At 53.8% G+C, this 225560-nt stretch carries 218 protein-coding genes, 6 tRNA genes, 3 rRNA genes, 7 pseudogenes and 1 CRISPR repeat array (2 of these 235 running past the window's edge); of the genes and pseudogenes, 121 read left to right on the plus strand and 113 right to left on the minus strand.

The window, feature by feature from the left end; translation table 11 throughout:
* Window positions 1-222, plus strand: partial view of a SufE family protein gene (locus tag RHK62_RS10115; protein WP_302676115.1) — the end only. It extends 228 nt beyond the left edge of the window; the window shows 222 of its 450 coding nt (coding positions 229-450); its start codon lies beyond the left edge, outside the window; its stop codon occupies window positions 220-222.
* Window positions 223-402: 180 nt separating this feature from the next.
* On the opposite strand, the gene thrS is transcribed toward RHK62_RS10115, so the two are convergent.
* Entirely contained in the window at window positions 403-2220 is a 1818-nt protein-coding gene (gene thrS / locus RHK62_RS10120) for a threonine--tRNA ligase (RefSeq protein WP_302676116.1), read from the minus strand.
* A gap of 248 nt (window positions 2221-2468) precedes the next feature.
* Here thrS and RHK62_RS10125 point away from each other — a divergent pair, with 248 nt between their 5' ends.
* Window positions 2469-3173, plus strand: a complete 705-nt coding sequence (locus RHK62_RS10125) for a response regulator (protein ID WP_302678056.1) — start codon at window positions 2469-2471, stop codon at window positions 3171-3173.
* A gap of 1 nt (window position 3174) precedes the next feature.
* Here the strand turns inward: RHK62_RS10125 and recR are convergent, their stop codons facing one another.
* Both recR and RHK62_RS10135 read right to left on the minus strand, forming a co-directional pair.
* Window positions 3175-3783: a recombination mediator RecR gene (gene recR, locus RHK62_RS10130; protein WP_302678057.1), complete on the minus strand. Its 609-nt coding sequence runs from the start codon at window positions 3781-3783 to the stop codon at window positions 3175-3177.
* Window positions 3784-3790: 7 nt separating this feature from the next.
* Window positions 3791-5416, minus strand: a complete 1626-nt coding sequence (locus RHK62_RS10135; RefSeq protein WP_310453680.1) for a peptide chain release factor 3 — start codon at window positions 5414-5416, stop codon at window positions 3791-3793.
* 44 nt (window positions 5417-5460) lie between these two features.
* Between RHK62_RS10135 and galE the strand changes: the two genes are divergently transcribed.
* Complete coding sequence (gene galE, locus RHK62_RS10140) at window positions 5461-6513, plus strand: UDP-glucose 4-epimerase GalE (protein ID WP_206199799.1); 1053 nt, start codon at window positions 5461-5463, stop codon at window positions 6511-6513.
* A gap of 4 nt (window positions 6514-6517) precedes the next feature.
* Here galE and RHK62_RS10145 read toward each other — a convergent pair.
* A pseudogene (locus tag RHK62_RS10145) lies at window positions 6518-6884 on the minus strand (transposase); the annotation flags it as partial.
* A 166-nt stretch (window positions 6885-7050) separates the two neighbouring features.
* Here RHK62_RS10145 and RHK62_RS10150 point away from each other — a divergent pair.
* Window positions 7051-8316 carry a hypothetical protein gene (locus RHK62_RS10150; RefSeq protein ID WP_310453681.1) on the plus strand — a complete coding sequence of 422 codons (1266 nt, stop codon included), beginning with the start codon at window positions 7051-7053 and terminating at the stop codon, window positions 8314-8316.
* On the opposite strand, the gene RHK62_RS10155 is transcribed toward RHK62_RS10150, so the two are convergent.
* Complete coding sequence (locus tag RHK62_RS10155; protein ID WP_206199802.1) at window positions 8305-9042, minus strand: hypothetical protein; 738 nt, start codon at window positions 9040-9042, stop codon at window positions 8305-8307. The genes RHK62_RS10150 and RHK62_RS10155 overlap by 12 nt on opposite strands.
* A 227-nt stretch (window positions 9043-9269) precedes the next feature.
* A complete protein-coding gene (locus RHK62_RS10160; RefSeq protein ID WP_302676119.1) occupies window positions 9270-9479 on the minus strand; it encodes a chlorophyll a/b-binding protein in 210 nt (69 codons plus the stop codon).
* Between the two features lie 187 nt (window positions 9480-9666).
* On the opposite strand from RHK62_RS10160, the gene RHK62_RS10165 reads away from it, so the two are divergent.
* The 3 genes from RHK62_RS10165 to RHK62_RS10175 are packed head-to-tail and all read left to right on the plus strand — an operon-like array spanning window position 9667 to window position 14100.
* Window positions 9667-10647, plus strand: a complete 981-nt coding sequence (locus tag RHK62_RS10165) for a bestrophin family protein (protein WP_206199804.1) — start codon at window positions 9667-9669, stop codon at window positions 10645-10647.
* 23 nt (window positions 10648-10670) lie between these two features.
* A complete protein-coding gene (locus tag RHK62_RS10170; RefSeq protein ID WP_310453682.1) occupies window positions 10671-12977 on the plus strand; it encodes a heavy metal translocating P-type ATPase in 2307 nt (768 codons plus the stop codon).
* Window positions 12952-14100, plus strand: coding sequence for a tyrosine-type recombinase/integrase (locus tag RHK62_RS10175; protein WP_310453683.1), 1149 nt, complete (start codon window positions 12952-12954; stop codon window positions 14098-14100). Before RHK62_RS10170 ends, RHK62_RS10175 begins: the two co-directional genes overlap by 26 nt.
* On the opposite strand, the gene RHK62_RS10180 is transcribed toward RHK62_RS10175, so the two are convergent.
* From RHK62_RS10180 to RHK62_RS10190, 3 genes are all read right to left on the minus strand, one after another.
* Entirely contained in the window at window positions 14078-14281 is a 204-nt protein-coding gene (locus RHK62_RS10180) for a hypothetical protein (protein WP_011058047.1), read from the minus strand. The genes RHK62_RS10175 and RHK62_RS10180 overlap by 23 nt on opposite strands.
* A gap of 65 nt (window positions 14282-14346) precedes the next feature.
* Complete coding sequence (locus RHK62_RS10185; RefSeq protein WP_149818605.1) at window positions 14347-14610, minus strand: DUF3146 family protein; 264 nt, start codon at window positions 14608-14610, stop codon at window positions 14347-14349.
* A gap of 12 nt (window positions 14611-14622) precedes the next feature.
* A complete protein-coding gene (locus tag RHK62_RS10190) occupies window positions 14623-16215 on the minus strand; it encodes an Hsp70 family protein (RefSeq protein WP_149818603.1) in 1593 nt (530 codons plus the stop codon).
* 120 nt (window positions 16216-16335) lie between these two features.
* Here RHK62_RS10190 and hemH point away from each other — a divergent pair, with 120 nt between their 5' ends.
* The 3 genes from hemH (at window position 16336) to RHK62_RS10205 (ending at window position 18055) form a co-directional block, all read left to right on the plus strand.
* Window positions 16336-17502, plus strand: a complete 1167-nt coding sequence (gene hemH, locus RHK62_RS10195) for a ferrochelatase (RefSeq protein ID WP_190278227.1) — start codon at window positions 16336-16338, stop codon at window positions 17500-17502.
* Window positions 17503-17583: 81 nt separating this feature from the next.
* Window positions 17584-17868, plus strand: a complete 285-nt coding sequence (locus RHK62_RS10200) for a hypothetical protein (RefSeq protein WP_149818600.1) — start codon at window positions 17584-17586, stop codon at window positions 17866-17868.
* 16 nt (window positions 17869-17884) lie between these two features.
* A complete protein-coding gene (locus RHK62_RS10205) occupies window positions 17885-18055 on the plus strand; it encodes a hypothetical protein (protein WP_149818598.1) in 171 nt (56 codons plus the stop codon).
* A 3-nt stretch (window positions 18056-18058) separates the two neighbouring features.
* Here the strand turns inward: RHK62_RS10205 and argC are convergent, their stop codons facing one another.
* A complete protein-coding gene (gene argC / locus RHK62_RS10210) occupies window positions 18059-19111 on the minus strand; it encodes an N-acetyl-gamma-glutamyl-phosphate reductase (protein ID WP_310453684.1) in 1053 nt (350 codons plus the stop codon).
* Window positions 19112-19313: 202 nt separating this feature from the next.
* On the opposite strand from argC, the gene RHK62_RS10215 reads away from it, so the two are divergent.
* A complete protein-coding gene (locus RHK62_RS10215) occupies window positions 19314-19643 on the plus strand; it encodes an Hpt domain-containing protein (protein WP_226972011.1) in 330 nt (109 codons plus the stop codon).
* Between the two features lie 5 nt (window positions 19644-19648).
* Window positions 19649-20347 carry a DUF1995 family protein gene (locus RHK62_RS10220; protein ID WP_286626807.1) on the plus strand — a complete coding sequence of 233 codons (699 nt, stop codon included), beginning with the start codon at window positions 19649-19651 and terminating at the stop codon, window positions 20345-20347.
* 7 nt (window positions 20348-20354) lie between these two features.
* Here the strand turns inward: RHK62_RS10220 and RHK62_RS10225 are convergent, their stop codons facing one another.
* The 3 genes from RHK62_RS10225 to lpxA are packed head-to-tail and all read right to left on the minus strand — an operon-like array spanning window position 20355 to window position 23185.
* The gene (locus RHK62_RS10225; protein ID WP_149818590.1) at window positions 20355-21791 is read right to left on the minus strand and encodes a serine/threonine-protein kinase; all 1437 of its coding nucleotides are present in this window, start codon (window positions 21789-21791) and stop codon (window positions 20355-20357) included.
* A 7-nt stretch (window positions 21792-21798) separates the two neighbouring features.
* Window positions 21799-22332: a hypothetical protein gene (locus RHK62_RS10230; RefSeq protein WP_302679908.1), complete on the minus strand. Its 534-nt coding sequence runs from the start codon at window positions 22330-22332 to the stop codon at window positions 21799-21801.
* 55 nt (window positions 22333-22387) lie between these two features.
* Window positions 22388-23185 (minus strand): acyl-ACP--UDP-N-acetylglucosamine O-acyltransferase, encoded by a 798-nt coding sequence (lpxA, locus tag RHK62_RS10235; protein WP_310453685.1) that lies wholly within the window; start codon window positions 23183-23185, stop codon window positions 22388-22390.
* Window positions 23186-23249: 64 nt separating this feature from the next.
* Between lpxA and RHK62_RS10240 the strand changes: the two genes are divergently transcribed.
* The 13 genes from RHK62_RS10240 to RHK62_RS10300 all read left to right on the plus strand — a co-directional run bounded on the left by RHK62_RS10240 (window position 23250) and on the right by RHK62_RS10300 (window position 37515).
* Complete coding sequence (locus RHK62_RS10240; protein WP_206199818.1) at window positions 23250-24776, plus strand: UbiD family decarboxylase; 1527 nt, start codon at window positions 23250-23252, stop codon at window positions 24774-24776.
* A gap of 25 nt (window positions 24777-24801) precedes the next feature.
* Complete coding sequence (locus RHK62_RS10245; protein WP_206199819.1) at window positions 24802-25215, plus strand: HI0074 family nucleotidyltransferase substrate-binding subunit; 414 nt, start codon at window positions 24802-24804, stop codon at window positions 25213-25215.
* Window positions 25212-25532, plus strand: coding sequence for a nucleotidyltransferase family protein (locus RHK62_RS10250; RefSeq protein WP_302678071.1), 321 nt, complete (start codon window positions 25212-25214; stop codon window positions 25530-25532). Before RHK62_RS10245 ends, RHK62_RS10250 begins: the two co-directional genes overlap by 4 nt.
* A 64-nt stretch (window positions 25533-25596) precedes the next feature.
* Window positions 25597-26424 carry a DNA repair protein RecO gene (recO, locus tag RHK62_RS10255; protein ID WP_310453686.1) on the plus strand — a complete coding sequence of 276 codons (828 nt, stop codon included), beginning with the start codon at window positions 25597-25599 and terminating at the stop codon, window positions 26422-26424.
* On the plus strand, window positions 26421-27722 hold the full coding sequence (locus RHK62_RS10260) for an MFS transporter (protein ID WP_206199822.1): 1302 nt from the start codon (window positions 26421-26423) through the stop codon (window positions 27720-27722). Before recO ends, RHK62_RS10260 begins: the two co-directional genes overlap by 4 nt.
* 91 nt (window positions 27723-27813) lie before the next feature.
* Complete coding sequence (locus RHK62_RS10265; RefSeq protein WP_206199823.1) at window positions 27814-29217, plus strand: PP2C family protein-serine/threonine phosphatase; 1404 nt, start codon at window positions 27814-27816, stop codon at window positions 29215-29217.
* Between the two features lie 98 nt (window positions 29218-29315).
* Window positions 29316-29648, plus strand: coding sequence for a hypothetical protein (locus RHK62_RS10270; protein WP_206199824.1), 333 nt, complete (start codon window positions 29316-29318; stop codon window positions 29646-29648).
* Between the two features lie 76 nt (window positions 29649-29724).
* Window positions 29725-32349: a DNA mismatch repair protein MutS gene (mutS, locus tag RHK62_RS10275; RefSeq protein WP_310453687.1), complete on the plus strand. Its 2625-nt coding sequence runs from the start codon at window positions 29725-29727 to the stop codon at window positions 32347-32349.
* A 49-nt stretch (window positions 32350-32398) separates the two neighbouring features.
* Window positions 32399-33625: an MFS transporter gene (locus tag RHK62_RS10280; protein WP_302678074.1), complete on the plus strand. Its 1227-nt coding sequence runs from the start codon at window positions 32399-32401 to the stop codon at window positions 33623-33625.
* A gap of 68 nt (window positions 33626-33693) precedes the next feature.
* Window positions 33694-35403, plus strand: coding sequence for an AarF/ABC1/UbiB kinase family protein (locus RHK62_RS10285; protein WP_310453688.1), 1710 nt, complete (start codon window positions 33694-33696; stop codon window positions 35401-35403).
* Window positions 35404-35427: 24 nt separating this feature from the next.
* Entirely contained in the window at window positions 35428-36150 is a 723-nt protein-coding gene (locus RHK62_RS10290) for a Stp1/IreP family PP2C-type Ser/Thr phosphatase (RefSeq protein WP_302676141.1), read from the plus strand.
* Window positions 36151-36167: 17 nt separating this feature from the next.
* Entirely contained in the window at window positions 36168-36347 is a 180-nt protein-coding gene (locus RHK62_RS10295) for a hypothetical protein (RefSeq protein ID WP_206199829.1), read from the plus strand.
* A gap of 34 nt (window positions 36348-36381) precedes the next feature.
* Window positions 36382-37515: a cob(I)yrinic acid a,c-diamide adenosyltransferase gene (locus RHK62_RS10300; RefSeq protein ID WP_302678075.1), complete on the plus strand. Its 1134-nt coding sequence runs from the start codon at window positions 36382-36384 to the stop codon at window positions 37513-37515.
* On the opposite strand, the gene RHK62_RS10305 is transcribed toward RHK62_RS10300, so the two are convergent.
* The 7 genes from RHK62_RS10305 to RHK62_RS10335 all read right to left on the minus strand — a co-directional run bounded on the left by RHK62_RS10305 (window position 37512) and on the right by RHK62_RS10335 (window position 45096).
* Complete coding sequence (locus tag RHK62_RS10305; protein ID WP_302678076.1) at window positions 37512-37835, minus strand: helix-turn-helix transcriptional regulator; 324 nt, start codon at window positions 37833-37835, stop codon at window positions 37512-37514. The genes RHK62_RS10300 and RHK62_RS10305 overlap by 4 nt on opposite strands.
* A complete protein-coding gene (locus tag RHK62_RS10310) occupies window positions 37835-39169 on the minus strand; it encodes a S41 family peptidase (RefSeq protein WP_225901541.1) in 1335 nt (444 codons plus the stop codon). The genes RHK62_RS10305 and RHK62_RS10310 overlap by 1 nt, the downstream gene beginning before the upstream one ends.
* Before the next feature lie 157 nt (window positions 39170-39326).
* Window positions 39327-39443, minus strand: a 5S ribosomal RNA gene (rrf, locus tag RHK62_RS10315).
* 129 nt (window positions 39444-39572) lie between these two features.
* Window positions 39573-43187 (minus strand): 23S ribosomal RNA (locus RHK62_RS10320).
* A gap of 144 nt (window positions 43188-43331) precedes the next feature.
* A tRNA-Ala gene (locus tag RHK62_RS10325) sits at window positions 43332-43404 on the minus strand.
* Between the two features lie 12 nt (window positions 43405-43416).
* Window positions 43417-43490 (minus strand) — tRNA-Ile (locus tag RHK62_RS10330).
* Between the two features lie 116 nt (window positions 43491-43606).
* A 16S ribosomal RNA gene (locus RHK62_RS10335) occupies window positions 43607-45096 on the minus strand.
* The 16S, 23S and 5S rRNA genes sit together here with 2 tRNA genes alongside, the layout of an rRNA operon.
* A 300-nt stretch (window positions 45097-45396) precedes the next feature.
* On the opposite strand from RHK62_RS10335, the gene RHK62_RS10340 reads away from it, so the two are divergent.
* Window positions 45397-45687: a hypothetical protein gene (locus RHK62_RS10340; protein WP_206199832.1), complete on the plus strand. Its 291-nt coding sequence runs from the start codon at window positions 45397-45399 to the stop codon at window positions 45685-45687.
* 31 nt (window positions 45688-45718) lie between these two features.
* A complete protein-coding gene (locus RHK62_RS10345; RefSeq protein WP_302678078.1) occupies window positions 45719-47116 on the plus strand; it encodes an IctB family putative bicarbonate transporter in 1398 nt (465 codons plus the stop codon).
* On the opposite strand, the gene RHK62_RS10350 is transcribed toward RHK62_RS10345, so the two are convergent.
* Window positions 47085-47366 (minus strand): hypothetical protein, encoded by a 282-nt coding sequence (locus RHK62_RS10350; RefSeq protein WP_302678079.1) that lies wholly within the window; start codon window positions 47364-47366, stop codon window positions 47085-47087. The genes RHK62_RS10345 and RHK62_RS10350 overlap by 32 nt on opposite strands.
* An 821-nt stretch (window positions 47367-48187) precedes the next feature.
* Between RHK62_RS10350 and RHK62_RS10355 the strand changes: the two genes are divergently transcribed.
* Window positions 48188-49285 (plus strand): ArsA-related P-loop ATPase, encoded by a 1098-nt coding sequence (locus RHK62_RS10355; RefSeq protein ID WP_310453689.1) that lies wholly within the window; start codon window positions 48188-48190, stop codon window positions 49283-49285.
* A 6-nt stretch (window positions 49286-49291) separates the two neighbouring features.
* Here the strand turns inward: RHK62_RS10355 and hisD are convergent, their stop codons facing one another.
* The 5 genes from hisD to RHK62_RS10380 form a co-directional block, all read right to left on the minus strand.
* Window positions 49292-50587 carry a histidinol dehydrogenase gene (hisD, locus tag RHK62_RS10360; protein WP_310453690.1) on the minus strand — a complete coding sequence of 432 codons (1296 nt, stop codon included), beginning with the start codon at window positions 50585-50587 and terminating at the stop codon, window positions 49292-49294.
* Window positions 50588-50728: 141 nt separating this feature from the next.
* Complete coding sequence (locus tag RHK62_RS10365) at window positions 50729-51220, minus strand: DUF29 domain-containing protein (RefSeq protein ID WP_310453691.1); 492 nt, start codon at window positions 51218-51220, stop codon at window positions 50729-50731.
* A complete protein-coding gene (gene ruvB, locus RHK62_RS10370; RefSeq protein WP_302678082.1) occupies window positions 51204-52292 on the minus strand; it encodes a Holliday junction branch migration DNA helicase RuvB in 1089 nt (362 codons plus the stop codon). The genes RHK62_RS10365 and ruvB overlap by 17 nt, the downstream gene beginning before the upstream one ends.
* A 21-nt stretch (window positions 52293-52313) precedes the next feature.
* Window positions 52314-53309 carry a ketol-acid reductoisomerase gene (gene ilvC, locus RHK62_RS10375; RefSeq protein ID WP_149818542.1) on the minus strand — a complete coding sequence of 332 codons (996 nt, stop codon included), beginning with the start codon at window positions 53307-53309 and terminating at the stop codon, window positions 52314-52316.
* A 102-nt stretch (window positions 53310-53411) separates the two neighbouring features.
* A complete protein-coding gene (locus RHK62_RS10380) occupies window positions 53412-53696 on the minus strand; it encodes an RNA-binding protein (RefSeq protein WP_181494467.1) in 285 nt (94 codons plus the stop codon).
* A 234-nt stretch (window positions 53697-53930) separates the two neighbouring features.
* Here RHK62_RS10380 and mnmA point away from each other — a divergent pair, with 234 nt between their 5' ends.
* The 8 genes from mnmA to RHK62_RS10420 all read left to right on the plus strand — a co-directional run bounded on the left by mnmA (window position 53931) and on the right by RHK62_RS10420 (window position 61897).
* A complete protein-coding gene (gene mnmA / locus RHK62_RS10385; protein ID WP_206199839.1) occupies window positions 53931-55040 on the plus strand; it encodes a tRNA 2-thiouridine(34) synthase MnmA in 1110 nt (369 codons plus the stop codon).
* A gap of 14 nt (window positions 55041-55054) precedes the next feature.
* Window positions 55055-55285, plus strand: coding sequence for a DNA-directed RNA polymerase subunit omega (locus RHK62_RS10390; RefSeq protein ID WP_206199840.1), 231 nt, complete (start codon window positions 55055-55057; stop codon window positions 55283-55285).
* 5 nt (window positions 55286-55290) lie between these two features.
* Complete coding sequence (locus RHK62_RS10395) at window positions 55291-55971, plus strand: hypothetical protein (protein WP_302676150.1); 681 nt, start codon at window positions 55291-55293, stop codon at window positions 55969-55971.
* Between the two features lie 25 nt (window positions 55972-55996).
* On the plus strand, window positions 55997-58588 hold the full coding sequence (locus tag RHK62_RS10400; protein WP_302678083.1) for a TIGR03960 family B12-binding radical SAM protein: 2592 nt from the start codon (window positions 55997-55999) through the stop codon (window positions 58586-58588).
* Window positions 58585-59280, plus strand: a complete 696-nt coding sequence (locus tag RHK62_RS10405; protein WP_206199843.1) for an N-acetylmannosamine-6-phosphate 2-epimerase — start codon at window positions 58585-58587, stop codon at window positions 59278-59280. The genes RHK62_RS10400 and RHK62_RS10405 overlap by 4 nt, the downstream gene beginning before the upstream one ends.
* A gap of 119 nt (window positions 59281-59399) precedes the next feature.
* Window positions 59400-60035 carry a peroxiredoxin gene (locus tag RHK62_RS10410; protein WP_149818527.1) on the plus strand — a complete coding sequence of 212 codons (636 nt, stop codon included), beginning with the start codon at window positions 59400-59402 and terminating at the stop codon, window positions 60033-60035.
* A gap of 194 nt (window positions 60036-60229) precedes the next feature.
* Window positions 60230-60856: a DUF3153 domain-containing protein gene (locus tag RHK62_RS10415; RefSeq protein WP_302676154.1), complete on the plus strand. Its 627-nt coding sequence runs from the start codon at window positions 60230-60232 to the stop codon at window positions 60854-60856.
* A 6-nt stretch (window positions 60857-60862) separates the two neighbouring features.
* Window positions 60863-61897, plus strand: coding sequence for an AI-2E family transporter (locus RHK62_RS10420; protein ID WP_206199845.1), 1035 nt, complete (start codon window positions 60863-60865; stop codon window positions 61895-61897).
* Here the strand turns inward: RHK62_RS10420 and RHK62_RS10425 are convergent, their stop codons facing one another.
* The 8 genes and pseudogenes from RHK62_RS10425 to RHK62_RS10450 all read right to left on the minus strand — a co-directional run bounded on the left by RHK62_RS10425 (window position 61898) and on the right by RHK62_RS10450 (window position 69187).
* Window positions 61898-62530, minus strand: coding sequence for an EcsC family protein (locus tag RHK62_RS10425; protein ID WP_310453692.1), 633 nt, complete (start codon window positions 62528-62530; stop codon window positions 61898-61900). It abuts the gene before it with no gap.
* A gap of 314 nt (window positions 62531-62844) precedes the next feature.
* A pseudogene (locus tag RHK62_RS13120) lies at window positions 62845-62997 on the minus strand (DNA methyltransferase); the annotation flags it as partial.
* Between the two features lie 224 nt (window positions 62998-63221).
* Window positions 63222-64097: a DNA adenine methylase gene (locus tag RHK62_RS10430; RefSeq protein ID WP_310453693.1), complete on the minus strand. Its 876-nt coding sequence runs from the start codon at window positions 64095-64097 to the stop codon at window positions 63222-63224.
* 13 nt (window positions 64098-64110) lie between these two features.
* Window positions 64111-64399, minus strand: a pseudogene (locus tag RHK62_RS13125) (N-6 DNA methylase); the annotation flags it as partial.
* A gap of 47 nt (window positions 64400-64446) precedes the next feature.
* A complete protein-coding gene (locus RHK62_RS10435) occupies window positions 64447-65754 on the minus strand; it encodes an aminopeptidase P N-terminal domain-containing protein (RefSeq protein WP_310438200.1) in 1308 nt (435 codons plus the stop codon).
* Between the two features lie 424 nt (window positions 65755-66178).
* Window positions 66179-67243: a threonine-phosphate decarboxylase CobD gene (gene cobD / locus RHK62_RS10440; protein WP_310453694.1), complete on the minus strand. Its 1065-nt coding sequence runs from the start codon at window positions 67241-67243 to the stop codon at window positions 66179-66181.
* Window positions 67244-67248: 5 nt separating this feature from the next.
* Complete coding sequence (locus tag RHK62_RS10445) at window positions 67249-67575, minus strand: HU family DNA-binding protein (RefSeq protein ID WP_190278230.1); 327 nt, start codon at window positions 67573-67575, stop codon at window positions 67249-67251.
* A 409-nt stretch (window positions 67576-67984) separates the two neighbouring features.
* Window positions 67985-69187 carry a phosphoglycerate kinase gene (locus tag RHK62_RS10450; RefSeq protein ID WP_302678089.1) on the minus strand — a complete coding sequence of 401 codons (1203 nt, stop codon included), beginning with the start codon at window positions 69185-69187 and terminating at the stop codon, window positions 67985-67987.
* A 154-nt stretch (window positions 69188-69341) separates the two neighbouring features.
* Between RHK62_RS10450 and RHK62_RS10455 the strand changes: the two genes are divergently transcribed.
* Entirely contained in the window at window positions 69342-69731 is a 390-nt protein-coding gene (locus RHK62_RS10455) for a universal stress protein (protein ID WP_206199852.1), read from the plus strand.
* Between the two features lie 107 nt (window positions 69732-69838).
* On the plus strand, window positions 69839-72397 hold the full coding sequence (locus RHK62_RS10460; protein WP_206199853.1) for a DUF3536 domain-containing protein: 2559 nt from the start codon (window positions 69839-69841) through the stop codon (window positions 72395-72397).
* On the opposite strand, the gene RHK62_RS10465 is transcribed toward RHK62_RS10460, so the two are convergent.
* Window positions 72394-72984 carry a Uma2 family endonuclease gene (locus tag RHK62_RS10465; RefSeq protein WP_310453695.1) on the minus strand — a complete coding sequence of 197 codons (591 nt, stop codon included), beginning with the start codon at window positions 72982-72984 and terminating at the stop codon, window positions 72394-72396. The genes RHK62_RS10460 and RHK62_RS10465 overlap by 4 nt on opposite strands.
* Window positions 72985-73125: 141 nt before the next feature.
* Here RHK62_RS10465 and RHK62_RS10470 point away from each other — a divergent pair, with 141 nt between their 5' ends.
* Window positions 73126-73860, plus strand: a complete 735-nt coding sequence (locus RHK62_RS10470; RefSeq protein ID WP_310438196.1) for a DUF2993 domain-containing protein — start codon at window positions 73126-73128, stop codon at window positions 73858-73860.
* Here the strand turns inward: RHK62_RS10470 and RHK62_RS10475 are convergent.
* Window positions 73810-74502 (minus strand): phosphoribosylanthranilate isomerase, encoded by a 693-nt coding sequence (locus RHK62_RS10475; RefSeq protein ID WP_206199855.1) that lies wholly within the window; start codon window positions 74500-74502, stop codon window positions 73810-73812. The genes RHK62_RS10470 and RHK62_RS10475 overlap by 51 nt on opposite strands.
* Before the next feature lie 95 nt (window positions 74503-74597).
* Here RHK62_RS10475 and psaK point away from each other — a divergent pair, with 95 nt between their 5' ends.
* Window positions 74598-74849 (plus strand): photosystem I reaction center subunit PsaK, encoded by a 252-nt coding sequence (psaK, locus tag RHK62_RS10480; protein WP_225901542.1) that lies wholly within the window; start codon window positions 74598-74600, stop codon window positions 74847-74849.
* On the opposite strand, the gene RHK62_RS10485 is transcribed toward psaK, so the two are convergent.
* A complete protein-coding gene (locus RHK62_RS10485) occupies window positions 74826-75779 on the minus strand; it encodes a serine hydrolase (protein ID WP_206199857.1) in 954 nt (317 codons plus the stop codon). The two genes, psaK and RHK62_RS10485, sit on opposite strands and share 24 nt — an antisense overlap.
* 14 nt (window positions 75780-75793) lie before the next feature.
* Entirely contained in the window at window positions 75794-77578 is a 1785-nt protein-coding gene (pyk, locus tag RHK62_RS10490; protein ID WP_302678094.1) for a pyruvate kinase, read from the minus strand.
* A 208-nt stretch (window positions 77579-77786) separates the two neighbouring features.
* Between pyk and RHK62_RS10495 the strand changes: the two genes are divergently transcribed.
* The 5 genes from RHK62_RS10495 to RHK62_RS10515 are packed head-to-tail and all read left to right on the plus strand — an operon-like array spanning window position 77787 to window position 80879.
* The gene (locus tag RHK62_RS10495) at window positions 77787-78872 is read left to right on the plus strand and encodes a GTP-binding protein (RefSeq protein ID WP_302678095.1); all 1086 of its coding nucleotides are present in this window, start codon (window positions 77787-77789) and stop codon (window positions 78870-78872) included.
* 9 nt (window positions 78873-78881) lie between these two features.
* A complete protein-coding gene (locus RHK62_RS10500) occupies window positions 78882-79037 on the plus strand; it encodes a DUF2256 domain-containing protein (RefSeq protein WP_206199860.1) in 156 nt (51 codons plus the stop codon).
* Window positions 79038-79069: 32 nt separating this feature from the next.
* Entirely contained in the window at window positions 79070-79447 is a 378-nt protein-coding gene (locus RHK62_RS10505) for a SaoD/DsrE family protein (RefSeq protein WP_302676094.1), read from the plus strand.
* A 16-nt stretch (window positions 79448-79463) separates the two neighbouring features.
* Window positions 79464-79682: a GDCCVxC domain-containing (seleno)protein gene (locus tag RHK62_RS10510; RefSeq protein WP_206199861.1), complete on the plus strand. Its 219-nt coding sequence runs from the start codon at window positions 79464-79466 to the stop codon at window positions 79680-79682.
* A 36-nt stretch (window positions 79683-79718) separates the two neighbouring features.
* A complete protein-coding gene (locus RHK62_RS10515) occupies window positions 79719-80879 on the plus strand; it encodes a geranylgeranyl reductase family protein (protein WP_310445763.1) in 1161 nt (386 codons plus the stop codon).
* Here RHK62_RS10515 and RHK62_RS10520 read toward each other — a convergent pair.
* Complete coding sequence (locus RHK62_RS10520) at window positions 80876-82840, minus strand: adenylate/guanylate cyclase domain-containing protein (protein ID WP_310453696.1); 1965 nt, start codon at window positions 82838-82840, stop codon at window positions 80876-80878. The two genes, RHK62_RS10515 and RHK62_RS10520, sit on opposite strands and share 4 nt — an antisense overlap.
* A gap of 41 nt (window positions 82841-82881) precedes the next feature.
* On the opposite strand from RHK62_RS10520, the gene RHK62_RS10525 reads away from it, so the two are divergent.
* The 3 genes from RHK62_RS10525 (at window position 82882) to RHK62_RS10535 (ending at window position 84018) form a co-directional block, all read left to right on the plus strand.
* Window positions 82882-83394, plus strand: coding sequence for a hypothetical protein (locus RHK62_RS10525; protein ID WP_206199863.1), 513 nt, complete (start codon window positions 82882-82884; stop codon window positions 83392-83394).
* Between the two features lie 71 nt (window positions 83395-83465).
* Window positions 83466-83547, plus strand: a tRNA-Tyr gene (locus RHK62_RS10530).
* A gap of 15 nt (window positions 83548-83562) precedes the next feature.
* Window positions 83563-84018 (plus strand): hypothetical protein, encoded by a 456-nt coding sequence (locus RHK62_RS10535; RefSeq protein WP_206199864.1) that lies wholly within the window; start codon window positions 83563-83565, stop codon window positions 84016-84018.
* A gap of 28 nt (window positions 84019-84046) precedes the next feature.
* Here the strand turns inward: RHK62_RS10535 and RHK62_RS10540 are convergent, their stop codons facing one another.
* Window positions 84047-86515: a cyclic nucleotide-binding domain-containing protein gene (locus RHK62_RS10540; protein ID WP_310453697.1), complete on the minus strand. Its 2469-nt coding sequence runs from the start codon at window positions 86513-86515 to the stop codon at window positions 84047-84049.
* A 139-nt stretch (window positions 86516-86654) separates the two neighbouring features.
* On the opposite strand from RHK62_RS10540, the gene typA reads away from it, so the two are divergent.
* Window positions 86655-88445 carry a translational GTPase TypA gene (gene typA / locus RHK62_RS10545; protein ID WP_206199866.1) on the plus strand — a complete coding sequence of 597 codons (1791 nt, stop codon included), beginning with the start codon at window positions 86655-86657 and terminating at the stop codon, window positions 88443-88445.
* Window positions 88445-88726, plus strand: coding sequence for a DUF3593 domain-containing protein (locus RHK62_RS10550; protein ID WP_302676089.1), 282 nt, complete (start codon window positions 88445-88447; stop codon window positions 88724-88726). The genes typA and RHK62_RS10550 overlap by 1 nt, the downstream gene beginning before the upstream one ends.
* A 4-nt stretch (window positions 88727-88730) precedes the next feature.
* Here the strand turns inward: RHK62_RS10550 and RHK62_RS10555 are convergent, their stop codons facing one another.
* Window positions 88731-90377 carry an AarF/ABC1/UbiB kinase family protein gene (locus RHK62_RS10555; RefSeq protein WP_310453698.1) on the minus strand — a complete coding sequence of 549 codons (1647 nt, stop codon included), beginning with the start codon at window positions 90375-90377 and terminating at the stop codon, window positions 88731-88733.
* A gap of 128 nt (window positions 90378-90505) precedes the next feature.
* Between RHK62_RS10555 and trxA the strand changes: the two genes are divergently transcribed.
* Window positions 90506-90820 (plus strand): thioredoxin, encoded by a 315-nt coding sequence (gene trxA / locus RHK62_RS10560; RefSeq protein ID WP_149818701.1) that lies wholly within the window; start codon window positions 90506-90508, stop codon window positions 90818-90820.
* Between the two features lie 39 nt (window positions 90821-90859).
* A complete protein-coding gene (locus RHK62_RS10565; protein WP_310438190.1) occupies window positions 90860-92104 on the plus strand; it encodes a DUF445 family protein in 1245 nt (414 codons plus the stop codon).
* Here RHK62_RS10565 and RHK62_RS10570 read toward each other — a convergent pair.
* Entirely contained in the window at window positions 92101-92691 is a 591-nt protein-coding gene (locus RHK62_RS10570) for a DUF3318 domain-containing protein (RefSeq protein ID WP_310453699.1), read from the minus strand. The genes RHK62_RS10565 and RHK62_RS10570 overlap by 4 nt on opposite strands.
* A gap of 120 nt (window positions 92692-92811) precedes the next feature.
* On the opposite strand from RHK62_RS10570, the gene RHK62_RS10575 reads away from it, so the two are divergent.
* Window positions 92812-94083, plus strand: coding sequence for an FAD-dependent hydroxylase (locus RHK62_RS10575; protein WP_310453700.1), 1272 nt, complete (start codon window positions 92812-92814; stop codon window positions 94081-94083).
* Window positions 94084-94163: 80 nt separating this feature from the next.
* On the plus strand, window positions 94164-95483 hold the full coding sequence (locus RHK62_RS10580; protein ID WP_206199870.1) for a class I SAM-dependent methyltransferase: 1320 nt from the start codon (window positions 94164-94166) through the stop codon (window positions 95481-95483).
* Here RHK62_RS10580 and RHK62_RS10585 read toward each other — a convergent pair.
* From RHK62_RS10585 to dapF, 4 genes are read right to left on the minus strand one after another with little or no spacing between them, the layout of a single operon-like run.
* Window positions 95475-96587 carry a DUF819 family protein gene (locus tag RHK62_RS10585; RefSeq protein ID WP_310453701.1) on the minus strand — a complete coding sequence of 371 codons (1113 nt, stop codon included), beginning with the start codon at window positions 96585-96587 and terminating at the stop codon, window positions 95475-95477. The two genes, RHK62_RS10580 and RHK62_RS10585, sit on opposite strands and share 9 nt — an antisense overlap.
* Window positions 96580-97299 (minus strand): peptidase, encoded by a 720-nt coding sequence (locus RHK62_RS10590; RefSeq protein ID WP_206199872.1) that lies wholly within the window; start codon window positions 97297-97299, stop codon window positions 96580-96582. The genes RHK62_RS10585 and RHK62_RS10590 overlap by 8 nt, the downstream gene beginning before the upstream one ends.
* A 9-nt stretch (window positions 97300-97308) precedes the next feature.
* Window positions 97309-98211: a VWA domain-containing protein gene (locus tag RHK62_RS10595; protein WP_310453702.1), complete on the minus strand. Its 903-nt coding sequence runs from the start codon at window positions 98209-98211 to the stop codon at window positions 97309-97311.
* Window positions 98212-98218: 7 nt separating this feature from the next.
* Entirely contained in the window at window positions 98219-99079 is an 861-nt protein-coding gene (dapF, locus tag RHK62_RS10600) for a diaminopimelate epimerase (RefSeq protein ID WP_206199874.1), read from the minus strand.
* Between the two features lie 30 nt (window positions 99080-99109).
* Here dapF and RHK62_RS10605 point away from each other — a divergent pair, with 30 nt between their 5' ends.
* On the plus strand, window positions 99110-99328 hold the full coding sequence (locus tag RHK62_RS10605) for an Hfq-related RNA-binding protein (protein ID WP_149818719.1): 219 nt from the start codon (window positions 99110-99112) through the stop codon (window positions 99326-99328).
* Here the strand turns inward: RHK62_RS10605 and larC are convergent.
* Together larC and RHK62_RS10615 are read right to left on the minus strand one after the other, a co-directional pair.
* Complete coding sequence (gene larC, locus RHK62_RS10610) at window positions 99320-100519, minus strand: nickel pincer cofactor biosynthesis protein LarC (protein ID WP_310453703.1); 1200 nt, start codon at window positions 100517-100519, stop codon at window positions 99320-99322. The two genes, RHK62_RS10605 and larC, sit on opposite strands and share 9 nt — an antisense overlap.
* Window positions 100520-100591: 72 nt before the next feature.
* The gene (locus tag RHK62_RS10615; protein WP_149818723.1) at window positions 100592-100972 is read right to left on the minus strand and encodes an MGMT family protein; all 381 of its coding nucleotides are present in this window, start codon (window positions 100970-100972) and stop codon (window positions 100592-100594) included.
* A gap of 332 nt (window positions 100973-101304) precedes the next feature.
* Here RHK62_RS10615 and RHK62_RS10620 point away from each other — a divergent pair, with 332 nt between their 5' ends.
* The 9 genes from RHK62_RS10620 (at window position 101305) to RHK62_RS10660 (ending at window position 108620) form a co-directional block, all read left to right on the plus strand.
* Entirely contained in the window at window positions 101305-102042 is a 738-nt protein-coding gene (locus tag RHK62_RS10620; protein WP_206199877.1) for a V4R domain-containing protein, read from the plus strand.
* Window positions 102023-102598, plus strand: coding sequence for a hypothetical protein (locus RHK62_RS10625; RefSeq protein WP_310453704.1), 576 nt, complete (start codon window positions 102023-102025; stop codon window positions 102596-102598). Before RHK62_RS10620 ends, RHK62_RS10625 begins: the two co-directional genes overlap by 20 nt.
* Window positions 102599-102607: 9 nt before the next feature.
* Window positions 102608-103093, plus strand: coding sequence for a phycobilisome protein (locus RHK62_RS10630; RefSeq protein ID WP_310438183.1), 486 nt, complete (start codon window positions 102608-102610; stop codon window positions 103091-103093).
* A 56-nt stretch (window positions 103094-103149) separates the two neighbouring features.
* Window positions 103150-103821 carry a V4R domain-containing protein gene (locus RHK62_RS10635; protein ID WP_206199880.1) on the plus strand — a complete coding sequence of 224 codons (672 nt, stop codon included), beginning with the start codon at window positions 103150-103152 and terminating at the stop codon, window positions 103819-103821.
* A 50-nt stretch (window positions 103822-103871) separates the two neighbouring features.
* Entirely contained in the window at window positions 103872-104354 is a 483-nt protein-coding gene (locus RHK62_RS10640; RefSeq protein WP_206199881.1) for a 2Fe-2S iron-sulfur cluster-binding protein, read from the plus strand.
* Between the two features lie 38 nt (window positions 104355-104392).
* On the plus strand, window positions 104393-105193 hold the full coding sequence (locus RHK62_RS10645; RefSeq protein WP_206199882.1) for a tetratricopeptide repeat protein: 801 nt from the start codon (window positions 104393-104395) through the stop codon (window positions 105191-105193).
* Window positions 105194-105287: 94 nt separating this feature from the next.
* The gene (locus tag RHK62_RS10650; RefSeq protein ID WP_310453705.1) at window positions 105288-107075 is read left to right on the plus strand and encodes a serine/threonine-protein kinase; all 1788 of its coding nucleotides are present in this window, start codon (window positions 105288-105290) and stop codon (window positions 107073-107075) included.
* Between the two features lie 43 nt (window positions 107076-107118).
* A complete protein-coding gene (locus RHK62_RS10655) occupies window positions 107119-108087 on the plus strand; it encodes a metal-binding protein (protein ID WP_302678105.1) in 969 nt (322 codons plus the stop codon).
* Window positions 108084-108620, plus strand: a complete 537-nt coding sequence (locus RHK62_RS10660) for a hypothetical protein (RefSeq protein ID WP_310438180.1) — start codon at window positions 108084-108086, stop codon at window positions 108618-108620. Before RHK62_RS10655 ends, RHK62_RS10660 begins: the two co-directional genes overlap by 4 nt.
* A gap of 40 nt (window positions 108621-108660) precedes the next feature.
* Here RHK62_RS10660 and cobT read toward each other — a convergent pair whose 3' ends face one another.
* The 4 genes from cobT to RHK62_RS10680 all read right to left on the minus strand — a co-directional run bounded on the left by cobT (window position 108661) and on the right by RHK62_RS10680 (window position 111653).
* Complete coding sequence (gene cobT, locus RHK62_RS10665) at window positions 108661-109749, minus strand: nicotinate mononucleotide-dependent phosphoribosyltransferase CobT (protein ID WP_206199885.1); 1089 nt, start codon at window positions 109747-109749, stop codon at window positions 108661-108663.
* A complete protein-coding gene (pgeF, locus tag RHK62_RS10670; protein WP_310438179.1) occupies window positions 109746-110516 on the minus strand; it encodes a peptidoglycan editing factor PgeF in 771 nt (256 codons plus the stop codon). Before pgeF ends, cobT begins: the two co-directional genes overlap by 4 nt.
* Before the next feature lie 44 nt (window positions 110517-110560).
* The gene (locus RHK62_RS10675; protein WP_302678107.1) at window positions 110561-110854 is read right to left on the minus strand and encodes a nucleotidyltransferase family protein; all 294 of its coding nucleotides are present in this window, start codon (window positions 110852-110854) and stop codon (window positions 110561-110563) included.
* A gap of 85 nt (window positions 110855-110939) precedes the next feature.
* Window positions 110940-111653, minus strand: a complete 714-nt coding sequence (locus RHK62_RS10680; RefSeq protein ID WP_302678108.1) for a phycocyanobilin:ferredoxin oxidoreductase — start codon at window positions 111651-111653, stop codon at window positions 110940-110942.
* 87 nt (window positions 111654-111740) lie between these two features.
* Here RHK62_RS10680 and shc point away from each other — a divergent pair, with 87 nt between their 5' ends.
* Window positions 111741-113669, plus strand: a complete 1929-nt coding sequence (shc, locus tag RHK62_RS10685) for a squalene--hopene cyclase (RefSeq protein ID WP_310453706.1) — start codon at window positions 111741-111743, stop codon at window positions 113667-113669.
* Window positions 113670-113675: 6 nt separating this feature from the next.
* On the opposite strand, the gene RHK62_RS10690 is transcribed toward shc, so the two are convergent.
* Together RHK62_RS10690 and RHK62_RS10695 are read right to left on the minus strand one after the other, a co-directional pair.
* Window positions 113676-114515: a M48 family metallopeptidase gene (locus RHK62_RS10690; RefSeq protein ID WP_302678110.1), complete on the minus strand. Its 840-nt coding sequence runs from the start codon at window positions 114513-114515 to the stop codon at window positions 113676-113678.
* A gap of 88 nt (window positions 114516-114603) precedes the next feature.
* Window positions 114604-115593 carry a cysteine synthase A gene (locus RHK62_RS10695; RefSeq protein WP_206199891.1) on the minus strand — a complete coding sequence of 330 codons (990 nt, stop codon included), beginning with the start codon at window positions 115591-115593 and terminating at the stop codon, window positions 114604-114606.
* A gap of 137 nt (window positions 115594-115730) precedes the next feature.
* Between RHK62_RS10695 and RHK62_RS10700 the strand changes: the two genes are divergently transcribed.
* Window positions 115731-115817 (plus strand) — tRNA-Ser (locus RHK62_RS10700).
* A gap of 113 nt (window positions 115818-115930) precedes the next feature.
* Here the strand turns inward: RHK62_RS10700 and RHK62_RS10705 are convergent.
* Complete coding sequence (locus tag RHK62_RS10705) at window positions 115931-116725, minus strand: site-specific DNA-methyltransferase (protein WP_206199892.1); 795 nt, start codon at window positions 116723-116725, stop codon at window positions 115931-115933.
* Window positions 116726-116740: 15 nt separating this feature from the next.
* Window positions 116741-117283, minus strand: coding sequence for a bifunctional pyr operon transcriptional regulator/uracil phosphoribosyltransferase PyrR (gene pyrR, locus RHK62_RS10710; protein ID WP_302676066.1), 543 nt, complete (start codon window positions 117281-117283; stop codon window positions 116741-116743).
* Window positions 117284-117643: 360 nt separating this feature from the next.
* On the opposite strand from pyrR, the gene uvrB reads away from it, so the two are divergent.
* The 3 genes from uvrB to ispF all read left to right on the plus strand — a co-directional run bounded on the left by uvrB (window position 117644) and on the right by ispF (window position 120884).
* Window positions 117644-119653, plus strand: a complete 2010-nt coding sequence (gene uvrB, locus RHK62_RS10715; RefSeq protein WP_302678112.1) for an excinuclease ABC subunit UvrB — start codon at window positions 117644-117646, stop codon at window positions 119651-119653.
* 158 nt (window positions 119654-119811) lie between these two features.
* The gene (gene apcB / locus RHK62_RS10720; RefSeq protein ID WP_149818761.1) at window positions 119812-120321 is read left to right on the plus strand and encodes an allophycocyanin subunit beta; all 510 of its coding nucleotides are present in this window, start codon (window positions 119812-119814) and stop codon (window positions 120319-120321) included.
* Window positions 120322-120401: 80 nt separating this feature from the next.
* Entirely contained in the window at window positions 120402-120884 is a 483-nt protein-coding gene (gene ispF / locus RHK62_RS10725) for a 2-C-methyl-D-erythritol 2,4-cyclodiphosphate synthase (protein ID WP_302678113.1), read from the plus strand.
* A gap of 9 nt (window positions 120885-120893) precedes the next feature.
* Here the strand turns inward: ispF and RHK62_RS10730 are convergent, their stop codons facing one another.
* Window positions 120894-121640 (minus strand): pentapeptide repeat-containing protein, encoded by a 747-nt coding sequence (locus RHK62_RS10730; protein ID WP_310438177.1) that lies wholly within the window; start codon window positions 121638-121640, stop codon window positions 120894-120896.
* Window positions 121641-121735: 95 nt separating this feature from the next.
* Between RHK62_RS10730 and RHK62_RS10735 the strand changes: the two genes are divergently transcribed.
* Window positions 121736-122689 carry a LysR substrate-binding domain-containing protein gene (locus tag RHK62_RS10735; protein ID WP_315862887.1) on the plus strand — a complete coding sequence of 318 codons (954 nt, stop codon included), beginning with the start codon at window positions 121736-121738 and terminating at the stop codon, window positions 122687-122689.
* Window position 122690: 1 nt separating this feature from the next.
* Window positions 122691-123335, plus strand: a complete 645-nt coding sequence (locus tag RHK62_RS10740) for an alpha/beta hydrolase (protein ID WP_206199896.1) — start codon at window positions 122691-122693, stop codon at window positions 123333-123335.
* On the opposite strand, the gene RHK62_RS10745 is transcribed toward RHK62_RS10740, so the two are convergent.
* Both RHK62_RS10745 and wecB read right to left on the minus strand, forming a co-directional pair.
* Window positions 123322-123972, minus strand: coding sequence for a diacylglycerol/polyprenol kinase family protein (locus RHK62_RS10745; RefSeq protein WP_302676061.1), 651 nt, complete (start codon window positions 123970-123972; stop codon window positions 123322-123324). The genes RHK62_RS10740 and RHK62_RS10745 overlap by 14 nt on opposite strands.
* Before the next feature lie 26 nt (window positions 123973-123998).
* A complete protein-coding gene (gene wecB, locus RHK62_RS10750; RefSeq protein WP_302678115.1) occupies window positions 123999-125123 on the minus strand; it encodes a non-hydrolyzing UDP-N-acetylglucosamine 2-epimerase in 1125 nt (374 codons plus the stop codon).
* Window positions 125124-125384: 261 nt separating this feature from the next.
* On the opposite strand from wecB, the gene RHK62_RS10755 reads away from it, so the two are divergent.
* The 4 genes and pseudogenes from RHK62_RS10755 to cas5c all read left to right on the plus strand — a co-directional run.
* Entirely contained in the window at window positions 125385-125900 is a 516-nt protein-coding gene (locus RHK62_RS10755; protein WP_206201676.1) for a bifunctional nuclease family protein, read from the plus strand.
* A 1-nt stretch (window position 125901) separates the two neighbouring features.
* On the plus strand, window positions 125902-127023 hold the full coding sequence (locus RHK62_RS10760; RefSeq protein ID WP_302678116.1) for an aldo/keto reductase: 1122 nt from the start codon (window positions 125902-125904) through the stop codon (window positions 127021-127023).
* Window positions 127024-127265: 242 nt separating this feature from the next.
* Window positions 127266-129485 carry a CRISPR-associated helicase Cas3' gene (gene cas3, locus RHK62_RS10765; RefSeq protein WP_310453707.1) on the plus strand — a complete coding sequence of 740 codons (2220 nt, stop codon included), beginning with the start codon at window positions 127266-127268 and terminating at the stop codon, window positions 129483-129485.
* A gap of 89 nt (window positions 129486-129574) precedes the next feature.
* Window positions 129575-130216 (plus strand): annotated as a pseudogene (gene cas5c / locus RHK62_RS13130) (type I-C CRISPR-associated protein Cas5c); the annotation flags it as partial.
* Window positions 130217-130233: 17 nt separating this feature from the next.
* Window positions 130234-130486: direct repeats of the CRISPR family, unit length 38 nt; unit sequence AGTTGCGATCGCCCTTCGGGGCGATCGAGGATTGAAAC.
* Here the strand turns inward: cas5c and RHK62_RS13135 are convergent.
* The 7 genes and pseudogenes from RHK62_RS13135 to rsmH form a co-directional block, all read right to left on the minus strand.
* A pseudogene (locus tag RHK62_RS13135) lies at window positions 130487-130684 on the minus strand (hypothetical protein); the annotation flags it as partial.
* Window positions 130672-130974 (minus strand): hypothetical protein, encoded by a 303-nt coding sequence (locus tag RHK62_RS10770; protein WP_206199900.1) that lies wholly within the window; start codon window positions 130972-130974, stop codon window positions 130672-130674. The pseudogene RHK62_RS13135 and the gene RHK62_RS10770, both read right to left, overlap by 13 nt.
* A 176-nt stretch (window positions 130975-131150) precedes the next feature.
* Window positions 131151-131223: transfer RNA gene (locus tag RHK62_RS10775), tRNA-Ala, on the minus strand.
* Window positions 131224-131233: 10 nt separating this feature from the next.
* Complete coding sequence (gene psbP, locus RHK62_RS10780) at window positions 131234-131785, minus strand: photosystem II reaction center PsbP (protein ID WP_310453708.1); 552 nt, start codon at window positions 131783-131785, stop codon at window positions 131234-131236.
* 24 nt (window positions 131786-131809) lie between these two features.
* Window positions 131810-133576, minus strand: a complete 1767-nt coding sequence (locus tag RHK62_RS10785) for a penicillin-binding protein 2 (protein WP_302678125.1) — start codon at window positions 133574-133576, stop codon at window positions 131810-131812.
* Between the two features lie 9 nt (window positions 133577-133585).
* The gene (locus tag RHK62_RS10790; RefSeq protein ID WP_302678126.1) at window positions 133586-134026 is read right to left on the minus strand and encodes a hypothetical protein; all 441 of its coding nucleotides are present in this window, start codon (window positions 134024-134026) and stop codon (window positions 133586-133588) included.
* Window positions 134027-134114: 88 nt separating this feature from the next.
* Entirely contained in the window at window positions 134115-134987 is an 873-nt protein-coding gene (gene rsmH / locus RHK62_RS10795; protein ID WP_310453709.1) for a 16S rRNA (cytosine(1402)-N(4))-methyltransferase RsmH, read from the minus strand.
* 59 nt (window positions 134988-135046) lie between these two features.
* Here rsmH and RHK62_RS10800 point away from each other — a divergent pair, with 59 nt between their 5' ends.
* From RHK62_RS10800 to RHK62_RS10820, 5 genes are read left to right on the plus strand one after another with little or no spacing between them, the layout of a single operon-like run.
* A complete protein-coding gene (locus tag RHK62_RS10800; protein WP_149818787.1) occupies window positions 135047-135592 on the plus strand; it encodes an Npun_F5560 family protein in 546 nt (181 codons plus the stop codon).
* Between the two features lie 18 nt (window positions 135593-135610).
* The gene (locus RHK62_RS10805) at window positions 135611-135922 is read left to right on the plus strand and encodes a nucleotidyltransferase domain-containing protein (protein ID WP_310453710.1); all 312 of its coding nucleotides are present in this window, start codon (window positions 135611-135613) and stop codon (window positions 135920-135922) included.
* Window positions 135898-136299, plus strand: coding sequence for an HI0074 family nucleotidyltransferase substrate-binding subunit (locus RHK62_RS10810; RefSeq protein WP_399378110.1), 402 nt, complete (start codon window positions 135898-135900; stop codon window positions 136297-136299). The genes RHK62_RS10805 and RHK62_RS10810 overlap by 25 nt, the downstream gene beginning before the upstream one ends.
* Complete coding sequence (locus RHK62_RS10815; RefSeq protein WP_206199907.1) at window positions 136296-136928, plus strand: hypothetical protein; 633 nt, start codon at window positions 136296-136298, stop codon at window positions 136926-136928. The genes RHK62_RS10810 and RHK62_RS10815 overlap by 4 nt, the downstream gene beginning before the upstream one ends.
* Before the next feature lie 27 nt (window positions 136929-136955).
* Window positions 136956-138314: an OB-fold nucleic acid binding domain-containing protein gene (locus tag RHK62_RS10820; RefSeq protein WP_302678130.1), complete on the plus strand. Its 1359-nt coding sequence runs from the start codon at window positions 136956-136958 to the stop codon at window positions 138312-138314.
* Here the strand turns inward: RHK62_RS10820 and RHK62_RS10825 are convergent.
* A complete protein-coding gene (locus tag RHK62_RS10825; RefSeq protein WP_302678131.1) occupies window positions 138311-139561 on the minus strand; it encodes a SufS family cysteine desulfurase in 1251 nt (416 codons plus the stop codon). The genes RHK62_RS10820 and RHK62_RS10825 overlap by 4 nt on opposite strands.
* 317 nt (window positions 139562-139878) lie before the next feature.
* Here RHK62_RS10825 and RHK62_RS10830 point away from each other — a divergent pair, with 317 nt between their 5' ends.
* Window positions 139879-141117, plus strand: a complete 1239-nt coding sequence (locus RHK62_RS10830; RefSeq protein ID WP_206199910.1) for a DUF4912 domain-containing protein — start codon at window positions 139879-139881, stop codon at window positions 141115-141117.
* Between the two features lie 57 nt (window positions 141118-141174).
* Here the strand turns inward: RHK62_RS10830 and RHK62_RS10835 are convergent, their stop codons facing one another.
* Together RHK62_RS10835 and RHK62_RS10840 are read right to left on the minus strand one after the other, a co-directional pair.
* The gene (locus RHK62_RS10835; RefSeq protein WP_206199911.1) at window positions 141175-142050 is read right to left on the minus strand and encodes an alpha/beta fold hydrolase; all 876 of its coding nucleotides are present in this window, start codon (window positions 142048-142050) and stop codon (window positions 141175-141177) included.
* Window positions 142051-142134: 84 nt separating this feature from the next.
* Window positions 142135-142455 (minus strand): DUF1815 family protein, encoded by a 321-nt coding sequence (locus RHK62_RS10840; RefSeq protein ID WP_149818796.1) that lies wholly within the window; start codon window positions 142453-142455, stop codon window positions 142135-142137.
* A gap of 371 nt (window positions 142456-142826) precedes the next feature.
* Here RHK62_RS10840 and RHK62_RS10845 point away from each other — a divergent pair, with 371 nt between their 5' ends.
* Complete coding sequence (locus RHK62_RS10845) at window positions 142827-143270, plus strand: NUDIX hydrolase (protein WP_206199912.1); 444 nt, start codon at window positions 142827-142829, stop codon at window positions 143268-143270.
* On the opposite strand, the gene RHK62_RS10850 is transcribed toward RHK62_RS10845, so the two are convergent.
* The 5 genes from RHK62_RS10850 to RHK62_RS10870 all read right to left on the minus strand — a co-directional run bounded on the left by RHK62_RS10850 (window position 143267) and on the right by RHK62_RS10870 (window position 146171).
* Complete coding sequence (locus RHK62_RS10850; RefSeq protein WP_206199913.1) at window positions 143267-143983, minus strand: metal ABC transporter ATP-binding protein; 717 nt, start codon at window positions 143981-143983, stop codon at window positions 143267-143269. The two genes, RHK62_RS10845 and RHK62_RS10850, sit on opposite strands and share 4 nt — an antisense overlap.
* A complete protein-coding gene (locus RHK62_RS10855; protein ID WP_310438167.1) occupies window positions 143980-145053 on the minus strand; it encodes a metal ABC transporter substrate-binding protein in 1074 nt (357 codons plus the stop codon). Before RHK62_RS10855 ends, RHK62_RS10850 begins: the two co-directional genes overlap by 4 nt.
* 122 nt (window positions 145054-145175) lie before the next feature.
* A complete protein-coding gene (rpsR, locus tag RHK62_RS10860) occupies window positions 145176-145391 on the minus strand; it encodes a 30S ribosomal protein S18 (protein WP_011057896.1) in 216 nt (71 codons plus the stop codon).
* A gap of 13 nt (window positions 145392-145404) precedes the next feature.
* Window positions 145405-145599, minus strand: a complete 195-nt coding sequence (gene rpmG / locus RHK62_RS10865) for a 50S ribosomal protein L33 (protein WP_149818803.1) — start codon at window positions 145597-145599, stop codon at window positions 145405-145407.
* 35 nt (window positions 145600-145634) lie between these two features.
* A complete protein-coding gene (locus RHK62_RS10870) occupies window positions 145635-146171 on the minus strand; it encodes an RDD family protein (protein ID WP_302676047.1) in 537 nt (178 codons plus the stop codon).
* Window positions 146172-146261: 90 nt separating this feature from the next.
* On the opposite strand from RHK62_RS10870, the gene RHK62_RS10875 reads away from it, so the two are divergent.
* From RHK62_RS10875 to RHK62_RS10885, 3 genes are read left to right on the plus strand one after another with little or no spacing between them, the layout of a single operon-like run.
* Window positions 146262-148022, plus strand: coding sequence for an NFACT family protein (locus RHK62_RS10875; protein WP_302678132.1), 1761 nt, complete (start codon window positions 146262-146264; stop codon window positions 148020-148022).
* A gap of 39 nt (window positions 148023-148061) precedes the next feature.
* Window positions 148062-148520, plus strand: coding sequence for a photosystem II protein PsbQ (psbQ, locus tag RHK62_RS10880; RefSeq protein ID WP_302678133.1), 459 nt, complete (start codon window positions 148062-148064; stop codon window positions 148518-148520).
* 36 nt (window positions 148521-148556) lie between these two features.
* Window positions 148557-151175 carry a DNA polymerase III subunit alpha gene (locus tag RHK62_RS10885; RefSeq protein ID WP_302678134.1) on the plus strand — a complete coding sequence of 873 codons (2619 nt, stop codon included), beginning with the start codon at window positions 148557-148559 and terminating at the stop codon, window positions 151173-151175.
* Here the strand turns inward: RHK62_RS10885 and tmk are convergent.
* A complete protein-coding gene (gene tmk / locus RHK62_RS10890; RefSeq protein ID WP_206199919.1) occupies window positions 151101-151814 on the minus strand; it encodes a dTMP kinase in 714 nt (237 codons plus the stop codon). The two genes, RHK62_RS10885 and tmk, sit on opposite strands and share 75 nt — an antisense overlap.
* Window positions 151815-152006: 192 nt before the next feature.
* On the opposite strand from tmk, the gene RHK62_RS10895 reads away from it, so the two are divergent.
* The 5 genes from RHK62_RS10895 to RHK62_RS10915 all read left to right on the plus strand — a co-directional run bounded on the left by RHK62_RS10895 (window position 152007) and on the right by RHK62_RS10915 (window position 156017).
* A complete protein-coding gene (locus RHK62_RS10895; protein WP_149818813.1) occupies window positions 152007-152360 on the plus strand; it encodes a hypothetical protein in 354 nt (117 codons plus the stop codon).
* 23 nt (window positions 152361-152383) lie between these two features.
* Window positions 152384-153481, plus strand: a complete 1098-nt coding sequence (locus tag RHK62_RS10900) for an FAD-dependent oxidoreductase (protein WP_310438165.1) — start codon at window positions 152384-152386, stop codon at window positions 153479-153481.
* A 25-nt stretch (window positions 153482-153506) separates the two neighbouring features.
* Window positions 153507-153617, plus strand: coding sequence for a photosystem II reaction center protein PsbM (gene psbM, locus RHK62_RS10905; RefSeq protein ID WP_149818817.1), 111 nt, complete (start codon window positions 153507-153509; stop codon window positions 153615-153617).
* Window positions 153618-153686: 69 nt separating this feature from the next.
* The gene (locus tag RHK62_RS10910; RefSeq protein WP_206201677.1) at window positions 153687-154817 is read left to right on the plus strand and encodes an iron-containing alcohol dehydrogenase family protein; all 1131 of its coding nucleotides are present in this window, start codon (window positions 153687-153689) and stop codon (window positions 154815-154817) included.
* Window positions 154818-156017 carry an aspartate aminotransferase gene (locus tag RHK62_RS10915; RefSeq protein ID WP_302676040.1) on the plus strand — a complete coding sequence of 400 codons (1200 nt, stop codon included), beginning with the start codon at window positions 154818-154820 and terminating at the stop codon, window positions 156015-156017.
* Window positions 156018-156059: 42 nt separating this feature from the next.
* On the opposite strand, the gene RHK62_RS10920 is transcribed toward RHK62_RS10915, so the two are convergent.
* Together RHK62_RS10920 and mscL are read right to left on the minus strand one after the other, a co-directional pair.
* Window positions 156060-157331 carry a sugar ABC transporter substrate-binding protein gene (locus tag RHK62_RS10920; protein ID WP_310438164.1) on the minus strand — a complete coding sequence of 424 codons (1272 nt, stop codon included), beginning with the start codon at window positions 157329-157331 and terminating at the stop codon, window positions 156060-156062.
* A gap of 12 nt (window positions 157332-157343) precedes the next feature.
* Window positions 157344-157760: a large conductance mechanosensitive channel protein MscL gene (gene mscL / locus RHK62_RS10925; RefSeq protein WP_310438163.1), complete on the minus strand. Its 417-nt coding sequence runs from the start codon at window positions 157758-157760 to the stop codon at window positions 157344-157346.
* Between the two features lie 223 nt (window positions 157761-157983).
* Here mscL and RHK62_RS10930 point away from each other — a divergent pair, with 223 nt between their 5' ends.
* From RHK62_RS10930 to RHK62_RS10945, 4 genes are all read left to right on the plus strand, one after another.
* Window positions 157984-158976, plus strand: coding sequence for a 30S ribosomal protein S1 (locus tag RHK62_RS10930; protein WP_149818829.1), 993 nt, complete (start codon window positions 157984-157986; stop codon window positions 158974-158976).
* Between the two features lies 1 nt (window position 158977).
* A complete protein-coding gene (gene pdxA / locus RHK62_RS10935) occupies window positions 158978-160003 on the plus strand; it encodes a 4-hydroxythreonine-4-phosphate dehydrogenase PdxA (protein ID WP_302678138.1) in 1026 nt (341 codons plus the stop codon).
* A gap of 85 nt (window positions 160004-160088) precedes the next feature.
* On the plus strand, window positions 160089-160412 hold the full coding sequence (locus RHK62_RS10940) for a DUF1825 family protein (RefSeq protein WP_206199926.1): 324 nt from the start codon (window positions 160089-160091) through the stop codon (window positions 160410-160412).
* 12 nt (window positions 160413-160424) lie between these two features.
* Window positions 160425-161282, plus strand: coding sequence for an aminotransferase class IV (locus tag RHK62_RS10945; RefSeq protein WP_302676036.1), 858 nt, complete (start codon window positions 160425-160427; stop codon window positions 161280-161282).
* 11 nt (window positions 161283-161293) lie between these two features.
* On the opposite strand, the gene RHK62_RS10950 is transcribed toward RHK62_RS10945, so the two are convergent.
* The gene (locus tag RHK62_RS10950; protein WP_206199928.1) at window positions 161294-161920 is read right to left on the minus strand and encodes a hypothetical protein; all 627 of its coding nucleotides are present in this window, start codon (window positions 161918-161920) and stop codon (window positions 161294-161296) included.
* Between the two features lie 34 nt (window positions 161921-161954).
* Complete coding sequence (locus RHK62_RS10955) at window positions 161955-162605, minus strand: exopolysaccharide biosynthesis protein (RefSeq protein WP_310453712.1); 651 nt, start codon at window positions 162603-162605, stop codon at window positions 161955-161957.
* A gap of 112 nt (window positions 162606-162717) precedes the next feature.
* Between RHK62_RS10955 and RHK62_RS10960 the strand changes: the two genes are divergently transcribed.
* Window positions 162718-163080 carry a DUF6464 family protein gene (locus RHK62_RS10960; RefSeq protein ID WP_302676033.1) on the plus strand — a complete coding sequence of 121 codons (363 nt, stop codon included), beginning with the start codon at window positions 162718-162720 and terminating at the stop codon, window positions 163078-163080.
* Window positions 163081-163156: 76 nt separating this feature from the next.
* On the opposite strand, the gene RHK62_RS10965 is transcribed toward RHK62_RS10960, so the two are convergent.
* Both RHK62_RS10965 and RHK62_RS10970 read right to left on the minus strand, forming a co-directional pair.
* Window positions 163157-165685, minus strand: coding sequence for a glycogen/starch/alpha-glucan phosphorylase (locus RHK62_RS10965; protein WP_310453713.1), 2529 nt, complete (start codon window positions 165683-165685; stop codon window positions 163157-163159).
* A 144-nt stretch (window positions 165686-165829) separates the two neighbouring features.
* Window positions 165830-166576 carry a hypothetical protein gene (locus RHK62_RS10970; RefSeq protein WP_302678143.1) on the minus strand — a complete coding sequence of 249 codons (747 nt, stop codon included), beginning with the start codon at window positions 166574-166576 and terminating at the stop codon, window positions 165830-165832.
* Window positions 166577-166706: 130 nt separating this feature from the next.
* On the opposite strand from RHK62_RS10970, the gene RHK62_RS10975 reads away from it, so the two are divergent.
* Both RHK62_RS10975 and RHK62_RS10980 read left to right on the plus strand, forming a co-directional pair.
* Complete coding sequence (locus RHK62_RS10975; RefSeq protein WP_302676030.1) at window positions 166707-167648, plus strand: MoxR family ATPase; 942 nt, start codon at window positions 166707-166709, stop codon at window positions 167646-167648.
* The gene (locus RHK62_RS10980; protein ID WP_302678144.1) at window positions 167645-169102 is read left to right on the plus strand and encodes a DUF58 domain-containing protein; all 1458 of its coding nucleotides are present in this window, start codon (window positions 167645-167647) and stop codon (window positions 169100-169102) included. Before RHK62_RS10975 ends, RHK62_RS10980 begins: the two co-directional genes overlap by 4 nt.
* Here RHK62_RS10980 and RHK62_RS10985 read toward each other — a convergent pair.
* Both RHK62_RS10985 and RHK62_RS10990 read right to left on the minus strand, forming a co-directional pair.
* Window positions 169099-169314 carry a hypothetical protein gene (locus tag RHK62_RS10985; protein WP_206199934.1) on the minus strand — a complete coding sequence of 72 codons (216 nt, stop codon included), beginning with the start codon at window positions 169312-169314 and terminating at the stop codon, window positions 169099-169101. The genes RHK62_RS10980 and RHK62_RS10985 overlap by 4 nt on opposite strands.
* A 162-nt stretch (window positions 169315-169476) precedes the next feature.
* Entirely contained in the window at window positions 169477-169737 is a 261-nt protein-coding gene (locus tag RHK62_RS10990; RefSeq protein WP_206199935.1) for a hypothetical protein, read from the minus strand.
* Window positions 169738-170173: 436 nt separating this feature from the next.
* Between RHK62_RS10990 and RHK62_RS10995 the strand changes: the two genes are divergently transcribed.
* Window positions 170174-172855: a CHAT domain-containing tetratricopeptide repeat protein gene (locus RHK62_RS10995; protein ID WP_310453714.1), complete on the plus strand. Its 2682-nt coding sequence runs from the start codon at window positions 170174-170176 to the stop codon at window positions 172853-172855.
* On the opposite strand, the gene RHK62_RS11000 is transcribed toward RHK62_RS10995, so the two are convergent.
* Window positions 172852-174009, minus strand: coding sequence for a DUF58 domain-containing protein (locus RHK62_RS11000; protein ID WP_310453715.1), 1158 nt, complete (start codon window positions 174007-174009; stop codon window positions 172852-172854). The genes RHK62_RS10995 and RHK62_RS11000 overlap by 4 nt on opposite strands.
* Window positions 174010-174023: 14 nt before the next feature.
* Window positions 174024-174482, minus strand: a complete 459-nt coding sequence (locus RHK62_RS11005; RefSeq protein WP_225901551.1) for a co-chaperone YbbN — start codon at window positions 174480-174482, stop codon at window positions 174024-174026.
* A gap of 32 nt (window positions 174483-174514) precedes the next feature.
* On the opposite strand from RHK62_RS11005, the gene RHK62_RS11010 reads away from it, so the two are divergent.
* Both RHK62_RS11010 and recA read left to right on the plus strand, forming a co-directional pair.
* A complete protein-coding gene (locus RHK62_RS11010; protein WP_206199938.1) occupies window positions 174515-175303 on the plus strand; it encodes a hypothetical protein in 789 nt (262 codons plus the stop codon).
* Window positions 175304-175377: 74 nt separating this feature from the next.
* Entirely contained in the window at window positions 175378-176436 is a 1059-nt protein-coding gene (recA, locus tag RHK62_RS11015; RefSeq protein WP_206199939.1) for a recombinase RecA, read from the plus strand.
* Here recA and RHK62_RS11020 read toward each other — a convergent pair.
* Window positions 176403-176942 (minus strand): N-acetyltransferase, encoded by a 540-nt coding sequence (locus tag RHK62_RS11020; RefSeq protein ID WP_302678149.1) that lies wholly within the window; start codon window positions 176940-176942, stop codon window positions 176403-176405. The two genes, recA and RHK62_RS11020, sit on opposite strands and share 34 nt — an antisense overlap.
* A 1-nt stretch (window position 176943) precedes the next feature.
* The gene (locus tag RHK62_RS11025; RefSeq protein ID WP_302676020.1) at window positions 176944-177810 is read right to left on the minus strand and encodes a tetratricopeptide repeat protein; all 867 of its coding nucleotides are present in this window, start codon (window positions 177808-177810) and stop codon (window positions 176944-176946) included.
* Window positions 177811-178036: 226 nt separating this feature from the next.
* Between RHK62_RS11025 and RHK62_RS11030 the strand changes: the two genes are divergently transcribed.
* Complete coding sequence (locus tag RHK62_RS11030) at window positions 178037-178306, plus strand: CD225/dispanin family protein (RefSeq protein ID WP_149818861.1); 270 nt, start codon at window positions 178037-178039, stop codon at window positions 178304-178306.
* Here RHK62_RS11030 and nagA read toward each other — a convergent pair.
* The 9 genes and pseudogenes from nagA to RHK62_RS11075 all read right to left on the minus strand — a co-directional run bounded on the left by nagA (window position 178277) and on the right by RHK62_RS11075 (window position 187452).
* A complete protein-coding gene (gene nagA, locus RHK62_RS11035; RefSeq protein ID WP_310453716.1) occupies window positions 178277-179425 on the minus strand; it encodes an N-acetylglucosamine-6-phosphate deacetylase in 1149 nt (382 codons plus the stop codon). The two genes, RHK62_RS11030 and nagA, sit on opposite strands and share 30 nt — an antisense overlap.
* Window positions 179422-179655, minus strand: a complete 234-nt coding sequence (locus RHK62_RS11040; RefSeq protein WP_310453717.1) for a ferredoxin family protein — start codon at window positions 179653-179655, stop codon at window positions 179422-179424. Before RHK62_RS11040 ends, nagA begins: the two co-directional genes overlap by 4 nt.
* A 50-nt stretch (window positions 179656-179705) precedes the next feature.
* Window positions 179706-181337: a helicase HerA domain-containing protein gene (locus tag RHK62_RS11045; protein WP_302678151.1), complete on the minus strand. Its 1632-nt coding sequence runs from the start codon at window positions 181335-181337 to the stop codon at window positions 179706-179708.
* A gap of 3 nt (window positions 181338-181340) precedes the next feature.
* The gene (locus RHK62_RS11050; protein WP_310453718.1) at window positions 181341-182588 is read right to left on the minus strand and encodes a D-alanyl-D-alanine carboxypeptidase; all 1248 of its coding nucleotides are present in this window, start codon (window positions 182586-182588) and stop codon (window positions 181341-181343) included.
* 7 nt (window positions 182589-182595) lie between these two features.
* Entirely contained in the window at window positions 182596-182802 is a 207-nt protein-coding gene (locus RHK62_RS11055; RefSeq protein ID WP_206199944.1) for a DUF2839 domain-containing protein, read from the minus strand.
* A 59-nt stretch (window positions 182803-182861) separates the two neighbouring features.
* Window positions 182862-183377, minus strand: a pseudogene (gene cysC / locus RHK62_RS11060) (adenylyl-sulfate kinase); the annotation flags it as partial.
* Between the two features lie 77 nt (window positions 183378-183454).
* Window positions 183455-186022, minus strand: coding sequence for a leucine--tRNA ligase (gene leuS / locus RHK62_RS11065; protein WP_310453719.1), 2568 nt, complete (start codon window positions 186020-186022; stop codon window positions 183455-183457).
* A 73-nt stretch (window positions 186023-186095) separates the two neighbouring features.
* A complete protein-coding gene (locus RHK62_RS11070) occupies window positions 186096-186794 on the minus strand; it encodes a response regulator transcription factor (protein WP_206199946.1) in 699 nt (232 codons plus the stop codon).
* Window positions 186795-186846: 52 nt separating this feature from the next.
* Complete coding sequence (locus RHK62_RS11075) at window positions 186847-187452, minus strand: hypothetical protein (protein ID WP_310453720.1); 606 nt, start codon at window positions 187450-187452, stop codon at window positions 186847-186849.
* 195 nt (window positions 187453-187647) lie between these two features.
* Between RHK62_RS11075 and RHK62_RS11080 the strand changes: the two genes are divergently transcribed.
* Together RHK62_RS11080 and RHK62_RS11085 are read left to right on the plus strand one after the other, a co-directional pair.
* Window positions 187648-187721: transfer RNA gene (locus RHK62_RS11080), tRNA-Met, on the plus strand.
* Between the two features lie 69 nt (window positions 187722-187790).
* Window positions 187791-188498, plus strand: a complete 708-nt coding sequence (locus RHK62_RS11085; RefSeq protein WP_310453721.1) for a fimbria/pilus periplasmic chaperone — start codon at window positions 187791-187793, stop codon at window positions 188496-188498.
* On the opposite strand, the gene RHK62_RS11090 is transcribed toward RHK62_RS11085, so the two are convergent.
* The 7 genes and pseudogenes from RHK62_RS11090 to RHK62_RS11120 all read right to left on the minus strand — a co-directional run bounded on the left by RHK62_RS11090 (window position 188495) and on the right by RHK62_RS11120 (window position 198632).
* On the minus strand, window positions 188495-190978 hold the full coding sequence (locus RHK62_RS11090; protein ID WP_310453722.1) for an O-antigen ligase family protein: 2484 nt from the start codon (window positions 190976-190978) through the stop codon (window positions 188495-188497). The genes RHK62_RS11085 and RHK62_RS11090 overlap by 4 nt on opposite strands.
* Before the next feature lie 71 nt (window positions 190979-191049).
* Window positions 191050-192282, minus strand: coding sequence for an LL-diaminopimelate aminotransferase (locus RHK62_RS11095; protein ID WP_310453723.1), 1233 nt, complete (start codon window positions 192280-192282; stop codon window positions 191050-191052).
* Window positions 192283-192554: 272 nt separating this feature from the next.
* Window positions 192555-193027, minus strand: a pseudogene (locus RHK62_RS11100) (AvaI/BsoBI family type II restriction endonuclease).
* The gene (locus RHK62_RS11105) at window positions 193027-194454 is read right to left on the minus strand and encodes a hypothetical protein (protein ID WP_310453724.1); all 1428 of its coding nucleotides are present in this window, start codon (window positions 194452-194454) and stop codon (window positions 193027-193029) included. Before RHK62_RS11105 ends, RHK62_RS11100 begins: the two are co-directional and overlap by 1 nt.
* Before the next feature lie 166 nt (window positions 194455-194620).
* Complete coding sequence (alaS, locus tag RHK62_RS11110; RefSeq protein WP_310453725.1) at window positions 194621-197296, minus strand: alanine--tRNA ligase; 2676 nt, start codon at window positions 197294-197296, stop codon at window positions 194621-194623.
* Window positions 197297-197598: 302 nt separating this feature from the next.
* Window positions 197599-198450, minus strand: a complete 852-nt coding sequence (locus tag RHK62_RS11115) for a prepilin peptidase (protein ID WP_399372818.1) — start codon at window positions 198448-198450, stop codon at window positions 197599-197601.
* The gene (locus tag RHK62_RS11120; protein WP_225901554.1) at window positions 198405-198632 is read right to left on the minus strand and encodes a hypothetical protein; all 228 of its coding nucleotides are present in this window, start codon (window positions 198630-198632) and stop codon (window positions 198405-198407) included. Before RHK62_RS11120 ends, RHK62_RS11115 begins: the two co-directional genes overlap by 46 nt.
* A 317-nt stretch (window positions 198633-198949) precedes the next feature.
* On the opposite strand from RHK62_RS11120, the gene RHK62_RS11125 reads away from it, so the two are divergent.
* Window positions 198950-202690: a PAS domain S-box protein gene (locus tag RHK62_RS11125; protein ID WP_310453726.1), complete on the plus strand. Its 3741-nt coding sequence runs from the start codon at window positions 198950-198952 to the stop codon at window positions 202688-202690.
* Here RHK62_RS11125 and RHK62_RS11130 read toward each other — a convergent pair.
* Both RHK62_RS11130 and RHK62_RS11135 read right to left on the minus strand, forming a co-directional pair.
* On the minus strand, window positions 202623-203204 hold the full coding sequence (locus tag RHK62_RS11130) for a hypothetical protein (protein WP_310453727.1): 582 nt from the start codon (window positions 203202-203204) through the stop codon (window positions 202623-202625). The two genes, RHK62_RS11125 and RHK62_RS11130, sit on opposite strands and share 68 nt — an antisense overlap.
* 81 nt (window positions 203205-203285) lie before the next feature.
* Window positions 203286-203465 carry a hypothetical protein gene (locus RHK62_RS11135; RefSeq protein WP_206199958.1) on the minus strand — a complete coding sequence of 60 codons (180 nt, stop codon included), beginning with the start codon at window positions 203463-203465 and terminating at the stop codon, window positions 203286-203288.
* A 236-nt stretch (window positions 203466-203701) separates the two neighbouring features.
* On the opposite strand from RHK62_RS11135, the gene hemL reads away from it, so the two are divergent.
* On the plus strand, window positions 203702-204937 hold the full coding sequence (hemL, locus tag RHK62_RS11140) for a glutamate-1-semialdehyde 2,1-aminomutase (RefSeq protein WP_315862931.1): 1236 nt from the start codon (window positions 203702-203704) through the stop codon (window positions 204935-204937).
* Here hemL and RHK62_RS11145 read toward each other — a convergent pair.
* Complete coding sequence (locus RHK62_RS11145; protein WP_206199960.1) at window positions 204928-207084, minus strand: HAMP domain-containing sensor histidine kinase; 2157 nt, start codon at window positions 207082-207084, stop codon at window positions 204928-204930. The genes hemL and RHK62_RS11145 overlap by 10 nt on opposite strands.
* A gap of 218 nt (window positions 207085-207302) precedes the next feature.
* Between RHK62_RS11145 and RHK62_RS11150 the strand changes: the two genes are divergently transcribed.
* From RHK62_RS11150 to RHK62_RS11170, 5 genes are all read left to right on the plus strand, one after another.
* A complete protein-coding gene (locus tag RHK62_RS11150) occupies window positions 207303-208154 on the plus strand; it encodes a circadian clock protein KaiA (RefSeq protein WP_310453728.1) in 852 nt (283 codons plus the stop codon).
* Window positions 208155-208159: 5 nt separating this feature from the next.
* A complete protein-coding gene (gene kaiB / locus RHK62_RS11155; RefSeq protein WP_302678165.1) occupies window positions 208160-208486 on the plus strand; it encodes a circadian clock protein KaiB in 327 nt (108 codons plus the stop codon).
* A gap of 75 nt (window positions 208487-208561) precedes the next feature.
* Window positions 208562-210118, plus strand: coding sequence for a circadian clock protein KaiC (gene kaiC / locus RHK62_RS11160; RefSeq protein ID WP_302678166.1), 1557 nt, complete (start codon window positions 208562-208564; stop codon window positions 210116-210118).
* 4 nt (window positions 210119-210122) lie between these two features.
* Window positions 210123-211043, plus strand: coding sequence for an NAD(+) kinase (locus RHK62_RS11165; RefSeq protein WP_206199964.1), 921 nt, complete (start codon window positions 210123-210125; stop codon window positions 211041-211043).
* A gap of 60 nt (window positions 211044-211103) precedes the next feature.
* Window positions 211104-212717 carry an HD family phosphohydrolase gene (locus RHK62_RS11170; protein ID WP_302678167.1) on the plus strand — a complete coding sequence of 538 codons (1614 nt, stop codon included), beginning with the start codon at window positions 211104-211106 and terminating at the stop codon, window positions 212715-212717.
* Here RHK62_RS11170 and RHK62_RS11175 read toward each other — a convergent pair.
* The 3 genes from RHK62_RS11175 to RHK62_RS11185 are packed head-to-tail and all read right to left on the minus strand — an operon-like array spanning window position 212714 to window position 214118.
* Window positions 212714-213310 carry a CPBP family intramembrane glutamic endopeptidase gene (locus RHK62_RS11175; protein ID WP_206199966.1) on the minus strand — a complete coding sequence of 199 codons (597 nt, stop codon included), beginning with the start codon at window positions 213308-213310 and terminating at the stop codon, window positions 212714-212716. The two genes, RHK62_RS11170 and RHK62_RS11175, sit on opposite strands and share 4 nt — an antisense overlap.
* Before the next feature lie 4 nt (window positions 213311-213314).
* Window positions 213315-213641, minus strand: coding sequence for a 2Fe-2S iron-sulfur cluster-binding protein (locus RHK62_RS11180; protein WP_149818908.1), 327 nt, complete (start codon window positions 213639-213641; stop codon window positions 213315-213317).
* A 42-nt stretch (window positions 213642-213683) separates the two neighbouring features.
* Entirely contained in the window at window positions 213684-214118 is a 435-nt protein-coding gene (locus RHK62_RS11185) for a thioesterase family protein (RefSeq protein ID WP_302678168.1), read from the minus strand.
* A 121-nt stretch (window positions 214119-214239) separates the two neighbouring features.
* Between RHK62_RS11185 and RHK62_RS11190 the strand changes: the two genes are divergently transcribed.
* Entirely contained in the window at window positions 214240-215283 is a 1044-nt protein-coding gene (locus tag RHK62_RS11190) for a WD40 repeat domain-containing protein (RefSeq protein ID WP_310453729.1), read from the plus strand.
* An 80-nt stretch (window positions 215284-215363) separates the two neighbouring features.
* On the opposite strand, the gene sufB is transcribed toward RHK62_RS11190, so the two are convergent.
* Window positions 215364-216800, minus strand: a complete 1437-nt coding sequence (gene sufB, locus RHK62_RS11195) for a Fe-S cluster assembly protein SufB (RefSeq protein ID WP_310453730.1) — start codon at window positions 216798-216800, stop codon at window positions 215364-215366.
* A 121-nt stretch (window positions 216801-216921) separates the two neighbouring features.
* Here sufB and sufR point away from each other — a divergent pair, with 121 nt between their 5' ends.
* The 5 genes from sufR (at window position 216922) to aroQ (ending at window position 219596) form a co-directional block, all read left to right on the plus strand.
* Window positions 216922-217581: an iron-sulfur cluster biosynthesis transcriptional regulator SufR gene (gene sufR, locus RHK62_RS11200; RefSeq protein WP_149818916.1), complete on the plus strand. Its 660-nt coding sequence runs from the start codon at window positions 216922-216924 to the stop codon at window positions 217579-217581.
* A 1-nt stretch (window position 217582) separates the two neighbouring features.
* Entirely contained in the window at window positions 217583-218461 is an 879-nt protein-coding gene (locus RHK62_RS11205; protein ID WP_310453731.1) for an alpha/beta hydrolase, read from the plus strand.
* Window positions 218462-218511: 50 nt separating this feature from the next.
* Window positions 218512-218844 (plus strand): photosystem II reaction center protein Psb28, encoded by a 333-nt coding sequence (psb28, locus tag RHK62_RS11210; RefSeq protein ID WP_149818920.1) that lies wholly within the window; start codon window positions 218512-218514, stop codon window positions 218842-218844.
* A gap of 126 nt (window positions 218845-218970) precedes the next feature.
* Window positions 218971-219099 carry a hypothetical protein gene (locus tag RHK62_RS11215; RefSeq protein ID WP_255451719.1) on the plus strand — a complete coding sequence of 43 codons (129 nt, stop codon included), beginning with the start codon at window positions 218971-218973 and terminating at the stop codon, window positions 219097-219099.
* A gap of 50 nt (window positions 219100-219149) precedes the next feature.
* Complete coding sequence (aroQ, locus tag RHK62_RS11220) at window positions 219150-219596, plus strand: type II 3-dehydroquinate dehydratase (RefSeq protein ID WP_190278250.1); 447 nt, start codon at window positions 219150-219152, stop codon at window positions 219594-219596.
* Here aroQ and RHK62_RS11225 read toward each other — a convergent pair.
* The gene (locus RHK62_RS11225; RefSeq protein WP_206199971.1) at window positions 219593-220132 is read right to left on the minus strand and encodes a YqeG family HAD IIIA-type phosphatase; all 540 of its coding nucleotides are present in this window, start codon (window positions 220130-220132) and stop codon (window positions 219593-219595) included. The genes aroQ and RHK62_RS11225 overlap by 4 nt on opposite strands.
* Before the next feature lie 143 nt (window positions 220133-220275).
* On the opposite strand from RHK62_RS11225, the gene RHK62_RS11230 reads away from it, so the two are divergent.
* From RHK62_RS11230 to RHK62_RS11245, 4 genes are all read left to right on the plus strand, one after another.
* Window positions 220276-220773, plus strand: a complete 498-nt coding sequence (locus RHK62_RS11230) for an HNH endonuclease (RefSeq protein WP_206199972.1) — start codon at window positions 220276-220278, stop codon at window positions 220771-220773.
* Between the two features lie 172 nt (window positions 220774-220945).
* The gene (locus RHK62_RS11235) at window positions 220946-221656 is read left to right on the plus strand and encodes a Crp/Fnr family transcriptional regulator (protein ID WP_206199973.1); all 711 of its coding nucleotides are present in this window, start codon (window positions 220946-220948) and stop codon (window positions 221654-221656) included.
* Window positions 221657-221724: 68 nt separating this feature from the next.
* On the plus strand, window positions 221725-222309 hold the full coding sequence (locus tag RHK62_RS11240) for a hypothetical protein (protein ID WP_206199974.1): 585 nt from the start codon (window positions 221725-221727) through the stop codon (window positions 222307-222309).
* Window positions 222310-222421: 112 nt separating this feature from the next.
* Complete coding sequence (locus RHK62_RS11245) at window positions 222422-223534, plus strand: sigma-70 family RNA polymerase sigma factor (protein ID WP_310453732.1); 1113 nt, start codon at window positions 222422-222424, stop codon at window positions 223532-223534.
* Here RHK62_RS11245 and ispE read toward each other — a convergent pair.
* Entirely contained in the window at window positions 223531-224466 is a 936-nt protein-coding gene (gene ispE, locus RHK62_RS11250) for a 4-(cytidine 5'-diphospho)-2-C-methyl-D-erythritol kinase (RefSeq protein WP_206199976.1), read from the minus strand. The genes RHK62_RS11245 and ispE overlap by 4 nt on opposite strands.
* An 82-nt stretch (window positions 224467-224548) precedes the next feature.
* On the opposite strand from ispE, the gene RHK62_RS11255 reads away from it, so the two are divergent.
* Window positions 224549-225403 (plus strand): metal ABC transporter permease, encoded by an 855-nt coding sequence (locus RHK62_RS11255; RefSeq protein ID WP_310453733.1) that lies wholly within the window; start codon window positions 224549-224551, stop codon window positions 225401-225403.
* Here the strand turns inward: RHK62_RS11255 and tsaD are convergent.
* Window positions 225348-225560, minus strand: partial view of a tRNA (adenosine(37)-N6)-threonylcarbamoyltransferase complex transferase subunit TsaD gene (gene tsaD, locus RHK62_RS11260; protein WP_302678173.1) — the final stretch only. Its footprint extends 849 nt past the window's final position; 213 of the gene's 1062 nt are visible here — the last part of the coding sequence; its start codon lies off the right edge, out of view; its stop codon occupies window positions 225348-225350. The two genes, RHK62_RS11255 and tsaD, sit on opposite strands and share 56 nt — an antisense overlap.

Raw genomic sequence — 225560 nt, forward strand, 5'->3', positions numbered from 1 at the left:
TCTGACGCTCAAGTGACGAAGGGATTAGTGGGGCTATTGGTTGAAGGGTTGAGTGGGTTGACACCTGCAGAAATCCTCCAGTTAAAACCTGACTTTATTCAGCAAACCGGACTGAATGTCAGCTTAACCCCCTCGCGAGCCAATGGCTTTTACAACATTTTTCGAACGATGCAACAGCAAGCCCTAGCCTATCACTTGGCCGAGACTTCGTGTCACACTTAAAAATCTCAGCTGATGGGACTACAGCAGCAAAAGCTGGGCTGGGTGCTAGAGAACACCCTTACGAAGGAGGATAATCTTTTAGTTGTAGGATGACGCAACAGTCCCCGCAACGGGGACATTAAGCTTCGTTTGCGGATTTAACACTTCTGCTTATACTCCCTATTCGCCAGAAGGCTCGGCCTACTGCCACTGAATCTCGGCATCCATTGCATTCACTGCCGATGTCAGTTTCTCGATGAGTTGTTCAACAGACAAGGCGCCGACATCTCCCGCTGCACGGGTGCGGATACTCACGGTCTCGCTTTCGACTTCCTTGGCACCCACAATGCCCATCACAGGAATTTTCTGGGTTTCAGCATTGCGGATTTGTTTACCTAGGCGATCGCCCGTGCGATCCACACTCACGCGGATGCCCTGCTCTCGCAGTTGAGCGGCCACACGTTCGGCATAGGGGCGTTGCTCATCCCCCACGGGCAACAGGCGCACTTGCTCGGGTGCCAGCCAGAAGGGGAAATCCCCTGCGTACTCCTCAATGAGAATGCCAATGAGCCGCTCCAGCGAGCCAAAGGGGGCACGGTGAATCATCACCGGTCGGCGGCGGGTATTGTCCTCAGCAACGTATTCCAAATCAAAGCGCTCAGGCAAATTGTAGTCCACCTGAACCGTTCCCAGCTGCCACTCGCGACCGAGGGCATCCTCAAAGATAAAGTCGAGCTTGGGGCCATAGAAGGCGGCCTCCCCAATCCCCAAGAAATGCTCCATGCCCAACTGTTCTACCGCTCGCTGAATTGCTGACTCCGCCTTTGACCAAGCCTCATCGGAGCCAATGTACTTGTCGGATTTGGGATCGCGGAAGCTCAGCCGTGCCTTGAATTTATTTAAACGCAGACAGCGAAAGACCGAGAGAATGAGATCAACCACATTCAAAAACTCGGCATCCAACTGCTCTGGCGTGACAAAAAGGTGGGAGTCATCAACGGTAAAGCCCCGCACCCGCGTCAAGCCCCCCAATTCCCCGGACTGCTCATAGCGATAAACCGTACCAAACTCCGCCAACCGTAGGGGCAAGTCACGGTAGGAGCGCAACTCACTTTTATAGATTTGAATGTGGAAGGGGCAGTTCATTGGCTTGAGGACAAAGCCCTGCTCGTTGGCTGCCGCCTCAGCATCTTCGGCCATCAGGGGAAACATATCCTCTTTGTACTTTTGCCAGTGGCCAGAGGTCTTAAATAGATCCACACGGGCAATGTGCGGACTCACCACCGGTAGATATCCCCGCTTCATTTGCTCTTTTTTGAGAAACTCCTCGAGGGTTGAGCGCAGAATCGTTCCCTTAGGAGTCCACAGGGGTAGCCCTGGTCCTACAGGATCAGCGAAAATAAAGAGACCCAGCTCTTTGCCCAGTTTGCGGTGGTCACGGCGCAGGGCTTCTTCTTTGCGGCGTTTATATTCCGCCAGTTGTTCTGGGGTTTCCCAAGCAGTACCGTAGATGCGCTGCAGTTGGGCTTTGGTTTCATCGCCGCGCCAGTAGGCACCGGCAACACTTTCAAGGGCGATCGCCTTGGGGTTAATCTCGCCCGTATTTTCAACGTGAGGTCCCGCACAGAGATCCCACCACTCATCCCCCAAGTGGTAAATCGTAATTGGCTCCTCGAGGTCTTGGAGAATTTCCAGCTTGTAGGGTTCCCCTAGCTCCCGGATGCGGCGCTCGGCCTCCTCACGGGTCACTTCCTCGCAGATCACCGGCAACTTGCGCTTAATGATCTTGACCATCTCCTTTTCAATGAGCTTCAAGTCTTTTTCGCTGAAGGGTTCGGGGTGGTCAAAATCGTAATAAAATCCACTCTCAGTCCAAGGACCAATTGTGACCTGCGCCTTGGGAAACAGCTTCTGGACTGCCATTGCCAAAATATGGGACGTGGTGTGGCGAATACGCTTGATCCGCTCCGATTCACTGGTTTTGGGAAGGTGGATAGGGGCAGCAGCAAACTCTGGCATAGGGGCTGATCTATCTAACAAATCTTTCATCCGGCTGAGACTTCTATTGTGACATTCTCCTGCCCTCAAGGGTGGGTCTTTGACCCCAAATTTTTGGGTTCAGGGACGCTTTGCCGCAGTGTAAGGCGAGTGGCCAACTCCAAAAGATAGGGCTATGCTAAGGTTGAAATCACGTAGTGGTCATGCCACTGCCGCCCTCTATTCACAATCTCTTGCTATAGGAATCTTGTATAGAATGGAGTGTTTCCGTGACTAGCCGCAAAGTCCTTGTCATTGATGACAGTAAAGTAATCCGGATGCGCGTCCGCGAGATGTTGCCAGAGGGCGACTACGAAATCCTTGAGGCCAAGGATGGCCGTGAAGGTCTGCAACTCATTGAGCAGTCTGAGCCGACGTTGATCATGCTGGATTTTCTGCTGCCGAAGGTGAGCGGCTGGGAAGTCTATCAAGAATTGGAGAAAAATGATCTCCTTGGCGCTATCCCCCTCGTAATTATGTCAGGGCGCAAGGAAGAGGTCACCGAAAAGCTCCAAGAACCCTTTGAGTGGTTTGAGTTCATTGAGAAGCCCTTTGAAAAAGAACAACTCGAAGCAGCAATTCAAGAGGCCTTTCGCAAAGCCCGTAAGCCCAGACCCGTCAAAGCAGCAGCTCCTGCGGAAGTAGCGGCTCCCGTTGCTGTGGATCTCACCCCCGTCTATGCCAAACTGGCCGCCCTTGAAGGTGCCATTCAAGCTTTGCAGGCACAATCTGTCAAGGCAAATGACTTTGCTCAACTCCAAGCAACGGTTGCGCAACTGCAACAGCAACCAGCGGCAACAGGTAGTGGTGGGGATGACAATCGCCTCGCCGCTTTGGAAGCGGAAAACCAGCGGTTACACCACGAGGTCGAGCAACTGAAGCGAGCCATTCACCAAATTGTGACGGCATTGCGGCGATTGCAGGGGGGGCACTAAGCTACTGCCACTCAATTTCCCGGCGACCGGCAAGGGCACGGGCAAGGGTCATTTCATCGGCATAGTCGAGATCACCGCCCACCGGTAGGCCAAAGGCAATGCGAGTGACCTTCACAAAAGGCCGCAGCAGCTGCCCCACATAGAGAGTGGTTGTTTCCCCTTCAATACTGGGGTTGATGGCCAAGATCACCTCTTGCACCTGCGGTTGGCTGGCGCGCTGAATCAGAGGTTGAATGTGCAGGTGTTCGGGGGTGATGCCCTCTAGGGGCGAAATGAGTCCGCCCAAAACATGGTACTTGCCGTGGTATTCGCGGGTTTTTTCAATGGCAATGACATCGCGGGAATCAGCCACCACACAAAGGAGATGATTGTCTCGCTGGGGGGAGGCACAGATGTCGCACACGGGTTCGGCAGAGAGGTGGAAACAGATAGAACAAAGCCCCACCTGCTGTTTCGCTTCAAGGAGAGCTTGCGCCAAGGCTTGAATATCAGCCTCGGGACGTTTGATCAGGTGAAGGGCAAGACGTTGGGCGGTTTTGGGGCCAATGCCCGGCAGGCGTTGCAACTGCTCAATGAGACGAGCAAGGGGACGGGTATAGACACTACTCATGGGGCAGCTAGGCAGACACAGCAGCGGCAAGGGGGGCGATCGCGCTCAGGCGCAGTTTGGGATGATCTGCCATTGTCTGTTGCAGATTCCACTCATTCTTAAAGAGCAGCACCGGCCGTCCCCAACTGTCTTTGACGGTGACAGCATTAAAGATGCGGCCAATGGCTGCAAGGGCTTCCCAACCATCCAGTACCCAGCGCGCAACGGTATAGGGGAGAGGGTCAAGACGAGTTTCCACACCGTATTCGTTTAATAGGCGAAACTGCACCACTTCAAATTGCAATTGGCCAACTGCCGCCAGAATCGGTTCTCGTTTCGATTCATCGGTAGAGTACATGATTTGCACGGCACCCTCTTCCCGTAGCTCATTCACCCCTTTTTGGAAGGATTTGAACTTGGAGGGGTTGGGGTTGCGCAGATAGGCAAAGAGTTCTGGGGAAAAACAGGGAATGCCTTCATATTCCAATTTGGGGCCGACATAGAGGGTGTCGCCAATGGCAAACATGCCTGGATTATTCAGGCCAATCACATCGCCCGCATAGGCCGTTTCAAGGGATTCGCGACCTTGGGCAAAGAGTTTTTGGGGACGAGAAAGGCGGATGGTTTTGCCGGTGCGAGCATGGTTGACGGTCATGTCCTTTTCAAATTTGCCGCTACAGACCCGCACAAAGGCGACGCGATCGCGATGTTTCGGATCCATATTGGCCTGCAGCTTAAAGACAAAGCCAGTGAAATGCTCCTGCGTCGGATCAATCGCCCCGCGATCGCTCTTGTAGGCCATGGGTGGCAACGCATAGGTCAAAAAGTGCTCCAGAAACAGGCGCACGCCAAAGTTGGTCATGGCACTGCCAAAGAAGACGGGAGTCATTTTTCCCTGATGCACCAAATTGAGGTCGAGTTCAGCACCAACCCCATCTAGCAGTTCCAGTTCGTCCTTGAGTTGGTGATATTCCAAGCGATAGGGCTCAATGTAGGCGTCAATGGCCGAATCGCCAAGGGCAAGGATGGTTTCCGCCGCAGCACGGCTACCGTGGGTCGTGCGCTCAAAAAAGTGAAAGTTGCGGCGCACGCGATCATACACGCCGCGAAAGCGATCGCCCATCCCCAGCGGCCAGTTCACAGGATAGGGAATCAGCCCCAGCTCCTGTTCAATTTCATCAATCAGTTCAAGGGGTTCCCGCCCCGGCCGATCCAGCTTGTTGATGAATGTAAAAATCGGCAGACCCCGCAGTTGGCACACCTCAAAGAGCTTACGGGTTTGGGGTTCTAAACCCTTGGCCGCATCCACCAGCATCACGGCATTATCAGCCGCCGCAAGGGTGCGATAGGTATCTTCACTAAAGTCTTGGTGGCCGGGGGTATCCAAGAGGTTAATCTGATAGCCTTGGTACTCAAACTGCAAGACCGTCGAGGTAATCGAAATCCCCCGTTGTTGCTCCATTTCCATCCAGTCAGAGGTGGCTTGCCGCTGTGCCCGTCGTGCTTTGACGGCTCCCGCCTCGTGAATAGCCCCACCGTAAAGCAGTAACTTTTCCGTCAGCGTCGTTTTCCCGGCATCCGGGTGAGAGATAATAGCGAAATTACGACGTCGTTTCACCTCTTGGGTGATTTCATGGTGCAAGTCACTGGTCATGGCAGAATTTGTAGCAGCTTTCCTAGTGTAACAGATGGACTTTAATGACAATTAATAATGGTAATAATTCGCCGCTGATTCTGGTCACCGGGGGCGCGGGCTATATTGGCAGCCATACCGTTTTGGCACTGCAGCAAGCCGGCTTCCAAGTACTGATTTTAGATAGCCTTGAGCGAGGGCACCGCGATTTGGTCGAGTCTGTTCTTAAAACAGAACTCATTGTGGGTCATATTGGCGATCGCTCCCTCTTAGATTGGATTTTTCAAACCTATCCCGTGACGGCAGTAATGCACTTTGCTGCCTATATTGAAGTGGGCGAGTCTGTCCGCTCCCCCGATCGCTTTTATCAAAATAATGTTTATGGTGCCCTGACCCTCTTACAGGCGATGGTGGCCGCCGCGATTCCCTATTTTGTCTTTTCCTCCACAGCCGCCGTCTATGGCTTGCCCTCAGAGGTGCCGATTCGCGAAACCTGTCCCTGTGCTCCCATTAACCCCTACGGGCGCTCCAAGTGGATGGTGGAGCAAATTGCTGCCGATATGGGCAGGGCCTACGGCCTCAAGTCGGTAATTTTCCGCTATTTCAATGCCGCAGGCGCCGATCCCGACTCCCGCTTAGGGGAAGATCACCATCCAGAAACCCACTTGATTCCCCTAGTGTTGCAGGCGGCGATGGGGCGACGCCCCCACATCTGCATTTATGGCACAGATTACCCTACTCCCGATGGCACCTGCATTCGCGACTACATCCATGTCGTGGATCTAGCCCAAGCCCATGTGCTGGGATTAAAGTACCTCCTGAGTGGCGGCGACTCGCAAATTTTTAACTTGGGGAATGGCCAAGGCTTTTCGGTGCGGCAAATTATTGAAGCCGCTCAGAGGGTCACAGGTTGTTCGATTCCAGTCGTTGAGGGCGATCGCCGAGCAGGAGACGCCGCAATCCTCGTTGCCAATAGCGATCGCGCCCGTCAGATTTTAGGTTGGCAGCCGCAGTACCCTGACATCGAGCAAATCATTGATCACGCTTGGCGATGGCACCAATACCGCCACGGATCAGGCACGATTGTGGCAATATATAGCTATTCCAATCAAGAATGAGACATTATCCAGCACAATACTTGCGAATCACCTCATCCATAGAACGGTTTGACCCTGCATACCTCCGCGCTCGCTTCAGCCCACTCACTTCAGCCCACTAAAGTCATGCTCAACCACATTCAAATCAGGAGAGGATTTCGGTAAAAATAACACCGCGTGACCCGCCGCTTTTACCACTGCCTGCATCCCCCCTTGGGGATGAATCGGTGCATTATCCATAATCAACTAATCAACAGCGATGGTCTCTCTAACGCCGGCAAACAGTATTGACTCAGCCAGCTCACAAACCCTCACCCATTCAAATATCCTGAAAACAGCATTGGGGCGATAAAGTCTTTCTGGTGTCTATACCGTCTTGCCACTAAACGCTCTACTTTTCTGACACTTCCCAACTCTCCATCAATCCGTTAGCCTCGCGCTGACCGCCCCTACTCACAGGACACCTGAGAGTCAAACGCTGTCTCATCATCCGACACAGCCTGAAATATAGGGGATGATTGCGGCAACATAGACAAGAGACCTTCTGTGAAAACCACTATGGGTTGTAGCATTCTCCTTTCCTTTGTGGGTCATCAAGATCCGTACTCTGAGAAAACCAACCAAGAAGGCTCCATTGTTTCACTGGCAAAGTTTTTAGCCCAACAGCAGCCGATCAAACGGGTTCTATTGCTCTACACAGAAGACTTTCAACAACGGGCGATCGACACCAAGGACTGGCTTCACAGTGAGCTGCAAATTGGCGAGGAGGCAATTCACCTAAAAGTGGTCAGCAGGGAACTCTCCGCAGACCCAATTAACCCTGTCATCGCCGTCCAAGAGGCCAGGCGCGCACTACACCTAGCCAAGTATTATCAAGGCTCCAACGACTGGCTAGAACTGAATGGTTCCTCTGGTACCCCCGCCATGAAAGCGGCTTGGGGCATTTTACAGGCGATCGAGACGCAACACCGACTCCGGCTATGGCAAGCCCGCAATCCCCAAGAAATTCGACCAGGTCAAGAGCGAATATTTGCGGTGGACTTAAATGTCTTTCGCCAAGCGTTAGATCGTCAAGGGATTCAACAGCAGTTGGATAGTTATGACTACCAAGGGGCTGAAATTTCCCTCAAGCATAGCTCTATTGAGGCTCCTCTGGCCTTAGCACTGATTCGCTATGGTAAATATCGCCTTGCCCGCAACTACCACCAAGCCTTTGATGCCATCAACCCCTACAAAACTGAGATTGAAAAGCTCTGGTTTCAGGAAATCGCCCAACTGCGGCAGAACAATCGCCATGCTCTCTTTCGGGACACTTACTTTCAAGTTGTTGGCCTATTTACGGTGGGGCGCTATGCAGAAGCCCTAATCTTGGCCATGAGTTTGTACGAAAACTTATTGCAATACTTTGTACAAGAGACGGTGGGCCTTGGCATTACAACTGATGGGGCAACGCGAGAACGCAGCTTGAACTTGCTGCAACACCACGATCAGGGTCGACTTTGGCAATACCTCAGAAGCTACCAGCGCAAAAATGGCGATCGCCTGTTCCTTGATGTCGTGACGCGGGAGCTTTTGCTAGCAGTTTTAGAGTATGACTCCCAAACAACGGATCTTGCTCCTCACTTCCAGCGGATCGAGGCCTACTATCAGCAACGCAATAACGTTGTCCATCAACTGGCAGGACTGGCCAAGGTTGAAGATATGCAGGAAAAGGTGCTGAATGCCCTGAGACAGATATTAAGCAAAGTGTTGCCCGAAAAGCAATTGTCTCGCGATCCTTTCAAGGCCTTAAACTGCGTGATTGTCACTCACCTATCCCGCTGAAGCGACTCCATTAGCCTGATAAGGATTTTGTGCCACGATTGTGATGACCTCAAATCCCCCGCGATCGCCCCTCAGGTGATTTTCAAAGCCACGCGGATTGGGTAATTGATTATTAGGATCGTAAACAAAACAAATCAATTTTCTAAAACTCATTTCACTATGGCGGTACGCTTCAAGGTCTATTGCTAATTCTTTAAATAACCGATTCCGCCCTCCCTGTGCTGAGACTACCTTGACCTCAATTGCAACCTTCTCATCAACAAGCATAAAGTCAATCAATCGACCATGGGAGTAGGGCTGAGGAATAGGGTACTCCCGTCTAATATCCGAGTTGGGAAACGTACTTCTCAAGAGCCTTTCAAGGACAACTTGCACATCTTTCTCTTGGAAATTACTGGGAAGCTGTGAATGCGCTCTACTGTAGAAATTGCGACATAGATCAAGAATTTGCTCTAGGGATTCTCGCTGGAAGTGATCTAAACTGACATCTGTTTGATCCCTTGGGGCGATCGCCCTTTGAGGTTGCTGACTGAGGAGAGCTTGCTGATTCTCGCGAATGGAAAACCAAGCCGCACTGAGACTAATTGAGACACCGCCGGTGGCTACAGCCATATTGCCATAGCCAATGCCCACGCCTGCACAACCCAAACCGAACAAAACTGCCAGATCAGCCCACAGGCATTTGGTCGAGTAGCCGAGGATGCGCAAAATTTTTTCTCGCAGCATAGGTTAAATAGACAATTCTTTGGTTAGTTTACATAGCTCTGTCCATAGAAGCAAGATGTAAACAATAATTTATGATTTACTAATTCCAATAAAGACTAATTCCAATAAAGACTACAAGCAAAAAGCCCACCCCGAGAGGCAGGCTGACCCATTCCATGAGTTATTTGTTCTTTCTAACCGCACAAGGGCTGCTGAAGAACGGATATGCCTAAGAGCGCAGCGACGACCTAGAGGCTATTCAAAAAGCCAATCAGACCGTGACCCGTAATCACTTCCAAGGCCAGCAGGGAGATAAAGCCAATCATGGCCAAGCGACCATTGAAGAGTTCTGCATAGGGAGTAAACCCAGCCTGCGGCTCACTCATCACGTACATTTTGGGTTCAATGGCAAAGTTGTTCATTTTGCCTTGTTCATCAATAATGCTGCCACTTCTCATTTTTGTCCTCCGTTTGTTACAAAGTGTTTCATGTTCTTAATATAACTTAACACTTCTGTGGGGGAATGGCAAGGGGTAACGGATTTTCTTAAGATTTGCAGTCTCTTCGGTTGTTCTTTGCGGTAAAAACACGGTTTCAGCACGCCAGTGTGCTAAAGATTGGGGTGGGAATCGCCCACTGGTATTCATGAGCCGCTTCTCTTTCCTCGGTTTTCACCCCTTCAGACGCCAATTACCCCGAGATCGGTCGGGCGTGGCGAAGTTTTTGTTGCAACCGCCGCAATGGTTACGTCTGGCGCTGCGTTTGCGTGGCTCGGTCATTCCGGCCATTCTTTCGGAAGTGCTCTTTTGCGGTGGCTTTGGCGTCTTGGTGACGGTGATCGACCTTTATGTGATCAATGTCCACTGGCCAGTGCTAGGCAGTCTCATTCCCTCGATTGTGCTGGGGTTGCTCCTCGTCTTTCGCACCAACACTGCCTATGAGCGCTTTTGGGAAGGTCGCCGCCAGTGGGGCAACATTGTGAATAATTCCCGCAGCCTAACCCGCTTGATGTGGACTGCCATTGACGAAAATAGTCCGGAGGATCACCAAGCCAAAATTGATGCCGTTCATTTAGTGGGGGTGTTTGCGATCGCCACCAAGCAACACCTGCGAGGAGAATCCTTTGCCGAATTAGAACCCCTGCTCAAGCCCCATCAATACAAAGAGCTACAAACGGTGCAAAATGTCCCCTTGCGCATTGCCCTGTGGATTGAGGACTATCTGCACCACCAACACCGCTGTGGCTCCCTGTCCCTGTACCAACTCACTTACATGGATGAACTGCTGGTGCAATTGGTGGATGCCATGGGTGCCTGTGAGCGAATTTTGAAAACACCGATGCCCCTTGCCTATGCCATTCATCTCAAGCAGCTATTATTTCTCTATTGCTTGCTGCTACCCTTTCAACTGGTGGATAACCTCGTATGGTGGACAGGCCTAATGGTGGGACTCATTGCCTTTACCCTCTTTGGCGTTGAAGAAATTGGCATCGAAATCGAAAATCCCTTTGGCCGTGACCTCAATGATCTGCCCTTGGATGCAATTTGCCTAACCATGCAGCAGAATATCAATGACCTCATTAGTGCGCCGAACCATGGCCATCGCTCCGCCCAGCCCTTTTCTTAACCGATCCTTAGGGGTAATTGATCATGACTGCAACTGTGCTTTCCCCGCCGCCAGCAAGGGTTCATTACGAAGTGGTGCATCACTTACCGGGGCGAGTGCGGTTGCGGATTCCCCGCCTGCAATATGACGATCGCTATGGGCGGCAACTGCAAGCTCTCTTTGTTCAAGAAGACAGTGTGCAACAAATTCGCCTTAACTTGCCCGCCGCTAGCCTGATTGTTCAATACAGTCCCGAAGTTGACAATCCCCTTCACCGCTTTGGCCAATTGATTCAGGCCGCAGCAGATGAACGTTTACCCTTACCGGGGATGCTGCCCATTGATAAGTTGGTGTACTCCCCTTGGAACACCGCTTACTTTATCGAGAAAATGGCGCTACCCACCTTGGCGCTGGCGATCGTGGCGCTACTACCAGTACAAACCCCCTTCTACCCTGCCATTGTCGCCACTGTGATTGTGATTGTGGCACTGCCCACCTTCCAAGAAGCCCTAGAGAGCCTCGAACACCGCCATCTCAACGTCACCCAACTGGAATCCCTCTGGACGATTCTGCATACGCTGCAAGGGGAATACATGGCGCCGGTGTTAGCTGCCTTTATGGGTCAAGTGGGGGGGTCACTGCGGGATATGACCGCTCAAGTGGGGGAAAACCAAGTCTTTGACCCCCTCGATCAACAGCGCACCTATTGGGTAGAGCGGGGCGGCACTCGCCAAAATGTCTCTGTGCGCGAGCTACAGGTGGGCGATCGCGTGATTGTGGCCGCCGGATCCGCGGTGCCCGTGGATGGTACCGTGCTCTGGGGATCCGCCGTGATTCAGCGGCAGTTTCTCACGGGAGAGTCGGATCTATTGCCCTGTGAACCTGAAGAAACGGTGCTGGCCTCTTCCCTTGTGGTGCGGGGACAAATTTGCATTGTTGCTGAAGCCGTTGGTGAAGAGACGCAGGTGGGCAAAGCGCTGCAACTGGCTCGCCAAGCGCCGCAACTGGATACTCGCATTGAAAACTACGCTGAGGAAATCTCGAACCAAGCCATTTTGCCCGCAATGGGCGTGGCTGCTATTGTTTATGGGGTCACCTTGGATGCCCATCGGGCGATCGCCCCTCTGCAATTGGACTTTGGCTCAGGGATTGGCATTACTATTCCCACTGCAATTTTGGCAGCCCTCACCCATGCGCCCCATGTCGGGGTGTATTTTCGCAATGGCCGCGCCCTCGAACTCCTCTCACGAGTCAATGTCATTGTTTTTGACAAAACCGGCACACTGACGGAAGTGAAGGGAACCATTGTGGGGGTCAATCTCCTCAAGCCCGGCCTGAGTGAACAAACGCTGCTCTATTGGCTGGCAACTGTGGAACAGTCAATCAATCACCCCTTTGCCCTTGCCATCCTTGAGTATGCGGCTGAACGCGGGATTGAGGGGGGAACCTATAGCAACTGGGTCTATGAACCGGGTAAGGGAGTTGCGGCAACCGTCGAGGGGCAAGAGATTTTGGTGGGCACACCCCAATGGATGGGCGATCGCCAAGTGCCCATTGATCTTGATGAACTGCGCACCCATGAAGGCGTGCTTTGGAACCGCTCCCTTGTCTGTGTTGCCTGTAATGGTGAACTGGTGGCACTGGTGTTCTATAGCAACCCCGTGCGTTCTGAAGCCGCTAGTGTGATTGCCGCTCTGCAACAGCGGGGTATTGAGTGCTATATGGTGACGGGAGATCACCACGAAGTCGCCAATGCGGTGGGCTATGCCACTGGCTTTCGTCTTGGTCAAATCTATACCAATAAAATGCCAGAGGACAAAGTTGAACTTCTAGAGAAGTTTAAAAATGGTGGCGAAAAAGTCGTGGCCTATGTGGGGGAAGGCTTCAATGATACAGCAGCAATGGCCTACGCTGATATTTCCATTACCCTTTCTGAAGGCAGTGATGCGGCGCGGCAAACCGCAGATCTTCTCTTGATGAATAATCGCCTTGAGGGACTGGTGCAGGCGATCGCCCTCAGCCAAGAAGTGATGAACATTATCAATCAAAATATCGCCCTTGTGGTCATTCCCAATGTCAGTGTGGTTTTAGCGGGGGTCTTTTTGAGCTTGCACCCCGTGATTGCCGTCTTGATTAGCAATGGAGCAACCCTCTTGGCCGAACTGAATAGCCTGCGCCTCCTCACGAACTATCGCCCCGTCAAAGTTGAGCACAAGTCCAGTCGTAGCCGCTCCCAAGCGGGGGTTCTCGATATTCCTTGGAAAAAACGTCCGCGCCGCAGTTTTGGTCATTTCGGCAGCGAGTTGAGTTCTGAGTCCCTCAGCAATGGCCACGTCCCCTCAGAAACTTGACCAACAACTTCAGCAGGTCAATCAACGCCTCAAACTGGCGCAGTTGGGTCTGCAAATTGAACAACGCGGCCAACGTCTCAGCCTGCGGGGTACCCTGCCGCCACGACCGGGCAGTCATCGGCTCCGCCCCCACCAACAGCGTTTAAGTCTAGGGTTACCCGCCACCCCCAGCGGTCTTAAGGCAGCGGAAAAGGAAGCCAAAATTATTGCCGCCAAATTACTGGAAAACACCTTTCGCTGGCAGGACTATGAACGGGTCAAGGGCTTAGGGCGCCTTGGGGAGTTATCCTTGGGGGAACAAATTACTGCTTTTGAAACTGCCCTGTTGGCTCAAGGGGATCTCAGCCGCACCACTTGGGAAACGGCCTATGCCCCCTATTTGCGGCAGTTGCTCAAAGCCGCCGCTACCCATCCCGACCATTCATTACCAGAACTGATCTATGGCCTGTTGCAGCAAATCCCCGCTGATAAGCGACAACGGCAGGTGGCCTGTACCGCCTTTCAAGGGTTTTGTCGGTTCCTAGGGGTGGAGTTACCGATTCCCCTAGCTCGGTTTTGGGGCACCTATTCGCGGCGATCGCTCCAACCACGGGAGTTACCCAGTGATGAGGACATTCTAGCCGCCTACCAGCAGATTCCCAATCCCCAGTGGCGCTATGTCTATGGCTTAATGGCGGCCTATGGCCTGCGCAATCATGAAGTGTTCTTCTGCGATTTAAGTGGCCTTGTCACAGGTGACGCGGAAGGGATGATCGAGGTGCAGGAAACGACAAAAACTGGCTGCCATCAGGTGTGGCCCTTTCCTCCCCAGTGGGTCGAGGTGTTTGGCTTGCGATCGCCCCAGTTGCCAAGGATCAATACGGATTTGACCCAAACAACCCTCCAACGCATTGGCCAGCGGGTAAACCAACAGTTCCGTCGCTACGGCTTGCCCTTTCGTCCCTATGACTTGCGCCATGCGTGGGCGGTGCGCACAATTCACTATGGCTTACCCGATACCGTTGCCGCACGGATGATGGGACACAGTGTGGCGATTCATACCCAAACCTACCACCGCTGGCTGACCCTACGGGATCAACGGCAGGCAGTGGCTCGTGTCCTTACTCAATTCGAATGCTCTTGAAGTCACTGGGGGGGGGTGGCGGCGGGCTGGGGGGCTGATAGTCGCCGTACTGCTTGAGCCAATCGCTGACTGGCTTTTGATCAAGGCTCAACCCCAACAATCCAGAGACAAAGCCGCCCATAAAGGCAACGGGTTTTTGGCTCAACTCTTTGACAAGGGGCGCTAATTCGCTCAAGAACATAGGCTATCTGGCAATATCAGCACAGGTTTCCTCACTGATTGTAGCTTAGGCACAGCGGAACGCACCTAAAACTTGGCACGGACAACAAATTCATAATCGCCCCCCGGCTCCAATTGATAGTCTTGGGCTTCCAGAAACCGCCCCAAGGGTTCTTTGATCAGAGCACGCCCAAGGGCTGGGGAGATTTGCAGTTTTTTCGCCTTAAATTGCCAGCAAAATTCCCACTGGTACTCGCTGGCGCAGACATGGCCACGAATGTGACCCTCTTGCCAACTGTGGGCAATGATGCGGACATAGGCAGTAGTTTGGGGTAGGGAATGGGGAGCCACAATGCAATTCGGTCAACGCAATTGGGTGACGATTTGATTATTGATGAGACGCTCTTGGGTGAGCAAGTCATCAACGGTAACTCGCAGTTGGCGATCGCCATCCACTTGAAAGAGAACCCGAATGCGATCGCTCCCCGGATAGCCAGGGGGATCCAGCTTGGCGAGGGTTTTGCCTTGGGGGGTGTCATTGAGGGGCTGCACCGTGCGTTCACCGGCACTACGGGTAATCAGGCGATCGCCATCAAAAAAGATCTCCACACCCCCTTGCTCGTCCCCCAATTCACCAATCACCAGTTCAATACTGGGCTGTCCCTCCGTCGAGGCCCCTAAAATCAATTCCACGGGTTCGCCCATGGGGTAGGGTTGTCCCCGCTGGATAATGGGGTGCCAGCCATGACGGTTGAGCTTAGCATCCCAGAAGCGAATGCCGTAGCTGTGGTAGAGAAAATCCTTGAGATCCAGCCCTTGGGTCACTGCTAGAGCACCCATGGCCACCGCTGTAAAAGGCTGTTGGGCGTTGATCTTTGTGGCCTCAAAATACTCAGCAACCCATTTTTGCACCGCTGGAATTTGCGTTGTCCCCCCCACTAGGAGCACCGCATCAATCGTGTCGGGGGTGATCCCTTGGCGGCGAGCCTGTTGGAGTACTTGAGTGAGGGCATCATCGAGGCGTTGGAAAAATTGCTGTTGGCGAAGCATCTCCTCCAGTTCAGACCGTTCGAGGCGCAGTTCAAGGGTGGTAAAGGTTTCGCTGTCAAAGTACACCTCTTGGGCATAGGGCTGCTGTGAGAGTTGAATTTTTAAGCGCTCGGCAAGGCGCAGGAGTAGGCTATTGGCGGTCATTCCCCGCTTCACCCACTCATCCACAATCCAGTGGTCAATATCGGTGCCCCCTAAATTTAAGCCCGCTTTGGCAATCACCCGCGCTGTGCGAGGCCGTTGGTTGTCGCTTGAGGCCCACTGGCGATCGCCCCACTTGAGAATAAATCCCAAAGGACGGCTTTGGCGTTGATCGGTCTTGAGTTCCACAAGGGAGAGATCGAGGGTGCCCCCACCAAAATCAATCACTAAAATCAGCGGGCGATCGGCCACGCCATAACCTAAGGCCGCGGCCGTGGGTTCATCCAAGAGGCGAATTTGCTCAATGGCAAACCCCTCACACACCTGCAACAGCCAACTGCGATAGGTTTCAAAGCTATCCACCGGCACGGTGAAGATCAACCCCTGTTCGACATCGCCGCCGCTAGTGTGTTTCAGTTCCTTCAACAGGGCTTGCAAAAACCACGTGCCAATGGTTTCAAAGCTCAAAGAACAGCCATCCAGCTCGGGTAAATAGCCCTGTACGGTGGCGCCAATCCCCCGCTTAAACCGCGAGAAAAAGCGACGATCGCCCACGACATCAAACCCGCGATCGCGCACCTGCTGCCCTACCACGACCAGAGGAACACTGGCATCCTCCACATAGGCCAAGCTAGGAATGAGCGCCGGTACCTCACCAAACCCCACCGAGAGTCCAGAGAGCGTTACCGCTTCGGCTGCTTGGGTGGCATAATTCCACCGCGCCACCAACGTATTACTGGTTCCAAAATCAATTGCGTAGGTCACCGTTTGCACACATCAACCGCATTCTCTCATCCCTACCTTAGCGAGATTTTCTCCCCCTGAGATCCTGAGAGTATGTCACAATAAGAAAGCGATCGCGAAAAGATTTAGGTGATTTTGGGAATGGCGAGCCAAACAGGTGTACTACTTCTCAATTTAGGGGGGCCCGATCGCCCCGAGGATGTGCGCCCCTTTTTGTACAACCTGTTCTCTGATCCCGAAATTATTCGCCTACCCTTCCGTTGGCTGCAAAAGCCGCTTGCTTGGTTTATCTCCGCCAGTCGTGCCCGGCGCTCTCAGGCCAACTATGCCCAAATTGGTGGCGGCTCTCCCCTGCGGCGGATGACTGAACAGCAAGCCCGTGCCCTCAAGGATGCCCTAGGAGGCATTGGCATTGAGGCCAATTTGTACATTGGTATGCGCTACTGGCACCCCTTTACCGAGGAGGCGATCGCCCAAATCAAAGCAGATCAAATTCGCGATCTAGTGATTTTACCTCTTTACCCGCAGTTTTCCATTAGCACCAGTGGCTCTAGTTTTCGCCTCCTAGAGAGCCTGTGGAACCAAGACCCTGAATTGCAAAAGATTCGCTATACGCTGATCCCTTCTTGGTACAACCACCCCGGCTATGTGGCGGCTATGGCGGACTTGATTCGCCAAGAACTCGACCAATGCCCCAACCCCGACGAAGCCGTGATTTTCTTTAGTGCCCACGGCGTTCCCAAAAGCTATGTCACCGAAGCAGGGGATCCCTACCAAGAGGAAATCGAAGCCTGTGTAAAGCTCATCATGGCTGCCCTGAATCGCCCCAATGTCCATGTGTTGGCTTATCAAAGTCGGGTGGGGCCTGTGGAGTGGCTGCAACCCTACACCGAAGATGTGATTCCTGAGTTGGCCGCTCAAGGGGTGAAAACCCTTGTTGTTGTTCCCATTAGCTTTATTTCAGAACATATTGAAACGCTTCAAGAAATTGACATTGAGTACCGCGAGATTGCTGAAGAAGCGGGTATTGAAGTCTTTCGGCGGGTGCCTGCCCTCAACGATCACAAGGGGTTTATTGCTGCTCTTGCCCAGCTAGTGAAGGACGCCCTTGCTGCTCCACCCCGCACCTTTGCCGAAGTGAATAAGTCTCGCAAGCGCGTCAAGCTCTATCCTCAGGAGCGCTGGGAATGGGGGATGACCTCCGCTGCTGAACGCTGGAATGGTCGCTTAGCAATGTTGGGATTTTTAGCCTTGATCATTGAGTTGATTAGTGGTCAAGGGCCATTACACATGCTGGGGCTGCTGTGAAAAATTGCCGCCTGTTGCCCATAGGAACCTGAAAATTTTCGATAGAATAGGGGGTAACCTCACTGGCAAAGGGCTACGCCTGTGTCTGAATCGCCCAAACCGGAATTTGACAAAGAAAAGTTCCTCTTCCCCACCAGCCGCTACCATGGTGTATTTACGCCGCAAAACTTGGCCTTTAATGCCAATTTGCAGGAATTTGCTCAACGGGTGAGCTATATTTGTGGTCTGGAAACCGGCGGCAAAATTAGCACCGAGGAGGCCTACAGTCAAATTAAGGCACTTTGGAAGCAACTGAAGAAATCACGAGACTTGCTCTTTGCCAATGTTCCTCCTGAGGAGGATACGGATAGTTCAGATGTTGATTAGTTCTTGATGCGTTCTGATGGCTCGCTTAGCACCGACAACACTACTGTTAAGCTTGAGTACCGCTCCCTTTCTAGCGGCTTTGTGCCTAGGGCAGGGATTATGGCAGATGGGATTGTCCTTGAGTGCAAGCAGCACTGAGCTATTACGGGGCGATCGCCTGCCCTTGGTCGAACAGGATGAAACTTGAGTCCTAGGGATAAAAGGCGACCTGCGGTAAGCCCAGCGTTTCTGGCCAGCCCATCATTAGATTCAAGCATTGCACCGCTTGGGAAGCCTGTCCCTTCATTAGGTTATCAATGGCGGACATGACAATCACCCGGCCGGTGCGCTCATCCACCTCAATGCCAATAAAACAGTCATTGGTGCCCCATGCCCATTTCGTCTGGGGATAGAGGCCGGGGGGCAGGATATTCACCCAAGGGGAATGGCGATAAAAAGCTTGGTAGATGGTGATTAAATCTTCACGCACTAGACCGGGATCCCGCAGCGTGGCATAGACAGTGGCCAAAATCCCCCGTGGCATGGGCACGAGGTGGGGCGTAAACTGCACAAGGACGCTTTGGCCGGCTAATTCGCTACAAATAGCTTCAATTTCTGGGGTGTGGCGATGTCGAGCAACACTGTAGGGAGCAAGGGAGTTGTCAGCTTCCGCAAGCAGGAGATTGATTTTGCCCTGACGACCACCGCCGGAGGTACCGGACTTAGCATCAATAATTGCCGTATTCGGTTCAATCAGACCCTGCTTCATCAGGGGTGCTAGAGCCAGCAAGCTAGCGGTGGGATAACACCCCGGACAACCAATGAGGGCACTTTGGCGAATGCGATCGCGATAGAGTTCTGGCAACCCATAGACCGCCTGTCGGACCGTAGCCTCATCTTCCCTTGGTTCACCGTACCACTGGGTGTAGGTTTTCAAATCCTGAAAGCGATAGTCTGCCGACAAATCCAGCACTTTGCAGCCCTGCTCAAGGAGTTGCGGGGCAAGCTTACAGGCAATGCCATTGGGCAGCGAGAGAAACACCACTTGGGCGCGATCGCGAATCACCTCCACAGATACGGGTTCCACCGTGAGATTCACCCGACCCTGCAAATGGGGATATAGCTCCGTGTAGGGGCGACCCGCACTCCCCTCACCGCCAAGGTATGCAATCTCCACTTGGGGATGGTCAAGGAGTAAACGCACCAGTTGGACGCCCCCATAGCCAGAGGCCCCCACAATCCCCACCGTCACGCGATCGCCCATCGTTCCTCAATCCTGCCGCTGTTGTTGGCCTCACCACTGCGATAGTGCCATCGAATCCCCTGTTTCGCCAAGGGGGCAGACCACGCTGAAGAAGTTAAGAATTATTACAAATCTAGTCTTGCTTTTCCTCTCTGATCCTTGAACAGCCCTACGGGGGACAGGCTACAATAGCGACGAAGAACCTGTCGGGAATAATGAGTTGATGACATCGCCGATTGACTGGGATTATCTTGCGGCCCTTTCAGGGGGCGATCGCGAGTTTGAAATGGAATTGCTGCAAACCTTTGTCGAGGATGCCCAAGAGCGCCTCCAAACATTGGCTAACGCTGTCAACCAAGGCAACATTGAACAAATTAAGCGGGATGCCCACCATCTCAAGGGAGCCAGTGGTAATGTCGGCATTACTGCCATGCAAACCATCGCCGCCCAACTGGAACAATCCACAACCCCGCAAACGCTCGCCCAAGCCAAAGCCCTAGTGGAAGAGCTACAGCGCCTGTTTGCCACCGTTGCTAGTGAGGTCTCCGCTTAAGACTCATGTCGATCCTGCCCCCCGATAGTCTGGAGACTGCCCTTAGCCAAGCCCAACAGGCCACCCAAGCTGCGCTTCAAGAGGGGAAAAATCGGCTGCAAATCGAGATCCTGTTGCCCGATCTCAATGCGATGGCCTTTGCCGCTGGCTACCTCCCTTTGTTTGAGGAACTAGGTCGTGATCTCAAGGTCTTTTTTGCCGATGCCGGATCTGCCGCCCTAGCCCGTCGCGAATGGGGAGAAACCGCCTATAGTGTGCGGGGCGTGAATGAACTACTGACACCCATTGCAGCGAGCGATCGCGCCATTGTCATCGTTGCCCCAACCCCTGTAGAAGTCAATGCCATTGAGCAGATGTGTGAAACGGCTGGCGATCGCCCCTTTATCCTTTTGAACCCAAGGCTTCAGGATGTGGCCGTCGTTGGTATTGGCTACGCCGGTCGGCGGCTGCGGGAGCGATTTCTCAACACCCTTGAACCCTGCTACTACCTTCGTCCCCTCGCAGAAACCATCATTCTCTGGCGCTGTTATCCGCAACCGTGGCAAATTTGGCAATACGGCAAAACCGCCCCCACCTGCCTAGCAGAATTTGAGCAACGCCCCAGTAGTGAAGACATTGAGCGTGCCCTGACGCCCCAAGGCAAACCCCGTGGTCAGGGAATCTTTAGTCGCTTGGGTGCCTTTTTGCGAGCACTTCAGAACTAGCCAATCTCTAAGGGGTGGCCGGTTCAGTGTTACTGGTTGGCGGGGGTGACACCTCGGGCATTGTGTCTGTCGGTGGCGGTGAGGGCGTAGGTGTTGGTGGAGATGGTTCAACGGTGGTGGGGGGGGCGACGGGAGGCTCTGCGTTCTTTGGGGGCTTTGGGGACTTTGGGGGTTTTGGAGAGAGGGATGGAGGAGGAGTCGGCGTTGGTTCTGGGGATGCTTCCTCAGGACTCGGGCTAGGGGTAGGCGTTTCCGTTGGCTCTGGGGTGGGCGTCGGTTCCGTAGGGGTGGGTTCCGGCTCTGGCGTCGGTGTCGGGGTGGGAGTGGGCGTCACCTCTACAGGTGGCACAATGGTCGGCAGGGTGGGTGGAAATTCCTGTTCCTGAGGACGCGGGGGGCGAGGGGTGACTGTGTCCACGGGTTGGTTGCGCAAAAATAGCCCTAGGCCAATGCCTGCTAAGCTGCCAAAGATTGCCGTTCCCAACAGCCATAGCCACGGCGAAAAATTGCGTTGTTTGAGGGGAGCAACGACGGCTGTCCCCTCCGGTTGAGTATTTGCCAAGATAGTGGATCGGTACTGCGGCATCACCGCTACCGTTGCTGTGGTTTGACGCGCCACGGGCTGTCCCATGAGCAGTTGCAGCCATGCCCGCACCGTTTGGGGACGTTCGCGGACATCCAAAGCCATTCCTGCTTCAATGGCATCAATGGTGCGCTGACTAAGATTGGGCTGAAACTGGCGTAAATCCTCGAGAGGCACGCGATCGCGCAAGACCGAGGCCACAGGAGGGCGTCCTGCCAAAAGGGCATAGAGCGTTGCTGCTAGGGCATAGACATCCGTTGCCGGCGTCCATTGGTGGCGGGGTAAATACTGCTCCACCGGCGCATAACCTGCTGAGAGCAATCCCGTATTTGTTTCCGTCACCCCAGCAGTGTATTCACGGGCAATGCCAAAGTCAATCAGCACCACTTGATCTGTGCCGTCCCGCAGCATGATGTTATCGGGCTTGACATCGCGGTGCAGCAGCCCATGCTCATGCACTAATTCAAGGGCGCTAGCCACCTGGCGAATATAGTGGAGAGCCGTTTTTTCCGGTAGGGGGCCTTCCTCCTGAATCACTTGGGCCAATGTTCGTCCGGGGATATAGTCCATGACAATGAAGGGACGCCCCCCCTCAATAAAGCAATCACTGACGCGCACAATGTGGGGATGATTAAACTGGGCAAGGCGCTGCGCTTCTTGGATAAACCGCTCCCCCAGATCATGAATCCGCTTCGGGGGTTCCTGCTGCAGGTTCAATGTTTTGAGCACCACTGGCTGATGGAGCAGGGTGTGGGTTGCGCGATAGGTGACACCAAAGCCCCCCTGACTCAAAAGGGCATCGAGGCGATATTTTCCCCCTTGGAGGGTTGTGCCCACACTAAGCAAACTGAGGGAGGACATAGGCACCTTAGGGACGCAATGGAGCAGATGGAGTAGTGGTTGGCAGTGGGGCTAAGCGTTGACTGAGAATAACCAAGCGATAGCCCAAATATGCAGGTAAGGTTGCCATCATCATCAAGAGTATCACGGACAACAAAGATTCCCATTCAAACCGAGACCCATAGTAGCTGCGGTAGGGATCGTAGTTGGCACTAGGCTTGATTTTTTCCCGCAGGGCCATGGGTCGCTTAAAGCGCAATCGGCGATCGTCGAGCTTCTCAAATAAAATCCAACCCCCTTGGGCTTCCTCTTGGCAGACTTTGCGCAGGACATCGGGATCATGAAATTGGTTGCGGCGCGATCGCAGAATTTTGAATTCCCAACCTGCCAGCTTGGGGGATACTTGACGCTGTTCTTCTTTGGAGGGGTAGGTGGTCAACTGTTCCTCTTCTTCATCGCGTTGTTGGCTGAGTTGCTCCTGCCAGCTCCACCACTGATGGTAAAGCAGCGCCCATAGGCCTATACTGCCACTTAGCAGGGAGAATAGCAGCGCTTCAGCCATGGGATCTAGGGGTAAGATGCTGCTTGGTGATCATAGCCAAAAAGTTGCTTCCTGCTCAGGAGGGCTCCTCTTCCCGACGCACAAAATGACAGATGCCCCGTTCTGAAGTACTAATGAAATCGCAAAACTCTTGAATGAGGGGATGGATAAACTGTTCCCGCAGGTGCTGTACCGCTTGGGAGGTGGTGAATTGGGAGCGGTAGAGGATATCCAGCGCTTTTTTAAGCAGTTGGCGCTCTTGCGCTGAAAAGCCAGCACGTCGCAAACCCACCACATTTAAGCCCATGATCGTATTGGTACTCAGACTACGGGTCATACAAAAGGGGGGCACATCTTTTTGAATGGCAGTGCCGCCGGAGAGCATGGCCAAGCGACCAATACGGGTAAATTGATGCACAAGGCAGTTGCCGCTGATAAAGGCGCGATCGCCCACATGGGCATACCCGGCAATCAAAGTATTATTGGCGATCGTCACATGGTTTCCCACATAAACATTGTGACCTAGATGACTGTGGGCCATCAGTAGACAATCATGCCCGACATGGGTGACGGTTTCTGGTTGAGTTCCCCGATGAATGGTCACGCCCTCGCGCAACGTACAGCGATCGCCAATGTGGACATAGCTAATCCCCCCTTGATAAGCCACATCTTGGGGGAGATCGCCAATCACCGCCCCACTATGCACTTTGCAGTTCTCGCCAAGACGGGTATATCCCAACAGAGTGACATGGGGAGCCAACTGCGTACCGCGTCCAATCTCCACCGTGGCCGCCACATAGCAAAAAGGACCAATTTCTACCTCTTCCCCAATGTGGGCACCCGCCTCAATCACCGCCGTGGGATGAACCGCCATGACCTTCCTGCACGATTGGCTAAAGATTCTTAACATAAAAGAGATTAAGCGATTTTGATCCCCGATGACGAACGACCTGCGGCAATATCTCCAGCTTTTAGAACAGCGGCAACAACTGCGACGCATCACCGTACCCGTTGATCCCGATCTGGAGATGGCGGAAATCTGTAACCGCCTGTTGGCTGCCGGCGGGCCAGCGTTACTGTTTGAAAACGTTATTGGTTCCCCCTATCCCGTCGCCATTAATCTCTTGGGAACCCTAGAGCGGGTGTGCTGGGCCATGAAAATGGAACACCCCCTAGACCTGGAAACCCTAGGGGAAAAGTTGGCTAAGCTACAACAGCCGAAGCCGCCCAAAACCCTGAGTCAAGCCCTTGATTTCGGCAAAATTCTCTTTGATGTTGTCCGTGCCAAGCCGAGTCGCGATTTGTTACCCCCGTGTCAGCAGGTGGTGATCAAAGCCCCCGATTTGGATCTACGGCAACTGCCCCTGATTCGCCCCTACCCCAAGGATGCAGGCAAAATTATTACCCTTGGTCTCGTCATTACCAAAGACTGTGAGACGGGCATTCCCAATGTCGGGGTTTACCGCTTGCAACTGCAATCCCCAACCACCATGACCGTGCATTGGCTTTCAGTGCGGGGAGGGGCACGCCATCTCCGCAAAGCTGCCGCCCGTGGCAAAAACTTAGAAGTGGCTGTGGCCTTGGGGGTGCATCCTCTAATCATCATGGCGGCGGCAACGCCAATTCCCGTGGATTTGTCGGAGTGGCTCTTTGCCGGGCTTTATGGCGGTGGGGGCATTCATTTGGCCAAGTGCAAAACCGTTGATTTGGAGGTGCCTGCCCACGCAGAATTTGTCCTTGAGGGCACCATTACCCCCGGTGAAGTTTTGCCCGATGGCCCCTGTGGCGATCACATGGGCTACTACGGTGGTGTAGAAGATTCGCCCGTCATTCATTTCCACTGCCTGACCCATCGCCGCAATCCCATCTATCTCACCACCTTTAGTGGCCGCCCGCCCAAGGAAGAGGCGATGATTGCCCTTGCCCTCAACCGCATTTACACACCCATTCTGCGGCAGCAGGTACCGGAGATTGTGGACTTCTTTTTGCCCATGGAAGCCCTCAGTTATAAGGCGGCGATTATTTCCATTGACAAAGCCTATCCTGGCCAAGCACGCCGCGCTGCCCTCGCCTTTTGGAGTGCCCTACCCCAATTTACCTACACCAAGTTTGTGATTGTTGTGGACAAAGAGATCAATATTCGTGATCCGCGTCAGGTGGTGTGGGCGATCAGCTCCAAGGTGGATCCCAGCCGCGATGTCTTTATTTTGGGAGATACCCCCTTTGACTCCCTTGACTTTGCCAGCGAAAAAATCGGCCTTGGGGGACGCATGGGCATTGATGCCACCACGAAAATTCCTCCAGAAACAGACCATCCTTGGGGCGATCCCCTCACATCGGATCCTGAGGTGGCACGGCGAGTCACAGAACGCTGGCAGGAATATGGCCTTGGCGATATTGACCTAACAGCCGTAGATGCGACGCGATTCGGCTATGAGCTAGACCCCGCCTTTCGTTGGCGATAATCGAAGAAACAACGGTTCATAAAACATGACGAATAGAGATGCGATGCGTTGGCAACAGCGGTTGCAGAACTTTGGTCGTGTCCTAATCCGCCTAGAAACCGCCTGTGCTCAGGAGGAGTATTCGGAACTAGAGCGAGCCGGTCTGGTACAAATGTTTGAGTTCACCCTTGAGCTAGCGTGGAAAACATTGAAAGACCTTCTTTTTTATGAGGGGCTGGATGTGAAAACTCCCAGAGAAGCTATTCGCAAGGCCTTTGAGACAGGCTATCTCACCGAGGAAGACACGGAGATACTGCTAGATGCCTTGGCAAGGCGAAATCTCTTGAGCCATACCTACGAAGAGCAAACGACAAAAGAGGCGGAACGACTGATCAAACACAGGTTTACTCCTGTTTTTCGGAAACTGTACAACTGCTTACAGGAAAAATATCAACAATGACGGACGGACTCACCCCAGAAAAACGCAAAGCCATCATTGACACTCTAACGGCCAATCCCAAGGTAGAACGAATCGTCCTCTTTGGCTCACGGGCGATCGGTACCTTCAGAACAACTTCGGATATTGATATTGCCCTCTTTGGCGAGAACCTCACCCTTAGTGATCAAGCTGCCCTTGCCGAGGCGATCGCTGAACTGCCCATTGCCCAACGGGTGGATCTCCTCATCTATCACAGTATTGAGAATGCAACCCTACGGGAAGAGATTAACCAGCATGGGGTGGAATGGTTTGCCCGCAACAAGTTGATCACTGTTTAGGGGACAGGCCGCGATAGGCTAAAAGATAGGCGAACAATCTGCCGCTATTGTCTGGATACTTGGGATGGGTCGCACCTACCGCACAATTGGCATTAACCTCAAGGCCATGCCCCTGGGGGAAAGCGATCGCCTGCTCAGTGTCTTTAGTCGCGATCGCGGGCTGTTGAAGTTAGTCGCCCCCCATAGCCGTGGCTGCCGCTCGAAACTGGGCGGACGGGTGGATTTGTTTGTCGTCAATGACCTTTTTATTAGTCCTGGCCGCAATTTAGATCGCATTCTGCAAGCAGAAACAGTCGCCACCTACCAAGGCCTCAACAGCCACTTGACCACTCTGACCGCTGCCCAATATCTCGGTGAGGTGGTGCTCTACCAAGTCCATCCGCAGCAGCCTCAACCGGATCTCTTTGATTGGCTCTGTACCACCTTAGACCAACTTCAGGGGGTTTCGAGTCGCGCTGCCCTAGCGCTATTGGTGCGCGGCCTGTGGGGCATCTTGCGATTGGGGGGCATTGCCCCAGAATGGTACCAGTGCCATGAAAGTGGCTGCGAAATTGCTGTGCCTGCAGCGGATACCGACTGGCGGGTGGGCTTTAGTTTTGCCAGCGGTGGCGTTTTTATCCTTACAGAAGAAGGGAACGACAGGGGATCTTCGGGGGGCGATCGCCAACTGACAGCCAGTGAAGTGCGCCTCGGGCAATGGCTTGCACTGCCCACCACCCCATCCTTGGCACGGGATGAATTCCTTGCCCAAGCCGAGACCTATCCCCTCAGTGTTTGGCTGTTCCTTGAACGCATATTGCGCCAGTACCTGCAATTTCACCTTGAGCAAACGCTGCAGGTGCCTCCCCTCCTTGATCATTGTTTTTCACCTGTTGCGGTGTCCCAGCCATGACCATTGAGCAGCAAGACATTCGCATAGATCTCCCCCTACCACCGGTGCCTCCCCTCTGGCAAAACCGCAATTTTATTGCTCTTTGGTTGGCGCAGGTCTGCTCACAGTTGGCTGACAAAATTTACCTTGTATTTGTAATTGCCCTCACTACAGAGTTTTTCCAAGCGGCAGACCAGAGTATTAGTGGCTGGGTGTCAGCAATTATGGTGGCCTTTACGATTCCGGCCATTCTCCTCGGATCGGTGGCGGGGGTGCTGGTGGATCGCTGGTCGAAAAAACAGGTACTTATCGTGACCAATCTCTACCGTGCCCTCCTTGTCTTAGGGATTCCGATCACGATTCTCCTTGGCGCCGGGCAATGGTTTGGGTTTATGGCGCTGTTGCTGATCACGTTTACGATTTCCTGTTTAACCCAATTTTTTGCCCCCGCAGAACAGGCAGCCATTCCGCTGCTGGTGGATAAGTCCCATCTGCTGTCGGCCAACTCCCTCTATACCCTGACGATGATGGCTGCTCTCGTGGTGGGGTTCGCTGCGGGTGAGCCGCTTTTGAATCTTGCGAGCCACTGGCACTCCCAGTGGGGTGGGGCTGTCTTTGTCAGTGCCTGCTATGGCGGGGCAGCACTCCTACTCATGCTGCTGCGGCCACCGGATCAGTGTCATCTGCCACCAAGCCGCTATCGTCAAGTGTGGCAAGAACTCCGCCAAGGCCTTCAGCTTTTGCAGGAATATACAGCCCTGCGTTTTGCCCTGCTGCAACTCATCCTGCTGTTTGCCATTGTCGCGGCGATGTCGGTTTTGGTGGTGCGCCTTGCGGAGGTCTTACCCAGCCTCGATACGGATCAATTTGGGTTTCTTTTGGCGGCTGCGGCCGGCGGACTCGGGCTAGGGGCACTGCTTTTGAATACAGTGGGCAAGCACTTTGCCTACGGCTGGTCGAGTTTATTGGGCTGTTGGGGTATGGGGGGCATGTTTGTTGGTCTGTCCTTGAGTCTAGATTCTTTGGCTTGGAGCATGGGCTACATCATTGGTTTGGGCTTCTTTGCCGCCTTTGTGGCGATTCCAATGCAAACCTTAATTCAACTGATGACCCCAGCCGAACAGCGAGGGGCGATTTTTGGCCTGCAAAATAACCTCGTGAATATTGCCCTCAGTGTGCCCTTGGCGGTGGTTGGTTTAGCGGAGACGTGGTGGGGGCTGCAACCCGTACTCATTGGCTTGGGGGGGGCGATCGCCCTTGGTGGGACGCTGATGACCCTCAACCATCGCAACGGCATGGTGACTGGCGGCCTGCTCTAAAAGTTCCATAAAAAATCTTAAATCCTTTCATCTTGACGTTTTTTGCGCTACGCTGTAGAGTCAATTGACGCTTTTGCTGGCGTAACTTGCCATGTCACCTGCCTTCCCCTCATCCTCTACGACCTCCTCTAGCCCTGTGATCGCCCTCAAGGAAATGGTGTCGCGGTTACAGCGGGAAAATAGTAAAATTCAGGAGCTATTGGCCTCCCTGAGCTTTGCGCTGCGGAGTTTCAACAACCTGAATCAATTTTTTGAACTGATCCCACTGATTACCTGCCGCGTGACGGAGGCGGAGGCCGCGGCCTTGGTTTTATTTCGCGCCGATGGTCAGGCTCGTCTTGAACAACTCCATTGTCACGCCAGCGATCAGTGTCCCAATATTCGCGCCGCCCTAGAAACGGCCACCCGCACCCTTGCCAATAGCGTTGGTATGGCTGCAATTGATGCGGGGAGCGATCGCGAGATCAGCCGTCCTCGGCTTGAGCAACTTTTGGATCAGCAACTGCGAGAACGTCTCCCCCAAGGCATTCAGTTCTACGGCACGGCGATTCTCGTCAAGGATTCGGGACTCACGGAGCGGGGGCGGCTCTACGTTTTTAGTCAGCAACCCGAATACGAGTGGAATGAAACACGGCAGCAACTGTTGCAGGTGATCGCGGATCAAACAGCCGTGGCCATTGCCAATGATGAGTTGGCTCTGAAGTTGCGCGATCGCCAGCGTTTGGATCGGGAACTGGAAATTGGGGCAGAAATTCAACGGCGACTCTTGCCCCACCGCTGCCCCAAAATCCACGGCCTCGAGCTAGCCGCCGAGTGTCGCACCGCCAGTTGGGTGGGGGGAGACTACTATGACTTTATCCCCATTACCTATGGCCTCGGTGATCAAAAGGAGATCGAGCAAGGCCGTTGGGGCATTGCCATTGGGGATGTGATGGGTAAGGGGGTACCGGCCGGATTGATCATGACCATGACCCGCGGCATGCTGCGGGCAGAAGCCCTCAATGGTCACCGTCCCAGTCGAATTTTGCAGCACCTCAATCGGGCGATGCAGCCGGATTTAGAAAGCTCCCATCGCTTTGTTACCCTCTTTTACTCTGAGTACAATCCCCAAACCCGGCTCTTGGCCTACAGTAATGCGGCTCACCTTCCCCCCCTGCTGTGGCGGGCTGAAACGGGGACTATCCATCGGCTAGACACCTACGGCATGCTTATTGGTTTGGATACTCGCAGCCAATATCAAGAGGCAGAAGTGCGACTGCAACCCGGCGACACGGTGGTTTACTACACGGATGGCATCACAGAAGCCGATAATCCGAAAGGTAAACGCTTTGAGGAAGAGCGCCTCGCAGCAGTCTTCAAAGAGGGCTGTGCCAAGGGTTTGGGCGCTCAGGCCTTATTAGACTACATCTTCGATGCCGTTGATGCCTTTACCAATGCCAATGGCCGGCGCAGCGATGATATGACGTTGGTGATTCTGCGAGTCATTGACCAATAGGGGATAGAGCCGCCGCTTGTCCAGCAGTCACCCCAAGCATCTTGACAATAAGATCAATACAAACGGTTAAGATAGCCACAGAGGCGTGTGAGGTGGGGATGCGCTACTTTGTCGAGGTCAGCTTCCGCTGCGATGATGAGGCCATTTGGGATACCCTCACCCGTTATTTGGGTCTTGTCGAAGCGAAAATGCTGAATCAAGCAATGACGCTCCACCATTTTTTTGAAATCCATCCCCTTGTTACTGGTGTGGAAACCTTTGTCCAATCCAGCGAAAGCCAACCCTATCTCTTGATGACTACGTATCCGGAACGCATCAGCAAGGCCAATGTGCAACGTAGCCGCTTTCAAGAGGCAATGTCCATCCTTGGGGAACATAGTCCGGGACTGGCAGAGTGGCTCTTCATGGAGACTACGGGAGATGAGTATTAGGTGCGCTACGCCACGATAGGGAAAACTATAATATAAAGTCCCTTTGGAGCACACCACAGGAAGTTGTGACGTTGCTATGTCCGACGATCGCCCGCTGCCCCATTCTGAGACTGAGTCCCCTGCCCTGCGCTTAGGACGCAACCCTGGTCTACAGGTGCGCCACGATGAGGTGGAGCGATCGCTGTTGACGCCGATGCTGCAGCACTATGCTGAACTCAAAGATGCCTATCCCCAAGCGCTGCTGCTCTACCGCGTAGGCGATTTCTACGAAACCTTTTTTCAAGACGCCTGCACCGTTGCCCGCGAGCTGGAACTGGTGCTCACCGGTAAAGAGGGGGGCAAAGAAGTTGGCCGGGTGGCCATGGCTGGCATTCCCCACCATGCCCTTGAACGCTATTGCCGCACCCTTATTGAAAAGGGCTACGCCATTGCCATCTGCGATCAAGTGGAAGACCCCGCCCAAGCTCAAGGACTGGTGAAGCGGGAAGTGACCCGAGTGTTTACGCCAGGAACGGTGTTGGACACAGAACTGCTCCAACCGCGCCGCAATAATTTTTTAGCTGCTGTTCTGCTTTCTGGGAGCCATTGGGGATTGGCCTATGCCGATGTTTCGACGGGGGAGTTTTGTACCACCCAAAGCAGCGATCGCGCCGAGTTAATTGCTGAACTCAACCGCTTACAACCTGCAGAGATTCTCCTGCCTAGTCAGGCTCCAGACATTAATCGCGTTTTGCGCCCGGGTGAAGCTCAGGATCAATTGCCCCCTGAATTGCCGCCCCAGTGGTGCTACACTCTGCGATCGCCCCAAGATTTTCAGGCAGCGGAAGCACGCCAACGCCTGTGTCAACGTTTTCAGGTCAAATCCCTTGAAAGCTTTGGCTGTGAGCATCTGCCCCTTGCTATGCGGGCGGCCGGTGGCCTCTTGGCCTACTTGGATGAAACCCATCGCCAACAACCGGTGCCCCTGCAAAACCTCAGTACCTACTCCCTCGCCCAGTATCTCTTTCTCGACCCGCAAACCCGCCGCAATCTAGAACTGACGCAAACTGTCCGCGATGGCAGCTTCCAAGGCTCGCTCCTGTGGGCGATCGATCGCACCACAACCGCCATGGGGGGGCGTCTATTACGCCGCTGGCTCCTGCAACCCCTCCTTGATATTGAGCACATCACGGCGCGCCAAGAGGCTATTGCTGAATTAATGGCCAATAGTAGCCTACGTCAGAGTCTGCACCGCCACCTTCAGGAAATCTATGACCTTGAACGCCTAGCGGGTCGGGCGGGTTCTGGGACGGCCAATGCCCGTGATTTAGCGGCACTGCGGGACTCCTTTCGCACGTTAGTTTCCCTTGCGGCGGTTGTGACGGCAACCCAATCGCCCTATCTCCAAGCCCTTGCCCAGCTGCCACCGGTGATTGAGCAATTGGCAGAGACCCTCAGCGCAGCCCTTGTGGATCAGCCCCCCATTAGTCTCACCGAAGGGGGTCTCCTGCGATCGGGTGCCTACCCCGAACTAGATCAGCAACGCCAGCAAATTGAGCAAGATCAGCAGTGGATTCTTAATTTAGAAGCCCAAGAACGGCAACGCACAGGCATTACCACGCTCAAAGTGGGCTATACCAAAGTCTTTGGCTACTATCTGAGTGTCTCCCGCGCCAAGCTGAACCAAGTCCCCGATGACTATATCCGCAAACAAACCCTAACAAATGAGGAACGCTTTATCACGGCGGAACTCAAGGAACGGGAAGCACGGCTATTGGCGGCTCAAAGCCATCTTTTTGAACTGGAGTACCAGTATTTTGTGCAGTTGCGGGAGCAGGTGGCCGCTCAGGCCTCAACGATTCGTGAGATTGCGGCAGCGGTGGCAGCGGTAGATGCCCTTTTGGGGTTAGCAGAGGTGGCGTTGTATCAGGGCTATTGCCGACCGCAAATGACCCGCGATCGCCAGCTTCAGATTCACGGCGGGCGCCATCCGGTGGTCGAGCAGATGTTACCAGCGGGGTTTTTCGTTCCCAACGATACGGAACTCGGTACAAGCGCTGATTTGATGGTGCTGACAGGCCCCAATGCCAGTGGCAAAAGTTGTTATCTACGGCAGGTGGGTTTGATTCAACTGCTGGCGCAAATGGGCAGTTATGTGCCCGCCACCAGTGCTACTTTGGGAGTGTGCGATCGCATTTTTACGCGGGTGGGTGCCGTTGACGATCTCGCCACGGGTCAATCTACCTTTATGGTGGAGATGAATGAAACGGCCAATATCCTCAACCATGCGGGCGATCGCTCCCTGGTTCTCCTCGATGAAATTGGGCGCGGTACGGCCACCTTTGATGGGCTGGCGATCGCTTGGTCAGTGGCAGAATACCTAGCCACCACCCTCAAATCCCGCACCATTTTTGCCACCCACTACCACGAACTGAATCAACTGGCAACGCTACTGCCCAATGTGGCCAACTTTCAAGTCGTGGTCAAAGAACTCCCCGACGAGATTATTTTTCTCCACCAAGTCAAGCCCGGCGGTGCCGATCGCTCCTACGGCATTGAAGCGGGACGCCTTGCCGGATTGCCCCCTATCGTGATTCAACGTGCCCGTGAAGTGATGCGCCAAATTGAGAAGCACAGCAAAATTGCCGTGGGACTACGCAAAAGCCAAATGAATGGCACACCAACTACCCCCGAAATTGATCAGGGCGAGCTACCCTTTTAATTCCTTGGCTAGAATAGAAAATGTAACGTTTTGTTAACAAGGGGGATCCGTGGTTCTCCTGCTGAAGTTACCCCCACCCTTGCGGCAAACCCTGTTGAGGCTCATCGTAGCCGGCCTTTTGTTTTGGTCGAGCATTGCGGCAATGTTGCCCACCTTGCCCCTCTACATTGCTGAGAAAGGGGGCACGCCCCATCAGGTGGGGTTTGTCATGGGTGCCTTTGCTGTGGGGCTGATTGCTTCCCGTTCGTGGTTAGGGCCTCTGGCCGATCGCCGGGGACGCAAAATTACACTGCTGATTGGCCTCGCGGTGGCCGCGATCGCTCCCCTGTTTTATATCGTCAGCCACAACCTACCCCTCCTTGTTGTGGTGCGCCTTCTCCATGGCGTGAGCATCGCTGGCTTTACCACCGGCTACATGGCACTGGTGACGGATATTGCCCCACCTGAGCATCGCGGTGAAATCATTGGCTACACCAGCCTTGTCCATCCCATTGGGGTTGCCCTCGGACCGAGTCTCGGCAGTTGGCTGCAAATGAACTACAGTCATAGCTTGGTCTTCATGGTTGCCAGTAGCTTAGCTGCCCTTGGGTTCATGGCTGCCGCAGGCGTGCGGGCGGTGAATATCCCACAGGACTGTGGAGGGTCTCGCCCAGAGAAAGCCCTCTTTTGGCGGCTCTTGCTTTCAGAACGGCTGCGGATTCCCAGCTTGGTGATGCTGAGTGTAGGGCTGACCTTTGGCACGATCGCCACCTTTATTCCCCTGTTTATTGCGGCTGAGCGGCTCGACATTTCCGCAGGGCTGTTTTACTCCGTGGCGGCGATCGCCAGCTTTATCGGTCGTGTGGCCACGGGTTCTGCCTCCGATCGCTGGGGAAGGGGCATTTTTATCTCCGCCAGCCTTGCCTGCTATGTGGTCTCAATGGTGCTCCTCGCTCAAGCCCAAACCCCCTTGGATATCCTCTGGGCGGCGATTCTTGAAGGTCTTGCCGGCGGTGTCCTGATTCCCATGGTCGCTGCCCTGATGGCCGATCGCTCCACCACCGATGAGCGGGGACGGGTTCTCAGCCTCAGTTTAGGGGGCTTTGATCTGGGGATGGCCTTGGCAGGGCCAGTGCTGGGGGGGCTGATTGATCCTTTGGGTTATCGCCTCATCTTTCGCATGGCGGCGGTCTTTAGCCTCTTGGGGCTAACCTTCTTTTTAACCGCTAGTAGCAAAAGCCTGCCCGATTCCCTGCGTTTTGCCCTCGGCATGGGGCGCGATCGCTATGCCCTGTAGCCTATTATTCTTTGGTATCGTTAGGGATTCGTTACAATTTGTTGAGATCACCCACTAGGGAAAAGCGTGTGTCCACACCAGTTTCGGCCAGTTTGACGCCCACCGGCAAATCCTACCGTTGGAATCGCGAGCGTTACTCAAAAACGCGGCGCTTCTTTGATATTTGGTTTTTTGTCTGGCGATTTCTCTTTGGCCGTTGGCTCCTCACCAAATCTTGGAGCTACTGGGGCGGTATGACCGATGCTAAGCGTGCGGCGCGACGCCGTGCCCAAGCGATTTGGATTCGCGAAACCTTCCTTGACCTTGGCCCCACCTTCATTAAACTGGGGCAACTCTTTTCCACCCGTGCCGATCTCTTCCCCAGCGAATACGTCGAAGAACTGAGCAAGCTCCAAGATCGCGTCCCCGCCTTTAGTTACGAGCTAGTCGAAAAAATCATCCACGAAGACTTTGGCCGCCATATCCCTGAACTGTTTCGCAGTTTTGATCCCATCCCCATGGCTGCCGCCAGTCTGGGTCAAGTCCACAAAGCGCAACTGCTCTCAGGCGAAGAAGTGGTGGTCAAAGTCCAACGCCCCGGCCTGCGGCAGTTGTTTGACATTGATCTAGCGATTCTCAAAGGCATTGCCCAATACTTTCAAAACCACCCCAAATGGGGGCAAGGGCGCGACTGGATGGGCATCTACGATGAGTGTTGTCGCATTCTCTACGAAGAAATTGACTACCTCAATGAGGGACGCAATGCCGACACCTTCCGCCGCAACTTTCGCGATCGCGACTGGGCCTGTGTTCCTCGCGTCTATTGGCGCTACACCTCACGGCGTGTGCTCACCCTTGAGTACCTACCGGGGATTAAAATTAGCCACTACGAAGCCCTTGAAGCGGCGGGTCTAGACCGCAAACGCCTTGCTGAACTCGGTGCCAAGGCCTACCTCTATCAAGTTCTTAATGACGGCTTTTTCCACGCTGACCCCCATCCAGGCAACATTGCCGTCAGCCCCAACGGCCAACTGATTTTCTACGACTTTGGCATGATGGGGCGCATTCAACCTGTGACTCGCGATAAATTGCTGAAAACATTTTTAAGCATTGCCCAACGGGATGCCGAACAGGTGGTACAGTGCCTTGTAGAGCTAGGAGCGTTGGTTCCCACAGGCGATCTAGGGCCGGTACGTCGCTCGATTCAGTATCTCCTCGACAATTTCATGAACCAGTCCTTTGAAGCCCAATCGGTGGCTCAAATTAGCGATGACCTCTACGAAATTGCCTATGACCAACCCTTCCGGTTTCCCGCCACCTTTACCTTTGTGATGCGGGCGTTTTCCACCCTAGAGGGGGTAGGCAAAGGACTCGACAAAGACTTTAACTTCATGCAAGTTGCCCAACCATTTGCGACCGAACTTATGACCAACGGAAACTTCCCCGATCCCAGTAATGGCAGTCTTTTCTCTGAACTGAGTCGTCAAGCGGCTCAAGTGGGCAGCAGTGCCATTGGCTTGCCCCGTCGCCTTGAAGAGGTGCTCGATAAACTGGAAAATGGTGATTTGCGCTTGCGCGTCCGTTCCAGTGAGAGCGATCGCATTCTGCGGCGCCTGAGTAACATTAACTTAGGGCTAAATTATGTCGTCCTTATTGGCAGTTTTTCCTTAGTGGCGACAATTTTACTCGTGAACCAGTATCTCCTCTTGGCGGGTGTGGCAGCCGCATTAGCGGTATGGTTTGGTATCCTCTATTGGCGACTAATGCTTAAACTCGATAAGTATGAAAAAATGTTTTAACAAGCAGCCCAACATAGGGGGGTCATGGACGTTGCCGGCTTAACTGATTGTGGTCTGATTCGCAAAAGCAATCAGGATGCTTTTTATGTTGACGAAAAGCATCAGCGTTTTTTTATTGTGGCCGATGGCATGGGTGGGCACGCTGGGGGCGAGGAAGCCAGTCGTTTAGCTGTCGAACATATTCAGGCATTCTTGGAAACCCACCTTGAAGACCTGCAGCATGACCCTGTGACCCTACTCCGCCAAGCCTTTCTCGCTGCCAATCAGGCCATTGTTGAGCAGCAACGCCAAAATACTGCCCGTGCTGATATGGGGACAACGGCTGTGGTGGTTCTCGTTGATGAAAAGGGCGATCGCGCTTGGTGCGCCCATGTGGGCGACTCCCGCATCTACCGCTGGCGCAAAGACCAACTCCAGCAAATTACCAGCGATCACACTTGGATTGCCCAAGCCGTACAACTGGGTAGCTTGACCATTGAGCAGGCGCGGCAGCATCCGTGGCGCCATGTCCTCTCCCAGTGCCTAGGCCGCGAAGACCTCACCCAAATTGATATTCAACCCATTGATCTAGAGCCGGGCGATCGCCTACTGCTGTGCAGTGACGGCTTAACTGAAGAACTCACCGACGAGGTGATCAGTATCTACCTCAGTGAACCCAATGTCGAAAAAGCAGCAACCGCCCTTGTCAATGCAGCTAAAACCCACGGTGGCCGTGACAATGTCACCGTCGTTGTCATTGGTGTTTAACCCATCAAGCAAAACCTATGCAAACGGAATTTATCCGTCTGACCCTACCCCGACATACCCTCTCCCCGCCTTTCCATGAGGCCATCGAACAGACCCTGCAAGCCCATGGTCAGCCCCTGCGTTGGGCGATTACCGCCACCACTACCACAGATCTAACGGTTGAAGCGGTTGTTCTCAAAACCCCACCCCGCCCTTGATACAATCCCTCTAGGTTCTTTGATTCACACCCCTATGACCCGTGCAGGTATTGGCATTCAAACCGCTCAGATTCGCCCCGGACGGGTGAGCGGTCAACTCCACGTCTATGACGGTGCCGGTAAGGGCAAATCCCAAGCTGCCCTCGGGGTTGTTCTGCGCTCCATTGGTCTGGGTATTGCCTCTGCCTGGCCCACTCGGGTACTCTTGTTGCGCTTTCTCAAAGGACCCGGCCGTGCCTATGCCGAAGATGCCGCCATTGAAGCGCTGCAGCGCGGGTTTCCCCATTTAATCGATCAAGTGCGGACGGGGCGCGCAGAATACTTTACCGCCGAAGAAATTACCAAATTTGATCGCCAAGAAGCCCAGCGGGGTTGGGATATTGCCAAGGGAGCGATCGCCTCTGGTCTCTATTCCGTCATTGTTTTAGATGAACTCAACCCCGTCCTAGATTTAGGCCTTTTGCCCGTTGATGAAGTTGTCAACACCCTCCGCCACAAGCCCCAACACCTAGAAATTATTGCCACTGGCCGGGGGGCTCCTGCCCAACTCCTGCAAATTGCTGACCTCCACTCCGAGATGCGTCCCCTTGTGCATCCTACGGCTCAAGAACAGGGCATTGAAGGCATTGAAATCTATACAGGTGACGGCAAAGGCAAGTCCACCAGTGCCCTCGGTAAAGCCCTTCAGGCGATCGGCAAAGGAATTAGCCGCGATCAATCCCACCGTGTGCTCATTCTCCAGTGGCTCAAGGGGGGGCAAGGCTACACCGAAGATGCCGCGATCGCTGCCCTCAAAGAGAGCTATCCCCATTTAGTGGATCATCACCGCTGTGGTCGGGATGCCATTGTCTGGCGCGGTCAGCAGCAGGAAATTGACTACATCGAAGCCGAACGCGGCTGGGAAATTGCTCGAGCCGCCATTGCCTCTGGCCTTTACAAGACCATTATTCTCGATGAACTCAACCCCACCGTTGACCTCGAGCTTCTCCCCGTCGAACCGATTGTCCAAACACTCCTGCGCAAGCCGCGCACCACGGAAATCATTATTACCGGTCGCTGCAAATATCCCCCCGCCTACTTTGAACTCGCCAGCGTCCACTCGGAGATGATCTGCCACAAGCACTATGCTGAAAAAGGCGTTGATCTCAAGCGCGGCATTGATTTTTAAGAACAGATGCGAGCCAGCACCGTTTCCCCCACCGTAAACTGCTGCAAATAGGCCATTAGGACTTCAAATTGGGGACGATTGAGGCGGTAATAGACCCACCGCCCTTCTTGACGCGACAGCACGAGATTGGCTTGCCGCAGTGCCCGCAGATGAAACGAGAGTTTTGAGGGGGTCAGGTGCAGGCGATCGCACAGATCACAGACACACAGCTCCTCCCGATGCAGAATCTCAATCACCTTCAACCGCAACGGCTCCCCAAGGGCATGAAAGGCCAATTGAATCTCAGCGGGGTATTCCTGATCAATCTCTGAAACAACCATCACTGCACCGGACAAGGGACACCAAGGGGCTGGCGAAACTGCTCCTGCTCCCCTGTTTGCGCCGTATTCACAGGCTTAGGCGCTTGACTGCGATAAATGACTTGGCGCAATTGAGCCACCCCTGCTTGGTACAAGCGATCGGCTGCTGTCGTCCACAAACGGGGATTGGTACTCACCTCTTGCGGCAGCGTCACCATTACATTCGGCGTAATCCCTGTGCGGTTAATATCTGTGCCATTGGGCGTGTAGTAATGGGCAACCGTCACCGACAATCCTGAACCATCACTCAATTGATGAATGGATTGTACCAAGGCCTTACCGTAGGTTGGCGTGCCCACCACAATCGCACGACCGTTATCCTGCAATGCCCCTGTGAGAATTTCACTACTGCTAGCAGAGCGGTGATCCACCAAAACCACGAGGGGCAAATTCGTCAATGCCGATTGATTCGCCCGTGCCTGCTCACTGTGGCCACTGCGATCGACCGTACGCACAATCAAACCTTGATTCAACCACATGCGGGCAATATCAATGCCTGCCTGCAATAGTCCTCCTGGATTCCCCCGCAAATCCAAAACAAACCCCTCCACCTTCTCCGCCTCTAGCTTGCGAATCGCCGCGCGCAACTGATCCGCTGCATGGGCAGTAAATTCACTCAGATAGATATAGCCAATGCGGGCACCGCCTTCCTCCTTCACCAGCGATCGCACCGCAGGGAGTTCAATCAATGCCCGTGTCAGCGTCAGGCGAAAGGTACCGCGATTAGGGCGAAACAACTGAAGTTCAATGGGAGTCCCCACCCGCCCCCGAATCCGCCGCGATGCCTCCTCAATCGACATCCGCCGAGTAGAGTGACCATCAATGGCCAGCAGGCGATCGCCCGCCCGAATTCCCGCCTTAGTTGCAGGTGAATTTTCCAGCGGCTCCAAAATGGTCAACTGTTGTGTCTTTTCATCCACCGTCAAGCGAATACCAATCCCCGAAACTTCCCCCGACGTTTGCGTGCGCAAAGCCGTAAACTCCTCTGGAGTCATGAAGCGCGTATAGGGGTCATTCAACTGCTGCAACATTCCCCGAATAGCTGCATAGGCCTGCTCCCGCGACGTATAGCGCTGCGCCAAAAGTTGCCGCCGTACCGCCAGCCAATCCACCTGATTAAACGACTCATCCACATATTCCTGCTGCACAATTTGCCATACCTCATCCACCAACATCTTGGGGCTATCCTGCATTCGTCCATAGCTTGGTAACGCCGCCGCCAGCACCGCTGCCACCACCGAGGAACCCACCAGCACCCAGTGCTGAAGACCCATCAAACGCATGAATTGAGGCATGACCCTAAAAACCTTTTGAGGAGAGCGATATTTGATGCAATATAGACCGAACTACCCATCGATGTCACTCCTCTATCCAAAACCGATCATCCCTTAAACATTTCTTAAAAATCAAGACCCCACCTAGACAACCTAGATGGGGTGGTTTGAATATTTTGCCTAGCACCGAGCTATTTTTGCAGGAGGCGACCCTCCGGCTATCTTCACCGCTGCGGCGTTTCACCTCTGAGTTCGGGATGGATCAGCGTGGTTCCACCGCGCCATAGGCACTAGGCGAAACATGAATTTTTCTTGAATTGAGAACCTAGACTAAAGAGTTGCTAGATAAATTCAGGATCAATAACCTTTCAACTAAATAGCGATTGTCAGTATAGTTAATTGAATCAGACACCTGTTGATTGATGAGGTCAAGCCCTCGGTCTATTAGTACTCCTAGACTTCATCCATTACTGGACTTCCATCGAGAGCCTATTAACGGGTGTTCTACCCGTGACCTTACTGGCTTACGCCATGGGAGCACTCATCTTGAGGTGGGCTTCCCACTTAGATGCTTTCAGCGGTTATCCACTCCGCACATGGCTACCCTGCGTTTACCGTTGGCACGATAACAGGTACACCAGAGGTGCGTTCCTCCCGGTCCTCTCGTACTAAGGAGGACTCCTCTCAATGCTCCTACGCCTGCACCGGATATGGACCGAACTGTCTCACGCATGTTGTTCTCGTATCACTACGAGCATGGACTATATCTTCATCCTGACTCTCGCCATTAACGAATCAGGAGCCGACATTTGATGTCTCTGACAACCTCAGAGCATCTCAGCTTACGCTTGATGGCTAACTCAAGCCTAGGCTTCAGTCTCTACGGGATCAAGAGTTGTCGTGATCTCAAGAACTGTTCTACTTGATCAGAGCGAATCGAACGCTTTTTGGAAGCATTCAGCTCACCAAATTGATCCACCTGCTGAGCAAGTTTTAGGAATTGTTCTGGCGTTAATCGCCTTGATTGAACAACTTCCTGTAGAACAGTAATTGCTAAATCACATTGTGGCTTCTTGAGTTTAAGGTAGCTGCGAAGAGTTAGCAGCACTTCTAAGACAGATGGCGCATCAACAATTGCATATTCGCTTAAGCCATCCTTTCGGTCTCTCACAAACCCTGCTTGGAAAATAGACTTTAACCACTCCAAGAAGGAACGATGCGAAGAAGACTGAAAGAAGGTGATGCTAGCACGAATTTGATAACCAAGGATGTAATCCTTACGTCGCACTAGTTGAAGATTGATGCAACCATCACCATCCAAAAAACCAGCAATGTAACTCAGCGTTAAATCGTCTGTCACGAGACTCTTGCTTACCCTCGGTATTGTCTTAATCAGCCGTTCGTCACTGATCAAGATTCTACCGATTTTAGTCGGTTTGCTGCTCCACATTACTGTGAAGTGACGCAATGATTTACGTTCTGAACCCAGCTCACGTACCGCTTTAATGGGCGAACAGCCCAACCCTTGGGACGTACTACCGCCCCAGGTTGCGATGAGCCGACATCGAGGTGCCAAACCTCCCCGTCGATGTGAACTCTTGGGGGAGATCAGCCTGTTATCCCTAGAGTAACTTTTATCCGTTGAGCGACGGCCCTTCCACGCGGAACCGTCGGATCACTAAGGCCGACTTTCGTCTCTGCTCGACTTGTAGGTCTTGCAGTCAAGCTCCCTTATGCCTTTGCACTCTACGGCTGATTTCCGACCAGCCTGAGGGAACCTTTGCGCGCCTCCGTTACCATTTAGGAGGCGACCGCCCCAGTCAAACTGCCCACCTGAAACTGTTCCTTCGCTGGCTAACAGCAGAAGGTTAGAATTCTAGCCTTGCCAGAGTGGTATCTCACCGGCGACTCCATATCCCCCGCAAGGGATACTTCAACGTCTCCCACCTATCCTGCGCAAGCAAAGCCCGAACCCAATTCCAGGCTACAGTAAAGCTTCATAGGGTCTTTCTGTCCGGGTGCAGGTAGTCCGCATCTTCACAGACACTTCTATTTCGCCGAGCCTCTCTCCGAGACAGCGCCCAGATCGTTACGCCTTTCGTGCGGGTCGGAACTTACCCGACAAGGAATTTCGCTACCTTAGGACCGTTATAGTTACGGCCGCCGTTCACCGGGGCTTCGGTCGCCAGCTTCGCTTGCGCTGACCAGCTTCCTTAACCTTCCGGCACTGGGCAGGCGTCAGCCCCCATACATCGTCTTACGACTTAGCGGAGACCTGTGTTTTTGGTAAACAGTCGCCTGGGCCTCTTCACTGCGACCACCTCTCGGTGGCACCCCTTCTCCCGAAGTTACGGGGCCATTTTGCCGAGTTCCTTAGAGAGAGTTATCTCGCGCCCCTTGGTATACTCTACCCCCCCACCTGTGTCGGTTTCGGGTACGGGTATCTTGGCTTAACGTGCTTAGAGCTTTTCTTGGAAGCATGACATCAATCACTTCCCCACCGTAGTGGGTCGTACTCCTGCCTTAGCTCAGAGCGTTTTCACCGCTCCTCAACACCTCGGACAGTTGAACCGGTAACCAACATCCGGCTGATCTAGCCTTCTCCGTCCCTCTGCACAAACCAAGATGAGTACTGGAATATTGACCAGTTGTCCATCGACTACGCCTTTCGGCCTCGCCTTAGGTCCCGACTAACCCTTCGCGGACGAGCCTTCCGAAGGAACCCTTGGGGTTTCGGGGCATTGGATTCTCACCAATGTTTTCGCTACTCAAGCCGACATTCTCACTTCTGCCTCGTCCACACCTGCTTACGCTAGTGCTTCAAACTAATGCAGAACGCTCCCCTACCACTTACGTAGTAAGTCCACAGCTTCGGTACATCACTTAGTCCCGTTCATTTTCGGCGCAGGAACGCTTGACCAGTGAGCTATTACGCACTCTTTTAAGGATGGCTGCTTCTAGGCAAACCTCCTGGTTGTCTGAGCATCCCCACCTCCTTTGCCACTTAGTGATGATTTAGGGACCTTAGCTGGTGGTCTGGGCTGTTTCCCTCTCGACGATGAAGCTTATCCCCCACCGTCTGACTGGCTGTGTGTACACAGGGTATTCAGAGTTTGACTCGATTTGGTACCGCTCTCGCAGCCCGCACCGAATCAGTGCTTTACCCCCCTGCTATAATCACAACCGCTATGCCTCAACATATTTCGGGGAGAACCAGCTAGCTCCGGGTTCGATTGGCATTTCACCCCTAACCACAGCTCATCCGCCGATTTTTCAACATCGGTCGGTGCGAACCTTCACTTGGTGTTACCCAAGCTTCATTCTGGCCATGGTTAGATCACCCGGGTTCGGGTCTATAAATACTGACAAACGCCCTATTCAGACTCGCTTTCGCTATGGCTTCGGCATTCTTGCCTTAACCTGCCAGTACCTATAAGTCGCCGGCTCATTCTTCAACAGGCACGCCGTCACTCGTTAAATCGAGCTTCGACTGCTTGTAAGCCTACGGTTTCATGTTCTATTTCACTCCCCTTCCGGGGTTCTTTTCACCTTTCCCTCGCGGTACTATGCGCTATCGGTCACACAGGAGTATTTAGCCTTACGAGGTGGTCCTCGCAGATTCATCCGGAATTCCACGTGCTCCGGACTACTCGGGATACAGCTAGGATTGTTAAGCTTTTGACTACAGGACTTTCACCTTCTCTGGTGTAGCATTCCACTACTTCGTCTAGCCGCTCAATTCCACGTTGCTGTCCCACGACCCCAACAGGCAAGCCCGTTGGTTTAGGCTGTTCCCCTTTCGCTCGCCGCTACTAAGGGAATCGAGTTTTCTTTCTTTTCCTCTGGCTACTAAGATGTTTCAGTTCGCCAGGTTCGCCCTCTAACGTTATGGATTGGCGTTAGAGTCACTGGGTTACCCCATTCGGAAATCTCCGGATCAAAGCTTGTTTCCAGCTCCCCGAAGCGTATCGTCGGTATCCACGTCCTTCATCGCCTCTGTGTGCCTAGGTATCCACCGTAGGCTCTTTGTAGCTTGACCACAGTCAACATTGGTGTCTGTGTTTCTAGATAGAACAAGTGATTGTCCTATCCAAGACAACTACCTGACTAATCGCTATTCAGTTTTCAAGGTTCTGTTGCTGAAGTTTGATGTGCAGACACGTCAACCTTTGATGGAATGACGTGGAGGTAAGCGGACTCGAACCGCTGACCCCCTGCGTGCAAAGCAGGTGCTCTACCAACTGAGCTATACCCCCAGGCATGTGATATGGGCCATCCTGGACTCGAACCAGGGACCTCACCCTTATCAGGGGTGCGCTCTAACCACCTGAGCTAATAGCCCATGCCTGTCTGCTTAACCTAGCAGGGTTTGAAAGCCAAGGTCAACCTCGTGCTTAGACCGCATTGAATCTGTTCTAAGAAGGTGACGTTGCGACCTGAACAGATTGGGTCTCCTTAAAAGGAGGTGATCCAGCCACACCTTCCGGTACGGCTACCTTGTTACGACTTCACCCCAGTCATCAGCCCTGCCTTAGGCGTCCCCCTCCCTTGCGGGTTAGAGTAACGACTTCGGGCGTGGCCAACTCCCATGGTGTGACGGGCGGTGTGTACAAGGCCCGGGAACGTATTCACCGCAGTATGCTGACCTGCGATTACTAGCGATTCCGCCTTCATGCAGGCGAGTTGCAGCCTGCAATCTGAACTGAGCCGTGGTTTAAGAGATTAGCTCGCCCTCGCGGGTTGGCAACTCTCTGTCCACAGCATTGTAGTACGTGTGTAGCCCAGGACGTAAGGGGCATGATGACTTGACGTCATCCCCACCTTCCTCCGGTTTGTCACCGGCGGTCTCCCTAGAGTGCCCAACTGAATGCTGGCAACTAAGGACGAGGGTTGCGCTCGTTGCGGGACTTAACCCAACATCTCACGACACGAGCTGACGACAGCCATGCACCACCTGTGTTCGCGTTCCCGAAGGCACTCCCACGTTTCCGCAGGATTCGCGACATGTCAAGCCCTGGTAAGGTTCTTCGCGTTGCATCGAATTAAACCACATACTCCACCGCTTGTGCGGGCCCCCGTCAATTCCTTTGAGTTTCACACTTGCGTGCGTACTCCCCAGGCGGGACACTTAACGCGTTGGCTACGGCACTGCTGGAGTGGATACCAGCAACACCTAGTGTCCATCGTTTACGGCTAGGACTACAGGGGTATCTAATCCCTTTCGCTCCCCTAGCTTTCGTCCATGAGTGTCAGTAACGTCCCAGTAGGGCACTTTCGTCACTGGTGTTCTTCCCGATATCTACGCATTTCACCGCTACACCGGGAATTCCCCCTACCCCTGACGCACTCTAGCGATCCAGTTTCCACCGCCGATCCGAGGTTAAGCCTCGGGCTTTGACGGCAGACTTGGAAAGCCACCTGCGGACGCTTTACGCCCAATAATTCCGGATAACGCTTGCCTCCTCCGTCTTACCGCGGCTGCTGGCACGGAGTTAGCCGAGGCTTATTCCTCAGGTACCGTCATTGTGTTCTTCCCTGAGAAAAGAGGTTTACAACCCAAAGGCCTTCATCCCTCACGCGGTCTTGCTCCGTCAGGCTTTCGCCCATTGCGGAAAATTCCCCACTGCTGCCTCCCGTAGGAGTCTGGGCCGTGTCTCAGTCCCAGTGTGGCTGATCATCCTCTCAGACCAGCTATGGATCGTCGCCTTGGTAGGCCATTACCCCACCAACTAGCTAATCCACCGCGAGCTCATCCTCAGGCCAAAAAAGATTTCACCTTGCGGCATATGGGGTATTAGCGGCCGTTTCCAGCCGTTATCCCCCTCCTGAGGGTAGATTCTCACGTGTTACTCACCCGTCCGCCACTAGCACCGAAGTGCTCGTTCGACTTGCATGTGTTAAGCAGACCGCCAGCGTTCATCCTGAGCCAGGATCAAACTCTCCATTTTGAAGAAAGAGAATTTGACTTTTTGCTCTAGTAGGTGTAACCTACATCGAAAATGTACTTACTTGAGTACCTTGACGAGGGTTAACGCTTTGGCTTTCAAACGTTGATTTGTCTAGGTTCAGGACTCGTTTCGGCTGCGCGCCTCATCGAGTGCTTTATCAATCTAACAAGCCTACATAGGCGTGTCAACCCCTTTTTCGAGATTTTTTTCGGATTTTTTTCTGGATTTGGCTGAAACGCTCTCTACAAGCGGCTTTTGGGGCTAAAAAATTTTTCAGATTTTCGTTTCAGGAGGGTGAGCATGTCAGCGTTGGCGCTGCTGGAGGCCTATAGTCGTGCCCATCCGCAGGAGGTGTTGCTGGTGGAGGCACGGGTGGGGGAGCAAGAGGAGGTGGTGCTGATCTTTAAGGGGGTGTCGTCGTCGTTGACGGGAGCAACGGTGGTGGATGCGGATGTTCCCCTTTTGCCGCAGGAGGCGGTGATTGTGGCGGTGGATCGGCTGCGTAGTCCCTACACGCCTAGTGCGCCGGTGTATTTGGAGCGCGGAATTCCTTGGGAGGATTTTCAGCGACGGTGCTTGGGCGTAAGCTGATCGACGATACCTGTGCTTAAGGGATAGTGCTATGGATGTGCTGCTGCGGCGGTTGGATGTGGAGGGGTGGCGAAGCCACAGTGGGGTGGGGCGGCTTTTGGGTTTGCTCCAAGGATGGCAGGAGAAGAGTTGGCTGGGGCGATGGCTGCCACATTGTGCGGCGCTGCTGGTGGGCTTGGTGCTGGTACTGGCGCCGTTGATGCCGTCGGGAATGATTGGGATGCTGCTGGCAGCAGGGGGTGGGTTTTGGTTGCTGTGGACGCTGGCGGGGGAACGGGAAGGCCGCTGGTCGGGGGTACATTTGCTGGTGCTGCTGTATTGGGGGATTGCGCTGTTGGCAACGGTGTTGTCGCCGGTTCCTCGGGCGGCGATGGTGGGGTTGTCGAAGCTGACGTTGTACTTGCTGTTTTTTGCGCTGGCGGAGCGGGTGATGCGCAATGAGCGGTGGCGATCGCGCTTGCTGACGGTCTATCTGCTGACGGCGTTGCTGGTGAGTGTGGAGGGGATACGGCAGTGGATTTTTGGGGCGGAGCCGTTGGCGACGTGGACAGATCCAGAGTCGGCCTTGGCAAATGTGACACGGGTGTATAGCTTTTTGGGAAATCCCAATCTGTTGGCGGGTTATTTGTTGCCTAGTGTGCCGTTGAGTGCGGCGGCGATCGCGGTGTGGCGAGGCTGGCTGCCAAAGCTGTTGGCGGTGGTGATGCTGGGGATGAATACAGCAAGCCTGATATTGACGTTTAGCCGTGGTGGTTGGTTGGGGTTGGTTGCGGCGACGATCGCTGGGGTGGGGTTGCTGGGGATTTGGTTTTGGCCAAGGTTACCGCTGCAATGGCGGCATTGGGGGGTGCCAACTGTGGGGGGGCTGGCGATCGCCCTCTGTATTGGTGCGATTGTGAGTGTGGCGCCGCTGCGGGAGCGAGCAGCGAGTATTTTTGTTGCCCGAGGGGACAGTAGCAATAATTTCCGCATTAATGTTTGGACGGCAGTGCAACAGATGATTTGGGCACGGCCTTGGCTCGGCATTGGACCGGGGAATGTGGCCTTTAACCAGATTTATCCACTCTATCAGGTGAATGTGCGCTTCACAGCATTGAGTGCCTATTCCATCTTTCTGGAAATCCTTGTGGAAGTAGGGGTGATGGGCTTTAGTGTCTTTCTCTGGTTGTTGGCGGTGCTCGCCGATCGCGCGTGGCGTTGTTTGCGGGCGTTACGGACAACAGCAAACCCTCAAGGGTTCTGGTTGATGGGAGCTGTGGCAACCATGGTGGGAATGCTCACCCATGGGTTGGTAGATACGATTTGGTTTCGCCCGGAGGTGGCTACCCTTTGGTGGCTGATGGTGGCGATCGTTGCCAGCTTTGCGCCGTTGGCAGACCGAACAGAGAATACAGCCGCTAACGGTCTGGATGCTGAGCCGTCAACCTAGGCATAAGCTCGGGATCGCCCGCTTGATCTTGCCAGCCACAGTGGGAGCAATGGCACTGACCTATCTTGAGTTGGGAGTGATGGATGGGTTGCCGACACGCAGGGCAGCGACCGGTGAAGTAAGGGTGGTACATCAGCATCCGAATCTGCTCAACAGGAGGAAGATGACCAATCACTTGCTCAAGACTGGCTGTGGGGGATTCTAGGGAAAACATCAGGGAGTCCACAGGAACGTTCGTATCGGTTGGCACAATCTCTTTTTTTCAGTGTGCGAGCGATCGCCGGCAAGGGGAATCGTAGAAATACGGAAATCTTCCCCCTCTAGCCTGTGGAAAACTCCAAAAAGCCTGTGGAAAATTCTGGGGAAAACCTGTGGAAAACCCCGGAAAAACTCTGAAAAACTGTGGAAAACTTTTTATTCTTTTTCCACTAAGATAATGGCTTGTGGAAAAACCCCCCACTTTTTCCACAAGTTTTCCACAGGGGGGAAGTGGCTCAAAGTCGCTCTGCAAGCGGGTTTCCGAAAATTTTTCCACATTTCCACAGCCCCTACTACTACTATAAATATTATTTAAATAATTTAGTAGCAGTAGTAGATCCCTAGATCTAAGGGGAATAAGATTCTGACAGAGAAAAATAAAAGATGTGATTTGGGGAACGTGGGGTTAGTTTGAAGCTGGCTTAGAGCTTGAGGAAATCTTGGTTGAGAGGGTTGTGATACTGGGAAACATTAGGAAGACAAGAACAAAACGAAAGGTTGAGATGGCTAGAGGATCAGAACTTCCAAGTGCTTGGGGAAAACTTTGGGGAATTTGGGGAAAACTGTGAAAAAGGATTTGAATTTAGGTTCAGGATGCTCTAATAAGGATCTGTTTGCGCCGCGAAAAATTTTTTTGGCCTGAGAAGGGTCTAGAAGCTCCTAGAAGGAGGGCGATCGCCCTAGTGAGTAGGTTTTATCGTTGAGGGGATTTTGCTGCCCATAGAGGCGATTTTATGAGGGGTTGTCTAGACAACCTTGGGATAACCGTTTGTCGATAGGATAGTCCAAGCAACTACCGTCCTCAAACTTGCCATGACACGCATTGTTACTCTCCTAGGAGCAACCCCAGAACAACAAACGGCACTGGGTCTGGCCATTGCCCAGTGGTTTGCCGAGCGACAGCAGCGAACCTTGTTAGCGGTGCCGAGTCCAGCCACTTCCCTGCAATTTCTCATTGGCAGTCCAGATCGGGCGATTGGTTGGCAACCCAAGTTGCTGTCGGAGGGATTAGCGATCGCCGAGCTGATGGCCACTGAAAGTCTCAACGCGGCATGGCAAGAACTTAGCCGTTTAGTGGAACCCTATTTGCCCCAAGAATTGGTGGGTAAGGTTTATGCGGGCGAATTGGTGATCTTGCCGGGGATGGATACTTTGCTGACCCTAAATGCGCTGCGCGTGCACTACAGCAGCGGTGAGTACGATGTGATTGTCTATGTGGGGGGGAATAGTCAAGATACACTGCGGCTGATTGGGTTGCCCCAAGGGTTGGCATGGTACTATCGCCGCTTTCAACGTTTGCTGGATCAACTGGATCTCAACGCGATCGCCAATGCGATTGGGGGGCCGATCGCCAGCGCAATTATGGCGGCCAATATTGACACCCAAAAAGTGCGTGAGCGTTTCGGTGAGGCGAAGGAGTGGATCGATCGCGGTGTGCAGATTGCCGCGGACTCGCAACGGTTATCGGTGTTTCTGCTAACCGATGGCACAGCCATCTCAACGGCTCAAACCCAATGGTTATGGGGCAGTGCTCAACAGGTGAATATCCCTATTTCTGAGGTCTTTTGTATGGGGGAACCCACGCCAGAGGTCAGCCGCACGTTTGCACCGCTACGCATTTCCGCTCTTCCTAAAGACTGGAACAACTGGCAAAGTCTTGTTTCCTATCTTCCAGACTTGAACCAGCTAGGAGCGGCACCGGCTCCCTATGAGTTTGATGAGACGCAACAACAGGTGCGCATTTTTCTACCGGGATTTCGCAAAGATCAGGTGAAACTCAGCGAGTTTAGTGGGGAACTGACGGTGGAAGCTGGCGATCAGCGGCGCCACATTGAGCTACCCCCTAGCCTCAAAGGCAAACCCGTTCGCGGGGGTAAATTTGAAGCTCCCTACTTGATCGTCAGTTTCTAAGACTTTCTAAGGTTCAAGGCGCAGACGCACAGAGTCGCGGTGGGAAATCAGGCCTTCTGTTTCAGCGAGGGTCATGACCGCTCCCCCCTGTTTGCGCAAGGCAGCAGGGGTGTATTGAATAATGCTGGAGTGTTTGAGGAACGTTTCTACGCCCAAGGCAGAAGCATAACGGGCGGCACCAGAGGTGGGCAGGGTGTGATTGGGACCCGCGAGATAGTCGCCAACCGCTTCAGGGGTGGAATAGCCGAGGAAAATCGCACCGGCATGGCGCACCTGCTCGACAAGGCTCCAAGGGTCTTCGACTTCCAATTCCAGATGTTCAGGGGCAAAGTGATTGGAGAGTTCTACCGCTTGTTCTAGGCTCTCGACAATGCCAATCAGGCCATAGTGGGCGATCGCCTTCTCGGTGAGAACCCGGCGCGGATGGTCAGCCAATTGTTCGTTCACCGCTGTAACCACCGCCTTTGCAAGGGGCAAACTCGGAGTCAGTAAAATGGCCGCTGCCAAGGGGTCGTGTTCTGCTTGAGCTAGCAAATCAGCGGCAATGTGAACAGGATTGGCCGCCTCATCGGCAATGATTAAGACCTCTGAAGGCCCTGCTAGGGAGTCAATACCAACCCGCCCATAGACTTGCTTTTTGGCAAGCATGACATAGAGGTTTCCCGGCCCTGTAATCACATCCACGCGGGGAATCGTTTCTGTGCCATAGGCAAGGGCAGCAATGGCTTGGGCGCCACCAACGCGATAAATCTCTTGAATTCCCGCTTCTTGGGCGGCAACGAGAACCGCAGGATTAATACCTTTGCCCTGACCGGGAGGGGTGACCATGACAATCCGCTGCACACCGGCCACCTGAGCGGGAATCGCATTCATTAACACCGTACTCGGATAGGCAGCCCGTCCCCCCGGCACATACAGTCCGGCAGCATCAACAGCAGTGTAGCGTTTGCCGAGGACAATGCCATCTACACCAAATTGCACCCAACTTTTGGGCACGCGCTGGCGGTGGAAGGCTTCAATTTGCTGCTTGGCAAGGCGAATGGCATCGAGGAGTTCTTTGGACACCTGTTGGTAAGCGGCATCCAGTTCATCTCCTTTCACTCGTAAGGTTTCGGGGGTGAGGTCAATGTGATCAAACTGGGCAGTGTACTCAATCAGGGCGCGATCGCCTTCCTTGGCCACACGGCGCAAAATTGCCTCAACAGTAGCCTCTTGGTCGCTCATCTCCCCGCTATCGGTGCGATCGCAAATGCGGCGTAGTTCAGCGCGTAGGTCGGTTAACTGGGTGATGATCCGCAACATGGTCGTTCACGTAGGCGAGGCAGAGAGTCGGGGAAAGGTTAAAAAACCTTAATCAACCCTATCAATAGCTTACAGCGATTTTCCAATTACAGGGGCGGGCTAAGGCTGGCCAACAACGAGTGCTTAGGGCAAGATCGCGATTCACGAGACTGAGCCTTCGGAGTTCGCATCAGATTGCCAAGGCAGCCACTCCTCATCTAGAGCTTCCTCCATTGTGAAGTCGGGGACTTCCGGAATCACGTCAGGGGATAACCCAATCGCTTTCAACATATTTTTCCTTGACTTTTGATAGGAGTCTAGGAAAGCTGCCTTTGCAAATGGCTGAAGACTGGGGCTATCCTGCAAAATTAGCGCAATTTCTAAACGGAAATGACTAATCTCCAACAGCCAACCCCTATAGCAGTATTGTCGCTCAGTTTCCCAGTATTTGAGCTTGAGAAGATGCTCACAAAGACGCAGTAGATAGCTGAATAGGGCGCGTTTTTCGCTTCGACCCAAGCTCTCAATCTCCTCAATTAAATTTTCCACATCTAAGTTGTCAAAGTTCCCTGCCTTGAGGTGGGCAACGGTCTCCTTAAGCCAAAGGTAATAGTCGGTCTCATAGAGGAGTTGGGTCTTAAGACAAGGGGTCATGGGGACTAGATAACAACGGCAACTGGTTTTCTGGTGGAGTATAGCCTAGGTGTTGCCAAGCGCGGGGAGTGGCAACGCGGCCTCGGGGGGTTCGTTGCAGATAGCCCATCTGGAGCAGGTAGGGTTCATAGACCTCTTCAATGGTTTGCACATCCTCACCAGTGGCTGCAGCAAGGGTTTCAATGCCCACAGGCCCGCCTTGATAGGACTCAATTATCAGACTGAGGAGCCGGCGATCGCTCCAATCCAAGCCTGCTGGATCCACATTGAACAGTTCAAGGGCAGCGGTAGCCACCTCTAGGCTAATCGTGCCATCGTGCTTCACATCGGCATAGTCCCGTACCCGCTTTAGGAGCCGCAGGGCAATGCGGGGTGTACCCCGACTGCGGCGGCCAATTTCTAGAGCGGCTTCAGGAGTAATGGGAGTTTGTAAGAGGGCTGCCCCCCGCTGAACGATCTGCTGGAGTTCTTCGGGATGATAAAAGCGCAAGCGCTCCACTAAACCAAAGCGATCGCGCAAGGGCGAGGTCAAGGCGCCGGCACGGGTGGTTGCTCCCACAAGGGTAAAGCGATTGAGTTTCAGTCGTCGCGTGCGTGCCGTTTGCTGTTTGCCCACGGTGAGATCAAGGTAAAAATCCTCCATGGCGGGATAGAGGAGTTCCTCGGTCATGCGGGAGAGGCGGTGAATCTCATCAATAAAGAGAATATCCCCCGCTTGCAGGTTCACCAAGAGACCCACAATGTCACGGGGGCGTTCCAAAGCTGGGGCACTGGTCACTTTGCAGTTGACCCCCATTTCTGCCGCTAAGATCAAGGCAATGGTGGTTTTCCCTAAGCCCGGCGGGCCATAGAGCAGCAGGTGATCAAGGGGTTCTTGGCGTGCCTTGGCTGCCTCGATCGCAATGTGCAGCACATCCTTGAGTTCCTGCTGGCCAATGTAGTCGTGCAAAAAGCGGGGACGTAGGGACTCTTCAGCCGGCGAGTGCTGTTCCTCTGGGGTGGGTTGGTTGGAAAGCAGTAAAGGGGGGCGCGATCGCTCCGGCGGTGAATTTTGCGACGAAATAATCGCCATTGGTGCCCCCTAGGGCAAAGCTTAAGCCCGTTTTAACCAACTAAACATGGAACGCAGTTCTTGACCCACCTGTTCAATGGGGTGTTCTGCCTCCCGTCGCCGCATGGCTGTAAAGCCCGGTTTACCCGCCATATTTTCCAGCACAAACTCACGGGCAAATTGACCCGTTTGAATTTCGTGGAGAATTTTGCGCATTTCCGCGCGGGTCTCCTCGGTAATAATCCGTGGACCACGGGTGAGGTCGCCATATTCTGCGGTGTTGGAGATGCTATCCCGCATTTTGGCAAGCCCCCCTTCCACAATTAAATCCACAATCAGCTTCACTTCATGGAGACACTCAAAGTAGGCCAGCTCTGGCTGATAACCGGCCTGCACCAACGTTTCAAAGCCAGCCTTAATCAGGGCGCTGAGGCCACCACAGAGCACCACTTGCTCACCAAACAGATCGGTTTCTGTTTCTTCGCGGAAGGTGGTTTCCAGAATGCCGGCACGGGTGCCTCCAATCCCCTTGGCGTAAGCCATGGCTAAATCGCGGGCTTGACCACTGGCATTCTGATAGACTGCAAACAGGCAGGGTACCCCTTCCCCTTGGGCATAGGTGCGGCGCACGAGGTGACCGGGGCCTTTGGGCGCCACCATCACCACATCCACATTGTCGGGGGGCACAATCTGGCCAAAGTGAATGTTAAAGCCGTGGGCAAAGGAAAGGACATTCCCCGCTTGCAGGTGGGGGGCAATCTCCTGCTCATAAACAACCCGCTGAACTTCATCGGGCAGAAGAATCATAATCCAGTCGGCCAGTTTCGCAGCTTCCGCCACGGAGTGCACCGCTAGACCATCGGCACGGGCGCGCTCTGCAGAACGACTGCCGGCATAGAGACCCACCACAACATTGAGACCGCTATCCCGCAGGTTGAGGGCATGGGCGTGGCCTTGGGAGCCATAGCCAATGATGGCGATCGTTTTGTCCTTGAGGAGTTCTAATTGGGCATCTGCGTCGTAATACATGCGCGCCATAGTGATGATGTTCCTTTCCAATTGCATTCAGCAGGTCGTTATTATTTCTCTACCACATTGGCAGAGCCGATATAGCACCTCCTAGAGGGCTAGTTGCGGGAGTTAGCGATTACGGGAATAACGATTGTTCCCACCGCCCATGGCTTCACGGGGGCGTGCCTTGTTGACCTTGAGTTGCCGTCCCATCCACTCGGCACCGTCGAGATCAGCGATCGCCGCATCTTCTTCAGCATCCGTGGACATTTCCACAAAACCAAAGCCCCGCTTACGGCCTGTTTCCCGATCCACCGGTAAATAGACTTGTTTGACGGAACCGTACTCGGCAAAAACGGCCTCTAGGTCTTCTTGGGTGGCCGTGTAGGAAAGGTTGCCGACATAAATAGACATAATCTGATCTGCTCCAAAGCAAAAATTGAACCCTGTGTTGACGCTGACTTCGGAGAGACGACTGTCACGTAACCAACCTTCCCTAAAACCGAACTCAAGAATCGCTCTACTTAAAAAACTCAAGCGGCGATTACTCGCCAACCTTGTCTTCCGATTATAGCCGATTGCGATCGCCTGCGCTGCGAAAGTAGGGATGCTACCCTAAAAGAGGTAGATTTTTTGTGAATCTTAACAATGTCCGATTTACCGGCGGTTGTTGTGGGCCTTTCCGGCGGTGTTGATAGTTCCGTGGCCATTGCTAGCCTCAAAGCTCAAGGGTACCCCGTTGTTGGTCTGACGCTGTGGCTGATGAAGGGTAAGGGGCAGTGCTGCTCTGAGGGGCTAGTGGATGCGGCGCGTCTTTGTGAGGAGCTGGGAGTCCCTCACCATATTGTGGATAGCCGCGAAATTTTCGAGAAATATATTGTGAACTATCTGGTCAGTGGCTACGCCAGTGGGGTGACACCGCTGCCCTGTTCCCAATGCAACCGTTTGGTGAAGTTTGGGCCGATGCTCGCCTATAGCCGTGAGCAACTGGGGATTGACTACATTGCTACCGGGCATTATGCCCAAGTGAAATACAATCCCACGAGCGATCGCTATGAACTGTGGCGGGCGGTGGATCGTCATAAGGATCAAAGCTACTTTCTCTATGACTTGCCCCAAGAGATTCTGGCTCATGTGCTGTTTCCTCTTGGTCAGCAAACCAAGGCGCAGACCCGTGCCCTCGCGGCGCAGTATGGCCTGCATACCGCCAGTAAACCGGAAAGCCAAGATCTCTGCCTGATTGAAGCCCATGGCTCCATGCGCCGATTCTTGGATCAGTATCTGCCCAGTCAGCAAGGGGAAATTGTCGATGTCCATGGCCGGGTGCTGGGGTACCATCAGGGGATTCACCACTATACGATTGGCCAGCGCAAAGGCTTGGGAATTGCGGCACCTGAACCGCTTTATGTGGTGGCCTTGGATCGGGAACACAATCGCGTCATTGTCGGCGATCGCGCCACCGCCGGCCGTCGTGAGTGTACAGTGGCCCGGGTGAACTGGGTCTCGATTCCCCCCCCCACAGAACCGATCACAGCCACGGTACAAATTCGCTATCGTACTCCTCCAGTGCCGGTGACTATCATTCCCGCTGCCAACGCTGAGCAGGTACAATTGGAGTTTACTGAACCGCAATTTGGGGTAACGCCGGGGCAAGCGGCGGTTTGGTATGCGGGCGATCGCCTGCTGGGGGGCGGCATTATCCAGCCCTTTGTGACACCGACACCACAACCCCTACAAGCAATGGCCACCCACGTTTAAGGAAAAGACTGACCATGCAAAAGCGCCTTCATTACTCATCCTTGGAAATTAACCGCCGAGCAGAAGAATTAATCAAGCACTCCGCCAATCGCTATCGGATTACGGTGCAAATTGCCAACCGGGCGAAACAGCGGCGGGGGCTAGAGGCCAGTGAAGATCTCGATGATCTGCCCCTGAAGCCGGTGACCCGTGCCATTATCGAAATGTCCGATGAAATTGCTCAACCGGAGTTACTGGCAGATTAGGCGCCATGGGAAGACGACGGGGCTGGACGTTTTTGGGCTGGGTGACGTGGGGGTGCTTGCTGGCACTTCTGTGGCTGCCCCTGAGCAGTACTTGGAGTGTGGGGCGATCGCAACCTGACCCCAACCTACCCGATGCCCCTGCCCAAATTCTCATTAACCCGCGGCTGGTGGCAGAAACCCTCTATCCGAAGTTGCCCGGTTTGCCGAAGGAAAACCACTATATCCGTCAAGACAACCGTCAGCCGGCACCAGAAAGTACCCTCCTTGAGCGATTCATTGTCTATCACACCACTGTCAAAGGGCGATCGCCCCTCTACCGTTTTGACTGGAAAATTTCCCTTGCTGACTATTTGGGGCTGAATGACTTCCTGCGCAGAGAAACCTATCCGGGACGTTCTTACCTGACAGTCAACCCCATGGAAGGGGATATGGCTGCCATTCGCCAACTCAATCGCCAACAACGGGATGCCTTGGTGAGCACACTGGCCACCTTCTACGCCCAGCAAGCGGGGTTACCCACGACTACACCCCAGCGTCCCCAACCCCAAACAACACTGCCAGAACCGACATGGAGACCCCCCACCGTTCTGCCCCCCGTTCCCCAACCCGGCAGTGCTGGACTTTTGGCGCCCCCCGAACCCCCCCGCCCGCTGCCCACTGGGGAATCCCGTTTTTTACTGCCCTAGATGTTTGCAATTGGGTTCATGAGTCATGGCTGTGCCGATTACTGAGTTGCTCACCCCAGAGATTCTCAAACCTGCTCGCTATTTGGGCAATGAGCGAGGGGCAGTTCATAAGCCGTGGCAGGCCGCAACGGTGCGCTGGGTGCTCAGCTATCCGGAAATCTATGAGGTGGGCGCCTCGAACTTAGGACACATTATTCTCTACAACATTCTCAATGCCGTCCCCGATCAACTGTGCGATCGCGCCTACTTACCCGCAGCGGACTTAGCCGCCAAATTGCGAGTGACCCAAACTCCCCTTTTTGCTGTGGAATCGCGCCGCGCCCTGCGGGAGTTTGACCTCATTGGCTTTAGCCTCAGTTATGAGTTGGGTGCCACGAACATTCTGGAAATGCTCGACTTGGCCGGCCTACCCCTGACTTGGCGAGAACGCCAACAGGCACCCCTAGAAGAGATTCCCCTTATCTTTGCCGGTGGACAGACAGCGACATCAAACCCTGAACCCTACGCTGACTTCTTTGACTTTTTTGCCCTTGGGGATGGCGAGGAACTCTTGCCCGAAATTGGCCTCGTGGTGGCAGAAGGCAAACGAGCCGGCTTGAGTCGGCAGGACTTGCTATTGGATTTGGCACAGGTGCCGGGGGTCTATGTGCCGCAATTTTACGATCGCCAAGGGGATGGCGCCGTCAAACCCAATCGTCCCGATGTGCCCGAGCGCATTTTGCGGCGAGTAGCTACCCCGATGCCCCACTATGCCATTGGCTTGGTGCCCTATGTAGAAACCGTTCACGATCGCCTGACAGTGGAAATTCGCCGGGGCTGTACGCGCGGCTGTCGCTTTTGCCAACCGGGGATGCTCACCCGCCCTGCCCGCGATGTTGCCCCCGATGAGGTGATTGCCGCCATTGAAACGGGGATGCGCGCCACGGGCTACAACGAGTTTTCGCTACTGTCGTTGAGTTGCTCCGACTATCTAGCTCTGCCCGCCGTGGGTGTGGAAATTAAAAATCGCCTGCAAAACGAGAACATCTCCCTCTCACTCCCCAGCCAGCGGGTGGATCGCTTTGATGAAAACATTGCCCACATTGTCGGTGGCACGCGCCAAGGGGGACTGACCTTTGCGCCGGAAGCGGGAACGCAGCGGCTACGGGACATTATCAACAAGGGGCTGACCAATGCGGAATTGCTGCGGGGGGTCAAAACTGCCTACGAACAGGGCTGGGATAAGGTCAAGCTCTACTTTATGATTGGCCTGCCGGGGGAAACCGATGCTGATGTGTTGGGCATTGCTGAAACGATCCGCTGGCTGAAGCGAGAATGCTGGATCAAAGGACGCAAGCCCCTGAGCTTTAACCTGACCATCTCTAACTTTACCCCCAAGCCCCATACACCCTTTCAGTGGCACGCCGTCTCCACCAGTGAGTTTCTGCGCAAACAGGAGCTACTGAAGGCGGAATTCCGCACGATCAAGGGGCTAAAGGCCAACTTTACCGATGTGCGCATCTCAGCAATGGAAGACTTTGTCGGTCGGGGCGATCGCCAACTGGGGCCAGTGATCCGCCGCGCGTGGGAATTGGGGGCACGGGAAGATTCTTGGTGGGAAAGCCTCGATCGCGCCTATGCCGCTTGGACGCAAGCCATTCAAGAAGCGGGTCTGGACTGGAAATACCGTCAACTGGAAGCGGGTGAGTGGAATGTCTTTAGTGGTGGCAGCCACAACCTTGATGCGCCCCTGCCTTGGGATCACATTGATACGGGCATTAGTAAAACATGGCTGAAGGAAGACTTGCAGCGTGCCCTAGAAGCGGTGGTCGTTCCCGATTGTTCCTTTGAGGGCTGCTCCCATTGTGGCGTCTGTGGCATTGACTTTGGCCATAACGTGGTCGTGCCGCCCCCCCCGATTCCGCCTATTCAAGGTCAACCCCAAGCCCCCCAAGAACGGGTGCAACGTCTGCGCCTCACCTTTGGGAAAACTGGGGAAATGACGCTTCTCAGCCATTTAGATCTACTGCGCCTCTTTGAGCGAGCAGTACGCCGTGCCCATCTACCCATTGCCTTTACGGGGGGATTTCATCCTTCACCCCGCATCTCCACCGCCAGCGCCTTGCCCCTTGGGGTGACCAGTTATGGCGAAATTGTTGATCTGGAATTTTATCGCGAGGTGGAGCCGTCAACGGTGCTGGAGCAATTGCGGCAACAACTGCCGGCGGAGGTGCCCCTTTACACCTGTGCAGTGGTGCCCTTAAGTGAACCGGCAGCAAGTCAAGCCCTGCGGGCAGCTACTTATGAACTGCTCATCCGTACCCCTGAACCTGTGGAGCGGGACACTTGGCAACAGTGGTTAGAGGATTTGCGAGCCACCCCTGAAATTCTCTATGAGCTAACCACCAAGTCAGGGAAAACCCAAGTGGTGAATTTGCGCGATCGCCTGCTGCAGATCCGCCTCAAGGAGCACCAAGACCACTGGCCTGCCGTCAGCCTCATCTACACGGGAGTCTGTCGCAATGATGGCACGTTCCTGCGGCCAGAGCATTGTCTGTACCTCCTAGAAAAAGTGAGTGGTCTGTCCTTGGAACTGGGGGCGATCGCCCGTCAGAAATTACACCTCGAAACGCCATGAACCTAGCAACGCAAATTCGCGGCGGTCTGATTGTCTCCTGTCAAGCCCCGGCAGATTCCCCTTTGGCGGCGCCAGAAATCATTGCCGCTATGGCAGGGGCAGCGGTTTTGCGGGGGGCAGTGGCCGTGCGCATCAATACCCCGGCCCATATTCAGGCAGTGCGCCAAGCGGTAAAGGTGCCCATTATTGGTCTCTGGAAGCAAGTTTTGCCCGAGTACCCTGTGTATATTACGCCTCGCTTTGCCGATGCGGTGGCCGTTGCGACAGCAGGTGCTGATGTGATTGCCCTCGATGCCACAGCGCGATCGCGCCCTGAACCCCTACAGGACTTGATTCAGCGAATTCACGATGAACTGGGCAAGCCCGTCATGGCCGACATTGACTCCCTTGCAAGTGCTGAAGCGGCGATTGCTGCCGGTGCTGATTGGGTGGGCACGACCCTCTTGGGTTACACCGAAACCACGGCGCATACCCCACCCCCCAGTTGGGCGCTCCTGAGTCAGCTGGTTGAGCACCTCAACGTGCCTATTCTCTGTGAAGGGGGGATTGCCAGTCCCACAATGGCTGTAAAAGCTTTGACTTTGGGGGCTTGGGCAGTGGTCGTGGGCACCGATATTACAGGCATTGACCTCAAGGTGCAGCAGTATGTCCAGACCCTAAAGGCAACGACGATTGAAAATTCTCAACCCTAAATCCTATCCAATTCTATCGGTTTGTATATTTTCCTCTATATTCCGACCGATAAACGAGAGTTTGTGGCAAGATAGAATCCGTAGCTAAAGATACATCGTTAGCCTAGGAGCCACCATCTATGAGCCTAAAACTTGGGGATGTCGTACCCAACTTTACCCAAGCCTCTTCTATGGGGGAAATCAACTTCTATGAGTGGGCAGGGGATAGCTGGGTTGTATTGTTCTCTCACCCAGCGGATTACACCCCCGTTTGTACGACAGAACTGGGCGAAGTGGCGCGGTTACGCTCAGAATTTGAGAAGCGCAATGTCAAAACCTTGGCCTTGAGTGTGGATAGTGTGGAGTCCCACCTCGGCTGGATCAAAGACATTGAAGAAGTCAACAACGTCAAGGTGGATTACCCGATTTTGGCAGATGAAGATAAAAAAGTCTCCAACCTCTACGACATGATCCACCCCAACTCCCTCAACAACCTGACGGTGCGCACAGTCTTTATCATTGACCCCCAAAAACGCCTGCGCTTGACCTTGACCTATCCCGCCAGCACGGGGCGTAACTTTGCTGAGATTCTGCGGGTGATTGATTCGCTGCAACTGACGGACAACTACAGTGTGGCCACCCCCGTCAACTGGCAAGAGGGTCAAGAGTGCGTGATTGTGCCTTCCCTCAGCGATGAAGAGGCGAAGCAGAAGTTTCCCAAGGGCTTCAATGCTGTTAAGCCCTATCTGCGGTTGACACCTCAACCCAACAAATAGCCTAGATTAGCCTAGACAAGTCATGGCGACACCCTGAGCTGTTCGGGGTGTTTTTTTGTGCCTTGGCAGCATCCCAAGATAGGATAATCTTGCACAGCAAAACCAAGGAAAGGAATAGAGGCGGAATGCAGCGCTGGATACTTTGGCTCTTGATACCCCTTGTGGTCTGTTTGAGTGGATGCGTCCAAGCAGATATGGTCATCCAGCATCAGGGACAAACTGGGGGGAACCTCACCTACACGCTGACGCTGCCCCAACCCGATCTCCCTTTTACCGAACAGGTGATTCAGCAGGCGCGCCGCTTGGGGGGAACGATCAAGGAACGGGATAAAACGCATCTTCAGGTGACGATTCCCTTTGACACCAGCCAGCAATTGGCCACTGTCCTCAACCGCATTGGTGGTGTGCCCTATCTTCCCCAAGTCACTGCTGAAGCGGATATTTTTGATCAGAACTGGTTGCTCTTTGTGCGGGAGCGCTTTCGCTATGACATTGATCTGCGCCCCTTGGGTATTGAGTCCCGTGATCAAGCTGTTCTTGTGGCACCGCAGTCGCTCCTGAAGTTTCAACTTGCCCTAGAAACCCCTTGGGGGGCGCGCCCGATTGAGCGTCCAGCCACTACTGCTGATACCGTGGTCAATCCTCATGTTCAGCGGGGGGGCGATCGCCTGACTTGGACATTGATGCCCGGTTATCTGAATCACCTAGAGGCAGCCTATTGGTATCCAAGTCCCTTGGGTTGGGGCACACTGGCGATCGTGGGCTTGCTGGTGCTGGGCAATTGGTTACGCACTCGCCTGCCTAGGAGTCATTCAACCTAGAGTCCCATGAGATGGTCTGGCCCGCCGCAGAGTTGGCAACGGTATCTTGCCTATTTAATAGCGGGACCTCTGATTGTCCTCAATCTCTGGGTGGCGGAGCAAGTTTACCTCTATTTTGAATATCCGATTAATCTCCTTGTCATTGCCGCCATTTTGGCTTTTTTGCTCAATCAAGTGGTGATTCGCCTCTGTGCTCGTGGTTTGCGGCGGCGGAATGCGATCGCCTTGGTGTTACTGATTACCCTTTTGGTGGTCAGTGTCTTGATGCTGTTGCTGCTCCCCCTTGCTATTCAACAGGCGGAAGAACTCCTAAATCAACTGCCAGAGTTGGCGGATACGGGCAATCAAAATTTGCGCCATCTAGATCAAGTGCTGCGCCGCTACCAGTTCCCTGTGGGGGTGAATGACTTGATGGAAGAGCTGACGATCCAGCTCAAAGGGATTGCCGCCATGTTACCGGGTGTGGCGATTACAACCCTAACTAAATTTGTTGATGTGCTCCTCGTGCTGATCCTAACGGTGTATATGCTCTTTTATGGCAGTGAGATTTGGCGCGGACTCATGAAACTGGTACCCAAGCCTTGGCGGCAGATGGTGGATTACTCGCTGCGGCTGAATATTCGCAGTTTTTTCTCGGCACAGCTTTTTTTGGGGCTGTTTATGTTTCTTGCCCTGATTCCCTTTATGATCGCCTTCAAGGTCAATTTTGGCTTTCTCTTTGCCCTGATCATTGGTATTGCCCAGCTCATCCCTGTGGTGGGGGCGACCTTGGGCATTGGTTTAGTAACACTGCTTATCCTTTTTCAGGATGCGTGGCTGGCTTTGAATATTTTCGTGATTGCTGTGGTCTTGCAACAAATTAAGGATAACGTGCTTACCCCGAAGTTACTGGGGGACTTGATGGGTCTGAATCCCCTCTGGCAGTTTATTGCGCTACTCATTGGCGGACGGGTGGCGGGTTTCTTGGGAATTTTGCTGGCCATTCCCCTAGCCGCAACACTGAAAACCGTCCTCGAGTCTGAGCCTGTCGAAGACACCTAACTAGGCGATCGAATAACTAGGCGATCGAAACGTTTTGATCACCGTACACACCCCATGACCGCAAATGTTCATCATGACGGCATTTGTAGCCCCGCCAATCACGCCACTCACAAGGGGAACGGCTCGCGCAGGTAGGGTGAGACTTTTACTCGAGACCTTGCCAAAAATCTGCTGCAAAAGGGGACGCGGAAGCTGCCTGAAAACCGCCATCAGCACTTGGGATAAATTTTTTTGCGCCGCCCGCCGGCCAAAGGTCTTGAAGATTTGCCGACAAAATTGGGTGCCGAAGTGGTTTGCAAGTTCAGCGGCAGTAACCCCCAAGGCAGTGGGAATCAGCATCATCAGCACATTTTCGTTTTCAGAATCTAGGCCATAGATGGTGAACAGCGCCGCTGCCAGCTTGATTTGGGTATAGTAAAAGTAGGTAATGTCGAGGGGCATGCCAGCCAAGCCCATGACGCCAGTGGCCACTCCAGAACCCACTGACCAGAGGGTGGCTTCATAAATTGCATGGTTGGCCATGCGATCGCGATCGCCCCCCCAGCGAGGATCATGGAGAAATTGGTATCCCCACTGCCGCCCCTCTTCGATGGCAAGGAGCATGAGGTTGAGCAGCCAATCGGGTGTAGACACTGACGCTGTGGCCATAGGCTTAAAAAATAGTTGTCAACTTAAGGGATGGCATTGGCATAAATCTACCACAGTCAAAATTGAGCAACAATCTAAAAATGTAAAATTTTAATAAATAAAGTTTTAATAAAAATTGTTGGCTAAAGTGTTGGACTGCATGGATGAATGTGAAACTTCAGGGGAGCGATCGCCCCTTGGCAATTTCTCACCGCTACGCGTTTGTTATAGACGGTATCATTCATCGAGGCACTGTTGAACACGCCCAGATTGACCAATAATTCGAAATCTTTTTTCTTTTTCAACCCGATATTAAGGTGTTATTCTCTATCTGCTTCCGCAGCTTGCCTTAATGCTAAGAAAGCTTCTTTGAGAGGCTGACTCACTGCGCTATCGGGTTCATTCAATACTAGCTTTTGATACGCGTCCAAAAACTTGGCTCGTGACCTGTGGAAAAAATGCAAAAATTGGTGCAAAAAACCTAGTATGGCTTTCGGGGATCAACATCTGGTCGGTCTATTTTGGCTAACAGGCAAGCCATAAGAAGTCTTGTGCACGCCCGATTACTAATCTGTCGGCACACATACTCAACCCGTGAACGAATATCATGGTCTGAAATAGCTGAATTGTTTATATCTTTAGAAGCACGTTTTAGGATGTTTGTAAGAGCCTTATCAGGTGTACTCATTGTTTTTTCCTAAAATAATGTCTTTTGATTGATCGCTTTGGGGGCATAATTTGTCCACAGAATCTCAGTTCGCTCATCTTTGGTCGAATGTATTGTTTTGCTCGGGGCGATATTTTTGTACCAATTCGGAGAAGGATACAACTCGTCCATTAAATCGCAATCGTAACCTGAAATGGCAACAAGACCTTGAACTGAATTCAGCACGGACGCCAGCTCACGATGTTCTTTGTTGCTCATTTCATAAGCGTAAGCGTTACTATCGCCCCGCGTGTCATGGACATAAGGTGGATCACAGTAAAAAAGCGTATCTGGTGAGTCGTACAAACGTATGACTTCAATAGCGGGTCTATTTTCTATTTGAACACGCAACAAACGCAGGGCTATATCTGGTAAGTCTTCAATTGCACCAAGCCAGCGAGACACAGCTCCTGACATACCTGCTCTACTCGTGTTTTTGCAATTTGCCCAGCGTCCCAGTGTTGCAGATTGAGCTAGACCAGTTCGCACTTGACGGGCGCGTACATAAAACCTTCTTGCACGTTCAACAGGATCTAAAGATGGGTCTATTTCACAGGCGATTGAAAATTCTTCACGTGAAAAAGGGGTGAGACCAGTTGCTCTTATCAAACGCTCTGACTCATCTCGTAAGACGCGGAAGAAATTTGCAACCTCACCATCAACGTCATTGTATGTTTCTACAGCTGAAGGTTCTCGGTTCAATAAAACAGCAGCCGAGCCCCCAAATGGCTCACAGTAATGGTGGCAAGAGGGTAATAGAGGCAAAAGCCAATCAAGGTGTGAATATTTTCCACCATACCAACCAAATGCTATTATCCTTTTTCTGCTTCGCTTGACGACTGGGGAAGGTGTGCCGTTTCTCTTCATTACACGATGAGTGCCTTTTGCGATACTTCTCGGTATTGTCCTCTACGATGTCGATACCATAAATTGATGCCACTGCCAGCACCGTGTAGCGCTCATATTCAAGTTGAACCTTGGCATAACGGGCTTCCGCGCGAGGATTTCTACCAAGAAGTTGCCAGTACCGCAGGTGGGTTCCAAGAAACGCGAGTTAATGCGTTCGGTTTCTGGCTGGACTAAATCTAGCATGGCCTGCACGATGTGCTGGGGGGTGAGACTTCACCATGGTCAGGAACGCGGCGTTTGGATTTGACAGTTTTTTCCACGGGGACTTGCTGTAAAGGACTCAATGAGGAGGACTTCCTGCTTTCTATTATTTCGGCACAGCTGCTGTCAGTACTTCGTGCCCCTCGGTGGTGACCAAGACATCGTCTTCGATGCGCACACCAATGCCGCGCCAGCGATCGCTAATCTCGGGCTGACCCTCAGCGGGCATTGCCTCAGGATGAATATAAATCCCCGGCTCAACTGTCAGTACTTGACCCGGTTGTAGCGTGACCCATGTTTCCGTGTTGTGCTTGTAGAGACCGACATCATGGACATCGAGACCCAGCCAGTGACCGGTGCCATGCATAAAGAAGGTGCGATATTTCTGGGTATTGTTCTCTTTGCCTTCGTTGATCAGATCGTCAATCGCTCCCCGCAGCAGGCCAAGCTCTACTAGACCCTCAACGATCACCCGCACCGCCGCATCGTGGATTTGGTTGTAGGTATTCCCCGGTTGCACCTGCTCAATGGCGGCTTTTTGGGCAGCGAGGACAATATCATAGATCGCCTGTTGCTCGCCGCTGAACTGGCCACTCACAGGAAAGGTGCGGGTAATATCAGCGTTGTAGTAGCGATAGGCACAGCCAGCATCAATTAAAAGTAAGTCTCCTGCTGCCATTTGCCGTTGGTTCTCAGTGTAGTGAAGCACACAGGCATTCGACCCCGAGGCAACAATCGAGGGATAGGCCGGGCCATCGCCCCCCCGTAGGCGAAACAGATGCTCTATCTCTGCCTGAATTTCATATTCCCAGCGTCCGGGGGCAGCCACTTCGCGGGCACGCTGATGGGCTTCGACAGTGATGGCGATCGCTTGGCGCATCAAGGCCAATTCTGCTGCTGATTTAATTTGCCGCATCGGTGCCAAGAGAATACTGGGATCGGCGATCGCCCGTGGGCCTGTGCCCCGTTTTGGTAGTGTCGCCAAGAGGCGCTGATAGTGCTTGAGAATCACTTGATTAAAGCGCTCATTGTGACCAAAGTGGTAATACAGCGGATCCCCCGTCTCCAAATAGCGAGGGAGGTGCTGCTCTAGCTCACTAATGGGATATACGGCATCGGCACCTAATTGCTCCTTGGCTGCTTCTACCCCAAGGCGTGCCCCTGTCCAGATCTCTTGGCTGAGATCCTTGGGCTGCACAAAGAGAACATAGCGATGCTCACTGTGGTTTGGCGCAAAAACAGCAACGGCCTCTGGCTCATTAAAGCCCGTGAGGTAATAAAAGTTACTTTCTTGGCGAAAGTTGTAGTCCACATCATTGTGCATGATGGCGCGCGGGGCACTACAGAAAACAGCGACACCCGTGCCCAATTTCTCTAAAAACTGCTGCTGTCGTTGCTGGTACTCTGTTTTCATCGCGCCTTAAAAAGTGGGTCAACCCTTGGGAATGATGACCCTGAAGTGGTTTGGTGGGGGCGGAGGGACTTGAACCCTCACGACTTGTTTAAGGTCAACGGATTTTCATCCTCCTGCCGCTTTCGCGACCACCCCTTGGGTGTTGAGGATTGGACTCTCCCTTTACCCGCGTAGAGGATCTACGGTAGGGTAGCTCCCGTCGAGTCTCTGCACCTTCCGTTTCCAGTCTGGGTTTGAGAAACGGCTTGGCTCAGGATTGCCCTATTTGCCCTATGGACAAACGTAGGTTTCCCTGAATTTGAGAGCATTCACTTAATAGATTTCTCTACTAAGGCTCAATTTCTTAAGTCCGCAGCGTCTACCATTCCGCCACGCCCCCTTAAGTACCGCTACTATACCACCTTGGCTTTGGGGGATGCAATTCCTACTGGCGTTGGTAATAAGCCCGCAACCCCTCGAGGAGCCGCTGATTTTCGCTGTCACGGCGCACCGCCACTCGGAAGTAGGAAGCGCCCAATTCGGGAAAGCTGCAACAATCACGAATCAAAATGCGATGCTGCTGGAGGAGGTAGGTTTGCAGGGGCAAAATGGCGTCCGTTGCTTTGATGAGTAGAAAGTTTGCCTTACTCTCGGTCACCACCTTCAGTTCGGGCATAGTATTTAAGGCCGCCGCAAAGGCATGACGCGCTGGCGGTAACCATGCCCACGTCTGTTCCTGAAAGGGGCGATCGCCCAAAGCCGTCACACCCGCAATGATCGCCAAGCGATTCACACTCCAAGGATCGCGCCACGATCGCCAGCGTTGCCAACGTTCTGGAGAGGACACACCATACCCTAAACGCAGACCCGCCAGACTATAGAACTTCGTTAGCGATCGCAGAACAATCAAGTTCGAGTACTGAGGCACAACCCCCACTAGGGATTCACTAGCCGCCGGCGGCAAAAAGTCCATAAAGGCCTCATCCACGATCACCAAGGCACCCGTCTCTAGCAACGGCTGGAGCTGATTCCGCGACCAGAGCTGTCCACTAGGGTTATGGGGATTGTTAATGAGGATGGCATCTTCAGGGGTTAGGGAGGGCGCGATCGCCCCAAAGTCGCTTTGCACCCGGGCTAGGGGAATCGGCACAATGGGGCAAGCAAAAGACGCCAGTGCCCGCTGGTAGTCAGCAAAGGCAGGAGTAATAAGATAAATCTGCTGGCGATCGCCACACTCGCGACCTACCCAAGTCAATAACTCCGCCGCGCCGTTGCCCACCAAAAAATAATCCCTCGGTAGTTGATGCAGGGTGGCAATAGCATCCACTAAGGGACGGCAATCGGGATCGGGATAGTCGCGAATCGTGGGCAAAGCAGTCTGTAGGGCGGCAATCACTGAATCAGGGGGTCCCCAAGGGTTGAGACTGGCCGAAAAATCCAAAATCTCATCGGGAGCACAGCCAGCGATCGCTGCCGCCCAAGCTAAATTGCCACCGTGGCGGGGGGGCATTCAGACTATTTTTTCTTGCCCTTGGCCGCCGGTTCGGGAGCTGCAGGCGGTGCAACTTTTTCTTTGAAGAGTTTCCCTGCTGAAAAGGCGGGAACGGTAGTTGCTGGGATTTGCATTTTTTCTTTCGTTTTCGGGTTGCGTCCCTCACGAGCCTTGCGCTCCCGCGGTTCAAAGGCACCAAAGCCAACGAGCGTCACTTTTTCTCCCTTGGCCACGGCCTCCATGATTTCCTCGACGGTGGCTGAGATAATTGCCTCAACTTGCTTTTTGGTGACGTTGTTGGTGCTATGGGCACGACTAAACACAGCATCCACGAGTTCAGCTTTATTCATGGGGATAACTCCACAGAAACATTAAAGGTTGTTAATTGAGGAACAAATGGGTGAAAGGCACGAAACCCTTGCCTCTGCTTGCTTTCAAGCCTCATTCTAGAATAGCCAGACCCCAACTGGAACCCTGAAACCTTTAAGATATGTGGTTTTCAGCCACTTTTATCCATTAGAAATTTCTCAAACCCTTGATTCATCAGTCTTTTAGTCTATTCCATCCTCTTTGCAGGGATAGTTTGGGGCAGTGACAGTTGTTAGAAAAATTAACAAATCACGGTGTCCCAAGGTCTGAATATCGCCCCAGAGAACAAAAAAGCCCCATGGCTGAGACGATGGGGCATTCACAAATTTCATGAATTTAATGCTTGGATTCGGAGGATTTGATCACAGCGTATTGGCGATGATCTATCCCCTAGGCATCATCCAAGGCGGCAATACCAGGAAGTTCTTTGCCTTCGAGGAGTTCAAGGCTCGCCCCCCCGCCCGTGGAGATGTGACTCATGCGATCGGCAACGCCCACTTTTTCAACCGCCGCCACAGAATCGCCACCACCAATAATCGTCGAGACGCCCTCACTGGTGAGGTCAGCCAAACAGCGGGCGATCGCCTCCGTGCCCTTGGCAAATTGATCAAACTCAAACACCCCCATTGGGCCATTCCAGATCACTGTTTTGCAATCCTTGAGCGCCTCTTGGAAGAGTTTGACCGAAGCAGGCCCAATATCCAGACCCATCCAGCCATCGGGAATCGCTTCGATACTGACCACTTGACTATTGGCATCGGCGGCAAAGTTATCCGCCACCACGACATCTGTGGGCAAGAGCAACTCCACCCCTTTTTCTTGGGCTTTGGCTGCGAGGTGTTTGGCTAGCTCCAACTTGTCTTCTTCCACCAAGGATTTGCCCACATTGAGACCCCGCGCTTTGTAGAAGGTGAAGATCATGCCGCCGCCGATCAGCAATTTATCCACTTTTTCTAAAAGGGCTTCAATCACACCAATCTTAGAAGAGACCTTAGATCCCCCCACAATCGCAGCCAAGGGACGGCGGGGATGCTCAATGGCGTTTTGGAGATATTCCAGTTCTTTCTCAATCAAAAAGCCCGCCACACAGGGACTGAGGTATTGCGTCACCCCCGCGGTTGAGGCATGGGCGCGGTGCGCAGTGCCAAAGGCATCATTGACATAGACTTCTGCACAGGCCGCCAGTTGCTTGGCAAATTCAGGATCATTTTTTTCTTCCCCCGGATGGAAGCGCACATTCTCGAGGAGACAGACATCCCCATTGGCCATTGCTTGGGTATGGGCCACCACGGCATCACCAATGCAGTCATCGAGCTTGGCCACGGGTTTGTGGAGCAGTTCCGAGAGCCGCTGAGCCACAGGAGTGAGGCGCAGTTTATCATCCACACCCTTGGGACGGCCAAAGTGGCTGACAAGAATCACCTTGGCACCTTTGCTGATCAGGTCTTGAATCGTCGGCAGTGCGGCGCGGATGCGGGTATCATCGGTGATGACACCATTCTCATCGACAGGAACGTTAAAATCCACCCGCACGAGGACACGCTTTCCTTCTAAGTCGGCAGCCGATAACTGTGCCACGGATTTTTTAGACACGCTAGAGCCTCCTAAATGCGTTAAAACATGGATGATGGTACTAGGGGCATAACAATCCCAGCCAGCGATGGAGTGACCCGTTACAGAACCCTCACCTGACCCTCATTCTACCCAAGGGCGTGCCCTTCCACTTGACTCCAATGAGGTGAACTCTATGTTCAAAACCATTCTTTTTCCCATTGACCGTAGCCGTGATACCCAAGAAGCCATGCCCACTGTGGTTGAGATGGTGAAACTGTTTCAGAGTCAGTTGTTTCTGCTCTCGGTGGAGGAAACCCCAGAACCCGATGCGGAGCTAGAGGCGGCGATCGCGGAATTTTTGAATCGAGTGAAGGAAGCCTTTGCCCAACACGCGATTGTGGCGGAAACACTGCTGCGGCGCGGCAAACCTGCCTTTGTGATCTGTGATGTGGCCGATGAGATCAATGCCAGTTTGATTATTATGGGTTGCCGGGGAACGGGTCTGACCCCAGAGGGGTTTCAAGAAAGTGTCAGCAACCGCGTGATTAATTTGGCGCCCTGTCCGGTCTTGGTGGTACCCTAGCGTAACTGAATCTTGCGGAGCTTAAAGTTTCGTCACAGGCGGCCTAGCCCTTGGGGCGATCGCCGATGATCAAGGAAAGTGAATGTGTTGTCTTGTGGTTGATCTGCATGCTGAATCCAACAGATGTAACGCCGACCGTGTTTTCCCCTGCTGCTGATCAACTGCAAGCCCTTGGGGTGTACGTAACCATCCATGGCCATTTCTATCAGCCCCCCCGCGAAAATCCCTACCTCAATGCCATTGAACACCAACCCAGTGCCCAGCCGTTCCACGATTGGAATGAGCGTATTTACTACGAGTGCTATCGCCCCAATGCCTTTGCGCGGATTCTCAACGATCGCGGTGAGGTCATTGGTATTGTCAATAACTTTGAATACCTCAGCTTTAATATCGGCCCGACGCTCTTTAGTTGGCTCGAACGCTACGATCTTGAGGTCTATCAGCGCATTATTGAGGCTGATCGCCACAGTTGTCAGCGCTTCAATGGCCACGGCAACGCGATCGCCCAAGTGTATAACCACATGATTTTGCCCTTGGCCAACTACCGCGATAAACTCACGCAAATTCGTTGGGGCAAGGCGGACTTTCGGCGGCGGTTTGGCCGCGAACCGGAGGGGATGTGGCTGGCAGAAACGGCCATTGACTATGAAACCGTAGCCGCCCTGATTGAGGAGGGGATTCGCTTTACGATTTTGGCGCCTTCCCAAGCCCAACGCTGTCGTCCCATTCTTGCCGACGGTGAAAGCGAGTGGATTGAAGTCAGTGGCAGCCAAATTGATCCGACCCGTCCCTATCGCTGCTATTTGCCGGGGGGCGATCGCCAGCGGGATTACTTGGATATCTTCTTCTACGACGGCCCCATTTCGCGGGACATGGGCTTTAGCGATCTGCTCACTAGCTCGCAATTTCTAGCGGGACGGTTGGGACAGGCCGTGCGCGGTGATCATCGCCCCAGTCAAATCATTGCCGTTGCCACTGATGGGGAAACCTTTGGCCATCACAAGTATGGCGGTGAAAAAGCCCTCGCCTATGCCTTTAAAGTGGAATTTCCACAGCGGGGCTGGCAGATCACTAACTTTGCCTACTACCTCAGCCTGTTCCCGCCCACATGGGAGGTGGAACTCAAACCCGTCACCGCGTGGAGCTGTGCCCATGGTGTGGATCGCTGGCAGGACAATTGTGGTTGCGGTGGGGGCGGTGAGTGGCATCAACGGTGGCGACGCCCCTTGCGGGAGGCACTGAACTGGTTGCGGGATGAGCTAATTGAAATTTATGAAACCTTGGGCAGTGAGCTATTTCAGGATGTTTGGGCAGCCCGCGATGCCTATATTGAGGTGATTGGCGATCGCTCGCCGGAGACTCTGCATCGTTTTTTGGCACAACACCAACGCCGCCCCCTGAGTCAAAGCGAGCAAATTGATGCCCTGCGCTTGCTGGAGATGCAGCACCATGCCCTGCTCATGTTTACCAGTTGTGGCTGGTTTTTTGATGAACTCTCGCGGCCTGAGGGGGTGCAAATCCTCCGCTATGCGGCACGGGCGATCGAACTCGCGGCAGATGTGGCAGGGGTGCAGTTGGAACCCGAGTTTATTGAGCGTCTGGCCGCTGCCCCCAGTAATGTGCCGCAGTTTGGCGATGGGGCAACGGTCTATCACCAGTTGGTGAAAACGGCTCAAATTAGCTTGCAGCAGGTGGCCGCCCACTATGCCATGAGTTCCCTCTTTAATAGCTACCCCCGCCAACATCAACTGTACTGCTATGAGATTGAGCAGGGGGATTATCATCTCCAACGCATGGGCAGCCTGACCTTGGCGATCGGCCAGATTCAACTCACCTCGACGATGACAACCGAGTCCCAACTGCTGATCTTTGCTGTCTTGCACTTGGGGGGCTGGGATTTCCACTGTGCGATTCAACCCTTCCAAGGGCGGCGGGAATATAGCCAGATCAAGACCCATCTCCTGCAAGCCTTCCAACAGGGGAGTGCAGCACGGGTGGTGATGGCAATTACGGAACGCTTTGGGGGGGTAGCCTACAGCTTGGATGATCTCTTTGCTGAGGAACGACACCGTCTCATGGGGGTGCTGGCGCGGGAAACCCTTACGCGCTTGGATCAGCTTTATACCCAAGTTTATCGCGATAACTACGGCATCCTGATGGGGTTTCAGCGGGATGGCCTGAGTGTGCCCCAAGAATTGCAAGTCGCGGCAGCGGTGGCGTTGACCCATCGTGCCATTAGCCATTTGCGGAGTTTAGAGCAAGACCTCAGCGATCTCAGTGATTTGCCCTTGGCGGATCTGCAAAACCATTTGGCAGAATTGATGGCGATCGCCCGTGAAGCACGGTTGTTGGGTTGTCACCTTAGCCTTCAAGAGCAACAGCGACTCCTTGAGCAGCAAATTAGCACTGGATTGCGTTATCTTGCCCACCACCTCGACAGTGACACCCTTAGCCAGTTGAGTCCCCTGCTGCAGGACTTGATCACCATTGGCGATGCCTTAGGTTTGAACCTGAATCTGGATCGGGCACAGGAACAGCTTTATACCCTGATGGGTGAACTGCGGCAGAAGGGCACGCACCTCAGCGAGGGCGATCGGCGGCACCTACAAACCTTAGCTATCCGCCTCAAGGTTGATCCCCAACTATTGGTTGCCCTCTCTTCCTAGGGAAGAATCTCCGTTAAATCCAGCACGAATCTGGGGAGCAGGTCTTCCCCAAAGAGGTGCCGAGGGGCGATCGCGACTTCAGGGGGCATTTGAGAACGGTAGATTTCTACCCGTTGATTTTGCGGGTCAATCAGCCAACCTAGGTGCAGACCATTGTCCAGATATTCGCGCATTTTGGCTTCGAGTGGCCGCAGATCATCACTGGCAGCGCGCAGCTCAATCACAAAATCGGGACAAAGCGGTACAAATCCTTGCCGTTGTTCGGGGGTCAAGGCGTGCCAGCGATCGCCTCGAATCCAAGCAACATCGGGACTGCGAATGGCGCCGTTGGGCAGCTTAAATCCCGTCGAGGAGTCAAAGGCAACGCCCAATCGGGATTGCTGATTCCAGAGGTACAGTTGAACAGCTATTTGAAGATGACGCCTGCCAGTTTCTCCACCTGTGGGGGGCATAATGATTAGTTCTCCACGGGGCGATCGCTCCAGCCGCAGATCAGAGTTTTGGCGGCAAATTGCGGCAAACTGCTCATCGGTTAGTTCCAGCACCGGTTGTAGGGCGATCGTCAGCATGGCTGAGCAGCCTCTCATCGCATTTCCACTACCCCAGTTCTAGCAAATTAGGAAAGTTACCTCTGACCAGACCCAACCTACGTCCAGTTTCGTTAAAATCAGCGAACTAGCCCCATAGGTTGGCCTAGGTATCACCCAAAAAGTGTGTGAGGAGTACGTATGTCGTTAACGTCCCCAGAAATGGCTGAGGCGTTTGGTGCCGCTTCTGAACGCGGACTAATTCCCCGGGTCTTGCAACCGGCGTTGCACTGGTGGTTATCTGCGCAGTTGGAGCAGGCAACAGGCTTGGAAATTCAAATTCAAGGGGGCGATCGCCAGATTTTGCGGGGATACTTACCCCACGTGCGCGTTGCCGCAGCTAGCGCCAGTTATCGCGGTATTCAATTGCGCCAAGCAGCCGTCCAAGCGGAACAGATTCAGATTAATCTAGGGCAAGTGTTGCGAGGCAAACCCCTAAAACTCTTGGCACCAGTGCCGGTGCGCGGGGAACTAATTCTCAGCCAAGCCGATCTCGACGCCTCTTTGGGGGCGCCGCTCCTGCAATCCAGCCTACGGGAACTGCTGAAATTGCTCGATCAGCGCGGCTTGGGCAAAGCAGGGGTCAATCTGCAGGAGTGGCAATTGCGGCATACGCAGGCAGAATTGGGTGCTGGGTGCCTCAAACTGGTGTTCTCGATGGTGAATGCCCAAGGGGAGCAGGCGGATTGGCATTTGATGACCCAGGTGCGCTTGCAGGATGAGCGAACCCTCTGCTTAGAAAAGGTGCATTGGCAAGGGGAAGGTGACCCTCACCCCACGGTGGCCATTGATTTGGGTGAGGGGGTGGCCATCCAAGAGTTGCGGCTAGAAACGGGTGCCCTCAGGGTGCAGGGAATGATTTGCATTTATCCCTAGGTTGCTCAGCAATGCTGCTACGCGCCCTAAATCCTTGATCCCCGGTTGGCTTTCCACACCACTGGCTAGGTCAATCCCTTGGGGTTGGGTTTGGGCGATCGCTTGACGGCAATTTTCCGGCGTGATGCCCCCCGCCAGCCACCAAGGGCAAGGAATGGCTAAGTCTTTCAGCAATGTCCAGTCAAAGGGCTGCCCCGTGCCCCCCAACTGCTGCGGGTGATAGGCGTCTAGGAGAATGCGATCCACAATCGGGGCGTAGGCGGGAATCTCGGCGAGGCTGGCTGCCGATCGCACCCGCAGGGCTTTGATCAACACAATATTAGGGAAGGCATGGCGTACCTGTTGGCAAAACTCGGGCGATTCGCTGCCATGAAGCTGCAGTGCCTGTACCCCTGTGGTTGTGACTAAATGGGCTAATGCTGCTAAATCGAGATTGGCAACCACGGCAACAGTCAGTACTGAGGGCGGCAACTGGCGACAGATCTCGGCAATGGTTGCTGCCGGGACATAGCGGGGGGAATGGGGCACGGTAATAAACCCCAAAGCACTGACGCCCATTTGGGCGATCGCGATCGCCTGTTCGGGTAGAGTCAAGCCACAAATTTTGACAGCAATTTTGACAGGGACAGTTGAGTTAAGCATTTGTAACGAGATGCACCATTTTGTAAAGAACTAGCGGTGGGCGATCAGGCCGTTCCGTATAATTCATGGGCAATTGTACCCATTTAGGAGGAACCATGGTGTTAGCCACGCTCCCCGATACCACTTGGACGCCGTCTGTGGGTTTGGTGGTGATCCTCTGCAACCTGTTTGCGATCGCCATTGGCCGCTATGCCATTCAATCACGGGGAAAAGGCCCCGGTTTACCCGTTTCCTTGCCCGCCCTCTTTGAAGGCTTTGGTCTGCCCGAATTGCTGGCTACCACCAGCTTTGGTCACCTTTTGGCGGCCGGGGTTGTCAGTGGCCTACAGTACTCCGGTGCCCTCTAGGGTCGGAATACCACTGGCAATTTGACGGGAAATAAAGGGCAAAACCTCTGTATTCATACTGGCAGTGCGATTCTCAATAAAGACCACCAAGGTATAGGGGCAATGATTGGGGAGTTCAATATAGGCCGCATCGTGGCGCACCCAACTGGTGAGTCCCGCCTTTGACCACAACTTTGCCCCCGGAGGTAGCCCTTCCCCCAAAAAGCCCTGTACTTGGTTTTCTGGATCCTCGGCCAAAAGCTCTGGATCGAGGGAACGCTCCATCAGTTCCATCATCGCTTGACTGGCGCTAGCAGACACGGCAACACCGCCCACAATACTGTGGATTAACTTAGCCGTGGCATCAGTGGTCAGACGATTAGCATTCTGGCGATCGCGCCCGACAAATTCCTGCTCTCGTCCATAGGGGCCATCACACCACGTTTTTTGATTCACGTTGATATTAGTTAGCTCTGGCCACCCTAAGGATTGAAAATAGCGATTGACGATATTGCGCTGGTATTGCCATGTGCGAAAAGGTTCCGGTGGCAGCACCGGGCCACTGGTCGTCCCCGTGAGCATATCCACCACGAGGCTCGTGGCATCATTGCTGGAGTCCACAATCATATCCCGCAGGGCGCGTGCTAATTCCGCATCCGGCTGAAGCATACCGCTGTGGAGCCACTCATGACAGGCCACCAGATAAAACAACTTCACCACACTGGCCGGGTACATCGGTACATCGCCGCGATAATGGGCGCCGGGAATCGAATACCGCCAAAATTCTGCTGCGGTCAGCGCTCCGCCCGTATTCACGGGAATGGGGGGTGGATACACCAATAAGGTCAGGGCAATGTCCTCTTGTCCCAGCCAAGGAAAGTGTTGCCATGTCGCTTGGAGCGTCCGCGTCACCAAATCCGTGAGATAGGTGTTGGCCTGAAAAAAAATCATTGCCTATTCCACTCCTACTCGGGCGATCGCTCGACACCATTGCGCGCACCGGAATAGACCAAGCCCCGTTCCACATCCATAGTGAGAATCGTGCCCTCGCGGATCAGGCGGGTGGCATTTTTGACCCCGACAATCACTGGAATGCCCAAGCGCAACCCCAAGACCGCCGCGTGGCTCGTCAGGCTATCCTCTTCGGTAATAATGCCTGCCGCTTTGCGAATGGCTTCCACCAATTCAGCACTGGTGCGCTCGGCCACCAAAATTTCGCCACTATTAAACGTGCGAACTGGCATTCCTGCGTGCACCACCCGCGCCGGGCCACTCACCGACCCATGACCAATGCCACAGCCGCGTCCCATCACCGAGGTGACGAGTTCCACCTTGATCATATCCGTGGAGCCAGAGACCCCTTGCAGCGTGCCAGCGGTCATCACCACTAGATCCCCTTCCTCTAGGAAGCCCCGCTCCTGTGCCGCATTAATGGCTGCCTGAAACGACTGCCGCATCGAGGGATGATCCAGAGTCAGCAGTGGTTCTACCCCCCAGACTAACTGCAAGCGCCGTGCCACCTCGATATGGGGCGTTGCCGCCAAAATCGGAATTTGGGGACGAAACTTGGAGACATTGCGGGCGGTTGCCCCTGTTTTTGTTTGGGTGATGATGGCCTTGGCTTTGAGTTGAGCTGCTACTTGTCCCACCGCTTGGCTAATGGCATTGGGAATGGAACGTACCGCCACAGCATCGACAACAGGCGGTTGCCGCAGTTGGGGTTGGTTGTCAATGCGCGCCGCGATCGTCGCCATCATCTTCACTGCCTCGACGGGGTATTCCCCCATGGCCGTTTCATTGGAGAGCATCACGGCATCGGTGCCATCGAGAATAGCATTGGCAACATCGGAAATCTCGGCACGGGTAGGGCGGGGGCTTTTCACCATGCTGTCCAGCATTTGTGTGGCCGTAATCACGGGAATGCCCAAGCGGTTGGCGGCAGCAATCAGCCGTTTTTGCAGAATCGGCACCTCTTCGGCGGGCAGTTCCACCCCCAAATCTCCCCGTGCCACCATGACACCATCGCAGAGGGAGAGGATGGCATCCATTTGCTCGATCGCCTCGTGCTTTTCGATTTTGGCAATCACCGGCACCTGCTTCCCAGCGTTGGCAATCAGTTCTTTGATCTCCAGTACATCTTGGGGATTGCGAACAAAGCTGAGGGCCACCCAATCTACCCCTTGATTGAGGCCAAACATCAGATCTTCACGATCTTTCTCTGTCAGAGCCTTAATGGAGAGGTAAACCCCTGGAAAGTTCACGCCCTTGGCATTCGAGAGCGTGCCGCCAACAACCACTCGGCAGTGGAGTTCACCCGCCTCCTTATCCACTTCTTCAACGACCATTTCCACGCGGCCATCATCCAGCAAAATCGTGGCGCCGGCGGGAACCTCCTGAGCCAAGGGAGGATAGGTAATCGAGCTAATGTGCTGGTTGCCCATGACGGAGCGACTGGTGAGGGTAAAGCGATCGCCCCGTTTGAGGGAAATGGCGCCCTGTTCAAACCGCCCGAGGCGAATTTTGGGGCCTTGCAAGTCCTGCAAAATGCCCACGGGTTGCCCCAACTCATAGGAAATTTGGCGAATCAGGCGAATGCTGCGCTGGTGATCGTCGTGGGTACCATGGGAAAAATTCAGGCGCAGGGTAGTCGCTCCCGCTTGGATAATGGCGCGCAGTTTATCGGGATGGCTAACCGCTGGACCAATGGTGGCGACAATTTTAGTGCGGCGTTGCAACGGCTGGTTCGACATATTCAACTTAATCGTTAGGCCTCAACAGGTTACCCTATTTTGCTTGACATGGCGAGACATGCAGGAGCGTTTTAGACATTGTCCCACCCACGGTAACGGCTGTTGGTGGCAATCGGGTCTTGTTTCTAGCCTACAGCGATCGCTCACCCCTTGAGCGAGGTGCAGCGGCTATAATTTGAGAATAATTCTCGCTCTTAACATCCTGCCTATGACGACTTCTTCCCTGCCTACAACTGCCAAAATGGAGGCAATGAAGCACGGCCTACCGGTAACTATCATTACAGGGTTTCTCGGTAGTGGTAAAACCACACTCCTCAATCATATTCTGACCAATCAACAGGGACTGAAGACCGCCGTCCTTGTCAATGAATTTGGGGAAATTGGTATTGATAATGAGCTATTGGTGACCAAGGATGAGGGCATGGTGGAGCTCACCAATGGCTGTATCTGCTGCACGATTAACAATGACTTGGTGAATGCAGTTTATCGGGTTCTCGAACGTCCTGACAAGGTGGACTATTTAGTCGTGGAAACAACGGGCTTGGCGGATCCACTGCCGGTGGCTCTGACCTTTTTGGGAACTGAGCTGCGGGATCTCACCCGTTTGGATTCAATTATTACGGTGGTGGATGCGGAGAACTTTAGTCTTGATCTTTTCAATAGCAGCGCTGCCCAAAGCCAAATTGCCTACGGTGACATTATTCTCCTCAACAAAGCAGATCTGGTGACTGAGGAACGCTTGCAGGAGTTAGAACGGCGAATTCACGAAATGCGGGAGGGAGCGCGGATCATTCGTACGGTGAAGGCGCAAGTGCCCCTGCCCTTGATTTTGAGTGTGGGGCTGTTTGAGAGCGATCGCTACTTCCAGCCTGAGGCAGCGCCCCAGCATTCAGAACACGACCATGAGCACCACCATCACGACCACGGTCACCACCATCATCATGAGTGTGATGACCATTGCGATCATGATCATCCTCACCCCCATCAGACCTCCAACCACCTTGAAGAGGATGGCTTTACCTCCGTTTCCTTCCAGAGCGATCGCCCCTTTGAACTGCGCAAATTCCAGTATTTTCTGGATCACCAGCTACCGGAATCCGTCTTTCGTGCCAAGGGCATCCTTTGGTTTAAGGAAAGTCCCCGCCGCCACGTCTTTCACCTCAGTGGTAAGCGCTTTAGTCTCGATGATGAGGAATGGAAAGGCGATCGCAAAAATCAACTGGTGCTCATTGGCCAAAATTTGGATCATCCAACCCTGCTGACCCAGTTGGCCGCCTGTGTCACTGACGCATAACCCCCAATCATGGCCAAGCAACGGCGCAAAGAAAACCTTCCCAGCAAAATTTGTCTGGTCTGTGGCCGGCCTTTCCAATGGCGCAAAAAATGGGCGAATTGCTGGGAGGAGGTGAAGTACTGTTCTGAGCGCTGTCGGCGGCGGCGCTCCCAAGCCCAAAGTTAATGTGCTTTTGCTGAATCAAAAGGAATGGTTCTATGAAAGTTGCCTATATTTTTGCCACTGACATGGCCAGCACCTTTAAGCTGGCAACGATGGTTTTACCGCAGCTGGAGCGGGGCGATCATGGCGCTGAAGTGGTGGGTATGATGTTTTTTGATGATAACCTCTTTTGTTTGCGTTTAGGGGATCCCGTTGGTGAGCGCTTAGCCCGCATTGCCAAGGAACAGGGGATTTTACTCATGGCCTGTGATCAGTGTGCGGTGCGCCGTGGTTTGGCCGAAGGAACATTTGACGAATGTGGTACCGGTTCTGTCAAAGCCAAGGGGATGGTTGAAGGGGTAGTATGTGGCTGCTTTCCGCAGTTTTATGCTAGCCTTGCAGACAGCGGACTCGATCAAGTCATTACCCTTTGAGTCTCTGCTGAGGAAGATGAGTCAACCGTCAGTTGTGTTTTCCAGCACCTTGGTCTGTCCCCATTGTCACACGGAGCAAGCGGAATGGATGCCCAGCGATGCCTGTGTCGTGTTCTGGGAGTGTCCCCAATGTCATGCCCACCTCAAACCCAAGGCGGGGGACTGTTGTGTCTTCTGTAGCTACGGCACGGTTCCTTGCCCATCGCGGCAGCTGGAACACACTGGCGATCGCTAGAATTGGGGGTTGCTATCCCCTGCGGAAACCGCTATCGTGGGGGCGCTTTTGCCTCCCGTGAGTAACCGTATGCAGGCAATCTACGACTGTATTGTGGTGGGTGGGGGTGCTGCTGGCGGGTCAGCCGCCTATCATCTCGCTTGCCGCGGACGTCAGGTTTTAGTTCTAGAAAAATTGGCCTTGCCCCGCTCAAAGCCCTGCACTGGAGGGGTTTCACCCGCCATTGCCCAGTGGTTTGATTTTGATTTTCAGCCCGCCATTGCCGATACCACCCGCACTGTGCGCTACAGTTGGCAGCTCAGTGATGCCATTGAAGCCGAGTTAAGCATTCCCGAACCCATCTGGATTGTTGATCGCACGGTGTTTGATCAGTACCTGTTGCAGCAGGCACAACAAAGGGGTGCGGTTGTTACAGATCAGACCGAGGTTACTGGGATTACGTTCCAAGCAGATCGCTGGCAGATCCACACGGCAACCACGACCTATGGTGGGCGGTATCTCATTGCTGCCGATGGTGCCAATAGTCAAGTGGCTCAGTGGCTGGGGTTTAAGCCCAAAGTGGTGCGCACGGCGGCGGTGATGACCATCCCCAATCTAGGGGGGGATCGCGCGGCGCATTTTGAATTTGGCCTCGTGAAAAATGGTTACCTCTGGAGTTTTCCGAAGGGGAACCAGCGAACCGTTGGGGTTGCTGTTGTGCGGGGCAGCGATCGCCCCAATTGGGAACCGATTTTGCAACAGTATTGCGCTGCCCATGGGCTGCAGTTGGCCGACGCTGCCATTCAATACCATCCCCTGCGGGTATGGGAGGGTCAGCAACCACTCCATACCCACCATGCCCTCCTTGCGGGTGAAGCCGCTGGTCTGGTAGATCCCTTTTCGGCTGAGGGAGTTCGTCCTGCTCTCTACAGTGGCATGCGGGCTGCTGAAGCCATTGACGCAGCCCTTGCTGGCGAAGTGGATGCCTTGGCCACCTACAGCAAAAGATTGCAGGAGGAATGGGGAGCGGATTTAGTGTGGGCGCAACGCCTCGCAGCACTCTTCCATCGCATGCCGAAGGTCGGCTATCACCTTGCCATGAAACGCCCCTCCGCTACCCAGCGGCTCGGTCAAGTCCTCTGTGGTGAGTTGCGCTATCGCGATATTGCTGGCCGTGCCATCCAACGGCTCAGCAGTTCCCTGATTCCCGGACGTTAGATCTCCACTTCAATGGCGGTGGGCTGATTGGGGGCGATCGCCAGCCCTTCGCGGACGCCGAGAATGCGAAAGACCTGAATTTTGCGCTCTTTGCCCTTGAGTTCCAACGGTCCCCATGCCTCGACCTCGTAGCGATCGCCGAGATACTCCAGCGTTTCCTGTGCCACTAAAATCCGACAGGGGCTAGGCTGGCGGTGCTTGTCCACACTCTCAAGGCGCGAGGCGGTATTCACACTGTCGCCAATCACACCGTACTCGAGGCGATTTTTACTACCGAGACTGCCGACCACAATCGGACCTGTGTAGATCCCCGCCCGCATCATCACCTGCGGTAGCCCTTGAGCCGCCCATTCACGATTCAGTTCCTCTAGCAGTTGTCCCAAGGCCAAGGCACAATCCACGGCATTGCGGGCATCAATGGCAATTCCTTCGCGGCTGGTTCGTTTAATGGGCACGCCAAACACGGCCATAATGCCGTCACCGGTGAACTTATTAATCACGCCGTGGTAGCTTTGTACCACATCCGCCACTTTTTCGAGATAGGCATTGAGCCAGTTAAAGAGTTCCTCCGGTTCCATACCTTCAGAAATGGTGCTAAACCCCTTCAAGTCAGTAAAAAGCAGTGTGGCAATCAGGCGTTGGCCGGGCAACTTACCATCCTTGAGGAGTTCATCCCGCCGTTCCCACATGGCAGCGGCAATTTCCGGCGAGATATTTTGGCCAAGGAGGCGCATCACCATTTGCCGTTGCTGTTGGGCTTGTTGTGCAGTGTAGGTGACGACTCCGCCACTGCCAAGGAGGAGGGTCAATGCTGGCGGTACAAGGGGCACCCAGCCCAATTTCAAAAACAACCCATAACAGGCCAGCAGTAGGATGAGGAGAGCCGTGCCCACTGCCGTTGCTAGAGCCAAGGGATGCCGCACGCGCCAAGCAAGGATGGCACCAATCAATGCCCAAAGAACAATCCAAACGTTCTCCACACTGTTGGGCCAAAACCATATAACCGCGCGATCGCCCAAACCCGCATCAATGAATTGCCCCACCATTTGGGCGTGGATAAACACCCCTGCCATGCGCTGATTGTCCCGCAGGCCGGAACTAAAGGGGGTATAGAAAAAGTCTTTGCCACTTTCGGCAATGTTGCCAATGAGAACCACGCGATCGCGAATCAATGCAGGAGCAACCCGCCCATTGAGCACATCCTCCAAAGGTACCCAAGTCACTGCCCGCTGATCACCGCGATAGTTGAGCATAATTTGATAGCCCGCCGTATCGGCACCCACATAACCGCCGTCATTGGGTTGCAGGGGTGTGAAAATACTCTGCCCCAACTGCATTACATTGGGATCGGCATCACTGCCTCGTGGCTCAATCCCCTCATCGGCTAAGTGTCGCAGCGCCAGCCGCAAGGAGAAAGAGTACAGCGTATTCCCCTGATCGTCCGGCAAAAATAACAAGCTGCGACGGACAATGCCACCGGCATCCACAGTGACATCATTAAATCCCACCTGATCGGCACTGAGGGCCGCCGGCGGACGAATGGTTGGGTGAGTGGCATCCCCTAGTTTTGTGACCGCAAACAGGCGATCGGAACTTAACCAAAGGCGGTTTAATTCCTCATGTCCCGGCGGTACAGCAAAATCGCGGTAAATATCAAGACCAATGGCACGGGGCTGATGTTTGAGGAGTTGTTTTAGAGCTTGGGCGTAGATCTGATCCGGCAGCGATAGGGAGCGGTAACGTTGAATATCGGCTTCGGTGACTGCCACCACCAAGAGTCGCGGATCGGGGCCGGGCATAGGGCGCAATTGCATCAGGCGATCGTAGGCACCCAATTCCAGGGGTTGGAGCCAACCCATTTCGCGAATCCCAATCACCACCGTGCTGGCGATGGCACTGGCTACGACAATCAGACCCAGATCAGCAAAGGTGCGGTGAAAGTGGGACAATAGGGGCAGCATAGCTTTGCAAGCAAGCAAGAGATTTTCTTCATCCTATCGCTATGAAAAATTACTTGGTAGCGACATTGGGCGATCGCCTCCAAGCCGAGGCCGTTTATACCCAGCTGGAAAAGGACGGCTTCCCCATGGCAAAGGTCGCCCTTTTGGGTCGAGGCTACAAACAGTGGTCAGAGTTGGGACTTACCGATCCCTTTCAAGTGGCACGCCAGCAAATGCAACGGATGTTGATCTGGCTTGTTCCCTTTGGCTTCTTTGCCGGTTTTACCTTTAACCAAGCGACTCAAATTGACATTCTGCCGATGCTGGATCGCCTCAACAATAGTCTTTTGGGGGGCATCTTTGGGGCGATCGCTGGCGCTCTCGGTAGTCTCACCGTAGGTGGTGGTCTGCAAGTGGTGATTACGGGTAAGTCGGGCATCCCCTTTGAAAAGCGATTGCAGCGGGGCAAATACCTGATCCTAATTCAAGGTAGCGACAGCGAGATTCGCCGCGCCGAACGTCTCCTCAAAGTGCAACCCCTAGAAAACCTGCAAAGCTACACCCTCGACGAGTAGGGAATGGTTTTCTCAAAACGGGAAGCTCAAGTCTCCCCCCTGATGTGGTATATTAAAAAATCGCGATGAAAGGGTCGGTGCCCGAGTGGTTAATGGGGGCGGACTGTAAATCCGTTGGCTACGCCTACGCTGGTTCGAATCCAGCCCGGCCCATAGAGATAAAAAAGCATGAGTGAACCTGTAACGCGATCTGAATGGAGTCAAGTGTTGGATGCCATCCAAGGGATGCAGGCCAGTCTTCAGGCTATAGAGAAAAAGCTAGATATTCACATTGCCACCAGTGGCGAGAGGTTCCAACGACTTGAGGACAAAATTGATGCTGTTGAGGCGAAGCTAGAGCAGCGTATCAATGCTGTTGAGGCCAAGCTAGAGCAGCGTATCAATGCCGTTGAGGCCAAGCTGGAACAGCGCATCAATGCCGTAGAGGCGCAATTGTCGCAGCGTATTAGTGCCGTAGAGACACAATTGGGGCAGCGCATTGACACAGTAGAGACCACATTGCAGCAAATTGTCAAACGGCAGGATGGAACCGATGCTCGTTTGTGGGGATTCTTGGTGACGCTGCTAGTGCTGGCTGCTGGCTTAATCACTAAGCTGCTGTTCTTTGACACGCCACGCCTTTGATGAAGTTTTGCGAATCCAGCCCAGCCCATCAAAGTAAATAGGCAATTCCCCAAGCGAGAGCGAGAATGCCTAGCCAAGGGTGCCACATCTGTCGTAGGGGCGATCGCGCAATCTTTTGACTGAGGAGCAAACTGGCAAGGGTACTGACGACAAGTGTGGTCGTTTGCAGGAACCCGATCACTGCTGGATGGGCTTGCCAACTGGGCAAACTCGTGCCATCGAGGCCAAAGGGTGCAAAGGTTACGGGCAACAACTGACCCGCCTCCCCTAGACCAAGGGGCAAATAATAGGCCAAATTGGCACCCAGCACCAAAGGCAGATACCCGTAGGCCAAGCGCACAAAGGGAACCGAGCCTTGTCGGTGTATCTGATGCCAACCCCATGCCAAGAGTCCCGGCAGAGCTAGCGCCACCACCGCAATCATCGCCTGCAGGCCCAAATTGGCCTCTGCAAGTCCCAGCCATGCCAGAAGCAGCGGTAAACGGTGCAATACCACCGCCCCCAAGAGCAAAAACAGCAGGCAAACTTCAGCCGCCGTGGCTTCATGAGTAGTCCAGAGATCAATAGCCGGCGGACGCAGATTCACTTCCACCGAGCGATGCGGGCAAGCCTTGAGACAGGTCATACACAAAACGCAATTGCGGTTATCCGTTAGTTGAGCCGGATGGGAATAGACGGGACAGCCCCCCGTTTCTTGACCTTCCCCAAGGGCGGGCCCCCCTTTGTAGCATTGGTAGGTCTGGCAACTGGCAGCGCACACCCCCTGCTGTGCCCGCAATTCAAGAATGGAGAGTTTGCCAAAGAGGCCATTCATGCCACCAATGGGGCAGAGATAGCGACACCAAAAGCGACGTTCATAGAGCTGAGAAAAAATCACGGCTCCCGCTGTAATCAAGATCAGTAGCCAACTGGAGAGATAGGCCGTATTGGGTAAATCCCACAATTCTTCCCACAGGAGAATCACGGCAAAGAGGCCAAAGAGCACCCAGCCCCCCCAGCGTTCCGCCAGTTGACGCGGCCAAGGGCGCAGCTTGCGCGGCCAAATCTTGAGGGATAGCCTTTGCAGGACTTCGCCGTAAATCATAAAGGGGCAGACCGCACACCAAATGCGCCCCAAGAAGGGAAAGATCAGCAATGAGACCGGCCACCACCACGCCCAGAAGAGGTTCAGGGTAAAGTTGTCTGGGCGATCTTGGGGTCCCCAGAGGCCAATGGCGACAATCAGCGGAAAAAGCCAAAGGGTCAGGCCATAGTTGAGGCGATCGGGCCACCACGGACTGCGTAGAAAAGCACGCAATTGGGGATAGGCATTGAGTAGGTTCCAACGAAATCGCCGTTGGCGCGATCGCTCCGGCCAAAAGACTTCTTCAGTGAGTAACTCCGCCCCGTCTGCTTGCACAAGGGCACGCTCCACCAGACTCGCCAACTCCCGCAAATTGCCGGGAAAATCATAACTTTGCAGCCGGCGTAGGGCTTCGGGGGTAATCTGAGGCTTAGGAATGCCCCGTTGCCGGCAGTAGAGGGCAATATAGTAATTCACCAAGGCTTCAATATCTGCTTTTGTCACCCGCAGTGGGGGTACTTTAATTTGGTGGTGCACCAGATTTTGGTAACCGCAGCCTTTCTTTTCGGCAATCAAGATCAATCGCCCTGGAAAGCGGCGGGAGGGTACGGGGGGGTCGGCGACGGGTTCATAGGTCTGTTCGGCCACAAGGCGGCGCAGTTGCGGATAGAGGTGGGCAGGCCATTCATGGACATTGTTGAGGATCAGGGTGCCCTCTGCGACCCAGTCAAGGAGACCTAGTTTCGTGGCTTTGCCAAAGAGTTCTGCCCCATTGGCGGATAGGGTGCCACAGTTAAAACGAATCAGGGGTTGGCGACGATCGCGCGAGCCATAATGAATTAGCGCAGCAATATTGTCCTTTTCCAGACCCGGTTCACCAAAAATCAATACCGGCTGGCGATCGCTCGCGGCCTCTTTAATCCCTTGGCGTAAGCGCACGGCATAGCGACTACTCCCCACAATTCCCTGTTTTACGCGCGGTACAAGATAGGGGCGCAAGACTGCCTGCCGCTCCTGCTCGTGGGCAAGATCACTGAGGGTACTTTGCAACTGCTGCGACACCTGTTGGCGGAGTTCGGGAAATTGATCAGCCAATGTGGCAAACACCTCGCGGGGCAATGTCCACAATTCACAGTCCGTGAGGGTAATCACTGTTTGCGGTGCCCGTTGCTCCAGTACCAGTTCTGGCCAGTGCAAAACCGTTCCCGGTGGCAGGGTCGTTATAGTGGCGGGGCGATCGCGGGTGGTGTGGTAGGCTTCCAGCTCTCCCGATCGCAGGATCATCAGATGAGTAACGGGTGTGTCTTCAAGGACAATGCGACGATTGGCCGCAATGGATTCTGTGCGCAGGGCGGCAGCGATCGCCTCTAATGCTGCCAAAGAAAGCGATCTAAGAGGAGTATGGGTTTGCAGCCAACTCAGGCGATCGGTCATCGAGGGCACCCCCCAACAAAATTAGTGATGAGGAAACACCTCACTACCTATGGCTCAGTTCCTTTACCAAACTACGCTAGGATTGTAAAGGTTTCTTACGCTCCTCAACGCTCTATTACAAAACCCGCAGGAAGTCGCTATGAGTCTGCCGATTCGTAATGTTGCCATTATCGCCCACGTTGACCACGGCAAAACCACTCTGGTGGATGCCCTACTGCGTCAGTCGGGTACCTTTCGTGAAGGGGAAGACATTCCTGAGTGCGTCATGGACTCCCATGATCTGGAGCGCGAGCGTGGCATTACGATTCTGGCCAAGAATACAGCGGTTCGCTACAAAGACTTGACGATTAACATTGTGGATACCCCCGGCCACGCCGATTTTGGCGGTGAAGTGGAGCGCGTCCTTGGCATGGTGGAGGGTTGTCTGCTGATTGTCGATGCCAACGAAGGGCCAATGCCCCAAACCCGCTTTGTCCTGAAAAAAGCCCTGGAAAAAGGTCTGCGCCCCATTGTGGTTGTGAATAAAATTGACCGGCCGCAGGCAGAACCCTACAAAGCCATTGATAAGGTGTTGGACTTATTTATTGAGCTGGGGGCGGATGATGATCAGTGCGAGTTTCCCTATCTTTTTGCTTCGGGCTTGGCGGGCTACGCAAAAACAGATCTAGACGAAGAGGGCAAGGATATGCAGCCCCTCTTTGAGGCCATTGTCCGCCATATTCCACCGCCCGTGGGCAATCCTGATGCGCCGCTGCAACTGCAGGTGACCACCTTGGATTACTCGGAGTACCTAGGGCGAATTGTCATTGGCAAAATTCACAACGGCACCGTGCAGGTGGGACAGCAGGCGGCCTTGGTCAAGGATAACGGCCAAATTGTCAAGGCAAAGATGACCAAACTCTTGGGCTTTGAGGGACTGAAGCGGATTGAATTGGACATGGCCAGTGCCGGCAATATTGTGGCGATCGCGGGCTTTAGTGATGCCAACATTGGCGAAACCATCACCGACCCCAACAACCCCCAAGCCCTACCCCTGATCAAGGTGGATGAACCGACCCTGCAAATGACCTTTGCGGTCAATGACTCCCCCTTTGCCGGTCAGGAGGGAACCTTTGTGACCTCGCGGCAATTGCGCGATCGCCTGTTTCGGGAACTGGAAACCAACGTGGCACTGCGGGTCGAAGAAACCGACTCCCCCGATCGCTTTGCCGTTTCTGGTCGGGGTGAATTGCACCTTGGCATTCTCATTGAAACGATGCGCCGCGAAGGCTATGAATTCCAAGTGTCCCAGCCACAGGTGATCTATCGTGAAGTCAATGGTCAGCCCTGCGAACCCTACGAATGCTTAGTGCTCGACGTTCCCGATGAAGCCGTTGGCGGCTGTATTGAGCGTCTCGGCCAGCGACGCGGTGAAATGCAGGATATGCAGGTGGGGGGCAATGGTCGGACGCAACTGGAGTTTGTGATTCCGGCGCGGGGTCTCATTGGTTTCCGGGGCGAATTTATGCGCCTAACGCGCGGCGAAGGGATTATGAACCACAGCTTTTTGGACTATCGTCCCTTGGCAGGCGAGATCAGCACCCGTCGCAATGGCGTCTTAATTGCCTTTGAGGAGGGCACGGCCACCTTCTATGCCCTGAAAAACGCCGAAGATCGTGGTGTCTTTTTCATTACCCCCGGCACCAAAGTCTATAAGGGTATGATTGTCGGTGAGCATAACCGTCCGCAAGACCTCGAAATCAACGTCTGCAAAGCCAAACAACTCACCAACTTCCGCTCCTCAACGGGGGATGAACTAGTGCAACTGCAAGCACCTGTGGAAATGAGCCTAGAGCGGGCACTGGAGTACATTGGCCCCGATGAACTGGTGGAGGTAACGCCCCAATCCATCCGACTGCGCAAAATGAGCAAGAAGCTGGCACGCCGCTAATGCTGACGAATGCCTTTTTTGCCCTCTCGCTGTTTCCCTATTTGGGGTTCTTGTACTTCATGACCCGCAACCCCAACACCCCCCGTTTAGCCCTCATTGGCTTCTATGGGACACTGGTGTTTGTTGCTGTCACCATTCCAGCGGGACTCTATGCCCAGCAGGTCTATGACACAACCTTGGCCAATGTGGATGGGTTGCACGGGGGGGCAGAATTTTTTCTAACCTTGGCCAATATCCTGATTGCCTTGGGCTTTCGCCGCGCCCTCAGGGAATCCTCCTAACCGCCTATTGCCAGCGGCATAACCAAAGAAAGCGCAGCCAACTACGCAGGAGTGCCAAACCCGCTAGTGCTGCTACTGTAAAAAGAGCGATCGCCCCCCCCAAAGCTTTGGCTGACCACAACATCGCCCCCGCCAAAAGGGTAAAACCAGCCAATCCCAAATAGACTAAACAAATTAACAAACTCTCAATGCGCCGCAGTTGCCGCTCCATGGTGGGATTGCGCACCGACAGTTGCAGTTCGCCACAAGCCAAGCGATCCTCTAACTGTTGCAGCCGCACTTCAACCCGACTGGGCTGCTGTAATCGCTGGTTGATTAGGGTTTGGGTTTGGTGAATCAGTTCTCGCCAGCCCCCCCGCGAGTGACGCATGAATTCCTTGACAAAGGGTTGGGCCGCCGCACTCAGGTTGTACTCAGGGTCTAAACTGCGGGCAATCCCATCGAGGGTTGTGAGGGACTTGAGAATATAGGTCATCTTTGCGGGTAGGCGAAAGGGTTGCTGCTCAAAAAGGGCATACACATCCTGTTGCAACTCCCGAAACGCGGTTAAATCCACAGGCCGTTCGGTAAATCGATCTAAAATCAATTGCATAATCCGTTGTAGGGGGACTCTATCGGTAACAGGCATCAATAGCCCTAGTTCAATCAAGGCAGCAATCACGCGATCGCTATCCTTTTGCAGCACCGCAAAAAATGTTTGTACCATCTGCTGCTGATTCAGGGCTGGCACTTCTGTCATCATGCCGTAGTCATAGAAGATGAGATCGCCTTCCTTGGTCACGGCCAAGTTCCCCGGATGCGGATCAGCGTGGAAGAAGCCATCAATCAATAACTGCTTGAGATAGCAACAAATTCCCCGCTGGTTAATCATCTGGGGATTCAAGCCAAAGGCTTCGATGGCGGCGCGATTGTCAATGCGAATGCCGGGGAGATACTCCATCGTCAGGACATAGCGGCAAGTATGCGTCCAATAGACCTTGGGGACGCGAATATGGGGGTCTTGGGCAAAGTTGGCACGAAAGCGATCGGCATTTTGCCCCTCTTGAACGTAATCAATTTCCCGCAGCAGAATACTAAAAAACTCCTCATAGATCTCTTGGAGGGCATAGGGACGGAGAAAGGGCAGCCAGCGATCGCCCCAGCGAATGAGTTCACCAATGGCCAGATAGTCCAGATACAATTTCGCCTCTAGATGGGGGCGTTGTACCTTGACAACAACCTGTTCACCACTGTGGAGTGTGGCGCGATGGACTTGACCGAGACTGGCGGCTGCAAGGGGTTTGGGATCAAAGGTGGCGTAGAGATCGGCAAGGGGTTGCCCCAAGTGCTGCTCAATCAGGGCGATCGCCTGTCGCGAGTCAAAGGCAGGCACCTGATCCTGTAGCTTTCTTAGCGCTTCAATGTATGCCGGGGGCAAAAGATCAAAACGAGTGGAGAGAAACTGACCCATTTTAATAAAGGTCGGCCCCAAGACCAATAATTGCTGTACGAGCCAACGCGCACGTTGAGATTGGGCGCGATCGCTCCGCCGCCGCCAAGTATAGTCCCACAGCAGTTGACTCCCAAAGCGCCCCAACACCCCCACAATTTGGCTCACACGGCGAAACAGGAGCCAGCAACTCGGACGATAGGTAGAGGCAGTAACCAGCATTCAGCAGCAATCACAAAAAGTGCCCAACCTCAACAATACTCCCTTTTTCACGGGCATTCAGATTTGCTCGCCCCGATTCTCTTCTGCCGTGTCTATGATGAGAACTAGAGTCCTGATCGGAATTTGCTATGGCGACCACACGTCAATTTAGTAGCTTCAGCGATCTCCTAGCCACCACAGACAAACCCCTCTTGGTTGACTTTTATGCCGACTGGTGTGGTCCTTGCCGCATGATGGCGCCGATTTTAGAGCAGGTCAAGCAAGTTTTGAAATCGGCTGTTGAGGTCGTCAAAATTGACTCCGAGCGCTATCCCCAACTGTCGAGTCAATACCACGTTCATGCTCTGCCAACCTTGATTCTTTTCCACCGAGGCCGTGAGGTTCAGCGCTGGGAAGGGGTTCAGCCGCCAGAAGTTCTGATTGATGCGATTCGCCGCCTGTAAAATTCTTCAAAAGAAAGGTGTTTGAGGAATCAATCAGGATTGGCCAATATCAGCTATTGGACATTGCTCGTACCACCGTTGGCGGGGGGCGTCATCGGCTACTTTACGAATGATTTAGCCATTACCATGCTCTTTCGCCCCTACAAGCCTATTTATGTCGGCGGCAAGCCACTCCCCTTTACCCCCGGTCTGATTCCCCGCAATCAGGAGCGGCTGGCTCGTCGCATTGCTGATGCCATTCTGGGTTCTCTCCTGACGCCAGAGGAGCTGCAAAACTTAGCGCGGCGTCTGTTGCAAGTGGAACGAGTGAAGGCGGTCATCCATTGGCTCCTACAAACAAGTCTGAGCCAAATTCAGGCTCAAAGTGAACAGCGATCGGCCCAAGTTTTGGCCAATATTCTACGGGATTTTTTTGGCAGTGCCCTACCCCGTTTGATTAAAGTGTGGTCGCGGCGGGAAGATTTTCTGGAACCACAACTGAATCAACTCTTTGATCAGGTATTAGTGGAGCTGCAACTGAGTGATGAGCAGGCGGAAAAACTGGCAGATTGGCTGCTGTCGGTCATGTTGCCCCCCGATCGCCTGCGACTGGCGATTATTGACTTTCTCACCGATCGCACGATTAATGTCCTCGATCAAGAACTACGCCAAAATACCAGTGGCACCTACTGGGTGGTGGCTAATCTGGTGGGGGTGCGCAATACGTTAATTCGCCTGCGGGAGTATTGTCTCAATGAACGCGAAGCTTGTAACCGCCGCCTTGGAGAATTAATCACGGCATTGGCACTGCGGCAACGCTTGGTGGAAGCGCTGCAAAATATCACCCTACAAAGTTTGCCCCTCGGTACGGTGCGGGAGCTACGGCAACTGTTTCGGCAGACAGTGCGCAGCTATATCCAAGAGCAGGGCTTTAGTGTCGTTGAAACGCTCAGTCAAACGGTGGAGTGGGAAACGATTTCCCTGAGTATTTTGCGGCGACTGCGGGATTCAGCCAGTCTGGGTGCCTCGCTGGAAGTGGTCAGCGATGAATTGGCTCTAGTGCTCGATCGCTATCTGGAACGGGATATGGAACTGATTATTGAGCGGGCGATTCCGATTTTGGATTTGGATCGGGTGATTGTGGATCGGGTCAAGGCCACCTCGCCAGAAAATCTGGAACTAGCCATTCAGGGCATTGTTCGCAGTGAGTTGCAAGCCATTGTCCGCTTGGGGGGCATTCTTGGCTTTTTGATTGGGGTGGCACAGGCCGGCTTTTTGTACTGGCAAAGTCTGCAAGCCCCCTAAACAGGAACTTTGATCTCAGATTCACCCGCCAACTGGCGCAGGTTTTGGCAGCGAATGAGTTCTGTGACCGTGAGGACAGGACGCCGCTCTAACTCTGCCACCTGAGAAATCCCTGCAAGGAGAGCCTTGGCAGCCTCTTGTTCACTGTAGCCGCGCCGTTGAGCCAATTGCAGGGCTTGGCGATCGGCCGCTACTTCCACGGGAATGCCCCGCGTATTTTGCCACACTTGAAGGCCAGCAAAGGTGGTTAGCCCCCCGGCTACCAAAATGCCGACAGGATCTGCTTGGACAACTTGTAAGACTGTACCCAGCAAGCCTGCCACCGTGAGTCCTTGGTAGAGATCAAGTTTGATCAAACCCGTGGTGTTAAACCACGCCACTGCCCGCAGCAATAAAAGATCGCGCTCTGGGGTATCGAGATGCTGCCACAGGCGAAAGTTAATTTCAATCGGGCGATCGCCCCAAGGAAGAGCGGGCTGATAGTGCAACACTTTGCTTTGTTGTGGTCGAGAAACCAACTTACAGCGCATCCGTGCCGACGCCGGCATCAGATCAAGCAAGCGCGGAATCTCAGCCTCTGGGGTCATAGGGAAACTCATACACTCATTGCTCTGCCTTTAGTCTGCCATTACCATCCCTTTTCTGCAATCTTTTAAATTCCTTAGAATGAGGGAGCAAGTGTTTTTTGTGCCTGAATCAAAATGGTGATGACATCGGCTTTTGCCCCCGCAGAACAATCGCTGGTCGCTTCTGGCCAAGAATTGCCCGCCGTGGATGTGGCGATTGTCGGTGCGGGGATTGTGGGTCTGAGTTTGGCCTGCGCCCTACGCCATAGTGGCCTAGCGATCGCTCTCATCGAAGCAACACCCTACGCGCGGGAAAACACCAAAGGCCAAGCCTATGCTCTGCACCAAGTGTCCCGCTACTTCTTTGAGGGGATAGGGGTGTGGGATCAGCTGATGCCCCATGTGCAGCCCTTTGAGGTGGTGCAACTCTCCGATGGCCATTGCCCCTTGACCGTTCGCTTTTATCCTGAGGATTTGGGCACAGCGGCCATTGGCTATGTCGGTGAACATGCAGCGATCGCCGAGACCCTTCAGAGCGTTCTACAGTCTGTTGGCAATGTGACGTTCTATTGTCCGTGGCGGGTGGTGGCCAATGAAGTGAAGGGCGATCGCGCTCAGTTGACGCTCATTTCTGGTGGCCCGACCGCACCCAAGGTGGCTCACTTGGCAGCGCGTTTAGTGGTGGCAGCAGATGGTGGCAAGTCTCCCCTGCGGCAGCAGATGGGCATTGAACCCAAGGGATGGCAGTATGGTCACTCCTGTGTGGTTGCTACCCTCGAGGTTGCCCATCCCCAACCCGTGATCGCCTATGAACGCTTTTGGCCAACAGGCCCCATGGGGGTGCTCCCCCTAGCGGGGAATCGCTATCGAGTGGTTTGGACACTGCCCCACCTAGAGGCACAAGCCGTTGCTGCCCTCGACGATCGCGCCTTTCTAGCGAAACTTCAGCCCTATCTTGACCCGCAGATGGCGCAGATTACGGGGGTGAGCGATCGCTTTGTCTTTCCAACCCAATTAATGCAAGTGAATTCCTATGTGGCCGATCGCTTTGTGGTTATTGGCGATGCCGCCCATCGCTGTCATCCAGTGGGAGGGCAAGGGCTAAATTTAGGCCTGCGGGATGTGTGGGCACTGGCGCAACAAATTCTTGCTACACCTTGTGAGAGACTGGGCGATCGCCCGTCCTTGATCCAATTTCACCGTCAACGCTGGTGGCAAAATGCCCTAACCCTTGGATTTACCGACCTACTCAATCGGCTTTTTTCCAATGCGTGGTGGCCTTTGGTGGGGGTGCGCCGCTGGGGCTTGTGGCTGTTGCGAACTGTTGCCCCCTTCAAACGTCTGGTGCTGCGGTTTATGGCTGGTCTCCTGCTACCCCTACCGAGCGATCGTCAATTCCCCAGAGGGCGTTAAAACTTTCTGCGCAATTATCTCCAGCGCCATCATTCTGTAGGATTAATTTGACAGAGAAACGAACCACTTGGGAGAAATAGATGGCTGCTACGGATGATCTAGAGAAAATTCGCCGCCAGTTTGACTATGGCCCCTATCCCCGTGTTGCCATTGACAAAACTCCCAAGGATGAGCCGAATGTTCTCTTTGTCCACGATTTGGTGACCGCCTTTTATGTGCGGGATCATTGGGTGCCAGAGACCAAGGGCAAGCGGATTCTCGATGCCGGGTGTGGCACTGGCTATAAGTCCTTAGTGCTGGCGATCGCCAACCCCGGCGCGGAAATTGTCGGTATTGACCTGTCCCCTGAGTCTGTGAAGTTAGCGGCAGAGCGACTCAAGTTCCATCACTTTGACAACGTTTACTTTGAGGCGCGCTCCATTTTGGATTTACCCAGTTGGGGCGAGCAGTTTGACTACATCAATTGCGATGAGGTGTTGTATCTGCTGCCTGACCCCGTCGCAGGCCTCAATGCCCTCAAAAGTGTCCTTAAGCCCGATGGTATCTTGCGCGCCAATCTCCACAGTGCGCTGCAACGCTTCCCCTACTTTCGTGCCCAAAACCTCTTTAAGCTGATGGGCTTGATGGACGACAACCCCGAAGAAATGGAAATGGACATTGTCCGCGAGATCATGAAAGAACTCAAGGATGGTGTCGATCTGAAGGTTCGCGCTTGGAACCCGCACTATGAGAAGGAGGAGAGTAATGAGACCCTCTTGGCGAATCATTTACTGGTGGGCGATAAGGGCAGCACGATTCCCCAACTCTTTCAATACCTAGAAGCAGCGGGTCTGGAATTCATTTCCATGGTTAACTGGCGCCACTGGAATCTGGTGGATCTCTTCAAAGACCCAGAGAACCTGCCCACCTTTTTAGCGCTGAGCTTGCCCGATGTGCCCCAGGCAGTGCAATTGGAGATGTATGAACTTTTGCATCCCGTGCATCGCCTCTTGGATTTTTGGTGTAGTCCGCAACCCCGTGCCGCGGTACCCGACTTAGGGGAATGGTCTGAGGAGCAGTGGGATCAAAGTACGATTTATCTCCATCCGCAACTGCGCACTGAGGCAATCAAGGAAAAATGGCTAGGGTATCTCAATGACCGCATGATTGTAGACTTGGGCACATTTATGTCCTTTTCTAGTCCCACGTCGGTCTATGTGGATCCGCTGGGATTGGCAACACTGCTGCCCTTGTTTGATCAGCCCCTTCCCTTTCCAGAGCTGTGCGATCGCTATCAACGCTTGGCTCCCCTCGACCCCCTCACCCTAGAACCCATTGAACCAAGGGTGGCACGGCAACAACTGCAAGCCCTTTTGACCCGCTTGGAATTGAGTTTATTTGTTCTGGTTAGTTTACCCTAAACCCATCCAGCCAAGAACTTGGGCAAGCGCCAGTCCCAAATAGCTGGCGATCGCATAGCCAAGCAGTCCCAAGGTAATCCCGACCCCCATTAACTGGGGTTGATGCCGACCCGTGGCTTGGGCAACGGCTGTGGTTGGTCCGCCAACAGCTGCCTGGGAGGCAAGGGCAAGCAGTTCCACATCCAACTTCAGGAGTGCCCCAAGGCCGAAGGTGACAAGACCGTGGGTAAACACAATCATGGTGGTAAAGAGAATCATTTCCAGTCCCACCGGAATGAGCGAGGGCACATGGGTACCGGCACCAATCACCGTAAAAAAAAGATTCAGGCCAAACATTCCCAAAGCGCCCGTGCCCCGCAGGTAGCGCATCCATTTGAATTGCGCCAGCGCCAAGCTGAGGGTGGTGAGCCAGACAATGGTGGGAATCAGCGGCCAAAACTGATGCAGTGCCGTTGACAAGACCAAGATAGCTATGGCCAAGCTGAGGAGAATGGCCAAATCCACAGGAGCGATCGCTGAGGTCGTCGGTAGCGGCATCACTCTAACAGTTGCCTCTGCATCCCGTGAAGGATAAAAACGGGCTAATAGCGAGGGTAGAGTAAGGGTTATCGCCAGCCAAACTGCCGTGAGCAGGTTATCCGCCGTCGTGGCCGCACTAAAGAGCAAATCCGAAAGGTTGAGGGCACGCCCAACCCCCACGAAGTTAATGCTGCCGCCAATATAACTAGCCGCCAAACTGCCCGCCAAGCGGGGGGTATCCCCCAAAAACCAACGATGGAACAGCACACCTGCAAGGAGAGCGCCCACCAAGGTTCCACAACTGGCCAGGCCAAAGGCCAACAGCGCCGATCGCCCCAAGCGCCGCACATCCTGTAAATTCACCAGCAGTAGTAGCCAGACGATCGCCAAGGAGGTGATGGTGCCGTAGATCGTGTCATAGACCGGCGATTGTTGGGGAATAAGACCCAAATTTGCACAAATGGCAGCCAGAATCAAAACAATCAGCGCAGACCCCAAGCGTGCTGCCCAGGGAAAACGCTGCTCTAGCCATAGCCCCAGCGCCGTCAGCGTCGATAGGATGCCCCAAAGGATCAAGTCATCCATGGGGGGTCAACTCCGCTAGCCGCTGTCCCAACCGTGTCGGCTGCTCATAGACCCGCCGCAGGGTATTCACATCCCGCTGTGAAATGGGGGGCGGATCCGCCACTTGGGCAAAATAGAGGGCATCAGTGGGTAGGGGGCTATGTCCCCAAATGCCGAGGGCATGACCCAGTTCGTGGCGCAGCGCTGCAAGGACAAACTTGGCAGCTTGAGTCGGACGCACCACGACACGGCAGCGATGGCGCAGCACCCCTTGGCTATCCACAAAGAGTTCGTAGCTGGTTTCAGCAAAGCGGGCGCGGCGGTTATTTTGATCCGTGGGTCGCTGCGAGAGCAAGCGAATATTCGCCGCCAGGCTGGCATCCACAATTTTTAGGGGCAAATAGGCGGACCACTCCTTTACGGCCTGTTCTGCCGCTGCTTGCCACACATGGTTCGGATCCCACGGCGGCGGTTCAATGGCAACGGTGACCGGGAACTCTGTCCACAGTAGATAGCCCACTTCCACCGCTTGGACTTCATCAAAATAGTCCTCACCTTTCCTAGGAATCTCAGCTAGGGAGGGGGGCAACGGATAATGCACTGCTGCTGGCAGTTGGATATTCTGGCGCGTCAGGTTTGCGGTGCCTGCCAAGGACTCCCAATTCCCTTGGGTACCGCCCAGCATCAATCCTAGGGCAACCATGCACACCAAGAACCACCAGCGACGCTTCATCCTTGCTCCTCAACAGGTTTGTACAAAGGGCCAGCCCGGAAATCGCCAGAGAATAAGGGGAATTGCCACTGTCCAGAAAAAGGCATTGAGCAAGGCAATTTGACCCGCCAGATTCATCGGCAGATGCAACCATCCCTGCAACACCCAGCGATCCAAGGGCAAGACCAAGAGCCACATAAAACAAATGACGGCTATTCCGCCCCAAAAGATTGGCCAGCGGGCGTTGCTATTGAAGCCCTCAAAAAAGGTTTGACCCACCAGTTCTTCGAGAATGGCGACGGGGGCAGAGCGGTATTGCCCACCTGTGACTTGGGTAGCGGCGGCCAGTTGCGGAGCATGATCACCGACAACAATGGCGTTGATTTTGACTCGTTGTTGGCGGGCATTGGCCACCACGCCTGCATCTACTGGGGCTTCCCCATCGGTAATGAGGAGCAGTTGGCGGCAGCGATTCGAGATCTGTTGCAGTTGTTGGGTGGCCATGGCGATCGCCCCCGAAAGATTGGTGGCACTGGGATCCACTTGGGCAAGCAAGTCACTGCGATTGAGGGCTTGATCCAATTGGGTGAGGAGCAGATCACTATTGGTCTCAAACCGCGGCGTCAGGAACACCACATTGCGGCCAAAGCCGTGGATCATGACTTCGTTGGGGTTGGTGAGTTCCCGTTGGTTGCGTTGCAAGTAGAGCTTGGCAGCGAGCACCTGCTGCGCCATTACAGTTTGGGGTTGATTAAATTGCAACGGATTATTGCCAAACGTACTGCCGCTGAGATCAAGGGAGAGGACAACGGCGACACTAGGGCGTCCCCAATTCAACAGTGAGAAGAGCAGCGCCAGCAGGACACAGCCTATGAAAAGAATGAGGGGAATCTGAAAAAGAGGGTAATACCACAGTTGTCGCCGACGGGTCATAACTCACCTAAGGCAAGGTACCGCTAAAGACTGCGAGGGCAGGCCCGGTCATATACAAATGTTGGCTAGGCAAATCCCAGCGAATATGGAGATCTCCCCCCGGCAGTTCAACCGTGGCTTGGGCTTGATCGCCCACAGGACTCAGGCGATGGGTCAAGACGGCAGCGACGAGAGTAGCACAGGCTCCCGTTCCACAGGCAAGGGTCATGCCCGCTCCCCGTTCCCAGACGCGCATCCGCAGGCGATCGCTCCCTAGGACTTGGACAAACTCAGTATTGGTACGCTGGGGAAAAACGGGGTGATGTTCAAACTGTGGGCCAAGGGTTGCCAGATCAACCGCAGCAACATCCTCGACAAACGTGACACAGTGGGGATTTCCCATACTCACACACGTCACCAACCACGGGCGATCGCCCACCATTAGGGGCACATCAATCACCTTTTGATCTGCGGCTGCCAAGGTGGTGGGAATCTGCTGCGCCAAGAGTTGGGGTTTGCCCATATCCACCGTTACCTGACCATCCGCTTGTACCTCTGGCACAATGAGACCGGCAAGGGTGTCAATGCGGTAGCGCACGATTTCGCCGGCGGAGCGACCCTCAAGGGCAAAAATAAACTTGGCCAAACAGCGAATGCCATTACCGCACATTTCGGCCACTGAGCCATCGGCATTGTACATCCGCATGCGGTAGTCGGTATCCCCCGTGCCTGTCAGCAAAAAAATGACGCCATCGGCGCCCACGCCAAAGTGGCGATCGCACCAGTGTTGCGCTTGTTCTGGGGTTAAGAGCAGCTCTTCCTGATGGCGGTTGTCAATGAGGAGGAAGTCGTTTCCTAACCCTTGGTACTTCTGAAAAGATAGGCTCATAGAATTAAAAAGGTACGAGAGGGGAAACCAATGACCGACGAATTCAATACGGCACTGCCCAGCATTCGCCAGTTGCAGACCTTCATTAAAGATAGCACCGAGGTTGAAGTCAAGCTCAGCACCAGTGATCTCGTGGTTGGTAAGGTGCGCTGGCAGGATATGAATTGCCTCTGCGTTGTCGATCACTACGATCAACCCACCATTATTTGGAAACAGGCCATTGTCTTTATTAAACCCAAGCTAGCTTAAAGGCCACAGTTGCTGAGCTACGGCCAAGGCTTCTTGATAGATGGCCTGCCAAGGTTGCTGATGCTGACGGGCAAGGGCGGCACAGTCTTCGTATTCGGGCTGGACATTGAGCCGCTGTCCTCGGTGTTCGGCTATTTTCACCCGTACTTCACCAAAGGATGTTGTGATGGTTTTGATTTGGCGTTCAAGGATATAGCGCTCCTGTACCTGCCGCCGCAGCCCCAGCGTCGTTGTTTCGCGAAAGAGGGTCTGGACACAGGCGGCCTCTGCACTGGGGGGACACAGCACCGTGAGCAACACCCCCAAGCGTGACTTTTTCATCGTAATGGGTTGGTAAAAGACCTCAATCGCACCAGCAGCATAAAGTTGTTCAAGAGTATAGCTGAGGGCTTGGGGTGTCATGTCATCCAGTTGGGTTTGCAGTTCGACAATGGTTTTTGCCGTAGTTGTTTCTGCTGAGTTCGACAGGGTTCCCAACCAGAGACGCAAGAGATTCGGTAGGGGCAACTCTTGACTCCCAGCGCCTAAGCCCACCCGTTTCAATGTCATCGCTGGCGGTGCCCCAAAGCCCTCACTCAGGGCACAAACCAAGGCAGCTCCCGTAGGCGTGACCAGTTCTTTTGCAATGCCGTTGCTATAGAGGGGCACTTGGTAGGTTTGGCACAGTTGTAAGACCGCAGGAACAGGGACTGGTAGTTGACCATGAGCCGCTTTGACCGTTCCGCCCCCAGTGGGTAGCGCCGAGCAGTAAATGTGACTAACATCGAGGTAATCCAACCCCAAGCAGGTGCCGACAATATCCACGAGGGCATCTACCGCTCCCACTTCATGGAAATGTACTTTTTCTGGCTCAATGCCATGCACGGCGCCCTCAGCAATGGCCAAGGCTTCAAAAACCTTGAGGCTCCAGTCACGGGCGCGATCGCTGAGGTGGGCGGCACGGATTTGCTCTGCAATGTCTGGCCAATGGCGATGGTGATGGGAGTGGCGATCGCGCCGATGCACCTGTGCTTTTAATCCCCGCTGTCCCTTGCGCTGCACCGTTTCTGTGGTCAACTCAAACTCATCGGCAATCCCGAGCTTTGCCAATTCGCTTTGGAGGTAGTCGAGGGGAACCCCCAGATCAAGGAGGGCACCCAGACACATATCCCCTGCCACCCCAGCAGGGCAGTCAAAATAGGCAACCGTCATAGCAAACTCACAGGTGCAGCGGCACTAAGGACTATGATACCGGGTTTATAGTGAGCGAAACTGCAAGGAGACTTACCCTACCGCTGAGGTTTCTGTGGCGATCAACAGCTCATCAACTATAACCGACGGTTGCCACTGGTAGCGCCTCAAGTTAATGCGATCGCCCGCCTCAAAAATAATCCCCTCTGCCTCTAGGCGCCAGCGCTGTAACTCATCCGTCCCTTGGCGTTGGGGCGCGTAGGAGATTTTGCCTTGGGCATTAACCACCCGATGCCATGGAATGTCAGAATTCGGTGCCACTTGATAAAGGGCATAGCCCACATAGCGTGCATGACGCGGCCAACCACACAGGGCGGCAATTTGGCCATAGGTGGCCACACGTCCTACGGGGATTTGCTTCACTAACCAATAAATTTTTTGTTGAAACGTCAGTGCCTGCGTGTCTGTCTTCATAAGATTTCACATTTTAAGGCACATTCAACTCCTCTAAATCCGTATTCCTACGGAGGAAAGCATCAAAATGAACCCCCTAGATTAAACATTAAGGGTGGTAACAGGATTACTAAATTCAATTAAGAACACCTGCCCCCGAAAAGATAGATCGGTCATGATTTAAGCAGCAGTAATGCTGAGGCAGGGGAGGGTGGAATTCGTTGTTTTGTGTTGAACCATGATGTGTTTCTCATCGAATTGCTTTTTGCTGAATGATGGCTTCTATGCTTTTTTGACTTGAGTTCCCAATTGTCTTTGTCAATATTCTTGACGCTATTTGATGGAGTCACCCTATGACCATGACCAGTTCCCGACCCCAAGCCGCCACTGGCGATCGCTATGGTGTTAACCATCTCCTGCGCAAAAAATACCCGAAACGCCACCATCACTATGCCTTTTGGGACTTCTTTGAATTCGATAGCGATCGCGGTACCTACACCGATTGGAACAATGCCCGCAACCTCCTCGTCACCGAAGATTTCGTCATTGGCCTCATTGAAGGCCTTGAAGAGGAAGTTGGTCCTGCCTCCAGCGTCGTCATGTACAAAATTGGTGAAGAATGGGGACGCCGCGATGCCGAGTTCTTTGCCAAATGGTTCCCGACCGAATATGGCTATGAGCAGGGGATCAAGCAAATGCGGCTTCCCTATGTCCTCGAAGCTTGGTGGTGGCCCTACACAACCCAAGGCTGGGGCAACTGGGAAGTGGATCTCAGTGAGCAAAAACACGGCTTCATGTTTATCAACATCTTTGATTCGGTTGTGGCGCGTACCTTGGGGGATGTTGGCCGACCCGTGTGCCACCTCTACGCAGGCCTCTTTGCCGGTTTCTTTAGCGGCCTGATTCAAAAAGAACTCAGTTGTATTGAAATCCAGTGCTACGCTATGGGAGAAACCTACTGCAAGTTCCTGCTCGGCAAGCAAGATCGCATTGATGCCGCTGCCTTCTGGCAAAACGAAGGAGCCTCCGCCAAAGATATTGAAAAACGGCTCCGCAGTGGAGAACTGGTCTATGAAAAACCGAAACGGTAATTGGCAACAGCAAGCCGTTGCTGAATTCTTTGAGGAACTGAACTGGCTGGGCTTGGTGCACCAGCAGCCGGTCGCAGAAACCTTGGTTCTCAACTGGCAATCCCTGAAAGTAGGAGAATTTTGGCAGCGGGTCAATTGGCTGGGGCTTGAGGTCAAAGGGGCGATCGCTCCCACGAGTCCCACAGAATGGCCCAGCTACCGCGTCAAGGACTTCTTTGGTCACATGAACTGGGAAGGGATTGAGGTCATCTTGCCTGCGATCTCACCCCCCCTAGAGGAGGAAATGGCGGCTCCCCCCGTTGCTGCCCCTATCCTCCCTTGGGCTGCATGGTCGGTAGAAACCTTCTTCCGCCAACTCAACTGGGAAGGCCGTCCGGATCAAGCCATCTCCCTCGAGCCAAGTCTGTGCCTCTGGCGCCTGTCGGTCAAAGACTTCTGTGCCAGTATTCCTTGGGCAGGCCAACCCGTGATTGCCCAACTGAGGAAAGTGGAACCCCCGCCCCCTGCCCCCATGGAACCCGAAGTCACCCTCTCAGACTTATCAAACCTGTTTTAGGAGATCCCTATGCACACGGAGTTAATGAATCTCTACTACAAAGCCGAAGAAAACTACCTCAGCAATGTGGACATCAAAGTCTTCCGCCACCACATCGAGTCTCTGCAACAGCGGTTGAGTACCTATGAATTTCTGCGGGATCATGAAATTGAAATCTTCCAGCCTGTAGCCGACACTCTGCAAAAGAAATACCCCACCGAAAATCCCCAAACCCTTGAGCAAGTGTTGCGTCAAGCGATCGCCCTACTGCGCTATGCCGCCATGGCCATGCTCCTGAATAACCCCGAGTTTTTGCAGCATCGGCTCCTCGAGTGGCTCACGAAAGTGGTCAACACCCACCAAACCCAAACCCTATGGAGCAGTTGCCACGAGCTTCTCAGTGCCCGCCTCAAGGAAATGCTCACCGAGGCTGAGCAGGACTTGATTTTGCCGCTGTTGGATCACGCCCAAGCGACCCTTGTGGGTCTGCCAGCGGTGGTCTCTGTCCACGCCTAGGTTAGGGTTGGAAGTCTGCTGAAAGTGCTTGTTATGCCTACGAATGAGGATGCCCTATGATCTCCGTTGCTGATTTGGTCAAAGACCCCATCATCCTCGGCAATTACTACGCTGCCGATGCTTATGTACAGGGGGATTTTGAAACAGGTCTGATTGAAAACCGCAAAGGTGCCCGTCTGATTGCCCTACCCGATATTTTGCTCCAAGCCATCTATGCCGGCCTCGATCAGGAAGTGGGACAGGCCAGTGGGGTGGTTCTCTTTAACTGTGGTCGCTGGTGGGGCAAGAACTTTTATCGCCGATTTGTCGAGGAGGTCAGCGAGTACTATCGCCGTCCCCTTGCGGAAATGGAAATGGTGGAGTTTCTCCAGTGTCTCAAGGAATGCTGGAAGACCCACGGTTGGGGCACGATTGATCTCGATGTGAGCTTCTACCAGCAGGGCTTTTTGGTGGTGAAAACGTGGGACTCCCCCTTTGCGGCGGCGGCTCCCAAAAATACGGGTCAGCCCCAATGCGCTGCCGAGGCGGGGATTTTAGAGTCCTTCTTTAGCCAATTGACCGGTCGCGATCTCCACTGTGTGCAAACTGCCTGTGAAACCCTAGGGGCAACCAATAACCTCTTTGTCTTGGGCTTGCGGGAGCGGGTCGAACCGGCTAAGGCTTGGCTGCAAGAGGGACAGGATCATGACACGATTATGGAGCGGCTATGTCGCACTCAAGCCGCTTGAGTATGATCCTAAAGTAACTCTCGATGCGTCATTAAAAGGAGAAAAGAGCAGTGGCCAAAGTTGTCAAACTTGAACCCATCTCGCGGGAAACCACGATTAATACCAATGACAATTTGCTGTCTGCTCTATTGGACTCTGAACTCCATGTGCTCAAGGAGTGTGGCGGGCGCGGGATGTGTGCCACCTGCCATGTCTATATCAAAGAGGGGATGGAGAGCCTCTCCCCGATCAGTAAGCGTGAGCAACGCACCCTTGAAGTGATTACAACGGCAAATGCCACCTCTCGCTTGGCCTGTCAGGCACGGGTACTGGGGCCGGGGGTAGTGGTGGAGCTACCCTCAGGGATGTATGTCAGCGCGGTTGAAGATATTGAGTCTTTGATTGGGCGGCGGGCTGAGCAGGATATTTTGCACCCCCTCGATGGCCGCGTCTTGGTGGAAGCGGGCAAGCTCATTACCCGCACGATGATTACCCAGCTGAAAGATACCCAAGTGCAGGTGGGGCAATATCTCGCCAATACGTCGGATGCCTAACCAACCACTTCATTTTCATCCTCAGGGAGGCACCATTTATGGAAGACCGTAGTTTGAATTCCCATGACACGCCATCGGGCAGGGGGCTAGCACCCCTAGAATGGGGCGCAACAGGGCTAACGGTTGTGTTGTCGGTGGCGGCGGCTGCGACCCAACAGGCCATTTTGACAGCGATCGCTCCTTTGCCCCTCTCATTGGCGGTGGGCTTAAACTTAGTGAGCCGTAAAAAATTGGATGCCCAGTTCCAAGCCTTTGTGCAGCAACAGGAGGCCAAAATTGCTGAATTGGTGGCGTCCCAAGGGCAGCAGCAGTCAGAGGTCGGCGGCCTTACCTTGGCCCTGAGTCAGGTATGCGATCGCCTTGAGGATGTGCAGAAACAGGTCATGCAACTCAACCAAGGGGCACGGGATCTCCACGACTACACCCGCATTCTTGACACCGAGCAAAAACAAATTGAGGAAGTGCTGGATTGCTTGCGGGAAATCGAGAAAAATACCCAAGTGATCCAAGTGGATCCCAGCCATGCCAAGGCCTACTACAATCGCGGTCTGACCCATCAGCGTCTAGGGGATGCCGAAGCAGCAATTCTCGATTACACAGAAGCGATTCGAATTAACGATAGCTATGCCAAGGCCTATCACAATCGCGGTGTAGCGCGCTCAACTTTGGGCGATCGCAAGGGAGCAGTAGAGGATTTGCGCACAGCGGCGAAGCTCTTCTTTGAACAAGGGGACATTAGCAGTTATCAGCGGGCACGGGATCTGGCCAAGCGTATCCATGAAGTGGGGAGTATTGAACAGGACAATAAAGAGGTACCCTTAGAAATCCTCTTCTCCTAGGGGACAATTCATTTTGCTGCTGACCCTGCATTGACAGGGGCAAAATTGCGAATCATTCTGAGAAATGTTTTTCGTTGATGGTTGAGGCTCCTTGTTGGCCACGGCTCGTGCTGCCCAAACCTCCCGTTACCGGCTGGTGGATCTAGCCGGTCAAGGCCAGTACGGACAAGTTTATCTGGCGGTCAATCGCGAGTCGGGTGAACTGGTGGCAATTAAGGTGCTCAGCGAGCGGCAATTGCTGACCCGTGGCTTTTTGCGGGAGTTGAATTTTCTCCTGACGCTTCAGCATCCCCATGTGGTGGGTTGTCAGGCGATTGACTATATTCGCGTGCACCATAGCTCCCAAGTAAGCCGCAGTTTGGTAATGGATTATTGTGCCGGGGGGACCTTGCGATCGCTCCTAGAGCAAGAACAGGCCTTACCCCTGACCACCGCTTTGCGCCTTACGCTGGATGTGCTGGCAGCTTTGACCTATGCCCATCATCGCGGCATTCTCCACTGCGATCTCAAACCGGAAAATATCCTGCTGGAGGTGACTGCTACGGGCTGGCAGGCAAAGGTGTCCGATTTTGGTGTCGCACGCCTCATTGAGGATGTCAAGGGCAGCGGTCAAACGGGATCTCCTGCCTATATGGCGCCGGAGCGTTTCTATGGTCAGACGATGCCCGCTTCGGATCTCTATGCAGTGGGGATTCTCATGTACGAGATGATCGTTGGCGATCGCCCCTTCCACGGCACACCTGCTGAACTCATGACTGCCCACCTTAGCCGTCCCTATACCCTTCCTGAAGGCTTGCCCTTTCTGGTGCGGAGCACTATTACTAAAGCGTTGGATAAATTACCGCAGCGCCGCTATAAAAGTGCAGCGGAAATGACGATGGCGGTGCAATTAGCCCTAGAGGTGATCGAGGCAGAGCGTCATGAGCAGCTGTTGTTGTTCTCTAGGTCACCGGCGGCGGTTTGGCTGGGGGAACCCCAAGGCTATTCTTTAGCGATACCGCCCCAACAGGTTGCTAGTACGGCCACAAGGTTCTATGGGGTGGTGGGCGATCGCCTGTGGGCCTGGCAAGCCAAGGAATCTCACCCTGAAGTGATTGGCCAATGGCCGCTGCCACCGTTGCCGATTCAACTCTATGGCGGTGAATTGAGGGCTTGGCTGGGCATCCAAGGGCAGCCACCGCAGCTTTTCTGTATCCATGACGGGATCATTCCCCTAGAGTGTCATCTTCGCTCCACTCTGAACCGATTAGCCATTGACGCCACTGGTTATTGGTGTGCAGAAACGCAGATTGATGATGCAGGAGAATTAACACTTCATGTCCAACTGCTCAATGGTCAAGGACAGCGCACTCTCCGCTGTGGATGGCAGGGACGAGCTTTTGTGGATACACTCCTCCTCAATCGTCGTTATGGCTTGGTCATCAGTCGTTCCCAACATCCTGAGACGGAGCATGCCACCACCCATTTTCAACTCTTTGACCGCCGCGGACACTGGCGGCTATACAGCCAACTGCCTGCCCACCTGACATTGTTTACCCCGGCCCATCACCAGCCATGGCAACTAGCAGCGTTTGAAGATCATCCGCAGCAACCTCTATTGATGCTCCTCCATTTGCGGCCTTGGCGGATTCAACGCTTGGGGCTGCGGTTTCGTCCCCAATTTCTCTGTGCTACGCCTTGGGGCTATGTGGTGGCGGGTCGCCATCGTTTGAACTTAGTGACCCACAGCGGCGAAATTGTCGGCACGGCTGAAAGTGAGCAGGAGATTTGTGGCCTCGGCTTTACGGGCGATCGCCACCTTTGGCTGATTCGGCAGCATCAGGGCAAGTATATTTTGCAAACGTGGGATATTACGGCCTGGGAAATTGACCTCATCCTCTAGGCCAGCCGCCTATGATAGAAAGAATAGCCGTGGGATATGCCCCATGAAACAGCCTCAGATTCTCAAAATTACCCGCAAAGCGGCCAGTCTGAAACAAAAGCAAAAGCAGCAGTCATCTCCCACCACCCTTGATGTTACAGCGACAACGGTAGCCTCTGAACCCGTCGTTGAGGTAGCAGCGGGCGATCGCGACAGTGCTCAAGGGCGTCAACATTGGTGGAGTGAACGCTGGATTGGTGTGCTAGAGTCCTTTGGCTGGCGCCGACGCCTAGAGCGGGCACGCAATTATGTCCGTGAAGGACGGGTGCTCACCTTGGAATTCAAGGGCAACCAAGTCCATGCCCAAGTTCAAGGCACGGCTCCCGAACCCTATCACGTCAAACTGCATTTGGATGCCTTTAGTGAAGAGCAGTGGCAATATGCCATTGACGGCATGGCACAAAAAGCCTTCTATGCCGCGAAGCTCCTAGCGGGAGAACTGCCCCCCAGTATTGAAGAAGTCTTTACCCAAGCTGGATTGAGTTTATTTCCCTTTACTAAGTTCGACATCCATAGCCGCTGCAATTGCCCTGACCCCGTCAATCCCTGCAAACATATTGGCGCGGTTTATTACTTGCTGGGGCAATACTTCAACGAAGACCCCTTTTTACTCTTTCAGTTGCGGGGCAAAACCAAAGAGGAGATTCTCCAACGCCTGCGCCACTATCGGGCAACGGCGACTACCCCCTCTATGGTGCCCACCCCCCCACCCCTCTATGAGCCACCGAAAACCGATGCTCCCTTTTGCCAATATCGCCAGCCCCTACCCCCAGAGTTAGTGGTGCTTGTCCCCAGTGGTCAACCCCATGCCGTGCTATCCGTGTTACCCCCCTTTCCCCATGAGGTTCCCAGTGAAGTGGCGCAGTTAATGGCCACCCTAGAGCAGATGTACAGCAGTGCCAGTCTTGCGGCCTGTCAGTTGGCGATGGGTGAACCGCTGAGAGGAGATGAAGGAACCGAAAGTGAGCCATGAAACCCAACCAGTATGACGGTCAGGGCGAAAATCTCAAACGTGGTCTCAAAGCAGAGGACGCCTTCTTAGAGCTTGCCCGCAAGCAGGGATTCCAAGTTCACCACGCGAGCGAAGCTGCTGATATTCATGAGCACTGGGATTGTTTGTTGATTAAGGGGCATGAGTCCCTGAAAGTGGACATCAAGGCAGTCAAGAAAATTCAACGCCAAGACCCGCAGCCCCAAGATCAATACACTTGGATAGAATTGCAGGGGGTACGTGATCAAGGCTGGTTGTTTGGCGGTCACTCAGACTATATTGCCTTTCAAACGTTGAACTCATTTATTTTGGTGCAGCGCACAGCACTGATAGCGTTTGTGCAAAAGAATGTCGATCTCGCCGTTCAAGTGACCCAACCTACAGAGGCTCTAAAAAAACATCAAGGCAAATATCCTGTGTACCGTCGCTCAGGGCGGAGCGATCGCCTCATCTTAGTCGAAACCGATATTCTAAGACAGCTTCCGGGCAGTATCGAGTGGCTGAATCCCCAGTAACTTCCCCCTTTTCCCCAATGAAAGTCGCTCTCAAAGAAGATCACATCCCTTTAGACCAGCGATCGCCCAACCTGTCAATAATATGCACCATGTCTGAATTGCTCCAGCCCGCCAGCAGATGGGCAGCAATGGCACACCCCCCCGCACCAACCCCTTCCTTGACAAACCCCTGTTCATAGGCACGCAGGGCAGGATGACGGGATGCGCTGAAATCAAGTTGCGTGTAAATGAGTGGACACTGAACACGCTCTGCCAAGCGGTGAATCTGAGCCGTTTGATCTTCAATCAGCCAGCGGGTTGTGCCCACCACGATTTGTGCGGGACACCAAGGAAGCTGACGCCACTGGGCGATCGCTCGCGCAAAGGCATAGACCGCCATCATTTGTGACCCCCCCGCCAGCAACACACCACAGGTTTGACTTGCCCGCAGGGCCATAGCCGCCACCACCACCTGCATTGGATCGCCAATCGCTGCTACACAAGTGAAAGGATCCGCATTAGCAGGGAGATGGGCAAGCCCCTGTTGCACGAGTGACCACTTTTGGGCATGGTTACTCTGGCGATGACTACTGCCTACACAATCGCGAGCGGGGATGCCCAAACTTTCACAGAGGGCAAGGGCAGTGGTTGTGCCGCCCACGACACATTCAGCAATGATCAGCCACGGATATTGGCTGCTGAGCTTGGCTCCCCAAGACCATCCCTGTTCCCAGAGCTGCGCTACAGTTTGGGCTGTCATCGCTTCAGCCGTGGTTAGGCAGCGCGCCGGAGCGCCCCCCAAGTCAATCATCTCGGGCAGACGCGGCAAAGGTAAACCCGCATCAAAGACGTAGAGGGGCAACGCCAAAGCCTCAATGAGGGCACGACTAATTAGAGCAGGGGACGCACCCGCCGTCAGGGGTGGCAGCGGATAGCGGTAGTAGGGTTGAATGCCTCGCAGCAGGAACTCGCCATCCGCTAGGGCTGTGGTTCGGCGATCGCTGGGGGTTTGACCCGCTGCCGAGATTCCGGGAATCAATGCCGTTTCCGTAAAGCCAAGAACACAGACTAGGGCAGGAAAGTCGGGGTGCTGGCAGTGGCGATCGCCCCAAGCGCGGGCAATGGATTCTCCCGTGGCAACGCCAATCATACTAATCGACTAATAATTCCCGACCACTGCACCTGCTTGAGGTGTTCACGGCGATAGGAGAAAAAGCATTCAGCATCGCGAAACGTACAGTGGGGAGACAGGGCAATTTGCTCGTCCCTTAGCCCCAATTGCAGCAATTGCAAGCGATTCACCCGTGCCACATCCACCCGAAGTCGCTCAGGGTCTGGATCAAGAAAGATCATCTCTGGGTCTAAGGCAGCGAGACGCTGGTAAAGATCATCGCGGTCAGTGGTTTCCGTCACCCCCTCAAGAATGGTCTGCGCCAAGGCACGGGCCACATTCAGCCCCACTTGATAGACCTCACCGCGAATCGCAGGCCCCATGGCAATCCGTAAATTGGCAAGATCACTGCCGAATGCTTGCATCTGCTGGAGCGTGGCCCTAGAGATTTGGATCGCTGTCCCCCGCCACCCCGCATGAATCGCCGCAACCCGTCCACTGCCCACATCGGCAATGAGTAGCGGCACACAATCGGCACTACACACCCAGAGGGCTTGATCAGACCCTGTGGCCACAAGGGCATCCGCTGCCAATCGTTCATCACGGGCTAAAACTTCTGCTGCCAAAGCCACGCGATCGCCATGCACCTGTTGTGTCCGTAGCGGTGTTGCTGTCGTGCCTAGGGCTGCGGTGAGGGTGCTGAGGTCTTGTCCTTGCCAATCGCGAGTAAAGAAGCCATGCTGAAACCCCTGCAAAAGATCGCAGGTGAGAAAGCGCCCGAGGTCAGTGGTTTGCCAGCGCCACATTGTCAGATCCAATGACAGCTAAACTATGGCGTTCTCATAGCTTCCTAGAAGGCACGAATCGCCTCCTTTAATACCTCCTCCCTAAGCCTTGAACGTAAAGATTGGGGTGTGCCCAAATCAACAGAACAGCTTAAGATTTTCTCCAAATATTCTTTTAGCTCAATGAAGGTAAATAATCCAACAGGCCTTTCAAACTCTACTAACAAATCAACATCACTTTCAGCGTCAGCTTCCTCCCGTGCCACTGAACCAAACAGCTGCAGGGTCTTTACTGCAAATTTTTTAAGGGATTCTCGACGGTTTTCTAAGGTATTGATCCCTAATTGACGACTCAACATTCCAATGTTTCCTTATTCCTTTAATCTGAATCTGACCGATCCACTGGCTGATGCGGTTCATCGGGGAGAGAGTCCTTAAGGGGTTCTAGGCAGCAGGGGGCAAGTCAAAGAGAACGGTGGTCATGTAGCGTTCTGCCCAAGCAGCACCAAAGGCTTTTTCCAGAACCCGGCGGGTTTTATCGTTCTGCTGTTGCTGGTGGCAGTAGTGCCGTTGGCCGGCAATCACGGCTTCGGGCTGATCCGTGGGCACAGCTTGCTGGCTAAGTTGACAGTGGAGCGTGAGGTACTCACCAATGCGATCGAGAAATTGCTGTTCCTCAGTGTCTCCCTGTGGCCGAATAAAAATGCAAAAGGACGAGAAGATATGTCCCCAAGGGGGCAACTCACGGGGTTGACTAAAGGTGAGTTTTGGCAAAGCATTTAAGGCCGATGTATAGGCAGCGGGCAACTCACCCGTCACCGGCGAGAGATCCACAATTGCGGCACTAATTTGCCCTCGGCCACCCACGAGGTCACAGCCAAACATTGGCAGATCGTAGCGCGGCTCTGGAAACATGACACAGTGTAAAATATCCAGACTCTCCCCCACCCGTGCCAGTTCAAGGTGAAGTTTGCGAAAGGGCGGCGCTTGGTAGCAGTGGTTCTCAATCGTTAGCCGCTCCCCTTCCAGTTTGCCCTCGACATAACCGAGATCCTCAGGCAGGGTATAGGGGGCTAAGGGCAAAGTGCTTTGCCAAATCTGCTCAATGCGATCGGCGAGCCGCTGAATTAGGGGATGCTGGTGTTGACGGAGAGACATAGCCTTGATCCTAACCCAAGTCTGTGCCGCTTGCGAGGGAGCGATCGCCCCCGCTAAACTAACCAAGAGTCTAACAGCCGAGGAATCATGCAAACTCAAATTGCCGCTGCCATTGACCCAAAGCAACTCCAACAGGCGATTCGTGCCAGCCAAGACTTTCTCTTTTCACAGCAATATGCCGAGGGCTACTGGTGGGCAGAATTAGAGTCCAATGTGACCATGACCGCAGAGGTGATCCTGCTCCACAAAATCTGGGGCACCGAACAGCGGCTACCCTTGGCCAAAGCGGAACAGTATTTGCGCAACCATCAGCGGGATCACGGCGGTTGGGAGCTATTTTATGGCGATGGCGGCGATCTCAGCACCAGTGTTGAGGCTTACATGGGACTGCGACTGTTGGGCGTGCCCGCCGATGATCCTGCCTTGGTGAAGGCACGGCAATTTATCCTTGCTCGCGGTGGCATTAGCAAAACTCGCATCTTTACCAAACTGCACCTTGCCCTCATTGGCTGCTACGACTGGCGTGGGATTCCCTCCCTCCCCCCTTGGATCATGCTCCTGCCGGAGGGTAGCCCCTTCACTATTTATGAGATGTCTAGTTGGGCACGCAGCAGCACCGTGCCGCTGTTGATTGTCATGGATCGCAAGCCCGTTTATGCCATGGATCCGCCCATTACCCTCGATGAACTCTATGCCGAAGGGCGGGCAAATGTGATCTGGGAACTGCCCCGCCAAGGCGACTGGAGTGATGTCTTTATTGGTCTCGATCACGTTTTTAAGCTCTTTGAAACCCTGAACATTAATCCCCTCAGAGAACAGGGGCTAAAGGCCGCCGAAGAATGGGTGCTCGAGCGTCAAGAAGCTAGTGGCGACTGGGGCGGCATTATTCCGGCGATGCTCAACTCCCTATTGGCATTGCGTGCCCTTGACTATGCTGTGGATGACCCCATGGTGCAGCGGGGGATGGCAGCAGTGGATCGCTTTGCGATTGAAACCGACACCGAGTATCGCGTGCAGCCCTGTGTCTCCCCAGTTTGGGATACTGCCTTGGTCATGCGCGCCATGGTGGATTCAGGCGTCGCCCCCGATCATCCCGCCCTGGTCAAAGCTGGCGAATGGTTGCTGTCCAAGCAAATCCTTGACTATGGGGACTGGCACGTAAAAAACAAAAAAGGTCAGCCGGGGGGATGGGCCTTTGAATTTGAGAATCGCTTCTACCCCGATGTGGATGATACAGCGGTGGTGGTGATGGCGCTTCATGCTGTGACCTTGCCTGATGAAAACCTCAAACGGCGAGCCATTGAGCGGGCAGTCGCTTGGATTGCCTCAATGCAGTGTCGGCCGGGGGGCTGGGCAGCCTTTGATGTGGACAATGACCAAGATTGGCTGAATGCCATTCCCTACGGCGATCTCAAGGCAATGATTGACCCGAATACTGCTGATGTCACGGCACGGGTGCTGGAGATGGTGGGGCGGTGTCAGTTGGCCTTTGACAGTGGTGCCCTCGATCGCGCCCTTGCTTACTTGCGCCATGAGCAGGAACCGGCAGGCTGTTGGTTTGGCCGCTGGGGGGTGAACTACCTCTATGGCACGAGTGGGGTGTTGGCAGCCCTCTCCCTTGTTGCCCCTCGCTACGATCGCTGGCGCATTCGCCGTGCCGCTGAGTGGTTGGTGCAGTGTCAAAATGCCGATGGTGGTTGGGGTGAAACCTGCTGGAGCTACAACGACCCTTCTCTCAAGGGCAAAGGCGATAGCACCGCTTCCCAAACTGCTTGGGCCATTATTGGCCTTTTGGCCGCTGGCGATGCCACAGGAGACTACGCCACAGCAGCCATTGAAAAGGGGATTGCCTACCTGCTGCAGACCCAGCGCGCCGATGGCACATGGCACGAGGATTACTTCACTGGCACGGGCTTTCCCTGCCACTTTTACTTGAAGTACCACTACTACCAGCAGCACTTTCCGCTGACGGCCTTGGGGCGCTATGCTCGCTGGCGCAATCTGTTGGCTAGTTAGGTGAGATTAGAAGGAGCGCAGTTGTTGTTGATAGACCACCGGATCGGTGCCACACAGGGGTTGGGGGGCAACCACACAGTCATTGCTCAAACCAGAGCGAATTAAGTTTTCAGCAAGCAACTGACGATCGCGCGGCGCAGGGTGGGTACTCAAAATCGTTGGCGGTGCCCCTCCCTCCCGTTGCAATTTCTGCAGAAATGTCACCATCGCCCGTGGATCATAGTTGCTGCGAGCCAATAGCCCCAAACCATAGCGATCGGCCTCTAGTTCCTGCTCACGACTGCGAGGACGTCGAAAGGCAAGTTCCATGGCCATTTGTAGCCCGCGATCGCGATCCAAGCCCGCAGCCGTCATTAAGCCTTGGGCGATCGCCATTTGTTGCAGTTGACGAATCACATGGCGCTGATCAATGTGGCCAATTTCGTGGGCAATGACGCTGGCTAGTTCCGCCTCGTTTTCCGCCCGCAGCATTAGCCCTGTAGTGACATAGACAAAGCCCCCCATTGTGGCATAGGCATTCACTTGGCGGTCTTGGATGATGTGAAACTGGTAGGGCACACCTCGACGTTCGCCGACATTAACCAAGCGGTCACCAATGCTATGCACATAGTTTTGCGCAGCGGGATTGCGAACAAGGCGCATCCCTTGCCGCAGCATCTGCTCATGGATCTGTTGCCCCAAGGCCACCTCTTGGCGGGGCGAGATATTCGATAGTTGGATGACCTGAATCCCCTGCAACAGTAACCGCTGCCAGAGATTTTGAGCCTGTGCAGCCACAGGATGGAGAGCGATCGCCACCCCACAGACCAAGCTGGCAAAGAGGAGAAACCAACGTTGTTTTTTCACGGCTAATATTTCGCGTAAAGTCCACACCCACGCCTAGCGGCTACTTGCCCCCTTCTGACCCCTCTATTTCAGACATTGTTCCCAAGGCTTAACGTTTTTTAATCTCTGGCACCCGTAGCCCTTTACTGGCCAGCCACTCTGGATTAAAGAGCCGCGATTGATAGCGGGAACCCCCATCGCACAACACAGTAACAATTGTGTGACCGGGTCCGAGTTCCTTGGCGAGGCGTACCGCTGCCCCCACATTAATCCCGACGGAGCCACCCATAAAGAGGCCATCGTAGTGCAGCAGTTGATAAATGATCTCAAGGCACTCTTGATCCTCAATTTGAATCGCATCATCAATGGGAGCGCCTGCTAAGTTGGCGGTAATGCGGCTATTGCCAATGCCTTCGGTAATGGAACTGCCACTGCTACTGAGGGTGCCCGTTTTCGCATAGCTATAGATGGCACTGCCCATGGGATCGGCAATCACAGTGCGAATCGCGGGATTTTTTTCCTTGAGGTACATCGCCACCCCCGCATAGGTGCCTCCCGTGCCAGTAGCTGCTACCCACGCATCAATGCGGCCATCGGTCTGCTGCCAAATTTCAGGGCCAGTGGTTTCGTAGTGGGCTTGGCGATTGGCCAAGTTATCGAACTGGTTTGCCCAGATGGCATTCTCCATCTCAGCAGCAATCCGGCCAGAGAGCTTCACATAGTTATTGGGATCTTTGTAGGGCACAGCGGGAACGGGGCGCACCTCGGCACCTAGGGTACGCAACAGATCAATTTTTTCTTGAGATTGGGTATTGGGAATCACAATCAGGCACTTGTAGCCTTTGGCATTACAAATGTGGGCTAGGCCAATGCCCGTATTGCCTGCTGTGCCTTCGACCACCGTACCACCGGGTTTGAGAAGGCCCTTTTTTTCAGCATCTTCAATAATGTAGAGGGCAGCCCGATCCTTAACAGAGCCACCGGGGTTGAGGAACTCTGCCTTACCGAGAATTTCACAGCCTGTGAGGTCACTAAAGTAGTTGAGGCGAATCAGCGGCGTCTGCCCGACGGTGCCGACAAAACCCTGTTTAATATCCATGCCGTCGTTGTTTTAAGTTAACTGAATACTTTTATCGTAAAGGGGTTTGCCGCCAGAATTGCCTTGAGGGGGAGCGTGACGGAGTCAATCGCGAAGTGTGCCTTTGGCATTCACCTTTGCTATGATTGGAGATCCTTGGAGAGGTGGCAGAGTGGTTGAATGCGCTTGACTCGAAATCAAGTTTAGGGTAACACCTAACGGGGGTTCGAATCCCCCCCTCTCCGCTGATGTCCCCGATAGTTTAGAAAAACGGGTACCTCGCTTTAGCTAGCGATAGATGTAGTGGCACGACTGACCTAGAAGCTTGGCTAATAGAACCCGTCAAGCTCGAAAAGTCCTATAAATTGATCACATCAAAAAGTGTAATCTCATTCAGGAGTCTCTCCTTTGCCAGTTCTGCATATCGAGGATCAATTTCAACGCCGACGCCTTTTCGTTTGTTGGCAAAAGCTTCCACCAGTGTTGTGCCGCTGCCACAAAAGGGATCGAAGACGATATCGCCCGGAAAACTAAAGAGCTTGATACATCGTCTCGGCAGTTCCCTTGGAAACGGTGCAGGGTGACCAATCTTTTTTTTGCTTTCGCCGCTGAATGTCCATAGCCCGTTTGTCCATTCCATAAATTCTTCCCGAGTAATATCGGCCTTTTCATCGGACTTGCGCCGCCACTCCTCTTTGTACAACACCACAATTAACTCCACAGGCGCAATCACATAGGGTGCTGAGGGCGACATCCACGATCCCCAAGCCGTCCGCCGCGAAATATTACCCTCATTCCAGACAATGGTGGACTGATATTTCCAGCCAACCTCTTGAGCCAAAACCGTCAAATCCGCGCCAACACTGCGCTGTCCCCCTTTGTTTTTATCGAGGGGAATGTTAAGGCAAAACCGCCCGCCCGTTTTTGTCCAGTGAAAACAGTTGGACAGCCAAGCGCGACTAAATTCTAGATAATCGCTGTAGGGGACATCATCTTTGACTGAGCGATATTCAAGACCCACATTGTAGGGCGGGGAAGTCACAATCAGGTCAATAAAAGGCTCAGTAAATAAATCAGCATCAAGGCTATTGGCATTGAATAGCCATGTATCTTTCATTTGAAAGAAGGCTTCTTTTTTTGAGATGAATGGCATTGAGTTTTCCCAAGATTAAGAGGGTTTCCATAGCTCTACCCCATCCCGCTGATCAATCCCCTGCAAGAGTACCTTGACCACTTCATCGCGAGCCGTGGGCAGTACTTTACCCGTAAAGTCGGGGTGAATCGGCAATTCGCGGTGCCCGCGATCGATGAGTACCAATAACCAAATGGCACTGGGGCGACCGTAATCATGGACGGCATTGAGGGCAGAGCGAATCGTGCGGCCACTAAAAATCACATCATCCACCAAGACCACAATCCGCCCAGAGAGATCCACGGGAATCAGGGTCTGACGCGGTGTGCGCGGGCCAATGCGATCCAAGTCATCGCGATAAAATGTAATATCCAACTCACCAATGGGGAGGTTCACTCCTTCCAGTTGTTCAACTTGTTGCCCCAACAGCTTGGCAAGGGGAACCCCACGGGTATGAATCCCCAACAACACTAATTTGTCGAGGGCATCGCGAGCCTTCTCCACCACTTGGGAGGCTAAGCGCGTGACAGTGCGCCGTAGATCATCGGCACTGAGAATTTCAACGACTTCACCAGCCATAGCCGTCACGGTAGGGAATTCACAGATTTTAGCGAAATTCCCGCAAAAAGAGACCCTACGCCAAGCGGGTAGGGCCAAAGACGCAGTTAGGAGGTATCTTGCTTCCCTACGATACTGCCGATATTTTGGGGGAGCGAAAGCTTTTACCAATTCTTTAGATTTGGCGCAATTAACTGTTACAATACACGAGAAACTGTTATTTAGAATACCAAATCTTAGGGCTGCTTTCTCAAATAGGCGAGGACGTGGTTTTGACCGTTTCAAGCGCCTTCAATCCTTCTGAACAAGATTTTGGGTGGCTCGCTCCTCCGTTGCTCAACTACCCTAAAAGCTAGGTAAGAATTCGTTAGAAATTGGGCAATGACCAGTACTCCCTTTCGTATTCACGCTCCCTTTGAACCGACGGGAGATCAACCCCAAGCCATTCAAAAACTGGTTGCAGGGGTACAGGCGGGATATCGCTTCCAAACATTGCTGGGGGCAACGGGCACCGGCAAAACCCACACGATCGCCCGCGTGATCGAGGCCCTTGGCCGCCCGACCCTTGTGCTGGCCCACAACAAAACCCTTGCGGCGCAACTGTGCAATGAACTGCGCTCATTCTTTCCAGAAAATGCCGTCGAGTACTTTATCTCCTACTACGACTACTATCAGCCCGAGGCCTACATTCCCGTTACCGATACCTACATCGAAAAAAGTGCCTCTATCAATGAAGAAATTGATATGTTGCGACACTCGGCCACCCGCTCCCTCTTTGAACGGCGGGATGTAATTGTCGTTGCCTCCATTAGCTGCATCTACGGCTTGGGTATTCCAGCAGAGTACCTCAAAGCGGCGATTTCCTTGGAGGTGGGCAGTGAAACGGATCTGCGACAACTGCTGCGGCAACTGGCCACCATTCAATACACGCGCAACGATGTGGAACTGGGGCGGGGGCGCTTCCGTGTCAAGGGAGATGTTTTAGAAATCGGCCCAGCCTATGAGGATCGCATCATTCGGGTTGAGTTTTTTGGGGATGACATTGAAGCGATTCGCTATGTCGATCCCCTGACGGGGGAAACATTGCAGAGTGTCGAACGCCTGAATATCTATCCCGCGAAGCACTTTGTCACCCCTGCCGAACGCCTGGAAGCGGCTTGTGCTGCCATTGAAGCGGAACTGCAAGCCCAAGTGGCTTACTTGGAAGCCCAAAATAAACTCCTTGAAGCACAGCGCCTGAGTCAACGTACCCGCTATGACTTGGAAATGCTGCGACAGGTGGGCTATTGCAACGGTGTGGAAAACTACTCACGCCATCTCGCCGGCCGGGCAGCGGGGGAACCGCCGGAGTGTTTGATTGATTATTTTCCTGACGACTGGCTCTTGGTGGTGGATGAGTCCCATGTAACAGTGCCGCAAATTCGCGGGATGTTTAATGGTGACCAAGCCCGCAAAAAAGTGCTGATTGATCACGGCTTTCGGCTGCCCAGTGCGGCGGATAATCGCCCCCTGAAGGCGGAGGAATTTTGGCAAAAGGTGAAGCAATGTATTTTTGTCTCGGCAACCCCCGGCGATTGGGAATTGGCGGTGTCTGAAGGGCAAGTTGTCGAGCAAATTATTCGGCCGACGGGGGTCGTGGATCCAGAAATTTTTGTCCGTCCCACCCAAGGACAGGTGGATAATCTCTATGGGGAGATTCGCCTGCGGTGCGATCGCCAAGAGCGGGTACTGGTGACTACTCTCACGAAACGCATGGCCGAGGATCTCACGGAATACTTCCAAGAACGGGGGGTACGAGTGCGCTATTTGCACTCAGAAATCAATGCCATTGAGCGCATTGAGATTCTTGAAGCCCTGCGCCAAGGGGACTTTGATGTGTTGATTGGTGTCAACCTGTTGCGGGAGGGACTGGATTTACCCGAAGTGTCCTTGGTGGCCATCCTTGATGCAGATAAAGAGGGCTTCCTGCGGGCGGAGCGATCGCTGATTCAAACCATTGGCCGTGCTGCCCGGCACGTCCGTGGACAGGCGATTCTCTATGCCGACACCCTCACCGACAGTATGCAAAAAGCCATCCAAGAAACAGAGCGCCGCCGCGCCATTCAACTGGCCTACAACCAAGCCCACGGCATCACCCCTCAACCCATTGTCAAGAAAACCAGCAATGCCATCTTGGCCTTTTTGGATGTGTCTCGCCGCCTCAATGCCGAGTCGGTGCCTGTCTTATCTTCCCAAGCCTTACAGGAACTGAGCCTAGAGGATATCCCCCAACTGATCCAAGACCTTGAGGCGAAAATGAAGGCGGCTGCCCAAGAATTGGCCTTTGAGGAGGCTGCCCGCTACCGCGATCAAATTAAGCGTTTGCGCGATCGCCTCGTGGGGCACCCCTAGAATTATGAACTTTTGTAATAGTTCGCAACAGTCCGTAAACGGGAGCGAAGGGGGAGAAACCCTACCGTGATAAGCTAAGTACGATTTTAGATCCGCGCAATTTCGGCTGGCGTTCGGGTTGACGCTAGTTTTACCAGTTCTAGGAGTAAGAAAAACCTATGCGTGATGCCGTCACCACACTGATTAAAAACTATGACTCCACCGGTCGCTACCTCGATCGCGATGCTGTTGACAGTTTGCGCTCCTACTTTAATTCCGGTGCGGTACGGGTTAAAGCGGCAGCAGTGATCAATGGCGATGCCGCAGCCATTGTGAAGGAAGCGGGTTCTGCCCTCTTCACAGAGCAGCCGGAACTGATTCAACCCGGCGGCAATGCCTACACCACACGCCGCTATGCCACCTGCCTGCGGGATATGGACTACTACCTGCGCTATGCCACCTACGCCATTGTGGCCGGGGATGTGGATGTCCTCAATGAGCGCGTCCTCGAAGGTCTGCGGGAAACCTACAACTCCCTAGGGGTACCCATTGGACCAACGGTGCGCGGCATTCAAATCATGAAGGAGATTGTGCGCGATCGCGTGGCAGCGGCGGGCATCGAGGACACGAGTATTGTCGAACAACCCTTTGACTACATGTGTCGGCAACTGAGTGAAGTGAATATCTAGGTTGGCCAAGGTAGAAGACTCTGCAACAATAGAGGGCGGTGGCATTGGCGATCGCCCCTTCGTTGTCCTGTGCAGCAAGTATGAAAATTCGCATTGGTAATGGCTACGACATCCATCAATTGGTGCCCGAGCGGCCTCTGATTTTAGGCGGTATCAAACTAGAACACACCTTGGGACTCTTGGGACACAGTGATGCCGATGTCCTCACCCACGCAATTATGGACGCCCTCTTGGGTGCCCTCAGCCTTGGCGATATTGGCCATTACTTTCCCCCCAGTGATCCCAAATGGGCAGGGGCAGATAGCCAAGTCTTGCTGGCGAAAGTAGCGGCACTGATTGCAGAACGGGGTTGGCAAGTGGGCAACATTGATGCCGTAGTGGTGGCAGAGCGTCCGAAGCTGAAACCCTACCTCGACCAGATGCGCGATCGCCTTGCAACCACCCTAGGGATTGATCGCGACCAGATTAGTATCAAAGCCACCACCAATGAAAAACTGGGGCCAGTGGGGCGTGAAGAGGGCATTGCCGCCTATGCCGTGGCGCTGCTCCAGTCAGAAGCTTAAGATGAACTACTAGCGAACATACAGGCTGTAGTGAAAATCCGTTTGCTCGCACTGGCTTTGCTGGAGATTGGCATGGCGAAAATTGGCCCAGCGACAGATGGCATGACTAAGGTTGGCGCGCACAAAAAGGGCATGGGAAAAATAGCCGCGCGTCAGTCCTGCATAGGCTAAATTGGCCGCATAGAAGTTACAGCGATAGGCTTGAACCCCCTCCAAGGACGCCTGTACCAAATGAGCAAACCGCAGCGTGGCTTCATTGAGGCTAGCCCCCATCAGCAGCGCAAAGGAAAAATCACTAGAAGCAGCACGGGCATGGCTGAGATCTGCTTGACACCAATTGCTGTGGCGACAATCCGCCTGTTCAAGAGTGACCCAAGAGAAATCGGCATAGGTCAACCGAGCGTACTGCAAGTTGGCCAGTTGAAAATTTGCCCGCTGGGCAGTGGCGCGATCGCCCACCACTTTTAAGAACAACGCCCCTCGGCAATCGGCATCATCGAGGTTCGCCGCTGTCAGATCCGCCTCATAGAGGTTAGCAAAGCGCAGATCCCCATGGGCAAGGTTCACCTCTCGCAGACAGGCACGGCTGAGATTGCAGCCCCGCAGGTCATAGCCCCGCAGATCCATGCCCGTAAGATTCATTTCCCTCAAATCTACAGTAAGCTGAGGATAAGCTTGCCGCCATTCGTTCCAGAGGTGTTTTCCCCCTCGCAGGCGATCGCTCATTACCTGATTTGAGTGCCCTTTGATCATCATTCTTGCCTTGAGATTCCTCACATTTCGTTATCGTGGCGTGAAATTTGATAGAATTTCATCTATGTAGCTCTATCGCTGACGAAAGGAGAATGGGTTTGAAACAAGCAACCCTACATCAGCTTAAGGTTTTTGAGGTCACTGCTCGCCACGGAAGTTTTACCCGCGCTGCCGAGGAACTCTTTCTGACGCAGCCCACCGTTTCGATTCAAATGAAGCAGTTGACCCGTGCCGTTGGTATGCCCCTCTTTGAGCAAGTGGGCAAGCGGCTCTATCTGACAGAAGCCGGCAAGGAACTGCTGGCCACCTGCCAAGACATCTTTGAGCGCCTTGAGCGCTTTGAAATGGCCGTTGCTAATCTCAAGGGTCTCAAGCAGGGACACTTGCGGCTGTGTGTCATTACCACGGCCAAATATGTGATTCCGCGGCTGCTGGGGCCATTTTGCCAGCGCTATCCGGGGATTGATGTTGCCCTGACGGTCACCAACCATGAACAGGTGGTAGAGCGCATTCGAGGCAATATGGACGATCTCTATATTCCCAGTTGCCCACCGGAGAATCTGGATGTGGAGTGCCACCGCTTTTTGGATAATCCCTTAGTGGTGGTTGCCCCCAGTCACCATCGCCTCAGTGGTCGCAGTAAAATCCCGATCCAAGAACTGGCGGGAGAACCCTTTATTATGCGGGAGCAGGGATCGGGCACCCGCCAAGCGGTGGAGAAGCTCTTTGCAGAGCACGGTGTGCCGATCAATATCCGCCTTGAGCTGGGAAGTAACGAGTCCATTAAGCAGGCGATCGCTGGCGGCCTAGGGATTTCTGTCCTGTCTCACCACTGCTTAGCCCTTGATCGCGAGTCCAGCCAGTTGACGATTCTCGATGTCGAACATTTCCCGATTCAGCGGCACTGGCATTTGGTCTATCCTGCGGGCAAACAACTGTCGGTTGTGGCTCAGGCCTTCTTTGACTATGTGTCCACCGAGGGTCGGGAAATGATTGAATCGAGCCTCACCTATCCTAGTGTGGCGCCGGCCAAGGAACTCAACCCCGTCTAGCATGACAACCCTCCAATTTCTCACCTTTCCCGATCCGCCGATCGCGGCAGATCACAGCCTTCTATTGCTCCACGGCTGGGGTGCCAATGCCGCAGATCTGATTTCCCTTGGATCGTTGCTGGCTCCCCAAGCCCAAACCTATGCAGCGGAAGCCCCCTTTCCCCATCCTTACGTCCCCCAAGGGCGGATGTGGTACGACCTGAATCAGCACGATGCCCTCAGTGGCTCATTACTGCTCGATGAGCGGGCAATGGATCTAGCCACCAGTGAAGCGGCACTGCGGCAGTGGATTGCCAGCTTGCCCATTGATCTGAGCCGCACAATGTTAGGGGGGTTTTCCCAAGGGGGAGCACTGACATTGGCTGTGGGGTTAACGTTGCCCTTGGCAGGGTTGTTGGTCTTTAGTGGCTATTTGGTGCGCCCGCCAGGGGTAAGCTCTACCTCACCGCCCGTGCTGATGATCCATGGCACAGCCGATCCTGTCGTGCCCTTTGCCAGTGCCCAAGCCAGTTGGCAAGCCCTGCAAGCGGCAGGCGTGAAGGGAGCGTTTCATGCCCTACCCATGGCCCATGAAATTAATGGAGACGCGATCGCGATCGCCCGCCAGTTTATTGAGAAGACCCTGCCTAACATCAACTCAAATTGAGTAACCCATAGGCAAGCAAAGCGCTACCGATCGGAACTGTGAGATTATCAACCCCTCGCCAAGCAATCAGTTCCAAAAGGGTCGCACCCAGACCTACTAAGGGGGCAATCCAGAGCAACTCTAAGGTCGCAATGGGGGTGAGGGATAGAGCCGCCACCACGGTACTCACACAGAACATGGTCAGGGTTCCTTCCCAGCTTTTACTGGTTCGCGGCAGGGGATGGCGTCCCCAGTTAATCCCCACAAGGGCAGCCAAGCCATCTCCCCAAGCCATCACTAAAATTCCCAGAACCGCCAGTTCCGGCAGCGTGTTCCAAAAGAGCGCCATTAATGTGCCAATACTCACCGCATAAAAAAAGGTGCCCCAGCTTTGACGCCCCACGCCACTAATACTGGGAAAAATCGGTATGCGGTAAGAAAGCAGTGTGACGACGCCAGCGATCGCTGCGGCCACAATTCCCCAACTCGTGGGTACCCCCAAGGCATAGGCAATGAGAATCACTTGACCGGCACCAATGTGAACCACTTTCCGTGACCATTCCTTGGCATTGGGAAGCCAAGCGTGAATCAGTTCTGCGGTTAACAGCACCAAGCCCAGCCAACTGGTGACCAAAATTCCTGCCCAGAACATTGTCATTGCTATCCTCAGATGGCCGTGGCTCCTTACTGTGTCTGCTGGGCAAAAAACTGGGTCACAATCTCAAGGATGCGATCGCTCGCATGACCATCGCCAAAGGGATTAATCGCCGTCGCCATGCGGTTGTAGGCCACTGGATCCGTGAGCAGTTCAATGGCTGCCGCGGCAATCGTATCCGCAAACGTGCCCACCAGTTTAGCAGTGCCAGCGGTGACCGCTTCCGGCCGCTCAGTGGTTTCCCGTAACACCAGTACCGGTTTACCAAGGCTAGGGGCTTCCTCTTGGAGACCACCGGAATCCGTCAGCAGGAGCGTTGCTCCCTTAATCGCTGCCACAAGAGCAGGATAGTCCAGTGGCTCCGTCAGAAAAACGCGGGGATGATGCCCCAAATAGGCTTTGAGGGGTTCACGCACAGTGGGATTGCGGTGCAGGGGCAAGAGCAAAGCGGTATCGGGAATCGTGTTTAAGATTTTCAGGAAGCCATTGGCAATGTCTTCTAGGGGGGCACCCCAGTTTTCCCGTCGGTGAACGGTAGCGAGGATCACGCGATACTGTTGCCAGTCAAGGCCGGGGACATGGCACACTGGCTGGCGATCGGCCACTTGCAGCAGGGCATCAATCACGGTATTGCCCGTCAAGTGAATACTACCCGTGACCCCGGCCGCCTGAAGATTCTTGACGGCTTGCTCCGTAGGGGCAAAATGCAACTGCGCTAATTGGGAAATAAGGCGGCGGTTGGCTTCTTCTGGATAGGGGTTGTAGAGATCGTCGGTGCGCAAGCCCGCTTCCACATGGCCGACAGGAATCTGCTGATAAAAGGCGGCAAGGGTAGCGGCAAAGGCGGTTGTTGTATCCCCCTGAACCAAAACAAGACGGGGCAGGAGTTCTTGATAGAGTTGCTCAAGGCCTTGGAGAGCACGACAGGTGATTTCGGTCAGGGTTTGCTTGGGCTGCATAATGGCCAAGTCCCGATCTGCCCGCAGGTCAAACAGTGCCATCACTTGATCCACCATTTCGCGGTGCTGTCCCGTGAGGACAACGTAGGGTTCAAACAGGGGCGATCGCTGGAAGGCTTGAATGACCGGTGCCAATTTGATTGCCTCCGGGCGCGTACCCAACGTAATGCAGATCGGGATCGGGGAAGCAATCATAGCCGTCTAAATACCAAAAATAATAACTTTAGTGTACCGAGAAGCGAGCGTCAAAAAAGTGTCTAGTTGCCACTGCCCATGATTCCGTCGTTCGCCAGTCTTTTTCTAAAGCATGGAGTCCCAAGGAATGCCTGCGCGTCGCCCCTCCGTTACTTCCCCCATAGGGAGTCTTACAGTGGTAGGGGTGTGCCATCTTGGTGGGAAGGACTGTATGTTAATAATAGAAGGGAATGCACCGCCATTGCGCTCGCTGAGGTGGCCATGATTGAAATGACCGTTGCTGGGATTGCCCTCGATGCCACTAACCGTCGCACGCCAATTGTCTTACTCAAAGACGGTGCTGGACGGCGAGCACTGCCCATCTGGATTGGTGATAATGAGGCGCGGGCAATTTTAATGGCCTTGGAAAATCAACGAGCACCGCGACCGATGACCCATGATCTGATGGTCAACATTCTCAACGAATGGAATATGACCCTAGAGCGGGTGGTGATCCATTCCTTGGAAGACAACACCTACTATGCAGTGCTCACCCTGCGCCAAGGAGAAACTCGTAAAGAGATTGATGCTCGTCCCAGCGATGCCATTGCCCTTGCCCTGCGCTGTGATTGCCCGATTTGGGTGATGGAAGCGGTTGTTGCCGATGCCTCGATTCCCGTCGATCGCGATGCTGACGAGGAAGAACGCCAAGCCTTTCGCCGCTTTTTAGATTCGATTCGCCCTGAAGATTTTATTCAGCAGGGCCGGGGAATGGAAGAGGATTCCTCCGCAGGCTAGAATGCGCTACCGCCGCTTTGGTCGCACGGGGCTGAACCTCTCGGTTTTTTCCCTTGGAACGATGCGTGCCTTGGGCAGTCCAGAGGTGATGCAGGCGGTCATTGAGGGGGCGATCGCCCACGGCATGAACCACATTGAAACCGCCGCCGCCTACGGTGCCAGTGAAGCCTATATTGGTCGTGCCCTCAAGGCACTGGGTCAGCCCCCCGTTTTTATCACCACTAAACTCTTGCCCCAAGGGGATGCGGATCACGTCCAGCGGCAAATTGCTCAATCCCTTGAGCGTCTTCAAGTCTCACGGTTAGATGGTGTCGCCCTCCATGGCCTCAACACCCCTGAGCATCTCGCATGGCTGAGCACTGAGGGGATGGCAATGCTGCGGCAGTTGCAAGCAGAGGGTGTGATTGGTGCTTTAGGCTTTTCCAGTCATGGATCGTTGTCTGTGATTTTGCGGGCGATCGCTAGCAACCAATTTGACTTTGTGAATCTGCATTACACCTACTTTCAGCAACGCAATGCCCCAGCGATCGCCGCTGCCGCCGAGCGGGATATGGGGATTTTTATCATTTCGCCAGCCGATAAAGGAGGACAACTCTACCGGCCTTCCCAACGGCTCCAAGACCTCTGTGCGCCCTTTCACCCTCTCCATTGGAGCTATCGCTGGTTGCTGAGTCAGCCGGCCATCACCACCTTGAGTATTGGACCGGCCACCGTTGCCGAGTTGGCCTTTCCCTTGGCCGTGGCTGATCAGGTGGCACCCCTGAGCGCTGAAGAGCAAGCGGTGGGCGATCGCCTGCAAGCAGTGATGCAGGAAACCTTGGGCACCGATTTGTGTCAACAATGTTATGCTTGTTTGCCCTGCCCTGAGGAAATTCACATCCCCGAAGTGCTGCGGCTTCACAACTTAGCCGTCGCCTACGACATGACAGAATTTGGCAAGTATCGCTATGGGATGTTTGGTCGTGCCGGGCATTGGTTTCCCGGTCAACCCGCCAACCGCTGTACTGAATGTGGCGATTGTTTGCCCCGCTGTCCCAGTGGCTTGGAGATTCCTCGGCTATTGCGCGAAACCCATGAGCAGTTGCAGGGCAGCTCGCGAACCCGCCTTTGGCAGAACATTTAATCAAATAATCAAAAATCGAAAAAACTTCCTATTTTCCCACCCAGTACCGAACTCAACTGTCAAGTATGGGTCAATCCCAATATTCCCGTCCTGTTCCCAACTCAGGGACTTCGCTAAAATCTAAAGTGAAGATAGCTTGTCATCCCGCCACAATGTTGCGCAGTATTGTCAAGGTTGGGTCAAAATTCTTTCTCTCAATCTCAATGTGAAGTATATAAGCTGAGAAAGAATTATGTGAAATGATGTCAAATTACTATGCTCATACTCCAAACCAAGATGGTCAATGGCATTCCCTGTCAGCGCATCTTTCTAAAGTGGCTGGTAGAGCGTCGAAGCTGGCTGGAAAGTTAGGTACACCTCAACTGGGCAACTATGGTGGCCTTTGGCACGACTTAGGCAAATACAACCCTGATTTTCAGGCTTATCTCCAAGCCTGTGCCCAAAATCAAGCTGTTAAAGAGAAAGTCCCTCACGCTAAGTATGGTGCGCTCCTCGCTTTTCAGAAGTGTCAGCCTCTTGCACCAATGATCTATGGCCACCACAGCGGCCTGCCTAATATGGCAGATTTGCAGAATCGGTTGGCGGAGGTTGATCGGGTAACCTACGAGCATATTAAAGGCCTAGCCAAGGCGGATGGGATTGATTTAGACCCGTCAGCAGATTTTCAAAAAGAGTTAACTTCCATTGCTAGCCCTGAGCTAGACATTGCAACTTGTAAATTAAATACTGAACTGTTCCTGCGCTTGCTGTTTTCCTGCTTAGTGGATGCGGACTACCTTGATACGGAATCCCATTTTGATCCAACCGCCGCAGCCCAACGGGGACAGTACCCCTGCCTACAACAGCTATGGTCAGCGTTTGCAGCGAATCAGACTCAATTGATGGCCAATAGCCTAAACACCCCTGTTAATACGGTTCGTAAGGATGTTTATCAGCATTGCTTGACCGCAGCCAAGGAGCCGCAGGGAGTCTTTCGCTTGGCAGTCCCCACTGGCGGTGGTAAAACCCGCAGCAGTCTAGCCTTTGCCCTTCAGCATGCTTTAATACATGGGTTAGATCGCGTCATTGTTGCGGTGCCCTACACCAGCATTATTGAGCAAACAGTCGCCGTCTATCGGGAAATTCTGGGTGAAGACACTGTTCTGGAGCACCACAGCGCAGTGCAAACAGATTTTCAGAATGAAGATGATGCGCGATCGCTCCAAGCCTGTGCCCGCCTAGCAGCTCAAAACTGGGATGCACCGCTGATTGTCACCACGACGGTGCAACTATTTGAAAGCCTATTTGCCAATCGCCCCAGCCGTTGCCGCAAACTTCACAACATTGTCAACAGTGTAATTATTTTAGATGAGGTACAGACCCTGCCGCTGAAACTGTTAGCTCCTATTCTGAGTGTTCTGAAGACACTAGTAGCGCGGTATCGAGTCACGGTTGTGCTCTGTACGGCAACGCAGCCCGCCTTAGCTGGAACAACGCCCTACCTAGAGGGATTTGACAATGTCAGGGATATCATTCCGCCTGAAGAAGCTCAACAACAATTCTGCACCCTGAAGCGGGTCAATTATGAGCAGCTGCCAATCCTGTGGTCATGGCAAGACCTTGTGGCGGATTTGAAGCAGCAACATCAAGCCCTCGTCGTGGTGAATACCCGCAAAGATGCGCTTGCTATTCTGGATGCCTTGGGTGAGGAGGAGCGCGATCGCCAGTTTCATCTTTCAACATTGCTCTACGGTGCCCATCGGCAAGCCGTCCTACAGGAGGTGCGCGATCGCCTGCGAAACAATCAACCCTGCTGGCTTATTTCTACTCAAGTGGTCGAAGCGGGTGTAGATTTAGATTTTCCGGTCGTTTATCGTGCCATGGGGCCACTGGATCGCATTGTGCAGGCGGCAGGTCGCTGTAACCGTGAAGGGCAACGTTCATCCTTGGGACGGGTCGTGATTTTTGACCCCCAAGAGGGTCGCACGCCTCAAGGGGAGTATTGCACCGCTGTTGAAACTACTCGCACTTTACTCAGGCAAGCCATGGTTGACCTAAATGACCCTACAGTTTTTCAGAGGTATTTCCAGCAGCTTTACCAAGTTCATGATCTTGATACCGAAAAAATTCAGCAGTATCGTCAGGCATTCAACTTTCCCGAAGTTGCGCAACGCTTTCGTCTCATCGAGGATCACACGTATCCAGTTGTCATTGTGCCCGATCAAGCAAAAAATAAAGATGAACACAATCAAGTAAAACAGTTAATTCGCCGTATTCAGCAACGCGGCTTAAGGGCAAAAGAAATCCGCGCATTGCAGCCTTACCTTGTCAACCTACGCACCAAGGAATTTCATGACACTGAGCACCTGCGGGAACTGATTGCTGCTGGCCTCTGGGCTTGGCAGGGTGACTATGACCCTCTCAAAGGGATTGCGATCGCAACAAGCCCCATCGTCGCAGATCCCAGCGATCTTATTTTTTAGGTCAGTCAGAGTTAAACTAGAGGAACGGCATCATCGGCTTTCCTAAGCCAATCAAAAGTAAGCTGGCGATAACAATTAAAATCAAATCAATGCTCAGTGTTAAAGTTTGGGGGGATTATGCTTGCTTCACCAATCCTGCCTTTAAGGTGGAGCGGGTGAGCTATCCAGTGATGACACCTAGTGCCGCGCGGGGGGTGTTGGAGGCGATTTTTTGGAAACCTGAGTTTATTTGGCAAGTGGAAGAAATTCACGTTCTGAAGCCGATTCGTCATTTTTCAATTACCCGCAATGAGGTCAACTCTCTGCAAAGCGATCGCGCCGCCCGTCAAGAGAGCTACCGCTATTTTGCTGATGAAGATCGTGCCCAGCGCCATACCCTAGCACTGCGGGATGTGGCCTATGTGATCAAGGCTCAGATTGTTCTACGTCCCCATGTCAATGCTGACATTGCCAAGTACTGTGAGCAGTTTCGCCGTCGGGTCAGGAAGGGGCAATGCCACCACCAGCCTTACCTAGGTACTCGTGAATTTAGTGCCTTCTTTGAGGAACCTACGCCAGCGGATCAGCCGATTGCCCACAGTGATGATTTGGGGTGGATGTTGCTGGATGTCGTCTATGAGCAGGATACCAAGGTAAAGACCCTCAGCTACTGGCGCCACGATGGCAATGGCGCCCATTTAACTACTGGGAAAGCAGAGCCAAAGTTTTTCCATGCGCGATTGATTAATGGTGTCTCAAGGGTGTCCCAAGTTGCGATCGCCCTTCGGGGCGATCGAGGATTGAAACCCCTTATTTGGCGGCACAAACGGAGGTAAAGGCAGTTGCGATCGCCCTTCGGGGCGATCGAGGATTGAAACCCCTTATTTGGCGGCACAAACGGAGGTAAAGGCAGTTGCGATCGCCCTTCGGGGCGATCGAGGATTGAAACAATGAATTACAAATAGTTGACCAATCTAGCGCTAAAGTTGCGATCGCCCTTCGGGGCGATCGAGGATTGAAACGACACTCACAGCATCAAAGCGATCGTCCCCGGGACGATATGACAGGATTTCTAAACCAATTGGCTCCCCAGTCACCCCATCCTTGAACAAAATCACCCCATCTCCAAGTTCTGTCGCAACTTGGTTTCTTCGTGGAACTTGCCAGAATACACTTAACAGCTCTGTTTCTGGCTCATAAAATACTCTTATTTGAGCCACACTCTCTCCCCTTCTTTAATGGCATCAGTTTGATAAGCAGTGATTAAAAAACCATCTCCATTTAAGCGTCGTGCCACTGCAACAACCCAACGTTTTTCTCGCTGTACCCGATAAAACAATAATACTCCTGAATCTCGGCTACTGCGACGAACCTCATCTGGTGTAGAAAGAGCTAACCGCACACAATCTTCCAACTCCTCAATATCAGGGTGCTTGATGAGCAGCCGTTGCCAATACTCCTCAGAGGTTCTAACCGTAAATCCAAGCGGTGTAGAAATTTCAAATTTCATGAAGCTACTGTGGTAGCAAGGGGTGTCTATCGGAGTTGCGATCCCCCTTCGAGGCGATCGAGGATTGAAACTATTCAATACGAATGACTTGCCCCATTGAATGGGGTTGCGATCGTCCTTCGGGGCGATCAAAGATTGAAACGAGGCAATCGAGGATTGAAAAGGGGGCAAAAATATGGAGAGTAGGGAACTCGAATCCCTGACCTTCGCGGTGCGATCGCGACGCTCTACCAACTGAGCTAACTCCCCAGTTCTTTCTTTAATATACGGTAAACGAGGACACGATGGTCTTAAATTGGTCTTCTACCTTTGGCCATCGCTCCTCTGGAGCTGAGACACTTAGAGTATAGACCTTGCCTCGGCTCACAGCAATACTCGACAAATTGTGTCGCTGCTGAGCATTGTCCCCATCCCCCGGCAGAGTGACGGCATACTCCAGAATGTAATAAGTTTTGTCATCTGCCTTTTGGGAGGTCGCGGAGATCAGGGCAGAACTGCGCCCGCTTTCAGTTGGGGCAATGATATTTCGCAGCAGGCGATCGCCCACCTCCTCAGGGGATCCCAATTCCTCAAGAGACTTTGTGCTGGAAACCGTATTCACAACCACACTGACGTTTTCTGTCGTCTCGATAATGTCGTGAAAGACCACATCCACGGGGTCATCCACCTGTACTTGTACCCAACCGCGGGGGTAGAGAAACTCATAGCCATCGTAGCTATCCACATAGGCCTGTAGCCCACTGGTGGCCGAACACCCCCCCAGCAACATCACAAGAATCGCCAACGCTGTGGCAAAAAACCGTTGAATCATACCGTCCTTTTGCGCTGTTCTCCCCTATTGTGACACTGAAGCTGGCGTAGCGGGGCGTCGCAATTCCTCTGGATGTGAGGGGGGAATGCCCTCAATCGTAATCAGGGACTCCGTTACCGCTCGCACAATCGGAATCGCCACCGTTGAACCGTAGGCATCATCCCCCTTGGGTTCATCCACTACCGCCAAAATCACATACTGCGGCTGATCAAGGGGAAAAATAGCCGCAAAGCTCGTGATGCGCAGATTGCTGTAGGTACCGCCAATTGCTTTTTGTGCTGTGCCGGTTTTACCCCCCAAGCGGTAGCCGAGAATATGGGCGGGTTTCCCTGTACCGAAGCGCACCACTTCTCCCAGCATTCTGACCACTGCTTGACTGGTGCGCTGCGAGAAGACCCGTCGAGGGGGGCGTTGCTCAAGGCGTTTTTGCAGTTGGCCATTTTCATCGTAGAGGCCATCAATGACATGGGGAGTGACCATCTCTCCCCCGTTGGCGATCGCCCCCAATAGTTGAGCCAAATGCAGCGGCGTCAGGGAAAAGCCTTGGCCAAAGGCCGTTGTTGCCGGTTCAATGGGGTAGTTAATAAATTGCTCCGGGGGCTTTAACTGGGCGGCGGTTTCAAAGGGGAGATCACTGCCCACCTTCTCGGTCAGCCCCAAGCGATGCAGATAGCGATAGTAGTGGCGGGCGGGAATGCGGTTCATCATGTGCACCATGGCCACATTGCTGGAGTAGGCGAGAATTTGGGCAATATTGAGGGCACCGCGGCCGCCGCGTTGGCTAAAATCACTGTTTTGAATTGGCCAGCCCCCCACCGTAATCCGCCCCTCATCGGGCAGCACTGTATCGGGAGTAATGGCATTGAGTTCAAGGGCGATCGCGGTGTTGATCGGCTTAAAGGTTGATCCCGGCTCATAGAGATCCGAGACCGCCCAGTTACGAAAAAGGGCTGGATCAGCGCGGTAGTAATGATTAGGATCGTAGGAAGGCTCTGAGACCAGTGCCCGCAGTGCACCAGTTTTCACTTCTAGGACAATGACCGTGCCCCGCTTAGCGTTGAATTTGCGTAACTGCTGTTGCAGGGCTTGGCGTGCTGTTTGTTGCAAACGAGTATCAATTGTGAGGCGCACATGGTACCCCTGACTCAAAGCACGCGGATCCGCAGGGGCAAGGGCAGGTAACCATTGACCCAAAGCATTGGTTGATAGGAGCTGGCGGTTATGGGAAACCTGTAAAAACTGGTTTTGGCTAAACTCAATCCCCGCTTGACCTTGATGGTCACGATCCACATAGCCGACAACGCCCGCCATGAGTTCCTGCTGCGGATAAATGCGCTGCCACGCTTGGTTGAGTTCTAGCCCATCGTAGTTCAAAGCGCGAATTTTAGCAGCAGTTTCCTCATCAATGTCGTAGGCAATGGGTACCCCCGTTGGGTAGGTACTGAACTTGGCCAACAGTTGCTCTGGAGATTGCTTGAGTAAAGGGGCCAGATCGCGGGCGATCGCCCGCCGCTCCACTTTGAACTGAATTGGATGGGCAAAGAGGGTAAACACAGGCCGATCGAGGGCAACAACCGTCTCTCGGCGATCGGTAATTGGGTAGCGTGCCAAGGTTGGCGGAGTATAGCGCCGTTGTTGTTGCTGTGCCCGTGCCGCTAAGGTTTTCCCCTGAACCACTTGCAAATAAACTAGGCGAGCAACCACACCCCCCATCACCATCAGCAAAAAGCCAAAGATCAAGCCAACTCGCAAGGGTGGCAGGGATTGGTTTTGGGGGCGGGCCGTTGTCATGGATAGCGATCAGTAATTGACAGTGCGCTGCGGTGGTGGTGTCACGGGGGGGCGTTCAAAATGAGTTTTGGCAGCAATCTTGCCCTCATTGGGCACAAAAAGAATGTGTTGCGGCGTTTGGGGCACGAGACCTTGGGGCGCGCGTTGGACTTGCTGCGTCACCCGATAGCGGAGGGTTTCATTGCTGACGAGTAGCTCCCGCTCCTGCCGTTTGAGGGTTTCTAAGCGGTCATAGGCTTGACTCCACTGCTGCTCAGAGAGGGCTGACCAACCATAGAGAGGCAGTACAGCCACAAGGGCACCGGTGGCTGCCACCCCAGAAACCCATTGAATCCCCAGCAAAGTTTTTTGCCACAGGGGCATTTGCGGCTTGGGGAGAGGCCGAATTTCCGTCAGTGTTGGCGACGATTGGGGAATAAATCGGGATTTGAATTTAGGGGCAGCAACCATAGACTCCAGCACTCCTCAGCAATTTATTACCCTAAAAGATTATGACGCACTGTAAAGATACCCATAAATAAACCATCATTCGGGCAATTCATGCAAAAGTACGCGCTGCAATTCGTAGCTTTGCCGATCGCGATCGCGGGTTGAGAGCAACTTCCGCTGCATCCGCCACAATCGGTTTACGAGTCACAACTGCCAAGAGGGGATTGCCACGCCACGCCTGCTTCACCCGCCGATCTTCCAAGCTATGGAAGCTAATGACGGCAATGCGCCCTGCGGGCTTTAACCAGTGGGGCGATCGCGCCAAAAATTGGTCGAGCACCGCTAGCTCTTGGTTCACATAGATCCGCAAGGCCTGAAAAACCCGTGTGGCTGGATGAATGCGTTGCCGCGGAGAAGCTTTGAGGCAGTGGGCAACCAACTGCGCCAGTTCTTGGGTGGTGGCAAGGGGACGACGGGCAACAATGTGGCGAGCAATGCGGCGGGCAAAGCGTTCTTCGCCATATTCGTAGAAAATATCCGCCAGTTCTCGCTCGCTGTAGTGATTAATCACCGTTGCCGCTGTCAAAGGGTTAGCGGGATTCATGCGCATATCGAGGGGGGCATCAAAGCGAAAACTAAAGCCCCGCTCTGGACGATCCAACTGGGCGGAACTCACTCCTAAATCTGCGAGAATGCCATCAAACATCGGCTCAGCCACAGGCAGATCAGCAAAGTTGCCGTGCCAAAACTGGACGCGATCGCCAAAGGGGGCGAGGAATTCCTGAGCCGCCGCTAGAGCCATCGGGTCTTGATCGATCGCCAGCACCCGACAGGTAGGTTCACTCCGCAATAGCAGTGCCGTGTGGCCGCCACCTCCCACCGTTGCATCCAAATAGAGTCCCCCGGCCTTGGGTTGCAATGCCTCCAGAACTGCGCTTGCCAGTACCGGTTGATGGTAGGTGGAAAATTCCAAATCTTGCATGAGCGGATCAGAACCAGCGTAAAATTTGCCACAGCACAGTCCCTTGGAGAGCAGCCGCCGTGAACGATACTTCCCTCAACTTAGCCGATGAACTGCTGATACGGGATCAACTCGTGCAGCAACTCTCAGAGGAACTCTATCAACTCATGGTGCAGCATCCTGAGTTATTTGTGCGCTTTTACCAAGCCCGCAAGACCGAGGCAGCCAATGCCGCAGCCCTGAAGTTGCTGCAAGCCCAAGTGCAACAGGTGGAAGCACAAATTGCTGCCTATCAAGAACAGATCCTTGCCTACCAGCAGCAGAGCCAAAGTCGTGAAGCGGAAATGAATGAATTGAAAGCTCAAGTCATTGAATTGAGCGATCGCAATGAGATGCTAGAGCGCGTCATCCAGGAAATGCCCGAAGTCTATCGGCAAAAATTTAGTGAGCGGCTGAGTCAAGTGAAACTCAAAATTGAAAGCCTCGAAAAAGAAAACGCACAACTGCGTGCCGAACTGCGGAATCTGCAAACCCTCTTGGCCGCTCAAGCCCGCCAGCAACAACAGCAGGGATTCCCCTCATTGCAACCTGCGCGCGTTGGCTTGATTCCCAGCTTTAATACCTAGGTGGACAGGAATCAAAGCGTGACCCCTGCCAACGAAGATCTGCGGGAACTCAAAAAAATACTAGAAGACTTTTTTACAGGGTTTGCCGTCAAGGTCTATCTATTCGGCTCGGCTGCCCGTGGTACTCTCCGCCAAAGCTCTGACTTAGATGTCGGGATTTTGCCCCTTGCACCACTGCCCGTGGGGCTGTTGAGTGAGTTGCGGGAGCACCTAGAGATGTCCAATTTGATCTATCCAGTCGATGTCGTGGATTTATCAGAAGTGTCCGCCGACTTTCGATCGCGAGTGATTGCAGAGGGAATTGAGTGGATCGGCTCAGGGAACGATTAGTGGTTGCCCAAAGAGCGCTAGCTGCTTTGCAAGAATTGCCCTTGGGTAAGCGCACAGATACGATTATTCGTGATGCTGCAATTCAGCGATTTGAATACACCCTAGAAGCCATCTGGAAAGCAGCACAACTATATCTACGGGAACGCGAAGGATTAGACATCGCCTCACCGAAGGGCGTGATCCGTGCTTGCTTGGCTGTTGGCCTACTTACTCCAGAGGAAGGCCGTTTAGCGCTAAAAATGGTGGATGATCGCAACTTAACCGTCCACACCTACAATGAGACCTTGGCAGATGCAATTTTCTCGCGGTTAGCACAGCACGCCATGCTCATGGATCGCTGGTTAGCTGCCCTCGCAGCAGGAGGATTAGAGGATTGAAAATACGGATTTGGTGTGCGGCACAGCCAAGGGAAGCCGAACTGTCTGCGGATCAAGTCGCGACCCAAGTGGTACCCCTGCTGCAACAGTGCCAAGACAGTGCCGAGATTGCCATCTGTCCTCTCGATGCCCCGATCGCGATCGCTCCCCAACCGCAGGTGCTAGACTATAGCCTCACCCATTGGGCATCATCCGAGCTTTGGCAGCAGTGTCAAGCGTTGCGTGCCTTGGTTACCCAGTGGGGGATACGAACCAGCACAGGGGGTCTCTATCAGTTGCCACTAGCGCAAACGGCAAAGGGGACGCTCTTTGGCGAAATCATTGGCTGCCTTGAAGGGACATGGCAGTTACCTATCCATGCCAGCGATCGCCAGCGACAAACCCTCTATGCCCTCGGACGGCGACTCCTAGATCACTTACAGGCACCGGTAGGCTGCTATTTTCTGCAATTTGGCTGGCAGGGGGAAGTGATCTTTGAGCGACTGTGGCCTTTTCCAACCGTGGCGGCCCTAGCCAGTATTGGTGTGCAAACGCCTGATTGGTTCACAGCTCACTACCAGTGTTTAAGCGCCATGCCCCTGCGGGATCTGCGGATTCCCGCTCGCGAGACAGTGCGGCGATTAGAATAGAGAGCGCAGCGTTTGGAAAGGTGAAGCGTGAAGATTGTCCGCCGGCGGCTAGTGGGTTGGCAAGCGGTCTATGACATTGGTTTAGCTGGGGATCACAATTTTCTCTTGGCCAATGGAGCGATCGCCGCCAATTGCTTTAACAAGTCCCACTCCACGGCCTACGGCTATGTGACCTATCAAACCGCCTTTCTCAAGGCCAACTTTCCCGTCGAGTACATGGCCGCCTTGCTCACGGCGAATAGTGGCGACCAAGACAAGGTACAGCGCTATATTGCCACCTGCCTCAGCATGGGGATTGAGGTTCTTCCCCCCGATGTGAATCGCTCGGATATTGACTTTACGCCCGTGGGGGACAAAATTCTTTTTGGTCTGTCGGCCGTACGCAATGTTGGTCAGGGAGTGATTGAGGCCATTTTGCAGGCACGGGCAGAGGGGGGTGCCTTTCAAAGTTTGGCGGATTTTTGCGAACGGGTTCCGCGTGCGGGGGGCGATAGTCGCATTCTCAACCGTCGTGCCCTTGAATCCCTGATTGCCTGTGGTGCCATGGATAGTCTGCATCCGCAGCGCAACCGCAACCAACTGATGCAGGATCTCCCCCTCGTGCTGGAGTGGGCACAGGCGCGCGCCAAGGATCGGGCGGTGGGGCAAGTCAACCTCTTTGATATGTTGGCGGGTGGCTCCAGCAATGAATCCGGCGGTAGCTATGACCCAGCCCCCAGTGCGCCCCCAGTGGACGACCTACCGGATGCCGAAAAGCTCCGCCAAGAAAAAGACCTACTGGGATTTTATGTGTCGAACCATCCCCTCAAGGATATTCATCGGCCAGCGGCCATGATTGCCCCTATTAGCTTGGCGGATCTCGAGCAGTACACAGGTCAAGGGATAGTGAGTGTCATTGCCCTGCTGACAGGACTCAAGCCCATTACCACTAAGCGCGGCGAGCGGATGGCCATTGTGCAGTTGGAAGACCTCACGGGTCAAGCGGAAGCTGTCGTCTTTCCCAAAGCCTACGAGCGCATTCATGGGCAGTTACAGCTTGATCATCGGCTACTGCTGTGGGGCACCCTAGAGATGCGCGACGATCGCCCCCAACTCCTGATTGAAGATGCCGAACCCCTTGAAGCGGTGAAGCTGGTGCTTGTGGATTTGCCTGTTGAGCAAGCGGGGGACATTCAAGCCCAAAGTCGCCTCTCGGAAGTGCTCAAACAACAGGTGGGCGACATGCCCAAGGTGCCGGTAGTGGTCAAAGTGACCGATGGCTACCATGCCCAGTACGTACGCCTAGGACCACAGTTTCGCGTTGAAGATGCCGATCGCGCCCGCCATGCCCTTGCTAGTGCCGGTTTTCAGGCTGAAGCGAGTGAACTGTTGAGTCTCAAGCTCTAGGCAAAGACATCCCTGAAGAAGGCAATGGCTTCCCCAAGGGCAGCAATAAACTGATCAATTTCAGCGCGGGTGTTGTAGAAATAGAGGCTGGCCCGTGCCGTGGACTGAACCCCTAAATGGCGGTGCAAAGGCTGTGTGCAGTGGTGTCCTGCGCGGATGGCAATCCCCGACTGATCAAGGATGGTCGAGAGATCGTGGGGATGCACCTCACCAACGGTAAAGCTGGCCAAGGCAGCGCGATCGCCGGACTTCGGGCCATAGATCGTCACATCGGCCAGTTCTTGGAGACGTTCAAAGAGATAAGCCGTCAGTTCCTGTTCGTAGGCATGAATGCGCTCCATCCCCCACTGGCTCAGATAATCCACCGCTGCCCCAAGGGCGATCGCCTCCGCAATCGCTGGCGTTCCCGCCTCAAACTTATGGGGAATATCGGCATAGGTGGCATGGTCGAGAAAGACATCGGCAATCATTTCGCCACCGCCCAAGAAGGGGGGCATTTGCCGCAGGAGTTCCGCGCGTCCCCAGAGGAAACCAATGCCCGTGGGTGCACACATTTTATGACCGGAGGCCACCAGCCAATCGCAGCCCAACTGCTGCACATCAACGGGCACATGAGGCACACTTTGGCAGGCATCCACCAGTACCCGCGCCCCCTTGGCATGGGCAAGACGCACAATCTCGGGAATCGGGTTCAGGCACCCCAGCGTGTTGGATACATGGGCAACGGCCACCAATCGCGTGCGATCGCTCAAAAGACTTGCGTAGTGGTCAAGATCAAACGTTTGCTCTGGAGTGAGTTGCACAAACTTGAGGCGAGCACCGGTTTTCTGCGCCACAAACTGCCACGGAATCAAATTACTGTGGTGCTCCATCACCGTCAGGATTATTTCATCCCCTGCCTGCAGCGTATTCATGCCCCAGCTATAGGCCACGAGGTTAATCGCCTCACTGGCATTGCGGGTATAGATAATCTCCTCGGCATGGGGGGCATTAACAAAACGCGCCACTTTTTCCCGTGCCCCTTCGTAGGCCGTGGTGGCCTCAGCACTCAGGGTATGTACGCCCCGATGGACGTTGGAGTTGTAGCGACGATAGTAGTCCTCAAGGGTATTGAGAACTGCCAAGGGCTTTTGGGAGGTGGCCGCATTGTCAAAGTAAATCAAGGGGCGATCGTGCACCTGTCGCGCCAAAATCGGAAAGTCAGCACGGCAAAGGTCAGCGAGGGAGCGGCTCGGGGCGATCGTCATAGTGGTTGTGGTGGCATCAGTAACATTCAGGAATTTCCTTGCAAGTCCCCACAGCATTTGCAGGGATACATTTCTCACTATACTCCCTTCCCCCTCGCAGAAGGTGGTTTGAGGCTGAACAGGAATAGCAAACCGCTATCTTGATCCCCGTGCAGAATAAATGTTATGAAATCCTGACATTTGATCCCTGCAAAAGAGTAAACTGCGTATAAATTCCTAGAAGTGTGCCCGAATTCCCTTGACGCCCCAAGACTTTTTTGCCAAAGATCAAGGGCAAAGGATAGCTCTGTCTATCAACCCACGATAAGGAGGCACCCATGCCGAAAGATCGCCCCCCTTTAGAAGAAATGACCTTGCGGCAGTTGCGGCGCATTGCCAGTGAACTGCAAGTGTCCCGTTATAGCCGTATGCGCAAAGATCAACTCCTCGCTGCCATCCGTGAAAAGCAGGCGCAAGCCAACGGATCCACCACTACCATTTCTGTCCAACCTGTCCCCTCTAATCTGGAGTCGCAAGAAAAAGTGGAAGCAGCAAAATTTGACCTCGGTCCTGCTCAAGAGGATGTTCTCTTGGCCTCTGTAGATGAAGGTCTTGGGGATTTGCCGGGGGGCTATGGTGAAAGCCGCATTGTCCTCATGCCCCGGGATCCGCAGTGGGCCTACGCCTATTGGGATGTGCCCAACGAGCACCGCGAAGAATTGCGGCGGCAAGGGGGTCAGCAACTGGCTCTCCGGCTCTACGATGCCACGAATATCAACCTCGATAGCCAAATTCCCCACAGTGTTCAGGAGTACCCCTGCGATGAGTTGGCGCGGGAGTGGTATCTGCCCATCCCCGTGAGCGATCGCGACTATGTGGTGGAAATTGGCTACCGCTGTGCCGATGGCCGCTGGTTGGTTCTAGCCCGTTCTGCCCCTGTGCATATTCCCCCCACCTACCCCTCAGATTGGGTCTGGGATCAATTCATTACGGTGGATTGGGATATGGATCTGCGGGGCAAAACCCTCTTTGATCTGGGGGCACCCTTGGCGGGCACTGCCGAACCCCATCCCATTTACGAAGGCATCTTTGCCATGGCCGAAGGAGCCGAAGCGCAGCGGGTGGCAGGTTCTCTCTTTGGTTCCATGCACCAAGTCCCCGGCTCCATCTCCCAGTTGCCCGAAATGGCCATCAGTTCCTACGTCTTCCCCTCTGGGGTTGGCCTATGGGCTGTGCCGACGGTGTCGGGTCTGACGATGTCGGGCGTTGGCTTCTCAGCTTCGGCGGCTCCCATTCGTCCCCGCAAATTCTGGTTGGTGGCGGATGCTGAACTCATTGTCTATGGGGCTACGGAGCCAGATGCCACCGTCACCATTGGTGGGCGCCCGATCAAACTCAATCCCGATGGTACATTCCGCTTCCAAATGTCCTTCCAAGATGGCCTCATTGACTTCCCGATCTTGGCAGTGGCGGCAGATGGGGAACAAAACCGCGCCATTCACATGAAGTTCACCCGCGAAACCCCCGAACGTCGCACCAATCCCAAGGAAGAAGCAGTGCTGGAGTGGCTGGCCTAAGCGAGTTAGTTGGCTCAATCCATGCCTTTCCCTCTGCCGAATGGTGGGGGGATTTTTTTAGGCACGCAAAAAGGCAAGCAGTTCACGATTGACTAGCCCCGGCACTTCCTGTTGTGCCCAATGGCCACAGTCGGGCAGATATTTCAGCCGCCACGGTGCATGGATCCACGCTTCGATACCGTTGGCAAGGCTGGGTTGGGCGAGGGGATCATCGGCGCCCCAGAGAATCAGGGTGGGGCTGGTAATGGCTTCCGTGTGCTGTTGCAGTAGGTGCCACCACTGTTGGGGTGAAAAAAGATGGCGATAACTTTTGAGCACCGCAGCGATCGCCCCCGCTTTTTCGAGAGCCGCTTGATAGAGTTGCACGGTTTCTGCCGAGAAGGCAGCCTTGCGGATGGAGTAGCGTTGAAAGAGATCCTGCAAAAAACTCCGCAGATTATGCCCTAGCCAGTATTCCGCCAAGCCGGGGATGTGGCAAGCCAACAGTGGCCAGTTGCGCCAAAAATGCTCTACCTGTTGCCAGAGTTCCAGTCCCACACGGTAGGGGTGGGGGGTATTCAAGACGGCTAAATGCTGCACCCTCTGCGGAAAACGTGCCGCCACATGCCAAGCAATCAGGCCACCGCAATCATGGCCGACAATGTGGGCGCGTTCATAGCCCAGTTCTTGGATCAGCGCCGTGACATCTTGGCTGAGGGTATCGAGATCATAGCCGTGGGCAGGCTTCTCGGAGTCATTGTAGCCCCGTAGATCTGGCACTACAACCTTGAAATGACGAGCCAGTACGGGAATTTGAAATCGCCAAGAGTACCAAAACTCTGGAAAGCCATGCAACAGAATCACAAGATCACCGCTGCCTTGGGTGACATAGTGCAGGCGTACTTGGTTAACGCTGAGGTACTGGTGTTGCCAACTAAGGGACGCTTCAGTCATTGAGGGTGGGGATCAAAGTAGAAGGAAAGTCCAGCTACTTTTAAGCTAGCACCGACAAAAGATCGAGGGATAGCCCCGACAGGATTAAACCGCAGTGGGGATACGGACTTCCTTGAGGAGATTGGCCAGTTCTTGCAGTTGATTGATCGCCTCTGCCCCTTCGAGTTTCATGAGTTCGCGGTCATCGCGCATTTCAGTCCAAGTGATCCCATAGTCAGAGACCAAAAAGCGAATCAGGTGGTTGTCGGCCAAGCTGACCATGAAAGAGGCACTGTTGAGTTCACCGCCACAGGTGTAGCAGGAGGCCATGTAGCCTCGGTTTTCTAGGGCAATTGCCAGAGCTTGCAGGTTCAACACTAAATCGCGAATAAACTGGCGGTGTTGTTCGGCTAAACGGTAAAACATAGGACGATGCACTCCAAGCAATGAACAAAGTTATAGCACAGCTGCTAGGGAAATATTAAGACAATCTTAAGAAAGGGCAAGGCCGTACCAACGTTGTTAAATTCCTGCAGCCATTTGTAAAATTTGATAGAAAAATAAGGGAAGCTCAAATTTGTTATCGAAACCATCCTATGAAAGAGGAGACTTAACAGCTGCCCGCTGGGGATAGCCCTCCAAAGCGCGACGTTTACCTCTGGCTACCCTTTGCTCAACGTTTTAGCGGTTGTTGATTTGTTCTTGCTACTATACTCTTCATTTTAGCTTTAATCTACTTTAGGATTGGCTTTACGTTTCTAGGGTAGAGTAGCCCTAACGACATATCTTGCAAGACAATGCCAGCAACCACGATTGTTCCCGTTGCCCTTGCGGTTCTTTACCAAGGCGATCGCGTCCTTATGCAGCTGCGCGATGACAGTCCCCATATTTTGTATGCCGGCCACTGGGGACTTTTTGGCGGTCATCTTGAACCCGAAGAAGCACCGCTCGCGGGCGTCCAGCGGGAAGTCTATGAGGAGATTGGCTACTGCCCACCTCACCTCACCTTTTTTGGAGAGTACGGCGATCCCCAAGTACATCGCTATATTTTCACAGGCCCTTTGACGTGTGCACTGGAAAACTTGGTACTCAACGAAGGACAGGGCATGGACTTGGTACCCTACGATTCGGTGGTGGCTGGGGTTCACTATGCCCAAACCCTCGGCGAAGATCGCCCCTTAGGCGCCATCCACCAGCGCATTCTGCTGGATTTCTTTGCTAGGAGAGAATCCCCCGTTTAAGCAGCAAACTGTTGCAGCACCCGTTCGGGGGTTCCCAGTCCTTGGACAGAGCGATCGAGATACAGCACCTGATCACAGGTTGCCCTTACCCGCTCCAAGTGATGGGAAATTTGTAAAATTGCCCAGCCCTCACTCACCTTGAGGGTCTCCAGTAGGTCATAAAATTGTTGCTCACCTCGGAGATCTAAGCCAGCGGGAGCTTCATCCAAAATCAGGAGACGACGGGGTTGCACCAAGCAATAGGCCAAGAGGGCGCGCTTTGTTTCGCCCCCGGAAAGGGAACTCATGGGTTGTGTCGCAAGATGCTCGAGGTGCAGGCGTTGGAGACTTTCCAAGATGGCGCGATCGCGCTGTTGTCGATGCTGCCAAGGCCACTGCCACGTAGGTTGCCCCCAGCCCAAACCCACAAATTCAGCCACGGTGATCGGAATGCGTGGATCGCACTGAAAATTTTGCGGCAAGTAGGCTACCTGTTGGCGGACATAGGGGAGCGTGCGGCGATAGCCCATACCATAGCCCAAGAGGGTCACCCGTCCCTGCTGGTAGGGAATAATGCCCAAAATGGCTTGAATCAGGCTACTTTTGCCCGCCCCATTGGGACCAATAATGGCCATATTCGTATCGGCGGCGAGGGTAAAGGAGACATTTTCCACCACCCAGCGATCGCCCCGCCGCACCGAGAGGTTTTCCACCTCTAGCAGGTATTCGTTCACAGTGCTGCCCCTAACGGTCTATTCACCTGCATCCACCATGTCCCTACCACCGCGATCGCATCGGGACGACGATAGGCTTGCTGTTGCGCCCCAAAAGCCTCAGCCAGATTGCGAATGTTTTGCTCCATTCTTTGCAGGAAGTAGGTCGGCGTGAGATCAGCGGCAGTGGGAGCACGCTCTAGGGGATCAAACACACTCACTTTTACGCCCAAATCCTGCGCTAAACTTTCAAAGACCTGTTCTTGCCCCGGTTCCGTCAGGAGCGTTTTCAGATCACTTTGTTGCACCGCCTGCATCACCCGCTGCACATCCGCAGGTGAGGGGTTAACCGACGGAATGCCCACGAGATAGATCGCTTTCAGGTTATAACTCTCGGCAAAGTAGGGTGCGACATCGTGATAAACCACAAATGTTTTGCCCGCAAAGGGAGTAAGTTTTTCCCGGGCGAGGGCATCTAGGGCTTCTAACTCTCGAATAAAGGCAGTGCTATTTTGCGCGTAGATGGCAGCCCCTTCGGGATCCACAGCAATCAGACCATCGCGAATGTTTTTCACTTGCTGCATGGCACGCTGGGGATCTAGCCAAATGTGGGGATTGAATTCACCGTGGCTGTGACCGTGGTCATCATGAGCGTGGTCGTGGTGGTGATCGTGGTGGTGCTCGTGATTATCCTTTTCGCTGGCAAGGGTGGCCACCCCCGCGCTGGTATCAATGATCTTGAGATTGGGATTGGCGGCGTTTTCAATCAGTTTGTCTAAAAAGGTTTCCATCTCAAGGCCATTTTTGACCAAAACCCTTGCTGTGGCCAGCAGCCGCACATCCTCAGGCCGCGCTTGAAAGTCATGGGGGTCAATATTGGCCGGCAAGAGTTGCTCAACAGTGGCGCGATCGCCTGCGACCGCTTTTGTAAAGGCAGTGATGGGTAAGAAAGTCGTCACAATGGTGAATTGGGCTTCTGCCTGTGAGGTCTCTTGCTCCTGTGGCGACTGGGCTTGGGGGGCACAACTGCCCAAAAATACCCCCAGAGTTACCAGCAGCCCCCAGCGTTTAAGGTGAGCTTGGATAGCCATAGAGAAATAGATGAATGATAACCATTCTCATATTTGCACACTTAGGCAGGGAGAGCAAGCAAAAATAAAGGGGCAAGTCTAAACCTCCCCCTTCGCAAAAACCAATTAGCGATCGCGAGTTTTTAGCCTTCGAGATTCAAGAACGGCAAGAGTGCCATGATCCGTGCCCGCTTAATCGCCACTGCCAGTTGTCGCTGTTGCTTGGCCGTGAGACCGGTCACCCGCCGCGGCAAGATTTTCCCCCGTTCAGTGATAAAGCGCCGTAGTAAATCAACATCCTTGTAATCAATGGGCTGTCCAGGGGGAATGGGAGAAATGCGTCGCCGATAAAATGCCATAGCTGTCCTCTAATTACTTGATTTCTTTGTGAATGGTGTGCTTGTTGCAGTGGGGGCAAAATTTCTTCAGTTCTAACCGCCCTGTGGTGGTGCGACGATTTTTGGTGGTGGTGTAGCGAGATACGCCAGGCGATCGCTTGGCCGGATTAGTGCGACACTCTGTGCACTCTAGGGTGATAATGATTCTGGCGCCTTTTGCTTTAGCCATGGTCTTGCCTATCTATCCAGTGAGCCGATCTCTAATTATGGCAGATCTTTGCGGATTTTGCTCACCAATTCAATGAGCTTGCGATCAAGGGCAAAGCCCCGCCGACAGCGATATACCTTTGTGCCGCCAAGGCGATCGTGGAGCGTGCGGTGCTCTTCATCAATCCACGCCAAGCTACAGTCAACGGCCAAGGGCAGTGCCAAAATAATCAGCGCCATACTCGGGCCATAGGACTCCAAGCCTGCCAATGTCAACAGCGCCCCGACACCAATCACCAGTTCTCGCTTGCTGAGGGAAAGGAGATCCGGTGTCCGCTGCCGCTGATCCAACAGGCGCACATTCATTAGCCAATGGCCGGGGCTTTGACCCTTATTGCGGTTCACCATCGCCACCCGCAGCAACCACCAAACGATGGCAAAAACAAACAGTTGCCCCCACTGAATGGCTGCCCCCGGCGTGATACCGACAACACTCGTCAACCAGATGAGGATAAAGTCAATGCTGGTGGCGATCGCCCGTCGCCAAGGCTGAGCCAGTGGTAAGGGGGGTGGATATTGACGGGAAAGTGCCATAGCAAACACGCGGTGGCAAAAGGCCAGAGAGTGGCTAGACTAGTATAGCTTGAGGCCGATTCCCTCAAAAAATTCTGCGGAGTTTGGACGGTGCAACCCGTTGATTTGACCACCCTGCGTGCTGTTTGTGCCGATCTCCAACATTGGCTACCGGCACGGCTCGAAACGGTTTACCAGCGCGATCGCCACACGATTGCCTTGGCGCTGCGCACGCTGAAAAAACAGGATTGGCTGACCCTCAGTTGGCATCCCCAAGCGGCACGCATTGCCTTTGAACCACCGCCCCCCCGCCAACCCGACACCTTTACTTTTAGTCAGCAACTCCATGCCCAACTCAATCGCCTTGCCCTTGTGCGGGTGGGGTTAGTCAACCCTTGGGAGCGCGTCTTGGTCTTGGAATTTGCCCCTCGTCCGCAGGCAGCAACGCAGTGGCGTCTCTATGCCGAGATCATGGGCAAGTACAGCAACGTGATTCTGGTTAACGCTGCCGGGGAAATTGTTACTGCTGCCCACCAAGTCAATGCCCAACAGTCCCGCTTGCGCCCAATTCTGACCGGTCAACCCTATGTGCCCCCACCCCCCCTAACGGCCGCGTTGCCCAGTTGCGAGATTCCCTTTGAGCAGTGGCAACAACAGGTAAGCGTGATTCCCGGACTGCTGCGGCAGCAACTTCTGAAGGCCTATCGGGGACTGAGTCCAGCCTTGGTACAGCAACTACTGGCGGATGCCGCATTGTCCCTAGAAAGTCACACCACAGAGCTAACCGCTGAAGAATGGCGACGGCTATTTGACCATTGGCAGCACTGGCTGGCGTGTTTAGAGAGCGGGCATTTTGTCCCCCAATTGACATCAACGGGCTATCGCGTCATTCCCCCTCTTGGGACTCAGAGCCAGCCAACGGCCACTATCCATGAGCTGCTTGCCACCTACTACCAAGACCAACTGCGGCAACAGCAAACGCAGCAACTCCGTCAACAGTTGCACCAGAGCCTACAGGCACAGCGGCAAAAACTGATCGCCAAAATTGAGGGCTTTCGGGAACGCTTAGCGGCGGCGGCTGGGGGCGATCGCCAGCGGTATTTGGCCGACCTACTGATGGCCCATGCTCACCTGTGGCAACCGGGGATGACGAAACTGATCGTGACGGACTTTGCCACCCAAGAACCCCTTGCCATTTCCCTCTCGCCAGAGAAGAGTGCCATCCAAACGGCGCAGGAGCTGTACAAACAACAGCAGAAACTCAAACGTGCCCAGCAGCACATTACGCCGCTCCTCACCGCTGCTGAAGAGGAACTCGCCTATCTCGATCAGGTGGCGGCCACCCTCGCCACAGCCACATCCTTAGATGTCCTTGAGGAGATTCGCGCTGAATTGATTCAACAGGGATACCTGACGGCGCCCGATTACTATCGTCCCCCTACCACGCCCAGTCCCTACCTACGCTATACGACACCAAGTGGCTTCACGGTTCTCGTGGGGCGCAACAACCGCCAGAATGACGATCTTACGTTTCGCGTTGCCAGTCCCTACGATTGGTGGTTTCACACCCAAGAGATTCCAGGAAGCCACGTGATTCTCCGCCTCGCAGCGGGGGAGGTGCCCAGTGAGAAAGATATTCAATACGTGGCGAATTTGGCGGCCTACCATAGTCAAGCCCGTGCCAGTGCCCAAGTACCCGTGGTCTATACTCGCCGCAAGTATGTGCAAAAACCGAAGGGCGCTCCACCGGGGATGGTGATCTATGATCAGGCGACAGTGGTGTGGGGGTGCCCTCTGAGTGTCAGTGATGGCTCTTCCGATCTGTCCCAAGGGGGTGCTGGCGGCGATCGCCACGGGATCATGGCAGAATAGAACCGTGTTTTTTACGACACCATTGACTGCTGAGGTTCTATGCTGCGCCTAAATCGAAAATCCCTAATTTCAATCCTATTAAGCGTTGTTGCCATTATTTTAGTCGGCTGTGGCAGCCCCAGTGCCACGACCACCCCTCCGCCCACCTATAGTGAGTTGCAAATTACTCGCATTCAAGACTACCTGAGTGACATTGAGAAAAATGCTGAACGCTTTGCCGACCTAGAGGTCAGTGTGGCCAAAGGGGATTGGCAGGAAGCCCGCAACATTATGCGCGGCCCTCTCGGTGAAATGCTGATGGATATGCGTGCCCTCAACCGCAATCTCTTGGCCAAGGATCAACCCACCCCCACAGCTTTGACCCGTGCCCTGACGGATGACTTCCTGAAAATTGATCAGGGGGCGGATCTGAATAGTGTCACCGTGGCTCAAGAGGGCTTCCGTGATGCTGAAGCGGACTTCAAGGCCTATCTCAATAGCTTGCCTGAGTTGTCCTAGTCCCCTGCGTTTCTCCTAGGTTGATAGCCGTTGCCCATGTCCTTCGTCGGTCTGCATATTCACAGTGATTACAGTCTCCTCGATGGAGCTAGCCAGCTTCCCGACCTAGTGGCACGGGCAATGGAATTGGGGATGCCCGCGATCGCCCTCACGGATCACGGGGTGATGTATGGCGCCGTTGAACTGTTAAAGTTGTGTCGCGGCAAACCCCTGAAGCCAATCATTGGCAATGAGATGTACGTCATCAATGGCGACATCACCAAACAGGAGCGCAAACCCCGCTTTCACCAAGTGGTGCTGGCCAAAAATAAACAGGGCTACCACAACCTCTGCAAACTCACCACCATCTCCCACCTGCAGGGCTTCCAAGGCAAGGGCATTTTTGCTCGCCCCTGCATCAATAAAGAACTGTTGGCGCAATACCGCGACGGACTCATTGTCACCAGTGCTTGCCTCGGTGGTGAGATTCCCCAAGCCATTTTGCAGGGCAAGCCGGATTTGGCACGCAGTGTTGCTGCCTGGTATCAAGAGACCTTTGGTGAGGATTTTTACCTTGAGATCCAAGACCACGGCAGTCAAGAGGATCGGGTAGTCAACGTTGAACTGGTGCGCATTGGCCGCGAGTTGGGGATCAAAATTATTGCCACCAATGACTCCCACTTTATCTCCTGCAATGACGTTGAAGCCCACGACGCCCTGCTTTGTATCCAGACCAACAAGCTGCTCACCGATGACAAGCGGATGCGCTACAGCGGTACGGAGTACCTGAAATCTGCTGCTGAAATGGCTCGGCTGTTTCGGGATCACTTGCCCGCTGAGGTCATTGAAGAGGCTTTGGCGAATACCCTTGAAGTGGCCGAAAAGATTGAACCCTATGACATCTTTCGTGAACCCCAAAGTCCAGAGTTTCCAGTGCCTGCTGGCCATACAGCCGATACCTACCTAGAGCAAGTGGCGTGGCAAGGACTGTTGGAGCGATTTCACCTCAGCGATCGCCAGCAGTTGGATCCCACCTACCGGCAGCGCTTGGAATACGAACTCAAAATACTCCAGCAGATGGGGTTTTCGAACTATTTCCTTGTGGTTTGGGACTACATCAAATATGCCCGCGACCACAACATTCCCGTCGGGCCAGGGCGGGGATCGGCGGCGGGTTCCCTTGTGGCCTATGCCCTGCGCATTACCAACATTGATCCCGTACACCACGGCTTGCTCTTTGAGCGGTTTTTGAACCCTGAGCGCAAGTCCATGCCCGATATTGATACGGACTTCTGCATTGACCGCCGCGAGGAGGTGATCCAGTACGTCACCGAAAAATACGGCAGCGATCGCGTCGCCCAGATCATCACCTTCAACCGCATGACCTCAAAGGCGGTGCTCAAGGATGTGGCACGGGTGCTGGATATTCCCTATAGCCAAGCGGATCAAATGGCAAAGCTGATTCCGGTGGTGCGGGGCAAACCAGTTAAATTGGCGGTGATGATCTCCGATGACACCCCCTCGCCAGAATTCAAGGAAAAGTACGACAGTGATCCGCTGGTGCGCCGCTGGATTGATATGGCGATGCGCATTGAGGGCACCAACAAAACCTATGGCGTCCATGCAGCCGGCGTTGTCATTGCCTCAGAACCCTTGGATCAACTGGTGCCGCTGCAACGCAATAACGATGGGGCGGTGATTACCCAGTATTTCATGGAGGATCTGGAATCCCTTGGCCTTTTGAAGATGGACTTTTTGGGTCTCAAGAACCTGACAATGATCCAAAAGACGCGGGAACTGATCCAGAAAAACCACGGTCAAACCCTTGATTTGGATGCATTGCCCCTAGATGATGCCAAGACGTACCAAATTCTGGCGGAAGGTAAACTGGAGGGGATCTTCCAACTAGAATCTTCGGGGATGCGCCAAATTGTCCGAGATCTCAAGCCCTCAAATCTGGAAGACATTTCCTCGGTGCTGGCGCTCTATCGACCGGGACCGTTGGATGCAGGCCTGATTCCCAAATTCATTAACCGCAAGCATGGTCGGGAACCCATTCAATATCAACATGAGCTTTTGAAACCCATTTTGCAGGAAACCTACGGCGTTCTTTGTTATCAGGAGCAAATCATGCGGATGGCGCAGGACTTGGCAGGCTATTCTCTGGGTCAAGCGGATCTGCTCCGCCGCGCGATGGGCAAGAAGAAAAAAGAGGAAATGGAAAAACATGAAGCCCTCTTTATTGAGGGAGCGGCGAAAAATGGGGTGCCCAGCGCAGTCGCCCAAGAACTCTTTAAGCAGATGCTGGATTTTGCTGAATACTGTCTGAGTGGCGAGACGGCGGTGATGACGGTGGAATATGGGGCTGTCCCGATTCGCCGCTTGGTGCAGGAACAGTTGGCCTGTCAGGTGTACAGCCTTGATTCCCAAGGGCATCTTTATACCCAGCCCATTGCCCAATGGCACTTTCAGGGCTTCCGTCCCGTGTATGAGTATGAACTTGAGGATGGCTCAACGATTTGTGCGACACCTGATCACCGCTTTATGACCACCCGTGGCCAGATGCTGCCCATTGAGCAAATTTTTCAGGAAGGACGAGAGCTATTCCAATTCGCGATCGCCCCCAGTACGGCGCTGGCTCAAGGTCTCAAACCAGCGGTGCAGATGAGCCGCTAGACAATCTTGAATAGCTTCACTCACCTGATCAGTGGGTTGATCCGCCGCAATTCGCTGCCAGCGATCGCCCCCTGCCTCAGCCAAGGCCATAAATCCTTGACGAACTCGCTCATGAAAGGCCACCGCATGCTGCTCTAGGCGATCCGCTATGCCCCGCCGTTGGGTGCGGGCAAGGCCAACCTGAACCGGCAGATCCAGCCAGAGAACTAAATCCGGCATCAGTCCAGCGGTGGCAATCTGGTTGATGTGCTCGATGAGGCTCAAGTCCAGTCCCCGCCCATAGCCTTGGTAGGCAATGGTGGAAGCCGTGTAGCGATCGCACAGGACAATGCCCCCCCGTTGCAGTTGGGGGCGGATACTCGTCGCCACGTGCTGGGCGCGATCGGCGGCATAGAGAAGGAGTTCTGCCATGGGATCAATCTCTAAATCACTATGGAGCAGCAGTTGCCGCAGGCCTTGGCCAAGGGGCGTTCCCCCCGGTTCACGGGTCAGCAGCAGGGGCGGATCAATGTCAGCGGATCGTAATTTTGCCAGCCAGCCACTTTCCTCTAGCCATGTGGCGATCGCCCCCATTTGGGTCGTTTTGCCGGCACCCTCTCCCCCCTCTAGGACAATAAACAAACCAGTGTAGGGATGCATGAATTCAGCGATTTTGAAGAAAGGTTTGATATAATCGCGGCATCCTGCCATACAATGCAGGTCACCTTACAATGGGGGTAATGCTCAATTCCCTGTGATTTCCTAGGAACACCCGCAGTGACAGCGCCCCGTCTGTTCCGTGATTACACTAGAACCATTGTTCGCGAATTATTAGTTTACCACTTGGCGGTTATGGCTCGATATGCTCGTGTTGTTACTATTGCACTCCCTCGGGCACGGCTAAAGGAAGAGCTGGTGCAAACCCTAGAAGCCTGCGATTTGACGGTAACCCATGTGGGGGATGATTACGTCGTGGCACGGGAGAGCGCGCTCGATGCCATTTCAATGTCCCAACTGGTCACGGTTGAAGTCCTGATTGATAAAACCACGCCCCAAAAGGATGTCACCAAGTTTGATCTGGTGCTCAAGAATAAGGAACTGACCCTCAAGAAAAATAATCACTGCTTTGAATGGTTTGACCGTGTGAGTCGCGCCATTGCCGAAAATGAAAATTGGGAATTAGTTAATACAGTTGCCACACTGTGACGGTGCTGCCAGCAAATGCAACAGTGACCATTGTGGGCGCCGGGGTGGTTGGTTCGGCGATCGCCTACGAACTGAGTCGTGTGCTTGATCCAGCGGAAACGCCGATTCTTGTCCTTGAAGCACAACGGGAGGAAGATTGGCAAGCGACCGGTGCGGCTCTTGGTGTTCTCATTGTCCACCTCAGTCGGCGGCGACGTGGACGCAACTTTCAACTACGGCAGGCCAGTTTGGCACGTTATGAAACCCTCATTCCGGAGTTGGCGGCAGAAACGGGGGTTCAGATTCCCTACCAGCGCCGAGGCATTATCGAAATCTGTACCACTAAGGACGAGGCGATCGCCACCCAAGCATGGTTGCAGGAACAGGCTCCCCAAGGCGTGCAGTGGCTCTCGCCAAAAGAAGTCCAAGATCAATGTCCCCTTGTGGATATCCACCACATTCACGGTGCACTTTGGGCAACGGGCGATCGCCAAGTCACCCCTAAACCCTTGACTCAAGCCCTGCGCCAAGCGGCTCATCAACGGGGCGTCAAGTTCTTGTATCAAAGCCCTGTCCGGCAGCTCCAGCGATCGCCCCAAGGGGGATGGATTTTACAGCTCAATCAAGCAGCCATCGAGACCGAATACCTGATCTTAGCGGCAGGTCTAGGGACAACGCCCCTTACGCAAGCCCTCGATCGCTCTGTCACTGTGGAACCGGTTTTGGGACAAGCCCTAGAGTTTGCCTGTCATATTGATGGCAATACACCAGTGATGACGGCTGAAGGCATTCATTTTGTCCCCTTGCCTTGGGGGCGGGTGTGGGTGGGCGCCACCGTGGAGTTCAACACCCTCACCGCGAATCCGCAAACCCTTGATCAACTGCATGGACGGGCGATCGAACTTTGGCCAGTTCTGAAAACGGCTCCTGTGACCCAACAGTGGCAGGGACTGCGACCCCGCCCGAGCGATCGTCCGGCACCCATCATCGAAAAAATAGACGACCACACTTGGCTGACCACTGGCCATTACCGCAACGGTATTTTGCTGGCTCCCATCACCGCCCAAAAAATTGCCCAATCCCTGAGGCTGACCTTGGCCAAGGGCGATCGCCCCAAGGGGGACACAGCATTGATAAAATAAAAGCCAGCGTTGTGGGGTACATACCATGGAAGTGAATCCTTTTGGCTTGGTGGCAACAGCCATGTTTGTCTTGGTGCCAACAGTGTTCTTGATTATTTTGTACGTGCAAACGGAAAGTCAGAAGAAGAGCAGCTAAGATAGATCTCTACGGCTAGAGCGAAAACGACTCTATTTTTGCCGCAGATGCTCTAAATAGTCCTTATTTATACGGCCTGTGACTGCTGCTTCGTTTTCACCCCTTTGTATTGCACCTACCCACGTCTATCGCGGTTGGTCAATTCTCTCCCAAGCGGGGGAAGCCATTGTTCAATTGGGGCATCATCCCCTTTTAGTGGTTTCACCGCAGCGGTATCAGCAGCTTGAGCAGGAGTGTCAGGCGATCGCCCGCTCCCATGATCTCACCTTCAGCGTAGGGACATTCCATGGTGAGTGCAGTGAATCCACCCTTGCCCAGCTCCGCCAAGAGGCGCAAGGCAGCGATCTCATCATTGGCATTGGCGGTGGCAAAGCCCTAGATACCGCTAAACTTTTGGGGCATCAATTACACTTGCCCGTAGTGACGATCCCCACGTCCGCAGCCACCTGTGCCGCTTGGACAGCCCTCTCCAACATCTATACGGAGGCCGGTGCCTTTGCCTATGATGTGGCACTCCACCGTTGCCCGGATCTGCTGCTCTTGGACTATGCCCTGATTCAAACGGCGCCGAAGCGAACCCTGCTTGCCGGCATTGGCGATGCCCTTGCCAAGTGGTATGAGGCCTCGGTGAGTAGTGGTCACCGTCAAGAAACCCTGATTGTGGCGGCGGTACAGCAAGCCCGAGTATTGCGCGATATTCTCTTGCAGCAATCCGCTGAGGCCCTGGCCAATGTGGGCAGTACCGCTTGGGAAAATGTCGTCGATGCCAGTGTCCTCATGGCAGGGATGATTGGGGGCTTGGGGGGTGCCCAATGCCGCACGGTGGCAGCCCATGCGGTGCACAACGGTCTGACCCAACTGCCCCAAAGTAGGGGCACCCTCCATGGAGAAAAAGTGGCCTACGGTATTCTGGTGCAACTACGCTTGGAAGAGCTAGTTCAAGGCAGTCAACTAGCTGCTAGCGCTCGCCATCAGCTGTGCCAGTTCTATGAACAGGTGGGTTTGCCCCTGACTCTAGAGGACTTGGGTTTCCAAGAGGCCAGCTTAGCCCAGCTCCAGCATGTTGCTACGGTTGCTTGTGCCCCCCACTCCGATATTCACCATTTGCCGTTTCCGGTGACGCCTGATCTGGTGCTAGAAGCAATGGTGTCCACCGTGGTCGGCTACAGTGCCACAGTCTTGGATGGGAGTGCCCGTTAGATGGGGTTAGAGTGGATTCAGCCGGCCGATCGCTTGGGGGCATTGCCGCCCTACGTCTTTGCGCGTCTCGATGAACTGAAGCTGAAAGCTCGCCAGCAGGGACTGGACTTAATTGACTTGGGGATGGGCAATCCCGATGGCTCCGCCCCGCGTCCGGTGATTGAAGCAGCGATCGCCGCCTTTGAGGAACCCAGCTACCACGGTTATCCCCCCTTTGAAGGCACAGCGGTTTTCCGTCAAGCCATTACCCGTTGGTATCAGCGCCGCTACAATGTCTCCCTTGATCCTGATGGGGAAGCCCTCCCCCTGTTGGGATCAAAAGAGGGACTGACGCACCTTGCCCTTGCCTATGTCAATCCGGGGGATGTCGTCCTCGTGCCCAGCCCGGCCTATCCTGCCCATTTTCGTGGACCTGCGATCGCCGGTGCCAACATCTATCCCCTCATTCTCAAACGGGAAAAGGGCTGGCTCATTGATCTCAGTGAGATTCCCAGTGACATTGCCCGCCAAGCCAAGGTTTTGTACTTCAACTATCCCAGCAATCCTACGGCGGCGATCGCCCCCCGCTCTTTCTTTGAAGAAATCGTTGCCTTTGCCCGCGAATATCAAATCCTTCTAGTGCATGACCTTTGCTACGCTGAACTGGCCTTTGATGGCTATCAACCCACCAGCTTACTGGAAATTCCCGGTGCCAAGGAAATCGGCGTTGAGTTCCATACCCTCTCAAAAACCTACAATATGGCCGGTTGGCGGGTGGGGTTTGTGGTGGGCAACCGCCACATTATTCAGGGCTTGCGTACGCTGAAAACGAACTTAGATTATGGGGTTTTTTCCGTCTTACAGAAAGCGGCAGAGGTGGCCTTGAGCCTGCCCGATAGCTACATTGCCTCTGTGTGCGATCGCTATCGCCAACGGCGGGATTTTCTGATTCAAGGCTTGAATGAACTGGGCTGGCAACTCACCCCAACCCAAGCAACCATGTACCTGTGGGTGCCCGTACCCGTGGGCATGAGTTCGACAGATTTTGCCCTCAAGCTGCTTCAGGAGACAGGCGTTGTTGTGACCCCCGGCAATGCTTTTGGCGAAGGGGGTGAAGGATACGTGCGCATTAGCCTCATTGCCGATCGCGATCGCTTGGGTGAAGCCCTCAAACGCATGGCTCAAGCCAATATTCGCTTCGATAGCTTAAGTCAATGTTAAAAGCCCGGAAGGCTGATGAAATTTCACACCCACTCGCAAAGGTCATCCTAGGCGGCTATTCCAAGCGGTCTCGGCCTCCTTGAGAGCCTGATCAATTGTCTTTTGTCCGAGGAGGACAGCTTGCAAGTTTTCGTAGAGGAGTCGTTGTAGCTCCTTAATATCCCGCAGGGGGGGAATGAGAACCTCTGCTTGGCTCATTTGAGCAGCGCTGACGGATCGGGCAATGTCCACAGGGGTGGCATTTTCACCAATGGTACGGAAGTAGGAATCCGCTAAGGCTGCTTGTGTAGAAGGCAGAACATTCGCTTCCTTGGCAAAGGCGAGTTGGTTTTCATTGTTGGTGACAAAGAGGGCAAATTCTACGGCTAGGTCAGGATGGCGACTCTGGCGGGGCACCAGTAAATTCATCACAGCAACATTTTTCTTGCCAGTGTCTCCGGTCAACTGGGGGGCAGGGGCTGAAACGGCTGCAATAGTGGGGGCATTGGTGGCGATCGCGTTCAAAAATTCCGGACTGGTCATCACTAGCGCCGTTTGTCCCGCTTGATAGAGTTCGATACCTTGGCGGTGGCCTTCAGTCAGCACCTGTGGCGGCAAGAGTCCCTGACGATAGAGATCCAGCCAATACTGGAAAACGGCTTTGCCCACTGGGGAATTAAAGGCAGCACGACCTTGATCATCAACAAGCTTTACCCCCATCTGTACCATGGCCTGCATCAGTTCGGCAGAGTCCTCGGGCACCATCGTGATAAAGAAGGCGTATTTGCCCGTTTTCTCCTTCACGACTTTAGCAACACTGGCAAGTTCAGCAAAGGTTTGCGGGGGGCGATCGACCCCAGCGGCGGCAAGAATCGCTTTGTTATAAATCGTTACCCGCGAGGTGAGGTACCAAGGCACGGCAAAACTCTTGCCCTCTAACGTCGTTGCCTGCCAAATATTCGGTAAATAACGCTCGCGCACGGCTGGCGGCACATAGTCATTGAGATTGAGCCACGCATTGCGTCCTGCCAACAACGCCGCAAAGTCGGGGTTCAGGTTCACCACATCGGGCGCAGTGCCCGCTAACACCGCCATGAGAATTTTGGTTTGCATTGCCGTCCAAGGAATATCCACCCAGCGCACATGGACATCGGGATGTTGGGCTTCAAATGCCGCAATCAGGCGATGGAAGTAGTCAGTAAATTTCGGTTGCAGTTGCATGGTCCAGAATTCAATCTGGGTGCCTTGGGTAGGCGGCGTTGTTCCACAACTGGTGAGGATGGCCAGCCATAGCCCCACCAACAGCCCAGAGATCCAGCGTTGCCACGATCGCATTGCTGAGGACTCCTACAGGGGGGGGAGTTCAGAGGTACAGGCACGGCAGCGACTCGCCTTGAGGGGCACAGACTCCAAGCAGTAGGGGCACTCCCGTTGTTCGGGGGCAGGCGGTTTCTTGGGCAGCAAGGGCAAAATCAGTTTCAGGAGAATAAATAAGCTGAGGGCAATCACCCCAAAGTCGAGTAAACTACCCAAAAATTTGCCAATTCGAATGCCTGAGCCGACGGTCAGTTCGCGCCAGTCGCCCCCGGGAATCAGAGGATTGACCAAGGGCATGATGAGGTCTTCAACAACGGAAGTAACAATGCGGCCAAAGGCACCCCCCACCACGACAGCGATCGCTAGATCAATCACATTCCCCTTTAAGGCAAATTCGCGGAACTCCTGCCAAAATTGCTTGACCTGTCGGCGGTTTAGTCGCGCCATGCCCACTCCTCAGTAGTACACAAAAATTAACATCTATCTTCATCAATGACCAAAATTTTATCGATGCTGCTAGCCAACGGGCAAACTCTAGGCTAACATTGTAGATCCAGTCAGAAAGTGTTCGAGCGATCGCTGGTATGATTGCGTATGGCACCCACTTCTGCCCGCTTGATAACTCACTATACACCCCCATTTTCGTTAAAGGAGCTAGGAAAACACTCGCATGGTCAATCAGGAAAAAACGTTAGACGTGGGCTTTACGCATGCTGATTTTGCAGCCTTACTGGACCGGTACGATTACCACTTCAACCCCGGCGACATTGTTGCTGGCACCGTCTTTAGCATCGAACCGAAGGGTGCCCTGATTGACATCGGTGCGAAAACCGCTGCCTACATCCCTATCCAAGAAATGTCTATCAACCGGATTGACAGTCCGGAAGAAGTCCTGCAACCGAACGAAACCCGTGAGTTCTTTATCTTGGCGGATGAAAATGAGGAAGGGCAGCTTACCCTCTCGATTCGTCGTATTGAGTATATGCGGGCTTGGGAGCGCGTTCGCCAACTGCAAGCGGAAGATGCCACCGTTCGTTCTCAAGTCTTTGCAACCAACCGTGGGGGTGCCCTTGTGCGCATTGAAGGGCTGCGCGGCTTTATCCCCGGTTCCCACATCAGCACCCGTGTCAACAAAGAAGAATTGGTGGGTGAAGAGCTACCCCTGAAGTTTTTAGAAGTGGATGAAGAGCGCAACCGCCTCGTCCTCAGCCACCGCCGTGCCCTTGTCGAACGCAAGATGAACAAACTGGAAGTGGGCGAAGTGGTGGTTGGAACCGTGCGTGGGATTAAGCCCTACGGTGCCTTCATTGACATTGGTGGGGTTAGCGGTCTGCTGCACATTTCCGAGATTTCCCACGATCACATTGATACGCCCCACAGTGTTTTCAATGTCAATGACCAAGTCAAGGTGATGATTATTGACCTTGATGCTGAGCGGGGTCGGATTTCCCTGTCCACCAAGCAACTGGAGCCAGAACCCGGTGACATGGTGAAAAATCCGCAGTTGGTCTATGAAAAGGCTGAAGAGATGGCAGAGCGCTATCGTCAGCAACTCCTGCAACAACAGCAGCAGGCCACCGCAGAGACCACTGAGGAAGTCATTGAAGACATTCCCGAAGCCACTGAAGACGATACGGCTGAGCCGATTCTTCAAGAAGCCTAGGATGTCCCTTGCCCTCACCCTTGGGGATCCAGCGGGCATTGGCCCAGAAATTCTCCTGAAAGCCCTAGCTCACCTGCCCTCAGAAATGTTAGGGCAGTTTTTTATTGCTGGTACAGGCCAAGTATTAGAGGAAACGTACGCTCGCCTCTGCCAGCAGGGACAGGTGGCCATTGATCCTGCCCAGCTTCGGATTTGGGAGCATCCCCTCGATGCGGTGATTGTGCCGGGGCAACCGAGTGTGGTGAGTGGGGCGGCGAGCTTTGCCTACTTAGAAACAGCCATTCAGCGGACGATCGCTGGCGAGGTGGCAGGCATTGTGACGGCACCGATTTCTAAGGCCAGTTGGCAGGCAGCCGGCTATGCTTTTCCGGGTCAAACAGAAGTGCTGGCTCACTTTACTGGAACCGCCCACGTGGGCATGGTGTTCTTGGGGCGATCGCCTGTAACCAACTGGGTGCTGACCACTTTACTCGCGACGACCCACATCCCCTTGCAAGAGGTGCCCAAAGCACTGACCCCCGAACGCCTCAATGAAAAACTCGCGCTCCTTGTGCAGTTTCTGAGGGAGCGGCGGCATCTGGAGCGGCCTCGCATTGCCATTGCTGGCTTGAATCCCCACAGTGGTGAGCAGGGACACTTAGGCCAAGAGGAAGTGACTTGGCTGATTCCATGGCTCGCAGCAGCCCAGCAGCAGTATCCCCAAGTTGAACTGATTGGTCCTGTGCCCCCCGATACCCTCTGGATTGGAGCGGCCGATGCGTGGTGGGGACGCCCTGCCCCGGCAACTGCCTACGATGCCTACCTCGCGCTTTACCATGATCAGGGGTTGATTCCCGTGAAGATGCTCGCTTTTCGGGAAGCGGTGAATACGACGATTGGCTTGCCCTTTATTCGCACGTCCCCGGATCACGGTACGGCTTTTGATATTGCGGGTACAGGGATGGCAGACCCCCAGAGTTTTCTGGCGGCGATCGCTTGGGCGCAAACCCTGAGTCAAGGATCGGTTTTCCCTCTTACCCCCGCCTAAAGTGCCTTTGATAGAATGCAACTAGATAACAAACCAAACGGTCAATCGTTGGCATTTGGGTTGTTGCTGTATCGGGCAGAGTCATATGGGATTCTTTGATTCAGAAATTGTTCAACAGGAAGCACAACGCCTGTTTCAGGACTACCAGCAGTTGATGCAGCTTGGCTCCGAGTACGGCAAGTTTGACCGCGAAGGGAAGAAGATTTATATCGCAAAAATGGAAGAACTCATGGAGCGCTACCGTATTTTTATGAAGCGCTTTGAGTTGTCCGATGACTTCATGGCGCAGATGACCATCAAACAATTGGAGACCCAACTCAGCCAGTTTGGTATGTCTGCCCAAACCATGTTTGATCAAATGCATCAAACCCTTGAGCGCATGAAAGCCGAAGTGGAACGCCAACCCTAGGGGAGAGGGCGAGTGTTGCTCTGCAATTTGGATGGGGTGATTACGCCAGAGGCCTCGATTTCTGTTTTTGATCGCGGGTTTCTCTACGGTGATAGTGTTTATGAAGTGATTCGTACCTACCGCGGGATTCCCTTTGCCCTACCAGAGCACCTCGCACGGTTGCGCGCCTCAGCCGCCTATCTCTACATGAGCGTGCCGTGGTCTGATGAGCACATTACCCAAGAAGTGCAACGCACCTTAGCGGCTGCCCCAGCGGGAGAATATTACATTCGGATTGTCGTGACCCGTGGCGCCGACCAGCGGATTGGGTTACTGCCAGAACCAACGACCCAACCAAGGTTATTGATTGTGTTGATGGCGATCGCCCCCGAACCAACATTGAGCGAACAGGGAATTTGCCTGACCATAGGCAAGCGGCAACGCACGAGCACCGCTGCCCTTGATCCTGCCGCCAAAACGGGCAATTACCTCAACAATATCTTGGCGCTATTGGAAGCGCAGCAAGCTGGGTTTGACGACGCCCTGTTGCTCAATGCCCAAGGGCAGATGACCGAGGCCACGACCAGTAACCTCTGGATTGTCCGTGAGGGTGTGGTCGAGACACCCCCCACTGCTGTTGGGATGCTCCACGGAATTACGCGAGCGACGCTGTTGCAGATCGTTGCAAACTTGGGCATGCCCCATCGGGAAGTGATTCTCACCCCACAGGATCTGGCGAGAGCCAGTGAGGGCTTTCTGAGTTCATCGGTGCGCCTGCTAATGCCGATTCGCCAAGTGGATGAGGTGATCTTTCCCGCCTGTCCAGGCCCTGTGACCCAAAAGCTATGGCAGGAATTATTAACAGTGATGGAAAAGGCGACTCTGGCCTAGATACAGTCCTTTTAGCGAAGTTCTTGAGTTGGGAACATGACGGGAATATTGGGATTCACCCATACTTGACAGTCGAGTTCGGTACTGGGTGGGAAAAAAGGAATCGGGTTGCCTGCGGCATCGGTGACTTCTGGCAGATATTCAAGGGGTAGGGCATCAAATTGACAGGTGTAGGCACCATAAATGACCTGCCGGCGATCGCCCAAAGGGCGCGCTGCGCGATCGCGCAGGATCAACTGATAACCAAAGCTGCGACTGGCATTCCCCAACTGATTGATCAGGGCAAAACGCCGTAAATAGGGCAGGCGTCCCCAAGCAGACGGCGACACAAAGGCTTCAACTCTACCCCCCGGCGCTGTGATGGACGGAAAAGCCTGCCAGCGCTGAATCACCCCATCCCCAAACTGCTGAACTGCCCACCAGAGACTCGGTACGGTCAAGCCCACTGCCGAGGGTTGCTCGCTAACCACAACTTGCTTTTCATTGACCGGCAGCGCGATCGCCTCGGCAACCGCTGGCGGTAAGTCTTCTGCCGAGGTATTGGCGGCTGTTTTGAGGGGCTGCAACCCTAATAGCGCGATCGCCCCCACGGCACTCAACCATCGGCCACAGGACTTGGGAGGAGATAGGGTTCTCATTTGCTTTGAGTCGTGAAGGAGATTACCTCCTATATTACGGATGCAGCCAAGCCTTCAATACATCGAGGAGGCTATTTCCCCCCCAAGCAAGGGCAATGAGAATGGATGTGGTGACTGCTAAACCAATCAAGGAGATGACCACCCCTGCCAGACTAATCAAACCATCGTCATCCAACAATCCAAAGCCAATCGTAAAAATGCCCATCGCTGGAATGGTGTTGGTGCCGGGAACGGGCAAAATCATCGAGATTGCCATCAGTGACACGGCAACTCCCAAGCCCAAACGTCCGCCTCGGGTCGTGCAAATGGGGCGCAAGCGGGGACGGGAGATCAATTCAACCCGCTGCAGCCAAGGCAAAGCTGTGCGCACAATCTTTTGAATCTGGGATCGCGGCATCGTGCGCTTGAGCAGCCGCGGGGGCAACCAAGGGGTTGAGGCACCCACGAGCAATTGCCAGCCCAACAGTAACAGCACAATGCCAAAGGGGGTGGAGTAACCGGGGGCTGGAATAGGCAGCGCCGAGGGCAATGAAAGTACAGCCAGCAAAAAGCCGAAGGTTCGCTCTCCCGCCAACTGCAGAATATCCCCCAAGGACACCAGTTGCTGCGTTAACACCTCGCCATCGCTGAGGCTGGGCACAGGACTCAAAAAGGCACGTTCGAGGTCAGTGGACAGTTTTGCCATAAAAAATTACGGGAGGTGGAAATGTTGCCACTGCTAGGATACGATAGATTGATCGTTAGTTATGCCCAACACAGTTGACAGGCGATCCTAAGGCCGCGATCAACCTGAAGCCATGGCAACCCCATCCGACTTACCGACAGAGTTGCACCTGATTAACCCGCGGCGATCGCTGGGTCATGTTTATCTCGACTGGACACCCCAACCTGGTTGCCATGTGGATCATGAAGGGGAAACCTATACCGTGTTAGAACGCCGTCATCGCTACCGGTTTCGTGGTGGACGTTATCAACTGGAAAAAATTGCCCTCTATGTGCAGCATAGTGACACCACGAGCGATCGCCATCTCGTCAATGGACAGTGGGTGATTGGAGATCCCTCCTGCCGCTGGAATGCGCTTTCACCCTTGTTGCGGTGTGCTGTGAACCCTCAAGGCTCCTGCCAAGACTGTCGAGATTACCAGCCTCGAGAACCTTAACGTTTTGCTGCGAAACCCCCCCTCGCGCAGAGGGGGAGCATCAGGGTGATTTCAGATTGAGCCAGAGACGGCCAGTCTACTGCACAGCGGGCGTCATATAGGACGTTTCCGGTAGAACAATTTTCACCGGTTCAACGTGCCAGATGTCTTGGCAGTACTCGCGAATGGCGCGATCGCTAGAAAATTTGCCCATCCGTGCCACATTCAGAATCGACATTTTTGCCCATTGGGCTTGATCTTGATACACCTGAAGCACCTGTTGATGGCAGTCCATGTAGCTTTGGTAGTCTGCCAAGAGGCAATAGCGATCGTTTTGCCAGAGGTGTTCCACAATTGGGCGAAAGAGTTCCGTATCCCCATGGGAAAAGTAACCAGAGCCGATGAGGTCAAGGACTCGCTTCAGCATCGGGTTATTATTGGCAAACTCCCACGGACGGTAGCCGTTACGCCACAATTCCTGCAATTGCTCCACCCTATTGCCAAAGAGGAAGAAGTTTTCTGCTCCTACTTCTTCACGAATCTCCACATTGGCACCATCGAGGGTTCCAATCGTCAGCGCCCCATTGAGGGCAAATTTCATATTCCCTGTCCCTGAGGCCTCGTAGCCTGCCGTTGAGATCTGCTGTGAGAGATCCGCTGCGGGATAGACGCGCTGTCCCAGAGTCACATTGTAGTCGGGTAAAAAGACCACCTTCAGGCGATCGCGCACCGCTGGATCACGGTTAATCACGTCGGCTACCGAGTTGATGAGCTTGATGATTAGCTTGGCCATGTAGTAGCCCGGCGCCGCCTTACCGCCAAAAATAAACGTTTGGGGTACCATCTCCAGTTGTGGGTTGTCTTTTAACATCTGGTAGAGCGTGATTATTTTAAGGACACACAGGTGCTGCCGCTTGTATTCGTGGATGCGCTTCACCAAAATGGAGAAGAGGGAATGGGGATCCACCTTCACGCCCACGCGATCGCGAATGTATTCCGCAAGGCGTTCCTTATTTCCATGCTTCACCGATCGCCACTGAGCCGCAAAGTCGCGATCCTCTGCCAAGGGTTCCAATCGCCGCAGTTGATCCAAGTGTTTCACCCAATCTTCGCCAATGCGTTCGGTAATCAGGCGAGTTAATCCGGGATTACTAAGCACCATCCAGCGCCGAGGGGTGACGCCATTGGTTTTATTGGAAAATTTCTGCGGCGTCAGTTCGTAGAAATCCTTGAGCACCGTTTGTTTCAAGAGTTCTGAGTGCAGCGCCGCCACTCCGTTGATGGCATGACTCCCCACCGCTGCCAAGTGTGCCATGCGCACATAACGACAGCCACTTTCATCAATAATCGACAGCCGCCGCAGGCGATCGTTATCCCCCGGATATTGCAGGCGCACCTGATCGAGGAAGCGTTGGTTAATTTCGTAGATGATTTGCAAGTGGCGGGGTAGTAGTGAGCCAAAGAGATCTAGCGGCCATTTTTCCAGTGCCTCGGGCAAGAGGGTGTGGTTGGTGTAGGCAAATGTCTTGCAAGTAATGTCCCACGCCTGATCCCAAGGCATGAGATGCTCATCCACCAACAGGCGCATCAGTTCTGCCACCGAAATCGCCGGGTGGGTATCATTCAACTGCACGGTGAACTTTTCGTGGAAGCGGCTGAGATTCTTATTCCCCGATTGCTTGTAGAGGCGGATCATGTCCTGAAGGGCACAGGAGCAGAAGAAATATTGCTGCATCAGCCGCAGTTCTTTGCCCTGCAATTGCTCATCGTTGGGATAGAGCACCTTGGTGATGTTTTCCGAGGCAATTTTTTGATTGACGGCACCGTAGTAATCGCCCGTGTTAAAGGCTTGAAAGTCAAAGGACTCCACCGCCTCTGCCCGCCACAGACGCAGAAGATTGGCGGTATTCACCTTGTAGCCCAAGATTGGGGTGTCATAGGCTACCCCCTGCACCACTTGATGGGGGTGCCAAACCACTCGGTAGCGACCCTGATCATCGGTGTAGCTATAGGTATGGCCGCCAAACTTTACCTGCAAAATCAACTCTGGCCGCGGAATTTCCCACGGGTTGCCGTAGCGTAACCACTTATCCGTAATTTCCACTTGCCAGCCATCGCGAATCTCTTGGTCAAAGATGCCGTACTCATAGCGAATGCCGTAGCCAATGGCGGGGATTTCCAATGTGGCGAGGGAATCCATATAGCAGGCGGCCAAGCGACCCAAGCCACCATTGCCCAAGCCCGGCTCTTCCTCCTGATCAAGGAGTTCCTTGAGGTTTAAACCCGTTTGCCGCATGGCTTCCTCAACGGCTTCATAGAGCCCAAGGTTAATTAGGTTATTGCCAAGGTGTGGCCCCAGTAAAAATTCCGCTGAAAGATAGCAAACAGTGCGGCTTTCTTGATCTCGATAGGTTTTGGCAGAATTCAGCCAGCGCAACAGCAGGCGATCGCGCACGGTGTAGGCCAAGGCCAAGTAGTAATCATTTTTCGTCGCCACTTCGGGGAACCGCCCTTGGATAAAGAAGAGATTATCCATAAAGGCGCGGCGCAGCGTTTCAATACTCGTACCGGTGCGATCGTCTTCCGTCAGCACCGTGGGACAACCGGGCGGAATGAGACTGGTCATTGTGGGAATCCTCGCAAAGAATTAACGCGATTAGTAGTCAGCCCTTCCCTTCTGTTCTACCGCGATCGCCAAGGATTCCCCGCTAAGTACAGAATCTCTTTACCAGAAAAGGGCGGAATATCCCAAAGGAACCTTAGCAGGTGCTCATTGACTCTGGAGAAAGAGTTGGCAGGTGAGTTCTTCCTCTGCGTCTGTCTGTGAAGTGACGGCTGGAATAACAGTGGGTGGGGTACTGCCAAGGGTATCCTCTGGGGGTTGGTTTTGTGGATACCGTTGATAGAGCGTGCTTAGGAGTTTGATCAGGCGATCGCCGGCACTGGCATAGAGAGGGTCATCGGGCAAGCGCGCCAAAGCAGCGGCCATCTGCGTCTGCAAGATCTCTAAATCCCCATAGCGGCGAGTCAGCCGTTGCAGTAAATCAATGAGGGTAAACCGCTCTAGGCCTTGAGCATGCACCGGTTTGGTGGTCAACAGGGCAGCCACAAGAAGCTTCATCTGCAGGGGGGTACAGTAGCGAGTGACTTCCAAGCGCAAATCGTAGAGATCGGCGGTGCTGAAGGTTGGCGCCTCGATGGTCAGTGTGGCCGTTGGGGATTGGGTGTAGAGGGGCACCAAAATTTGCAGGAGTGCCGCTGAGAGAACCTGATAAGCCTGTGCTTTGTTGAGACTATTGACAATGGCCGTTAGGCGCTGTCCCAAAAGGGTGGGGGTTTTCAGCCGCTCAAGAATTTGGATCACGGCCTGTTGTACCTCGCTCACGGTCCACGGCGGTGTTTGGGTCGGCCACTGATTCTGCTGCAGGGCATACAGTAGCTTAAAAAGACGGCTGTGCTGCGGATGCTGGACGATTTGTTGGGCAGCGGTGGCAATTGGAGAAGTCGTTGTCGTCACAGGTTTGCCAAAAGTCCCTCGATCTGTATTTTAGCCAATTTTCCTAGACGATAATTTATTGATTGTCATCAAGGGGAGATTGTCAAGACCTCTGCTAGCATTGGGAGAGTTTAGCAGTGACAGAACGGGTGTGAAAGAGCTTTTTCATCGCCTTCAGCAGCGTCTCAATGAGATTGTTGTCGGTCAAGGGGCGATCGCCCAAGGGTTGGTTGTGGCACTCCTCGCCGAAGGCCATGTCATCCTTGAGGGGGTGCCGGGAACCGCCAAAACCCTCCTTGTGAAGCTCCTCGCTCGCCTGATTGCAGCGGAATTTCGCCGGATCCAACTCACCCCCGATGTCCTCCCCGCCGATATTCTCGGTACGAGTATCTTTGACTTTAACAGTCGCACATTTCGCCTGCGCAAGGGGCCAATTTTTACCCAAGTGCTGCTGGCGGATGAAATTAACCGCACACCGCCTAAGACCCAAGCGGCTCTCCTCGAAGCCATGGAAGAACGGCAGGTAACCCTTGACGGCACCACTCTCCCCCTCTCGGGTTTATTTTGGACAGTGGCCACCCAAAACCCTTTGGAATTTGAAGGGACATATCCGCTGCCAGAAGCCCAACTGGATCGCTTTCTCTTTAAGCTAGTCGTCCCCTACCCAGAGCCAACTTCAGAACGGCAAATGCTTGAAAATGCCCTTGGGGGCTTTGAGGCGCGGGATCTCGATCAACTCAATTTGGAGCCGTTGATTACCGTTGAGCAAGTCTTGGCAGCACGGCAGCAAGTGCGGCAAGTCCATGTGGCGCCTGCGGTGTTGGAGTATCTGTTGGCCTTGGTGCAGGCCAGTCGTCAACATCCCGAACTGCTGTTGGGGGCTTCCCCACGAGCGGCGGTGGGCTGGTTACGTGCCACCCAAGCCCAAGCATGGTTAGAGGATCGCAGCTATGTCACCCCTGAGGATGTGAAGGCGATCGCCACCCCGCTACTGCAACACCGCTTAATCCTCAAGCCCGAAGCCCAGTTAGACGGCACCACGCTGCCCCAAGTGATCCAAGGTATTCTCGCGAAAGTTGCTGTCCCCCGATGAAAGCACCTGCCAGTTATCAGTTTGGTCGCCATCGCCCCCGCTGGGTGCCCACGGTTGGCTTCTATGGCCTGTTGCTGCTGGGGCTTCTCTTTCCAGTGCTGACCAGCTTTCTGCCAGCAGAGCTATGGCCGATCGCCGAGGCGGTTCCCCAAGGGAAGTTGCGGGAATGGTTGCACCACTGGCCTCTGGGGCTGGGATGGCTCCTGATGGGACTGTACGATCTGGTCATTTTCGGCCTGTCCCTGTGGGACTATATCCGCATCGGTCGCTGGCAACTGACCCTCGATCGCGCCTGTGAGTCACGGCTCTCCATTGGTCGGCAAAACCCGATTCGCCTCAGGCTGCACACCCGTGGTCAGGTTTCCTTGAATGAGCAGATTTGGGTTGAACTCTACGACTATGTGCCTGCTGAGTTTACGGGTGAAATCCCCTACTTTGCCTTTGCGGCCTCAGCCCAGAGTACGTTGGAATTGCTCTACCATGTGTTTCCACCGCGACGGGGTGCCTTTCAATGGTCAGGCTGCGATGTGCGGCTGCGCAGTTCTTGGGGCTTGGCGTGGCGACGCTGGTTTGCACCCGTTGTGACTAAAGTGGAAGTCTATCCCGATTTGATGGGCTTGCGATCGCTCTCGATTCGCCTGAGCCTAGAATCCAGTGGCAGCTTGCGGCGACGACGCTATGCCTTGGGGGGCACCGAGTTTGCCGAATTGCGGGAGTACCACTTGGGGGATGATCTGCGCCTCATGGACTGGAAAGCGAGTGCCCGCCGCGGACGGCCTCTTGTGCGCGCCATGGAGCCCGAACGGGATCAACCCCTGATTATTCTCTTGGATCGAGGCCGCTTGATGACCGCTACTGTCGCTGGTTTGAAACGCTTTGACTGGGGCTTAAACGCGGCATTGGCACTGGCGCTGACGGGCTTGCGACGGGGGGATAAGGTGGGCTTGGGGATTTTTGATCAGCAACTGCACACGTGGATTGCGCCTCAAAGTGGCGATTCCCATCTGGGACAGATTCTGAGTCAGGTGTATCGCTGTGAACCCATTCTCGAAGAATCTGACTATGTGGGCACCGTCAGCGCGATCTTGGGACACTATACCCGCCGTGCCCTTGTGGTGGTTCTCACAGAGGTCATTGATGAAGTGGCTTCCCAAGAACTCCTCGCAGCCATGGCGCGCCTTACGCCGCGTTTTCTACCCTTCTGCGTTGCCTTGCGCGATCGCTACATTGAAACCCTTGCCCACCGCCCGTTGATGCCACAGCCCTTAGCTGCCGTGGATCAAGTGACCAGCCTCTATGAACAGGCCGTCGCTCTCGATCTGCTGCATCAGCGACAACGTGCCTTTGCCCACTTGGAGCAACAGGGGGTTCTTGTCCTTGACGCGCCTGCGGATCAAATGAGTGAGCAACTGGTGGATCGCTATTTGCTGCTGAAAGCCCGTGGCCGACTCTAGGGTTGGCTAGCCTCGATCACACTGGTATTCCTTGGCTCCTGCAATGGCCTTAGGGGCGGGCGATCGCCCGTTGGTGTCCCTAGGGGAAGGGGTGTCGAGGTCTGCGTCAGCCCACAAGTTGCCCGCAAACGCGCTTGCAGGAGTTGACTCACCACCTGACGTCGAATAAATTCTTGCTCAATTGCTGGGGGGACTGAACGTTGCAGTTCCATAGGTTGCCTCGAATTCACCGTTGTACGGCGACACAGGCTTCCGTGCGCTTCCCACACCCACATTCAACCGGTCATAGGCTTCACCTTGATCTTAACGGCGATCGCCCACGATTGTAAAAATGACTACCAAAATGCAGTGGGATTTGTGGGGATTTCCTAACACTATTGCAACGGGGATACATTCGGGGATTGAGGTGATTCCCATTTCTGCTGGCAAAACTCGTGGATCACCTTACCGCCATGAATGATCACATAGAGCGTCACTCCACTGAGGACAAAAGGCATGATCTTCTCGAGCCAAGGAAGATGGCAACCGAGGCGGGTCAGGACAAGGGCAAAGGCATCATCTAAAAGGCTAATCAACAAAGGTAGCAATTGTCTTAGAAGGGTAAGAATCTCTGGTAAATAACCATCACTATCCATAAAAATACTCTCGGCTGAGTTGACGCAGAAAATCACCTAAAGAAACATTGATCAGTTAGGATGATTGGTGAGTGGAAATACTTCATAGGCACTTCGTTCTCATCAATACAAATAAAGAATTGAAAAATGAATTAAACGTCTTTACAAATTGATGACCTTTAGATAAGCCTACCCTAACTGCGATTGTTGTTTCTGCGAATGTTCCCAAGAATAGCCGAAAACCCTGCCCGTCAGGCATTAAGGCTGCTATTGCTATTGCTAAGTTCGGTTGCAAATGAGAGATTATCGTGAATTGTTAACAACCGTAACACTTCTATTATAGGCAACGCCTAGGGGTTAGGGGATAACTGTAATTTGTCGTTACATTGGGAACGCATTCTGAAAGTTGGCTGTCTAGGATAGAGATGACAGCAGCGGCAGGTGCTTTATGAGACAGATGTCGGGTCATCGGTGTGGTTTTGCGCTTCTGTTGGCGATCGCCACAACCACAGGATTTTACCAGCGGGGACTCGCACAAAATGAAGCCCAACAGTTGCGCGATATTATGCAGCGGTTGGATGCCCTACAACAGCGCTATAGTGCCGCCGTCAGTGAACTAGACGTGATTCGCAAAACCTCTTTTGGCGGCGATAGTAATCATGTCATTGCCCTCACAAATCAGATTGAGCAGTTGCAAAAACAGGGAAATTATGGCGCAGCAGTGGCACCCTCGCGGGAATTGGTGGCGATCGCTGAGCGGGTTTTAGGTGCCCATCACCCCACTGTGGCTGCAACTTTGAATAACCTTGCTGTCACCTACAAGGAACTGGGCAACTTTAGTGAGGCGATTCCCCTCTATCAGCGCAGCTTAGCCATCCGTGAACAAGCCCTTGGCGCCAATCATTCCGATGTTGCCACCAGCCTCAATAACCTCGCCAACCTCTACACCGATCAAGGCAACTACGGTGAGGCCCTGCCCCTCTATCAACGCGCCCTTGCCATCCGTGAACAAGCCCTTGGCAAGACCCATCCCGATGTGGGCTTGAGTGTGCACAACTTGGCAGTGATGTACCATTTGCAGGGCAGCCTAACCACAGCCTTGCCCCTCTACCAGCGCAGTCTGGGTCTCCTCGAACCCGCCTTAGGGGCAGAACATCCCTTGGTGGCAACGGTGTTGAATAACCTTGCCGAACTCTATCGTGCTCAGAGCAATTATGGCGCGGCACTACCCCTTTACCAACGCAGTTTGGCTATCCGCGAAAAAGTGCTGGGGACAGATCACCCCGATGTGGCCACTAGCCTCAACAACTTGGCTGAACTCTATCGAGTCCAAGGCAATTACGGGGCGGCGCTTCCCCTCTATCAACGCAGTATTGCCCTGCGGCAGCGTACCCTTGGTGGCGAACATCCCTACTTGGCGCTGAGTCTTGCCAATTTAGCCAAAGCCTACTGGGCACAGGGGACAATCAATGAGGCCTTAACCGCTCTCAACCGTGCCCTTGAGATTGAAGAGGTCAACCTTAGCCGCAACCTCGTGGTTGGCTCCGAGGAATACAAGCGCAACTATCTGGCCACGTTTCAAGACTCCACCAACACCGCGATTTCCTTCCATTTGCAGGGGAATCCCCAGAATCCAGCAGTGGCCAACCTAGCCTTGACCACCATGTTGCGCCGTAAAGGTCGGTTGTTGGATGTTTTAGCGGCAACGGCCAGTCGCCTGCGCAATCAATTGGATGCCTCGGGGCAGCAGCAACTGGATGAATTAATTCGTGTGCGAACACAGATTGCTAGCCTCACCTTTGTGCGCGATCGCCCACCGCCGGCCAGCCAAATTAGCCAACTCGAACAGCGTGCTAACCAACTGGAAGCGCAACTGGTGAGTCAAAATGCCAACTTCCGTTTAGACGTTACCCCCGTCACCCTCAGTGCGGTGCAGCAAGCGATTCCCGCCAATGCTGTGCTATTGGAGTTTATCCAGTATGTGCCCTACAACCCGAAAGCCAACCGCTGGGAAGCCCCCCGCTACGCCCTCTATGCCCTGAAAAATAGGGGTGCTCCCCAATGGCGAGACTTGGGTACCGTCGCTGATCTCGATACGGTCATTAAGGCAGCACGCCAGCGGATGGCGGATCCAAGATTGCCCGCTACGGTAACGAAGCCCTCTTTGAAGGCGGCCTATGAGCGCCTCTTGGCTCCTCTGGAACCCTTCCTAGCGGGCAGTACCCATCTGCTGGTGGCTCCCGACGGTCAGCTCAATACTCTCTCCTTTGAGGCCTTGGTGGATCGGCAGGATCGCTATCTGGTGCAGTCCTATACGATCACACTGCTCACCTCAGGACGCGACTTGCTGCGGCTGCAACAGCGGGGCAAACCGGCAAATCCCCCCTTGGTAGTGGGTAATCCCACGTTTAGTCAAGGGAGTGGTCGTGCTGTGGCCGGTAGTCAGCGGGGAGTGAACCCGCGATCGCTGGATTTGCGCAGCCTGACATTTACGGAGTTACCCGGAACCGCCACGGAGGTGAAAACCGTAAGCACGCTCTTGCCCCAAGCGCAGATCCTCACGGGTAGCAGTGCCACCGAAACTACCATCAAACAAACGCAGCGGCCACGGGTACTTCACCTCGCCACCCATGGATTTTTCCTAGAGAGTCCGCCCGTCTCTCCCCAAGTGCTGCAAAACACTCGTGGTCTCAATGCCAATACTCCCTTTAGGGGGGAAAATCCACTGTTGCGCTCCGGCTTGGCCTTGGCGGGTTTCAATCAACGGCAGAGTGGGGTGGATGATGGCGTGTTAACGGCTTTTGAAGTCACCGGCATTAACCTTGATGGTACCGAGTTAGTGGTGATGTCCGCCTGTGATACGGGGCGTGGCGATATTCTCAATGGCGATGGTGTCTATGGCTTGCGGCGAGCCTTTACCTTGGCGGGGGCACGTACCCAAGTGAGTTCCCTCTGGAAGGTGGATGACACCACGACCCAACAACTGATGGTTGCCTTTTATCAAAATCTAGCGGCTGGCAAGGGACGCAGTGAAGCCCTACGGCAAGCGCAGTTGCAGTTAATGACTGACTCCAGTAAGCAAATTCCCTATTTTTGGGCGGCCTTTGTTAGCAGTGGTGAGTGGCGCCCGCTGCCCTAAGACAGGGGGTAGCTGATAGGGGTTTGTAATTGGCTGCCGAGGGGGCGATCGCGATCAATCCACAGAATTGCCCCTTGCCGCCGTGAGGGTGGCTCTCCCCAGAGCACAGTGATACTGCCGGGGGGCAAAGGTTCAGGGCTAGGCCATTGACTGGTGAGCCAGACAAGGGAATCGATGGGATACTCAGCATCGGTGTCGCCGGGGGCGATCGCTGCTAGGGCCCGCAGTACCGTTGGCTGACCGTGGAGCATCCCCGTGGCGGGACTCCAAAACTGGACAGGAATTTGCTGTTGCAAACTGTAAAGGTAGAGGCTAGCCGCCGCAATCACCGCCTGCTCAAAGTCTTCGCCGCTCCAGTGGGGACGGGTATCAAGGGCAATGATCACCGCATTGCCACCGCTAAAGGTGTCAAACTCGCGCACTCGCAGTTCGCCATAGCGGGCACTGGTGCGCCAATGCACTAGACGCAAAGGGTCTCCCCAGCGGTAGGGACGTAAGGCACGGGTGATGCCCTCTTGGGCAACGTGAAGATGATGCTGGCGATCGCGCCACTCTTGGGAAATCTCTTGCCCCAGTTGATCGAGTAAAGGACACTGTTGCAGTTGCAAAACCTGCGGATAAACCACCACCTGCTGCGGCACGGGAAATGTGCGCTGACACCAAAAGAGGCCCAAGGGGGCAGCGGTGCGCAGCCGAAGCTGTTGCCACTCATAAATCCCCCGTCGCGGTGGGATGAGATCGTACTGCCAAGTGATTGTTTCCTGTGGTGGCAGCCGCTCGATCGCCTGTTGGGGACATTCGCGCTGGGTGGCTGACCAGAGGCCACGGGGAACGGGGTCAATCACTTGCAAATTGTGGCGAGGCGTTTGGGTGGCATTGGTCAGAAAGACGGTCAGGCGTAGGCGATCGCCCGCATGAACTGGATCCACCTTGGCTCGCTCCAGCACCAATCCCCGCAAATAGCGCGGCGGTAGAATCGCCGCCACCAAGAGCAGACCAAAAATGATCCCCGTAATCACGTACAGCCAACCCGCCATCGAATTAATGGCTGCCGCAAAAAGAAAGAGATTCATGCCCAATAGCAGCAGTCCCGCATAGGCGGGGGTCACCCAGCGTTCCTCTAAAAACTGACTGAGGCGACGCAGCTTAGTCATCGCAACTTCGGGTCTTAGGAGCGGTGGGACTCAGCAGGCAAGAGGCTAGGAAAGGAGTGGGCAAGCAGTTGCTGCAAGGCTTGACGAAAGTCCCCCTTGACAAGAGCAGGATCAAACCGCTGCACCAATTCGCCGCGCTCAAAAAAAAGAAGGGTTGGCAGGCTCGTCAGTTGAAAGTGACGACTGAGGGCAAAGTTTTCATCGGCATTGATCCGAAGAATTTGCAACCGGTGCGGCAGCGACTGCTCCAGTTGATCCAGCAGGGGATCAATGAGGCGGCAGAGGCCACACCAAGGAGCCCAAAAATGCACGATCACAGGCACAGGGGCACTGCGAATTTGCCGCTGGAATCCTTCAATATTAAATTGCTGAATGCCCTTCACGTTGTTATCTCGGTTTGTCTTGGGATCATGGTAGCAGTCAGCGGCGGTTTTGCAGCAGCGATTTGCGGCGATCTGATGCCGTAGGATCAAAAATAGCTCATACGATCGATTGGCGCTCCCAAATGACCCCCAAGCCCACCCTTTGGCAAAAACTTTTCCCCCTGCTGTTACGGGAAGCGATCGCCATGCTACAGGGGATCAATAACCTGCTTAGCAAGGCCACAGAGCAACTCAAGGGGGTGGCCACACAACGGGCGATCGCCCCAGAGCAGTTGACTCCGGAACGTTCATGGGTCAGTCGAGGGGCAGCCCTATGGTGGCAGGGAATGGGCTGGGTGCAGCAACGGCTGCCGAGTCATCTCCAGGAGCGTTATAACCGCGCTACTCTAACTGGGATCGCGATCGCCCTACTTCTCATTTTGCTCTGGTTGAATCCCCTGAGTTGGTTTCAATCTCCCCCTCGGCCAACGGTGAAAGCAACCCAGCGTCCCCAACCCAGTGTCCTTGTGCAACCCCGCCCGGCACCCACACCAGTGGCGGCAACACCCGCCCCAATACCCCAGCCGACACCGACACCCACTCCGTCACTAGGGGCGATCGCTCCTTCCACTTTCGTCAGTGACAGCCTCACCGTCCGCCAACAATTGCTGGCCCTTTGCGATCGCTACAGCAACGCTCTTGATCCCACCCTCACCCTCACCCCCAGCGAACAGCGCTTGGAATTGATGCTGGCCAACAGTTGGTATGATCTCAGTCCTACAAAGCAGGATCAACTAGCCCAGAACCTTTGGCAAACTGCCCATGACTTGGGGTATCAGACCGTGATTGTGGTGGATACCGAAGGTCACCTGCTTGTCCGCGATCCGGTGGTGGGTGATAATGCCATCGTTGTGCGTCGCAAGCTGATCTAACTCACCCTCGCAGCTTAAGCCATCAATTTCGCCAATCCGCTAACCTAGAAAAGTGCCAACTTCTTCAGCTTGCTATGAGTGACACCACCCTTTCCCCCGAAAAGCGCAAAGCCCTTGAGCTTGCCGTCTCCCAAATCGAACGCAACTTTGGTAAGGGCAGCATCATGCGCCTTGGGGATGCCACCCGCATGAAAGTGGAAACCATCTCTAGCGGGGCACTCACCCTTGACCTTGCTTTGGGGGGTGGACTGCCGAAGGGGCGGATCATTGAAATTTATGGCCCTGAAAGTTCGGGGAAAACTACCTTGGCGCTCCATGCCGTAGCTGAAGTCCAAAAAGCCGGTGGCGTGGCTGCCTTTGTCGATGCTGAACATGCTCTTGATCCCACCTATGCGGCTGCCCTCGGCGTGGACATTGAAAACCTACTGGTTGCCCAGCCAGACACTGGCGAAGTGGGTCTAGAAATTGTTGATCAACTGGTGCGCTCGACAGCCGTAGATATTGTGGTGGTGGACTCCGTTGCTGCCTTGGTGCCCCGCGCTGAACTAGAAGGGGAAATGGGCGACAGCCATGTGGGGCTGCAAGCGCGCCTCATGAGCCAAGGCCTGCGCAAAATTACCGGCAATATTGGCAAAACGGGCTGCACCGTGATTTTTTTGAACCAATTGCGGCAAAAAATTGGTATTACCTACGGTAACCCAGAAACGACAACGGGGGGAACAGCACTTAAGTTCTACGCCTCAGTGCGTTTGGATATTCGGCGGGTGCAAACCCTGAAGAAGGGAACGGAGGAATTTGGGATTCGCGCCAAAGTTAAGGTGGCCAAAAACAAGGTGGCACCGCCCTTTCGCATTGCCGAGTTTGACATTATTTTTGGTAAGGGTATTTCCAATCTTGGCTGCATTCTTGATATGGCCGAGGAAACCGGTGTGATTAGCCGCAAAGGGGCTTGGTATTCCTACAACGGCGAAAATTTGGCCCAAGGCCGCGACAACACGATTAAATACATGGAGGAGAACCCCAGCTTTGCCCAAGAGGTCGAACAGCAGGTGCGGCAAAAGCTAGACCAAGGGGCAGTTGTCTCCGCCAATACGGTGACTCATACCCACGATGACATGGGTGACGGAGAATAGGGGCGATCGCCCGCAAGGGACTTCCGTAGGAGCAATTTCCGCTCTCCCCAAAAGGTGAAGCCTTCCTCAACCACTGCAAAGCCACAGCGGGCATATAACTGCTGTGCTGCTTGATTGTGAGCAAGGACGTGCAGATAGAGATCGCAATAGGTAGAGCAAAGGCTGCCCTCAACAGTGTGCAACAAGCGACGGCCAATGCCACGCCGCCGGTAGTCCGGATGCACCGCCAAATTGGACAGGTAAGGTTTGGGTTCACCCTTGATCTCACGGAGCTGCACTTCCACACTCCCCACACATAGAGCAGACGTTCCCATGGATATGACGGCTAGCCAACACTGGTAGTGGGGACGCTCGCGCTGCCAGCGATCGCGCAAATCCTGCTCCATCCCCAACTGGACAAAGCTGCGCCAAAGGGCTTGCCAACCACCACCGGGGTGAAAACTCAAGGCCACTAATTGGGCAATGCTGGCAAGGTCAGTGATCTCTGCCGCACGAATCTCAATCATTCTAGGGCTGAGGAAGGGCAGATTGCTCAGGTTGGAGTTGGCTCATCAGTGCCCGCAGAGGGGGCTTGGCCAATAGGGTTTGCGTATCGGCCACTAGGCGATCGCCCCAGAGGTTTTCCCGCTGGAATTCCACCGTGCCGTAGCGGCTATCGAGACGCAGGGCTTCCGCTGCCAGTTGTAGTGCCCTCGCTTCATTCCCCAGTTGCAGCAGGGCTGTGGCCAAAGCAAGTTTCGGCTCACTGGCTTTGGGGTCAATGTTTGCCGCCTGTTCCCAGTTTTTTGCCGCTTGGCGGATATTGCCTTGTTCATAGAGCACGAGGCCAATGTTGGTATAGGCTGGCCAAAACTGACGATCCAAGCGCAATGAGCGGCGGTATTGCTCGATCGCCCGATCCTTTTGTCCCAGTTTTAGATAGGCGTTGCCAAGGTTGAACCATTCCTCTTTGGCATCGGGTTTCAGTGCCAATCCCTGCTCGATCGCCCGTACTGAGGCTCCATAATGTCCGAGGCGAAAATGGGCAGAGCCTAAGTTGAAATAAGCCCCCGGATTTTTATCATTGAGTTTCAAAGACTGCTCTAGGGCTGGCACTGCATCCTTGGGTTGATTGACCGTGAGGTAGAGTCCCCCCAGCAATGCCCAAATTTCGTGGGCTTGAGGTGCCAACTGCACTGCCAGTTTTGCCCGCACCAACGCCTCTTGAAATTGCTGGAACTGTGCCAGTTGCAGGGCTTCTTGCGCCACAATAAAACCATTTTGCTCCATCTCCTTGGCATTGAGTTCAAGGGTGCGCGGTAACACCACTTGTGCCGTTGCCAGACTGCCACTCAGGAGAACAAGACCCAGACTCAGGGTTAAACGGGCAAGCATTTTAGGCACGATCAATTTCCGTGTTGCAAGCTAAGTGAATTCCTCTTTAGTTTGCCATACCCTACCGACGTTTGCGGTGACTGAGGGCGACTCTTGACAAAAGTGGAAGGGAGATGATTGCCTTTAGAGAAAAAATAGGCTAGCCTGTCCTTATTCAAAGATCGCTAATCAATTGCTGTCAATTTTTTAAACCCTATTCAAACCTGATTTTTAAGGAAATTTAACAATGAACCCTTCAAATGAAAACATTCCTAACTACATGGTTCCAGCGATTCTGTCCACGATTTGCTGCTGTTTGCCTTTCGGTATTGTCGCTATTATTTTTGCTGCCCAAGTCAATTCAAGGTTAGCAGTAGGCGATCGCGCCGGGGCGTTGGAGGCCTCAAACAAGGCCAAGCTATTTACTTGGATTTCGGTGATTGCGGGATTGCTCGGTGGTGCCCTTTATGCGGTACTCATGGTGCTCTCAATCATGGCTGAGCAAGGGGGGATGTAGCTCGCTGGCCAGTCGTTCATAGTGGTGGGGCGATCGCCAGCGCAGAAGATGGGTCACCGGCTGCTGTAGGAGTTCTGTCGTCAAACCGATGGCGCGGCGAGGATTCACCGTTGCGAGGGTCAACGCTGCTTCAAAATCGCAAACTCCCCAATCCACTAGGCGTCCCACCATTGCCAACAGCGGCACAGTGGTGCCACAGAGGGTGCCATCAGCCAGTCGTGCCGTCCCATTTTTCACTGCAATCTGCCGCTGATCCCAAGGATAGACCCCATCGCCTAACCCCAGCGGAGCAAGGGCATCACTCACCAAAAACAGGCGATCGCCTGCGCACTGCCACAATACCTTCAGCATTTGTGGATGAACATGCACCCCATCACCAATCACGCCGCACCAGACCCGCTGATCTGTCAAGGCTGCTGCTAACAGTCCCGGCTCGCGATGATGTAGAGGGGGCATGGCATTAAAGGCATGGGTGATCATTGTGGCACCGGCATCAAAAGCCGCCTGCGCTTCCTCCACGGTGGCCAAAGAGTGACCTAAACTCACGGTAATTCCCAACTGCCGCACATAGGGCAGCGCTTCACCATTGGTATCTAACTCTGGAGCAAGGGTGAGAATCTGAACGGTGTCACTGAACTCCCCTAAAACTGTTTGCACCCTTTCTAGGCTCAAGGGCTGAAGATGGGACTGAGGATGAGCACCGCGCTTCTGGGGATTGAGGAAAGGCCCCTCCAAATGCACACCTAAAATTTTGGCTTCAGGCTCTTGCGCATTGGGCACGTATTCGTGGATCACCCTCAAGGCAGTGTGAATTTCCGCTAGGGGAGCAGTCACAATCGTCGGGGCGTAGGCATCAATCCCCTCTTGCCAAAGATAGCGGCCAATTTTTGGCAGTGGTTCGGTGGTCTTTAACCAAGGAAAGGGAATGCCCAAGGCACCGTTAATTTGCAGATCGACGCCCCCAAGGGAGAGATAATCGCCGCCGAAGTCCAGCACCTCAGAGCCATCGGGGGGAATCAGGTCAGTGCCGATCGCCGTCACTTTGCCATTCGTAAGTTGTACTTGTTGCCAGCGATCGCTCCCCAAAAGCCGCACGCGATCGAGCCAATAAACACTCATGGGCTGGTGGGGGTTAATTGCAGATCAGGGCGTTCTTCAGGCACAATTGCCCCCTCCACGGGACATACCTGCAAACAAATGCCACAGTCAATACAGGTGGCAAAATCAATCCAGAACCAATCGGTGCCCTTGGCATTTTTCCCCGGTCCCGGATGAATACAGGCCACCGGACACGCCTCAACGCAATCGGCAACCCCTTCGCAGGTATTCGTGACAATGGTGTGCGCCACAGCGTTTTCCTCACTGAGAGTTGATTCAGGATCAATTCTAAAGCTCTAGGCTAGATCCCCAGATCTGACTTCGCCGCTTGAGCCGCCTCCAATAACATGGGTGTAGGGAGTTCCTCCCAATCGCGATCGCCGATCTCGGCATAGAAGGTTTCGTCATAGCTGCGGGTTTGGATCACCACAGGCATCGGCACCGCATGACCCAGCACAAGCGCCTGTTGTTTAGAATCCAGCTTGGCCAACACCGATCGCAACTGCTGCGAACCCGCCACCCCAGTGAAAATGGCCTCAATGTCCTTTTCATCGTTAAGGAGTGCGGTGATGCGGGTGCCAATTTGCGACATGATCTCGCTATCAATGCCCGAAGGCCGTTGATCAACAACGAGGAGCGTGACAAAGTACTTGCGCATTTCGCGGGCGATCGTCCCAAAAATCGTTTGCTTCACCGTCGCTGCATTCAAGAAGCGGTGAGCCTCCTCAATCGTGATCACCAGTTGACGCGGGCGATCGCTGGGATTCTTGGTTTGCAAAAAAATCTCCGACTGCTGCACATAGGCTTGGTGGATGCGGCGGGCAATAATATTCGTCGCCAGCATATAGGAGAGCATATTGGCTTGGGAGCCAAACTCAATCACCACATGTTGACCCGCCGCAAGAGTGTCCAAAATCTGACCAATGTAGTTCTTGGTACAGGTATTCCGCAGGTACTTCAGTTGCTCTAGCCGTGTCAGTTTGCGTTGCAGCGCCATGATCGAGGCTTTGCTGCCCATCTTCGTTTCGCAAAACTCCTGAATCTCCTGATTTGTCATCACCAAAAGGCGACTAATCCAACCCTTGCCAAACTCATTGCGCAGAATAATGGCATTTTCGAGGCTGGCTTCTGAAAGGTTAAGTTCCCCCTGCACCAGCGCCAGATCCTCCACCTCAATTTGATCAAAGCCAATGTAGAGTTCTTGGGCATCGCGCACCCCCCGCCGTTGCGTGGATTCGGGATCAAGGGTATAGATCTTCACCTGCTGTGGAAACAGTTGCCGCAATCCCTTAACGGTGCTGACTGACTTGCCTTCACGGGTGGCTTCCCAGCCATACTCCGAGTGCATATCAAAAATCAAGTTCACTGCCGCCTGTTTGCGGATAATCCCCGACAGCAACAGCCGCGTTAGGAAGGATTTGCCCGTCCCCGACTTGCCAAAGATGCCGTTGCTGCGCTCGACAAAGCGATCCAAGTCCAAACAGATGGGGACTGCCATATCTAAGGGAGTGCCAATGGCAAAGTTGCGCCGCTGCGGATCGTCTTCCCAGCCAAACACGGCGCGAAACTCCCGTTCACTGGCCTCATAGACAGGACTGAAATGGGCAGGGATCGTTTTTACGGGCAGTAAATCCTGCTCATCGTTGAGGATCATCAACATCGGTGCCACACTTAGCGTCGCAAACGTGCCCGTACCCGCCAGTACCTCCTGCAAAAAGGTATCCTCAAGGGCGGGGGGATTGAGCAGAATGCGGGGATTGGCCGTACCAAGCACGACATCCGTCAGCAGACAAAAGAAGCGCGATCGCTGGCCTTGGATCACTAAAAATTGGCCGACCCGCAGTTCTTCTACAGAGACGTTGCCACACAGTCGTACCTCTAAGCCCTGACTGAGGGAACCTTGGACGACAATTCCCAGTTGTTGAGCCGTCATTGCCTATTGAGCCGTCACGAGTTGGATGCGTTGCGGGTCGCCAAACCGCGGAGCAGGGGCTTGGCGGTGAAATTCAGCACCCAGTCTTGGCGTCGCTTGTAGCGTTTGACTCAAGTGCTGCACATAGCGATCCTGTGCCCGCCGAAACCCTTCTAGGTTGTCTCCGCCATTGAGAAGCGCAAAGCAGACGGTGCCGTATTTTGCTGTGGGTAAGACGCCAACCAACGCACTCACATTCCAAAGGGAACCGGTTTTCACCAGTGTGGCGGTGGGTAACTGACGATACTCAACGGTGCCGCGATCGCGCCCCGCCATGGGTAGCACATCCGCCAAACTGTGGTTTTTCTGAGTGAGCATCTCCTGAAGCGCCAAAAGCATCCCACACGCCGCCCGGGGAGAAATGCGATTCTCCTCCCCCAGACCTGAGCCGTTGATCAGTTGAATTTCACTGGGGGGTACATTGGCTTTACGGGCGGCCACTTGAGCTACGGTTGCAGCACCCCCTGCCATTTCTGCTAGGGTTTCCGCAATCTCATTATTACTGTAGATATTCATTTGCCGCACAATTTCCCCCAAGGGGAGTGAGCGATGCTCGAGGCGCAGGGTAACACTCGCAGGGATCGTGCTTTGGAAGCGTGTTTCACCCGTCATACTTACTTGGGGGCGGGGTTGTCCCTTCAGGTGCTGTTCATAGGCCGTTTGAATTTCAGGCGTCCAGCGGCGGTGATCTAGGGCGAGTTTGAATAGCGCTGCGGCGGTCTGGGGTTCAGGGTAAAAGTTCATTACAAAAGGGGGAACGATGACTAAATTCCCCTGCACTTGACGAATGCCCAAGCGATTGAGGGCATTACCGATGGCGATCGCCTCCTCCCAGACAAAGAGGGGATCATTGCCGCCAATCAAGACCAAGTCCCCCCTGAGAACACCATTTTGCAGCGTGCCTGTGGTGCCGATGCGAGTCAGAAACTGATAGTCAAAGGGGTATTTATCCAGCACAGCAAGGCTCGTGGCAATTTTAGTGACCGATGCAGCCGCAAGGGGGCGATCGCCTTGGTGGTTCACGAGTAACTGCTGAGCACTTTGAACCCAGATGCCCTGTTGACTGGGCAAGAAGCCTTCCTGAGCCAAGGTTTGCAGGTAGCGATCGCGATACTGATACAGTGCCACCTCAGAGGGAAAGATGACTGCCTTTAATGCCTCAATGCGCGGCTGTCCCCAGTACCATGCCAATGCTGCCAACAAATCTAGCATACCCGTTCTAATTTGCTGTCAATTGCCACCATCCCAAACTGGGGCCAATAAAGCGAACCGTTAACCAAATCACCACCAGCAGGCCAATCCCTACCCACGTGCCCCGCGTTACCCACTTCTGGATTAGCAGCAGTTGCTCTTTCTGGAGCCAGCCCTTCTTTTGTTGACCGTAGGCCTCACCAAGGGTTTCCTTGCGCCGTTTTGCCTCACCCATACTCGCTGCTCGAACGGTTACAATCTCTATCCTAGATACTTTTGCGGGGCAATGACCCTCTAGGACTCAACGATTGGGCACACCACACCAAACTTCGCCAGCTTTTGCAACACCTTAGCCGCACTCTCCTCAATCGTCTCCAAATCCGTGCGGCATTCCACCTCTGGATTCAAGGGTAGCTCATAGGGGTCATCAATCCCCGTAAAATTGCGAATCTCCCCTGCCCGCGCCCGTTTATAGAGTCCCTTTACATCCCGCTGCTCACACACTGCCAAGGGGGCATTCACATAAACCTCAACAAAGCGGCCAATTTTATGCCGCACCTCATCCCGAATCTCGCGATAGGGCGAAATTGCCGAGACAATCACGATCACCCCGTGGCGAGTCAGCAGTTGAGCCACAAAGCCAATGCGGCGGATATTTTCATCCCGATCCTCTTTAGAAAACCCCAGCCCCTTTGTCAAATGCTGGCGGACAATATCGCCATCGAGAAGTTCAACAGCATGGCCAGCCGCCTGAAGCTGCTTGTGGACATAGTGAGCCAGCCTTGTTTTACCAGCCCCAGAGAGACCAGTAAACTAGAGAGTTAAGCCTTCGGAGTGGGTCATAGGAGGTCAATACAGTTAAGTGGACTGCGGCAACCAGTGAGGGTCTAGGGGGCTAAGACAAAGTTCACTAACTTGCCGGGAACGACAATCACTTTTTTGATCGTTTTGCCCGCTAGGTAGCGTTGGCCAATCTCCGACTGCTTGGCGGCTTCCTCCAGTTCCACTTGACTAGCTGTGGCAGGCACTTGAATCGCGCCACGGGTTTTGCCCATGACCTGAATGACAAGGGTGATTTCATCGGCAACGAGGGCAGTGGGGTCTGCTTTTGGCCAAGGCTGGCGGTGGATGGAGTCGGTGCCGCCCAGTTGGTGCCAGAGTTCTTCGCTGATGTGGGGGGCAAAGGGGGCGAGTAGGGTGAGTAGGGTTTGGATGCCTTCGCTATAGACCCCCGAAGTGTGGCAGTCGGCACTGCCAAGGGCATTACTGAGTTTCATTAGTTCGGCAACAGCGGTATTGAGTTGATAGTCGCCTTCCAGATCGTCGCTAATTTCTTTGATGGCAGTGTGAATGGCACGGCGCAGCTCTTTTTCCGCTTTAGTCAGGGTAGTAGGTAAGGGTTGGCCAAGCTGACCGCCATTGGCTTTGAAGGTTTGCACGAGGCGCCAAACGCGGTTGAGAAAGCGAAATTGGCCTTCGACATCGGCATCGTCCCACTCGAGGTCTTTTTCGGGGGGCGCCTTGAAAAGGATGAACATGCGGGCAGTATCCGCCCCGTACTTCTGAATCACATCGCCGGGGGCAACGCCGTTGTACTTAGATTTGGACATTTTTTCATAGACCACCTCTAGGGGCTCCCCTGTGTCCGGGTCGGTGGGTTGGCTGAGATCGGCGATGCGGCTAGGAATGATGTACTTGCCCGTGCGCGGATTTTTGTAGGTGCGCCCTTGAACCATGCCTTGGGTGAGTAGGCGTTGGAAGGGTTCACTGACATGGACAAGCTGGCGATCGCGCAAAACTTTGGTGAAAAAGCGCGAGTAGAGCAAATGGAGAATGGCGTGCTCAATCCCCCCTACATACTGATCCACGGGTAACCAGTCCTTGATGGCCGCTGGGTCAAAGGGGGCTTCACTGTTGCGCGCATCGGCGTAGCGGAAGTAGTACCAAGAGGAGTCAATAAAGGTATCCATTGTGTCCGTTTCCCGCTGGGCAGGGGTACCACATTTCGGGCAGGGAACATCGCGCCACGCCGCAAGTTTGGCCAAGGGAGAAGGGCCACGACCGCTAAACTCCACCTCTTCTGGCAGCAGCACAGGTAACTCTGACCGCGGCACCGGCACCGCCCCACACTGCGGACAGTGAATGATCGGAATGGGCACACCCCAGTAGCGTTGGCGAGAAATGAGCCAATCCCGCAGCCGATACTGCACTTGTTCGCGTCCCCAACCTTGGGTAGCAGCATACTCGGTAATCGCTGCTTTGGCGGCGGTGGAGTCCATGCCATCAAATGGACCACTGTTGATCAATCTCCCCGGCTCCGTATAGGCGGCCTTGAGGCGGGCACTGGCTTTGCCGTCTGGGGGAATAATCACTTGGCGAATGGGGAGCTTGTGGGCTTTGGCAAACTGAAAATCGCGCTCATCGTGGGCAGGTACGCCCATCACGGCACCGGTACCGTATTCGTAGAGGACATAATCGGCAATCCAAATGGGGATTTCTTCACCGGTAAAGGGATTGACGGCTTTGCCACCGGTGGCCACACCGCGTTTGGGGCGATCGCCCGCTGTGCGTTCCAGTTCACTTTCCTGTTGGACACTAGCAATAAAGGCTTCGACGGTTTTGCGGCGGCGGCTAGTGGTGACTTTCGGTGTCAGGGGATGTTCGGGCGCCAGCACCACGTAGGTCACCCCATAGACGGTATCGGGACGGGTGGTAAAAACGGCAATTTTCTCATGACTGCCAACAATTGGGAATTCCAGATAGGCACCCGTGGACTTGCCGATCCAGTTGGCCTGCATCAATTTCACCCGCTCTGGCCAGCCCGTCAGTTGTTCCAAGTCATTCAACAGTTCCTCGGCATAGGCGGTAATTTTCAGGAACCATTGCTTAAGCAGTCGCCGTTCCACTAAGGCGCCCGATCGCCACGATCGCCCTTCGCTATCCACCTGCTCATTGGCCAAAACTGTTTGATCCACGGGATCCCAGTTCACCGCTGCTTCCTTCTGGTAGGCCAAACCCGCCTCAAAGAATTCCAAGAAGAGCCATTGCGTCCAGCGGTAGTAGTCGGGGTGACAGGTGGCTACTTCCCGTTCCCAATCGTAGGACAGGCCAAGGCGTTGCAGTTCTTGGCGCATTTGGGCAATGTTTTGCTGTGTCCAGACGCGAGGATGAATCCCCCGTTCAATGGCGGCATTTTCTGCCGGCAGGCCAAAGGCATCCCAGCCCATCGGGTGGAGAACGCGATAGCCCTGCATCCGCCGACAGCGGGCAATGACATCGGTAATCGTATAGTTGCGGACGTGCCCCATATGCAGATTCCCGGAGGGGTAGGGAAACATCGAGAGGGCATAGAATTTCGGCTTTTGCGGATCGGTGTTGGTGCGATCGATCTGGCGGGCAGCCCATTCCCGTTGCCACTTGGCCTCAATCACTTGGGGGTCGTAGCGATCGTCCACAACAGTTTTCCCAAAAGAACAGCTTATCTATTGTATCTGGCACGTTCCTCTCCAAGATACGGCAACAGTGGTCTTAGCTTGCCGGTGCCGCAACGGGGCGTAGCCGATAGCCTTGACCATAGACCGTTTGAATTAGGGAGGGTTCGTCGGCATGCTCAATTTTGCGCCGTAGCAGTCGAATCTGGGCGGCCAATAGGTTGCGATTGACACAGGTCTGATCCGGCCACAGTTGACTAGCAATCAATTCATGGCTGAGAAGTTCTGTTGGGTGCTTGAGGAAAAGAGCTAGGAGCGCTGTTTCCTTCTCAGAGAGGGAGATACACTGTGTTCCTCGGTAGAGCAAGCGACCTTCGACATCGAGCCGCAGATCCTGCCAGCAAAGAATCGGTGCCGTACACCCCATCGTGTGGCGCCGTCGCAGCAGTGCTCGTACCCGTGCCAGCAATTCCCGCAGTTCAAAGGGTTTAACCAAGTAATCATCAGCACCGGCATCCAGACCCCGCACCCTGTCATCCACCGTATCTCGAGCAGTGAGAAAGAGAACGGGAGTCTCATCACCGGCTTGGCGCAATCGTTGACAAAGTTCTAGCCCCGTAGGCGGTGGCACCATCCAATCCAAAATTAAGAGGTGGTAGGGGCGCTGCGTTTGCCAGTAGGTTTGAGCCGTTTCACCATCGTAGGCCACGTCAACGTGGTAGCCCTCTTGGCGCAGGATGTGACCCAAGGGGTCGGCGAGTTCCGTTTCATCCTCTAGCAGCAGAATGTGCTCCACAACATCAATTGATGGCCGATGGACACCAAAATTTTAGCGAAATCCTCTTGAGTTAGGCGGCTGCTTGTAGCAACTGAGGCGGCACTGGAATTCCCGCTGCGATCGCCTCCGCTGGCAGTGTGGGTACAAGGCGATAACAGTAGAGAAGAAATTGCTCTAACCATGTTTGTAGCAGGTCTTGCTGCTTCTCATTGAGGTAGCGATCGGGAGCAGGTACTTGCTCAGTGTAAAAGGTCTCAACCCGAATCGTGCGCAGCCAAGGATGAGTCGGGCGGGTAATCAACCAGTAGTTACGCACAAGGGCACAACCGAGGTGATTCTGCACGATCTGGCTTGCCTTCCTAAACCATGGCAGATAGTTTTGCAGCGTCTGTACCACTGGTGGCGTAAACAAGGGGCGTACTGCGGATGTCACACCAAGCAGGTTCAGGATTTCACCCTCTAGTGCCAAGAGGTAGGCCAAATTGATAGGGAGAGACGCCTTAGCCCGATCGTAGGATACCAGTAGTGTTTCTAGGGTGGCACGGCTCGCTTCTGGGAGTCCTTCAATCAACAGGAGAAGCTGATTTTCAGTTCGCAGGGGACTGGCAGAGAGGGCTGAGCCTTGGCGCTGATAAATTTCCCTCAGAGTATCGAGGAGAAGAGGCGGTAGCAGCATTGCTCAAGGAGTTAGTCTAAAAAGACCTAGGTAATCTTAATACTTTCTTTATATGTGTTTGTCGGGATGATGGAAGTAAGGGTTGCTACAGTTGACCCAGAAAAAAACTTAGGGTATTGATAGAATTTTATAAATCTTCTAGCGATCGCTTGCCAATCCTCTAGGGAATACGCTATCTTAGACAAGCTAGAGCAACGCGGGGTAGAGCAGTCTGGTAGCTCGTCGGGCTCATAACCCGAAGGTCCATGGTTCAAATCCATGCCCCGCCATTCATGATGTTTAATCGATTCTGGCGCTTCTTAGCTCCTTTAATTCCTCTCCCTAGCTTGATTCTTGGCATGTCCACAGCGCAGACGGCTCAATATCGCTTGAGTGCGCTGAAGATTGAACTGGCACCCCAAGAACCTTTTACGGTACTGGCGATCGCTAATACGGGCAATGTCCCCCTCGACTTTAAGGTGCGGGTGCAGCAGTGGCAACAGCGGGCAACGGGGGAAGATGAACTCCATCTCTTACCCGCAAATAGCCTAGAGCTAGTCGCCTTTCCCAACCTCCTGCATCTGCCCGTGGGCGGACGGGCTGAAATTCGCCTTGGCCATCGCTTGCCGGCTGCTGATGTCGAGCGGACATATCGGCTTTTAGTTGCAGAAATTCCTCCAGCCCCTCAAGGAATCGGCTCAGAAACGCGCCTCGTAACGGTGCATAGCCTACCCGTATTTATCAAACCAGCGGTTATTCGGCGGCAGGGGCAACTCCTCAATGCCCAAGTGCAGCAGGGAACCCTGCAAATGACTGTCAGTAATCGGGGCAATGTGCATATCGAGGCGGATCAAATCACAGTCAGAGGCTTGGCGGAGAATGGTCAACGGCTCTTTGAGCTGCGCCCGCAACGGGAATATGTTCTTGCAGGGGTGACGCGGCCCTTAATGCCCATGCCTTTGCCCCAAGACCAGTGTGCAGCCGTGCGAACCCTACAGATTGTCTTGGACATTGCTGCCCATCCCCCCACCACCCAAATTGAGCGACCCACGGGGGTTTGCCGTTAGAGCCTTTGGTTAAGAGCAGCAAAAAGCCGCTGGCGATCGCCCTCTAGAGCCTGATCTAGTTCTGGCAAAAAGGTGTTGTCTGGCCACAGCGGCGCGAATAAAGTCACCATTGGCAGACTGTCAATGGCAATGAAAAAGTCCGTAGGTTGGGGGCCATCAATGTGGCGACTATTGACGCCAAAACCGGCACGGGTATAGGTAATCGCCACGGCAGGTGCCGCCGAACGCAACCAATCAAGGGGTGTTGGCTGACCGGCCATGGAGCGCACCATCTGTTCCAGTTGCTCTGGACTTCCCGTCCAAATGGAGGCCAAGAGGTCACGGCGGTTGTTAGGGTCATCCCATGCCTTGAGGACGGTTTGCAGCGTTGCAGGAGCCTTCAATGTTGCCTCTTGGGGGTTGGCCAAGGGTTGCAGCCATGCAGCTAGGGGGTCGGTGTCCCGAGGGAGTTCCCCTTGCCACCAGCGGAGGAGGGTTGACACTTGACGCACATAGGCGCCTGAGGGGCGATCGCTGGCAATGTCCTGCTCAAGCTGACGATAACGCTCCGTGACCGCCGTCAGAACTGGTTGATAAAAGGGTGCGAGGGGAGCAACCCGCCAAGCCGGACTGGTGATGAAGATGGGATGGCGCAGCACCTCAAGGATCAGGGCTTGGGTGGCGAGTTGCGGTTGATTCTTACGAATGAGGGCTAAGCCGAGACCCAGAAAATTGCCCCGTTTAGCCGGTACAAGTTGAGCCGCTTTGGCAAATGTCTGTGCTGCTGCGCCAAAATTAGCATCTCGCCAGTAGAGCCATGCCAAGTTGCTGTAGCCAAACTCTAGGTAGGGAGACAGCTCAATTCCCTTCTCAAAGTTAACCATTGCTGTACGCAAGAGGTTGGTTCGTGCTTCGGGATTGTCTGCCATCATGCCCTGCTGGCCATAGTGCCACCCCCGTTGCAGCGGGTAGTAGGGTTCCCAAGGGGCGAGTTCCTGAGCATGGAAGAGCTTCTCAGTAAAGCGATTCCAGTCGGGAGGGGTTTCCAAGAGGGCTAGAAAACCTTCGCTGCTACTTGCCCAAGCACGGTGAATCGGTGTCAGCCAACCCACCATCACTAGGATGATTCCTAAACCCACGCCCACCAGCGAGAGTGCCCAGCGTACCCGCAACCGTTGAGGAGGAGTTTGCCCTTGGCCTGTGCGAATCAGGGTTGTTAAGAGGGTAAGTTCAATTAGGAAGAGGCCACCAATGCCAACATTGTCCAGTTGAAAATCCGTAAGACTGAGTACGCCGTAGCCCCAAAGCGCAAGGTAGACGGCGATCGCCAGCCGTTGTTCCCGTTGTGTTAAGTTCGGCCACCAGCAACGATAGCGCATTGCCCAATAGACCAGTAGCCCCACCCCCAAGAGCAATACGGCAATACCCCAAAGGCCAAGTTCGGCCCACAGTTGTACGGGGGTACTGTGGAGTTGATAGATCCACTCCGCTTCACGGCCCGCCCAGCCCGGCCGATAGTGCTGATACCACAGGGGCACACTACCTAAGCCATTGCCCCTCAGAGGATGGGCGGCCCCCATCCGCCAGCCAACAATACCGGTAATCCAGCGGTAGGCCAGTTCGCTCCCTTGTCCTCCCTGCCAGAGAGCCACTAAGCTGCGGCGCAGGCGATCGTTGGCCAAAGCGATCACCGCTAAGCCCACCAAAGCCAAAAATCCCCACCAAGAGCGACGCTGGCGGCGATAGTGCCAAACCCAACCCACGCCAAGGGGAATGACCATTGCCAGTAAGCCGAGGCCACCCCCCCGTGAAAATGTTGTATAGAGGGTAACTAGACCCAAAAGCAGCACCGCCATCCAAAACCGGCGCGATCCACTGGCTTCTGCTTCTATGGCCAACAGTCCTACCAAGGGTAATGCCAGCAGCAGGTAGCCCGCCACGTAGTTTTGGTGGCCAAAGGGTGCCCAGTTGCGGAGTTCCAAAGTGTCCACATTGAGGTGGGGCGTTAATCCTTGGGGAGTATCAAAAATTGCCGGGGCGATCGCTGTGCCCAGCCAAAGGCCTAAACTGACAAGAATCACGAGGGCAGTGAGATAGCCTTGAAAGCGCACAATTTGCCAGCGGCGTTCTGGGGTGCGCAACCAAGCCCCGAGGGGATAAAGAACAGCAATACCTCCCAACAGTGCCCAGCCATACCAGCGAGCCTGATGGGGAAAAGTACTCCACGTCCCTGAAATCGCCAATGCCAACAGGAGTAATAGCACTACGCCATCAAAGCCATTTCCCAAGGGCTGCACCCGCCGTTGATAGGCCAACACCTGCAAAAACCAAAGCAGAGGCACCCCCAGCGCGGCTTGCCAGAGTAAGACCCAAGGCCACGCCACCATGAGACTGTGACTATCGGGTAGAAGCGTAAAAAAGGTATAGCCAGCTGCTGTGAACAACCCCAGCAGAATGCCCTCCTGTTTCGCTGCCTGTTCGCCCCAATGTTTTGCCGTCATCGGTGATGCTAAAAGGGTTTAAAGCCGCTCCAACCGCTTTGATGAGCCTTGTCCTGATTCTAGGTGAATTCTTAGGCAAAGGCTGCCACCACCCGATCCATGGCTTCAACCACATTTTCCCGACTATTAAAGGCCGAAAGGCGCAGATAGCCCTCACCCGCTGCCCCAAAACCAGCACCGGGGGTACCCACTACATAGCAAGTGTGCAGCAATTTATCGAAAAAGTCCCAACTGCCAATCCCTTGGGGCGTCTTCAGCCAGACATAGGGAGCATTGACCCCACCATAGACTGCAAAGCCCGCTTGGGTGAGTTTTTCGCGAATGAGACGGGCATTGTCCATATAGAAGGCCACCAGTTCCCGTACTTGGGCTTGACCGGCTTCAGAGTAAACCGCCTCGGCGCCCCGCTGCACAATGTAGGACACACCATTAAACTTCGTGGATTGCCGCCGTTGCCACAGCGCCCAGAGTTCGACGGCCTCGCCACTGGGGGTTTGCCCCTTGAGACCCTTGGGTACTACGGTAAAGGCACAGCGAGTTCCCGTAAATCCGGCATTTTTCGAGAAGGAGCGGAATTCAATGGCACACTCGCGGGCACCGGGAATTTCATAGATGGAGTGGGGAATAGCGGGATCGGTAATAAAAGCTTCGTAGGCGGCATCAAAGAAGATAATTGCTTGGTGGGCACGGGCATAGTCCACCCACGCCTGTAAATGCTCCCGTGTGGCCACCGCACCGGTGGGATTGTTGGGGAAGCAGAGGTAGATTAAGTCCACAGGTTCACTGGGTAGCGTGGCGGTGAAGTGGTTTTCAGCGGTAATCGGCAAATAGACCAGTCCAGTGTACTCCCCGCGTTCATTGGCTTCCCCCGTGTGCCCTGCCATGACATTGGTATCCACATAGACGGGATAAACGGGGTCGGTAACGGCAATGCGGTTGCCGTCGCCAAAAATATCGAGGATATTCCCTGTGTCGCACTTGGAGCCGTCGGAAATAAAAATTTCACTGGCATCAATGTCGCAGCCGCGGGCTTGGAAGTCGTGGGCGGCAATTTTTTCCCGTAGCCAAGGATACCCCTGCTCAGGCCCATAGCCTTTGAAGGTGGCGCGATCGCCCATTTCTTCCACCGCTTGAATCATTGCTTGACGACAGGCTGCCGGCAGCGGTTCGGTGACATCCCCAATGCCGAGACGAATCAGGGGGGCATCGGGATGGGCTTGCAAGAATTGATTGACACGGCGGGCAATTTCCGGAAAGAGATACCCTGCCTTGAGTTTGAGGTAGTTTGCGTTAACAAAGGCCATAGATTAGACTGCAATCAGGGAGATTTGTTAAATTTTAACCTCAAACATTCTAAAGTGATTCTTTAGTTTGGGCAACTCAATATCTTTCAGGATGAGCACCCTAAAGAATACGGGATTATTCACGCTTTCCTCACTCATATTCGCCAGCAATTGCTCTATAAGCCTCTGGAACTGCACAGTAAAGTCACGGCCTGAAAAGCAGTACTTGCAGCAAAAGTGAGTCCTCCATTGGGGCGATCGCTGGTTGGTATAACTAAATTGGGTCAGCACTTTTACAAATCACATAACCAGCGACAGATCGATGCAATTTGATTTGGATTGTTTAGGTTAGCAGCGTTGGCAAGTAATCCCTTTTCCAGTTGATCCCATATCTCGACCGCCATTTTCTTCTCAATCGCTGCACCTGTAAAGAAAACATGCGGGGAGTGTTTCGCTTTCGAAAACGCTTCACGGATACGGTCAAGAGCCGCTCGCGCAGTTTTCCAATGCTCAGATGAACCAGCGCCTTGTCAGATAATCCTGCTGCCCTGAGAAGACCTACTTCTATGCCTTTGATAGCCAGCAAATCAGCAGGGGTTTTAGCCCTTGATGCAGCTTCTTGCAATGCCCTTGCTTCGGCGACATAGGGTGTAGAGCGACGATTCTTTTCGAGTGCAAGAGCAACAAAACCCGCGCGTGTGGCTTCATGGCTCGTGACGAGATCAGCACTAGACTGAAGATGGTTTCGGTATGGGCGCAAAGACATTACAATTTTCTCCAGATGTAAATGCCCTTACGTAGGGCTTCGCGTCCGTACTCCCCCATCTGCTGACTACTATTGCCTTTGCCGTTTGGCAAAACGAGAATACGTTCAACATAAAAGCCTAATTTCTCTGCAATATCAGAGAGGATCATATCGACCGAAACGCTCGCTCCTGCATAACGGACATTATCGTTGACCATAAACAAGAGTGCGTTTGGTTTCAGCACACGCGCACATTCGGCGATAACACAAGCCATCTCATAAAAATAGCCCTTCATTATCCGAGGAATTCCGTTATTGTTCAGAGCCCGTTGCGCTTTTTGGTCTTCCAAGTACTTCAGAATGGCTTGTAATAGTTCCTCCTCATCAGCAGCAGCCAATGCTGTTGCCCATTGCGGGTTAATGTCCAACAAGTCTTTTGGGCGATTTTCCACTGTACAACTAAGCATCTCTTGGCGAAATCTCAGTAGTTTTTGTTCATCTGTGCCCAACAACGCGAGTTCCAGTGCATAGGTACGCGTATAGTCATAGCGGTTGCAGTAAGGCGGAGAGGTCAGAATTGCATCGTAGGTGCTGTCGGGTAATTGCGGCAATATTTGAAGACATGAACCCTCAAACAAACGGATTTGAGCCTGAAGTTTTTCCGCAGCAAACAAAGTTGTTTGATGATTGGGTGATACATCTTCTAAAATCTCGTTTATCTTTTCACAAATAGCCTGATCGAACTCTAGGATTTCGCCCTTGTCGAAAATTTTCTTACCCTGTGTGCGTCCAGAGCGGTAATCCCACCGAAGGTATTGACCATCCTTTCGAGTAAAACTGATGGATTCCAGTACACAAAGTAAAGCAAAGCGCAAGATGGATTGAACTCTACTATTCTCGACTTGGTACGCGCCTATATATTTTTCGATAGCTTTTTTTGTTTTTTCGGGATAAGCTCCCTGTGTGATTCGCAGCTCTGGCAAGGGAACACTTATTTGCGACTCTTTCCAAACTCTCAACGTCGACCATTGGCACAATCTCTCGAAGTCTTCAGGGGTGAATTCGGCATCTAGAATTTGTTTGGCCGCAATGATTTCGCGACCAATGGGTAACAACTCGATCCCATCTGCATCTATACCCATTGCACTTGCAGCAAACAAAGCTGTTCCACTGCCTGCGAAAGGATCCAGAATTCTACCTGCGTTAATGCCGTACTTATGAAATAAATGTTCGACTAAAGAGGCTGAAAACGCTTCTTTGAACTTGTACCAACGATAAGAAGGTCTAGTTTTATTGCCTTGGAAACTCACCAAAAAACGCGAGAGTGTAGGGTCAATGTCGAATCTGTTTCTGAACCGATCGTGTAGCTGCTTATCAAGATGTCTAATAGTGCTGAGGAACTCAGGGGGTTGAGACAATACAGCAGTGGATGCCGTAGTATATTGCATTTCAATAGCTGAATACTAAACGTACCGATAGGTTGTGACCTCTCGCCTGCACGAGCAGACTGCTGCTCTCGGTTAAGTGTTTCTGTCTCCGGGGCAGCCAGTTGTGCTTCACGACTCTCACTCCAACTGAGCAAAGATCGACAAAGAAGATAGTGATGCCAATCGATCAACCCTCGAGTATTTCCTGTAGCCGCGATCGCGCCCTTTCAAAGGCCTCGGCCAATTTCTGAGGTTGAGATCCGCCGGCCTGAGCAAAGTTGGGACGCCCGCCGCCGCGGCCACCACAGACTTGGGCGAGTTCCGCCACCAGTTGACCGGCATGAACCCCCCGCTCTACAACATCCGGACTGGCGGCGACTAAAAGGTTCACTTTGTCAGCAGCCGGTTGAGTGGCCAACACCACAGCTCCACTGCCCAGTTTATTCAGGAGCCATTCAGCAGCGGTTTTTAGCCCTTGGGGATCTACCCCCGCCAGCGAGGCAATAAGCAGATGGGTAGCGCCGATGGCTTCAGCCTGCTCCAAGAGGGCTTGGGTTTTGGCAAGAGCTAGTTCGGCTTTGAGGTGTTCCAGTTCCTTTTGCTGGGCTTTGAGATCCGCTTGGAGTTGGCTAATGCGATCTAGAATCTCTTCCGGTTTGGCTTTGAAGCGATCGCACAACTCGCGGACAATGCTATCGCGCTGTTGCAAATAGTCACGCACCGCCGGTCCAGCAATGGCTTCAATGCGGCGAATCCCAGCCGCCACACCACTTTCGCTAATGATCTTAAAGAGGCCAATTTCAGCAGTGTTGTGGACATGGGTGCCACCACAGAGTTCCATAGAGACACCGGGAATATCGAGAACGCGCACCTGCTCACCGTATTTTTCACCAAACATGGCGATCGCCCCCTTGGCCTTGGCTTCATTGAGCGCCATGATACTCGTGTGGGTGGCATGGCTTTCACTAATCCACGTGTTGATTTGATCTTCAATCTGTTGCAGCTCTTCGCGAGTGAGGGCACGGGGGCAGTTAAAGTCAAACCGCAGCCGATCAAAAGCCACCAGTGATCCCGCCTGGGAAATGTTTTCGTCAATCCGCTTTTTCAAGGCCGCCTGCAAGAGATGCGTTGCGGTGTGGTGCGCCTGTACCCGCCGCCGACAACTGAGATCAATTTGGGCGCTCACGCGATCGCCAACGCTGAGGCTGCCCCGCTCCACTTTGCCGTAGTGAACAAACACTTCCTTTTGCTTTTGCACATCGTGGATTTGCACTAGCGCATCACTGGTGGCGAGATACCCGCGATCGCCAATTTGGCCACCGGATTCAGCATAGAAGGGAGTTTCTTCAAGGATCACCTGCACTTCAGTCCCTGCTGTTGCCGTTGTTACCGGATGACCCGCCACCAAAATCGCTGTTACGGTCGTGGTCAAACTAAACTCGTCATAGCCACGAAACTGCGTCGGATGCAGTTGATCCGCTAGGGAGTCAATCCCCTCCTGAACGGTAATATCAATGGTTTCGTGAGCGGCTTGGGAGCGTTGCCGCTGCTCGGCCATACAGGCTTCAAACTCAGCCACATCCACACCAATGCCTTGCTCAGCGGCAATCTCTTGGGTCAACTCCAAGGGGAAGCCATAGGTATCAAAAAGAACGAAAGCATCGCGCCCTGCCAATTGTGGTTTACTGCGTTTTTTGCCCTTAGTTGTCTTCAATGGAGCGAGCATCTCCGCTAAGAGCTTCTCACCCCGATCCAAGGTCTTAAGAAACTGTTCCTCCTCCCGCTGGAGTTCGCTGAGAATCACTGCCTGCCGCTCGCGCACATTGGGATAGACATTGGCAGCCAGATCAATCGCCACTTGAGCCAAGGCAGGGGTCACCAGTTCATTGATCCCCAACAGCCGACTATGGCGGACAATGCGCCGAATCAATCGCCGCAGGACATAGCCACGCCCCACATTACTGGCGGTGACGCCATCGGCAATGAGATGAACCACGGCACGGGTGTGATCGCCAATCACCTTGAGGGACGTTTTGGTGCTGGCATTGGCTTTGCGGTACTGAATCCCGGCGCGCTGCGCTGCCGCCTCAATCATCGGGAAAATTAAGTCTGTCTCGTAGTTGTTGGGCACCCCTTGCAGAACCTGCGCCATCCGCTCCAAGCCCATACCGGTATCAATGTTTTTCGCCTTGAGGGGGGTGCGGCGCCCTTGATCGTCTTGGTTCAACTCCATGAACACCAGGTTGTAGAGTTCGATGAAGCGGCGATCGTCATCGAGATCAACGTCAGCTAGCCCCTTTTCCGGATAGAAGTCGTAGTAAATCTCAGAACAAGGGCCACAGGGACCCGTTGGCCCCGCCGTCCAGAAGTTGCTCTCCTCTCCCATGCGCTGGATGCGCTCCTTGGGCAAGCCCACTTGGCGATGCCAAATGTCATAGGCCTCATCGTCATTTTCAAAGACGCTCACCAAGAGCCGTTCCGGGGGCAAACCATAAACCGTGGTCATCAATTCCCATGCCCAACCAATGGCCTCCGCCTTGAAGTAGTCGCCAAAGCTGAAGTTGCCCAACATTTCAAAGAACGTGTGGTGGCGAGCAGTGCGACCCACATTTTCAATGTCATTGGTGCGCAGACACTTTTGCGCAGTGGTGACGCGGCGTACCTTTGGCGTTTCTTGGCCGAGGAAAATGGGTTTGAAGGGGAGCATGCCGGCGATCGTCAGCAGCACCGTCGGATCCTCTGGAATCAGCGAGGCACTGGGCAAAATCGTGTGTCCCTTAGCGGCATAGAACTCAAGGAATTTTTGGCGAATTTGATCACCTGTGAGGGCAATTGTCGCCGACGCAGAGGGGGACGAGGTCATTGGAGCAAAGTCTCAACGGAGCGCAACAAACGGCAAGAACATTATTTCATCATACTGGATTGTACTCTGGGAATAAGGCACCCCATTGGCAGGATTTACGAGAATAGCCATGACTGAGCCAGCCACCCGCTCTGAAATGGGTCAACTCCTTGAGGAAGTGAGAGGAATGCGCGCTAATATGAGAAAGTTGCTGATCTGAGCGATCGCCAGCGGGTGGTGGATGCCCGCCTATGGGGTTTTATTGTCGCCCTTGTCAGGGGATTTTGGCTTATCTTGTCAAGTTGTCTTTTCTTTGATAGGAGTTAGCGCACAAACACGCCGGGCAAAAAGGTTTCGAGATAAAGATGAATCAATTGGCGGCCAAAGAGACCACTGACAATAGCCGCTACTGCCAAAAAAGGGCCAAAGGGAATCGGTTGCCGCCGCTGAATCCAACCGAGGGCAATCCCCAGTCCACCCATCAGGCCACCGAGGGCACAGGCCAAGAAAAAGGTAACGAGCAATCCCTGCCAACCTAGCCAAGCCCCGATCATCGCCGCCAGTTTGCTATCCCCTCCCCCCATGACCTCCTGACCAAGGGCGATCGCCCCCCCCCAGCGGATCAGATCAAAGAGCCAAATGCCAATCACTGCGGCAATGATGCCTTCCGTGAGTCCGCCTAGACCCGTCGTTAACCCTCTCAGGAGCAGGCCGACAATCAACCCCCATTTTGTCAGGGGATGGGGCAGCGTCATCGTGTCTAGATCAATCAAGGCCAAAGCCAAGAGCCACGCACTCAGCAGCCAGAGCACAAGGGTTTGCACTTGCCAGCCACTCACAGCCACAATCAGGACGTACAGCAGTGCCGTCAACAGCTCAATCGCAGGATACCGCCAAGAAATGGGTGCATGGCAGTAACGACATTGCCCCCGCAGGAATAGCCAGCCCAAAATTGGGATATTGTCCCAGGGCTTGAGTGTGGTCAAACAGATCGGGCAGCGAGACGGCGGATAAAGGAGCGATCGCCCACTCGGCACACGGTAGATCACAACATTGAGAAAGCTCCCCACCGCTGCCCCAAGGCCAAAGACAAGGCAGTAGCTAGCAAAGGTCAAAAAAGTTAGTGCAGTTATAGGCGTGTTACTTCCGGCAGATGATCGTAGGGAATAAAGCATTCTTGGGGCAGCAGCACTGGTTGGCTAGTAAACAGCACATAGCCCCGCAGGGTTTGCCGATTAACAGCGACACCCGCAGGCACCGTTTTTGCCCCATGAACCTGCTGGTAGAGATTATAGATGGATTGAGCAGCGGCTAATAGGGGGGTATCAACGGTTTCCATGGTCTGCAAAACTGGCATCTGCCCCACTCCTCGGCAAGCGAACAATTAGAAACGGTTATGTTTGGTTTTGAGCCAATCATCAGTTCTCGCCAAGCGCTCCGCCTATGCAAAAGCAGATCTGAAATCCTCTACCTGACTATCAATCATCTTGTCTTAGCAAAGCGATAGCATAGGGGTAGGATGGCGCTAAGACATCTTCCTCGTGAAATCACCTCAGGAGAGTATTCATGAAGGAATTGATTGTTTCACCATGCCCAGCCCCCTGGCGATCGCTAGCCTCGCCCTGTAGCTATTGACTGTGTTCCTTGTTTCCTCACAACTCCTTTGACCCAACCATGAACTCACAGCAGTTCTCCCTCGCCAATCATCTGCACCATTTACCTCATCCTGTCTTGGCAGGCGATCGCAAGGGCACCATTCTTTATGCCAACGCTGCGGCGCAACGGTTATTGAACCACGCTAGTACCGATTTAGCGGGCCTCTCCGTCATCGAGCTACTGTCCGCCAACTTTGACCTCTCCCTAGAGCGGTTCCAGCAAGTGCTCAACACCCAAACCCCGGCACAATGGGACTGCTATGATCCGCCCAAACAGCAGTGGTGGCAACTGGATTTAACCGCTGATGCTCACGGCTGGACCCTGACCCTAACGGAAATTACCGAACGCTATCGCCATTGGCTGCTCCAAGAAGCGCGGGTTAATGAACTGGAAAAATGGTGGCAGCGATTTCACACCCTGACGGAGATAGGTCAACAGCTCTTCTGGGAAATCCAAGGAGAGTGGTGTTATTGGTACGGTGACAGTCAAGGGGTGCTGGGGTACCCCCTAGAGCAATTGCCCAAAACCCTGCGAGCGTGGCAGCAACTCATCTACCCAGAGGATCAAGAGCGCTTTTGGCAAGCCATCCCTCAGCAAGGGGGAGCAACACCCTGCGATTTGGAATATCGCCTGCGCCATGCCAATGGTGCGTATGTGTGGGTGCGCGATCGCTGGGAATATCGGCAGGAACCACCAAACACCACAACCGTCATCGGCGTCATGGTCAATATCCATGACCAAAAGATACAGGAAATGCGCCTGCGGGAAAGCGAACAACGCTATCGCAACCTCGTAGATCACCTACCCGCCGTGGTGTATCGCTGTGCCATTGATGCTTCGTGGACGATGGAATACCTAAGTCCCAAGTTCACCGAGCTGACGGGGTATCTCCCGAGCGAACTGGTGCACAATCAGGTTCGTAGCTACGCTAGTATTACGCATCCAGAAGATAGCGATCGCGTTGATTGCGCAATCCATGAGGCCCTTGCCAAGGGCTTCCCCTTTAGTGTCGGCTACCGCATTTTCTGTGCTGATGGGTCGGAGCGTTGGGTACATGAGTACGGTCAGGGAGTCTATGACGTAACCGGCAAAGCCTATGCAATTGAGGGCATCATTGTGGATGAAACAGAACGGATTCAGTCAGAGCAAGCCCTCAGAGAAAGTGAGTATCGCTGGCGTGCGGTCTTTGAAAATGCCCAAGTCGGGATTATTGTCACTAGCCCTGCTAACCACTACCGCCTTGTGTATTGCAATCCCTTTTTTTGCCAATTTGTCGGCTACACCGCTCCTGAACTGGCAAATCTCACCGCCCATGATCTGACCTTTGCTGAAGATTGGCCTGACGAGGCGGCTCTCATCCAAGAGTGTCAACTGGGACTGCGCAACACCTATCAAATTGTCAAGCGTTACCGCCACAAAAAGGGGCACACCGTCTGGGGAAATTTAACCCTCTCCTGTGTGCGCAATGCCAATGGTGAGCCTCACCTGCTGATTGCCCTGATTGATGACATTACTAGCCAACGCCAACTGCAACTCGCCCTCGATCGCGAGCGCAACCGCTATGAGCAGTTAGTGAACAATTGTCCCGTCATCATTTTGACTCTCAATCGCGACAAAACTCTCTTAACCAGTAATTGGGTTGGCTTGAAGACACTGGCAGCGGCTCAAGTGGTGCCCGGTATGCCATTTTCGGCACTGCTCCATCCCCAAGAATCAGTGACTCGGGTGGAAGCCCTGATTGACCGCGTTCTGGACAGAGAAACCATTAACGACGAAGAAATTCTGCTGCGTTGCCGCACCGATGCTCCCTGTGATATGCTCAGCCACCTTTTTCCCCTGCTGGATGAGGAGGAAGAAATTGTCGGCTGTGTGGTGGTCTGTACTGATATTAGCGATCGCAAACGTGCCCTTGCTGAACTGGATGAGCGCGAGGCTCAATATCGCAGTGTTTTCGAGTCTGTGGCCGATGGCCTAGTGATCTATGACACCGAAAACCTACAGATCGTTGAGGTCAATGATGCCATCTGCGACATCTATGGTTTCAGTCGTAGTGAATGCCTTGAACTCCAACCTGAGGATTTTCTGCACCCCGACTACCGCGATCAGTTTCAGGAATTCCTAGAGACGATTCGGCATCAGCCCACTTGGCACGGTGTCAGCAAGCATCGCTGTAGCGATGGCCAGGTTATTGATGTGGATATCTTTGCCACAAGGTTGCGCTACAAAGGCAAAAATCAAGTCCTCTGCGTCATCCGCGATATTACACAAATCAAGCGTTTTGAAGAAACTCAAGTGGCGATCGCCAAAGAACTCAGCCGACGGGAAGCACTCTTTCGCAATCTCATTAACGATTTAGATGTGGGAGTGATGCTGTTGTCTGCTGATCTCTACGCAAAAGTGATTAATCCTCGGGGCTGTGAGCTGCTGGGGGTCAAGGAAGCGGACATCATTGGTCAAAAACCAACAGAAATGGCTTGGGATGCCCTCAACGATGCCGGGGAACCAATGCCGCCAGCGGCTTTTCCGCTGATGATTGCCATTGCTCAAAAGCAACGGGTACAAGGGGTGATGGGCATTCTCAATCAACAAACCCAACAGCGGCTCTGGCTGCAAGTGACCGCTGATCCAGAAGTCACGGCAACGGGGAGCATTGAGCAGGTGATTCTCACCTTTAGCGATATTAGCGATCGCAAGCACTACGAGGCCTACCTTCAAGATCAAGCCGTTCGCCAGCGGGAACTCAACCAGCTCATTCAGGAGATTCGCGAAGCCCCTGATCTCAATCAGGCCTTTGCCAAGGCGGTACAGGAGGTGTGTCATATCCTGCGGGTCGATCGCGCCATTGTCGTCAAGTACGAGCCAGAACAGCACCACTGGATTCCCCTAGTGGAGTTTCTCAACAAACCCTATATAACCCCTAGCGTGGGGCTAACGATTCCAGACGAGCATAATCCCATTGCCGCAACCCTCCGCCAAGGAAAAATTGCCGAGCTGCCTGCCCTAGAGAATCTGGATCCCACCGATGCAGTGAACCGTGCAATTGCTCAAGTGCTCGGTGGTGGCTGGCTCATTGCCCCAATTCGGATCAATCAGCAGATTTGGGGGGCTTTTTCCTTTCAGCGTTTTAATCATTCCAGCGGCTGGACAGATGAGGAACGCCAACTCATTCTCTCCTTCACCGATCAACTGGCAATTACCATTCAGCAAACAAACTTGTATGACTCACTGCAATTGGCCAATGCCGAACTCTCCCGCCTTGCGACCATTGATGGCCTCACCCAGATTGCCAATCGGCGCTATTTTGACCAGGATTTGCAGCAGCAGTGGCAGTTAGCCCAGCGAGAACAGACGAACATTTCCCTGATTCTTTGTGATGTCGATTTCTTCAAGAACTTCAACGACCACTACGGCCACCAAGCAGGGGATGACTGCCTGATCGCGATCGCGAAAATATTAACCCAAGCGGTGCGCCGTCCCACCGATTTAGCCGCACGCTACGGTGGTGAGGAATTTGCCTTGATTTTGCCCAATACCGATCTCACTGGCAGTCTGTGCGTCGCCGAACGCATCCAACAGCTTCTCTATGCCTTGGAGATTCCCCATATGGCCTCCTCAGTGAGCGATCGCGTCACCTTGAGTATGGGCATTGTCAGCTTGCTGCCCCAAGTCGGCCAACCGGTGAATGAATTCATCACCCTTGCTGATCAGCAGCTCTATCTCGCCAAGCGGGGCGGGCGCGATCGCTATTGCTATGCTTAGACTCTTGCTTAGTGAGAACTCTTTCGTAGGCCTTCAGCAAATAGTGGGGCTTGAGGGCAGTCACTTGGTAGGCCACCAAAATCAGTAGCACAGCCACGAGGGCGATCGGTAGCCCCAAGGGCAGGAACAGTCTATGCTTTGGATCATGGCTAATCATGCGCCGCAACCGCTGGCCAAAAATTTTCAACTTGCCCCGCCAGCCCTGATGATCTTGCACCCGTGGTCTTTGGGAGGGCTTTCCTAACAAGCGCTGCTGCCAGTAGTCATCGTGGCCAATGAGCAAAAATCGCCAGTAGAAGTGCCAGAGGCCATTGGGGGGAGCATGACTCGCACGGGCTTGGGGTTGCCGCCAAATACACTCCCCTTGTTGCAGCAGTGTGTGGGCATGAATGACGCAGTTACCGCGATAGAGGGACAATTCAGTGGGAATGGGGTGATCCGGCAAAAACTGACGGCGAAAAGCCACATTATTCAAAAAGTAGCCCGCCCGCCGGTTCCATTTGCCTTCCCCCACTGTATTGCGGAAAAATGTCAGTCAGTGCCATAGCTGTGCGGTAAACACCAGCCCCGCGAATCGCAGTTTCCCCAGCCAGCACTAGATACGCTTGGGGAGCATCCCCTGTTTCAAGAGCAGGACTTCATTGGCGGCAGTGGGGGGTAAATCTTGGCTAGCAAGGGACTGGAGGGCACGGTGGAGTCCAGCCATATCCGCATTTGCCAAGTGCTCAGTTTCCAAGATGATGGAGAAGGTGGGCAGAAGTGGCGTGGAGGACATAGACATCTTGCAGAGGTAGCCGTTCTGTGGGTACAACTCCAGTGTTATTCTCCCAAACGCCATAAATGAGCCGCCCAAACCGTAAAGAATTGCAACATGCGCCTTTGTCGGGTTAAGGGGCAGAAGAATTGCCTATAATACTGTGAGCACGCCAATGCTTGAGGGAGTTGACGTTGACCACGACCGTTTTTCAAACCACAAAATCCCAAGAAATTTTTGCCGCTGCCCAAAAACTCATGCCCGGTGGCGTCAGTTCACCTGTGCGTGCCTTCAAGTCCGTCGGCGGCCAGCCCATTGTCTTTGATCACGTCAAGGGTGCCCACATTTGGGATGTAGACGGCAACCAATACATTGACTATGTGGGGTCTTGGGGACCCGCGATCGTCGGCCATGCCCATCCCGAAGTCATTGATGCTCTCCATGCCGCCCTTGAAAAGGGAACCAGCTTTGGCGCCCCCTGCGTGCTTGAGAATATCTTGGCGGAAATGGTGATTGCCGCTGTCCCTAGTGTCGAGATGGTGCGCTTTGTGAATTCTGGCACCGAAGCCTGTATGGCAGTGCTGCGGCTCATGCGTGCCTATACCCAGCGGGAAAAGGTGATCAAGTTTGAAGGCTGCTACCACGGTCATGCCGATATGTTCTTGGTCAAAGCAGGGTCAGGAGTCGCTACATTGGGTTTACCCGATTCTCCCGGCGTGCCGAAAGCAACCACCGCCGCCACATTAACCGCACCCTACAACGATCTCGAAGCGGTCAGTCGCCTCTTTGAACAGTATCCCGATGACATTGCGGGGGTGATCCTTGAACCTGTGGTCGGCAATGCGGGTTTTATTCCGCCAGATGCCGGCTTTCTCGAAGGGCTGCGAGAGCTGACAAAACAGTACGGTGCCCTCTTGGTCTTTGATGAAGTCATGACCGGCTTTCGCATCGCCTATGGTGGTGCTCAGGAAAAATTTGGTGTGACACCAGACCTCACCACCCTCGGAAAAGTGATTGGCGGTGGCCTACCGGTGGGTGCCTATGGCGGTCGCGCTGACATTATGAAGATGGTGGCGCCGGCAGGACCGGTGTATCAAGCGGGTACCCTCTCTGGCAATCCCTTGGCAATGACAGCGGGCATTAAAACCTTGGAAATTCTCAGCCGCCCCGGTAGCTATGAGCAGCTGGATCGGATCACAGGCAAGCTGATCCAAGGACTGTTAGAGGCCGCACGGGAATTTGGCCATGAGGTGTGTGGTGGGCACATCAGTGGCATGTTTGGTCTCTTTTTCACCGCTGGTCCGGTGACGAACTATGAGCAAGCCAAGCAGTCCGATTTGAAAAAGTTTGCGGCCTTCCACCGGGGTATGTTGGAGCAGGGGATTTACCTTGCGCCATCCCAGTTTGAAGCGGGCTTTACTTCCCTTGCCCATACAGAGGCGGATATTGAGCGCACCATTGCGGCAGCGCGGACAGTGCTGAGTCAGCTTTGAGCTTTCACCGTCGCGGCAAGGAGCACCACATCCATTAAGTCCGCAAGGTTGAGGCAGGGAAAGACCATGACATCCCCCAATTGATGAATGGCTCGGCTGCTATCTTCGGCCAAGGTAATCATGGGGAGTTTTCGCAGTTTGGGATGATTCTCCAGATCGGCGACCTCGTCAGCGGGCAAATCCCAAATCAGAACATCGGGTTGCCAAATCTCCACCAAGAGATCGGCCTGTTCGAGGTCTTCTGCTTCGAGGAGCCGCAGGTGGGGCAGGCTAATGTCATGGAGGAGGCCGAGGCGGAGTACCGTTTGATTGAGGAGGGGACGCTCAAAAGTCGATTCTTCGACTGGAGCAGCCAATCGCGGGAAACACCAGCGATCGAGGACATCAATCAGCAGGCTGGGATGACTACTCAAGGGCAGCCGTTGCACAAAACCGGTCAAGCCCAAGGGAGTGGCTTCATCGGAGAGGATGATCAACGGAACAGTGGCCGTGAAGGGGCTGGTGGCCAGACTCTCAACCACATCAGCCAAAATGAGACTACTGGCGGGGCGGACAACAATGGCCGTGGGTTGCAGTTGCTCCAGCTTATCCAGCGCTTCAAGGGGATGGCGAGCGACCACATAGCCGTAGTGACTGCGCTGCAATGCGGAAGTCGTGTCCATGATCCACGTGGCATCATTACTGACCAAAAGGATCAATTGAGCCGTAGTGGGTAATTCAGGGGGAAGTTCCTCAGCAAAGGGCAGTAGTACTGTCCACTCACTGGAGTCGTCAGCTTGGGCAATAAAGGAAAGCTCACCATTGTGGAGACGACAGAGTTGGCGGGCGAGCATCAGCCCCATGGTGACTTCGGCGTAGTCCTCGAGGCATTCGTGCAGCAGGCGATCGTGATCCTTGAGGGGAATGCCATGTCCCTCTTCCCACAGTTGCAGCGCCAGCCAATTTTGCCAGCGACTCAGGCGTAGTCCATAGCGATCGCTGGGAAAGAGCATCAGCCACCCCAAGAGATGGGCAAGAATCTGCCGTAGCCGCAGAGCATCGCCGTAGAGGTACACATGGCTCAAGGGCTGATCAATGTGCCACTGCCACTGCCAACCCGGCGGGGTTAGATGGTAAAGATGCTCCGCCAACTCCTGCGATCGCAACCACAAACCCGCCAATTCTACGGTTTCCCATTGCAATTCCAACTCTCGCCAAAGGGCACGGGTGTGGTCCTGCCACGCCTGAATGAGGCGATTCATTTGCCAACCGCTACGCTGGATCAGGGCAAGGTAGTCCTGTTGCTCTGGTAGAGGGTGCTGCCACAAAAGTTGGGTGAGGCTGAGAATCGCCGTTAGGGGATTTTTGAGTTCATGCCCCAAGCTCAGGAGGAGGCGCTTTTGCTGATGGAGGCGCAGTTGGTGCAAGCGGGTGGGGGTCGTCGGATCTGACTCCTGCCGCCGTTGGGCAAAAAATAACCAATAGCGATCGCTCGCCACCGCGACACCGCTTTCTGCCTTCTCCCAGTCCAACGACGTTAAATTCAAGGGAAACGAACACACCTGCCAGAGCGATCGCCCGAAGGGCGCGCTACGCGATCGCGCCTCTAGTGCCTGACAATTCATGCCTTCAAACTTAGGCTGCACCAGTGGCAAGAAATCAGTTAAGTGTTCTGACCAAGCGCGATTTTGCCAAACGACTCTCCCTTGGGCGTTTTGAATTTGTACCGGCAAAGGCAATTCTTCAATCACCTCCAGCCAAGGCAAAGGGGGCTGGCACGCCCAGCGATAGAGCAAGCGTTGCTGATCCAGCAGTCCCAAAAAACAACCCTGTGCATCCACAACCGCAATATAGGCTGGCATCTGGACTTGGCTGCGCAACCACCCCTGAAACTGCAATAGTGTCCACGTTGCGGGTACCACCATCACGGGCGATCGCCAAGAAGCCGTCACACTCCCCACCGCCAAGTCGGCTAACGTCCCTTCCCGCTCCAAACTCAACGCCAACCGCCAGCCCTGCACCACTCCCAAGGGTTTTTGCCCCTCATCCACAATGACGATCGTCTCTGGGAGGGTTTCTTGCCAACGCTGGCACACCTCGCTGAGAGACAAACCTGCCCCCACCGTCATTGCAGGTTCAGTAAAGCTGGCTAGGGAGAGGGAATTCATGGATACAGCCCTTTTTTGCAACGGGGGATACATCAAATAATGAAGTAGGATGCCGTTTTACGCCGGCTTTGCCATTCTTGAGTGTGTTCTGTCCTTGTGAGCAGGGCTGTTGGTCCTAAGCTTGTAATGAAATGGCAACACTCCTCCAGAAAACACTGCCACCACCAGCGAGAAAGTGATAGGATGCTATCAGATGCAAACTCAAGTTCTGAAAGCACGTGGCGCAGTCAACCGCACTAACAATCTGTGGCTTAGTTTACTCGCCCGCTATTGGCCAAGAATTAGTCCGTTTGCACAACTCCGACATCGATGAACTGGTTTACTTTTCGACCGAGAGAGAGTTTTGCAGCTATGTAGAGCAGCGGCGAAATAGCATCGCTTGTTTAATTTTAGAATGGGGAGAGGGGACTCCGCAAATCATTACCTACCTGCACCACAGCGCCACACTCCTGCCGGCAATTATTATCTTTCCGGCTGACCTGTCGCCACTTCCCCCAGGCCCCCACTATCACATTGCTGAAATCATTCTTAGCACCGATAATCTGCATTCCCTGAATCAGTCTATTGAGGAGGCCATCACCGGATTTATCAAGTTGTGTCCGGGGTGTGCGGTGCCCCCCCACGTCATGTTCCGCATGCCGACCCTCAAGGACAGTGGCAACCTTGACCCCCAGCACCGTTTGTCCCAAAAATTAAAGGAGCGCCTAGGCTACCTTGGGGTGTATTATAAGCGCGATACCGCCTTTTTCTTTCGGCGGATGTCCGCTGCCGACAAGCGCAAGCTCCTCGATGAGTTGCGCTCAATTTATCGTACCATTATTCTGGAGTACTTCAGCAGTAATTCCAAAGTTAATGAGCGTATTGATGAATTTGTTAGCAAAGCATTCTTCGCAGATATTTCCGTTTCCCAAGTCCTAGAGATTCACGTTGAACTCATGGATAATTTTTCTAAGCAACTCAAACTGGAAGGCCGCAGTGAGGACATTTTGCTCGATTATCGCCTGACCCTCATTGATGTCATTGCCCATTTGTGCGAAATGTACCGTCGCTCAATTCCGCGTGAGGTGTAGCGCCCATGACCCCACTGCGGAAAACTTACGTTCTCAAACTCTACGTGGCCGGCAACACCCCCAACTCCGTGCGGGCTCTGAAAACCCTCAATAATATTCTTGAAAAGGAATTTAAGGGGGTTTATGCCCTCAAAGTGATTGATGTCCTAAAAAATCCGCAACTGGCGGAGGAGGATAAAATTTTAGCGACCCCAACCCTTGCCAAAGTCTTGCCGCCGCCTGTACGTCGCATCATCGGTGATCTGTCCAACCGAGAGAAGGTGCTCATTGGCTTGGACTTGCTGTATGAAGAAATTGGTGAGCCAGCGGATGACGATCTCAGTTTGGAATAGGCGCAGTGGTTAGAGTATCTCAGTTTAGAATAACCTTTTGGAATTTTTGGCAGCATACTGATCTCAACATCTTCTATGACGAACCTACCTGAAAGTCAGTTCAGTACAACTGAGCAATCGCCTGCGGAAGTCAAGAAAATCCCGACAATGATTGAGGGATTTGACGACATCAGCCATGGGGGACTGCCCCAAGGACGCACCACTTTGGTGAGTGGCACCTCCGGCACAGGGAAGACCCTTTTTGCAGTTCAGTTTCTCTACAACGGCATTACGATTTTTAATGAGCCAGGTATATTTGTTACATTTGAAGAGTCGCCTCAAGACATTATTAAAAATGCCCTGAGCTTTGGCTGGAATCTGCAAAGCCTCATTGATCAAGGCAAGCTCTTTATCCTCGATGCTTCCCCAGATCCCGATGGTCAGGAGGTAGCTGGGGATTTTGACTTATCTGCTCTGATTGAGCGCATTCAGTACGCCATCCGCAAATACAAAGCAACACGGGTTTCCATTGACTCCGTAACAGCTGTTTTTCAGCAGTACGATGCCGCCTCAGTGGTGCGGCGGGAAATTTTCCGCTTGGCGTTTCGTCTGAAGCAACTGGGCGTGACCACCATTATGACCACCGAGCGGGTAGATGAATATGGGCCAGTGGCGCGTTTTGGGGTGGAGGAATTTGTCTCCGATAACGTGGTGATTTTACGCAATGTGCTTGAGGGGGAACGGCGGCGGCGCACTGTGGAAATTCTCAAGCTGCGGGGCACCACCCATATGAAGGGGGAATATCCCTTCACGATCAACAATGGCATCAATATCTTCCCCTTGGGAGCCATGCGTCTTACCCAGCGCTCCTCCAATGTGCGGGTGTCTTCGGGGGTCAAGACCCTCGACGAGATGTGTGGGGGTGGCTTCTTCAAGGATTCCATTATTTTGGCCACGGGGGCAACGGGTACTGGCAAGACCCTCTTGGTCAGCAAGTTCTTGGAGACAGGATGCCAGCAGGGAGAACGCGCCTTGCTGTTTGCCTATGAAGAGTCAAGAGCCCAGTTGTCTCGCAATGCCTCCTCTTGGGGAATTGATTTTGAGGAGCTAGAACGGCGAGATCTGTTGCGGATTATTTGTGCCTACCCTGAGTCAGCAGGGCTAGAGGATCACCTACAGATTATTAAATCCGAGATTGCGGACTTTAAGCCCTCACGGGTGGCCATTGACTCCCTTTCTGCTTTGGCGCGGGGGGTAAGCAACAATGCCTTCCGGCAGTTTGTGATTGGGGTCACTGGATTTGCCAAGCAAGAGGAGATCACCGGCTTTTTCACCAATACGACCGATCAGTTTATGGGCTCTAACTCCATTACCGAGTCCCATATTTCTACAATCACAGATACGATTTTGCTGCTGCAGTATGTGGAAATTCGCGGTGAAATGTCGCGGGCAATTAACGTCTTTAAGATGCGGGGTTCGTGGCACGACAAGGGCATTCGCGAGTATGTCATCACAGAAAAGGGCGCCGAGATCCGCGATTCGTTCCGTAACTTTGAAGGGATTATCAGCGGTACCCCAACCCGTATTGCGGTGGATGAAAAAACGGAGTTGGCACGGATTGCCAAGGGAATGCAGGATCTAGAGAACCAGTAACCCCATGCAGCTCAACCAAGTCATTGTGGTGCACAAGGCCGGCGATCGCCAGAGCAAGGAATGGGCGGATCGCGCCTCCCGTCAACTGCAACAGCGTGGCGCCAATGTGCTTGTGGGGCCGAGTGGACCTAAGGACAACCCCTACCCCGTCTTTATGGCCTCGGTAACAGAGCCGATAGATCTGGCCGTTGTTCTGGGGGGAGATGGCACTTCCTTGGCGGCGGCACGGCATCTGGCTGCGGCGGGGGTTCCGATTCTGGCGGTCAATGTGGGGGGGCATTTGGGGTTTTTGACGGAACCATTAGAGCTGTTTCGCGATATGGAGGCGGTTTGGGATCGCCTTGAGCGGGATGAGTACGCCATGCAACAGCGAATGATGCTGCAAGCCCAAGTGTTTGAGGGATCAAAATTGCATCCTGAAGTGGTGGGCGATCGCTACTATGCTCTGAATGAAATGTGCATTAAGCCGGCATCTGCCGATCGCATGATCACCGCCATCCTCGAAATGGAAATTGATGGCGATGTGGTGGATCAGTACCAGGGGGATGGGTTGCTGGTGGCCACCCCCACCGGCTCCACCTGCTATACGGTCGCCGCCAATGGCCCCATTTTGCATCCAGGGATGGAAGCGCTTGTGGTGACGCCGATTTGCCCCTTGAGTCTTTCGAGTCGCCCCATTGTCTTGCCTGCACGCTCGTCAGTGAGCATTTGGCCGTTGGACGATCACAGCCTCAATACTAAACTGTGGATGGATGGCGTACTGGCCACCTCCATCTGGCCGGGACAGCGGGTACAGGTGACGATGGCCGATTGTCAGGCACGCTTTATCCTCCTGCGGGATCACTACTCTTTCTATCAAACGCTACGGGAGAAGTTGGCTTGGGCAGGGGCACGCATTCCTTACCACAACAACCACCGCAATTAGATCACAACCCCATGCTTGCAACGCATCTATAATGGGCGCATTCCTCACGGGTCTTTTGCGATGATTGTCAGTCCCCTTGAACGAGCGGTGCTTGGATCGAGTGCCGAAACGCTTGTTGATCAGCTTCTGGAAATTGGCATTGCCCTTTCCGCGAGCCAATCCCTAGAGGAACTACTGCATCTCATTCTCACGAAAAGTCGCCAAATTACCGCTAGCGATGCCGGCACAATTTTTCTAGTTCAGGGCGAACGGGCAGTTCTGGAATTTAAGGCGGCTCAAAATGATAGTGTTGCTCTCCCTGAGCAGGTACAGGACACTACAGTCCCCCTCACCCCTGATAGCTTGGTGGGCTATGCCGCCCTCACGGGGGAATCCCTGAATATTCCCGATGTGTATGCCCTAGCGGGAAACGAGCTGTACCAATTCAATCGTTCTTTTGATGAAGCCCTGCGCTATCGAACCTGCTCGGTGCTGGTGGTGCCGATGCAAAATGTCAGTGGTGAGGTGATTGGCGTTCTGCAACTGATTAACCGCAAGCGATCGCCCGACGCGCGGCTGACGCCAGAAACCACTGTGGCTCTCACCCAACCCTATAGCCCTTGGGAAGAACACATTGTGCGATCGCTGGCCAGTCAGGCGGCTGTGATTATTGAGCGCAACCATCTCCTAGAAAGTATTGAACAGCTCTTTGAGGGCTTTGTCACCGCCTCAGTACAAGCAATTGAGGTGCGGGATCCCACCACGGCGGGACATTCGGAACGGGTGGCAGCACTGACAGTACGCCTAGCGGAGATCACCCATGCAACCTCAAGGGGGGTCTTTCGGGAAGTCTCCTTTAGCGATCGCCAACTGCAAGAGATTCGCTATGCAGCGCTGCTCCATGATTTTGGTAAGGTGGCCGTCCCTGAAGCCATTCTCAACAAGCAAAAGAAATTTTTCCCTGAGCAACTGGAGGTGATTCGCCAACGGTTTGCCCTTGTGCGCCGCACCCTAGAAATGGAAACGGCTCAAGCCAAGGTGAACTATCTCCTGTGCCATCCCCACACGGTTCATAGCCCAGAACAGGCCTGTCACCACTGCGCCTTTTTACGGCACCTCGATCAGGAACTCCGCCAACAACTGCTCACCCTCGAAGTCTATTGGCAGTTGCTCGAGCAGGCCAATGAGCCGCAAATTCTTGATGAAGAGCCCCTTGCCCGCCTTCAGGAATTAACCCAGTTTTATTATCGCGGGACTGATGGCGAACTCCATCCCCTGATTACGGCCAGCGAACTCGAGCAACTCTTGGTGCGGCGAGGGAATCTTACCCAACAGGAGCGGCGGCTCATTGAAGCCCACGTGACCTATACCTACCAATTTCTCTCTCGCATTCCCTGGACACCCCACCTAAAAAATGTGCCGATCATTGCCTATGGTCACCATGAGCGATTGAATGGCAGTGGCTACCCGCGAGGTATTGGGGCGGCGGAGATTCCTTTGCAAACCCAGATGCTGGCGATCGCCGATATTTACGATGCCCTGACGGCCAAGGATCGCCCCTACAAAAAGAGCCTACCCGTGGATGCGGCCCTAGAGATTCTGTGGCAGGAGGCCAAGGAATTTAAGATTAATCCCGATCTCGTTGAACTCTTTGAGCAACAGGAGGTCTTTCGGGTGCTGGGGCACCAGCGCTAGGGTTGATGGGGAGACGATCGCAAAAAGGAGACTTTCCAAAGCGTAGCCGCCAGCCAATTAGTACAGGTATGGGCGACGATCGCTAGGAGTAAATTATTCATTGCGACGGCACTATAGGCAAACAGCCCGCCCACAATGGTTGCCCACAGGGCATAGGGCCACTGCTGCCGCGATCCAGCGTGCAAAATACCAAAGCACACCGAGCTACCGATAATCCCTGCCCAGTTGAGACCCAAGCTTGGTAGGAGCACCCCGCGAAAGAGCAGCTCTTCACTGAGGCCAGGCAGAATGCCAATCCAAAATAAATCAGGCCACAGCAGCGGTGAAAGTACCAGTTTCAGGTAGGTATCCGACGCATGGCGGTAGGCGGGCCAGAGCCGATACAAAATAGCCCCCATCCCCGTAATTCCTAAGCAGAGGACAATCCCTAAAACCACTGCCCAACCATCCCAGCGCAGCGGCAGAAGTCCCGCGGAAAAGGGGGTCAATAACCACACCCGCGCCAAAATCAGCCACAGGATGGCCGTCAACGCCATGGCCACTAAGACCTGCGTACGACTCAGAGGCTCATCGGGCAGGGGGGACTCCTCCATAGGCCTACGCTTTCTGGAATTGACCAAATTGGAAGTTATAGACCTCTTCCTCTTTTTCAGAGATGAGTTTGAGATCTGAACAGGGGCGAGCCACACAGAGGAGCACATAACCTTTTTCCCGCAGTTCGGGACTCAGCCCCATGGCATCGCCGTGATCAACGGTACCCTCTTGAATTTGGGCGGCACAGGTAGTGCACACTCCCGCATTACAGGAACTGGGGAGATCAATGCCAGCAGCGGTGGCCGATCGCAGGATGGGTTTATCGGCACTGGCTTCAAACGTGTAGGTTTGTCCTTGGTGCAGGATCTCAACACGAAAGGTTTGGGTCATTCTTGCAGTGAGCTATGACGCAACATCTTTCCTATTATCCCCCTAATCCTCGCGATCGCTGGTTTCCTCTAGTGCGGACTTTAGCCAGCGGCTCAAAGGTTCAGGGATGGCGACCCGTTGGCGTTCTTGCAGGCAAATGTGTTGTGTCTGGGCAATGGCCACGCGATCGCCCCCCGCATTGTAGAGCGTATAGGTGAGTTGAAAACGGCTGTGATCCAGTCTTTGGGGGTCAATGGTCACCCGCAGGCGATCGCCACAGTAGAGGGGCTGAAGACAACGCACCTGCGCCTCCGTAATCGGCACAATCAGGCCATTGTTGCTAAAAAATTGCCGCAGATCCACCCCCAACTGGGCAAGGACATCCTCATAGGCCTCATGGCAAAACCGCAGCAGATTAGCAAAGTAAACTACCCCAGCGGCATCCGTGTCAGCAAAATGAACCGTGCGCTCATAGTCGCGAAGGGGTGTTGTATTCATTGATGACCATCCCATAGGGTTGCCCAACACAAGTCGTACAAGTCGTACGCAAAAACGCACCACAGCCTTTATTGTTAATGTAGAGTACAGCCCTTTCGCAAGCTATTGGGGTACGGGACGGATGAGGAACAAAGGCAGTTCTGATCTGCGACTTCTTTTGAGCACGCTTGTCATCAGCGGCTTGGTCGCAGCACTGGCCTATTGGCAACTCAGTCAACGCTGGACGCCCTCCCCCGATCAGAATGGTGGCTCCCCTACAGAAACCACCTCCAAGTGGCAAAAAATTGCCCTCGCTACGACGCTGCGCGGCCATCAAGATGAAGTGAACGCGATCGCCCTTAGTCCCGACGGTAATTTACTCGTCAGTGGTGGCGACGATCGCAAGCTGTATTTTTGGAATTTGGCTACGGGAACTGCCCTCGGACAAGCCACCGGTCACACCGATTGGATCTACGCCCTTGTGATCACGCCCGATGGTCAAACCGTAATTAGCGGCAGCAAAGACAAAACCATCAAACTCTGGGGTGTGAGCGATCGCCAGCTCCAAGCCACCCTCACTGGCCACCAAGATTTTGTAAATGGCTTAGCCCTCAGTCCCGATGGCCGCACCCTTGCCAGTGCCAGCTATGATCACACCGTCAAACTGTGGGATCTCCCTAGCCGTCAGGAAATCACTACCCTAAAAGGCAATGAGGGCATCATGCTCAGCGTTGCCATTAGTCGCGATGGGCGTTTTTTAGCCACTGGCGGAGTGGATAAGCTGATCCGCATTTGGGATTTGCCCTCGCGCCGCCTCCTGCGCACCCTCGAAGGACACACTAGCGATGTCAACAGCCTCGCCTTCACTCCCGACAACAGCCAACTAGTGAGCGGCAGCGACAAAGACGGGATCAAAGTCTGGAACTTGGCCACAGGAGAACTTCAGCATCAGTTTGGCACCGAAGGTGGGCAAGTCTTTAGTGTGGCGGTGAGTCCCGATGGCAGCACCATTGCCAGTGGTCACGGCGATCAAACCGTCAAACTTTGGTCCCTCTCTGGTCAGCCATTACGTAACCTCAAGGGACACTCGGGCGCGGTGTACAGTGTCGTCTTTGGTCAGGATCAACTGATCTCCGCCAGTGAAGACAGCACCATCAAAGTGTGGCGCCTGTTTCCAGGGACATGATCGGCCACGTCTGTTGCAAAAAAAAATGGCTAAGATTCCCAAGCATCCTAGCCACCGAGAACAACGGCTTAAAGATTCACCTAGCCAACACTGCCTTCTAGCTTCAGGCTCAGCAGGCGATCGGCCTCGACCGCGAATTCCATCGGCAACTGGTTAAAGACATCGCGACAGAAGCCACTAATCATCATTGAGACCGCATCTTCGGTAGAAATGCCCCGCTGGGCAAAGTAGAAAAGTTGATCCTCACCAATTTTTGAGGTTGAGGCCTCATGCTCCACCTGTGCCGTGGGGTTTTGTACCTGAATATAGGGGAAGGTATTGGCGGCTGCCGTATCACCAATGAGCATCGAATCGCATTGGGAATAGTTGCGTGCTCCCGTGGCCTTCGGCCCAATTTTCACCAAGCCGCGATAGCTATTTTGGGAGTGCCCTGCTGAGATCCCCTTGGAGACAATCGTGCTGCGGGTATTCTTACCAATGTGGATCATCTTGGTGCCCGTGTCCGCCTGCTGGTATTGATTGGTGAGGGCAACGGAGTAGAATTCACCCACGGAATTATCCCCCACCAAGACACAACTGGGGTACTTCCAAGTAATGGCTGAACCTGTTTCCACCTGTGTCCAAGAAATTTTGGAGTTGCGGCCAAGGCAGAGTCCACGCTTGGTCACAAAGTTATAGATGCCCCCCTTGCCGTTTTCATCGCCAGCGTACCAGTTTTGCACCGTGGAGTATTTGATTTCGGCATTGTCAAGGGCCACCAGTTCTACGACTGCTGCGTGGAGTTGATTGGTATCGAACATGGGAGCAGTACAGCCTTCAAGGTAGCTCACATAGCTGCCCTCATCAGCAATAATCAGCGTGCGCTCAAACTGCCCCGACTCCCCATTGTTAATGCGGAAATAGGTGGATAGCTCCATCGGACAGCGGGTGTTCTTGGGAATATAGACAAAAGAGCCATCGGAAAAGACGGCGGAGTTCAAAGCAGCATAGAAGTTATCGCCAATGGGGACAACGCTGCCCAAGTATTTCTGCACCAACTCGGGATATTCGTGGAGCGCTTCAGAAATGGAGCAGAAAATGATCCCCTGCTTGGCCAACTCCTCACGGAATGTGGTAGCCACTGACACGCTATCGAAAATGGCATCTACGGCCACATTGCTCAGCCGCTTTTGCTCTGAAAGGGGAATCCCCAGTTTCTCAAAGGTTTCCAGCAGGACGGGATCCACTTCATCCAAGCTCTTCAGCTTTTCCTTTTGTTTTGGAGCCGAGTAATAGACAATGTCTTGGTAGTTGATGGGGGGATAGCTCACCCGTGGCCATGTGGGTTCGCTCATCTTCAGCCATTGGCGATAGGCTCGCAGGCGAAACTCCAGCATGAACTCTGGCTCGTTCTTTTTGGCAGAGATGAGGCGGATAATGTCCTCGTTGAGACCTCGGGGAATGGTTTCCGTCTCAATTTGGGTGACAAAGCCGTATTTATAGGGCTGATTGACGAGGGATTGTACCGTTGCCGACATCGAGTGTTCTCTTGGGTGAAGGAATGGCCAAAATTTAGAGTATATTAAGCAACAAGATGGTTGCTTTATCTCTAGGACTAATTTAGCAACAAAACGGTTGTTTTAGTCAAGGGGGCGTTGCGTGACGCTCACATCAGATACTAAACAGGACATCTTACACTGCCTTCTCCGCGACGGTCACCTCAGTGCCCAGGAGTTGGCGGCACAACTGGCGATTAGTCCGCAAGCGGTGCGGCGGCACCTCAAGGATCTAGAGGCGGAGCAACTAGTGACCTATGAAGTCCTGTCGGGTACGGTGGGGCGTCCCCAATACCGTTACACGATTAGCGAGGCGGGACGAGAGGAACTACGGCAACTGCAACTGCGGCAACAGTCGAGTCAGACAAAGGGCTTTGCCGTTGAACTCTTGGAATCCGTAGCAGCAACCCTAGGCCCCGAGCAGATGCAGGACGTATTGCAGGCAGCTTGGCAGCGCAAGGCATTGGCCTATCGCGAGCAAATGGGAAGCGGTACGTTGGCGGAACGCTTGGCACGACTGGTGGCCCTGCGGCGACAGGAAGGGTATATGGCAGAGTTTTACCCCGTAAGTGAGCCTCAAGGTGCCTATCTCTTTACGGAATACAATTGTGCAATTTCCGCCGTTGCCCAGTCTTTTCCCACCGTCTGTAATCATGAGTTAGAGATGTTTGCGATCGCCCTTGGGGATTGTGCTGTGGAGCGCACCCATTGGCTTGTGGATGGTGAACATCGCTGTGGTTACCTGATTCGTCCTCTGAAGTAGCATGGCCTTTTGTCCGCCCACGTTTGTCCAGCAGAGCTTTAGCACCAGCAGTGGCCGTATGGTCTATTACACCCCCAGCGATCGCTACTGGGGTCAGGTGCAATCTCGCCCTCCCCTGGTCTTTCTCCACAGTTTGGGGGGTGGGTCTAGCCACTACGAGTGGTCGCAGGTGTATCCTGCCTTTGCGGCTCGCTACCGCGTTATTGCCCCGGATCTCATTGGTTGGGGCGAGTCGGATCACCCTGCCCGCGACTACAGCACTAGTGATTACTGGCTAATGATTGCTGAACTGTTGCGGATGCTGGGTTCCCCTGTGCCGGTGGTTGCCTCCTCCCTAACGGCGGGCATTGTGGTGCGCTTGGCGATTCAGCAACCCCATCTTTTTGAGCGTTTGTGTCTGGTCTGCCCCAGTGGATTCAATGACTTTGGTGAAGATCAAGGACAGGCGATCGCCAATGCCCTGCTGAGGGTGCCGATTCTTGATCGCCTCATTTACACCGTTGCTGCTGCTAACCCCTTGGCAGTGCGCAACTTCCTGAGCCAGTTTATTTTTTCCGACCCCCAGCGGCTTAAAGAAGAAACCGTAGAAGCGTACCTCCACTCTGCCTGTCGTCCCAATGCTGAATGGGCAGCTCTGGCCACCCTGAAGGGAAATCTCTCCTTTGATCTCAGCCAGTATTTACCCCAGTTAACGATCTCCACCGTGATCCTCTGGGGAGAAAAGGCCAAGCTCACGCCCCTTTCTCTAGGTGAGCGACTCTATGCCACCGCCCGCGATCGCCTGCAACAGTTTCACGTGATCCCCAAAGCAGGGGTCTTACCCCATCTGGAGCAACCCGAATGGGTGATCTACAGCCTGCGGCGCGATTTCTTGCTTTAAGTTGTTCCCGATACAGGTATCCTAGAAGTATTGCTTGAAGTATTGGTGCAATGGCAGAAATTCAATTTATCCGTGGCGTTGATGAAGAAGTGGTTCCCGATGTGCGTTTGACGCGGGCACGGGATGGCAGCAGTGGTCAAGCCATGTTTTACTTTGATAACCCGAAAATCGTCCAAGAGGGCAATTTGGAGATCACGGGGATGTACATGGTGGACGAAGAAGGCGAAATTGTTACCCGTGATGTCAATGCCAAGTTCATTAACGGCCAGCCCGTTGCCATTGAGGCCACCTACACGATGCGCAGCCCCCAAGAGTGGGATCGCTTTATTCGCTTTATGGATCGCTACGCTGCCAGCCATGGCCTTGGCTTCCAGAAGTCCTAACCAGTCTTAAATTGATCGGGTGCCGATTCAAAAAGATTGTGCTAGCTTAAAGTTACGATGCCTTTTTTGTCTTTATTCAGGACACAGGGCATCTGCAAGTTCTATAGCGATACAGTAGGGACATCAATGGATTATCTAGAGAGCCTGCTTGACACCCTCAAATCGTGGTTAAAAAAACTGTTGGAACTTCTAGGTGGCGCCGATCCCACCCCTGAGCTGGAGCCAATTCCGATTCCCGTGCGCGATCGCCGATAGAGCGACAGCATTCAACACCATTGAGTCAGTTTTGAACGGTTAGGTTAAGCTTGGCCTTTCATATTTTGGTGCTTCATGGTCCCAATCTAAACCTGTTAGGGCAACGGGAGCCGGGGATTTATGGGGTTGTGACACTAGCGAGCATCAACCAATCTTTGGCAGCCTTGGCGCAGGAGTTAGGGGTAACCATTGAGTGCCTCCAATCCAATCATGAAGGGGTCTTGGTAGATGCGATTCAAGAGGCAATGGGGCGTGCCCAAGGCATTTTGATTAACCCCGCAGCCTATACCCACACCAGCGTAGCTCTACGAGATGCGATTGCTGCGGTTGCCCTGCCCACTGTGGAAGTTCACCTGAGTAACATTCATCAACGGGAAACTTTTCGCCATCATTCCTACATTGCGCCGGTGGCGATCGGTCAAATTGCTGGCTTTGGTGCTGATAGTTATTTGTTGGGGTTACGGGCACTGGTCAATTATTTACAAGCAAAAGGCTAATTCTCAGCGGGGGGGGCGATCGCCAGCGGTGTTCCCAACTGTCGTGCCAGCCAAAATTCCAGATTGCGTACCCAAGATTTACCATCAAGACGCTTGACAAGAACGGGTTGCACCAAGATCGTGAACATCCCCAAGCGATTGCCCACGAGAATATCCGTAAACAGGCGATCGCCCACCATGGCCACCTGATCATAGGGCAAATTCATGGCTTGCACGGCCTGACGAATCTTACGCCGCGAGGGCTTGCCTGCCCCCATCAAAAAGGGTAACTCCACCTGCTGGGCAATACGTTCAATGCGGCGATGGTTCAAGTTATTGCTCACTAGCCAGATCGGCATCTGATGCTTGATCTCCAGTAGCCACGCCAGAATTTTCGGCGGCAGATCTTCATCCCACGTGGGGAGGAGCGTATCATCCACATCCAGCACCATGCCCCGCAGATGATATTTTTCCAACAGACTGGGGTGCAACTGTTCAATGGTGCTTTCAAGAATTAAATCCGGTTGCAGCAGTGCTGCTAGAGACCCAGTGGCCATTGAAAACGCAAATAACAAAGAAGAAGCTTCTGCCAGACTATCACGATCCTAGGGGAGAGTGGGAACTGCAAAAATCTTTCCTAGCGTTACTCCAATCACAAAGGATATGCTACCATCTGAGAGAATGCCGCGTGTCAACGGATATGGCGAAGGTTCTGGTACTCAATGCCTCCTATGAACCACTCAATATTACGAGTTGGCAACGGGCAGTTGTCCTTTTAATCAAGGGCAAGGCGGAGCAAGTCGAGCACAACGGCAAGATGGTTTACAACAATTTTCCCTTGCCGACCGTCATTCGCCTGCGGCATTATGTCGTCACTCCCTACAAAGAAATTCCCCTTACTCGCCGCAATATCCTGCATCGAGATGGCCATTCTTGCCAGTACTGTGGCTATACCGGGGATGAGCTCACCCTTGATCACGTCATCCCCAAATCGCGAGGGGGAGGGGACACTTGGGAAAATATTGTGACCGCTTGTGTGCGCTGTAATGTCAAGAAGGGGAATCGCACCCCAAAAGAGGCCAATATGCCCCTACGGCAAACACCGCGGCGCCCCATTAGTAGCCTATACTTTGAGGTTACAAAGCACGTGCGCACGGGTACTCACCAAGAATGGCGTAAGTATGTTATTGGTGCCTAGTTTTTTCCACTCCATTGAATCCTGAGGGGAAAAGTGGCGGCCTCTCTCTGCAAAGGCCTTACCGAGACCTTTGGCAAGAATCAGTGGCTAGCAAGGGAGAAGTGAGGCGATCGCGTATTCTAGTATCGTAGGGAAGAAGCTTTACCTTTGAACAACTCCACTTAAGGTCGTTATGTCAAGTATTGAGGCCGAAAACTTTAGTCAACTCTTTCCACTGTTTGCAGCCAGTTCCGAGGCGGCACTTTCTTCAATGCTGTCAGTGGCTTGGCATAACACCTACCCGGCGGGGCGTGCCATTCTAATTGAAGATGCGTGGGGCAATGCGGTTTACTTTATCCTCTCAGGCTGGGTGAAGGTGCGGCGACTGCTCGCTGATGGGGATTTCATGACCCTAGCGATCCTTGGGCCGGGGGATTTTTTTGGTGAAATGGCCATTCTTGACCAATCACCCCGCTCAACAGATGTGGTGGCGCTGTGTCCAGCGGAAGTTTTGTCTGTGCCGGCGCAAAAATTTGTCCATGTCCTGCGCCATGAGCCGGATCTGCACTATCGGATGCTGCAATTGATGGCACAGCGGCTACGCTTGACCAATACGCGCATTGAACTGTTGCACAAACCTCCTGCCGTCAAACTAGCCCATGTCTTGGTGAATTTGGCACGGCGCTATGGTCAGCATCCAGGGGGCAATGCCAACACAGCCGTGATTTTCAATGTGCCCATCAAGGATTTAGCGGATGTGGCCAACATTAGCCCTGATGAAGCCCATCAACTGCTGGATAAACTGGTGGCGAAAAACTGGATCAAGATTGATGCGGCCAAGCAACAACTCCAAATTCTCAATTTGCCGCAACTAGAGCAATTGGCACAGCAAGCGGTGAATTAAAGTTCTGTTGGCTTGTTGAGGCGCAGTGACCTCGCCTAGGATAGCAATAGTTGCAAGCTCTTTCTGCTATGGCGATCGCCCCCAACCTCTACGAACACACCTTGGTTCGCTACACGGATCCGCTGCATGCGACAGAACTCCTGCGGCAATATCGCCCGTACCTAGAAATGATTCCCAGTATGCGGCGACCTCAAGAGAGTTTAATTCCAATTCCGCTGCCGATCGCCCATATTCAGGTTCCTGCCGCCACAACCTCGAACCAACGTCCCCAAGTGAAGTCGGTGATGGTGCCCTGTGATTTGGTCTTTGTCCTGTGCGATCCCGAGTGGAAAGTCAAAACCGACATTGAACTGCTGGTCTTTATCCATCGGCCAGGGGAAAGCTTTACGGAACTGCTGACCCGCTGGCGCCAATCCCAAGTGCTCCTCAGTCGCAGTTATAGCTGGGATATGCCCCTGCAACATCGCGATATATTTAGCGAGGGCGCCAATCGTCAATTTCCCCTCTTTGTCCTCTTTCAAGAAACCCTTGCCGTGATCAAGCGCGGTCTCAAGGCTGCCCGATTGCCCTGCGTGATTGATACCACGATTCTCAAGGAACAGCCGTCTTCAGCCACAAAGCTTATGACGGGTGCCTCAGAAAGCACAGAATAGGTTGATCAATATCACAACTTAAGCACCAGCTCCATCACTGCCCTCCCCCTCGCCAAGGGCAGAGAATACCACTATCGAGCTGAATTCTCGATGTTGTGAGTTGAGTTGTCCTATGGTGGCTACCCCCATTCAACCCGTGTCCGATCGTCCATTGACAACGGATTTGGTGCGGCAGTATTTGCAGGAAATTGGCCGTGTGCCCTTGCTCACCCCTAGCCAAGAACTGCGCCTTGCCCAACAGGTTCAGCAGTACCAAGCTCTGCTCGCAGTGCGAGATCAGTCCGATGACCCCCAGATCAAGCGCTATGTGGCGGCTGTGAGGGAGCGCGATCGCCAGCAGCGGCAGTTGGGGCGTCCCCTTACCCGTACCCAATGGGCTGCGCGACTTAAGATGAGTGTGGCTGAATTGCAAACCTGTGTGCAGGCGGGTCGTCAAGCTTGGGCAAAGGCAGCGAATATGACCCTAAGTGAACTTCAGCACATTGAGCGGCAAGGACAGCGGGCAAAAACCCAATTGCTGCAAGCCAACCTGCGCTTGGTGGTGAATATTGCCAAAAAATATCAACATCGCGGCGTGGAATTTTTAGATCTGATCCAAGAGGGGAGTTTGGGTCTAGAACGTGCCGTTGAAAAATTCGATCCGACCAAGGGATTTCGCTTTAGCACCTATGCCTACTGGTGGATTCGCCAAAGTGTCACCCGTGCCGTTGCTAGCCAAAGCCGCACAATCCGCTTGCCCATTCACATGGTGGAAAAACTCAATAAAATTAAGCGTGCCCAACGGCGTCTTGCGGCTCAACAAGGCGCGATGCCCAGTCTAGCGGACATTGCCCAAGAACTGAATCTGGAGGTGTCACAGGTGCGGGAAGTGCTCATGGCTGTTCCCAAATCCGTGGCCTTGGAACAGCGGGTTGGCTCCGACCAAGAAACGGAATTGCAGGAGCTAATTGAATCCACTGCCCCCACCCCCAATGAAGTGATCATGCGTGAGTCCCTGCGTACTACTTTGAAGCAACTCCTCAGTGATCTATCGCCCCGTGAGCGGCAAGTGATGGAACTGCGCTATGGCCTCGGCGAGCAGCCCGCCCTTGAGATGGCGGAAATTGCGGCACTGCTGGGACTGAGTCGGGAGCGGATTCGCCAAATTGAGCACCGTGCCCTGCAAAAGTTGCGGCAGCCCCAACGGCGCCGAGAAATTCAAGACTATCTTGAGGAGTTTGCCTAGGGCGTCTCCAACTGAATGCCGTGGGGACAGCACTCACAGATCCATAGATCAAGGTCGGGGTCTGGTAGGGCGCGCCGTACCCGTTGCATGATGCTGTAACCTTCATCGGCAGAGGGCGCTAGGGCAAACACTGTTGGCCCAGATCCTGACATCATGCTGGCGATCGCCCCAGCGGCGAGGAATTGCTCCTTTAACTCTGCCACCAACGGATAGCGGGGCAACACTACCTTCTCTAAATCATTACGGAGGCTGGCGGCCAATTTGGCGATGTCACGCTGCTGAATGGCCTGTAACAGGGTTGCGGATCCCCCCTCTTGGCGGGCTTTTTCCTGCTCGTTGGGGGTTTGGGCATAGGTGGCGGCGAATTCTTGCCGATAGGTTTGATAGGCCCAAGGGGTGGCCACACTGAGGGAGCGATACTTCCCTAGGATCACAGTTAATCCCTGTAAATCCGCTAGGGGTGTCAACTGTTCACCGCGCCCTAGGGCTAAGGCGGTTCCCCCTTGCAGACAGAAGGGCACATCAGCCCCCAATTGCGCTGCAAAGGTTTGCAATTCCGCTTGCGTCAGACCCAACTGCCACAGGAGATCTAAGCCCACGAGTACCGCTGCTCCATTGGTGGAACCCCCGGCCAAGCCTGCCCCCATAGGAATTCGTTTTTCAATGAAAATTTCAACGCCATCGCGATCGGGAAAATGCTGCTGGAGTAAGGCCGCTGCTTTGTAGGCGAGATTTCGTTGATCGCAGGGGACAGCCGGGTTGGTGCAATGGACTTTAATTTGGCGATCGCGCCGCGGGATGAGTTCAATGCGATCCATGAGGGAAACCGCCTGCATGACCATTACCAGCTCGTGGTAGCCACTGCCATCTAAACAATTGCCAACAATTTGTAAAAAGAGATTAATTTTGGCAGGTGCCAGCAAACGATACACGCAGCCCCATCCTCACAACCACCTCGTTCAATAGCATATTATTCTTCTATTCCTCTTTGGCAGGCGCTAAACAGAAGTCCCCATGATTTTGGAACGAATGATTGAGCTGTTGCAGTTGCCCTTTATGCAGCGGGCACTGTGGGCAGGGATCTTTACGGGAGGGATGGCGGGTGCCCTCGGTAGCTTTACAATCCTGCGGCAACTTTCTTTTTTTAGTGATGCCTTGGGGCACTCAGCCCTACTGGGAATTAGCCTAGGAATTATTCTAGGATTGAATCCCTCCGTGATGTTGCTGCCCTTTGCCGTGGTGTTTGCCCTCGGGGTGACCTATCTGCTGGAGCATACGCGACTGTGGACGGATGCCCTCTTGAATATCATCTATTCGGCCTCGTTGGCGGTGGCGGTGATTTTGCTGAGTATCAGCGATCGCTATCAGGGGGGGCTAAATAATTTACTCTTTGGCGATATTTTGGCGGTGCGCCCAGCCGATCTCGTCATGAGTGGCATGCTCTGCGCCCTTGTCGGCACTTTCATCCTGCTCACGTTACGGGTGCAATTGTTAATCACAGTGAATGAGGCCTTGGCGGTGGCGCGGGGGGCGGCGGTGGGGATTCAGCGGCTGCTGTTTATCACCCTATTGGCCTTGGTGGTTGCCGTCTCGATTAAGACAGTGGGGGTATTGCTCATTAGTGCTTTTGTGGTGATTCCCGCCTGTGGCGCTCGCCTGTGGAGTCGGCAATTTTCGCAGTACGTGGTTTTGGCGGCCCTAGTAGGGGTAGGCAGTGCCATTGTTGGTATGCTCTTGTCAGCAGGGATGAATTGGCCATCGGGGCCGAGTATTGTGGTCTGTCAACTGGTGTTCTTTTTAGGCTCGATCGCGATTAACTCACTGCGAGGGGCGTGGCTGCATAGAGGGCAGAAATCTCCAGCAAGCTGAGGCGTGAACGGGCTGTCAGCTCCAAGGGGGAGCGATCGCCCCGCTGGAAATGATCCACTGCCGCACAGCCAATCATCGCTGCATTATCGGTACATAGCCGCAGAGGCGGAAAAATCAACTGTAGCCCCAAGGGTTCAGCAGCCGCAGTCAGGTGTTG

The organism is Thermosynechococcus sp. HY213, from assembly GCF_031460975.1.
Taxonomy (GTDB): Bacteria; Cyanobacteriota; Cyanobacteriia; order Thermosynechococcales; family Thermosynechococcaceae; genus Thermosynechococcus.

What these genes read in the sequence shown, in the direction of transcription:
- RHK62_RS11255 (WP_310453733.1), top strand. Translation starts at nt 224,549, where the DNA reads ATGATTTTGGAACGAATGATTGAGCTGTTGCAGTTGCCCTTTATGCAG.
- RHK62_RS10215 (WP_226972011.1), top strand. Translation starts at nt 19,314, where the DNA reads ATGACATCGCCGATTGACTGGGATTATCTTGCGGCCCTTTCAGGGGGC.
- RHK62_RS10170 (WP_310453682.1), top strand. Translation starts at nt 10,671, where the DNA reads ATGACTGCAACTGTGCTTTCCCCGCCGCCAGCAAGGGTTCATTACGAA.
- RHK62_RS10410 (WP_149818527.1), top strand. Translation starts at nt 59,400, where the DNA reads ATGAGCCTAAAACTTGGGGATGTCGTACCCAACTTTACCCAAGCCTCT.
- RHK62_RS10585 (WP_310453701.1), bottom strand. Translation starts at nt 96,587, where the DNA reads ATGGATGACTTGATCCTTTGGGGCATCCTATCGACGCTGACGGCGCTG.
- RHK62_RS10405 (WP_206199843.1), top strand. Translation starts at nt 58,585, where the DNA reads ATGAACCTAGCAACGCAAATTCGCGGCGGTCTGATTGTCTCCTGTCAA.
- RHK62_RS10965 (WP_310453713.1), bottom strand. Translation starts at nt 165,685, where the DNA reads ATGACCAGTCTCATTCCGCCCGGTTGTCCCACGGTGCTGACGGAAGAC.
- thrS (WP_302676116.1), bottom strand. Translation starts at nt 2,220, where the DNA reads ATGCCAGAGTTTGCTGCTGCCCCTATCCACCTTCCCAAAACCAGTGAA.
- RHK62_RS10205 (WP_149818598.1), top strand. Translation starts at nt 17,885, where the DNA reads ATGGCTCGCTTAGCACCGACAACACTACTGTTAAGCTTGAGTACCGCT.
- RHK62_RS10400 (WP_302678083.1), top strand. Translation starts at nt 55,997, where the DNA reads ATGGCTGTGCCGATTACTGAGTTGCTCACCCCAGAGATTCTCAAACCT.
- RHK62_RS10940 (WP_206199926.1), top strand. Translation starts at nt 160,089, where the DNA reads ATGGGATTCTTTGATTCAGAAATTGTTCAACAGGAAGCACAACGCCTG.
- RHK62_RS10655 (WP_302678105.1), top strand. Translation starts at nt 107,119, where the DNA reads ATGAAACAGCCTCAGATTCTCAAAATTACCCGCAAAGCGGCCAGTCTG.
- RHK62_RS11115 (WP_399372818.1), bottom strand. Translation starts at nt 198,450, where the DNA reads ATGCTTTATTCCCTACGATCATCTGCCGGAAGTAACACGCCTATAACT.
- RHK62_RS10790 (WP_302678126.1), bottom strand. Translation starts at nt 134,026, where the DNA reads ATGGTTGCTGCCCCTAAATTCAAATCCCGATTTATTCCCCAATCGTCG.
- RHK62_RS10630 (WP_310438183.1), top strand. Translation starts at nt 102,608, where the DNA reads ATGCACACGGAGTTAATGAATCTCTACTACAAAGCCGAAGAAAACTAC.
- RHK62_RS10705 (WP_206199892.1), bottom strand. Translation starts at nt 116,725, where the DNA reads ATGCCATTCATCTCAAAAAAAGAAGCCTTCTTTCAAATGAAAGATACA.
- RHK62_RS11020 (WP_302678149.1), bottom strand. Translation starts at nt 176,942, where the DNA reads ATGATTGAGATTCGTGCGGCAGAGATCACTGACCTTGCCAGCATTGCC.
- RHK62_RS10495 (WP_302678095.1), top strand. Translation starts at nt 77,787, where the DNA reads ATGACGACTTCTTCCCTGCCTACAACTGCCAAAATGGAGGCAATGAAG.
- RHK62_RS10505 (WP_302676094.1), top strand. Translation starts at nt 79,070, where the DNA reads ATGAAAGTTGCCTATATTTTTGCCACTGACATGGCCAGCACCTTTAAG.
- RHK62_RS10485 (WP_206199857.1), bottom strand. Translation starts at nt 75,779, where the DNA reads ATGATTTTTTTTCAGGCCAACACCTATCTCACGGATTTGGTGACGCGG.
- RHK62_RS11090 (WP_310453722.1), bottom strand. Translation starts at nt 190,978, where the DNA reads ATGACGGCAAAACATTGGGGCGAACAGGCAGCGAAACAGGAGGGCATT.
- galE (WP_206199799.1), top strand. Translation starts at nt 5,461, where the DNA reads ATGACAATTAATAATGGTAATAATTCGCCGCTGATTCTGGTCACCGGG.
- RHK62_RS10955 (WP_310453712.1), bottom strand. Translation starts at nt 162,605, where the DNA reads ATGGCAAAACTGTCCACTGACCTCGAACGTGCCTTTTTGAGTCCTGTG.
- rpmG (WP_149818803.1), bottom strand. Translation starts at nt 145,599, where the DNA reads ATGGCTAAAGCAAAAGGCGCCAGAATCATTATCACCCTAGAGTGCACA.
- RHK62_RS11085 (WP_310453721.1), top strand. Translation starts at nt 187,791, where the DNA reads ATGTCCACAGCGCAGACGGCTCAATATCGCTTGAGTGCGCTGAAGATT.
- nagA (WP_310453716.1), bottom strand. Translation starts at nt 179,425, where the DNA reads ATGAGTGTTTATTGGCTCGATCGCGTGCGGCTTTTGGGGAGCGATCGC.
- alaS (WP_310453725.1), bottom strand. Translation starts at nt 197,296, where the DNA reads ATGACCTCGTCCCCCTCTGCGTCGGCGACAATTGCCCTCACAGGTGAT.
- recA (WP_206199939.1), top strand. Translation starts at nt 175,378, where the DNA reads ATGAGTGACACCACCCTTTCCCCCGAAAAGCGCAAAGCCCTTGAGCTT.
- RHK62_RS11205 (WP_310453731.1), top strand. Translation starts at nt 217,583, where the DNA reads ATGGCCTTTTGTCCGCCCACGTTTGTCCAGCAGAGCTTTAGCACCAGC.
- RHK62_RS11230 (WP_206199972.1), top strand. Translation starts at nt 220,276, where the DNA reads ATGGCGAAGGTTCTGGTACTCAATGCCTCCTATGAACCACTCAATATT.
- RHK62_RS10260 (WP_206199822.1), top strand. Translation starts at nt 26,421, where the DNA reads ATGACCATTGAGCAGCAAGACATTCGCATAGATCTCCCCCTACCACCG.
- RHK62_RS10885 (WP_302678134.1), top strand. Translation starts at nt 148,557, where the DNA reads ATGTCCTTCGTCGGTCTGCATATTCACAGTGATTACAGTCTCCTCGAT.
- kaiC (WP_302678166.1), top strand. Translation starts at nt 208,562, where the DNA reads ATGACGAACCTACCTGAAAGTCAGTTCAGTACAACTGAGCAATCGCCT.
- RHK62_RS10150 (WP_310453681.1), top strand. Translation starts at nt 7,051, where the DNA reads ATGGGTTGTAGCATTCTCCTTTCCTTTGTGGGTCATCAAGATCCGTAC.
- shc (WP_310453706.1), top strand. Translation starts at nt 111,741, where the DNA reads ATGCAAACTCAAATTGCCGCTGCCATTGACCCAAAGCAACTCCAACAG.
- RHK62_RS11165 (WP_206199964.1), top strand. Translation starts at nt 210,123, where the DNA reads ATGCAGCTCAACCAAGTCATTGTGGTGCACAAGGCCGGCGATCGCCAG.
- hisD (WP_310453690.1), bottom strand. Translation starts at nt 50,587, where the DNA reads ATGTTGCGGATCATCACCCAGTTAACCGACCTACGCGCTGAACTACGC.
- RHK62_RS10535 (WP_206199864.1), top strand. Translation starts at nt 83,563, where the DNA reads ATGAGTGAACCTGTAACGCGATCTGAATGGAGTCAAGTGTTGGATGCC.
- RHK62_RS10995 (WP_310453714.1), top strand. Translation starts at nt 170,174, where the DNA reads ATGTCGGGTCATCGGTGTGGTTTTGCGCTTCTGTTGGCGATCGCCACA.
- RHK62_RS11000 (WP_310453715.1), bottom strand. Translation starts at nt 174,009, where the DNA reads ATGACTAAGCTGCGTCGCCTCAGTCAGTTTTTAGAGGAACGCTGGGTG.
- wecB (WP_302678115.1), bottom strand. Translation starts at nt 125,123, where the DNA reads ATGATTGCTTCCCCGATCCCGATCTGCATTACGTTGGGTACGCGCCCG.
- pgeF (WP_310438179.1), bottom strand. Translation starts at nt 110,516, where the DNA reads ATGTGGCGCTGGCAAACCACTGACCTCGGGCGCTTTCTCACCTGCGAT.
- RHK62_RS10475 (WP_206199855.1), bottom strand. Translation starts at nt 74,502, where the DNA reads ATGCTTAACTCAACTGTCCCTGTCAAAATTGCTGTCAAAATTTGTGGC.
- RHK62_RS10745 (WP_302676061.1), bottom strand. Translation starts at nt 123,972, where the DNA reads ATGACAATGTTCTGGGCAGGAATTTTGGTCACCAGTTGGCTGGGCTTG.
- RHK62_RS10835 (WP_206199911.1), bottom strand. Translation starts at nt 142,050, where the DNA reads ATGACTGAAGCGTCCCTTAGTTGGCAACACCAGTACCTCAGCGTTAAC.
- RHK62_RS10245 (WP_206199819.1), top strand. Translation starts at nt 24,802, where the DNA reads ATGACGAATAGAGATGCGATGCGTTGGCAACAGCGGTTGCAGAACTTT.
- RHK62_RS10290 (WP_302676141.1), top strand. Translation starts at nt 35,428, where the DNA reads ATGGACGTTGCCGGCTTAACTGATTGTGGTCTGATTCGCAAAAGCAAT.
- RHK62_RS11050 (WP_310453718.1), bottom strand. Translation starts at nt 182,588, where the DNA reads ATGCTAGATTTGTTGGCAGCATTGGCATGGTACTGGGGACAGCCGCGC.
- recO (WP_310453686.1), top strand. Translation starts at nt 25,597, where the DNA reads ATGGGTCGCACCTACCGCACAATTGGCATTAACCTCAAGGCCATGCCC.
- RHK62_RS10420 (WP_206199845.1), top strand. Translation starts at nt 60,863, where the DNA reads ATGAGATGGTCTGGCCCGCCGCAGAGTTGGCAACGGTATCTTGCCTAT.
- RHK62_RS10760 (WP_302678116.1), top strand. Translation starts at nt 125,902, where the DNA reads ATGCGCTACCGCCGCTTTGGTCGCACGGGGCTGAACCTCTCGGTTTTT.
- RHK62_RS10470 (WP_310438196.1), top strand. Translation starts at nt 73,126, where the DNA reads ATGTCGTTAACGTCCCCAGAAATGGCTGAGGCGTTTGGTGCCGCTTCT.
- cas3 (WP_310453707.1), top strand. Translation starts at nt 127,266, where the DNA reads ATGTCAAATTACTATGCTCATACTCCAAACCAAGATGGTCAATGGCAT.
- dapF (WP_206199874.1), bottom strand. Translation starts at nt 99,079, where the DNA reads ATGAGCCTATCTTTTCAGAAGTACCAAGGGTTAGGAAACGACTTCCTC.
- RHK62_RS10220 (WP_286626807.1), top strand. Translation starts at nt 19,649, where the DNA reads ATGTCGATCCTGCCCCCCGATAGTCTGGAGACTGCCCTTAGCCAAGCC.
- RHK62_RS10540 (WP_310453697.1), bottom strand. Translation starts at nt 86,515, where the DNA reads ATGACCGATCGCCTGAGTTGGCTGCAAACCCATACTCCTCTTAGATCG.
- RHK62_RS10855 (WP_310438167.1), bottom strand. Translation starts at nt 145,053, where the DNA reads ATGGCTATCCAAGCTCACCTTAAACGCTGGGGGCTGCTGGTAACTCTG.
- RHK62_RS10460 (WP_206199853.1), top strand. Translation starts at nt 69,839, where the DNA reads ATGCTGAATCCAACAGATGTAACGCCGACCGTGTTTTCCCCTGCTGCT.
- RHK62_RS10240 (WP_206199818.1), top strand. Translation starts at nt 23,250, where the DNA reads ATGACGAACGACCTGCGGCAATATCTCCAGCTTTTAGAACAGCGGCAA.
- RHK62_RS10465 (WP_310453695.1), bottom strand. Translation starts at nt 72,984, where the DNA reads ATGAGAGGCTGCTCAGCCATGCTGACGATCGCCCTACAACCGGTGCTG.
- RHK62_RS11105 (WP_310453724.1), bottom strand. Translation starts at nt 194,454, where the DNA reads ATGCAATATACTACGGCATCCACTGCTGTATTGTCTCAACCCCCTGAG.
- RHK62_RS11175 (WP_206199966.1), bottom strand. Translation starts at nt 213,310, where the DNA reads ATGGAGGAGTCCCCCCTGCCCGATGAGCCTCTGAGTCGTACGCAGGTC.
- RHK62_RS10345 (WP_302678078.1), top strand. Translation starts at nt 45,719, where the DNA reads ATGGATGTGCTGCTGCGGCGGTTGGATGTGGAGGGGTGGCGAAGCCAC.
- RHK62_RS10950 (WP_206199928.1), bottom strand. Translation starts at nt 161,920, where the DNA reads ATGAGAACCCTATCTCCTCCCAAGTCCTGTGGCCGATGGTTGAGTGCC.
- RHK62_RS11215 (WP_255451719.1), top strand. Translation starts at nt 218,971, where the DNA reads ATGGATTATCTAGAGAGCCTGCTTGACACCCTCAAATCGTGGTTAAAA.
- RHK62_RS10620 (WP_206199877.1), top strand. Translation starts at nt 101,305, where the DNA reads ATGACCATGACCAGTTCCCGACCCCAAGCCGCCACTGGCGATCGCTAT.
- typA (WP_206199866.1), top strand. Translation starts at nt 86,655, where the DNA reads ATGAGTCTGCCGATTCGTAATGTTGCCATTATCGCCCACGTTGACCAC.
- RHK62_RS10525 (WP_206199863.1), top strand. Translation starts at nt 82,882, where the DNA reads ATGAAAAATTACTTGGTAGCGACATTGGGCGATCGCCTCCAAGCCGAG.
- RHK62_RS10645 (WP_206199882.1), top strand. Translation starts at nt 104,393, where the DNA reads ATGGAAGACCGTAGTTTGAATTCCCATGACACGCCATCGGGCAGGGGG.
- cobD (WP_310453694.1), bottom strand. Translation starts at nt 67,243, where the DNA reads ATGCCCCCCCGCCACGGTGGCAATTTAGCTTGGGCGGCAGCGATCGCT.
- RHK62_RS11030 (WP_149818861.1), top strand. Translation starts at nt 178,037, where the DNA reads ATGAACCCTTCAAATGAAAACATTCCTAACTACATGGTTCCAGCGATT.
- RHK62_RS10415 (WP_302676154.1), top strand. Translation starts at nt 60,230, where the DNA reads ATGGTCATCCAGCATCAGGGACAAACTGGGGGGAACCTCACCTACACG.
- hemH (WP_190278227.1), top strand. Translation starts at nt 16,336, where the DNA reads ATGGCGAGCCAAACAGGTGTACTACTTCTCAATTTAGGGGGGCCCGAT.
- RHK62_RS10660 (WP_310438180.1), top strand. Translation starts at nt 108,084, where the DNA reads ATGAAACCCAACCAGTATGACGGTCAGGGCGAAAATCTCAAACGTGGT.
- cobT (WP_206199885.1), bottom strand. Translation starts at nt 109,749, where the DNA reads ATGATTGGCGTTGCCACGGGAGAATCCATTGCCCGCGCTTGGGGCGAT.
- ruvB (WP_302678082.1), bottom strand. Translation starts at nt 52,292, where the DNA reads ATGGCGATTATTTCGTCGCAAAATTCACCGCCGGAGCGATCGCGCCCC.
- RHK62_RS10930 (WP_149818829.1), top strand. Translation starts at nt 157,984, where the DNA reads ATGGTCAATCAGGAAAAAACGTTAGACGTGGGCTTTACGCATGCTGAT.
- RHK62_RS10265 (WP_206199823.1), top strand. Translation starts at nt 27,814, where the DNA reads ATGTCACCTGCCTTCCCCTCATCCTCTACGACCTCCTCTAGCCCTGTG.
- rpsR (WP_011057896.1), bottom strand. Translation starts at nt 145,391, where the DNA reads ATGGCATTTTATCGGCGACGCATTTCTCCCATTCCCCCTGGACAGCCC.
- uvrB (WP_302678112.1), top strand. Translation starts at nt 117,644, where the DNA reads ATGACCAGTACTCCCTTTCGTATTCACGCTCCCTTTGAACCGACGGGA.
- RHK62_RS11245 (WP_310453732.1), top strand. Translation starts at nt 222,422, where the DNA reads ATGGTGGCTACCCCCATTCAACCCGTGTCCGATCGTCCATTGACAACG.
- RHK62_RS10840 (WP_149818796.1), bottom strand. Translation starts at nt 142,455, where the DNA reads ATGTTTTACCGTTTAGCCGAACAACACCGCCAGTTTATTCGCGATTTA.
- RHK62_RS10355 (WP_310453689.1), top strand. Translation starts at nt 48,188, where the DNA reads ATGACACGCATTGTTACTCTCCTAGGAGCAACCCCAGAACAACAAACG.
- RHK62_RS10510 (WP_206199861.1), top strand. Translation starts at nt 79,464, where the DNA reads ATGAGTCAACCGTCAGTTGTGTTTTCCAGCACCTTGGTCTGTCCCCAT.
- ispF (WP_302678113.1), top strand. Translation starts at nt 120,402, where the DNA reads ATGAAAATTCGCATTGGTAATGGCTACGACATCCATCAATTGGTGCCC.
- RHK62_RS11240 (WP_206199974.1), top strand. Translation starts at nt 221,725, where the DNA reads ATGGCGATCGCCCCCAACCTCTACGAACACACCTTGGTTCGCTACACG.
- RHK62_RS10770 (WP_206199900.1), bottom strand. Translation starts at nt 130,974, where the DNA reads ATGAAATTTGAAATTTCTACACCGCTTGGATTTACGGTTAGAACCTCT.
- kaiB (WP_302678165.1), top strand. Translation starts at nt 208,160, where the DNA reads ATGACCCCACTGCGGAAAACTTACGTTCTCAAACTCTACGTGGCCGGC.
- RHK62_RS10500 (WP_206199860.1), top strand. Translation starts at nt 78,882, where the DNA reads ATGGCCAAGCAACGGCGCAAAGAAAACCTTCCCAGCAAAATTTGTCTG.
- RHK62_RS10135 (WP_310453680.1), bottom strand. Translation starts at nt 5,416, where the DNA reads ATGACCAGTGACTTGCACCATGAAATCACCCAAGAGGTGAAACGACGT.
- RHK62_RS11180 (WP_149818908.1), bottom strand. Translation starts at nt 213,641, where the DNA reads ATGACCCAAACCTTTCGTGTTGAGATCCTGCACCAAGGACAAACCTAC.
- RHK62_RS10445 (WP_190278230.1), bottom strand. Translation starts at nt 67,575, where the DNA reads ATGAATAAAGCTGAACTCGTGGATGCTGTGTTTAGTCGTGCCCATAGC.
- RHK62_RS10395 (WP_302676150.1), top strand. Translation starts at nt 55,291, where the DNA reads ATGGGAAGACGACGGGGCTGGACGTTTTTGGGCTGGGTGACGTGGGGG.
- RHK62_RS11095 (WP_310453723.1), bottom strand. Translation starts at nt 192,282, where the DNA reads ATGGCCTTTGTTAACGCAAACTACCTCAAACTCAAGGCAGGGTATCTC.
- RHK62_RS10430 (WP_310453693.1), bottom strand. Translation starts at nt 64,097, where the DNA reads ATGAAGAGAAACGGCACACCTTCCCCAGTCGTCAAGCGAAGCAGAAAA.
- RHK62_RS11190 (WP_310453729.1), top strand. Translation starts at nt 214,240, where the DNA reads ATGAGGAACAAAGGCAGTTCTGATCTGCGACTTCTTTTGAGCACGCTT.
- RHK62_RS10570 (WP_310453699.1), bottom strand. Translation starts at nt 92,691, where the DNA reads ATGACCCCAGAGGCTGAGATTCCGCGCTTGCTTGATCTGATGCCGGCG.
- RHK62_RS10590 (WP_206199872.1), bottom strand. Translation starts at nt 97,299, where the DNA reads ATGAAGCGTCGCTGGTGGTTCTTGGTGTGCATGGTTGCCCTAGGATTG.
- RHK62_RS10250 (WP_302678071.1), top strand. Translation starts at nt 25,212, where the DNA reads ATGACGGACGGACTCACCCCAGAAAAACGCAAAGCCATCATTGACACT.
- RHK62_RS11075 (WP_310453720.1), bottom strand. Translation starts at nt 187,452, where the DNA reads ATGCTGCTACCGCCTCTTCTCCTCGATACTCTGAGGGAAATTTATCAG.
- RHK62_RS11125 (WP_310453726.1), top strand. Translation starts at nt 198,950, where the DNA reads ATGAACTCACAGCAGTTCTCCCTCGCCAATCATCTGCACCATTTACCT.
- RHK62_RS10615 (WP_149818723.1), bottom strand. Translation starts at nt 100,972, where the DNA reads ATGAAGACAGACACGCAGGCACTGACGTTTCAACAAAAAATTTATTGG.
- RHK62_RS11055 (WP_206199944.1), bottom strand. Translation starts at nt 182,802, where the DNA reads ATGGGTGAGGCAAAACGGCGCAAGGAAACCCTTGGTGAGGCCTACGGT.
- psbM (WP_149818817.1), top strand. Translation starts at nt 153,507, where the DNA reads ATGGAAGTGAATCCTTTTGGCTTGGTGGCAACAGCCATGTTTGTCTTG.
- RHK62_RS10155 (WP_206199802.1), bottom strand. Translation starts at nt 9,042, where the DNA reads ATGCTGCGAGAAAAAATTTTGCGCATCCTCGGCTACTCGACCAAATGC.
- RHK62_RS11145 (WP_206199960.1), bottom strand. Translation starts at nt 207,084, where the DNA reads ATGAATTCCCTCTCCCTAGCCAGCTTTACTGAACCTGCAATGACGGTG.
- RHK62_RS10580 (WP_206199870.1), top strand. Translation starts at nt 94,164, where the DNA reads ATGGCTGCTACGGATGATCTAGAGAAAATTCGCCGCCAGTTTGACTAT.
- RHK62_RS11225 (WP_206199971.1), bottom strand. Translation starts at nt 220,132, where the DNA reads ATGGCCACTGGGTCTCTAGCAGCACTGCTGCAACCGGATTTAATTCTT.
- RHK62_RS10435 (WP_310438200.1), bottom strand. Translation starts at nt 65,754, where the DNA reads ATGAAAACAGAGTACCAGCAACGACAGCAGCAGTTTTTAGAGAAATTG.
- RHK62_RS10605 (WP_149818719.1), top strand. Translation starts at nt 99,110, where the DNA reads ATGACCGACGAATTCAATACGGCACTGCCCAGCATTCGCCAGTTGCAG.
- RHK62_RS10990 (WP_206199935.1), bottom strand. Translation starts at nt 169,737, where the DNA reads ATGGATAGTGATGGTTATTTACCAGAGATTCTTACCCTTCTAAGACAA.
- RHK62_RS10635 (WP_206199880.1), top strand. Translation starts at nt 103,150, where the DNA reads ATGATCTCCGTTGCTGATTTGGTCAAAGACCCCATCATCCTCGGCAAT.
- apcB (WP_149818761.1), top strand. Translation starts at nt 119,812, where the DNA reads ATGCGTGATGCCGTCACCACACTGATTAAAAACTATGACTCCACCGGT.
- RHK62_RS10550 (WP_302676089.1), top strand. Translation starts at nt 88,445, where the DNA reads ATGCTGACGAATGCCTTTTTTGCCCTCTCGCTGTTTCCCTATTTGGGG.
- RHK62_RS10165 (WP_206199804.1), top strand. Translation starts at nt 9,667, where the DNA reads ATGAGCCGCTTCTCTTTCCTCGGTTTTCACCCCTTCAGACGCCAATTA.
- RHK62_RS10920 (WP_310438164.1), bottom strand. Translation starts at nt 157,331, where the DNA reads ATGCGATCGTGGCAACGCTGGATCTCTGGGCTGTTGGTGGGGCTATGG.
- RHK62_RS10380 (WP_181494467.1), bottom strand. Translation starts at nt 53,696, where the DNA reads ATGTCTATTTATGTCGGCAACCTTTCCTACACGGCCACCCAAGAAGAC.
- RHK62_RS10230 (WP_302679908.1), bottom strand. Translation starts at nt 22,332, where the DNA reads ATGGCTGAAGCGCTGCTATTCTCCCTGCTAAGTGGCAGTATAGGCCTA.
- psbQ (WP_302678133.1), top strand. Translation starts at nt 148,062, where the DNA reads ATGCTGCGCCTAAATCGAAAATCCCTAATTTCAATCCTATTAAGCGTT.
- RHK62_RS10675 (WP_302678107.1), bottom strand. Translation starts at nt 110,854, where the DNA reads ATGTTGAGTCGTCAATTAGGGATCAATACCTTAGAAAACCGTCGAGAA.
- RHK62_RS10960 (WP_302676033.1), top strand. Translation starts at nt 162,718, where the DNA reads ATGGCAACCCCATCCGACTTACCGACAGAGTTGCACCTGATTAACCCG.
- pdxA (WP_302678138.1), top strand. Translation starts at nt 158,978, where the DNA reads ATGTCCCTTGCCCTCACCCTTGGGGATCCAGCGGGCATTGGCCCAGAA.
- argC (WP_310453684.1), bottom strand. Translation starts at nt 19,111, where the DNA reads ATGGGCGATCGCGTGACGGTGGGGATTGTGGGGGCCTCTGGCTATGGG.
- RHK62_RS11120 (WP_225901554.1), bottom strand. Translation starts at nt 198,632, where the DNA reads ATGCCAGTTTTGCAGACCATGGAAACCGTTGATACCCCCCTATTAGCC.
- recR (WP_302678057.1), bottom strand. Translation starts at nt 3,783, where the DNA reads ATGAGTAGTGTCTATACCCGTCCCCTTGCTCGTCTCATTGAGCAGTTG.
- RHK62_RS10180 (WP_011058047.1), bottom strand. Translation starts at nt 14,281, where the DNA reads ATGTTCTTGAGCGAATTAGCGCCCCTTGTCAAAGAGTTGAGCCAAAAA.
- psbP (WP_310453708.1), bottom strand. Translation starts at nt 131,785, where the DNA reads ATGATTCAACGGTTTTTTGCCACAGCGTTGGCGATTCTTGTGATGTTG.
- RHK62_RS10870 (WP_302676047.1), bottom strand. Translation starts at nt 146,171, where the DNA reads ATGGCACTTTCCCGTCAATATCCACCCCCCTTACCACTGGCTCAGCCT.
- RHK62_RS11170 (WP_302678167.1), top strand. Translation starts at nt 211,104, where the DNA reads ATGATTGTCAGTCCCCTTGAACGAGCGGTGCTTGGATCGAGTGCCGAA.
- RHK62_RS10980 (WP_302678144.1), top strand. Translation starts at nt 167,645, where the DNA reads ATGAAAGCACCTGCCAGTTATCAGTTTGGTCGCCATCGCCCCCGCTGG.
- RHK62_RS10555 (WP_310453698.1), bottom strand. Translation starts at nt 90,377, where the DNA reads ATGCTGGTTACTGCCTCTACCTATCGTCCGAGTTGCTGGCTCCTGTTT.
- RHK62_RS10225 (WP_149818590.1), bottom strand. Translation starts at nt 21,791, where the DNA reads ATGTCCTCCCTCAGTTTGCTTAGTGTGGGCACAACCCTCCAAGGGGGA.
- RHK62_RS10175 (WP_310453683.1), top strand. Translation starts at nt 12,952, where the DNA reads ATGGCCACGTCCCCTCAGAAACTTGACCAACAACTTCAGCAGGTCAAT.
- tmk (WP_206199919.1), bottom strand. Translation starts at nt 151,814, where the DNA reads ATGCATCCCTACACTGGTTTGTTTATTGTCCTAGAGGGGGGAGAGGGT.
- mnmA (WP_206199839.1), top strand. Translation starts at nt 53,931, where the DNA reads ATGTCCGATTTACCGGCGGTTGTTGTGGGCCTTTCCGGCGGTGTTGAT.
- RHK62_RS10830 (WP_206199910.1), top strand. Translation starts at nt 139,879, where the DNA reads ATGCCGAAAGATCGCCCCCCTTTAGAAGAAATGACCTTGCGGCAGTTG.
- RHK62_RS10300 (WP_302678075.1), top strand. Translation starts at nt 36,382, where the DNA reads ATGACCCGTGCAGGTATTGGCATTCAAACCGCTCAGATTCGCCCCGGA.
- RHK62_RS10895 (WP_149818813.1), top strand. Translation starts at nt 152,007, where the DNA reads ATGGCTCGATATGCTCGTGTTGTTACTATTGCACTCCCTCGGGCACGG.
- pyrR (WP_302676066.1), bottom strand. Translation starts at nt 117,283, where the DNA reads ATGGCTGGTGAAGTCGTTGAAATTCTCAGTGCCGATGATCTACGGCGC.
- RHK62_RS11135 (WP_206199958.1), bottom strand. Translation starts at nt 203,465, where the DNA reads ATGTCCTCCACGCCACTTCTGCCCACCTTCTCCATCATCTTGGAAACT.
- psaK (WP_225901542.1), top strand. Translation starts at nt 74,598, where the DNA reads ATGGTGTTAGCCACGCTCCCCGATACCACTTGGACGCCGTCTGTGGGT.
- RHK62_RS10270 (WP_206199824.1), top strand. Translation starts at nt 29,316, where the DNA reads ATGCGCTACTTTGTCGAGGTCAGCTTCCGCTGCGATGATGAGGCCATT.
- ilvC (WP_149818542.1), bottom strand. Translation starts at nt 53,309, where the DNA reads ATGGCGCGCATGTATTACGACGCAGATGCCCAATTAGAACTCCTCAAG.
- RHK62_RS10730 (WP_310438177.1), bottom strand. Translation starts at nt 121,640, where the DNA reads ATGATGATCAAAGGGCACTCAAATCAGGTAATGAGCGATCGCCTGCGA.
- RHK62_RS10845 (WP_206199912.1), top strand. Translation starts at nt 142,827, where the DNA reads ATGCCAGCAACCACGATTGTTCCCGTTGCCCTTGCGGTTCTTTACCAA.
- RHK62_RS10695 (WP_206199891.1), bottom strand. Translation starts at nt 115,593, where the DNA reads ATGGATATTAAACAGGGTTTTGTCGGCACCGTCGGGCAGACGCCGCTG.
- RHK62_RS10305 (WP_302678076.1), bottom strand. Translation starts at nt 37,835, where the DNA reads ATGGTTGTTTCAGAGATTGATCAGGAATACCCCGCTGAGATTCAATTG.
- RHK62_RS10680 (WP_302678108.1), bottom strand. Translation starts at nt 111,653, where the DNA reads ATGTCTCTCCGTCAACACCAGCATCCCCTAATTCAGCGGCTCGCCGAT.
- larC (WP_310453703.1), bottom strand. Translation starts at nt 100,519, where the DNA reads ATGACGGTTGCCTATTTTGACTGCCCTGCTGGGGTGGCAGGGGATATG.
- RHK62_RS10310 (WP_225901541.1), bottom strand. Translation starts at nt 39,169, where the DNA reads ATGCCTCAATTCATGCGTTTGATGGGTCTTCAGCACTGGGTGCTGGTG.
- RHK62_RS11235 (WP_206199973.1), top strand. Translation starts at nt 220,946, where the DNA reads ATGTCAAGTATTGAGGCCGAAAACTTTAGTCAACTCTTTCCACTGTTT.
- RHK62_RS10825 (WP_302678131.1), bottom strand. Translation starts at nt 139,561, where the DNA reads ATGACGATCGCCCCGAGCCGCTCCCTCGCTGACCTTTGCCGTGCTGAC.
- RHK62_RS11185 (WP_302678168.1), bottom strand. Translation starts at nt 214,118, where the DNA reads ATGAATACAACACCCCTTCGCGACTATGAGCGCACGGTTCATTTTGCT.
- RHK62_RS10915 (WP_302676040.1), top strand. Translation starts at nt 154,818, where the DNA reads ATGGGGTTAGAGTGGATTCAGCCGGCCGATCGCTTGGGGGCATTGCCG.
- sufB (WP_310453730.1), bottom strand. Translation starts at nt 216,800, where the DNA reads ATGTCGGCAACGGTACAATCCCTCGTCAATCAGCCCTATAAATACGGC.
- RHK62_RS11010 (WP_206199938.1), top strand. Translation starts at nt 174,515, where the DNA reads ATGACCCCCAAGCCCACCCTTTGGCAAAAACTTTTCCCCCTGCTGTTA.
- lpxA (WP_310453685.1), bottom strand. Translation starts at nt 23,185, where the DNA reads ATGGCGGTTCATCCCACGGCGGTGATTGAGGCGGGTGCCCACATTGGG.
- RHK62_RS10160 (WP_302676119.1), bottom strand. Translation starts at nt 9,479, where the DNA reads ATGAGAAGTGGCAGCATTATTGATGAACAAGGCAAAATGAACAACTTT.
- hemL (WP_315862931.1), top strand. Translation starts at nt 203,702, where the DNA reads ATGCCCGGTGGCGTCAGTTCACCTGTGCGTGCCTTCAAGTCCGTCGGC.
- RHK62_RS10365 (WP_310453691.1), bottom strand. Translation starts at nt 51,220, where the DNA reads ATGACCCCTTGTCTTAAGACCCAACTCCTCTATGAGACCGACTATTAC.
- RHK62_RS10625 (WP_310453704.1), top strand. Translation starts at nt 102,023, where the DNA reads ATGAAAAACCGAAACGGTAATTGGCAACAGCAAGCCGTTGCTGAATTC.
- RHK62_RS10755 (WP_206201676.1), top strand. Translation starts at nt 125,385, where the DNA reads ATGATTGAAATGACCGTTGCTGGGATTGCCCTCGATGCCACTAACCGT.
- RHK62_RS10785 (WP_302678125.1), bottom strand. Translation starts at nt 133,576, where the DNA reads ATGACAACGGCCCGCCCCCAAAACCAATCCCTGCCACCCTTGCGAGTT.
- RHK62_RS11025 (WP_302676020.1), bottom strand. Translation starts at nt 177,810, where the DNA reads ATGCTTGCCCGTTTAACCCTGAGTCTGGGTCTTGTTCTCCTGAGTGGC.
- RHK62_RS10340 (WP_206199832.1), top strand. Translation starts at nt 45,397, where the DNA reads ATGTCAGCGTTGGCGCTGCTGGAGGCCTATAGTCGTGCCCATCCGCAG.
- RHK62_RS10985 (WP_206199934.1), bottom strand. Translation starts at nt 169,314, where the DNA reads ATGGAACTGCAACGTTCAGTCCCCCCAGCAATTGAGCAAGAATTTATT.
- RHK62_RS10455 (WP_206199852.1), top strand. Translation starts at nt 69,342, where the DNA reads ATGTTCAAAACCATTCTTTTTCCCATTGACCGTAGCCGTGATACCCAA.
- psb28 (WP_149818920.1), top strand. Translation starts at nt 218,512, where the DNA reads ATGGCAGAAATTCAATTTATCCGTGGCGTTGATGAAGAAGTGGTTCCC.
- RHK62_RS10390 (WP_206199840.1), top strand. Translation starts at nt 55,055, where the DNA reads ATGCAAAAGCGCCTTCATTACTCATCCTTGGAAATTAACCGCCGAGCA.
- RHK62_RS10595 (WP_310453702.1), bottom strand. Translation starts at nt 98,211, where the DNA reads ATGACCCGTCGGCGACAACTGTGGTATTACCCTCTTTTTCAGATTCCC.
- rsmH (WP_310453709.1), bottom strand. Translation starts at nt 134,987, where the DNA reads ATGCAAGATTTGGAATTTTCCACCTACCATCAACCGGTACTGGCAAGC.
- RHK62_RS10740 (WP_206199896.1), top strand. Translation starts at nt 122,691, where the DNA reads ATGACAACCCTCCAATTTCTCACCTTTCCCGATCCGCCGATCGCGGCA.
- RHK62_RS11045 (WP_302678151.1), bottom strand. Translation starts at nt 181,337, where the DNA reads ATGACGGCTCAACAACTGGGAATTGTCGTCCAAGGTTCCCTCAGTCAG.
- RHK62_RS10520 (WP_310453696.1), bottom strand. Translation starts at nt 82,840, where the DNA reads ATGCTGCCCCTATTGTCCCACTTTCACCGCACCTTTGCTGATCTGGGT.
- pyk (WP_302678094.1), bottom strand. Translation starts at nt 77,578, where the DNA reads ATGTCGAACCAGCCGTTGCAACGCCGCACTAAAATTGTCGCCACCATT.
- mscL (WP_310438163.1), bottom strand. Translation starts at nt 157,760, where the DNA reads ATGGCGCGACTAAACCGCCGACAGGTCAAGCAATTTTGGCAGGAGTTC.
- trxA (WP_149818701.1), top strand. Translation starts at nt 90,506, where the DNA reads ATGGCGACCACACGTCAATTTAGTAGCTTCAGCGATCTCCTAGCCACC.
- mutS (WP_310453687.1), top strand. Translation starts at nt 29,725, where the DNA reads ATGTCCGACGATCGCCCGCTGCCCCATTCTGAGACTGAGTCCCCTGCC.
- RHK62_RS10295 (WP_206199829.1), top strand. Translation starts at nt 36,168, where the DNA reads ATGCAAACGGAATTTATCCGTCTGACCCTACCCCGACATACCCTCTCC.
- RHK62_RS10575 (WP_310453700.1), top strand. Translation starts at nt 92,812, where the DNA reads ATGACATCGGCTTTTGCCCCCGCAGAACAATCGCTGGTCGCTTCTGGC.